The sequence below is a fragment of the Hydrogenophaga taeniospiralis CCUG 15921 genome, assembly GCF_001592305.1.
GTDB classification, from domain to species: Bacteria; Pseudomonadota; Gammaproteobacteria; order Burkholderiales; family Burkholderiaceae_C; genus Hydrogenophaga; species Hydrogenophaga taeniospiralis.
In genome coordinates this window covers 113,549-339,495 of the sequence record NZ_BCWR01000005.1, presented here as the reverse complement: position 1 = coordinate 339,495, position 225,947 = coordinate 113,549, and the positions used below count along the sequence as shown (strand labels likewise).

The window sequence follows — 225,947 nt, the reverse complement described above, 5'->3', positions numbered from 1 at the left end:
CGTTCCAGCCGTTCATCTTCGTCGCGGTTCTGTATTTCATGCTGACCTTCGCGCTGGTGTACGTGTTCCGGCTGCTGGAGCGACGCTTTCTCGCTTATCTGCGCCCCATTGCCCACTGACACGACCACCCGCCTTGGGTTAGCCTTGTGCTGCCCGACCGGCCTGGCCAGGCCGACACCCGCCCCAAGGCGGGTTCGGGGTCCTTGAACGTCGATATGCAACAGATCAACCACCCCCTCCTCTCGCCCGCGCTGGGCACCCAGCGCCACCTGAGCAGCTGGCATTTCGGTCCGGCTGGCCGTGGCCCCAAAGTCTATGTGCAGGCCAGCCTGCACGCCGACGAACTGCCCGGCATGCTGGTGGCCCACCATCTGCGCGGCCTGCTCGAAGTGGCCGAACAGGACGGCCAGTTGCAGGGTGAGGTTGTGTTGGTGCCGCTGGCCAACCCGATCGGTCTGGACCAGACCACCATGCACCACCAGATGGGTCGCTTCGAGCTGGCCAGCATGGAGAACTTCAACCGCAACTACCCGGACTTCTTTGCGCTGGTGAAGGACGAGGTGGCGGACCAGCTGGGGCCGCAGGCCGAGGACAACAAGCGCCTCATCCGCGCCGCCATGCGCCGGGCCCTGGACGCCCAGCAGCCCACCACCGAACTGCAGAGCCTGCGGCGGACGCTGATGCAGCTGTCCTACGACGCCGACATCGTGCTCGACCTGCACTGCGACTTCGAAGCGGCGGTGCACCTGTACGTGGAGCAGCCCATGCTGGACCAGATCGAGCCGCTGGCGCGCTTCCTGGGCGCGCGGGCGGTTTTGTGGGCCAGGGGATCGGGATCGTCCATTTCGTTTGATGAAGCCCTCTCCGGCCCCTGGTGGCGGCTGCGCGAACACTTCGCCGACCGGTTTGCCGTGCCTCTGGCCTGCGCCAGCACCACGGTGGAGCTGCGCGGCCAGACCGATGTGTCCGAAGCGCTGGCGCGCCAGGACGCGCTGGCCATCGTTCAGTACCTGCGGCACGCCGGCGTGCTCGCCGGCCCTGTACCGGCTCTGCCGCCAGCCCTATGCAATGCCACGCCGCTGGCGGGCACCGAGTCGCTGCACGCGCCCCACCCCGGGGTGATCGCGTTCACCTGCGAGGTGGGCGACGTGGTGCAGGCCGGACAGGTGCTGGCCCACGTGGTGGACCCGCTGACGCCACGTACCACCCCCATTCAGAGTTCGATCGACGGCGTGGTGTACGCCCGCCACAACCTGCGCTGGGCCACCAGCGGCCTGGAAATCTGCCGTGTCGCCGGCGCCACCCCCATCCGTTCCGGTAACCTGCTCAGCCCTTGAATCCTCTTCAATACCCATGACCACCAAACTCGAAGCCATCGACATCCGCAAGAGCTACGGCAGCCACGAAGTGCTCAAGGGCGTTTCGGTCACCGCCAACGCGGGCGACGTGATCAGCATCATCGGCTCCTCGGGGTCGGGCAAGTCCACCTTTCTTCGCTGTATGAACCTGCTGGAGCGTCCCCAGGAGGGACGCATCATCGTGGCCGGCGAAGAGCTCAAGCTGGTCAAGACCAAGGACGGCATGCTCAAGGCCGCGGACGAAAAGCAGCTGCAACGTGCCCGCTCCCGGCTGGCCATGGTGTTCCAGCACTTCAACCTGTGGTCGCACCTCACGGTGCTGGAAAACATCATTGAGGCCCCCATGCACGTGCTCGGCCAGAGCAAGGACGAGGCGGTTGCCACGGCCCGAAAATACCTGGAAAAGGTCGGGCTGCGCGATGTGGAGGGCAAGTACCCGACGCACATGTCGGGCGGGCAGCAGCAGCGGGTGGCGATCGCCCGCGCGCTGGCGGTGGAGCCCGAGGTGATGCTGTTCGACGAACCCACCAGCGCGCTGGACCCCGAACTCGTGGGCGAGGTGCTGCGCGTCATGAAGTTGCTGGCCGAAGAAGGCCGCACCATGCTGGTGGTCACGCACGAAATGGGTTTCGCGCGTGAAGTCTCCAACCACCTGATCTTCCTGCACAAGGGCTGCATCGAGGAACAGGGCGTGCCGGCCGAGGTGCTGGCGCGGCCCAAGAGCGAGCGGCTGACCCAGTTTCTCTCGGGCAACCTGAAATAACCCGGTCCCGCCCGGTCAAAAACGCGAAACAGCGGGGATCTTGCCCTGTTGTTGGCCGGCTTGGCCCCCCTCCTTTTGTCGGAACATAGGCGCAGCCCGAACGGCGCCCCCTGTTGTCCCACACGAAAGGAAATTCCATGAGCACCACCGAAACGGTCGGAAGCAGCGTCACTGGCCAGTGGTCGCAGGCCCTGGCGTCCATCGGATCGGCCTTGTCCAGCAAGCTGCAGGACAAGATGCTGAAGAAGGCGGACACCGACGGCAACGGCACGGTCGGCCAGACCGAGTTCGAGGCCGCGCTGGAAAAGATTTCCACCAAGTACGGCATCGACCTGGGCCAGGATTCGAAGGCCCTGTTTGCCGGCCTGGACAGCGACAGCGATGGCGCCCTGAATGGTGAAGAGCTGGGCCAGGTGATCCAGCACCTGTTCGCCCCACCCACGAACACCCAGGACTTTCTGCAGTCGCGCGGCAACGAGGAACAGTTCGGGGCGCTGGATGCCGATGGGGATGGCAGCCTGTCGATGGCGGAGTTCACGGGCGTCCCGGCCGATGGGGCCGAGGTGTCCATCGTGTCCACCACTACGACCACCACCACCCTGGTGAGCTCCGATGCCGACGCGCCGGTGGCCACCGGTGAAGTCGCGCCCGCCACCACCACCGCCGAAACCGATGCCACCACCCCTGTGGCAGCCGCCCCGGCCGACCCGCTGCAGGCCCTGATGGATGGCCTGGACAGCGACGGCGACGGTCAGATCAGCGACAGCGAACTGACCACCTTCGTCAGCCAGCTCAACAGCCAGATCGAAGCCGCCACCCGCAAGTACAACGAAACCGCGCTCGCCGGCCTCGGCACCACCGGTGGCCTGAACGAGGCGGCCTGAGCCTGAACCCTCAGGGCACCAGGGTCAGGCTGCTGGCCCAGCGCTGCGGCTGCATCCGCAGCGGCCGGTACTGCACCGCGGTCCAGGGCTCGCTCATGTCGCGGTAGCGGCTTGAAAACACGTTGCCGCTCTGCCCTGTCTGGTAGATGAAACGCGAGTTCTCCAGATCGGACAGGTCGTACAACGCGCGCAGGCTGGCGGCGTGCCGGTTGGCAAACGGGGCATCGGCCTTGTCCAGGTGGTACTGCCCCACGTTGACGGTGAACGGATCGCCGCCGGTGGGGCCGCGCACCTCGAACAACGGCGCCAACGTCTTCACATTGCTCAACGGTCGGTGCACCGAAATCGACGGATGCGCGTCGCCCCAGCGCCAGGCCGAGACGTCCTGGCCGTGTTTTTCCTGCAACCTGTCGAGCGCGCGCCCCAGCGCCTGCGCGCTGGCCTCGGCACAACCTGGCGCGCCACACCAACCGGCGTCGTCGCGCTCCAGGATGCCTTCCACCGCGTTGCGGAACAGGCGTTTGCCGTACATGCCCTCGAAGCGCTCTCGCCCCAGCTTGCCGCCGATCACCCCACGCGTGAATTCGTCGACCCAGGCGGTATAGATCAGCGGTGCCGCGGCATCCGAGCGCATCACGCCATCGAAGCCTTTGAGCGCTTCCTGGGCTGCGGCGGCCAGTGGATGGCTGGAGGTGGTCTTCTGCAGGAAGGGCAGCAGGCGCACGGTGGCGGCGGAGAACTGGTCGGCGTGCATGGCCTCGAACGAGGCCATGCTGTGACGCGGTGTTTTCGCCAGCAGGGCCTCGATGCGCTCCTGGCGGTACGAGGCGGCCCAGTCCTGGGTCAGGAAATGCGGGTAGTCCGGGCCGTGGATGCGCTGGTTGGCGGTGGCGATCCAGCCCTTGGCGCCGTCGTCCTGCGGTGTGTCCTCGTACGGCAACCAACCAGCCCAGTCGTAGCGCGCGTCCCAACCGGGTGCGGGGGCCACGCCCCGGATGTCGTTCGCTGCGGACCGCACCGGCACCCGCCCCACCGCCTTGTAGGCCACGCGCCCGCTGCGATCGGCCATCACGGCGTTCTGCATCGGGGCGTGGAACTGGCGAAACGCCTGCAGCAGCTCTTCCACCGATTGCGCCCGGTTGGATTCGAGCGTGGCCTGCACGTTGCGGTTGTCCGCATCCAGCGCGGTCCAGCGCAGCGCGACGACATAGCGGGCGGTGTCGATCAGCTCCTGGGTGCGCCCGGGGATGTCGCTGAGCACCGGGCCGTGGCGGGTGCTGCGCACCGTGTGCTGCACGTCGGCCTGGCCCTTGACGCGGATCGTCTCGACCCGGTTTTCAAACGCGGTCCAGGCCTGGGCGCCGGGGGCCGACGGCACGCGGTATTGCGCAGGATCGGCGGGGTTGATCTGCTCCAAGTACAGATCCTGCACGTCGGGCCCGGTGTTGGTGAAACCCCAGGCCACCTGGTCGGTGCGACCGAGCACCACGAACGGCGTGCCCGGCAGCGTGGCGCCAATCACGTTCATGCCCTTGATGCCGCCCGCGTCGGGTGCCTGCAGATGCGCGAAATACCAGATGGCCGGGGCGCTCAGGCCGAGGTGTGGGTCGTTGGCCAGCAGCGGCTGGCCGGTTTCGCTGCGCGAGCCCGCCACCACCCAGTTGTTGGAGCCCTTGCCCTCGATGTTGCCCAGCTCGTTGGCCCAGAGCTGCATGTCGCGGCCGATCTGCGCCATCATCGTCGGCGCCGGGGCGGCTTGCGACGAGGTCTGGGCAGACTCGGCGCGGTACACGCCCAGCTCGCGGTACAGGCGCGCCAGATCGGCCTGCGCCGCCGGCGGCTCGCCGGGATATGGCGGGAACAGCTGCCACAGTTGCGCCGTGTCCAGCACCTTCAAGGCCGAGAGCCGTGCGAGCTCGTTGCCCCAGTTGCCGCCCAGGTCCAGCGCCATCATGAGCGCCCAGCCCGCGCTGTCCAGCGGGTCCCAGTACTGTCCTGCCCGGGCCGCTTCCCGCGGGTCGATGCCCATCAGGTGGAACTCGGGCGACAGCGCCTGGTCGCTGCGGGCAAAGAACGCGTTGACGCCATCACTGTAGGCCTGCAGCGCCACCTGCGCCTCCTCGGGCAAACCGGCGAACTGCCGGCGCGCGGCCTCGCGGATGCCCAGGGTGCGCATGAGCCGGTCGGTGTCCAGCGTGGCCGGGCCAACCACCTCGGAGAGCGTGCCGCGCATGATGCGGCGGTTGAACTCCAGCTGCCAGCCACGCTCCTGTGCGTGCACATAGCCCATGGCCATCCAAGCATCGCGCGGGTCGCTGGCCTGGATGTGGGTCACATCGCCCGCATCGCGCTGCACGGTCACCCCCGCGCCAAGGCCTGTCAGGCGCAGCTCACCTCGGGTCTGGGGCAGGCTTTGCCCGATGTAGATTGCAGCGGCCACCGCCAGCACACACAGAAGGGCGAACAACGCCCATGCAAAACGTTTGGTCCAGCGCACGTTGTCTCACTTCGTTGGTTGTGTGGATTCCTGCCGGAAGGCCCAGCAGCCCCCCCCGGCAGCCGTCCCCGTGGCGGGGATTCCGCGGGCTATTTACGCAATTGTCCGCGCCCGAGCAGCACGTTGCCCTCCACCAGCCGGAAACTGATGGTCGGAGCGCTGAAATCCGAGAACGGAGCCCCCATGGCGATCTCGCCATCGCTGTGCAGCAGGCACTCCTGCCGACGCAGTGCAATCACGTTGTCACCCCCGGCGAACCGCACCCAGGTGCCGTAGCTGCTGACGTCTTCCAGCACATAGTTGCCGGAACGGATGTCGATGCTGGCGTGGGTGCGCGAGACCCGGGGATCGTTGACCACGAAATCGGCTTCCGGCACGCGGCCGATGGTCAGCGGCAGATCGGTGACGCCGAACGAACGGGTGGCGTCGAGCCAGGCCAGCTCGATGCCACCAAACACCGATTCGGCCGACGTGCCCAGGGTGTGCAGGTCGGCGGGCAGGGTCAGGAACTCCGACAGCATTTCGGTCTGCCACTCGATGCGGAACACCTCACACGGCTCGGCCCGACCCTTGATGCGCATGGGCCCCAGGCTGCGGCTGCGCACCCCGCTTCGGGGATTGAGCCTGCGCACCACCGCGTCGTTCACCAGGATCTGCTCCGGCCCGGCCAGATCGCTCAGGCGCGAGGCCAGGTTCACGGCGTCGCCAAAACAGTCGCCATCGATCTGCACCACCTGGCCCCGGGCCATACCGATCTGCATCATGAGTTTGAGTCGGTCGGGCCAGGTGGCAACCCGCTGGGCATGCTCCTGCTGGATCTGCACCATGGTTTCAATGGCGTGGCGATTGCTGGAAAAAGAGAGCAACACGCCATCGCCCAGCATCTTCACCACCTTGCCACCGTTCTCCAGCCCCACCGAGCCGATCCATTGCGTCAGTTTGGTGACGGCCTGGGTGGCGCGGTCGTTGCCCAGTGTCTCGAACACGGACACGCTGCCAGTCAAATCCACAAATGCAATCGTCAGTTCGGCCATGGGTACTAGAGAAATTGCCTGGAATTACAACACACCGACAACACACCGAATCGCCGGATCTCGCCAGGAAAGTACCGTGAGTCTCGCCAGACGCAGGCCCGATTCTTGCCAAGCCCTGGCACGGTCCCGCTGTGACATTTTCGGCTGTGGAACGCTACGAGGGTTTTCACCGGTTCTGGTCCCAATGTCCTACATAACGGGGGCAAAACGACTGGCCACGCACCAAGACTATGCACAAGGTATTAAAAATGGAGACATCTTGCATGAAAGGACTTCACTAACCCCATGATTTGCTTGTTGTTTTTTTGATTTTCATCAATAACAAAACGTTGCAGGGCACCGGCCCACCGGCGTATTCTTGAGACCAATAAAGACAAAGTCGTTGAGGCCAACTTCATGCGCTGGATCAAACCCGGTTTACGCAACAGCATTTCGGCCCTTCTGGGTACGGAACTGCGCAAAGACTCGCCCGAAGCCCTGGAGCCGGTGCGCCAAGCCATGCTGGCAGCCCTGGGACAAGAGGGGGCAAAGCTCAACCCGCGCCTCAAAAACAGACTGTTGTACCTGCACGATGTGCATGCCCTGTGGTTTGCCCGCTCGGAAATGGTGGCGGTGCTCAGCAGCCTGCATGGCGAAGCAAAAGCCGTGGACACCATCATGGCCTTGTCGCACCTCTTCCAGGGCCTGCTGCCTCAGAGTCTGATGGACTCCTGCCGCCTGCGCCGCTGAGCCGCTGCGGCATCGCCACCCGGCATCTGAACGGGTACCGCCCCCGGAATCACCCCCAGAAGACCAGGGCATCCCTGCCCTGCACCAGCAATTCCACCTTCTGCCCCACGGGCAGCATCACCTTGGTGGGCACGTGGCCAAAAGGCAAACCGGTCAGCACCGGGGTTTGGGTCTTGCTGCGCAACCAGTCCACCACCGTCTGCAACTTGAACCCGCGGTCGTGCGGGCTGAGCTGATATCGGTTGAATGCGCCCAGCAGCACCGCTTTCTGTTCTCCCAGGATGCCCGCATGCAGCAACTGGGTAAGCTGGCGCTCGACGCGGTAAGGGTGCTCGTTCACATCTTCCAGAAACAGGATGCCGCCTTTGACGCGAGGCAACCAAGGCGTGCCGACCAGCGAACACAGCACCGAGAGATTGCCGCCCCAGAGGGTGGCATTGCGCACCTGCAGTGGCGGCGTTTCCTCGGTCGGCTTTTGGGCCCGCGCCGCCAGCGCCGGCAGATCGGATCTGGGCAGTTGCCAGCCCGTGCCTTCACCCTGCCCACAGACCATGTCGTCAAAACAGGCCTCCATGATGTCGTCGGGCGCGTCTTCGGTGCCGAAGTCTTCCCCCAGCGCGGGGCCGGCCCAGGTGGTGGCACCGGTCTTGGCCAGCAGCGCGCACTGCAAGGCGGTGAAATCGCTCAGGCCCACGAACCGGGTGCCTTTTTCGACGGCTTTGGCAATTTTCTTGTAGGGCAGCTCGGGCAGGATGCGCGTGAGCCCATAGCCACCGCGCGAGATGAGCGCCACATCGGCACCGCTGGCCGCGGCGCGGGTGATGGCCGCCAGACGTGTGGCGTCGTCGCCTGCAAAACGCAGGTGGCTGGCGAGCGCGGCCTCGTCGACCTCGACCTCGTGCCCCAGATTCTTGAGGCGGGCCACACCGCGTTTGAACGCTGCTTTGTCGCGCACTGCGCTGGACGGGGAATAGATATAGATGTGGCTCATGTGAAAAGATCGAAAACGGTCAAGGGCAGGATCATCGCGCAAAAAATGCGCAGGCCTCATGGGCCACGCGCTCGCCGTGCTCCTGGACGAAATGCCCGGCCTCGGGCAGCAGCAGCGGTTCGGGACAGCTGCGGATGTCGCGTTGCAGTGCGCGCATCACCGGTTCGCCCAGCACCAGGTCTAGCTGACCGATGGCCATGAAGGTCCGGCTCTGCCAGTCGTGCCGCCAGAACTCGCGTGCCTGGCGCGAGATGTCTGCGCCATCGTCATCGGGCTGTTCGGGCACCATCGCCGGGAAGGCACGCAGCGCGGCGCGGTGGCCCCGGTCCGGAAAGGGTGCGTTGTAGGCCGCGCATTCCTCGGCGCTCATCTGCGGGTTGCCTCGCGCGAAAAGGCGGGCGACGTCGAATTCGGGGTTCTTGGCACACATCTCGCGCCAGGCCAGAAAGCCGGGCGAGAGCGGGGCATCGCCAGTGGCCAGCGTGGTGTTCATCACCAGCAGGCCGCGGTAACGCTCGGGAGCCGCCATGGGCAACGTCAGGCCGAGCAGACCACCCCAGTCCTGCACCACCAGCACCACATGGTGCAGATCGAGCCGTTCGACCAGCTCCAGCAGCACCTGCCGGTGCCAGGTGAAGCTGTGGGCGCCCTCCTTCTTGGGTTTGTCGCTCTTGCCGAAACCGATCAGGTCGGGTGCAACCACCCGAGCGCCGCTGGCGGCGAACACGGGGATCATCTTTCGATAGAGGTAGCTCCAGGCCGGGTTGCCGTGCAGGCACAGCCAGGTGGTACTGGCATCGCTGGCGCCAAGATCAAGGTAGTGCAGGCGCAGGCCGTTGAGGGACGGCAAGTCGCTGACGTAGTTCGGTGCCCAGGGATAGCCGGGCAAGCCGGTGAAACGCGCATCGGGCGTGCGCAGGGCGTCTTCCCGCAACGGATGCGCGGCGCGGCGCTGGTCTTCGCGCCGCTGCCGGAAAAAGTCGCTGAGCAGCGCGCCGCATTCGTCGGCCAGCACCCCGCCCTGCACGGCCGTCTGGTGGTTCAGCTGGGGTTCTGCAAACAGGTTGATCACCGAACCGGCCGCACCGGTCTTGGGATCGGCCGCACCAAACACCACGCGCTGGAGCCGCGCATGCAGCATGGCCCCGCTGCACATGGCGCAGGGCTCCAGCGTGACGTACAGCATGCAGTCGTCCAGCCGGTAATTGCCCAGCGCCCGGGCTGCCGCCCGCAGCGCGACGATCTCGGCATGGGCGGTGGGGTCCAGGCCGTCGATCGGCGCGTTGCGGCCGGTGGCGATCACGCGTCCGCCCTGTACCACGACCGCGCCCACGGGCACCTCCCCGGCCTGGGCCGCCCGCTGCGCCTCGGCCAGGGCTTCACGCATGAAACGGTGATCGGGAACGGCGGTGTCGGGCATGCGGCGAGTGTAGGTCAGGGTCTGCCGGCTCTGGCATGATCGCGGGTTCTTCTGGTTAACCCTGATGTCAAACGCTTCTCAACGCCGATGGGAGCTGGACGCCCTGCGCGGCCTCATGCTCGTCCTGATGACGCTGACCCACATGCCGACGATGTATTCGTTGCCATCGGGCCAGCCGTTCGGCTTTGTCTCGGCCGCCGAGGGTTTCGTTTTCCTGTCGGCCTTCATGGCGGGCCGCGTGTACGGCGGCCGGGCCCGGCGCGACGGTCTGCCGGCCATGCAGGCTGCCTTCCACAGCCGCGCGCTCAAACTCTACCTGTGCCAGGTCGGTCTGCTGTTGCTGGCGTTCACGCTGATCGCCTGGCTCGGCGTGCACAACCGGCAGGGCGGCGTCACCGGCCTGCTCGAATTTTTCTTCATAGATCCCTCGGCCGCTGTGATGGGGGCCGCCTTGTTGATCCACAACCCGCCGCTGCTGGACATCCTGCCGCTGTACATCGCCCTGATGCTGCTGAGCCCCTGGCTGCTGCGCCGAGGCCTGCAACAGGGCTGGCGCGGCGTGCTCACGCTCAGCGCCCTGCTCTGGCTGGCCCAGCAATGGGGTCTGGGTCTCGCGCTGCACGGGTTGACCGGCCGGCTGATCGATTTTCCGGTGCCTTACAAGGACATGGGCGCCTTCCACTGGTTGGCCTGGCAGGCGCTCTGGGTGGCCGGCCTGTGGCTCGGCGCGCGGCAGCAGCCGTTGCCGCGTTTCCCGTGGTGGCTGCTGGTGCCTGCGGCGCTGTACGCGCTGGGCATGCTGCTGTGGCGCCACATGGTGGGTCAGGACCCGATGCCTGGCGTGCCCGCAGTCGGCCAGTTGCTCGACAAATGGTCGCTCGGACCGCTGCGGGTCCTGAACTTCGCCAGCGTGTTCGTGCTGCTGGTGTCGGCCGGTCCCTGGCTGCGGCAGTTTCTGCCACGCCCCTGGCCGCTGGAATTGCTGGGGCGCAACTCGCTGTCGGTGTTTTGCGCCCACATCGTGATCGCGCTCTTCACGCTCGCCTTCTTCGGGTCCACCCAGGTCATCCGCCCCTGGACCACCGATGTCGCCTTGCTGGTGAGCGCATTCGCAGGTCTGTTCGCCGTCGCGATGACCGCGGAAGCACGCGAGCACCGTGGCTGGCGCCTGGCGCTGGTGTGGCGTTCAGGGGCGCAGATGCGCTGAGACGACCTGGCGCCAGAGGCCATAGCCCTCGGCGCTCAGGTGGAGCCGGTCGCGCTGATACAGCTCGGGCCGGGGCTGTCCGTCGTTGTCCAGCATCGACGTGTGCACGTCGATGTAATCGAGATCGTCGTGCGCCAGCACATGGGTCTGGATCAGCAGGTTGGCCTCGCGCATGGCCATCATGTGCGCCAGCCGCGAAGGGCTGGGTTTGATCGACAGGTAGGCGATCCGCGTGTTCGGCAGCGCGGTCCGCACCTGCTGCACGAACCGCACAAAGTGGGCCAGCAGGTCCTGTGGACTGGCACCCTCGGTCAGATCGTTTTCACCCGCGTAGAGCACCACCAGCCGCGGCCGGTATGGCAGCACGAGACGGTGCACCAGATCGGCGCAATCCGACAGGCGCGAGCCGCCAAAACCGCGCCGGATCACCACCGGCTGTTCGGGGAAAGCCGTCGTCTCCAGCCCGGTCCACATCCGGATGGACGAACTGCCCACGAACAGCACCCCTCCGGGCACCGGTGGCCGCTGCCCGTCGGCCGCGGCGAAGGCGTCCAGCTCGGCTTTCCAGCGCAGTTCGGCCGGTGAATCGCTCTGGGCTTGGGAACGGGTCCAGATCAGGGCCGCCAGCGCAGCCAGACACCCACGTCGGTTCATGCCGCGCCTGACCCGGTCATGCCCAGGCGGTGCATCCAGCCAGCGAGCGCGCGCTCGTCGGCGTTGCCGCTCTCATACATCGCCAGCATGGCCGCATGGGACTCGGGGCGGTGCTGGTTGAGCTTGAGCTTGCACTGCACGCCCGTGACGCACAACTCGAAGGCGACGATGCCGGCCAGCATCTTTTGCGCCAGCGTCGGGTCCAGACCGCGCCATTGCTCGGCGTATGGCGGCTCGTGGTCACCGATCAGTTGCTTGAGCAAGCGGTCCTTGGCGTCGGGCGCCTCGATCAGGGTCGCTTCCACCGTGCAGTGCACCGCGAGGTAGTTCCAGGTCGGCACACGCGCCAGATCGGGATACACCTTGGGCGAGAGGTAGGCGTGCGGCCCGAGAAAGCTCACCAGGGCCCGGGGGCGTGCCTGCAGGTAACGCCAGTGCGGGTTGGCTCTGGCGCAGTGACCCAGCAACCGCCAGGGCTCTTCGTCGGCCACCAGGTGCAGCGGCAGGTGGCTGACGAATGGAAATCCCTCGTCGTCGTTCGAGATCACGCTGGCGAACGGGTGCTCGCGCACCAACGTCCGTGCGTGGACGAGGTCCTTGTCGTTGAACTGGGGTGGCAGGTACATAGGTGGGTGGCTCCTGGGTGCCGACTGTAGCGGCGATCACTGAGGCCGCCGATGCCCAAAGCACATCGCAGTCATGCGGCTGAGGTGTACCGCACAGCTTCAGCGCAGTGGCCAGCGTCCCAGAACAATGTGCTTCGTCTGGCCCAGCAGGCTGTGCACCAGCACAAACTCGCGCGCCGTCCACGCCAGCGGCTCAACCGCCTGGACAGGCGTTCGCTCGCGATCGTAGAGCAGGGTCATGTGCGGGGTGAAGGTTCCACTGCGGGGCTTGGGGCAGGCTGCGCGTTGCAGCGCCAGGTCCAGTTTCTGCCACAGCTGCCGCAGGGCTTCGTGGGGCTGCCCGGAGCACAGCACCAAGGGGTGTGTGCCCCGGTGGGTGGTGAAGCTCATGGCCTGGTCGAATGCCACCTCCACGGGCGGCAAACGCACCGTGTCGGCCGCACGGCGCGCCGCGTCCACGATGTCTTCGCGCAGGCCCACATGGTCGCCCAGGTGGTGCAGGGTCACGTGCAAGCGCTCGGGCTCCAGCAGTTTGCCCGTCAGCCCGAATTGCTCGCGCAACGCGCTCGCCTGCCGCGACAACCTGGCGGCGTCGTCGGCACCGGGAAACAACGCCAGGAACAGGCGATCAGTGGGCTTCCCCGGTGCTTCAAACCCAGGCAGAGAGCCCTGCAGGGGTGCGGGTTGGTTTCGGCGGGTGTCCGGCATGGTGGTCACGACCAATGCGCTTCAGGCGCCGTTCACTCCCACTCGATGGTCGCGGGCGGCTTGCTCGACACGTCGTAGGTCACGCGGTTGATGCCGCGCACTTCGTTGATGATCCGGCTCGACACCTTTTTCAGCAAGGCATAGGGCAGCTCGGCCCAGTCGGCGGTCATGAAGTCGCTGGTCTGCACCGCGCGCAGGGCCACCACGTAGTCATAGGTGCGGCCATCGCCCATCACGCCCACGCTCTTGACCGGCAGGAACACGGTGAACGCCTGGCTCGTGAGGTCGTACCAGCTCTTGCCAGAGGGGTGGTCGATGGTGGAACGCAGTTCTTCGATGAAGATCGCGTCGGCCCGGCGCAGCAGGTCGGCGTATTCCTTCTTGACCTCGCCCAGGATGCGCACGCCCAGGCCGGGGCCGGGGAACGGGTGGCGGTACACCATGTCGTGCGGCAGACCGAGCGCCACGCCGAGTTCGCGCACCTCGTCCTTGAACAGGTCGCGCAGCGGCTCCAGCAGTTTCAGGCCCAACTGCTCCGGCAGGCCGCCCACGTTGTGGTGGCTCTTGATGGTGACAGCCTTCTTGCTCTTGGCACCACCGGACTCAATCACGTCCGGGTAAATAGTGCCTTGTGCCAACCACTTGGCGCCTTTTGTTGATGCACCACTTGAAATGAGTTTGGCGGCTTCGGCCTTGAAAACCTCGACGAACTCGCGGCCGATGATCTTGCGTTTGGCTTCCGGATCACTCACCCCGGCCAAGTGGCCGAGGAACTGGTCGGCCGCATCGACACGGATCACCTTGGCGTGCAACTTGCCGACAAACATGTCCATCACCATGTCGCCTTCGTTCAGGCGCAGCAGGCCGTGGTCGACGAACACGCAGGTGAGCTGATCGCCGATGGCACGGTGGATCAGGGCGGCCGCCACCGATGAATCGACGCCGCCGGACAGGCCGAGGATGACTTCTTCATCGCCCACCTGCTCGCGGATCTTCTGCACCGCTTCCTCGATGTGGTCGCGCATGATCCAGTCGGGCCGTGTGCCACAGATCTCCAGCACGAAGCGCTCCAGCAGCGCCCTGCCCTGCACCGTGTGCGTCACTTCGGGGTGGAACTGCACGGCGTAGTAGCCGCGCGCCTCGTCGGCCATGCCGGCAATCGGGCAGCTGTCGGTGCTGGCCATGAGCTTGAAGCCGGGTGGCATTTCGGTGACCTTGTCGCCGTGGCTCATCCAGACCTTGAGCATGCCGTGGCCCTCAGGCGTATGGAAGTCGGCGATGTCCTTGAGCAAAGGCGTGTGACCACGGGCGCGTACCTCGGCATAGCCAAATTCGCGGGTGTGGCCCGCCTCCACCTTGCCGCCGAGCTGCTGCGCCATGGTCTGCATGCCGTAGCAGATGCCCAGCACGGGCACGCCCAGTTCAAACACGGCATTCGGGGCCTTGTCGTCCACCTCGTAGACGCTGGCATGGCTACCGGAGAGGATCACGCCCTTGAGCTGGCCATCGGCGGCGAACTCGCGCACCCAGGCGTCGCTCACGTCGCAGGGATGGACCTCGCAATACACATGGGCTTCGCGCACGCGGCGGGCGATGAGCTGGGTGACCTGGGAGCCGAAATCGAGGATGAGGATTTTCTGGTGCTGCATGGAGGACGGGACCGCGGTAAAAGAATCAGCGCCGATTCAGCCAGCGCGCGCCGAAAAAGGCAGCGAGCGCCAGCAAGAACAGCAGGGACAGGGACTGCCAGAACTTTTCAGGATCATTGACCCGGCTGAACGGTTGCCGCCCCGGGGTTTCACCGGTCAGCAATCCGCAGACCACCATGCCGCCTAGCAAAAGCGCCAGCGCGTAGAGCGCCCACACTTGCCATTGCACGGGCTCGGGCGGTGGTGTGGGTCGCACGACGATCACTCGGCGCGGTAGTTCGGCGCCTCTTTGGTGATCTGCACGTCGTGCACATGGCTCTCGCGGATGCCGGCCGAGGTGATCTCGACAAACTCCGCCTTGTGCCGCATGTGCTCGATGGTGGGGCAACCACAGTAGCCCATGGAGGCCCGCAGGCCGCCGGCCATCTGGAAGATGATGGACACGACCGAGCCCTTGTAGGGTACGCGGCCTTCGATGCCTTCGGGCACCAGCTTGTCGGCGTTGGGATTGCCGGTGCTGGATTCCTGGAAGTAGCGGTCGGCGCTGCCCTGCTGCATGGCGCCGATGGAGCCCATGCCGCGGTAGCTCTTGTAGCTGCGACCCTGGTACAGCACGATCTCGCCCGGCGCCTCTTCGGTGCCGGCGAACATGCCGCCCATCATCACCGTGTTGGCGCCGGCCGCGATGGCCTTGGCGATGTCGCCGCTGTAGCGGATGCCGCCGTCGGCGATCATGGGCACGCCCGTGCCTTGCAAGGCGGTGGCCACATTGTCGATGGCCATGATCTGGGGCACGCCCACACCGGCCACGATGCGCGTGGTGCAGATCGAGCCCGGGCCGATGCCGACCTTGACGCCGTCGGCGCCGGCTTCCACCAGCGCCATGGCCGCACCGCCGGTGGCGATGTTGCCGCCGATCACGTCCACCTGTGGGTAGTTCTGCTTGACCCAGCGCACGCGGTCGATCACGCCCTTGCTGTGGCCGTGGGCCGTGTCCACCACGATGGCGTCCACGCCGGCCTTCACCAGCGCTTCGACGCGTTCTTCGGTGCCCTCGCCCACGCCAACCGCCGCGCCCACGCGCAGTCGGCCCGACGCATCGCGCGCGGCATTGGGGAAGTTGAGCTGTTTGGTGATGTCCTTGACCGTGATCAGGCCCTTGAGCTCGAACGCGTCGTTCACGAGCAGCAGGCGCTCCAGCTTGTGCTTGTTGAGCAGGGTCTTGGCCTCGGCCGGCGTGGTGCCGTCGGGCATGGTGATCAGGCGCTCGCGTGGCGTCATGATCTCGCTGACCGGCAGATCGAAGCGGGTTTCGAAGCGCAGGTCGCGCCCGGTGACGATGCCGACCACCCGGCCGGCCTCGACCACCGGGAAGCCGGAGATGCCGAGGTCGTCGGACAATTTCATGACCTGATGCACCGTGGTCTGCGGGGAGATCACCACCGGATCGCGCAGCACGCCCGACTCGTAGCGCTTGACCTTGGCCACGTGGGCGGCCTGCTCCTGCGGGGTGAGATTCTTGTGGATGATGCCGATGCCGCCTTCCTGGGCAATCGCGATCGCCAGTCGCGCTTCCGTGACGGTGTCCATGGCCGCGGAAACCAGGGGAAGGTTCAGCTTGATATTGCGGGAGAACTGGGTGGCGAGCGAGGTGTCCTTGGGCAGGACCTGGGAGTACGCTGGCACCAGCAACACGTCGTCGAAGGTGAGCGCTTTGCCGAGTAGGCGCATGGGGTAAAGCTCCAAAAGCGCCATTGTATCCGCCACCACCTCATGCCCATTCAAGGCCCGGATGTCAAAATCCGGGCACGGGAGTGACAAAAAGCGACCCAAACCACTTCTTGTTGACCTTGCATGGTGGTATGTCAAGCCGTTTGCCTGGCGAGGCCGTTAAACTGCGGCCCATGGCTCATCGCACACTCTCCCCAACATTCAAACGCGCCTGGTCCGTCGCGGCTGTGGCACTGCTCGGCTGTGGCAGCGTTCTGGCGCAATGGCAGTGGATCGACAGCTCCGGCAACCGCGTGTTCAGCGACACGCCGCCACCAGCGGGCGTGCCGGACAAGAACATTCTGAAGGGCCCTGGCGCCCGCGCCACGCCTGCCGAAGCGCCCGCCGCCGAAACAACTCCCGCCGCGACCGCTCCGACCACCGCTCCGAAATTGAGTGGGCGCGACGACGAACTGGAAGCCAAGAAGAAACAAGCCGAAGAAGCCGAGCAAGCCAAGAAGAAGGCCGAGGCGGCCAAACTGGCCAAGGCCCGCGCTGAAAACTGCGAACGTGCCAAGCGCGCCAAAACCACGCTCGACTCGGGTGTGCGCATGGCCACGATGAACGCCAAGGGCGAGCGCGAAATCATGGACGACAACGCCCGGGCGGCCGAAAGCAAGCGCCTCGACGCCATCGTGCGCTCCGACTGCGGCCCGCTCCCTGCGCCCAAGTGAAGGCGTTTCGCGCGCTGTGTCTGACTTGACTCAGTAACCCGCCTTGGAGCCCGGGCGCCTGCGGGCAAACAGACCGGCGCCGCGCGCGCCCTGCCCTACGAAACGCTCCCGACGTGCCACCTTGGGGTCCACCCGCAGCCGCCGGTAGACCTCCACCCGGTCCCCCTCGCGCAGCACAGTGTCGGGACCGGCTTTGTGGTTCCAGATGCCGGTGCTCAGACCTTGCGCCGCGATCTCCGGAAAACGCTGCAGCCAGCCCGCCTGCTCCAGCGCCTGCCACAGGGTACAGGCTCCGTCCACCGACAGCGCCTGCTCATGCACCTCGCGTGCGGCGCTGGCGTACATCAGGGTGATGTTCATGCCGTGCCCTCAGCCCGCACCATAGACCTGGTCGGCGCGCTTGACGAAGGCGTCCACCAGATTGCCGGCGATCTTGTCGAAAATCGGCCCCACGAGGGTGGCCAGGGTCTGGCTGGAAAAGCCATAGGTCAGGCGAAACTCCACTTTGCAGGCCCGCTGACTGCCGTCGCCCAGCGGGGTGAAATCCCAGCAACCTTCCAGGTGTGAAAACGGCCCGTCCACCAGCTCCATGAGCACCTGGCGATCGTCCACATGGGTGTTGCGGGTGGTGAAGCTGTGACGCAGGCCACTGAGCGCCATGCCGACACGGGCCACCATGCCACCCGCATCGCGCTCGATCACTTCGCTGTGATCGCACCAGGGCAGGAACTGCGGGTAATGGTGCACATCGGTCACCAGTGCGAACATCTCGTGCGCGCTGTGCCAAAGCAAAACAGACTTTTGAATCGTTTTCATACAATCGGCGTGCATTCAGGGCCATCTGCCAGATTCGGCAAGGCGCCCGCGCAGCGTGTTCGCTGCCATTGTATTGGCCTGAAACGGCCGCAACTGAAACCCCATGGCCACCAAACCCAGCAAGACCGCGCCCGCCAAGGGCGTCGACACCCGCATCGCCGACAACAAAAAAGCGTTCTACAACTACGCGATCGAAGAGCGCTTCGAGGCCGGGGTGGTGCTCGAAGGCTGGGAGGTCAAGGCCCTGCGCGAAGGCAAGGTGCAGCTCACCGACGGGTACGTGGTGATCCGGGCGGGCGAGCTGTTTCTGATCGGTTGCCAGATCAACCCGCTCAACACCGCCTCCACCCACATCAGCCCGGACGCGGTGCGCACCAAGAAACTGCTGCTGCACAAGGACCAGATCCGCCGCCTCATCGGCAAGATCGAGCAGAAGGGCTACACCCTGGTGCCACTGAACCTGCACTGGAAAAACGGCAAGGTGAAATGCGAGCTGGCATTGGCCAAGGGCAAGGCCGAACACGACAAGCGCGACACCATCAAGGAGCGCGAGGGCAAGCGCGAGGTGGAGCGGGTGATGAAGTCGCGCCACCGCTAGTTTTTTTGCGAGCACCGGGAATAAACCGGGTCTCCCGGGTGTTTGTGTGAGTGCAGCCCTGTGCTGCGTTCCGCAACATCCCCACTGGAGGTTTCCATGAAGTTCCCCGTGCTCGCCACCCTGACCCTCGCCCTGCTGGGCGCCACCGCATCCGTTTACGCTGAGGTGCCGGCCAAAACCATGAACGGCATGCTGGTGGGCCCCAACCAGATGACGCTCTACATCTTCGACAAGGATGTGGCCGGCAGCGGCAAATCCGTCTGCAACGGCCCCTGCGCCACCAACTGGCCGCCACTCATGGCGGCCGACAGCGACCAGCCCAGCGGCGATTTCACCGTGATCACGCGCGACGACGGCAAGAAACAATGGGCCGTCAAAGGCAAGCCGCTGTACTACTGGGTCAAGGACAGCAAACCTGGCGACGCCACCGGCGACGGCGTCAACAATGTCTGGCACGCGGCCAAGCCCTGAGTTCCGCTCTTCCCTGCCCTGCGCATGCATCCGAACGAGCTCCTGAGCGAAATCCCCGGTCTTCGGCGCTATGCGCGGGCGCTGACGGGCGATGCCTGGGCGGCCGACGACCTGGTGCAGGACACGCTGGAGCGTGCCTGCACGAAACACCGGCTGTGGCGCGAGGGTACGGATCTGCGCGCCTGGCTGTTCACCCTGATGCACAACCTGTACATGAACCAGTTGCAACGCGTCCGACGACAGAACGCCGCCGGACGCGAGGTGGATGTGGACGACAGCGAAGCCGAACTGATCGCGCCAGCCCTGCCCACCGACACCGCGCTCGATCTGCAGCGCTGCCTGCTGCTATTACCGGAGGAACAGCGCGAGGTGCTGCTGCTGGTGACGCTGGAAGACCTGTCGTACAAGACCGTGGCCCGGATCACGGGCGTGCCAGAAGGCACGGTGATGTCCCGGCTGTCGCGGGCTCGCCACCGGCTGCAGGCCCTGATGGATGGCGCACCGACCGCGGCCGGCTTGCCGCGTGCAGCCGAGCCGGTGCCGTTGCGCCGGCTGAAGTGAATTTGCTGGATGAGTGAACCCATGAAACCCGAGATGCCACCGCCCGTTGCCGCCCCCGTGACCGACGATGAGCTGCACGCCCTCATCGACGGCCACCTGCCGCCCGCGGACCGCCAGGCCATCGAAGCGCGGCTCTTGCAGCAGCCTGAGGCCAGCCGCCGGCTCGCCGACTGGCGTGCGCAGCGCGAAGCCCTGCGGGCACTGCATGCTCCCCTGCTGGAGGCGCCGGTGCCGCAGCCGATGCGCGACGTGCTGGGACGTGCCGCCGCCACTCGCCGCCAGACCAACGACTGGTGGCGCTGGGGCGGCATGGCTGCCAGCGTGGTGGTGGCCTTCGGCCTGGGTTGGCTGAGCCACGGGTCATGGCCAGGTCGGGCGGGCACGCCCAGCTTGGCGGGGCAACGGAGCCTGGCGTTTGCGCAGCAGGCGGCCGTGGCCCACGTGGTGTATTCACCCGAGGTCCGCCACCCCGTGGAAGTTTCCGCGAGCGAACAGGCGCATCTGGTGCAATGGCTCTCCAAGCGCCTGGGCAAGCCGCTGGCCATGCCGGACCTGGGCCCGCAGGGCTACCAGTTGATGGGGGGCCGCCTGCTGCCGGGTGACACCGGCGCGCGCGCCCAGTTCATGTACCAGGACGCCAGCGGCGTCCGACTGACCTTGTACCTGGGCGCACTGGACACCGGCCCGAACGGCGCGGCTGGGGATGAAACCGCGTTTCGCTTCACGGACGATGGCCCGGTACCGCGCTTTTACTGGGTGGATCAGGGCTTTGGCTACGCCCTGGCAGGCCCCCTGCCCCGCGAGACCCTGCTGGCGCTGGCCCGTGCGGTTCACGGCCAGCTCTGAGGAATCGAGGTCAGCCCAGCTGACGCAAGGGGTGTGCGTTGGCAGCCCAGGGGCTCTCAAAGAACGCGGCCACCTGCGCGGGCGTCACGTCTTCGATGCGCGGCGGGTTCCAGCGCGGGGCGTGGTCCTTGTCCACCGCCAGCGCACGAATGCCTTCCACCGTCTCGCTCTGCGCACCGGGCCGCAGATGGAAGCAGTGATGCACCATGTCCCGCTCCATGCGCAGGTCGTCGGCCAGGCCCATGGCGCGCGCGCGGCGCACTTGCTCCAGCACCACATGCAGCATGAGCGGTGAACGCTGGCGCAGGGTGGCGGCGGTGGCGCGCGCCCAGTCGCTGTCGGTGGCCTCCAGCGTGGTGATGATCTGCGTGAGATCGGGCAGCGCGAACACGCGATCGATTTCCGGCATGGGCCAGGCACCGGGAACGACCGTGGTGCTCAGGTGGCTGGCGCACCAGCGCTCCACCGAGGCGCCGTTTTCAAACGGAGTCTGTGCCAGCGAGGCCCACAAGCCAGGCAGACGGCCGGATTCGATGAAACCGTCGGCCAAGCCCGCAGCCATGGCGTCGCGTGCGCCCAGCACATGGCCCGTCAGCGCGAGGTATTCGCCCAGGCGGCCCGGGCAACGGCTCAGGAAGTAGCCGCCTCCCACGTCGGGGAACAGGCCGATGTTGGTTTCGGGCATGGCGAGCTTGCTGCGCTCGGTGACGATGCGCAGGCTCGCACCCTGGCTGATGCCCATGCCACCGCCCATGACGATGCCGTCCATGAGCGCGATGTAGGGCTTGGGGTAGGTGTGGATCAGGTGGTTGAGCGCGTACTCTTCGGTGAAGAAATCTTCCAGCGCGGGGTTGCCTGCGAGCGCGGCCTGGTGGAAGAAGCGGATGTCGCCCCCCGCGCAGAAGGCGCCGAACGGGCCTTCCTTGTTCACGCCACGCACCACCACGGCCAGCACCATGCCGTCGTCTTTCCAGGCCAGCAGCGCCTGGGTGATGGCGCGCAGCATCTCCAACGACAGGGCGTTGAGCGCCTTGGGCCGGTTCAACGTGATGCAGCCGACCCGGCCCTGGATCTCGGCGACGACGTGGGTTTCGGCGGTGGGAGCGTTCATCTTCGTGTTTCCGGAGGAAGCGTTCATTGTGGCGGTTTGTCGACCGTCTGGATACGTGGCATGCCGGCGCGCGAACGCCAGCCCAGCAGTTCGTTGAGCACCAGGGCGCCGATGACCAGGCTGCCGCCCAGCAGCACTTCGTCGCCCGGCACTTCGCCGGCCCCGATCCAGGCCCAGAGAATGCCGAAGATGACTTCGAGCAGGGCCAGCAGCGAGACCTCGGGCGCCTTGAGCACACGGGCGCAGACCACCGACAGCGCGCAAGGGATGGCCAGTTGCACCAGGCCCAGCAGGGCCAGCCAGGCCACGTCGCTGCCCGTGGCGGCGAAAGGCATTGCCAGCGGCCAGGTGAGCAGCGACGAGATCACCGCGCCCAGCAGCACCGAGGGCACCAGGTCGATCTTTTCGCCATGGGTCTGGCCGCGCTGCACCACCGTCCAGTTGATGGCACCGGCCACGGGCACGCACAGGGAAAACAGCGAGCCCAGCAACAGTCCGCCGGTATCGATCTCGGGGTGGGTCACGGCAGCGACGAACTGGCTGCCGTACATGTAGGCGATGCCTGCACCGGCCGCCACGATGGCCAGCCAGGTGCGTGTGGCCAGGCGATGGCCGATGAAGATGCGCGCAATCAACGCGGTGAACAAGGGCCCCACCGACATGATCACCAGCACGTTGGCCACGCTGGTGAAGGTCAGCGCGAGCATGAAGGCGGTGAACATCACGCTCCAGCACACGCCGGAAATCCAGAACGCCCCGGACTCCGGAATCAGGCCCCAGTGGCGCTTGAGCCAGAGGCGCCACGGCCCGGTGTCGGTCCGCTCTGGTGGCAGCAGGCCCTGGCCGCGGTCCATGTGGCGCCAGATCGGCAGGATCACCAGCAGCGAGAGCGCGGTGAACGCGCTGCGCCAGAACGTCACCTCAAAACGCGCGGCCGACTCCAGTTGGCGCGAAACCACACCGGCGATCGACCACATGAGGGTCACCGCCAGCATGAGGAACACCGCCTGGGTGTGGGTCAGGCGGTTCAGGGCCTTGAAGGGCATGGTGGGTGGTTCGCGCGGTGGCCCCGGTCGCCCCGCCCCAGGCGCACGGCCCGGCGGCGGAGCGTGGGGTCCAGGCTCAATCGCGGCTGGCGCGCTTGCGGTCCTGCTCTTTCAGGTGGCGCTTGCGCAAACGCACGGACTTGGGCGTGATTTCCACCAGTTCGTCGTCCTCGATGAATTCCACACCGTATTCCAGGTTCAGATCAATCGGGGGCGTGATCTTGATGGCATCTTCCTTGCCGGAGACACGGAAGTTGGTCAGCTGCTTGGTGCGCGTGGCGTTGACCACCAGGTCGTTGTCGCGGCTGTGGATGCCGACGATCATGCCTTCGTACACCGGGTCACCGGCCTTGACGAACATGCGGCCACGGTCGTCGAGCTTGCCCAGGGCGTAGGTGAAGATTTCACCGTCGTCCATGGAGATCAGCACGCCGTTCTTGCGGCTGGCAATGTCGCCCTTGTGCGGCTCATAGCTGTCGAAGATGTTGGAGATCAGGCCCGAACCACGGGTCAGGTTCAGGAACTCGTTGGTGAAACCGATCAGGCCACGCGCCGGAATGCGGTACTCCAGGCGCACGCGGCCACGGCCGTCCGGCTCCATGTTCACCAGCTCACCCTTGCGCTCGCCCAGCGCCTGCATCACGCCGCCCTGGTGCTGCTCCTCGATGTCGGCCGTCACCAGCTCGATAGGCTCGTGGCGCACGCCGTCCACATCCCGGAACACCACGCGCGGCTTGGACACCGCGAGTTCGTAGCCTTCGCGGCGCATGTTTTCCAGCAGGATGGTCAGGTGCAGTTCACCACGGCCCATCACTTCAAAAATGCCGTCTTCGTCGGTTTCCTTCACACGCAGCGCGACGTTGTGCTGCAGTTCCTTTTGCAGCCGGTCCCAGATCTGGCGGCTGGTGACGTACTTGCCTTCGCGGCCGGCCAGCGGGCTGGTGTTGACGCAGAAGTTCATGGTCAGCGTCGGCTCGTCGACCTTGAGCATGGGCAGCGGTGCCGGGCTGAGCGGATCGGTCACGGTCACGCCGATACCGATGTCGGGAATGCCGTTGATCAGCACGATGTCGCCCGGACCGGCTTCGGTCACCTGCACGCGGTCCAGACCCTGGAACGTGAGCACCTGGTTGACACGGCCCTTGAAGGACTTGCCGTCCGGACCTTCCATGACCAGCACGTCCATCGAAGGCTTGATGGTGCCCGCGCTGATGCGGCCCACGCCGATGCGGCCCACGAAAGTCGAGAAGTCGAGTGCGGAAATCTGCAGTTGCAGGGGCGCCGCTGGGTCACCCTGCTGGGCCGGCACGTGCTTGAGCACGGTGTTGAACAGCGCCGACATGTCCGGGCCCCACTGCTCACCGGGCGCGCCCTCTTCCAGCGAGGTCCAGCCGTTGATGCCGGAGGCGTAGACCACGGGGAAGTCCAGCTGTTCGTCGTTCGCGCCGAGCTTGTCGAACAGGTCGAAGGCGGCGTTGATGACCTTGTCGGGGTTGGCACCGGGCTTGTCCACCTTGTTGACCACCACGATGGGCTTGAGGCCCAGGGCCAGCGCCTTCTTGGTCACGAAGCGGGTCTGGGGCATCGGGCCTTCCTGGGCGTCGATCAGCAGCACCACGCCGTCCACCATGGACAGCGCGCGCTCCACTTCACCACCGAAGTCCGCGTGGCCGGGGGTATCGACGATGTTGATGTGGGTGCCCTGCCAGCTGACCGCGCAGTTCTTGGCCAGGATGGTGATGCCACGCTCGCGCTCGATGGCGTTGTTGTCCATCACGGTGTCGACCACTTTTTCGTGCTCGGCGAAGGTGCCGGACTGGCGCAGCAACTGGTCAACCATGGTGGTTTTTCCATGGTCAACGTGGGCGATGATGGCGATGTTGCGGATTTGTTTGCTCATGTTGCGGTTTCCAGGATTTGCTGTATTTCGATGGGGCTCAGCAGCCGCCCCGGGATCAGTTCACCACCTTGGGTGTGGCCACTGCCCAGCAGGACGGGCCTGGGCGATGGTTCGTTTTCGCTGGATTCGGCTCCGGGCCCGGGGCCGAACACGGCCACCTGCCCCTGATCGGGCCAGTTGCCCCGACGGCGAACGCCACTGAGGAAGCGTCCGGCGCCTTCGGCATCGAGCGCCACCGGTGTGTGCCCGCCCAGCAGGATGTCTACAGGCAAGAGTCGGGCCACGCGTTGCGCTTCGCTGTCGGCCTCCAGCGCTTCGAGCGTGGTGCACTGTGATTCGTCGAACGGGCCGGTGGCGGTGCGGCGCAACATGATGAGGTGCCCGCCACAGCCGAGCGCTTCACCGATGTCTTCGCCCAGGGTGCGGATGTAGGTGCCTTTGCTGCAGCGCACGCGCAGCCGCAGCTGAGGGGCTTCGCCCTGGAGCTGCATGTCGAGCAACTCCAGTTCGTGGATCACCACATGGCGTGCTTCGCGCTCGACCGTCTCGCCATCGCGGGCGTATTCGTAGAGCGGCTTGCCGTCCTTCTTCAGGGCGCTGTGCATGGGCGGCACCTGCTCGATCGGGCCGGTGAAACGGTCCAGCACCTCGACCACCTGACCCACGCTGCAGGTCACGGGCCGGGTCTCGATCACCTCGCCCTCGGCGTCGCCGGTGCGGGTCTTCACCCCCAGCCGCACGGTGGTCTCGTAGGTCTTGTCGGCATCCAGATGGAGCTGGCTGAACTTGGTGGCGGCACCGAAACACAGGGGCAGCACGCCAGTCGCCAGTGGATCCAGCGTGCCGGTGTGGCCGGCTTTTTCGGCGCGCAGCAGCCATTTGGCCTTTTGCAGAGCCTGGTTGCTGGAAAGACCCAGCGGTTTGTCGAGCAACAGCACCCCATGCACAGGGCGCCGTTGCACCCTGGTGCTTAGGCGCTGCATGGTCAGTCTCCGTCTTTGGAACGAGAGGCCACCGCCTTGGAAATCAAGGCGTTCATGTCGGCCGCGCGCTCGGTGGTGCGGTCGAACACGAAGTGCAGCGTGGGCACGGTGTGGATGTGCAGGCGCTTGAACAGGCCACTGCGCAGAAAACCAGCCGCGGTGTTCAGGCCTTGCAGGGTCTCGGCCGGATCGCCGGTGAGCAGGCTGAAAAACACCTTGGCGTGCGCATAGTCGGGTGTGACCTCGACCGCGTTGATCGTGACCATGCCCACCCGCGGGTCCTTGAGTTCGCGCGCGATCAGCTCGGACAGATCGCGCTGGATCTGGTCGGCCACGCGGAAGCCGCGATTGGGAGTGGATGATTTCTTGACGGCCATGGTCTTCAGACCCCGCTTTCCAACGGCAACCACCAGCGCTGAGCGCGCGGCACGTAGAAGCGCTGCGGATTGTGCGACAGAGCCACGCGCTCGGCACGGCCCGTGATGCGGTGGACGTCGATGAATCCGATGAAACGCGAGTCCCGGCTGTTGTCGCGGCTATCGCCCAACACCAGCACATGCCCTTCGGGAACCCGCACCGGGTCAAACGCCTTGACATGGTTGAGCGGCGGAATCAGCGCGGTTTCGTGCCGACGCTGGCCGAGGCTCTCAAGCCAGACCTCCACAGACAGCGGACCCTGCTCGGTGGGCACGGTGCGGGCACTGTCGAGCAATACCCGTTCTTGTGCCTGGCCATTGACGATCAGGGTGTTGTCGAGCATCTCGACCGTGTCACCGCCGACCGCCACCACCCGTTTGATCAGGTTCAGGCCATCGGCGGGCGAGTCGAACGTCACCACGTCGCCCGCCTCGGGCTCGGCCCAGCGGGTGATGTGGGTCAGCGTGAAAGGCACACGCAGGCTGTAGGCAAGCTTGTTCACCACGACACGGTCGCCCGCCACCAGGGTGGGGTTCATGGACGAGGACGGCACGTAGTTCCAGTCGGCCACGGCCGAGCGGAACACGAGCATGAAGCCGATGAACAGCATCAGCCCCTTGTACTCTGGCCAGAAACCTTTGGACGGGCGCATGGTGTCTTGTGCTCCAGGCATCAAAGCGTACGGGCCACTTCTTTGACCTCGAAGAACTCCAGCTGATCACCCTCACGGATGTCGTTGTAGTTCTTGAGCTTGATACCGCACTCGAAGCCTTCCTTGACTTCGCGCACATCGTCCTTGAGGCGCTTGAGCGTGTCGATCTCGCCGGTGTAGACCACCACGTTGTCGCGCAGCAGGCGGAAGTGCGCGTTGCGGGTGACCATGCCCGAGGTGACCATACAGCCCGCCACGGTACCGATCTTGGAGGCCACGAAGACGGTGCGGATCTCGGCCGAGCCGATGACCTCTTCGCGCTTCTCCGGTGCCAGCATGCCCGACATGGCCGCCTTCAACTCGTCCACGGCGTCGTAGATGATGTTGTAGTAACGCAGGTCCACGTCGTTGCCCTCGGCCAGCTTGCGTGCACCCACATCGGCACGCACGTTGAAGCCAATGATCACGGCCTTGGACGCGATGGCCAGGTTGACGTCGGACTCGCTGATGCCGCCGACGCCCGAGAACACCAGCTGCACCTTGACCTCGTCGGTCGAGAGCTTGAGCAACGAGGCGCCCAGCGCTTCCTGCGAACCCTGCACGTCGGCCTTGACGATGATCGGCAGCACCTTGACTTCGCCGGCGGACATATCGGTGAACATGTTCTCCAGCTTGGCCGCCTGCTGTTTGGCCAGCTTGGTGTTGCGGAACTTGCCGGCGCGGTAGGTCGCGATCTCGCGCGCACGGCGCTCGTCGGTCATCACCATGAAATCGTCACCGGCTTGAGGCACTTCGGCCAGACCCTGGATCTCCACCGGGATGGACGGACCAGCGGATTTGATGGTCTTGCCATTTTCGTCGAGCATGGCACGCACGCGGCCCGAGGTCTGACCGACCAGGATCACATCGCCGGTCTTGAGCGTACCGCTCTGCACCAGCACCGTGGCCACCGCACCGCGGCCCTTGTCCAGGCGCGCTTCGATCACCAGGCCCTTGGCCATGGCGTCCACCGGCGCCTTGAGCTCCAGCACTTCGGCCTGCAGCAGCACCTGTTCGAGCAGCGCGTCCACGCCCTCGCCGGTCTTGGCCGACACGCCCACGAAGGGCACGTCGCCACCGAATTCTTCGGGCACGACCTCTTCGGACACCAGCTCCGAACGCACCTTCTCCAGGTTGATGCCGGGCTTGTCAATCTTGGTGAGTGCAACGACCATGGGCACACCCGCCGCTTTCGCGTGCTTGATGGCTTCCTTGGTCTGCGGCATGACACCGTCATCGGCGGCACACACCAGGATCACGATGTCGGTCGCCTGCGCACCACGGGCCCGCATGGCGGTGAACGCCTCGTGACCCGGGGTATCGAGGAATGAGATCACGCCGCGCGGGGTTTCCACGTGGTAGGCGCCAATGTGCTGCGTGATGCCGCCGGCCTCGCCCGCGGCCACCTTGGCGCGGCGGATGTAGTCCAGCAGCGAGGTCTTGCCGTGGTCGACGTGACCCATGACGGTGACGACAGGCGCACGTGGCAGCAACTCGGCTTCGTGTTGCGAGGCATCTTCGTCGGTGAAGGCTTCCGGATCGTCCAGCGCGGCCACGACGGCCTTGTGGCCCAGCTCTTCCACCACGATCATGGCGGTGTCCTGGTCCAGCGGCTGGTTGATGGTGACCATCTGGCCCAGCTTCATCAACTGCTTGATGACCTCGGACGACTTCAGGCTCATCTTGTGCGCCAGCTCGGCCACCGTGATGGTTTCCGGCACATGCACTTCGAGCACCTTGAACTCGGTCGGCGCCACGAAGCTGCTCTGGCCCGCATCGCGGCTGTCGCGGTCGTTGCGGCGGCCACTGCCACCGCGCGGACCACCGCGCCAGTTGGAGCGTCCGGCGCTGGTGTCGCCACGGGTCTTGATTTCCTTCTTCTTGGCCGCGTCGTCCTTCCAGGTGGACGACAGGTTCTCGGACTTGACCTCCTTCTTCCCAGCCGCGCCCGGCGCGGCAGTCGCACCGGCCACCGCGGGGGCGGGTTTGCCGGGCGTCCCTGCGGGCTTGTGCAAAGTGCCTTTGATGCCGGCCTTGGGGTCGGGCGTGGGCTCGGGCTTCTTGGCCACCAGGGTCTTGGCCGGGGCGGCCATCATGGCGCGGATGTTGGCGGCTTCGGCCTCGGCCTTGCGGCGACGCTCCACCAGATCCTGGGCACGCAGTTCCTCGGTCTTCTTGGTCTCTGCGTTCTTGTCGGCCAGCACGCGGGCCGCCGATTCACGCTCCAGCGTCGCGGTCTTGGCCTGGGTCTGCTTGGCCGCACGTTCGGCTTGCGCGGCTTCGTCGGTGACAACGGATTCTTCTTGCTGCGCGGCCGCGGCCTGAGCGGCAGCCTGGGCGGCCTCGGCGGCAGCACGGGCCCGCTCGGCCTCGGCCTGGCGCGCCTCTTCGGCCTCGCGCTCCAGACGCTTCTGGGTCAGCTCTTCTTCCTGGCGGCGCAGCAGCTCAGCCTGCCGACGGGCGTCTTCCTCGCGCCGGGTCAGTTCTTCCTTGTCCACCACGGGTGCGGGGGCCACCGGCTCGGCAACCGGCTCGGGCGCAACGATTTCGTCATCGCGCTTGATGAAGGTGCGCTTCTTGCGCACTTCCACCTGGATCGTGCGGGCACGTCCGGTGGCATCGGCCTGCTTGATTTCAGAGGTCGACTTCTTGACGAGAGTGATCTTCTTGCGCTCACCACCGACCGTGCCATGGCTGGCCTTGAGATGGCCCAGCAGCATCTGCTTGTCGGATTCGGTGACCGGATCGGTCCCGGACGTCTTGGGAACCCCGGATGCGGAGAGTTGCTCCAGCAAAACGGAGGTGGGCTTGTTCAGCTCGGCAGCCAATTCGGCGACGGTGGTACTTGTCATAGGTTCTTTTCTCCGCTGGGGCCTCCGCTGGTCAATTCGTGGATTGCGCTTCGTCACCGGTAAACCAGTGCGCGCGGGCCAGCATGATCAGCGCTGTGGCCTCTTCAGGCGTCTGTGCGGTGATGTCGGTCAACTCGTCGGTGGCCAGGTCGGCCAGCTCGTCGCGGGTGTGGATGCCCGCATCGGCGAGTTTGCCGATCAGCTCGGGGGTCACGCCTTCGAGGTCGCGCAGGTCCTGCGAAACCTCCTCGACGCTTTCTTCCCGGGCAATTTCCATGGTCAGCAGGGCATCCTTGGCGCGGGTGCGCAGCTCGTTGACCGTGTCCTCGTCAAAGGACTCGATTTCCAGCATCTCCTGCAGCGGCACGTAGGCCACTTCTTCGAGGCTGGTGAAACCTTCCTCGATCAGGATGTCGGCGATTTCCTGGTCCACATCCAGCTTGGCCATGAAAATTTTGCGGATGCCGTCGGCCTCTTCGGCCTGCTTCTGGGCCGACTCGTCGGCCGTCATGATGTTGATGCGCCAGCCGGTCAGCTCGGACGCCAGGCGCACGTTCTGGCCGCCGCGACCGATGGCGATGGCGAGGTTTTCCTCGTCCACCACCACGTCCATGGCGTGACGCTCTTCGTCGACCACGATGGACTGCACATTGGCCGGCGCCAGGGCGCCGATGACGAACTGGGCCGGATCTTCGCTCCAGAGCACGATGTCCACGCGCTCGCCGGCCAGTTCGTTGGTCACACCGTTGACGCGCGAGCCCCGCACACCGACGCAGGTGCCGATGGGGTCAATGCGCTTGTCGTTGGTGTGCACCGCGATCTTGGCGCGCGAACCGGGGTCGCGGGCACAGGTCTTGATCTCGAGCAGGCCCTGTTCGATCTCGGGCACTTCCTGGCGGAACAGTTCGATCATGAACTCGGGCGCCGAGCGCGACAGCAGGATCGGTGCACCACGCAGGGTGAGGTCCACTTCCATGATCATGGCGCGCACACGGTCGCCCGTGCGGAAGTTTTCCTTCGGGATCATCTCGCCACGCTTGAGCCGGCCTTCGACACGGCCGCTCTCGACGATCAGGTCGCCCTTGTCCATGCGCTTGACGGTGCCGACGAAGATCTTGTCGCCGCGTGACATGAAATCGTTGAGCAGCATCTCGCGCTCGGCGTCGCGAATCTTCTGCAGGATCACCTGTTTGGCGGCCATGGCACCGATGCGGCCAATGGGCACGCTCTCGACCGGTTTTTCGATGTAGTCGCCCTCTTCGATGTCGGCGATCTCGTCGCGCGCATCGCTCAGCAGCTCTTCGGCGTCCGGATTCTGCAGACCGGCTTCATCGGGCACGACAAGCCAGCGACGGAAGGTCTCGTAGGCGCCGGTGTCCGGGTCCATCGCGACACGGATGTCCACATCGCCCTTGTAGAGTTTCTTGGTGGCCGAGGCCAGCGCCAGTTCAACGGCGCCCAGCACCACGTCGCGTTCGACGTTTTTCTCGCGCGAGATGGCATCGATCAGCATCAACATTTCGCGGTTCATATCACTCGCCCACCTTTCCGGATATCGTTTTCAGATTCAAAACAGTTGCTTCCATGCATTTCCACGCAGCGTGCGCCATTCAATGGGGGCCCGCTGCACCCGGGGCCTGCCGGCCCTTGAAATTCACAATGGGCGCCAGCCGTGCCTGCTGGACATCATCCAGCGCAAAGGTCAGCGCCTGCAGAGGCGGAGGCACACGCTTCTTACTCACGCGCTGCCCGGGCTTGGGTTCGGGCGCATCGCTCCAGACCACCTGCCACTGCACCCCATCGGCGGCGCGCTCCAGCGTGCCGCGAAATTTTTTCCGATTGGCCGAGACGTCCGTTCCCGTGGCACCGATCGGCGCCTTCAGGGTGATGTCCACCACGTGGCCGGCAAATCGGACGTAATCGATCTCCCGCTTGAGCGGCCGATCGATGCCCGGAGAGCCCACTTCCAGCCGCCGGTACTCCAGCCCCTCGACCTCCAGCAGATACTGCAGCTGGCGGGTGATTTTCTCGCAGTCTTCCACCGTCACGAAACGCTCGACCGGCAGTTCCTGCCCGTCCTGCGGCGCCTGCCATGGCCAGTCGATGGTGACCCGCAACAAACCACTGGCGGAGCGTTCAAGGTCCACCAGGTCATAACCCAGTCCGGTGACGGTCTGCTCTACGGTGTCTTGCCAAGCCATCTTGTGTGGTGTCTGCCCTGAGGGTTTGCGTGAAAGGAAAAGCGTTCGGCCAAAAAAAATGGGCCGGTAGTAACCCGCCCATTTGGTCGTGAAGCCGGGATTGTAACCCGTCTACTCTCCCGTTTGCAAGATCGCACAGGCGATCAGGCACCGAAGCGCCGAATTCATATCCCCAGCACCCATTGGATGATGTTTTTCGCCAGGAAACCCAGCATGCCGAACGACAACACCAGGAAAAGAACGAAGGTTCCGAATTTGCCCGCTTTGGATTCCAGCGCCAGGTTCAGCACGATGAACAGCATGTACAAAATGAACGCGCCGACACCAAAAGTCAGTCCGAACTGGGCAATCTGACCTTCGGTATAGCCAAAGAGGGTGGTTTCCATGATGAAAGCGGTGGGATTCAGGTCTGGGTCGGCGCGGACGCCTGGAGATCGGGTAGGCGCTGGCTCAGATCGCAGTAGGCGTGCCAGCTGGCATGGGCGATCACGGGAATGAGAACGATCAGGCCCAGCAGCGCGGTCAGCATGCCGATGCCGGCCAGGACGGCGATCACCAGCGCCCACAGCGCCATGGGGCCCGGGTGGGTGGCCACCGCTCGCCAGCTCTCGGCCACCGCCATGCTCACCGGGACCGAGGTATCCACCAGCATGGGCAGCGCCACCACGCTGGACGCGTAGACCGGGGCCGCCAACAACGCGCCCATCAGCAACCAGACTTCAAACAGGCCGATGTCGCGCACGAGCACCACGTGGCGCAGGAAATCGACTGGTTTCAGGATTGGCTCAGGCGACCACAGCGTGATCAGACCGGCGGAGGTGAGCACCCAGCCGGTGCCCGCCAGCCCCAGCAGCAGGCCGAAACGCACCAGGCGGCCGTCGCCCGAGCGCCAGAGCTGGAGCACCTCGGCCATGCCCACGCAGTGGCCGCGGCTGCAGGCCCGGCTGACGTGGTACAGACCGGTGGCCAGGATGGGTGCGACGATGAGAAAGCCCGAAAACGCGCCCGCGAGCCACCAGAACTGGTCGCGTGCGGCCCACAGCAGCAGCCAGCCGAACGCCGCCAGCAGCAGGCCGTGGATCAGGCCGGGTGCCGGGTTGCGCCGCAGATCGGCCCAGCCCAGCGCCAGCCAGCGCAGGGGGGAGCGCAGGGTGACGGGGGCAGGCAGGGTGGCGGGTGGATGGGAAAGCCTGTCGTTCATGCTGTGTTCCAGAAGACGGAGGGCCGGGCAAACCGCGTGTTGTAACCGGCCGGCCCCTGTTTGGGGTTGATAAAAGTCAAGAGGCCACAGTGTGGCCCCTCTCAGGACGATGCCTGAACCAGGATGTGCGTGTAGGAATGCCCGGGCGATTCCAGCACGTTTTGCACGGAACCCTGCTCGACCACCTGGCCGTCTTTCATGACCAGCACGTCGTGCGCCATGGCCCGGATCACGTCCACATCGTGTGTGATGAGCAGATAGCTCAGGCCGCGCTCGCGCTGCAGGCGCTGCAGCAGACCGAGCACCTGTTTCTGCACCGTCACGTCCAGCGCGCTGGTCGGCTCGTCGAGCACCAGCAGGCGCGGCCCCACGATGAGCGCGCGAGCGATGGCCAGGCGCTGGCGCTGCCCGCCGGAAAACTCGTGCGGGTAGCGCTGCAGCCAGTCGCTGCCGTGGCGCGGATCGTCCACCAGGCCCACGTCGGCCAAGGCCACCACCACCCGCTCCCGCCGCTGAGCGGCGGAGAGTTGCGGCTGGTGCACCAGCAGGCCCTCTCCCACGATCTGCTCGATGGTCATGCGCGGCGAAAGCGATGAGAACGGGTCCTGGAACACCACCTGGATGCGCTGTCGCAGAGCGCGGGCCTGCCCCGTGCGCAAGGCCTCGGCCCAGTCCAGCCCTGTCACGGCCAGCTCGCCGCCATGCGGCAGCAGGCCCAGCACCGCCAGGGCCAGCGTGGACTTGCCGGAGCCGGATTCGCCGATCACCCCTAGGGTCTGGCCGGGCGCAATATCCAGGTCGGCCCCCTGCACCGCCACGAACTCGCCCTTGCTGAACCAGCCGCGCAGCCCCGGCAAGGGCACGGGATAGCCCACCCGCAGCCCCCGCGCCCTCAACACCGGCGCCGCCGCCTGAGCCGGCGCCGGCACCACGTCGCGCTCGGGTTTGCTGGCCATCAGCATGCGGGTGTAGGCGTGCTGCGGCGCGTCAAACACCTCGGCCACGCCGCCCTGCTCCACCAGATGGCCGCGTTCCATGACCGCCACGCGGTCGGCAAAACGGCGCACCAGGTTCAGGTCGTGGGTGATCAGCAGCACCGCCATGCCGTGCTGGCGCTGCAGATCGGCCAGCAGATCGAGGATCTGGCCGCGCAGGCTCACGTCGAGCGCGGTGGTGGGCTCGTCGGCCAGCAGCAGCTTCGGGCTGCTGGCCAGCGCCATGGCGATCATGGCGCGCTGGCGTTGGCCACCGCTGAGCTGGTGCGGGAAGGCGTTGGCGCGCCGCGCGGGCTCGGGAATACCGGTGGAGGCCAACAGCTCGACCGTGGCCGCCAGCGCCTGCCGGGGCGTGAGACCCTTCTTGAGCTGCAGCACCTCGCCGATCTGGTCGCCCACGGTGTAGAGCGGGTTGAGCGCGGTCATGGGCTCCTGGAAGATGATGGCCACCTCGTCGCCGCGCACGCCGCGCAACTGGTGTTCGCTCATCTGCAGCAGATCGCGCCCTTGCAGCAGCGCCGAGCCGCTGACCTCGGCGTTGTGCACCAGGCGCAGCAGCGAGAGCGCGGAAACCGTCTTGCCCGAGCCCGACTCACCCACCAGGGCCAACTTTTCGCCGGCCCGGATGGAGAAGTCGATGCCGTGCACGACTTCCTGGGCGCCGAACGCCACGCGCAAACCTTTGACGTCGAGCAGCGCAGCGCCGAACCCCGCCGCCGGACCGTCCCAAGGCGGAGCAGCCTCCTCGGAGGGCAGCGAACCACGCGCGGCGGGGAGCATGGGGGCACTCATTGGTCGGCCTTGCGTGGATCGAGCGCGTCGCGCAGCGCATCGCCCATGAAGGTCAGCAGCAGCAGCGTGATCACCAGCACGGCGAAGGTGGACATGGATATCCACCAGGCGTCGATGTTGTTCTTGCCCTGGCTGAGCAGTTCACCCAGGGACGGCGTGCCCGGCGGCACGCCCAGGCCCAGGAAGTCCAGCGACGTGAGCGCCAGGATGGCCGCGCTCATGCGGAACGGCAAAAAGGTCACGACCGGTGTCAGGCTGTTCGGCAAGACATGGCGCCAGATGATCTGCCAGTTCGACAGACCCAACGCCCGCGCGGCCCGCACGTAGTCGAGCTGGCGATTTCGCAGGAATTCCGCGCGCACATAGTCCGACAGGCCCATCCAGCCGAACAGGCTCAGCAGCACCAGCAACAGGCTGATGCTGGGCGCGAACACGGCGGAGAAGATGATGAGCAGGTACAGCTCGGGCATGGAACCCCAGATTTCGATGAACCGCTGGAACGCCAGGTCGGTCTTGCCGCCAAAGAAGCCCTGGATGGCGCCCGTGACCACCCCCAAGGCCACCCCGATGGCAGTGAGCGCCAGCGCAAACAGCACGCTGACGCGAAAGCCGTAGATCAGCTGGGCCAACAGGTCGCGCCCGCGGTCGTCGGTACCGAACCAGTTGTCCAGCGTGGGCGACGAGGGGTTGGGCTCCTTCGCAAAATAGTTGAGCGTCTTCGGCCCGTAGGGGTTGGGCGCGTAGAGTGCCCAGTTGTTGCCACGGCTCAGCTGTTCGCGGATGAAGGGGTCGAGGTAATCGGTGGTGGTTTCAAAGTCGCCCCCGAACACGGTTTCCGGGTAGTCGCGCACCATCGGGAAATAGGTGTTGCCCTCGTAGCGCACGATCAGCGGCCGGTCGTTGGACAGCAGTTCGGCGAACAGGCTGGCCACCACCAGCACGCAAAAGATCACCAGACTCCAGTAACCCAGGCGGTTGCGCTTGAAGCGCTGCCAGGCGCGGCGGGAGGGGGAAGCGGCGGCCATCTCGCTCAATCAAACTTGACGCGCGGGTCGACCCACACGTAACAGAGATCGGAAACCAGCTTGGTCACCAGCCCGATCAGCGTGAAGAAGAACAGCGTGCCCAGCACCACGGGATAGTCGCGCCGGATCACGCTCTCGTAGCTCAGCAGACCCAGCCCGTCCAGCGAAAACAGGGTCTCGATCAGCAGCGAGCCGGCGAAAAACGCACCGATGAAGGCCGACGGAAAACCCGTGACGATGGGAATGAGCGCGTTGCGAAAAATGTGCTTCCACAGCACCTGGCGCTCGCTCAGGCCCTTGGCCCGCGCCGTCACCACATACTGCTTGCGGATTTCCTCCAGAAAGGCGTTCTTCGTGAGCATCGCCGTCACCGCAAAGCTGCCCAGCACCATGGCGGTGATGGGCAGGGTGATGTGCCAGAGGTAGTCCACGATGCGTGCACCCCAGCTGAGTTCCTCCCAGTTGGACGAGGTCAGGCCGCGCAGTGGGAACCACTGCAGTTGCCCGCCAAAGATCACCAGCAGCGCCACACCCAGCACAAAACCGGGGATGGCGTAGCCCACGAGCACGAGCAGCGTGGTGACCAGATCGAAACGTGAACCGGCGCGCACGGCCTTCGCCACCCCCAGCGGCACGGCCACCAGGTAGCTGATGAAGAAGGTCCACAGGCCCAGGCTGATCGACACCGGCAGCTTCTCGATGATGAGTTCCGACACCGCCTTGTTCTGGAAGAAGCTGGTGCCCAGGTCAAAGCGCGCGAACTGCCCCAGCATCTGGACGAAGCGCTCGTGCGCCGGCTTGTCAAAGCCATACAGCGCCTTGATCTGCTCCAGCCTCTGTGGGTCCACGCCCTGGGCACCGCGGTACACCGAGCCCCCTTCAGCGCTGCCGCCCCGCCCGGTGCGCGCCTCGGCCAGGTACTGGTCCACCGGCCCGCCCGGCACGAACTGGATCACCACGAAGGTGAGCAGCAGGACCCCGAACAGCGTCGGGATCATGAGCAGGAGGCGTTTGAGGATGTAGACCCACATGGTCAGTTTGTAACCGATCTCATGGATCAAAACGGGATGATCCGGCGCGAACGGATTCTGTCCAGAACGCCGCGGAACCGGCTTTGCCGGGCCGCCAGCGTTGCCCCTTGAGGGGCTGAGCGGCTACGCGCAGCGAGCAAGCGATGGGGGTGGTCACCGCGACCACCAGGTGTCGATGGCCCAACCTTCCCCGGCGGCGTAGGGCGGCATGTCCTTCGGCCGCTCCAGCCGCCAGGCGTTGTAGACCATGCGGTGGGTGGTTGCCGACCACTGCGGGATTAGGTAGTGGCTGTGGCTGATGACGCGGTCCAGTGCGCGGCAGGCGGCCAGGAAGTCCGGCTTCGTGCGGGCATCGACCATGCGCGCGATGAGTGCGTCCACCGCCGGGTTGTTCACGCCGGCGAAGTTGCCCGAGTCTTCGGTTTTTGCCGCGTGGCTACCGAACAGGTCCGCGTATTCGGCGCCAGGGTTGGGTGTGCCGCCAAAGGCGATGGAGATGATGTCGAAGTCGAAACCGCGCAGCCGCTGCTGGTACAGCGCGAAATCCACGGGTCGGAACCTCAGTTCGATACCGAGCTTTTCGAGGTTGCGCATCCAGGGCGTGACCACCCGGGCACCGGTTTCGGCGCTGTCCAGGTATTCCAGCACCATGGCCTGCCCCTGCGCATTGCGCAATTGACCACCCTGCACGGTCCAGCCCGCTTCACGCAACAAGGCCTGGGCCCGCCGGAGGTTGGCGCGCAGCGAGTTCTCGCCGTCGGTACGGGGCGGTGTGTACATGGGCCCGAAGGCAGCCGCAGGCAATTGGGCACGCCAGCGCTGCATGAGTGCCAGCTCCTGCGACCCGGGCTCCCCGGTGGGCGAGCAATCGGTGTTGCCAAACAGCCCCTGCACGCGCTGGTAGCCGCCGTAGAACAACTGGCGGTTCATCCACTCGTAGTCCATCGCCAGACCCAGCGCCTCGCGCACGCGGATGTCGTCCAGCGGCTTGCGACGGGTATTGAGCACGTAGCTCTGGAACCCCATGGGCAGGCGGTGGCTGAACTCGGCCTTGACCAGTTCGCCGGTGTTGAAACGCTTGCCGTTGACCCGGCGCGCCCAGTCACCGGCCGAGAAGAAGCGCATCAGGTCGAACTCACCGGCCTTCAGTGCCTCCAGCCGCGCGGTGTTGTCCTTGTAGATCTTGACCGTGATGCGGTCGAAGTTGGCCGTGCCCCGGCGCACCGGCAGGTCGCGCGCCCAGTAGCCCGGATCGCGCACATAGGTGATGTCCTTGCCGAACTGCACCGGGCCGATCTTGTAGGGGCCGCTGCCAATGGGCGGGTCCATCACCACCTGATCGAAGGTCTTGCGCCGGCCGGTTTTGGGGTCGAGGGCGTCGCCCCAGGCGCGGCTGAACACCGGCAGCCCGCCCACGGTGAGCGGCAGTTCGCGGTTGGGCTTCTTGAAGCGGTAGCGCACCGTGTGCTCGTCCAGCACATCCAGCCCGGCCACATCTTCCAGGATGGTCTTGTAGGCCGGCGAGGTGTATGGACCCATCAGAATGTCAAAGCTGTGTTTCACATCGGCGGCCAGCACCGGTTTCCCGTTGTGGAACCGGGCTTCACGCCGCAGACGGAAGGTGACCGACAGGCCGTCGCTGGCGGCGCTCACGTCTTCGGCCAGCAGGCCATAGCCGGCACCGGTTTCGTCGAGCGAGCCGGTCAGGAGCGTGTCGAACATCAGGTCCGGCAGATAGGCCGGCGCATTGCCACGCAGGGTGAACGGGTTGAATTTGTCGAAGGTCGACACCCGCAGATTGCTCACCAGCCGAAGCTCGCCGCCCTTGGGCGCGGCAGGATTCACGTAGGCGAAATGGGTGAACCCATCCGGGTACTTCAACTCACCCCACAAGGCATAGCCGTGTGCCGCCCACACGCCCGGACTGAACCCCAGCGCCATGGCGGCCGCCCACTGGGTGATCCAGCGCGAACGGAGACGGGGGCAGAAAAAGCACATGCGACAATTCTGCTGGAATTTTCTCTGGAGTCTGTGCAATGGGTTTTCTCACTGGCAAGAAGCTGCTGATCACCGGTGTGCTGTCCAACCGCTCGATCGCTTATGGGGTTGCCAAAGCCTGCCACGCGCAAGGCGCCGAGCTCGCGTTCAGCTACGTGGGTGAACGTTTCAAGGACCGCATCACCGAGTTCGCGGCCGAATTCGACTCTCAGCTGATTTTCGATTGCGACGTGAGCGAGGACGCGCAGATCGACCGGATGTTCGCCGATCTGGCCCAGGCATGGCCCAGGTTTGACGGCTTCGTGCACAGCATCGGCTTTGCGCCACGCGAAGCCATCGCCGGCGATTTCCTCGACGGCCTGTCGCGCGAGAGCTTCCGCGTCGCCCACGACATCAGCGCCTACAGCTTCCCGGCCATGGCCAAGGCGGCCCTGCCCTACCTCAACGACCGCGCCGCCCTGCTCACGCTGAGCTACCTGGGTGCCTTGCGCATCATTCCCCACTACAACACCATGGGTCTGGCCAAGGCCAGCCTGGAAGCCTCGGTGCGTTACCTGGCCGAATCGCTGGGGCCGCGGGGCATGCGCGTCAACGGCATCAGCGCCGGCCCGATCAAGACCCTGGCCGCCAGCGGCATCAAGGACTTCGGCAAGCTGCTGGGCATGGTCGCCGCCGCCTCGCCTTTGCGCCGCAACATCACCATCGAAGACGTGGGCAACGTGGCAGCCTTCTTGCTGTCCGATCTGGCCTCGGGCGTCACGGCCGAGATCACCTATGTGGACGGTGGCTTCAGCCAGACCGCGGGCGCCAGCCGCGACAGCGAAACGGTGGCCTGAGAGCACCGCCCGACCCGCAACACCCTGCGCACCGCGCCAAAAAACCATGCACCGCCCGACGCTGCGCCGCCGATCATTGCTGGCGCTGCTGGGCGCTGTCTTGGCGGCACCCCTGCTGGCCACAGCGAAAGACAACCCATCGCTCATGCTGGCGGGGGTGTACCGACCGGGCGTGCGGCTCGATGCCTATTGGGTCAGTGAAAAGTACGATGGGCTGCGGGGCTATTGGAATGGCCAGCGCCTGCTGACCCGTGGCGGTGAAGTCATACAGGCGCCCGCCTGGTTCACCGCGGGCTGGCCGGCCCAGCCCATGGACGGCGAGCTCTGGGCAGGACGGGGCCGGTTCGAGCAGACGCTGTCCACCGTGCGGCAGCAGACACCCGACGACGAGGCCTGGCGCGCGATCCGTTTCATGGTGTTTGACTTGCCCGCGCACCCAGGCACCTTTACCGAACGGCTGCAGGCCTACCGGCAGCACGTGGCCCAACTGGGTCAAGCCTGGGTGCAGCCGGTGCCACAGGAGCGGGTGGACAGCCACGCGGCCTTGATGGCCCGGCTGGACCGTGTGGTGCGCGACGGGGGTGAGGGTTTGATGCTGCACCGTGGCGATTCGCTCTACCGCGGTGTTCGCAGCGACGACCTGCTCAAGGTCAAGACCCACGAAGACGCCGAGGCCCAGGTCATGGCCCACCTGCCCGGCCGGGGCAAATACGCGGATCTCATGGGGGCCTTGCTGGTGCAGACCCCCGACGGACGGCGCTTCCGTCTGGGCACGGGCTTCAGCGATGCCCAGCGTCGCCATCCACCGGCGGTGGGCAGCTGGGTCACCTACCGCTTCCGCGGTCTGCACGAGAGCGGGTTGCCCCGGTTTGCCAGCTTTGCGCGCGTGCGCGAGGGGCTGGACCTGAATGTGCCGGGCGCAGCGGCTGCTCAGCAGCCCTGAGCCGAGGCCATGAATGCTCAGGCAGCGGCCTGGCGCAGCAGACCGTAGATCTGGTCCTTGAGCATCAGCTTTTCCTTTTTGAGCGCCTCGATCTGGATCTGGGTACCCGGCTCAATGTGCGCCTCCATGTTCCGGATGGTCTGGTCCAGGGCATTGTGTTTGTCGAACAAGCGTGTGAAGTGAACGTCGTGGCCTTTGAGCTGTGAGATCAGTTCGCGGTATTCTGGAAACATGGGCGCTCCTTGCTGAACCGGGTTGGAAAGGTGCAGGTTACCCCGCCTTCACACAATCGGCAAAGTAGCGCTTGCGCCCGTCGTCGCCCACCACCTCCACCAGGCCGTGGATGTCGGTCTCGAAGCCCGGGCACTGGGTGTTGAACTCCCGCGCGAACTTGAGGTAGTCCACGATCTTCTTGTTGAACACCTCGCCCGGGATCAGCAGCGGGATGCCGGGCGGGTACGGCGTGACCAGACTGGTCGTGATGCGGCCTTCGAGCTCGTCGATCGGCACCCGCTCGGTGGTGCGGTGCGCGATGTGTGCGAAGGCGTCGCTGGGTTTCATGGCCGGCGTGAGGTCGCTCAGGTACATCTCGGTGGTCAGGCGCGCGATGTCGTAGCGCGCGTACAGCGCGTGCACATGCTGGCACAGGTCGCGCAGGCCCATCTGCTCGTAGCGCGGGTGTTTCTGGCAGAACTCGGGCAGGATGCGCCACATCGGCTGGTTCTTGGCGTAGTCGTCCTTGAACTGCTGCAGCGCGGTCAGCAGCGTGTTCCAGCGGCCCTTGGTGATGCCGATGGTGAACATGATGAAGAAGCTGTAGAGCCCGGTCTTCTCCACCACCACGCCGTGCTCGGCCAGGAACTTGGTGACGATGGACGCCGGGATGCCAGTGGCTTCGAAGCGACCGTCCAGGTTCAGGCCCGGCGTGACGATGGTGGCCTTGATCGGGTCGAGCATGTTGAAGCCCGGCGCCATGTCGCCAAAGCCGTGCCAGTCCTTGGCCGTGGCCTGCGAACCCGAGGGATCGGGGTTGAGCACCCAGTCGGCTGCTTCGCCCATGCCCTCCTCGGCCAGGTCGTCCGGACCCCAGACCTGGAACCACCAGTCGTCCTGGCCAAACTCGGCGTCGATCTTGCGCATGGCGCGGCGGAAGTCCAGCGCTTCAAAAATGCTTTCTTCCACCAGCGCCTTGCCCCCGGGCGGCTCCATCATGGCCGCGGCCACGTCGCAGCTGGCGATGATCGCGTACTGCGGGCTGGTGCTGGTGTGCATCAGGTAGGCCTCGTTGAAGAGGTGGCGATCGAGCTTGACGTGCTGCGAATCCTGCACCAGCACGTGACTGGCCTGGCTGATGCCGGCCAGCAGCTTGTGGATGGACTGCGTGGCGTACACCACCGACTCCATCGGGCGCGCCCGCTTCTTGCCCATGGCGTGGAAGTTGCCATAGAACGGGTGGAACGCCGCGTGCGGCAGCCAGGCCTCGTCGAAGTGCAGGTTGGCCACGTAGCCATCGAGCATCTGCTTGATGGCCTCGGTGTTGTAGAGCACGCCGTCGTAGGTGGACTGGGTGAGCGTGAGCACACGCGGCTTCACGGCATCGGCATCGACGCCGGCGAGCAGCGGGTTGGCGCGGATCTTGGCCTTGATCGCGTCGATCTCGAACTCGCTCTGCGGGATCGGGCCGATGATGCCGTAGTGGTTGCGCGTGGGCTTGAGGAAGACGGGAATCGCACCCGTCATGATGATGCTGTGCAGGATGGACTTGTGGCAGTTGCGGTCGACCACCACCACGTCGCCAGGCGCCACCGTGTGGTGCCAGACCATCTTGTTGCTGGTGCTGGTGCCGTTGGTCACGAAGAAGCAGTGGTCGGCGTTGAAGATGCGCGCCGCGTTGCGCTCGCTCGCGCCGATCGCGCCGTTGTGGTCCAGCAGTTGGCCCAGCTCTTCCACCGCGTTGCAGACGTCGGCGCGCAGCATGTTCTCGCCGAAGAACTGGTGGAACATCTGGCCCACCGGGCTCTTCAGGAACGCCACGCCACCCGAATGCCCCGGGCAGTGCCACGAATAGGAGCCGTCTTCGGCGTAGTCCAGCAGCGCCTTGAAGAACGGCGGCTGGATGCCTTCGAGGTAGCTCTTGGCCTCGCGGATGATGTGGCGCGCCACGAACTCGGGCGTGTCCTCGAACATGTGGATGAAGCCGTGCAGCTCGCGCAGGATGTCGTTGGGCAGGTGGCGGCTGGTCTTGGTTTCGCCATAGATGTAGATCGGCACATCGGCGTTCTTGCGGCGAACCTCTTCGATGAAATTGCGCAGATTCAGCACCACCGGATCGAGGTCATCCCCGTGACTGAACTCCTCGTCGTCGATGGAGAGGATGAACGCACTGGCCCGGCTCTGCTGCTGGGCGAACTGGCTCATGTCGCCGTAGCTGGTGACCCCCACCACCTCGAAGCCCTCGGTTTCGATCGCCTGTGCCAACGCGCGAATGCCCAGACCCGAGGTGTTCTCGGAGCGGAAGTCCTCGTCGATGATGACGATGGGAAAACGGAATTTCATGGCAATCTCCAGCCGCAGGACGACTCTCGGGTTCAAAAGAAACTAGGCAGGCGCGAAGTGTACGGAAAACAGGGGCGGCGCTCCGGGGCACCCGGCCTTTTGGCGCAGAATGTGGCGCTGGTTACACAAACGTTTCGCCGTGGGCCGGGCTCGCGGCGGTGTCATGGCTTTTTGATAGGACGGTGGTATTCATGTCGGACTCAACCCTTTGGTGGCTACTGGCAGGCTCCACGGTGGCGCTGGAGCTGTTCACCGGCACTTTCTACCTGCTGATGCTGGCCGTGGGCATGGTCGCCGCCGCCCTGGTAGCCCACACCGGCGCCGGAACCGCGACCCAGCTGATCACCGCCGCGGTGGTCGGTTCGGCCGCCGTGGTGGGCTGGTACCTGATCAAGCGGCGCAGCCCGGCCGACCCCTCGGTGCGCGCCATGCGCAGCGTGAACCTGGATGTGGGCGAGGTGCTGCAGATCGAGGAATGGCAGGCCGACGGCACCGCGCAGGTGAAGTACCGCGGCGCGCAATGGACCGTGATCCAGCGCCCGGGCAATGCGGCCGTGCCGGGCACCTACCGGGTTGCCGAGCTGGTGGGCAACCGCCTGCTGGTCGAAAAGGCCTGAAAGACCGAGCCGGCCGCTGTTGTCGCGGCCCGTTTTTCGAACCCGCGCCCAACTGAGCTACCCTCCCCCCTCCTCAACCTTTCACAAAGCGACAAGTCATGGAAATTGCTGTCATCCTGTTCGTCATCGCCGCGATCTTCATCACCCGCTCGATCAAGGTCGTGCCCCAGCAGAACGCCTGGGTGGTGGAACGCCTGGGCAAATACCACTCTTCCCTGGCGCCGGGCCTGAACTTCCTCGTGCCCTTCGTCGACAAAGTGGCCTACAAGCACAGTCTGAAGGAAATCCCGCTGGACGTGCCCAGCCAGGTCTGCATCACGCGCGACAACACCCAGTTGCAGGTGGACGGCATCCTGTACTTTCAGGTCACCGACCCGATGCGCGCCAGCTACGGCTCGTCCAACTACATCATCGCCGTCACCCAGCTCGCGCAGACCTCGCTGCGCTCGGTCATCGGCAAGCTCGAACTCGACAAGACCTTCGAAGAGCGCGACATCATCAACGCCCAGGTGGTGCACGCCATCGACGAAGCCGCGCTCAACTGGGGCGTGAAGGTGCTGCGCTATGAAATCAAGGACCTCACGCCGCCCAAGGAAATCCTGCTGGCCATGCAGGCACAGATCACCGCCGAGCGTGAAAAGCGGGCCCTGATCGCCGCCTCCGAAGGCCGCCGCCAGGAGCAGATCAACATCGCAACCGGCGAGCGTGAGGCTTTCATCGCCCGCTCCGAGGGCGAAAAGCAGGCCGCCATCAACAACGCCCAGGGCGAGGCCGCAGCCATCACCGCGGTGGCCGACGCCACCGCGCAAGCCATCGAACGCATCGCCACCGCCATCCGCCAGCCCGGCGGCGAACAGGCGGTGCAGCTCAAAGTGGCCGAACGCGCCGTCGATGCCTACGGCAAGGTTGCGGCGGACGCCACCACCACCCTGATCATTCCCGGCAACATGACCGAGGTCGCGGGCCTGATCGGCTCGGCGATGAAGATGATCGGCACAGGCAAAGCGGCCTGATGTCGAAAACAGGCCCCGCCGCCTGCTACAATGCGAGGCTTCGCGGAGAGGTGGATGAGCGGTTTAAGTCGCACGCCTGGAAAGCGTGTGTGGGCTAATCCCCACCGCGGGTTCGAATCCCGCCCTCTCCGCCAAAAATGAGTCCCAGAGCGTTCCGGAACGTCTCAAAACGGCACCTGAAAGCCCCGTCTTCCCCAGCGAAGCGGGGCTTTTTTGTTTCTGGGCATCCGAGGATCAACGTGGGCGCGATGTCAGCCCGAAACGCTCCGTGCTGGCTTTCGACTCGTCAAGCAACCAGCGCGTGAACCGCTCCACGGCCTCGTTCTCGGCCAAGGCTGCGCGGCTGCAAAGGTGGTAGCCTCGGTCAGTGGCCACAGCCGCAGCGAACGGCAGCACGAGTTGGCCGGATGTCAGCTCGGCTTCGATCAGCCACGGCTGGATCACGGTTGCCCCCATGCCGGCGCAGGCAGCGACGATCAGGTTGTTGCCCAGATCGAACCCCGGGCCTAGCGTGGGCGGTGTGTCCACGCCGCCAGCCTTGCGCAGCCACAGCGCCCAGTTGTCGGGGAAGTTGATGTGCTGCAGCAGCGGCACCTTGAGTAGATCGTGCGGCTGGCGCAAGCCGGCGGCCAGCGCCGGTGTGCAGGCCGGCTGGATCTCGCGCCCCAACAAGTAACACGCACGGATGCCGCGCGGCCAGGCCCGCGCAGGGCGCTTTACCTCGATCCACAGATCCACATCGTCGCGCGCGAAATTCTCGTCGTGGTGGTAGGGCCGCAGTTCGATCTCGATGTCGGGGTGCAGCGTACGGAACCTGGGGAGCCGTGGCACCAACCAGCGCGTGCCCAGCGTGGGGATCACGCTCACGCGCAGCTTGCGTGCCGCAGCGCGCACGCCGAACTGGCCGACGGCGTTCTCCAGTCCCGCCACATGCGCCTCCACCAGCGCCTGGAATTCACGGCCTCGTGTCGTGGGCAGCACCCTGGCACCCGAGCGATCCAACAGCGTGCATTCCAGTCGCTGCTCCAGCCGCTGCACGGCGCGGCTCACGGCCGCCTGCGTCACGCACAGCGCAACGGCCGCCTGCCGGAAGCTACCCAACTGGCAAACCGCCAGGAACGCATGCAATTCCGGCAATGAAGGCGACTTGAAACGCATGATCCTGATTACATCAGGTTATCAGCCTGGATCAAATTGTCGTTTGCCCGCGATGCCCGGCCTGTCTACGCTTCACCCACCTTCCACAAACCAAGGAACCGTGTTGCCACCCCAAGCCGCCCATCCCACCATGCCCGTCCAGGTCATACCGCCGACCGTGCCCGCCATTGCCCTGGTATGCGACTCACCGCACAGCGGTACCGATTACCCAGCAGACTTCAGTCATGCCGTGGCCATCACCGAGCTGCGCAAGTGCGAGGACACGCACGTGCACTGGCTGTGGGGCGCGGTGCCCCGCGTGGGCGGAACCCTGGTGCACGCCACCTTTGCGCGCAGCTACATCGACGCGAACCGGCCTGAGCACGACATCGACGTAACCATGCTGGCCGACACCTGGCCCGGCGTGGTGGCACCTGCCGCACGAAGCCTGGCACTGGGCAATGGGCTGGTATCCAGCCACACACCCACGCGACACCCCATCTATGCGCGCCGCCTGTCGGCGTGCGAGCTGGAGAACCGCATCGAACGCTACTGGCGCCCCTACCGGCACACCTTGGCGCAAGCGCTCAAGACCGCCGCCCCCAGCGGCCCACGCTGGCACCTGAACCTGCATTCCATGCCAAGCAACGCCTATGAGCGGCTGGGCCTGGTGGCGCCCGGACCGCTGGCCGACGTGGTGCTGGGCAACCTGAACGGCCAGAGCTGCAGCGCCGCATTCACCGGTCTGGTGGCCGACGCGTTCAGGCGCCGGGGCTACAGCGTCGCCATCAACGATCCGTATGCAGGCCAAGACCTGCTGCGCGAATTCGGCGCCCCCTCCCGCGGACATGAAAGCCTGCAGATCGAACTGAACCGCGCGATCTACCTGGACGAACAGACGCGCGAACTGCTCCCTCGGGCCAGTTCCGTGCGCGACGACATCACCGACCTGCTGCACGACATGGCCACACACATCCGCGATGCCACCTCAACCCCCTTCTGATCAACCCAACGAGAACACCACATGTCCACCAACACCCTTCCCACCCTGCACCGCCGCCGCTTTGTCGGCACCGCCTGCGCCATGACCAGCGCCATCGCCTTGCCCGCCCTGGCCCAGGCGCCCGCCCGCTACCCCAACCGCCCGATCACCCTGGTGGTGCCGTTCCCGCCTGGGGGCTCGGTGGACGGCGCGGGTCGGGCCATGGCCGACCGCCTGGGGAAAGTGCTGAGACAAACCGTGGTCGTGGAGAACAAGGCGGGCGCAGGCGGCTCGATCGGCTCCACCTGGGTGGCCAGGGCTGCACCTGATGGCTACACACTGATCGTCACCTCGCAAAGCACCCATGTGGTCAACCCGGCGGTATCACCCAGCCTGCCCTATGACGCGGTGAACGATTTCGCTCCCATCACCCTGATTGACCGGCTGGCCAATGTGCTGTTGGTCAACCCTGCCTTGCCGGTGAAGAACTTCGCGGAGTTCGTGACATACGTGAAGTCGAATCCCGGCCAGTGGAACTATGCCTCCTCGGGTAACGGCTCGGTGGCTCACCTGAGCATGGAACTGCTCAAAGCGAAGCTGGGGCTGTTCATCACCCACATCCCGTACCGCGGCGCAGGGCCGGCGCTCAATGACCTGCTGTCGGGGCAGGTTCACATGACCTGGAACAACCTGAGCTCTAACCTCACCATGATCCAGAACGGACGTCTGCGAGCCCTGGCAGTGGCGTCTCCGGGGCGGGCGCCGCAATTGCCCGGCGTGCCGACCTTCGACGAGCTCAAATTGCCCGATCTGAACCTCACCTCATGGACTGGCATTGCCGCACCCGCAAAAACGCCCGAGCCCATCATCGCCCAGCTATACGACGCGATGCGCACGGTTTTGCGCGCGCCCCAGACGCATGATGCCTGGCGCGCACGCGGCGCGATGGTTCCCGAAGACGTGAAACCCGCGGAGTACCGTCGGGAAATCCAGCAACGCATCCAGTTCTACCGGAGCATTGCGAAGGCCAACAAGATCGTCCTGGAGTGAGCCGCTGTCCAGAATATGATCTGAACGACGCCCTTGATCGCAGACAGGCGCCTCTCGGGGCGCTTTTTTTGTGGCTCCGATATCCGTTCGATCAGTGCTGGAGAACGCTCGATGAACCCACCCGCCGCCACGGGACACCCACCGCCCGGCGACATCCCGAAACCGACCCGCGCCCCCCTGTGGGCACAGGCAACGCCCCAGACCCGGCTCGGGCTGGCGTTCGCACTGCTGATCGGGCTGGGACTGTTTCTGCGCATCTGGCAATACGCGTTCAACCGCTCGCTCTGGCTGGACGAGGCCTACCTGGCCACGAGCATCGTCAGCCGCACGATGGGGGATCTGCTGACCCACCCATTGGCCAATGACCAGGTCGCGCCGCTGGGCTTCCTGTGGCTCGTCAAGATCAGCGTCCTGCTCTGGGACGACAGCGACCTGGCTCTGCGCCTGGTGCCCCTGTTGTCCGGGTGCCTGAGCGTGCTGGTGGCCTGGCGCATCGCCCTGCTGACGCTCAACCACTCTGTCGCCCGTCTGCTGTTTGTCGGCCTGGTCTCGTCTTCCCCGGTGCTCGTGTACTACAGCTCGGAGCTCAAGCAGTATTCGGGCGATGTGCTGGTGGCGATGCTCATCCTCTGGGCGGGTGCCGCGTTCCGGGCTGAGCGCTGGCGCTCGGGCACCGCCGTGCTGGCGCTCACGGGAGCGCTGGGGGTCTGGCTTTCGCACCCCGCCGTGTTCGTCCTGGCGGCGGTGGGTGTCACGCTCTGGCTGGACATGGCAGCGAGCAAACAGCACCGTGCCTGGGCCGCCATCTCGGTCGTCGGCTTGATCTGGCTGGCGAGTTTCGCACTCAACTACGGCGTGTCGCTGCGAGCGCTGTCGAGCAAGAGCAGCCTGCAGGACTTCTGGAGCTACGCCTACGCCCCCGTGCCGCGTGGCCTTGAAGACCTCGTCTGGTACTGGGAAAACGCCCTGGCCCTGGTGCATCTGGCGCTGCGCCATGTGGGCGTGGCGGGGCACCTCGGCCTGCCCGACTGGTTCGAGCCGGTGAACGTGGCCTTGCTGTGTCTGACCCTGGCCGGCGTGGTGGCGCTGCTGCGCTCGCCCCCGCGTCTGGCCGGTTTCCTCGTGCTGTCGGTCCTGTCGGTGTTGTTGGCTTCGTTGTTGCATCTGTACCCGTTTCGCTCCCGCCTGATCCTGTTTCTGGTGCCCGTGGTACTGCTCACCCTCTCGGTCCTGGTCGACCAGGCCCTGCAACGCGGGCACCGCAGCTGGACCTGGGGTGCCATCGGCGTCGCGGTCGGTCTGATGGCGGTGACCGGTTCACACAGTCTCCCGAAAGTCTGGCAGCCTTACAACCACTCCAACATCAAAGGGGCCATGGCCTACGTTCAAGGTCACCTCCAGGCCAGTGACCAGATCGCCGTCAGTACCTGGACGGGCAAGGCCTTCAGCGTCTACGCGCCAGCGTACGGGCTGGACGGTGTTGTGCTGAGGCTGTACCTGGACACCCCCAATGTCCAGCACAACGCGTACGCACTCGTGCGGCGCATCTGCAGCGGCCGTGTCCCGGGGCGCACCTGGATCATCATCAGCCACCGGTTCGGGCAAAAACAGGATTTCCTGGCCCTTCTGAGCTCGCTCTCACCTGCGCTACCCGCCTGGGAGGATGCCGGCGCAGGGGCCTATCTGTTCGACTTCTCGGGTTCTGCGTACTGCAAGAGGTACACCGCATCGGCGCCCGTTGGCCCATGAGTCCCACAGTGCGGCACACTGCAGCCCTCAGAATCCAGTCCTGTATCCCCGCCTGATGGCGGCATTCAACCATTTCCTTCGCAAAGACCGAGGCCCAGCATGCGTATATCCAACCGCAAAAGAATCCTGGTGACGGGAGGAGCCGGATTCCTGGGCTCCCATCTGTGCGATCGCCTGCTGGCCGAGGGCAACGACGTTCTGTGCGTGGACAACTTCTACAGCGGCGCCAAGGACAACGTGGCGCACCTGATGGGCAACCCCCACTTCGAGCTGATGCGCCACGACGTGACCTTTCCGCTCTATGTGGAGGTCGATGAGATCTACAACCTGGCCTGCCCCGCCTCGCCGGTGCACTACCAGTGGGACCCGGTGCAGACCACCAAGACGAGCGTGCACGGCGCCATCAACATGCTGGGACTGGCCAAGCGCACCAAGGCCCGGATCTTCCAGGCCTCCACCAGCGAGGTGTATGGCGACCCGGAAATCCACCCGCAGCAGGAAAACTATTGGGGCCGGGTCAACCCGATCGGCATCCGCTCCTGCTACGACGAAGGCAAGCGCTGCGCCGAAACCTTGTTTTTTGACTACCACCGGCAGCACCAGGTGGACATCAAGGTCGCGCGCATCTTCAACACCTACGGCCCGCGCATGCACCCCAACGACGGGCGCGTGGTCAGCAACTTCATCGTGCAGGCGCTGCGGGGCGAAGACATCACCATCTACGGCGATGGTTCGCAGACGCGCAGCTTCTGTTATGTCGACGACCTGATCGAGGGCTTCACCCGCCTGATGGCCAGTGGCGCCGGGGTGACCGGGCCCATCAACATGGGCAACCCCCACGAATTCACCATCCGCGAGCTGGCCGAAGCGGTGTTGAAGAAGGTCGGAGGCAGCTCCCGGCTGGTGTTCAAGCCGCTGCCACAGGACGACCCCAGACAGCGCCAACCCGACATCGGCCTGGCCCGAGCCACACTGGGCTGGGAACCGCAGGTCCAGCTGGACGCGGGTCTGGACAAGACCATCCATTACTTCCGCCGTCGCCTCGCCGAATGAGCGTAGCGCCGGGCCGCCCCAAGCCAGCTCGCACCGCAGCCCGCGGGGCGAAGGTATTCCCATGAGCACACCGAAGCACCCCATCATCGTCGTGACCCCGGTCTATGAAGACCAGGAAGCCAGCAGCCGCCTGTTTCAGGAACTGGCCAGCCAGTTCGACCGCGAGGTCTTCGTGATCGCGGTGGACGACGGCTCGGTGAAACAGCCCCTGTCCATCGACAGTCTGCGCAGTGCCGGCATCGACGGCGTGATCCTCAAACTGCGCCGCAACGTGGGCCACCAGCGCGCCATCGCCATTGGCCTGGGCTATGCGTCCGAGTTCGTCCAGCCCCACCAGCATGTGGTGGTCATGGATTCCGATGGCGAAGACCTGCCCTCGACCATCCCACCCTTGCTTGCGGCGCTGCGGCGCGACGACGTGGACGTGGTGGTCGCCCGGCGCAAGAGCCGCGTGGAAACCCTGCGCTTCAAGGCCTTTTACGCCATCTACAAACGCTTCTTCCGCCTGATGACGGGCCGGGCCATCAGCTTCGGCAACTTCATGGCGATCAAGGCCCACGCGCTCAAGCGCCTGGTCGCCATGCAGGAGCTGAACATCCACGTGGCCGGCGCGGTGCTGGCGTCCAAGCTGCGCACCCAGGTCTGCGCGCTGGATCGCGGCCCCCGTTATGCCGGCCATTCCAAGATGAACTTCGTGGGCCTGACGCTGCACGGCTTCAAAGCCCTGATGGTGTTCGCCGAGGATGTGCTGGTACGGGTGGGCATCGCCTGCGCCGTGATTGCGGCCTTGTCGGTGATCAGCACCTTCACCGCGGTCGCCCTCAAACTGTTCGGGTTCTCCACGCCCGGCTGGTTCTCGCTGGTGCTGGGCATTCTGGTGCTCATGTTCCTGCAGACCGGTGCACTGGCGCTCATGACGCTGATGTTGACTGGCGTGGTGCGCGGCGGCACGGTGACCACGGCCATCGCCTACCGCGACTTCGTGGAACAGGTTCTGGAAACCGACTGATGGTGCAGCAACTGGCACGGCGGCACGGCTGCGAGATGCTGCGTTACGCCATCAACGGGCTGCTGGCCACGGCGGTGCACTTCGCCGTGCTCACGGTCAATCTCGAAGTGCTGCACTTTCCATCCGCCGGTCTGGCCAACCTCTGCGCGGCACTCGCAGGCATCACGGTGTCATTTCTCGGCAACCGTTATGTCGTCTTCGGGCACCGTGCCGAACCGCTGCTCGGGCAGGCACTGAAGTTCAGTGGCCTGTACGGGCTGATCGCCCTGGTTCACGGCGGCGTGCTGATGGTGTGGACGGACTGGCTCGGGCTCGACTACCGCCAGGGCTTTGTGCTGGCCACCGCCCTGCAAATCTCGCTGAGCTATCTCGGCAACAAACTTCTGGTGTTCAAAAAATGAAATTCCTGCGCGCACTCGTCGCCACGGTGCTGTTTCTGGCGCTGCTGGTCGTGGTCTATCTGCTGCACATCCGCTTCTTCGCCATCGACGTGGTGTTTTACGCGGCCATTGCCGACGGCATCATCGCCGCACTGGTCACCGGCGCGCTGGTGTTCGCCCTGGGCTACTTCCGGCCGCTGGGCGGTTTCGAGAAGCTGCAGCTGGTGGTGATCTGGCTGCTGACGGGCTACTGCCTCGCCATCTCCGTACCGACCGTGATCGACCGTTCCCTGTCGTTCTACATCCTGGAGAAGATCCAGCAGCGCGGCGGCGGTATCCAGCACCAGCGCTTCGCCGAGGTGTTCACCCAGGAGTACATGAACGAACACCGCCTGGTCGACGTGCGGCTGACCGAACAACTGGCGTCCGGAACCATCGTGATCCAGAACGGCTGCGTCAAGCTCACCGAAAAAGGCCAGCGGATCGCCCGCGCGGGGCGCTATTTCCGGCAGCATTTCCTGCCCAAGAAACGCTTGCTCATGGGCGAGTACTCGTCGGACCTGACCGACCCTTTCCGCAACAGCGCGACCACCGTCGACTACCAGTGCCAGTAGCCTGTACGGGCCTGGGGTAGGTCGACCGCCGCGCCTACTTCGCGGCCCGGCCGCCGGAAAATGCCGTGAACAGGCCCAGGCCGGTATAGACGGCGGCACTCGCGTAGCGGCCGACCAGGGCGCCCCGCTGGAAGCCTCCCAGCCGGGGTGCCGCCCAGGCGGCGACCAGCACGTAGGCCGAATCGGTGCAGGCCGCGATGAGCACGAAGACGGCGCCCAGGGCCACGCTCTGCGCCAGGACTGGCGCGGCCGGGTCCGTGAACTGCGGCAGGAAGGCCGCGAAAAAGAGCGCGGTCTTGGGGTTGAGCAAGGCCACGAAAAAGCCGTCGCGAAACATGCGACCGAGGGCCGGTGCCGGCAGGGGTTCCCCATTGGGCCCGGCGCTGCTGGGCTGGAGCGCCTTGAAGCCCAGGTACAGCAGGTAGGCAGCCCCCGCCAGCTTCACCACGGTGAAGGCCCAGGAGGACATCGCGAACAACGCGGCCAGCCCCAGCGAGGCGCCGAGCGCGTTGCCCAGGTTGCCCAGCGCCACCCCAGCCACCGACGTGAGTCCCGCGCGCCGCCCTTGCGCCAGCGTGCGCGTGACGATGTAGAGCACGCCCGGGCCGGGCGTGGCCGCGAGCACCAGGCTGGCGAGCAAAAAGGCCAGCAACAGGGGCCCGGGGTGAAGGATGGCGTTCATGGCGCAGCGGGTGTGGGGTGGACCGATGGATTCGACCGGAACGTGGATCGTGCCCGCGCACTCAACGCGCGCCCAGGCCCATGCTGCGCGAGATCAGTTCTTTCATGATCTCGTTGGTGCCGCCGTAGATGCGCTGCACGCGCGCATCGGCGTAGGCGCGGGTGATCGGGTATTCCCACATGTAACCATAGCCGCCGTGCAGTTGCACGCACTCGTCCATCACCTTGCACTGCAGGTCGGAGCACCAGTACTTGGCCATGCTGGCGGTCGCGGTGTCGAGCTTCTCCTGCACGATCAGCTCGCAGCACTTGTCCACGAACACGCGCGCCACCTGCACCTCGGTCTGCAGCTCGGCCAGGGTGTAGCGGGTGTTCTGGTACGCCGCGACCGGCTGGCCAAACACCTTGCGGTCCTTCACGTACTGAACGGTCCAATCGATGGCCGCCTGCGCCGCGGCCACGGCGCCGATGGCGATCTGCAGCCGCTCCCAGGGCAACTGCTCCATGAGGCAGATGAAGCCGCGCCCCTCCATGGCCGGGCCGCCCAGCAGCTGTTCGGCCGGCAGCTTCACGTTGTCAAAAAACAGCTCCGACGTGTCTTGCGCCTTCATGCCCAGCTTCTTCAAGCGCTTGCCCTTGCTGAAACCCGGCATGCCCTGCTCGACCAGCAGCAGGCTGGTGCCCTTGGCGCCGGCGGCCGGGTCGGTCTTGGCGACCACGATCACCAGGTCGGCATGCCAGCCGTTGGTGATGAAGGTCTTGCTGCCGTTGAGCAGGTAGCTGCCGTCGGGCTGTTTGATCGCCGTGGTCTTCACGCCTTGCAGATCGCTGCCGGCGGCGGGCTCGCTCATGGCGATGGCACCCACCATCTCGCCGGTGGCCAGCAGGGGCAGGTACTTGCGCTTCTGTTCTTCGGTGCCGTAGTGCAGGATGTACGGCGCCACGATCTCGCTGTGCAGGCCAAAGCCGATGCCGCTCACCCCGGCACGCGCGATCTCCTCCATCTGCGCCACCGAGTACAGCTTGTCGGCCCCGGCGCCGCCGTATGCCTCGGGCATGGTCATGCAGAGAAAACCGTTTTCGCCGGCGGCGCGCCAGACTGCGCGGTCAACATAGCCTTGCTCCTCCCAGCCTTCGTGAAAGGGCGTGATTTCCTTTTCGACGAAGCGGCGGAAGCTGTCGCGGAAGGCTTCGTGGTCGGTGTTGAACAGGCTGCGGTCAATCATGGGGTGTTCTCGGGTGCTGGGGTTGCCGTGGGTATCGGAAAACGCCGCAATGTGCATGATGGAGCGGTGTCGCGGGTTTGACGGCAGCGCCACCATTTTCACAAAGCATTTGCTTGGCAAAAGTCTATACTGATCCGACAGAACCGCAACCATCTTTCGGCGGGTGCGCGGCACGGCCCGTCAACCTGGAGACAAGCCCATGAGCGAAGCATTCGTATTCGACGCCATCCGCACCCCACGCGGCAAGGGAAAGAAGGACGGCAGCCTGCACGAGGTCAAGCCGGTCAACCTGCTGGCCGGCCTGCTGCGCGAACTGCAGCACCGCAACCACCTGGACACGTCGGCGGTGGACGACGTGGTGATGGGTGTGGTCTCGCCCATCGGCGAGCAGGGCTCGGTGCTGCCCAAGGTGGCCGCGCTCAAGGCCGGCTGGGACTGGCGCTGCTCAGGCGTGCAGCTCAACCGCTTCTGCGCCTCGGGCCTGGAGGCGGTGAACATGGCCGCCATGAAGGTCAAGAGCGGCTGGGAGGACCTGGTGGTGGCCGGCGGCGTGGAGAGCATGAGCCGCGTGCCGATCGGCTCCGACGGCGGCGCCTGGGCGCAGGACCCGGAGACCAACAGCGCCACGCTGTTCGTGCCGCAGGGCATCGGCGCTGATTTGATCGCCACGCTCGACGGCTTCACGCGCGAAGACGTGGACGCCTTCGCGCTCGAATCGCAGAAGCGCGCCGCGGCCGCCCGCACCGCCGGGCATTTCCAGCACTCGGTGGTGCCGGTGAAAGATCCGCTGGGCCAGACCATCCTGGCCGTGGACGAGTTCATCAAGCCGCACACCACGATGGAGGGCCTGGCCGGTTTGAAGCCCGCTTTCGAGCAGCTCGGCGCCATGGGCTTCGACGCGGTGGCGCTGCAGCGCTACCCGCAGGTGGAGCGCATCCACCATGTGCACCACGCGGGCAATTCGTCGGGCATCGTGGACGGCGCGGCCGCCATGCTGATCGGCAGCGAGGCCGCGGGCAGGACCCACGGCTTCACGCCGCGCGCGCGCATCGTGTCGGTTGCGCTCTCGGGCGCGGACCCGACCATCATGCTCACCGGCCCGATGCCGGCCGCGCGCAAGGCGCTGGCCAAGGCCGGCCTCACCATCGACCAGATCGACCTGTTCGAGGTGAACGAAGCCTTTGCGGCCGTGCCCATGCGCTTCATGCGCGAGATGGGCGTACCGCACGAGAAGGTGAACGTGAACGGGGGTGCGATTGCGCTGGGCCATCCGCTGGGCGCCACGGGCGCGATGATCCTGAACACGTTGATCGATGAGCTGCACCGGACGAAAAAGCGCTACGGCCTCGCCACGCTGTGTGTCGGCGGCGGCATGGGTATCGCCACGATCGTAGAGCGCATCTGAACCGAGCGGAGACACCAACATGATCACAAAAACCATCCGCTACGAACTTGCCGACGGCATCGCAACGATCACCTTCGACGAGCAGGATTCCCCCGTCAACACCATGTGCCTGCAGTGGCAGGACGATCTGGACGCCGTGACCGCCCAGGTGGGCAAGGACCGCGAACAGATCAAAGGCATCGTGCTGGCCTCGGCCAAGAGCACCTTCTTCGCAGGCGCCGACCTCAAAGGCGTGATGCGCTCGACCGCCGCCGATGGCCACCGCGTGTTCACCGAGATCGAACGCATCAAGCGGAACTTCCGCACGCTGGAGACGCTGGGCGTACCGGTGGTGAGCTGCCTCAATGGCGCCGCGCTCGGCGGCGGCTGGGAGGTGGCGCTGGTGGGCCACCACCGCATCGCGGTCAACGACCCCAAGCTCCAGTTCGGCCTGCCCGAGATCACGCTGGGCCTGATTCCCGGTGGCGGCGGCATCACCAAGATGACGCGGCTGCTGGGCCTGGTGGCCGCGCAGCCCTACATCCTGGAAAGCAAACTCTTCGGGCCCGAGGAAGCAATGAAGATCGGCGTGGTGCATGAGCTGGTGGCCACGCCCGAAGAGCTGATGCCCCGCGCGCTGGCCCACATCGAGGCTGCGCAAGGCAAGCCCGAGGCCTGCCAGCACGTGTGGGACCGCAAGGACTACAAGATGCACGGCGGCACGCCGAGCAACCCCAAGATCGCCGCCATGCTGAGCGTGGCGCCAGCGGTGCTCAAGCAGAAGACGCGCGGCCTCTACCCCGCGCCCGAGGCCGCGCTGGCCGCGATGGTGGAAGGCGCCATGGTGGACTTCGACACCGCCATGCGCATCGAGAGCCGCTACCTCGCGGGCTTGATGGTCAGCCCCGTGGCGAAGAACATGATCAACACCTTCTTCTTCAACATGAACGCCATCAAGGCCGGCCAGAGCCGCCCGAAGGACGTGCCGCGCTACAAGCCGCAGAAGGTGGGGCTGCTGGGCGCCGGCATGATGGGTTCGGGCATCGCCTACGCCCAGGCCAGCCGTGGCATCGCCACCGTGCTGAAGGACGTGAGCATGGAGGCCGCGCTCAAGGGCAAGGCCAACAGCGTGAAGGTGACGCAACCGCGCGTGGACAAGGGCCGCATGAGCGCGGCCGAGCAACAGGCATTGCTGGCGCGCATCACGCCCACCGCGAGCACCGCCGACCTGCGGGGCTGCGACTTGATCATCGAGGCGGTGTTCGAGCACCGCGAGCTCAAGGCAGCGGTCACGCACGAGTCCGAACCCATGCTGGCCGAGGGCGGCTTCTTCGCCAGCAACACCTCCACCCTGCCCATCACCAGCCTGGCCAAGGCGAGCGCGCGGCCGCAGAAGTTCGTCGGCATCCACTTCTTCAGCCCGGTGGACAAGATGAAGCTGGTGGAGATCATCCGCGGCAAAGAGACCGACGACGAGACCATCGCCCGCGCCTACGACTACGTGCAGGCGCTGGGCAAGCTGCCCATCGTGGTGAACGACGCGCGCGGCTTCTACACCAGCCGCACCTTTGGCACCTTCGTCATGGAAGGCGCGGCGATGCTGGGCGAAGGCATTCCGGCACCGGTGATCGAAAACGCCGCCATGCAGGCCGGCATGCCCGTGGGGCCGCTGGCCGTGCTGGACGAGACCGCGCTCTCGCTCTCGGTGCACGTGCTGGAGCAGACCCGCGCCGACTATGCCGAAGAAGGCCGCCACTACGACACCACACCGGGTGAACATCTGGTCGAACAGATGGTGAAGCAGCACCACCGCGGCGGCCGTGCGGCCGGCGGCGGCTTCTACGACTACCCCGCCGGGCAGAAGAAAACCCTCTGGCCCCAGCTCAAGACCCTGTTCGAAAAACCCGATGTCGCCTGGGACCTGCAGGAGGTGAAAGACCGCCTGCTCTTCCGCCAGGCGGTGGAGACGGCGCGCTGCCTGGCCGAAGGCGTGCTCACCAGCGTGCACGACGGCAACATCGGCTCCATCTTCGGCATCGGCTTCCCGGCCTGGACCGGCGGCGCGCTGCAGTTCATCTACGGCACGGGCATCGAGGGGTTCGAGAAGCGTTGCGCCGAGCTGGCGGCGAAGTTCGGCACGGGCTTTGCGCTGACCGATGCTGTGAAAGCCGCGATCCGCGAACACCAGCCGGTGTACTGAATCCCCGCCTGACCAGCAACGAAGCGAGCGACATCAACAACGCGGTGATCAAGTTTTCTGGCGACCTCTCAGTCTGAAGATGGAAGCAGACCAATCATCCAGCGTCCACCTGCGCGACCCACGCCCGGGCGACATGGGCTGGGTGATCCAGCAGCACGGCGAGATCTACTGGCGCGAATACGGCTGGAACGCCGAGTTCGAGGCACTGGTGGCCAGCATTGTGGCCGGCATGATGAAGCGCCACGACCCGGCCTGGGAGCGCGGCTGGATCGCCGAGCTGGATGGCGAACGCGTGGGCTCGGCTTTTGTGGTGCGCAAGAGCAAGACCGTGGCTCAGCTGCGCCTGCTGATCCTCACGCCAGCGGCGCGTGGTTTCGGCCTGGGCGGACGGCTGACCGACGAGTGCATCGCCTTCGCGCGCGACAAGGGCTACCGCAAGATGGTGCTCTGGACCAATCGCAACCTCGACGCCGCGCGCGCCATCTACGCCAGGCGCGGCTTCACCCTGGTGGACAGCGAAACGCACCACAGCTACGGACACGACCAGGTGGGCGAACACTGGGAACTCGCCCTGTGAACCTGGCCCTGCTGGCGGCCGCGGCCACCGGCGTTCAGGTGGGCGCGACCATCGTCGCCTCACGCTACGTGGTGGCCGAGGTGCCACCGCTCACGCTGGCCCTGCTGCGCTACGCCATCGGCTTCCTGAGCCTGCTGCCCTTTGTGTGGCGACCTCTGCGTGCCCACCCCTGGCCCGCCGGCACCACCCGTCCACCGGGCCGCGACCTGCTGGCCATGGCCGCACTGGGCGTGGGCCAGTTCGCACTGCTCATCGCCCTGCTCAATGTGGGCCTGCAGCACATCGGTGCCGCGCGCGCGGCGCTGATCTTCAGCCTGTTCCCCCTGCTCACCCTGCTGCTCGCGGGCGCTCTGGGGCATGAACGCATCACGCCGGGCCTGCTCGCGGGCGTGGGGTTGTCGATCGTCGGGGTGGGGCTGTCGCTCTGGCCGAGGCTGGCGAGCGGCGGCGCCGGCCACTGGTGGGGCGAAGCCGCGGTGCTGAGCAGCGCATTGACCGGCGCTGTGTGCAGCGTGCTCTACCGCCCCTACCTGCGCCGCTACCCCACGGTGCCGGTGTCGGCCCTGGCCATGGGCGTCTCGGTGCTCTGTCTCGCGCTGCTCGCCTTGTTCGAACATTGGCCACAGCGTGTGCTCGCCCTGCCCCTGGGCACCTGGGCGGTGGTGGCCTTCATCGGCCTGTCCAGCGGTGCCGGCTATTTCGTCTGGCTGTACGCGCTCAAACACGAATCGCCCACCCGCGTCACGGTGTTTCTTGCGCTCAACCCGGTCACCGCCGCGCTGCTGGGTGCCGGCTTGCTCGGTGAGCCTATCGACCAGTTCGCGCTCGGCGCCCTGGTGCTGATCGCACTGGGTCTGTGGCTGGCCACGCGGCCCGCCAGACCACGCCCGTGCTGATACACCCCCATCCGATGCGGGCCACCACGGCCCGCAATACCTTGGCAGCCCCTGAGGCCAGGACAGGCATCCGATAATTCCACCATGCCCGCCTCTGCGAACACCCTCACCCCGGCCATCGACGCCGCCCCCAACCAGCCCCGATCCAAAACCGACCTCTTCATATCCTTCACCTGGCTGGCCCTGCAGGGCTTTGGCGGGGTGCTGGCGGTGGTGCAGCGCGAGCTGGTGGAAAAGAAACGCTGGATGACGCGCGAGCAGTTCGTGGAGGACTGGGCCGTGGCGCAGATCATGCCGGGGCCCAACGTGGTCAACCTTTCGATGATGATCGGCGGGCGCTATTTCGGCCTGCCTGGCGCCCTGGCCGCGCTCACCGGCATGCTGGCCGCGCCGCTGGTGATCGTGCTGCTGCTGGCCGCGCTCTACGGTAGCGTTGCCGACAGCGCCACCGCACAAGGTGCGCTGCGCGGCATGGGCGCGGTGGCCGCCGGCCTCATCACCGCCACCGGCATCAAGCTGATCGCCGCACTCGGCAAGAACGCCATGGGCATCGGGGTGTGCATCGCCCTGGCGGTGCTCACCTTCGTGGCGATCGCCCTGTTGCGCTGGCCGCTGGCCTGGGTGCTGCTGGGCCTGGGCGGCGTGGCCTGCCTGTGGGCGTATCGGGTGCTGGGGCGGTCGGGCAACGGGAGCGAGGCATGAGCATGGCCCCCACGCTGGCGAACTGGACCGACCTGTTCCTGCATTTCGCCTCGCTCTCACTGCTGGCGGTGGGCGGTGCCATCACCACCGCGCCCGACATGCACCGCTACCTGGTGGGCGAACAGGGCTGGCTGAGCGAGTCGCAGTTCACTTCGTCGATCGCGCTGTCGCAGGCCGCTCCCGGCCCGAACGTGCTGTTCGTCGCCCTGCTGGGCTGGAATGTGGGACTCAACGCGGGGGGCGGCCCGTCGGCCGGCTGGCTGGCCTGGGCGCTGGCGCTGCTGGGCGTACTGGTGACGCTGGTGGCGATCATGCTGCCCTCGTCCATCCTCACCTACACCGCCACGCGATGGGGCCACCGCAACCGCGAACTGCGCGCGGTGCGCGCCTTCAAGGCCGGCATGGCCCCGATCGTGATCGCCTTGCTGATCGCCACCGGCTGGCTGCTCAGCGCGGCCCACAACCAGCCGGCGCGCGACTGGCCGCTGTGGCTGCTGACGGCCGCCGCCACCGTGCTGGTGTGGCGCACCCGAATACACCTGCTGTGGCTGATCGGCGCAGGCGCGGTGCTGGGGGCTCTGGGTCTGGTCTGAGAGGCAGGGCGCCCAAGGCGCACAGGCCGTACCGGCGCTTATGGCTGGCGCTGCAAGCCCGCCATGCCCTTGGTGTCCAGGGTCGCCACGGCGCTGCGCACGGCATCCATGTCGAGGTTGTTGCCACTGACCTCAACCATCACGCCGTTGGGCAGCATCAGGGCCATCTCGGCACGACTGCCATCCTTGCGGTATTCCTCTTTGATGGACACGCCGTCTTTCTGATAGATGCGCTCCACCTCTTCCTGGGTTTCGCGGTTGACCGTGGACTGGGCCCAGGCGCCCATGGCCATCGCCAGGGCGGGCACGGCGCCAATATCCTGCACCTTGACTTCCAGAACGCGATCGTCCTTTTCGTATTCGGCCGTGACGCTGGTGAAGTTCATGCCCATGGCGTTGTCGGAGCGGGCTTCGAGCGTGCTGCGGCTCAGGCCAGCGAGCGTGGCGGGCACATAACCCTGCAGCACGTCGGGTGCAAAGGGCTTGCCCCCCTTCCCGCCCAGGGCGGCGCCCATCATTTCGTTCATGGCCTGGCCGGCCGCGGCGCTGTCGCCCCGGGCTTGAGCCTCTTCCATCTTCTTGCTGGCGGCTTCCATTTTTTTGCTCGCTTCTTCGAGCTTGGCCGTGTCCAGCGTGATCTCGGTGCCCGGCAGCTTGATGCTGACGTCGCCGGCGTCCGGGCGTCCGCCACCCATCATGTAGCCCGGTCCGCCGCCGCTGAACAGCGCGCTGGCCGCGCCCAGGATGATGCCGGCGACGATGCCGCAGACCACCACCACGGCGGTATACACCGCCGCCTTCTCCTTGGGCGCTTTCATCAGCACGGGTATGCCGGTGTAGACCAGATAGATGGAATACAGCGCCGCGAGCAGCCCCAGCACGGACAGCATGGGAATCAGGCTGAAGACGCCGCCCACCATGCCGGCGGTGGAGCCGAACGCGATCAGTTTGAGCGCGTTGAGCTGGTTCTTCTCACCCTGGAAACTCGGCGCCAGGGCATTGGTGATCATGGCCAGCACATAGATCATGACCAGCGAGAGCACGTAGCCCACCACCATGTTGCCCAGTCCGGCCACGATCGGGACCCGAAAGCTCATGCCCATGGCGCCGGCGCCCACCAGGCTCATACCGATGAAGCCGGCCACGGCCGGAATCGCCGCGAGGTAAATCAGGTAGTTCTTGTAGATGCCCTGGGCATCGGTGGACTCCTGTTCGATGACCGGCCAGGTCTCCACCGGTTTGAGCAGGATGGCTTGCACGCGTTCGACGATGTTCATGGGTCACTCCTTGAAATGAAAGGACGGTTGCCTGAATGAAACCAGCTTCAGCGCGGACTCTCGAAAAACACGGCGTTGGTGTAGTCGCTGATCTCGAAATAGACCTTCTTCTCGCCCGGATCGACCTGCATGTTCAGGTTTTCGTCGAGCACGCCGTAGCCATAGCGGTAGGCGCGGGGGGTGTTGTCGTCGGTGCCGAGCGCGGTGCTGATCTTGTCGATCCGCAGGAAGCGGCGCACCACCTTGTCGCCGGCGTAGACCTCGAGCACGCCGTTGGTGCCGGTCCAGTTCTGGATCTCCCGGCTGAACTTGTTCTGCTGCTCCTGGGTGCAAGCCGCCGCGAACAAGGCGACGCTCAGGACGGCCACCAACCCGGCGCGTTGTGCAGATGTTCTCGTCATTCAATCCTCCAGCAGTATTGGCAGGCATTGTGCCGCAGGTTCGCGCAGGCACAAGTCGGCCACGGCGTCCAGTTCGGTCGCCTCAGGGTTGATCACCACCACCCGGGCGCCGCGCCGGTGCGCGGCGTGCGCCAGGCCGGCGGCCGGGTAGACCACGCCCGAAGTACCGACGACCAGCATCAGGTCGCAGCCGCTCGCGGCTTTCTGCGCCGCGTCCAGCGCGGCCAGCGGCAGCATCTCGCCAAACCAGACCACGGCCGGGCGCCGCAGGTTGCCGCAGGTGGGGCAATGGGGTGGATGACCGGCCTCGACAAACTCGGGGTGGCAACAGTCGCGCGGCATGTCCAGCCAACGGTCATCGGCCAGGTTGCCGTGCAGGGCGATCGCTTCGGCGCTGCCCGCGCGCTGGTGCAGACCGTCCACGTTCTGCGTGATGAGCGTGAGCCGGCCCGGGTGGCGCTGCTGAAAGGCCGCCAGCGCCCGATGCCCGGCGTTGGGCTCCACCGGGGCGATCATGTCGCGGCGAAACTGGTACCAGTCCCACACGCGACGCGGGTGGGCACGAAACGCGTCCTCGGTGGCCAGGTCTTCGGGTTTGAACCGCGCCCACAGGCCGGTCTGGGCGTCGCGAAACGTGGGCACGCCAGACTCTGCGCTCATGCCCGCACCGGTGAGCACGGCGATGTGGTTTGCGCTCCCGATCCACTGGCGAACCATTTGCGCAACGGACATGTCAGCCCTCCGGCCCGAAAGAGCAACGGTTCCAGGTGCGAGGGGATGCACCAGCCAAGGCCAGCGCGGGGCCGGCTTTGCCGGACCGCTGCTGGCGCCCCCTGGAGGGGGTGACGCCGAAGGCGGCGCAGGGGGGATTCATCCAGTCCTTTGACGCAGCGCTTCGTAGAGGCAGACGCCGCTGGCCACCGAGACGTTGAGGCTCTCCACCGCGCCGCGCATCGGGATGCTGACCAGTTCGTCGCAGGTCTTGCGCGTGAGCTGGCGCATGCCCTCGCCTTCGGCGCCCAGCACCAGTGCTACCGGGCCTTTGAGGTCCACCTGGTACAGCGTATTGGGGGCGTCATCGCTGGTGCCAATGATCCAGATGTTGCGCTCCTTGAGTTCGCCCAGGGTGCGCGCCAGGTTGGTCACCATGAAGTACGGCATGGTTTCGGCCGCGCCGCTGGCCACCTTGGCCACGGTGGCGTTGATGCCGGCCGCGTGGTCCTTGGGCGCGATCACCGCGTGCGCGCCCGAGCCATCAGCCACGCGCAGGCAGGCGCCCAGGTTGTGCGGGTCGGTGATGCCGTCGAGCACCAGCAGCAGCGGCGCCACGCCGTCGGCCTCCAGCTTCTCCAGCAGCTCGTCGAGCGAATGCGCCTGGGGCAGCGCTTCGACCCGCGCAGCCACGCCCTGGTGGCCATGGCTGCCGGCGAGCTTGGCGATGCGCAGGCCATCGGCCTCGATGAGCCGCGCGTTGGCTTCCCGGGCGCGCTCCAGAAACTGGCGCATGCGGGCATCGCGCCGTGTCGGCTCGAAGTAGATTTCGATGATGGATTGCGGCGCGGTTTTCAGGCGCACGCCCACGGCGTGAAAGCCGAACAGCACTTTGGGAGAAGACATCGCCCGATTATCGACGCAGCCGCCCGGGCGCCGACGGGCCAAGGCCTGCGAGAATCCCGGCATGCCCCGCAACCCGCCTGAAACCTCCGAAACCCTGTCCGCCGTCTGCCTGTGCGCCGAATGGTGCAGCACCTGCCGCGACTGGCACGCCGTGGTCGAACAGGCTGCACACGAGTTCAAGGACGTGCGCTGGCGCTGGCTGGACATCGAAGACGAGGCCGATCTGCTGGACGAGCTCGACATCGACATCGAGACCTTCCCCACCATGCTGCTGGCGCGCGGCGATCAGGTGCTGTTCTTTGGTCCGATTCCCGCCCAGGCCGAGGTGCTGGCGCGGCTGGTCAGCACACTGCAAAGCGGTTCGGCGAGCGCGCTGGGCCTGACCGAACGGGTCGCCACCCTCTGGCAGCGGCTGCGCGGCAGGCCGGACTGACCCCTCAGAGCACCGCTTCCAGATCGGCCACCTGTCCGGCTTCGATGGTGATGCGCCGCTCGCAGCGCTGGGCGATGGCGCGGTCGTGCGTGACCAGCACCAGCGTTGTGCCCTGCTCGCGGTTCAGATCGAACATCAGCTCCATGATCTTGCCGCCGGTGGCGAAATCCAGGCTACCGGTGGGTTCGTCGGCCAGCAGCACGGCGGGCTGCATCACAAAGGCACGCGCCAGCGCGACGCGCTGCTGCTCCCCGCCCGACAGCACCTTGGGGTAGCTGGCAAGCCGCTCGCCCAGACCCACCCGCTGCAACATGGCGGTGGCCGCGGCGCGGGCGTCGCGCCGTCCGGCGAGTTCCAGCGGAAGCATCACGTTTTCCAGCGCGGTGAGGTTGCCCAGCAGTTGGAAGCTCTGGAACACAAAACCCACCTTCTGCGCCCGCAGGGCGGCGCGCTGGTCTTCGTCGAGCGCGAACAGATCGACGCCATCGATGTGAACTGTGCCGCTGCTGGGTGTATCCAACCCGGCCACAATGGACAGCAGCGTGCTCTTGCCCGACCCAGACGCGCCCACGATGGCGGCGGTTTCCCCTCTGTTCAAGGTGAAATCGATATCGCGCAAAATCGTCAGGGATCCCGTGGAGTCGACAACCGACTTGAACACGTGCTGCACGGCAATCATCACTTCGGACATGGAAGGGCTCTCAAGTTGAATCGACGTCACTTTAACGCGCTGGGCCTGCTGGTCGCGGCGACGGGGTCAATCGGAAGCGCGCTGGCGCAAGCCGCGACCCACACCGCCAGCATCGCCAGCAACGCGACGCCCGTCATCCTGGTGGTGGGCGACTCGCTGAGCGCCGAATACGGTCTGCGGCGCGGCAGCGGCTGGGTGGCCCTGCTGGCGCAGCGCCTGAGCAGCCAGAAGATGAACGCCCGCGTGGTCAACGCCGGCGTCAGTGCCGACACCAGCTCGGGTGGGCGATCCCGCCTGCCCGCCCTGCTTCGGCAACACCAACCGGCGGTGGTGGTGATCGAGCTCGGCGCCAACGATGCATTGCGGGGTCTGCCGCTGTCCGTCACGCGCGACAACCTGCGCTCCATGGTGCGCCTGTCGCGCGAAGCCGGCGCACGGGTGCTGCTGGTGGGCATGGAAATGCCACCCAACTACGGCGAGCGCTACGCGCAGGAGTTCCGCGAAGTGTTCACCCAGGTGGCACGCGAGGAAAAGACCGCGCTCGTGCCCTTCCTGCTCAAAGGCGTGGCCGACCTCGAAGACCCCACCAAGCTGTTCCAGAGCGACCGCATGCACCCCAACGAGAGCGCCCAACCCACGCTGCTGGCCAACGTCTGGCCCGCGCTGACTCCGCTGCTGCCGAAACGATAATCCGGTATGCCCGTTCATACCCTGCCCGCCGCCGAAGCCCTGGCCCGACTCGACAGCTTCGACACCGTCATAGACGCCCGCACCGAAGACGAACACGCGCTCGACCACGTGCCCGGGGCCATCAACTGGCCCACGCTCAACAACCAGGAGCGCATCGACATCGGCACGATGTACAAGCAGGTCAACCCGTTTGAGGCCAAAAAACGCGGCGCTGCGCTGTCCGCGCGCAACATCGCCGCCCACATCGAGCGCGAGGTGATCGACAAACCACGCGGCTGGAAGCCGCTGGTGTACTGCTGGCGCGGCGGCAACCGCAGCGGCGCCCTGGCCACCATCCTGGGCGCCATCGGCTTTCACGTCACGCTGATCGAGGGGGGTTACAAGGCCTGGCGCGCCGCCCTCGTCGCCTCCATCCCCGGCCTGGCCACCCGGCTGCACTGGCGCGTGGTCTGCGGCCCCACGGGCAGCGGCAAGACGCGCCTGCTGCAGGCGCTCGCCGCCCAGGGCGCGCAGGTGCTCGATCTGGAGGCGCTGGCCAGCCACCGCAGCTCGGTGCTGGGCCACATCCCGGGCCAGGAACAGCCCAGCCAGAAGCGTTTTGACAGCTTGGTATGGGACGCGTTGCGGCACTTCGATCCGTCGCGCCCGGTGTACGTGGAGAGCGAGAGCAAGAAGGTGGGCAATGTGCGCGTGCCCGACGCCCTGATCGAGGCCATGCGCGAGAGTCCCTGCATCGACCTGCAGCTGTCAGATCCCGAGCGGGTGGCGCTGCTGCTGGAGGACTACGATTTTTTCGTGAAAGACAGTGCCCATTTCTGCCACCGGCTGGAAGCCCTGACCGAGCTGCGCGGCAAGGCGGTGGTGTCGGCGTGGATCGAGAAGGTTCAGCAGGGACACACGCCGGAGGTGGTGCTCGAACTCCTGACCCAGCACTACGACCCGATGTACGCGCAGTCGATTGCGCGCAACTTCAAATGCTACGGCCAGGCGCGGCCCTGTGTGCTGCGCGACCGTTCGGCCGAGGCTCTGGCCGATGCCGCACGCGAGCTCATCGCCACGGGGCCCGCTGCATCGCCCTCGCCCGCCTGATCGGGCACGGGGTGCCACGCGGCGGAAGCGATGGACCCGTATGCGCCGTCAGTCTGCGGCGGTCGACCCCTCGCCGGCCGCGGGTGCTGCATCGCTGGCGTCGGTGTTGTCCTCGCCCGGACCTTCGGGCGCATCGGACTCGCTGTGGTGCTTGCCCGCGGCCTTGGCTTTGAGCTTCTCTTCCTTCTTTTTCTTCTTGGCGAGCTCGCGCTGGCGTTTTTCGTATCCGTAGTTGGGAGTGGCCAAAGCAGTCTTTCGGGTGGGTGGGTTGAAGGAAATGTCAGGCGTGGAGCGTGGCGAGCGCCTGCGCCAGGTCGGCACGCAGGTCGTCCACGGCCTCCAGGCCGACGGCAAAGCGCACCAGGCCGCCCTTGTGGGGCCAGGCTGCGGTGCGGATAGCAGACACGTTGTAGGGCGCACACAGGCTGATGGGGCCGGCCCAGCTCCAGCCCAGCTTGAACAAACGCAGGCTGTCGCAGAAAGCGTCGATCTGCGCCTGGCTGAAGCGTTCATCAAACACCACGCTGAACAGACATGCGGCAGCCTTGGCGTCGCGGCGCCAGGCTTCGTGGCCGGGAGAACCGGGCAAGGCCGGGTGCAGCACCTGCACCACGCCGTCTTGCTGTTGCATCCAGGTGGCGAGCTCGCGGGTGCTGGCATCTTGCGCGTGGTAGCGCAGCGCCATGCTGTTCAGGCCACGCAGCACGAGTTCGGTGTCGTTGCCGCTCACGCCCAGGCCCAGCCGCATGTGGCACAGCAAAACCTGCCGGTGCAGCGCCTCGTCGCGCGTGACGACAGCCCCCATGAGCACGTCGGCGCCGCCGCTGGGGTATTTGGTCAGCGCCTGCATGGACACGTCCACCCCCAGCTCGAAGGCGTTGAACGCAATGCCCGCGCCCCAGGTGTTGTCCAGCGCCGTGAGGATGGGCCGTTCGGCGCCACGGCTCTGGTTCGCCGCCCGCACCACCGCGACCAGCGCGGGAATGTCGGGAAACTCCAGCGTGATCGAGCCCGGGGCCTCCAGCCAGACCAGGCGCGTGGCCGGGCCCATCTTGGCGGCCAGATCGGCGGCGTCGAGCGGATCGTAGTAGCGGTGCGTGATACCCCAGGCGGCCAGTTCCCCGGCGGCAAAGGTCTTGCCGGGGCCATAGGCGTTGTCGGGCATCAGCAGTTCGTCGCCCTGGCGCAGAAAGGCCATGTCCACCAGCGACAAGGCCGACAGGCCGCTGGGCGCCAGCACGCAGTGGCGCCCGCCTTCCACGGTGGCGATGCGTTCTTCCAGGATGAAAGTGGTGGGCGTGCCGTGCAGGCCGTAGGTGTAGCCGCTTTTGTCCATCCACTCCTGTGTGCGCAGGGCCTGCACGTTGGGGAAGATGACGGTGGACGCCTTGTGAACGCCGGGCGCGACGGCATCAAAGCCCTCGGGTGGGCGATAGGGGTGGTGGATCAGCTGTGTGGAGATCTCGCGCATTCAGATCAGAGCTTCCATTTTTCGAGCAGTTGCGCAGGACGCATGGCGTCGTAACCCTCGAAGGGCTGGTGGATCCAGGGGTTGGTGGGCAGGAACTCCACCGAATAGTCGGGCGTAAACGTGGACAGCTGCTTGGTCCAGATCACGGCGCTGCGCAGCTCGGTGATGGGCGCGTAGTTGTTTTTCAGCATCCCGATCACCGCCTTGAGCGTGTGACCCGAATCGGCCAGATCGTCCACCAGCAGCACCTTGCCTGCGATCTCGCCCTTGGGCGTGGTGATGTAGCGGGCGATGTCCAGATTGCCTTGCTGCGTGCCTGCGTTGGCGCGGTAAGAGCTGGTCGACATGATGGCCAGCGGCACGTCGAAAATGCGCGAAAGGATGTCACCCGGACGCATGCCCCCACGCGCCAGGCACAGGATGGTGTCGAACTGCCAGCCCGATTGGTACACCTTGAGCGCCAGCTTCTCGATGAGGTTGTGGTATTCGTCGTACGAGACGTAGAGGTGTTTGCCGTCTTCGGTCAGCATGGGGTCTCCGGGGGTGAGGGACTGGCAGGATTTTGCACGAAGCCGGGGTCCGCCGGGCCATCGGCCCTGCAGACTCCCGCTGCGGATGGCAGGCGGTCGCTCACCCGTGGTACGGGTGGTGCACCAAGATCGTGTGGTCGCGGTCCGGGCTGGTCGAGACGATGTGGATCGGCACCCCGGTGGTTTCCTGGATGCGTTGCAGATACCGCTGCGCGTTCACCGGCAGATCTTCATAACGCGTCGCACCGACCGACGAATCGCTCCAGCCAGGCAGGGTTTCGTAGATCGGGGTGCAGCGCGCGATCTCGTCGGCGCCCATGGGCAGGATGTCGATAGTCTGACCATCCAGTTCGTAGCCGGTGCACAGCTTGAGCTCGGTCAGACCATCCAGCACATCCAGCTTGGTGATGCACAGACCGGAAAGGCCATTGACCTGGGCCGAGCGCTTGAGCAGCGCGGCGTCGAACCAGCCACAACGGCGGCTGCGACCTGTGGTCACACCTTTTTCCGCCCCCACCGTGGCCATGTGCCAGCCGGGTGTGCCCTCTTTCTCCCATTCCAGCTCGGTCGGGAACGGGCCGCCGCCCACGCGGGTGCAATAGGCCTTGGTGATGCCCAGCACATAGTGCAACAGACCCGGGCCCACGCCGGAGCCCGCCGCCGCATTGCCCGCCACGCAGTTGCTGGAGGTGACAAAAGGATAGGTGCCGTGGTCGATGTCCAGCAGCGTGCCCTGTGCGCCCTCGAACAGCAGGTTGGCGCCGGCCTTGTGGGCGGCGTTGAGTTCGCTCGACACGTCGGCGATCATGGGCTTGAGCCGCTCGGCCTGCTCCATGGCCTCGGCGAACACGGGCTCGAACTGGATCGCGCCGTCTTTCATGTAGCCAGCGATCTTGTCATCCCAGACCATGTCGGCCGAATGCAGGTAGCTGGTGAGCAGGTGGTTGTGCAGATCGAGCAGCTCGCGCAGTTTGGCGGCGAAACGCTCGGGGTATTTCAGGTCCTGCACGCGCAGCGCGCGGCGCGCAATCTTGTCTTCATAGGCCGGGCCGATGCCACGGCCCGTGGTGCCGATCTTTTCGGTGCCGGCTTTCACCTTGGCGGCTTCGCGCGCGATGTCGATGGCGGCATGGAAGGGCAGGATCAGCGGGCAGCCTTCGCTGACGCGAAGGCGCGAGCGCACCTCCACACCGGCCGTCTCCAGCCCGGCGATTTCTTCGAACAGCTTGCCCACCGAGAGCACCACGCCGTTGCCTATGTAGCACTTCACACCCGCGCGCATGATGCCGCTGGGAATGAGGTGCAGCGCGGTCTTCACGCCGTTGATCACGAGCGTGTGACCAGCGTTGTGGCCGCCCTGGAACCGCACCACGCCGGTGGCGGTCTCGGTCAGCCAGTCGACCAGTTTGCCTTTGCCCTCGTCGCCCCACTGGGTGCCGACCACCACCACGTTGCGCCCGGGGACCACGGCGCTGTTGCTGTTCATCATCTGCTGTTTCCGGTTAAAGAGTCTTCACAGTCCAGGCCCCGGCATGCGCCGGGTCGGACACCAGTTCGCGGTCGCACCGGAACTCATCCACTTCGTGTTCGTGGCCCGGCAAGGCACACACCACCGTGTGGCCCTCGCCGCGCAGCCGGGCAATGGCCTCGCGCAGCGAAGCGTCCATGCCCCAGGGCGCACGAATGGCGGCCACCAGCGGGCGCGGCGCAACGGCCGACACCAGCTCCTTGAGATCGAGGCTGAAGCCCACCGCCGGACGCTTGCGACCGAACACCGCGCCCACCTCGTCGTAACGCCCGCCCCGGGCCAGCTCGGCCGGCTCACCCTGGACATCCCGCGCGAACAACGCGAAACGCATGCCGGTGTAGTAGGCATAGCCACGCAGGTCGGCCAGGTCGATGGACACCTCGATGTTCTGCGTGTGCGCGGCCAGCCAGGCCAGGCTGTCGAGCGCCGCGTGCAATGCGGGCGATGGCGACAGGCAACGCCGGGCCTCGTCCAGCACGGCGACGTCGCCGAACAGGCGCGGCAGCGCGCACAGGTCGCGCCGCACCTGCTCGGGCAGGTCAGAGGCCAGTGCGCGCAACTCAGCCACATCCTTGGCGGCCAGTGCGGCGTGGATCTGCGTGATGCGAGGGGCGTCCAACGGCACGGGCGCGAGCACGGCATCGATCACACGCACATCGGCCAGGTCGAGCAGCAGACCGGTCACACCCGCACCGCGCAGGCAAGCCTGGGCCAGTTCAAGGGTCTCAAGATCGGCTTCGAGTCCGGCGTGACCGTAGATCTCGGCACCGAACTGCAATGGCTCGCGACTGGCCAGCGGGCGGTCGATGCGGGTGTGCACGACGGGGCCGCAATAGCTCAGGCGCGCCACGCCCTGACGGTTGAGCAGGTGCGCGTCGATCCGGGCAACCTGCGGCGTGCTGTCGGCGCGCAGGCCGAGCGTGCGGCCCGAGAGCTGATCGACCAGCTTGAAGGTTTGAAGATCAAGCGCTTCACCGGTGCCCGTGAGCAACGATTCCAGGTGCTCCAGCAACGGCGGCATGACCAGTTCGTAGCCATAGCCACGTGCTGTGTCCAGCAACCCCCTGCGGAGTTCTTCGATGTGGCGAGCCTCGGAAGGCAGGACATCGGCAATGTGATCCGGGAGGACCCAGGCAGACATGGGCATTTTCGGGAGCTGTTAAAAACGTGATTTTACCGGGCCGGAAACGGTGTTCCGACCTCGCCGGACGCCGGCCTCAACAGCCGGGCCTGGTGCCCGACGGCCAGAGCCTCAGATCAGCCACCACCAGAGCAGGAGGCCGGAGACCAGACTGAGCAGGCCAAAGAAGCGAAGCTGCCCGTCCTGAAGCTTGAGGATTTCGCTGAACATGCGCCGCCAGACGCCCGGCGCGATGAAAGGCAACAGGCCCTCGAAGATCAACACCAGGGCCAGGGCGAGCCAGAACGCGTCGGCAGGCACACCGACCACCCTTCAGCGAGCCACTTCGCTGCTTCGCAGAGCCTTGAAGAAGTCCGAAGAAGGGTCCACCACCATCACGTCGGATTTGCCCGCAAAACTGGCCTTGTACGCCTCCAGGCTGCGGTAGAACTGGGCAAAAGCCGGATCACGACCGAAGGCTTCACCAAAGGCGGCGGCGGCCTTGGCATCGCCCTCACCCTTGATGAGCTGCGCGGCGCGGTAGGCTTCGGACACGATCACTTCACGCTGGCGATCGGCGTCGGCCCGAATCTTTTCGCCTTCGGCAAAACCCGTGGAGCGCAACTCATTGGCAACACGCTTGCGCTCGGCTTCCATTCGCTGGTAAACCGACAACGTGATGCTCTCGGCGTAGTCCACGCGGGTGATGCGGACGTCCACCACGTCCATGCCCCAGGGTTTGTCGGCTCCACGCACGGCTGCGAGCACCTCGCGCTTGACATCGTCCATGAGTTGCTCACGGCGGGACGACAACAACTCGTTGAGCGTGCGCTTGTTGACCTCTTCCTGGAAGGAGTTGCGCACCACACGGTTGAGCTGCAAGGCGCCAGCGCGTTCATTGACGCCAACGTTGCGAATGTACTGCTGGGGATCGCTGATGCGCCAGCGCACATACCAGTCGATCACCACACGCTGTTTCTCGGCCGTCAGCGTGGGTTCGGTGTCGGTGCTCTCCAGCGTGAGCAGGCGTTTGTCGATGTAGGACACGTTCTGGAACGGCGGCGGCAACTTGAAATTGAGCCCCGGCTCGGTGATCACCTGCTTGATCTGTCCGAGCTGGAACACGACGCCGAACTGGCGCTGGTCCACGACGAACAGCATGGAACTGGCGATGGCCAGCGCCACGATAAAGGAGGTGAGGATGAAACCCAGTTTGTTCATTTGCTTTGCTCTCTAGTCACTCGTACCCGTCCGCCGGCTCAGCGGGTCTCACGCTCGCGCGAGCGCGCGGCGTTGTCCTGGCTGCGGGAAGGGGGTACGGACGACGGAATCGTCGGGCTGGGCGTCGGCGCGGAGCTGGGTGCGGCGACAGGAGCCTGCGCGGCCATTTGCATGATCTTGTCCAGTGGCAGGTACAGCAGATTCGAACCCGACTTGGTGTCCACCAGGACCTTGGTCACGTTGCTGTAGATTTCCTGCATGGCATCGACGTACATGCGCTCGCGGGTGACCTGCGGCGCCTTCTGGTACTCGGCCAGCACCGAGCGGAAACGCTGCGAATCGCCCTCGGCCTGCGCCACGATCCGGGCGCGGTAGCCTTCGGCTTCTTCGGTCAGCCGGGACGCCGCACCGCGGGCTCGTGGCACCACGTCGTTGGCGTAGGCCTCGGCCTCGTTCTTCGCACGCTCACGCTCCTGACCGGCTTTGAGCACATCGTCGAAAGAGGCCTGCACCTGCTCGGGGGGGCGCACGCCACCCTGCTGCAGGTTGATGCCCACGACCTCGATACCCACTTTGTAACGGTCCAGAATGGACTGCATGAGGACCCGAACGCGTGGTGCGATCTGGTCGCGCTCTTCGGCCAGTGCCGCGTCCATACGCATCTTGCCGACCACCTCGCGCACGGCCGTTTCAGCGGCCTTGACCACTGCGGCGTCCGGGTCGCGGCTCTCGAACAGGAAGGCACGCGCATCGTTCAGGCGGTACTGGACCGCAAACTTGATCTCGACAATGTTCTGATCGATGGTCAACATCGCCGAATCCCGCAGGCCCGTGGCCGGCAACACGTTGTCGCCGCCCACGTCCACCGAACGGATCTGCGTGACGAAAACCGTCTCGTGACTCTGTACCGGATAAGGCAGACGCCAGTTGAAACCAGCGCCCACCGAGCTGTGGTACTTGCCGAACTGGGTGATGACGGCTTGCTGGCCTTCCTGCACGATGAAGAAGCCCGTGCCAAGCCAGATCAGCACCACCACGCCAACGATCAAACCAGCGCCAATGCCCGTGCTCTTGGGGCTCGGATTGAAACTGGGCATTCCCCCACCACCCGAGCCGTTGCCACCCTGCCCGCCGCGGCCACCTTTGCCACCGAGCATGCCACCGAGCTTGCGGTTGAAGTCGCGCCAGAGTTCGTCCAGATCGGGAGGTCCCTGATTGGGGCCCTGACCGCGCGGTGGCTTCTGCTGAGGGCGTTCCTCGGTATCGCGCCCCGACTCCGGCTCGTTTTGCGGCTTGTCACCGCCACGCGAGGCGTCATCACCACGTCCCCAACGGGGATCGTTGAGGTTGAACATGCCCAGCAGGACACGCCAGCCGCGACGGATTTTGCCGTGAACGCCGGCTTCAGCGCCACGCTCGGGTGATTGCAGATTCACATCCATGTGTTGCCAACTTCTTTTCGAATCAAAACCACGACATTGTGCCCAATCAGGGCAGCACATTTTCGATGCTGGGGGTCTCCCCCGGGGTATTCGGATCCAGGGCGGTTGCCTGTGACATCACGCGACTCGCGAGCAGCGAACGCAACTCGGGAAGGCCCTCGCCAGTCTTGGCGCTCACGTAGATACGAGACACGGAGGCACCATCCAGTTCCATCGAGTCACTCAGCAGATGCGGAACAGCCGCCGGATCCATGGCATCGAGCTTGTTGAACACCAGAATCTGCGGCACCTGATCTGCTCCAATGTCTTTGAGCACACCCAGCACTGAGGCAATCTGCTCCGGATGCGACGGATTGGACGCATCCACCACATGAAGCAAAAGATCGGCGTCGGCCGCTTCCTGCAGCGTGGCAGCAAATGCATCCACCAGGCCGTGGGGCAGGTCACGGATGAAACCCACGGTATCCGACAAGGAAACCGAACGCCCGGCTTCGCCCAAATACAGCTGACGGGTGGTGGTGTCGAGCGTGGCAAACAGCTGATCGGCAGCATAGGCCCGGGCTTTGACCAACCCGTTGAACAGCGACGATTTGCCCGCATTGGTGTAACCCACGAGCGAGATCGAGAAGGTATCGCGGCGTTCGCGCTGGCGGCGCTGGGTGGCACGCTGTTTCTTGACCTTCTCCAGCCGCTCCTTGGTGCGCTTGATGGCCTCTCCGATCATGCGCCGATCCAGCTCGATCTGAGTTTCACCCGGACCACCGCGCATGCCAATGCCACCACTTTGTCGCTCCAGGTGCGACCAGCGGCGCACCAACCGGGTTGACAGGTATTGCAGCCGCGCGAGCTCCACTTGCAGCTTGCCTTCGTGGCTGCGTGCGCGCTGGGCAAAAATTTCGAGGATCAGCAGCGTCCGGTCGTTCACCGGCAGGCCCAGATGGCGCTCCAGGTTGCGTTGCTGCGCCGGACTCAGCGACTGGTCGAACAAGATCTCGGCGGCGCCAGAAGACTGGGCCAGCATTTTGATCTCGTCGGCCTTGCCGGACCCCACAAACAGGGCCGGATCGGGCGCGCGCCGTTTGCAGGTGACGCGGTCGGCCACCCGATAGCCGGCTGTCTGCGCCAGCAGGCCAAGCTCTTCGAGCGCGGCGTCAAAATGGGGCAACCCGAAATCCACGCCCACCAGAATGACCGATGGCGTGGCGTTGCGGGAAGGATCAGGCGGGTTCAAATCAGTTCAACCGGCCTTCGGCGCTGCAGGCAACCGCGCAGCCGGGGCTGCCCGGTCGCTTGCAGGATTCAGGGTGTGAATCAAGAAGCAGCGGGCTCGTCCGCACCAGCGGCGGAAAACTGCACCGGACGGCCCGGCACGATGGTGGAGATGGCGTGTTTGTAGACCATTTGCGTGACCGTGTTGCGCAGCAACACGACGTATTGGTCAAACGACTCGATCTGACCCTGGAGCTTGATGCCATTGACCAGATAGATCGACACAGGAACGTGTTCCCGGCGAAGCTGGTTCAGGAAAGGGTCTTGCAAGAGCTGGCCTTTGTTATTGCTCACGATATGCTCCGTGTTCAAAAAAAGTTAATGAGGCATGCACCATACCACAGCCCTGCCCCAAGGACGAGGCTGCGCGCAGGAGTGCTCACTCCTTGAAGGGGTTGGTCGAGGTTTTGAACTCGATGCGCAGCGGCGTACCCACCAGGTCGAACGCCTTGCGAAAACGGCCTTCCAGGAAGCGCTTATAGGCGTCGGGCACGTGTTCCAGCGAGTTCCCGTGGATCACGATCACCGGCGGGTTCATTCCGCCTTGGTGGGCATAACGCATTTTCGGGCGGAACATACCACTGCGCTGCGGCGCCTGGAACGCCACCGCCTCCAACAGCAGACGCGTCAGCACGGGCGTGGACATCTTGCGCATGGCCGAGGCGTGCGCCTGAGCGATGGACTTCCAAACCGGCCCCAATCCCTGGCGCTTCTTGGCCGAGATTAGGTGCAGCGAGGCGAATTTGAGAAACGCCAGCCGGGTCTCGATCTGGCGTTCGATCTGCTCACGCTGGTAGGCATCAACGGCATCCCATTTGTTGATGGCCAGCACCACGGCACGCCCGCTCTCCAAAATGTAACCCGCGATGTGTGCATCCTGGTCGGTCACACCCTGCGTGGCGTCCAGCAACAGCAGGACCACGTGGGCGTTTTCGATCGCCTGCAGGGTCTTGACCACCGAGAACTTCTCAATGGCCTCGAACACCTTGCCCTTGCGGCGCAGGCCGGCCGTATCGATCAACTCGTATTTCTGTCCCTCACGCTCGAACGGCACCGAAATGGCGTCGCGCGTGGTGCCCGGCAGGTCGAACGCCACCAAGCGCTCTTCACCCAGCCAGACATTGATCAGGGTGGACTTGCCCACGTTGGGCCGCCCGGCCACCGCCAACCGGATCACCCCGGTTTCGACCTCGGGTTCTTCGTCGTCCAGATCCGGCAGCCCGGGTATGGCTTCCAGCGCCGTTTCCAGCATGGAGCGCACGCCCTGCCCGTGGGCACTGGACACCGGCAAGACCTCGCCCAGGCCGAGTTCAAAAAACTCGACCAGTTGCAGCCCCTGCGTCATACCTTCGGCCTTGTTGGCCACCAGCACCGTGGGTTTGCCCAGGCGGCGCAGGTATTGGGCGATTTCGTGGTCCTGCGCACTGATGCCGGCGCGCGCATCCACCACAAAGATCACCACATCCGACTCGGCCACAGCCTGCCGGGTCTGCTTGGCCATTTCGCGGTAGATGCCCTCGCTGGCATCGGGCTCAAAGCCGCCGGTATCGATCACGATGTACTCGCGCTTGCCCAGGCGGCCATTGCCGTAGTGGCGGTCACGGGTGAGGCCGGCAAAGTCGGCCACGATGGCGTCGCGTGAACTCGTCAGGCGGTTGAACAGGGTGGACTTGCCCACATTGGGGCGCCCCACCAGAGCGATGACGGGTTTCACGAAACAGTACCTTTCAATTGCATGGACCAGAACACGGTCCCATTCCCTGGCTTCGCCAGGCCCCACGAGGGGGTCCAGTCATTCTCGGTGCAACACCGCGAAGGACCGGCGCCACGCGCTCACTGGGGTCGCCAGGCGTACACGCCGCCCTTGCGCGTTTGCACCACCATGACCTGCCCGGCCAGCACGGGAGCGGCGATCACAGGAGATCCGTCGGTGGACAAACGGGTCATTTCGCTGCCGTCCTCGCGCGAGAGCAGGTGCACCAGTCCCGTGCCATCCCCCACGGCGAGCACCCGACCGACCGCCAGCGGGGCTGTCAGGTCGCGGTATTTCAGGCGGCTGGACTCCCAGGCCTGTTCGCCGGATGCGCGCTGCCAGGCCAGCAACCGACCGTCCGCTTCGCTGCCGAAGACCAGGTTGTCATCGCCATGAACCCCGGTCCTGCCCTGCGCTGGTTTGGACCAGACCACACCACCGCGGCTGGTGTCCACGCAGCCCACGGCCGAGCCGTAGGAACGGGTGCAGACGCTGCTGCCCACGCGGCTGACCGGCCCCACCAGATCCACCAGACGTTCGACCTCGTTGGTCCCGCGCGCGGTGGCCACCGGGGCCTCCCAGCGAATGGAACCATTGAGCGGATTCAGGCCGGTGAGCCGGCCGGACAAACCGACCACGAGGGTGTCGTCCACCGCGAGCAACACGCCCGACTGGCGCAGCACCAGCGGCTCCCCGGGGCGCGACTGGTTCCACAAACGGGCACCAGTTTGCGCGTCGAACGCCGTCACGGCGCGGTCGGCGGTCAGCACGAACACACGAGCGCCGGCCACGAGAGGCGCCGTGAAAGAGCGCGCCGGCAGGCGCACGCGCCAGCTGACACGGCCTTCGGTGATGGCCACCAATTCGTTGTCCTGGGTGATCACAGCGGCCGTCTGGCCATCGGAGCCCACGCCGGCGGAAACCGGTGTGCCCAGGTTCAGACGCCAGAGGTCCTGACCCGTGTTCGCATCCAGCGCCACCACCGTGCCGGCGCCACCGGTCAGGAACACGCGCGTACCGACCACCATGGGGGTCACCGTCGCGCTGGTCGGACCCACTTGGGCTGTCCATGCCAGCTTCGCCGTCAGGAGCGCTGCCACCGGCGGCAGCTCAGCCGGCTTGGGCTTGTCCGGGCTGGACGAGCAAGCAGACAGTCCCAGAGCGGACGCGACCACCAGAGCGATCAACGCCCGGGAACCATGGCGTGTGGACAGATTCAAGTGGGACAGCGATTTCAAGGGGAGGCCTCCGTGGCGGGGGACAGGGTGGACACATCCACACCCAGCGAAGCGAGCTTGACTTCAACCAGTTTGCGGTATTCAAAACGCCCGCCCAAAGCGCGCCAGGCGTTCTGGTATTGGGTTTTGGCCTCGTCGGCCTTGCCCTGGGCCAGGTAGACGTCTCCCCGGCGATCGGCCGCCAGCGGCTCGAAGGCCTTGGGCAGTGGCGCTTCCAGGGTCTTGAGCGCCTGGTCATAGGCCTTGGCCTCCAGGTCCAGCGCAGCCAGGCGCAGCCGCGCCACGGCCTGGTACGACTCGTCCGACGATTTCTCGGCCACCCAGGACAGAGCGGCGCGCGCACCGTCGGCCTTGCCCGCTTCAAACAGCGTCTTGCCCGCGAGCAGCGCTCCCTGGGCTGCGAAGGTGGTGCCCGCGAAGCGGTCTTTCATCTCGGTCAGCGCACGCTCGATCCGGTCCGCGTCGCGCGCGACGGCGGCCCGTTCGATCTCGTCGTAGAGCGCCGCGGCCTTGATGGCTTGGTTGCGTTGCCAGTAGTTCCAGCCGTTCCATGCGGCCATGGAACCGAAGACAGCGATCAACACCCAGGTGATGAGGTTGCCGTACTGAGCCCAGAAGTGTTTGATCTGATCGAGCTGTTCCTGCTCTTCAAGGTCGAGGTGTTTGGCCATGTGGGATATGCAAATGCGGTTCGGGCGATTGTAGGCGGCGGTTGGAGGTGTTCAGGCGCTGCGCAATATGGCGCCCCAGGCCGAGGGATCGGCCAGGGGCTGCAGCGACTGCGCCACCACCGTCGACGGAGCGCCGATGGTGTCGGGCGCGCGCAGGGGCTTGAGGGATACCATGCCCTGCGCCAATTCATCGGCACCAAAGATCAGGGCAAACCGCGCACCGCTTGCATCGGCTTTCTTGAACTGCGACTTCATGCTGCCCATGCCTTCGGCCCCCCCGGCGTGCATGAGCACGCTCACGCCCTGCTGACGCAGCACACGCAGCAGCGTCATGGCTTGCGGCAGCGCGGCCACATCGGGCACCACCGCGTAGGCATCGGGTGCGGGTTGTTCGGGCAGGCAGCCCTGCTCTTTCAGCAGCTCCAGGATGCGTTCCATGCCCAGCGCCCAGCCCACGGCCGGTGCCGACTTGCCACCGATCTGCTCGAACAGGCCGTCGTAGCGACCTCCGGCACAGACCGTGCCCTGCGAGCCCAGTTGCGTGGTCACGAACTCGAACACGCTGAGGTTGTAGTAATCCATGCCACGCACCAGGCGCGGGTTGATGCGGTACGCGATACCTTGCGCGTCCAGCAAAGCGCGCAGGCGGTTGAAGTGATCCAGCGACTCGGCACCCAGATGGTCCATGAGGCGGGGCGCCGCGTTGACCACCTCCTGCATGGCGGGGTTCTTGGTGTCCAGGATGCGCAGCGGGTTGCTGTGCAGCCGGCGCTTCGCGTCCTCATCGAGCCGGTCAGCGTGGGCCTCCAGGTGGGCAATGAGCGCCCGGCGGTGTGCCAGCCGCTCGGCCGGCTGGCCCAGGCTGTTGATCTCCAGCTCGATGCCGGAAAGACCCAGCTCGGCCCAGAGGTCGCAGGCCAGAACGATCAGCTCCGCGTCCACGTCCGGGCCGGCAAAGCCCAACGCCTCGGCGCCGAACTGGTGGAACTGGCGGTAGCGCCCGCGCTGCGGACGCTCGTGGCGGAACATCGGCCCCATGTAGTACAGGCGTTTGCCGCCGTCGTACAGCATCGAGTGCTCCAGAGCGGCGCGCACCACGCCGGCGGTGTTCTCGGGGCGCAGAGTGAGCTGTTCGCCGTTCAGCCGGTCTTCGAAGGAGTACATCTCCTTTTCGACAATGTCGGTCACCTCGCCCAGACCGCGCACGAACAGCGCGGTCGGTTCCACGATGGGGGTGCGCACGTTGCGGTAGCCGTAGCGCTGCATGAGCGAGCGCAAGCGGTCTTCGAGCCACTCCCAGTGTGCGGACACGGGCGGGGCAATGTCGTTCATGCCTTTGACAGCGCTCAGTTTTTCAGCCATGGGTGATGCTCAGAGGGAGAGATGAACCGGCTGGGCGCGGCATCCGCCGGCCCGCCGTGGACAAGCCGCGGCCGCGGCCCTTCAGGAACCGGATCCGTACCGCTTCTCGATGTAGTTTTCAACGATCTGCTGGAACTCGCGCGCGATGCCCTCGCCGCGCAGCGTCAGTGCTTTTTCCCCATCGATATAGACCGGGGCGGAAGGCGCTTCGCCGGTCCCCGGCAGGCTGATGCCGATGTCGGCGTGCTTGCTCTCGCCCGGTCCATTGACGATGCAGCCCATCACCGCGACCTTGAGGTTTTCCACCCCGGCGTAACGGGCGCGCCAAAGCGGCATGGAGCCGCGCAGGAAATCGTCGATCTGTTTGGCCAGTTCCTGGAACGTGGTGCTGGTCGTGCGACCGCAGCCCGGGCAGGCGGTCACGCTGGGCACAAAGGCGCGCATGCCGAGCGCCTGCAATATCTCGGACGCGATCACCACCTCCTGCGTGCGCGATTCGCCTGGCTGGGGCGTGAGCGACACACGGATGGTGTCGCCGATGCCCTGCTGCAGCAGCACCGACAGCGCCGCCGCAGAAGCCACGGCGCCCTTGGTGCCCATGCCCGCTTCGGTCAGCCCCAGGTGCAGCGCGTGGTCGCAACGTTGTGCCAGGGCCTGGTACACGGCGATCAGGTCCTGCACGCTGCTCACCTTGCAGGACAACAGGATGTTGTTGCCATTCAGGCCAATGTCCTGCGCCCGGTGCGCCGAGTCGAGCGCGGACGTGATCAGGGCCTCGTACATCACCTGGCGGGTGTCCCAGGGTTGGGCGCGCCGGGCGTTTTCATCCATCAGCCGGGCCAGCAGATCCTGATCGAGGCTGCCCCAGTTCACGCCGATGCGGATGGCCTTGTCGTGGCGCGCCGCGATCTCCACCATCTGGGCGAACTGCCGATCGCCCTTTTCGCCACGCCCCACGTTGCCCGGATTGATGCGGTACTTGGACAGCGCCTCGGCGCAGGCCGGGTGATCGCTGAGCAGGCGGTGGCCGTTGTAGTGAAAGTCGCCGATCAGCGGCACGTTCACCCCCATGCGGTCAAGCTGCTCGCGAATGTGGGGCACGGCCTTGGCGGCTTCGTCGTTGTTGACCGTGATGCGCACCAGTTCGGAGCCGGCCAGCGCCAGTTCCTTGACCTGGATCGCGGTACCGATTGCATCCGCGGTGTCGGTGTTCGTCATGGACTGCACCCGCACCGGCGCATCGCCCCCCACGGTCACGCGATGGGTGCCCCAGGCGACCACGGCCTGCCGGGTCTGGCGCGCGCGCGCCGCGGACAGCGCAATGGGCTGGGATTCGGCATCGAGTGTCCGGCTGCTCGCGGGCGGGCGGACGGCGGTGTCAGTGGTCATGCTCATTTCACCTCGAAACGGGCCACGCTGTTGCGCGCATAGGGCGTCACATCGAACGGGCGGCCACGCACCGTGACCTGGGCTGCGTCAGCACGCCCCAGCACCACCGAATAGGGCGGAGCTGCGGAGAAGTCCATCACATCACCGGCTTTCAGCATGCGCTGCACCACCACCTTGCCCGAACCGTTGATCACCTGCAGCCAGGACTCGCCCGTGGCGGCGATGCTCAGCAGGCTACCGGACGTGGTCAACGGAACTGCAGATGCCGACGGTACGGCCACCGACTCCGGAGCGGGGGCGGCGTTGGAGGATTCGGCCACGGGCGTTTCCTGCGGCAAAGGCTGGCTGTCGGGTGGGGTCCCGAGGGCCGCCGGAGATGCGGGCGATGCATCAGAAGCGACGGGCGCAACGGGCTCGACGGCGCTGCCCTCGGTCGCCGGCGTCCCTGACTCGGCGGGGCTCACCGTTTCACTGACCGTGGGTGGTGCCTCGCTGCCCGAGCCGCCCGAGGTCAGCAATCCGGCATCGAACGCCGGAAGGAAAGCCAGCACCAGTGTCGCGAGCAGCAGCACCACCGCGGCCAGCACGGCGGGGCGAAGCAGCCAGCGCAAGGGACTGCCCGACTGGGCATCGTTGGGGGTCTTGAACGGGGCATTGATCGCCGGGTGCGGCGCACCCAGTTGGGGTGCGTGTCCGAGCGGAATCTGCGACAGGACGATGGCTGGATCGATCTTGAGGTGGCGGCTGGCGCTAGAAGCCAGCGCCCGGGCAAACGTCATGTCCGGCAACTCGTCGTAACGCCCGGCCTCCAGCGCCTCAAGCTTCTTGACGGGCACCTTCAGTGCCGCAGCCAGCGCAGCGATGTGCAGGCCGGCGGCCTCGCGGGCCTGCCGAAGAAAGACCGGTGGGCTCTCCGCCGACTCGTCCATCTGAGCCATGGCGTCAGGATCCTGGGACCACTGCTCACTCATCGAAAGATCCCCGCTGGTAGGCCGCCCACTCACGAGACTGCGGATAACGGCGTGAAAGCTGCTGGGCCAACTGCTTGACCGCATCGTTATTGCGCAGGCGGCGTTCCACCTTGATGCCCAGCCAGAGCGTCTCGGCGTTGGCGAGTTCGGAGTTGTTCACCCGCCGGACAATGAATTGGGCCCGGGTATCTTCATTCCGCCGAAACAGCAGCGATGCCAGGTTGTAGCCCACGTAGGGGTTGCCCGGATCGAGCTCGTAAGAGCGGGCGAAACTACCTTCGGCTTCCGGTAGGCGCCCCATGCGGAGCTCACACGTGCCTTTGAGCATCAAGGTCTTGGCCTGGCCACTGTAGATCGGGCTGGACAGCGCTTGCGTGAACGACTGGATCGCCTCGGTGTGGCGGCCCTGATTGCAGGCAAACCAGCCGAAGTTGTGCAGGGCATCCGGGTCCTTGGGATTGATCTGCAAGGCCCGCTTGAAGCTGTCTTCTGCCTGGCGCGCGTCGTTGAGCCGCATATAGACCAGGCCACGCAGCACGTAGGCGGGGCCATAGGTCGGGTCGGCCGCCAGCGATTGTTTGATTTCGTCAAGAGCGACCGAGGTCTGCCCTTGCTCAAAGTAGTTGGAAGCCAGCTCCAGACGGATGCGCGCGCGCTTGCGGGTTTCGGGTTCGTCCGATTCGGTGATGGGCTCGGCCGTGGTCGACGTGGCCGATGCGGGCGGGGTGGCACACCCCTGCAACACCGCCATCGCCAGCAGCATCGGCACAAGCAGGACCAGCCCAGCGTAGCGCCTGGTCCATCCTTTCGCAAAACCATGCCCGTCGGAACCGAATCGAAGTACTGGTGTCATGCCTGTTTTTCCTTGGCTGTGTGCACAAACCGGATGGGTTGCTCGGTCTGCTGCCGGCGCTGCGACAGACGGCTCGCCGCATTGGTGCGGTCCAGCACATCTCCCGCAAGCTGGCCGCAGGCGGCATCGATGTCGTCACCACGCGTCTTGCGCACCGTGGTAACGATCCCGCCATCGTTGAGAATCTTGCCGAAATGCAGCACCACCGACCGGGGTGAACATTTCAGGCCCGAATCGGGGAACGGATTGAACGGGATCAGGTTGATTTTGCATGGAACCCCTCGGCCCCCATGGCCCTTGAGCAAGGCCAGCAACTGCCGGGCGTGTTCGGGCTGGTCGTTCACCCCGTCGAGCATGCAGTATTCGAAGGTGATGAAGTCGCGCGGCGCGGCCGGCAGATAGCGCAGGCAGGCGTCGAGCAGCTCGGCGATCGGGTACTTGCGATTGAGCGGCACCAGCACATCGCGCAGCGCGTCGTTGGGGGCGTGCAGCGACACGGCCAGAGCCACCGGGCAGTCCTGGGCCAGGCGGTCGATCATGGGCACCACACCCGAGGTGGATACCGTCACGCGGCGGCGCGAGAGGCCATAACCATGGTCGTCCAGCATCACGCGCAGCGCCGGGATGAGTGCGCCGTAGTTCTGCAGCGGCTCACCCATGCCCATCATCACCACGTTGGTGATCACGCGCTCCGTTTTGCCCAGGTGCTTGCGCAAGAACCGCTCGGCGTGCCAGAGCTGTGCCAGGATTTCACCGGTGGTGAGGTTGCGCGAAAAGCCCTGGTGGCCGGTGGAGCAGAAGCGGCAGCCGACGGCGCAGCCGGCCTGGGAGGAAATGCACAGGGTTCCGCGGTCGTCCTCGGGGATGAACACGGTTTCCACCGCGTTGCCGTCACCCACATCGAACAGCCACTTGATGGTGCCGTCGGCAGAGTCCTGGCGCGAGAGCACCGGCAAGCCCGTGATGGCGCAGACCGAAGGCAGCTTCTCGCGCAGGCTGCGCGCGAGGTCGGTCATCTCATCGAAGCCCGACGCCCCTTTTTGATGAATCCAGCGAAACAGCTGGACGGCGCGAAAACGCTTTTCGCCCAGCTTTTCGCAAAAGGCGGCCAAGCCTTCAAGATCGAAGTCGAGCAGGTTGGCCGTCATGACATGATCAACGCGAATAGACGTTCATGCCGGCAAAGAAAAACGCCACTTCGGCCGCAGCCGTTTCGGGCGCGTCGGAGCCATGCACGGCGTTGGCGTCGATGCTGTCGGCAAAGTCGGCGCGAATGGTGCCGGCGGCGGCTTTCTTCGGATCGGTCGCGCCCATCAGGTCGCGGTTCTTGGCGATGGCGCCTTCGCCTTCGAGGGCCTGGATCATCACGGGGCCGGAGATCATGAAATCGACCAGATCCTTGAAGAAAGGACGCTCTTTGTGCACAGCGTAAAAAGCTTCGGCTTCGCCACGCGAGAGGTGGGCCATGCGGGCCGCCACGACCTTCAGGCCGGCGGCTTCAAAACGGGCGTAGATCTGGCCGATGACGTTCTTGGCGACGGCGTCGGGTTTGATGATCGAGAGGGTGCGTTCGATGGCCATATATATCCTTGGGTTTTGTTGGGTAATTCGTGATATTTGCGATGTCCCGCAAAGCCTTTGATTCTACAACGGGCGCCCGGTTTCCAGCCCACTGCGCGACTTGGCCGCAGCGAAACCAGGCGAACGAAACACAGACTCAGCGCCCGCCTTGGCGACCGCCTCCACGGCGGCGTCCACCACCAGCTGGGCCGCCCCGGCCGCCGTCCTGCTCACGCTGGCGCTGCAAGGCGTCCTGACCGATGTAGCCAAACGAGGTCTTCATGGGATCTGGCTGGGAAGGCTTGCCACCCTGCCCTTTGGGGCCGCCCTTGCCACCGCGGGCATTCGGAGCGGTGCCTGGCGCGCTCGTGCCGTCTGGCGCCCAGAGGCTGCGACCCCGACGGGCACCCGGCGGCGGCGCGTCACCACGGCTGCCGGCCGGATTGCCATAGGTCTTGCCCCCTTTGTTGCCCGCCTTACCCCGGTTGGCGGGATGACGGCCCACGGGACGGGCCGCTCGATCGCCCTCACCGGCGGCGGCGTGCATGCCAGCCGCGGCGGTAAGCCGGTCGATATCGCGCTGGTCGAGCTCGATCCACACGCCGCGCTTGAGGCCTCGCGGCAGCATCATGGCGCCATACCGGATGCGGATCAGGCGGCTCACCGCATGGCCCACCGCCTCGAACATGCGACGCACCTCGCGGTTGCGGCCTTCGCCAATCGTGACCCGGTACCAGCAATTGGCGCCCTCGCCACCGCCGTCTTCGATGCTGGCAAACTGCGCCACGCCGTCGTCGAGCCGCACACCGTCGAGCAGGCGCTGCTTTTCATCGTTGGACAGGGCACCGAGCACACGCACCGCGTATTCGCGCTGCAGGCCAAAGCGCGGGTGCATCAGGCGGTTCGCCAGTTCCCCCGAGTCCGTCAGCAGCAACAGGCCTTCGGTGTTGATGTCGAGCCGGCCGACCGACTGCCATTTGCCCTGGTACAGGCGCGGCAAACGGCGGAACACCGTGGGGCGGTTCTGCGGGTCGTCGTGCGACACCACCTCACCCGCGGGCTTGTGGTACGCCAGCACGCGCGGTGGCGGCGGCGTCATGCGCACCCGCACCGGCTTGCCGTTGACCTTGATCACATCGCCGTACTGAATGCGCTGGCCGATGTGGGCCGGCTCGCCATTGACCGAAATGCGACCCTCCAGGATCAACTGCTCCATTTCCAGCCGCGAGCCCATGCCCGCCTGCGCCAACACCTTGTGCAGCTTGGGCGATTCGGCCTCGGGCGCGAGCACCCGCTTGGTGGGCAATGGCAGGTCTTTTTCCTGTTCGGCGTCAAAAGCGCCGCTGACCACGTCGTCAAAGCGCAGCGCTTCGGGTTCAGCGGGTCGCCGTGCCTGGGCTGCAGGCACAGGCGGGCTGGCCTCGACCACCTCCGGCGGACTGGATGCGGGTACGGGTTGCTGCACCGCGTCGTCCCGGGAAGGACCCTCGGGTGCCAACTCAGGCGGGTTGTGTGGGGGTGGCACCGGTGTCATGGTTGTCCTGTGGGGAGGCTTCCAGCGGCAATTCGCTGGCGAGGCCGGGGGCGGAATCGGGAAGGGAGGCGTCGGCGGCAGGAACGGCTTCTGCCGCGATCTCGGCGTCTTCGTGTGGGGGCTGCAAGCTGACCGAAAGCGACTCGAAATCGAGCCGGTCCAGCGCCGACTCCTGCACATCGCTGCCTTCGAGCGGCGGCAACTGGTCGAGCGAAGAAATCCCCAGATCGTCGAGGAACTGGCGGGTGGTGGCGAAGAGCGCCGGTCGGCCCACAGTTTCTCGGTGACCGATCACTTCCACCCACCCGCGGTCTTCCAGCTGCTTGAGAATCAGCGAGTTGATGGTCACGCCCCGGATGTCTTCCATGTCACCGCGCGTCACGGGCTGACGGTAGGCGATGATGGCCAGCGTTTCCAGCGTTGCACGCGTGTACCGGGGCGGTTTTTCCGGATGCAGACGATCCAGATAGGGGCGCAGCTCCGGCCGGCTCTGGAAGCGCCAGCCGCTGGCCACCTGGACCAGCTCCACGCCGCGCCCGGCCCAGTCCAGCTGCAGGTCGGCCAGCAGGGTCTTGAGCGCGTCGGGTGAGACTTCCATGTCGAAGAGAACGCTCAATTCCCGCACAGTCAGCGGTTGGGGCGCGCAAATCAAAGCCGTCTCAAGGACGCGCTTGGCATCCGTGGTGTTCATCGTCGTGTCTGTCTGTAACCGGCATCCCGCCCGGGCGGGATGTCCATGAGAACAAGGTCGGCATGGCCTGCAAGCGCCCCATCGTGGATGGAGTCCAGCGGCCTCAGCATCGGGTTTCAGGCACGTCGTCCCGCAAGGGAACAATCAGGGGCCAATAGGGAGCTGTGGGAGAAACCGGGCCCGCTTCGGGCCACTGCGCAGACTGGCGTGGCGTCACCCCAGCTGGCTCTCATTGTAATGGAGACCGGTCTCTGCCAGCAGTTGCTGGAAATCCGCTGGCGGGGGGATCAGGAAATCGAGCGACTGGCCCCGCGTGGGGTGCAGCAGGCGCAGCCGCGTCGCGTGCAATGCCTGGCGCGCCATTCCCCACAAAGGCTTGCCGCCATACAGGGTGTCGCCGACCAGGGGGTGCCCCAGCCAGGCCATGTGCACACGGATCTGGTGCGTCCGCCCAGTGTGCAGTTTGCAAGCGACCAGACAGGCCTGCTCCGTTCCGTCGAGCAGGCGCACCGTGGTCTGGGCCGGCTTGCCCGTGGCGGACTCGGGTCGCACCACCGCCATGCGCAGCCGGTTGTGCACATCGCGGCCGATCGGCTGGTCGACGGCCTGCTCAGCCGGCCCCTGCCAGCGCCCATGTGCGAGTGCCAGGTACTGCCGGTTGACCTCGCGGGCGGCGATGGCGCGCACCAGCGCCTCGACCGCCTGCCGGCTCTTGCCCACCAGCATCAGCCCCGACGTGTCCTTGTCGAGCCGATGCACGATGCCCGCGCGGGGAAGGCTGGCGGCCGCGGCATGGTGGGCCAGCAGGCCATTGAGCAAGGTGCCGCTCCAGTGGCCCGCCGCCGGATGCACCACTAGGCCAGCCGGTTTGTTGATCACCAGCAGGTCGGCGTCTTCAAAGACCACCTCCAGCGCCATGGGCTGCGGCACAAAGGCCATCGCCTGCTGGGTGGGGCGCAGTTCCACCTGCAGGCGCTCGCCCACGGCGATGCGGGCAGCGGCCTTGTGGGCCGGCGCGCCACGCAGCCATACCGCGCCGTCGGCCATGAGCTGCTGCAGGTAGGAGCGGGAGAATTCGGGAATGAGCCGGGCCAAGGCGCGGTCAATGCGCCAGCCGTGCATCTCGGCCGGAACCTCGCACAAGCGGATCTCGACCTCCAGCACCTCGTCGCCGAAGGCGGGCGTCTCAAGGTCTTCCACAGACACGGAACGGCTTTGCACACCCCCCGTCGATATAATTTCCGTTGCCAAGACCTGTCTTCCCGTTGTTAAAGGTGTGCGTGTGATGCTTTCGTTCAGATTATCTGCTGTGTCACTGTGCGCGCTGGGCGCCGCAGTCGCCCTCTCGGGCTGTAACAGCACGCCTGTGGACAACACCGTGGGCTGGAGCCCCAACAAGATATACACCGAGGCGAAGGACGAGCGCGACGCGGGCAACTTCGACAAGGCCGTGACGCTGTACGAGAAGCTCGAAGGCCGTGCCGCAGGCACCCCTCTGGCCCAGCAGGCCCAGCTCGACAAGGCCTACACCCACTACAAGGCCGGCGAACAGGCCCAGGCCCTGGCCGTGCTGGACCGCTTCCTGCGTCTGCATCCGGCCAGCCCCGCCCTGGATTACGCGTACTACCTCAAGGGTCTGGTCAACTTCAACGACAACCTGGGGCTGTTCGGCTCCCTCGCGCGGCAGGACTTGTCCGAGCGTGACCAGAAGGCGGCCAAGGAGTCGTTCGAATCGTTCCGCGAGGTGGTGAGCCGGTACCCGGATTCGCGCTACACGCCCGATGCCCGCACCCGCATGACCTACATCGTCAATTCGCTGGCGCAGTACGAAGTGCACGTGGCGCGTTATTACTACCAGCGGGGCGCTTATCTGGCCGCGATCAACCGCGCCCAGACCGCGTTGACCGATTACACCGACGCGCCAGCGCTCGAAGAGGCCTTGTTCATTCTGGTGCGCTCCTACGACGCGCTGGGCATGGCGCAGCTGCGCGACGACGCGCGCCGCGTGATGGAGAACAGCTACCCGAAGAGCGAGTACCTCTCGCGCGGTTTCAAGAGCGCGAGTGACCCGTGGTGGAAAGTCTGGTGAACGCCAGTTCGTCCAGATTCACCATCAGTTCCTCTTCGTCCACCAGCCGCCGCATCGGCGGCAAAGCGCCCAGCAGGCGCTGACCATACGAGCGGGTCAACAGGCGGCGGTCCCCGATCACCAGCACTCCGCGATCGCTTTCCGAGCGGATTAACCGCCCGGCCCCCTGCTTGAGCGCCAGCGCCGCCTGCGGCAGGTAGCAGGCGCTGAACGCGCTCTCACCGTGGCGTTCGAGCTGGCGGGCCCGGGCTTCGATCAGGGGATCGTCGGGCGGAGGAAATGGCAGCTTGTCGATCACCAACAGCTGCAATACATCACCCGCAAGGTCGACCCCCTCCCAAAACGAAGCCGAGGCCACCAGCACCGCGCCCTGCGGCGAGGCTGCGGCAGCGCGGAACCGGGCCAACAAGGCCCGCTTGGACCCATGCCCCTGGGCCAGCACCTGCATCGGTTCGCAACACCCTTCGGACACCAGGGCCTGGAGTTGCGCTGCCATGCGGCTGGTCGCCCGCAGCGTGGTGGTGAGCACGAGCGTGCGGCCACCCAGGCGCGATGCCCAGCGCGCCACCGCACGCGCCAACTCGAGGGTGTGATCCGGGTCGGCGGGCTCGGGAAGGTCGTGTGGAACGTACAAGGCCGCCTGCGCCATGTGATCGAACGGACTCGGTACGAGCAGCGTGCGCAGATCCGCCCGGGCCTGCAGCCCCAGCGGGCCGGTGAACGTATCCAGCGTCTCGTCGCTGCCCAGGGTGGCCGAGGTGAACACCCAGCTGCGTCCATCCTGCCGGTCGCCCATGAGTTGTCGAAAGTGGGCCGATGCATCAAGCGGCGCACAGACCAGCTTCCACGCAGCGCCTGTGCCCCAGTCCACCCAGCGCACCAGTGCACCATCGGCATCGGATGCGCGGGACGCCGTCAGGCGAACCCAGTCGGTCCGCAGAGCCTGCGCCCGCTCGCACAGACGCTGCAGGTCGGCCGAGGCGCCGGCGGTCGCTTCGAGCGCTTCGATGGCGGTCAACAAAGCCGTGGTCACACCGGCCACGCCACGCGCCCAGTGCACCGCATCCACTCCTTCAGGGGTCCTGAGCGGCCAGCGGCTGCGTGAAGCCCCGTGGTCCGACGGACGCTGGAACGCCCGGGCCGCCTGCTCCAGACCCAGCGCCAGATGGCTCCACGGCCGCTGGCCCCGCGCCCAACGCGGCCCCTGGCTGGACAGATCGCGCGCGAGGTCCAGCACCTGGCCAGACCCCAACGCAAGACCCGAAAAACCGATCCCGGTCTGATTGAGTTGATGGGCTTCGTCAAACACCACCACCCCGGCCCTCGGCAAGAGCTCGGCCACGCCGGACTCCCGGACCTGCTGGTCGGCAAAGAAAAGGTGGTGGTTGATCACCACCCAGTCGGCCTGGAGCGCTTCGCGCCGGGCCCGGTTGACGTGGCAGTCGGCATGGCGCGGGCAGGCCCCTCCCAGGCAATTTTCGCGGGTCGAACTGATCAGCGGCCACAGTGGCGAACGTTCGTCGAGCCCGGGTAACTCTGCCAGATCCCCACTGCGGGATGCCATCGCCCAGCGCTGCACATGCTCCAGACCGGCGCTGAGCGCGGGGTCGTACCGCATGGAGGGCGCCGGAGCGGTACGTGCCTGCTCCAGGCGATGGACACACACATAGCTGGAACGGCCCTTGAGCAAGGCGACCCGCACGGGAAGCCCCAGCGCGCGGCTCACGGCGGGGATGTCACGCCCGAAAAGCTGGTCCTGAAGTGCCTGGGTGGCGGTGGACAACAAGGCATGGCGACCGCTGAGCAACAGCGGCACCAGGTAGGCAAAGGTCTTACCCACACCGGTGCCCGCCTCCACCGCCAGGGCCGAGCCCGATTCCACCGCCTGGGCCACAGCGAGGGCCATGTCCAGCTGCCCCTGGCGCGGCTGCAATTCGGCCTGCCCGGCAAAGGCGCGCACCACAGCGGTCTCAAGTGGGGTCAATCCAGCTCCGTCCAGAACATCACACCACGCGCGGTGGAATACAAGCAACACCCGCCATCGCACGACGTGTGCGCAGGAGACCAGGGCTCAGGTTTTGATGATAGGCTCTCGCCGTGTAGGCATTCATGGTTACCATTGATACGTCTGCTGACCCCCTCCGCCCCACTGTTTCGTCGTCCGACCCCCACACATGTCCAAAGGCTACCGCATACACGCATCGACCGGGATTCACCGCGGCGACCGCGACTACCAGCAGGATCAGGTGTGCCTGCTGCACCACCAGCGCCAAAGCGGCTGCCTGCTGGCGGTGGTGGCAGACGGCATGGGCGGGCGCAGCGGCGGGCGCAAGGCCTCCGATCAGGTGATGCTGACCGCTCGCCAGCTGTTCGAGCGCTACGACCCGGACACCGACGATGCGTCCGCCATGCTGCGTCAGATCGTGGAAGAGTCGCATCTGGTGATCAAGCTCACGGCGGTATCGGCCGAACAGGAACCCCACAGCACCATTGCGGCCTTCCTGATCAACCCGGCGGGCGATAGCCACTGGATACACGCCGGCGACTCGCGCATCTACCACTTCCGCAACGGCAAGATGGTGTTCCGCACCATGGACCACTCCTACGTTCAGACCCTGGTCAACCAGGGCGAAATCAGCGAAGAGGAAGCGCTGGACCACCCGCACTCCAACATCCTGATGGGCTGCCTGGGCACCGAAAACGACCCGCCGGTGGACATCCACGTCGTGCAGCACCTGAGCCCGGGGGATGCGCTGATGGCCTGCAGCGACGGTGTCTGGCACTACTTCACCCCGGAAGAGCTCTCCAGCACCATTGCCATGCTGTCGCCGCGCGAGGCCTGCGAATTCCTGATCCAGAAGGCGCGCTCACGCGCCAAGGGCATGGGCGACAACCTGTCGATCGCCATCGTCAAGATGGACCCACTGTCCTGAAAGCTGCTCGGGCGGCCCGGCAGCCTTTTCAGGTCAGGCCGGTGTCCACCAGCCGATGCTCCAGCGCCAGAAACTCCGCCGACTGCATTTCGGTCAGCCGCGACACCGTGCGTGGAAACTCGTGCGACATCGGGCCCTCGGTGTAGAGCTGCTCAGGCGGCACCGCGGCCGACATCACCAGCTTGACGCGCCGGTCGTACAGCACATCCACCAACCAGGTGAAACGCCGCGCTTCCGAGGCCTGGCGCACCGACATCTGCGGCACGTTGGACAACAGGACCGTGTGGTACTGCGATGCGATCTCCAGGTAGTCGTTCTGCGACCGCGGGCCGCCACACAGGGTGCGGAAATCGAACCAGATCACGCCACCGGCACGCCGCAGGGCCTGGATCTGGCGCGCCTCGATCTGCATCACCGGGTCCTGGTCACCCATCTCCGCCAGTTGATCAAAGGTCTGCGCCATCGCGGCATCGGCCTGCGGCCCCAGCGGGCAGTGGTAGAGCTGAATGTGGGTCAGCGTGCGTTGACGGTAATCGGTGCCGTTGTCCACGTTGAGGACTTCCAGCTTCTCCTTGAGCAACTTGATGGCGGGCAGGATGCGGTCGCGGTGCAGGCCGTCCGGGTACAGGCCGTCGGGATGGAAGTTGGAGGTGGTGACGAAGCCCACGCCGGCCTTGAACAGCGCGTCCAGCAGGCGGTGCAGGATCATGGCGTCGGTCACGTCCGCCACGTGAAATTCGTCGAAACAGATCAGCTTGTAGCGCTTGGCAATGCGTGCGCCGAGCTCGTCCAAGGGGTTGACCGTGCCCTGCAGGTCGCGCAGCTCGCGGTGCACCTCGCGCATGAACTCGTGGAAATGCAACCGCGTCTTGCGACGCAGCGGCACCGCGTTGTAGAAGCAGTCCATCAGGAAGCTCTTGCCCCGCCCCACCCCGCCGAACATGTAGACCCCGCGCGGGACCTTCGGGTTGACGAACATCTTCTTCAGCGCGTTGGAGCGGCGCTGCTTGTACGTTGCCCACTCGGACGCACACCGCTCCAGCGCGTCGATGGCACGCTGCTGGGCGGGGTCGGTGGTGTAGCCGCGCTCCTTGAGCGCGGCCTCGTAGGTGCTGCGGACCGACAAGGGCGAACCCGGATCAGAAGTTCAGCGTGCGCTTGTCAACGGCCAGGGCCGCTTCCTTGGTCGCTTCCGACAGCGAGGGGTGGGCGTGGCAGATGCGGGCAATGTCTTCCGCGCTGGCCTTGAACTCCATGGCAACCACGGCCTCGGCAATCAGCTCGGAAGCCATCGGGCCCACGATGTGCACGCCGAGGATTTCGTCCGTCGTTGCGTCGGCCAGGAACTTGACCATGCCGGTCGTGTCACCGAGCGCGCGGGCGCGGCCGTTGGCCAGGAACGGGAATGTGCCCGCCTTGTAGGCCACGCCATCGGCCTTGAGCTGCTGCTCGGTGCGGCCCACCCAGGCGATCTCGGGGCTGGTGTAGATGACCCAGGGGATGGTGTTGAAGTTGACATGCCCGTGCTGGCCGGCCATGCGCTCTGCCACGGCCACGCCCTCTTCTTCCGCCTTGTGCGCCAGCATGGGGCCACGCACCACGTCGCCCACCGCCCAGACGCCCGGCAGATTGGTCCTGCACTCGGCGTCCACCACGATCGCGCCACGCTCGTCCAGCGCCAGACCCACAGCCTCGGCGTTCAGGCCAATGGTGTTGGGCACGCGGCCAATGGAGACGATGAGTTTGTCGGCGTCCAGCGTCTGGGCCTCGCCCTTCGCATTGGTGTAGGCCACGCTCACGCCCTTCTTGCCGGTCTTGATCTCGCCGACGGTCACGCCGAGTTCGATCTTCAGGCCCTGCTTGTCGAAGGCCTTCTTGGCTTCCTTGGCGATCTGCTCGTCCACGGCGCCCAAGAAGGTCGGCAGACCTTCAAGGATGGTCACGTCGGCGCCCAGGCGGCGCCAGACCGAGCCCATTTCCAGGCCAATCACGCCGGAGCCGATCAGCGCCAGTTTCTTGGGCACGGCGCCGATGCGCAGCGCGCCGTCGTTGGACAGCACGTTCTCCTCGTCGAACGGCGTGCCGGGCAGCGCGCGGGCGTTGGAACCCGTGGCCACGATGACCTGCTTGCCCACCAGCGTCTCGGGCTTGTCGCCCGACACCTGGACTTCGTAGCCGCCGTCAGCGGCCTTCACGAACGAACCGCGGCCGTGGAAGAACGTGACCTTGTTCTTCTTGAAGAGGTAGAGGATGCCGTCGTTGTTCTGCTTCACGACGGTGTCCTTGCGGCCCACCATCTTGGCCACGTCCATCGTCACCTTGCCGGTGCTGATGCCGTGGTCGGCGAAGTGGTGGTTGGCGTGCTCGAAATGCTCGCTGGATTGCAGCAGCGCCTTGGACGGAATGCAACCGACGTTGGTGCAGGTGCCGCCCGGGGCCGGGCCGCCAGCGGCGTTTTTCCACTCGTCGATACACGCGACCTTGAAGCCCAGCTGGGCTGCGCGGATGGCGGCGATGTAGCCGCCAGGACCGGCACCGATCACGACGACGTCAAATGCTTGAGACATGTTCTTTTCCAGAAATGAGGTTGGACAAACGCCCCCGAAGGGGCGTCTGCAATTTCACTGTTCGATCAGATGTCGAAGAGGAGACGTGCTGGGTCTTCCAGCGCTTCCTTCATCGCCACCAGGCCCAGCACGGCTTCGCGGCCGTCGATGATGCGGTGGTCGTAGGACATGGCGAAGTAGTTCATCGGGCGCACCACCACCTGACCGTTCTCCACCATGGCACGTTCCTTGGTGGCGTGCACGCCCAGGATGGCCGACTGGGGCGGGTTGATGATGGGGGTGGACATCATCGAACCGAAGGTGCCACCGTTGGAGATGGAGAACGTGCCACCGGTCATGTCGTCGATGCCCAGCTTGCCGTCCTTGGCCTTCTGACCAAATTCGGCGATCTTCTTCTCGATCTCGGCGAAGCTCATCTGGTCGGCGTTGCGCAGGATGGGCACCACCAGACCACGCGGCGAGCCGACGGCGATACCGATGTCGAAGTAGCCGTGGTAGACGATGTCATTGCCATCCACCGAGGCATTGAGGATCGGGAACTTCTTGAGGGCGTGCACCGCGGCCTTGACGAAGAAGCTCATGAAACCCAGCTTGACGCCGTGTTCCTTCTCGAAACGCTCCTGCATGCGCTTGCGCATCTCCATGACCGGAGCCATGTTGATTTCGTTGAAGGTGGTCAGGATGGCGTTGGTCGATTGGGACTGCAGCAGACGCTCGGCCACGCGGGCGCGCAGACGGGTCATGGGCACGCGCTCTTCGGGGCGGTCGCCCAGGTCGGGGGCGACCATGGCCACCTGCGGTAGCACCTTGGTGGGCGCGCCCGTTGGGATGGCCGCCGGTGCGGCCACGGCAGCCTTGGGTGCCGCAGCGCCAGACGCCACAGCGGCCAGCACGTCGCCCTTGGTCACTCGGCCATCTTTGCCACTGCCCGCCACCGAGCTGGCGGCCAGGTTGTTGTCGGCCAGCAGCTTGGCGGCAGCGGGCATGGCCACGCCGGCCTTGGACTGCGATGCAGCGGCCGCGGGAGCGGCGACCGCAGGTGCGGCGGCCACAGCGGCCGGCGCAGGCGCGGCAGCGGGGGCAGCAGCGCCGGCCACGGCAGCGGTGTCGATGCGCGCGATGAGCTGATCGGCCGCCACGGTGGCGCCGTCGCCCTGCAGGATTTCCACCAACACGCCAGCGGCGGGCGCGGGACACTCCAGCACCACCTTGTCGGTTTCGATCTCGATCAGGATCTCATCGACCGCGACGGCTTCGCCGGCTTTTTTCTTCCACTGCAGCAGGGTGGCCTCGGCCACCGACTCGGAGAGCTGCGGAACTTTGACTTCTACGATTGCCATGTGTCTTCTACCTTGATTTTTTGCGTGGGACGTGGAAGGCGCGGCGCGCGTGCCCCACAAGGGCCGGCGCGCGGCACACCAGCGTCATACCCGGGTTATTTGCTGAGGATGTAGCCCTTGAGCTTGCCAAAAGCGGCGTCGATCAGGGTCTTCTGCTGCTCCTGGTGCAGGTGCGCATACCCCACGGCCGGCGAGGCCGAAGCGGCCCGCCCGGCGTAGCCGAGCTTCTGCCCATCGAGCATGTTCTCGTGGATGTAGTGCTGCACGAAGAACCAGGCCCCCTGGTTCTGCGGCTCATCCTGGCACCACACGATCTCGGTGGCGTTGGGGTACTTCTTGATCTCGGCGCCAAACACCTTGTGCGGGAACGGGTAGAGCTGCTCGACACGCAGAATGGCCACGTCGTCCGAGCCGCGCTCTTCGCGCTTCTTGACAAGGTCGTAGTACACCTTGCCCGAGCAGCAGATGATGCGTTTGACCTTCTCGGCCTTCTTCGTCACATCGGCGCTCTGTTCCGGAATGACGGTCTGGAAGCTGCCTTTGGTGAATTCGGACAAGGGCGAGGTGGCGTCCTTGTTGCGCAGCAGCGACTTGGGCGTGAAGATGATCAACGGCTTGCGCAGACTGCGAATCATCTGGCGGCGCAGCACATGGAAGATCTGGCTGGCCGTGGTGGGCTGCACGATCTGCATGTTGGTGTCGGCCGCCATCTGCATGAAGCGCTCCAGGCGCGCCGAGCTGTGCTCAGGCCCCTGGCCTTCGTAGCCGTGCGGCAGCATGAGCGTGATGCCATTGACGCGGCCCCACTTGACCTCACCGGAGGCGATGAACTGGTCAATCACCACCTGGGCACCGTTGGCGAAATCACCAAACTGGGCTTCCCAGATCACCAGGGTGTTGGGATCGTTGGAGGCGTAGCCATATTCGTAGCCCAGCACCGCCTCTTCGGACAGGATGGAGTCGATGACCACGAACGGCGCCTGGTTGTCGGCCACGTTCTGCAACGGGGTGTAGGTGCCGGTGTCCCACTTTTCACGGTTCTGGTCGTGGATCACGGCGTGGCGGTGCGTGAAGGTGCCACGGCCACAGTCTTCGCCCGACAGACGCACCGGGTAGCCACTGGCCACCAGGGAGGCGAACGCCATGTGCTCGCCCATGCCCCAGTCCACCGGAATGTCTCCACGGCCCATGGCCGCGCGGTCCGCATACACCTTCTTCACCAGCTGGTGCGGGGTCACGGTATCGGGAATGTTCGTCAGGCGATCGGACAGGCGCTTCCACTCGGCCATGGGAATGGCGGTGTCGCAGCTGTCGGTCCACTTCTTGCCCAGGAACGGGCTCCAATCCACCGCGTACTTGCTCTTGAAGTTCGTGAGCACCGGGTCCACCGTGTGGCGGCCGGCGTCGAGCGCCGCGCGGTAGGCCTTGGCCATGTCGTCGCCCAGCGACTCGCCCAGGCCTTGGGCGGCCAGCTTGTCGGCGTAGAGCTTGCGGGTACCGGGGTGGGCACTGATCTTCTTGTACATCAGCGGCTGGGTCAGGCTCGGCGTGTCCTGCTCGTTGTGGCCCAGCTTGCGGAAGCAGATGATGTCCACGACCACGTCCTTGCGGAAGGTCATGCGGTATTCCAGCGCGAGTTGCATGCACAGCACCACGGCTTCGGGATCGTCACCGTTGACGTGCAGCACAGGCGCCTCGACACCCTTGACGATGTCGGTGCAATACAGCGTGGAGCGCAGGTCGCGCGGGTCGGAGGTGGTGAAACCGATCTGGTTGTTGATGATCAGGTGCACCGTACCGCCCGTGGTGTAGCCACGGGTGGCGGCCAATGCCAGGGTTTCCTGGTTCACGCCCTGGCCGGCGAAGGCGGCGTCGCCGTGCACCAGCACCGGCAGGACCTGCTTGCCCTGGGGGTCACCACGGCGGTCCATGCGGGCACGCACCGAACCTTCCACCACCGGGTTCACGATCTCCAGGTGTGAGGGGTTGAAAGCCAGCGACAGGTGAACCGGGCCGCCAGGGGTGGTCACGTCCGAGCTGAAACCCTGGTGGTACTTCACGTCACCGGCGGGCAGCTCTTCGGGGGCGGTGTGGTCGAATTCGGCGAACAGGTCCTTGGGCATCTTGCCCAGGGTGTTCACCAGCACGTTCAGGCGACCGCGGTGGGCCATGCCGATCACGATCTCCTGCACGCCCTGCGCGCCGGCCTGCTGAATCAGCTCGTCCATGGCGGCAATGAAGCTCTCACCACCTTCGAGCGAGAAGCGCTTCTGGCCCACGTACTTGGTGTGCAGGAAGCGCTCCAGGCCTTCGGCCGCGGTCAGGCGATCGAGGATGTGTTTTTTCTTCTCGGCATTGAAAGACGGCTTGCTGCGGATCGTCTCCAGCTTCTCCTGCCACCAGCGCTTCTGCGTCTGGTCGCTGATGTACATGTATTCAGCGCCCACGCTGGCGCAATAGGTTTCGCGCAAGGCATTGAGCAAATCCCGCAAGGACATGACTTCCTTGCCGAAGAACGTATTGCTGGTGTTGAACACGGTCTCGAAATCGGCGTCGGAGAAGCCGTAGAACGAGGGGTCGAGTTCGGGAATGCGGTCGCGCTCGGTGCGCTTGAGCGGGTCCAGATCGGCCCAACGGGAGCCGACGTTGCGGTAAGCCGCGATCAGTTGCTGGACGGCGACGCGCTTGCGGCCCAGGTCGGAGTCGGCGCCAGCGGCCACGACGACCTTGGTGCCCCCTTGTTTGGCGCGCTCTGCAAAGGCATTGATGACGGGCAGGTGCGGCACATCGCGGGCATCGGTGCCATCGACGGCGGGCACGTGCTGCAATGCGTCGAAGTAACTGCGCCAGTTGTCCGGCACGCTACCCGGGTTGTCCAGGTAGTTCTCATACATCTCTTCCACATACGGCGCATTGCCGCCGAAAAGGTACGAGTTGCTTTTGTAGGCAACATAGACGTTGCCCCCGTTCGCTTGGGTATCGCTCATAAATCCGCTGACCTCCGTTTCCCTTGAGGAAACATTAGCTGGTTAAAAAAAACCTTCCGCGACACGGCTGGACCGTTTGGCGGATGCGACAGTGACTGTGGAAGGACCTGACTGCAGCCCGCGATTGTGCCACTTTGGTCAAGACCCAGGGGAAAAGATGCGATCGCCCGCGCGTCTGCGGGTGAAATGGGCATGCGGGTGTTGCGTCGTCGCGATGCAACGGACGCCTGTCAGCGGTTCAACGAGTGTGGGATCGCAGCCTTTCAAGCACAACCCAAAGAGACCGCAAACACGTGCTCAGGACGCCACACGGGGTGAGAGTCGTTCGGACGCCGGAACCGAACTGGGTTCATCCATTTCTATGGCGATCTGTGTGCAGACCGTGCGGCACAGCGTGACGGCCTTTTCGCTTTGCACACGGTAGATCACCTGCGTGCCGTCCTTGCGCTTGGCCAGCACCCCCGCCCGGTACAGCAGGTTCAGATGCTGTGAAAGATTGGGCTGGGTGGTGTCGATCTCCTGCAGCAACTGCGACACGGATTTTTCCTTGTCGCACAGCGCACTCAGGATGCGCAGCCGCATCGGCGTGGCCAGCACGCCAAACAGCTCGGCCGCGAGCTCGAAGACCCGGACCTTTTCCACATTGGCATCGGATTCGATCATTTGTTCCATGGCAGACCACACTTTTGTCAATATAAGCATGGATCATACTTACAAAGCCCGCCGACAACCAAGTGGTTTTGTCGGGCATTGACCCGGGCCACCGCCCGCGTGTCACGGCCCGACCCAGGCTCAAGCCAGCAAATCTTTGATCTGCTGCAGCGCTGCCGGATCATCCATGGTGGTGAGATCGCCCGGGTCGCGCCCTTCACACACGGCCTGGATGGCGCGACGCAGCAGCTTGCCGCTGCGCGTCTTGGGCAGGATCGACACAAACCGGACCCGGGCGGGGCGCGCCACGGCCCCGAGCTGTTCATCCACCAGCTTCATGACCTCGCCTTCGAGTTTGAGCCGCGCCGCATCGTCGGTGAGCAAGGAGGCGTCTTTCACCACAGCGAACGCCATCGCGACCTGGCCTTTGAGCTGGTCGGCCACGCCGACCACGGCCACCTCGGCGATGCGCGGGTGGCTGGAAATGCTCTCCTCGATCTCGCGCGTGCCCAGACGATGGCCCGCCACGTTGATCACGTCGTCGGTGCGACCCAGGATGAAGTAATAGCCGTCGGCGTCGCGGATGCCCCAGTCAAAGGTGCTGTACACCATCTTGCCCGGTACGCTGGACCAGTAGGTCTTGACGAAGCGCTCATCATCACCCCAGATGGTCTGCATGCAGCCGGGCGGCAGCGGGCCCTCCACCGCCACGACCCCTTTCTGGTTGCTGCCTTTGAGCTCCTCGCCGCTCTGGTCATCGAGCAGCTTGACGTCGTAGCCATAGACAGCCTTGCCCGGCGAGCCGAACTTGCTCGGCGCCGGCTCCACGCCATTGCAGATTGCCAGAATCGGCCAGCCGGTCTCGGTCTGCCAATAGTTGTCCACAATGGGTTTGCCCAGTTCGCCCGAAATCCATTGGGCCGTGGGCTCGTCCAGCGGCTCGCCGGCGAGGAACAGCGCCTTGAGGCTGGAGATGTCGTATTTTTTGATGAAAGACGAGTCGTATTTCTTGAGCACACGCACAGCGGTCGGCGCACTGAACATCACGCTGACCTTGTACTTCTCGACCAGGCTCCACCAGATGCCGGCATCGGGCCGGATCGGCAAGCCCTCGTACATGATGGTCGCCATGCCACCGATCAGCGGGCCGTAGATGATGTAGCTGTGGCCCACCACCCAGCCGATGTCGCTGGTGGAGAAATAGGTCTCGCCCGGTTCGCCCATGTAGATGTGCTTCATGGAAGCGGCCAGCGCCACGGCATAGCCGCCGGTGTCGCGCTGCACGCCCTTGGGCTTGCCGGTGGTACCGCTGGTGTAGAGGGTGTAGCTGGGGTGCGTGGCATCCACCCATTCGCAAGGCACCACCGTGTCCATGTGTTTTGCCCGCTCGGCAGCGTAGTCCACATCGCGCCCTTCGACAGCATCAAATGCAGCCAGACCGCGGTCGACCATCACCACCTTTTGCGGCTTGTGGGCCGAGAGCCTGATGGCTTCGTCGAGTAGCGGCTTGTACTCCACCACTTTGCCGCCGCGCGAGCCGGCATCGGCACTGACGATGACCACCGGTGAGGCATCTTCGATGCGACTGGCCAGCGAATGGCTGGCAAAGCCACCAAACACCACCGAATGGATGGCACCCACGCGCGCGCAAGCCAGCATGGCAAACGCGGCCTGGGGAATCATGGGCATGTAGATCAGGACACGATCACCCTTCTTGACCCCCTGCGCCTGCAGGATGGCCGCCATGCGCTGAACCTCTGCGTGCAACTCGCGAAAGTTGTAGGTCTTTTCGGTGTCGGTTTCGGTGGACACAAAGATCAGCGCATTCTGATCGGCGCGGTCCTTCAGATGGCGATCCACCGCGTTGTGGCACAGGTTGGTCAACCCCCCCTCGAACCAACGGGCAAACGGCGGGTTGTCGTAGTTGCAGACCCGGTCAAAGGGCTTGTGCCAGTCCACCAACTGGGCCTGCTCGGCCCAGAACGCATCGCGTTCTTCAATGGAGCGGCGGTGAAATTCGGTGTAGCCCAGTGGATTGCTCATGAGAATCTCCTGCGTGGTGGTTTTGTAAGTGAGACAGCCGAGACCGACCACTCGGCACAGACCGAGTGGTCGAAATTGAATTCATAATTATGAATCTTAGACTTGCGGGAGTCTGACATTTGTCCACCAGGACCACAAGCCACGCCCTCTCTGCGCTGTGTCGGGGCCAACGCGGCGTCAATGTCATCCACGGCGACCCGGCTGCGCATTCGCCCCCGCCCGCCGTCTATTTGATCAGCGACTGGACATCCCGAAATGCCGGATGCTCGGCCGTGCGCAACCACTCGAAAACCACCATCTCGGTGGTCACCAGCTCAACGCCCGCACCAGCCAGGCGGTCGAAAGCGGCGTCCCGGTTGCGCTCGGTGCGCGAACCGCATGCATCCGTCACGACCCAGACATCGATCTCAAGCTCGACCAGCTCCAGAGCGGTCTGCAGCAGGCAGACATGGGCTTCACAACCCGCCAGCACAACAGCCGCCCGCTCGGGGGCCGGTGCGGCAGCAGGCTTCTGCAGGTGCTTGGGCAGGCTGCGCGCATTGCCACCACCCGAACGCGCAGGTGGCCTCAGCCAGTCGGCAAGCCCGTCAGACACTGCGCCAAAGTGCATTTTTGACAGCGTCTTCTGGCACAACGCCCGCATTTCCGGCGGGTTGGACCCGAGCTTCTCCGGGTTCTGCTCCGTGCCCCATACCGGTACGTGCAGCATCCGCGCCACCTGAGCGAGTCGCAGGGCGTTCGCGAGGACTTCGGGACCGTCAACAATGGCGGGCATCAGGCGGGCCTGGTAATCCACCAGCACCAATTGGGAATCTGCGGCATCCAGCAACATGGCAATCTTTCTTCGGTTCAGACAACGAAGGGGTGATTTTCGCAGGTCGTGCGCCAAGATCCCCAACCACCGGGAAGGCCCCCTCCCACGACCGGAGACCTCGGTAAAATTCATAAAAATCAAAGCGTTGCATGATGCACTTCACTTGACTTCCCGTTACAACACCGATACCCTGCGTGCGATGAAACGCCTGATACCTGTCATTGTGCTGAGCTGTTCCGCCACGGTGTACGCCCAGCCATCCGAGACGGCGTATCAGGATATGGACGCGCTGCTGACCGAAAAAGGACTGATGACCCGATTGGGTGAGCAAATCCAGCAAGCCCGGGAATCGGTGGGTGAAAAGGCCTCTGAACTGGTCATCAATGCGATGGGCTTTCTGGGCGTGCCTTACAAATATGGCGGCAATTCCGCCGAAACCGGTTTTGACTGCAGTGGATTTGTCCGGGCTGTCTTCGAACAGTCGGTAGGAAAAGTGCTGCCGCGTCGCTCCGACGAACAGGCCGCAGCCACCCAGGCGATTGATCGCAGCGAGCTCAAACCGGGTGATCTGGTCTTTTTCAACACCATGAGGCGCGCCTTCAGCCATGTGGGAATCTACATGGGCGATGGCAAGTTCATCCACGCCCCACGCACTGGCTCACAGGTACGGGTCGAAGACATGCGCCTGGCCTATTGGCAAACCCGTTTCAACGGTGCGCGCCGCGTTCCCCTGGCCACCGCTGAGGCATCGGCGGCCAGCCCGCCTCGCTGAATACCAACGCCGACACACCAACCCAAAAGAAAAGCCACCGCATGCGGTGGCTTTTTTTGGGGGCGAGAGCCGATCTTGATCGACCCTCGCTATCTCAACCGTGATCAGCGGATCACGGCGATGGTGGTGCGTGCGCCACCCTTGTAGGTCATCAGCGTCAGGGCGCCGTTCTTGATGTCGCCCTTTTCGTCGAACGCGATGTTGCCGGTCACACCCTTGTAGTTGGTCGCCTTCAAAGCAGGCAGGTACTTGGCCGGATCAGCGGAGCCAGCGGTAACCATGGCGTTGGCCATGACCTTCACGGCGTCATACACGTAAGGTGCATACACCTGCACGTCGGCACCAAATTTCGCCTTGAAGTCCGCGCGGAACTTGTCCATGCCTTCCTTCTGCTCGCCTTCGACGCCACCGGCTTCCGCGCAATAGACCTGCTCATCGGCCATGCCATCGGCAGCCAGCTTGGGCAGCTCGCTCGAGCAGATGCCGTCGCCGCCCATGAACTTGGCGTTGATGCCCAGCTGCTTCATTTGCTTGAGCATCGGGCCGGCCACGGCGTCCATGCCGCCAAAGAACACCACGTCGGGCTTCTTGGCCTTCAGGGTGGTCAGGATGGCGTTGAAATCGGTGGCTTTGTCGTTGGTGAACTCGCGGCCCACAACGGTGCCACCAGCTGCAGCGACGCCTTTTTCGAATTCGTCGGCCACACCTTGGCCATAGGCGGTGCGGTCGTCGATCACGGCGACGGTCTTGGCCTTGAGCGTTTCCACAGCGTACTTGCCGAGGGTGCCGCCCAGGTGCACGTCGTCAGCCACCATGCGGAACACGCCAGCGTAGCCCTGACGGGTGTACTTGGGGTTGGTGGCCGAGGGCGAAATCTGGGGAATGCCAGCGTCGTTGTAGATCTGCGAAGCGGGGATGGTGGTACCCGAGTTCAGGTGACCGATCACGCCAGCAACTTTGGCGTCCACCAGTTTGGTGGCGGCAGCGGTACCCTGCTTGGGATCGGCTGCATCGTCTTCAGCCAGCAGTTCGAACTTGGCGGGTGCACCACCAATGGTCAAACCGGCAGCGTTCAGCTCCTCGATCGCCATCTTTGCGCCGTTTTCATTGTCTTTGCCAAGGTGGGCAATAGCGCCACTGGTGGGACCGACGTGACCAATCTTGATGACCTGAGCGTCAGCCGCAGGAGCCGCAGCCGGCGCCTCGACCGGTGCTGCAGCCTCTTCTTTTTTGCCGCAAGCGGCCAAGGCGACGGCCGCAGCGATGACGGCCAGTTTGATGTTCAGTTGCATAGGTATCCTCGGAAAGGAATGAAAGTTGAAATGCGGAGGGAACTTTTTTCTCCACATCCATAAAGATACTCTAAAAATCCAGAGGATTTCAGTGGATGATCGAACAGTGCCCGGGTTCGAGGGTTTGCCCGACGTCGAATCAGGCCAATGAATGCGGCATAAGTACCACGCATACCCAATCGGGCAGTTCAATCGCTGGCGGCCAATTGAAGATCATGTCGCTGAGGCTCGATACCCAGCGCCTTGTACTGCCGCCAGCGTTCGCGCGCGCGTTGGCGATCATCGTCGCCAAGAGTCACCACTTCGATCACGCGGGCAAACTGATCGAAATTCGCCGGCATCTCCGTACGCAGATTGACCAGTACCCCGGCGTTGCCTCCCTCCGGGATACGAGAGCCGATGTGGATGGGCGATCGTGAGCGCACATGGGCAGGATCTCCAGAATGGCAGTGCGGGACGAACTCGCCTTGCGCCATGGTCCAGAGTGCGGCATCCAGCGCCTTCACGGAACCCTCTTCCGCCAGCACAACCAGCCTGGCGCCCTTCAGATAGGCCTTGCGCAGCAGCCGGCAGGCATAGCCCAGCTTGTCGGGCGCATTGAAATGGAAAGCCACTTCGGTCACGGCGGTCTTCTGAACGCGGGAACGGTCAGGCCTTGCGCGCGCGTTTGCCGGCGGCTTTCTTCGTCGGCTTGTCCGACGCCGCGGCAGTCGACCTGCTGGCTTCGTCCATCAGGTAGTGCATCAACAAGGGCACGGGGCGCCCGGTCGACCCTTTGGCCGTGCCGCTCTTCCAGGCGGTGCCCGCGATGTCCAGATGGGCCCATGGCAAATCCGCCGTGAACTTCTGAAGGAACTTGGCCGCCGTGATGGAGCCACCAGCCCGACCGGCGACGTTGCCCATGTCGGCGAAATTGGACTTCAACCCCTCGGCGTATTCGTCGTCCAGGGGCATGCGCCAGCAAGGGTCCAGAGAAGCTTCACCGGCCTGCTGCAAGGCCGTGGCCAGATCATCACGTGTCGAGAACAGACCCGAGCGCACGGCACCAAGTGCGATCACGCAGGCTCCGGTGAGCGTGGCGATGTCGATCACGCTGCGGGGCTTGAAACGCGCCGCGTAGGTGAGCGCGTCGCACAGGATCAGGCGCCCTTCGGCATCGGTGTTGAGGATTTCAATGGTCTGCCCACTCATGCTGGTGACCACGTCACCAGGTTTCACCGCCTGACCATCGGGCATGTTTTCACAGGTGGGAATCAGGCCCACCACATTGATGGCCGGACGCAACTCGGCCAGCGCGGCGAAAGTGCCCAGCACACTGGCTGCGCCACCCATGTCGAATTTCATCTCGTCCATTTCGGCCGCCGGCTTGATGGAAATGCCACCCGTGTCAAACGTGATGCCCTTGCCCACCAACACCACCGGCGCACTGGATTTGGCCGCGCCGCTGTAGTGCAGGGTGATGAAACGCAGCGGTTCGATCGAGCCCTTGGCCACCGCCATGAAGGCGCCCATGCCCAGCGCCGCCACTTGCCTCGGGCCCAGCACTTCGGTCTTGATGCCGGGTTTGCGTCCGAGTTTGCGCGCGGCGTCGGCCAGCATGCTGGGCGTGGCGTGGTTGGCCGGCCGATTGGCCCACTCCTTGGCCCATTCCACCCCGGTCACCAGGGCCTTGCCTTCGTCAAAACCGGATCGGGCGGCCGCCACCTGCGACACGCCCACCACAACGAGCTGCAGAGCCCGCGCCTTGGCCGAGGGTTTGGTGGTTGTGTAGCTGTAGCTGGCTTCGGCGCAGGCCTGCATGGCCACGCTCACACCATCGGTGTCGTTGCCCAGCAAACTGAGCAGCAGGCCCAGCTTCTTGATGCCAGGTTGCTTGAGAACAGCCATGCCTGCGCTCACCGCCTTGCGCACCGCGGCAGGCTTGCCGTCGCCAGCGCGCACCAGCACCAGCCGGGGAGCCTTGACCCCCTCGACCCGGTAGCATGAGAGGACCTTGCCGACACCCGCTTCCAGATCCCCCCGTTGCGTGGCCTCCGCGATCAGGACGGTCAGAGCTCCCGGCAAGGGTGTTCCGCTTGAAGCGTCCGGGACCAGCACCAGCAGCGCGTCGGCGGCCAGCAGGGCTGCCTGCTCGGGAGAAAATGATTTGAGTTCAAAGTCCATAATTGCGGTTTCCTGATTGCGTTCGATGTTATTCCATTCTTCCATTCGCAAAGAGCTGGCGCGCAGTTTCGGAGCCACGCTGGTGGTTCTGTTCACCATCGTCCTGACCATGCTGCTGATCCGCACCCTGGGCCTGGCCTCACGCGGCAGCGTCAACCCCGAAGAGATCATGCTGGTGCTGGGCTACACGGTGCTGGGGCGCATGCCCACCATCCTGACGCTGGCGCTCTTCGTGGCCATTGTTTCCACCCTGTCACGCATGTACCGCGACAGCGAAATGATCATCTGGTTCTCCAGTGGCCGTTCGCTCGGCGGCTTCCTCTCCCCGGTGCTGCGCTTTTCCTGGCCGGTGCTGCTGGTGATCATGCTGATGGTGCTGTTCGTCTGGCCCTGGGCCAACCAGCAGACCGACAGCCTGCGCGACCGCTTCGAGCGCCGTGGTGATCTGGAGCGCATCGCCCCGGGCCAGTTTCAGGAGTCGTCCAACGGGCGGCGCGTGTTCTTCATCGACAAGGACACCGCCGATGGCACGGAGGGGCGCAACGTGTTCATCTCCAGCACCGAAGACGATGGAACGGAGAGCGTGGTTTCGGCAAGTTCCGGTCGCATCGAATGGGAGGGTGAGCGGCAGTTCCTGATGCTGAAAAAAGGCCAGCGGCTGGAAAGCAGCGCGAAGAATGGACAGCTCGAGGTGAGTGAATTCGAGGAGTACGGCGCCCAGATCGGTGCCTCGTCCGTCCTGACGGGCAGCAGCCAGGCGCTCAAGTCGCGCCCTAGTTGGGAGTTGATCCAGAATCGCAACGACGCCAACCTGGGTGAGCTGGGCTGGCGCATCGGCGTGGGCCTGACCGCGCTGAACCTGGTGTTCCTCGCGCTGGCGGCCACGACCAGCAACCCGCGGGCTGGACGGGGCGGCAACCTGATGTTCACCCTGTTCGCTTTTGTGGTGTATTTCAACCTGCTCAATGTCGGTCAGCGCTGGGTGACGTCCGGCCAGCTCAGCCTGGGCACCCTGCTGTTCATGTTGCATGGCGTGGTGTTCATCTCGATCCTGCTGTGGCTGATCAAGCGGCACCACAATCTGAGCATCAAGGGATGGATCAACAGCCGTCGAGTGCGGCAGTCCGAACCACAGGCCGCCCAATGAAAACCATCAAGCGCCTGATCTATGGCGAAATCTTCACGGCCGTGGGCTTCGTTTTGCTGGCCTTTCTGTCCCTGTTCTTCTTCTTCGACTTTGTCGATGAACTGGCCTCCATCGGCAAGCCTTCGCGACTTGAGCCGAACCTGATCTACGAAATGCGGCACGCGCTGCTGTATGTGGCGCTGCTGATGCCCAGCCGGCTGTACGAGCTGCTGCCCATCTCGGTGCTCATCGGCTCGGTGGCGGTGCTGGCCAGGCTGGCTCACAGTTCCGAATACACCATTCTGCGCACCAGCGGCCTGGGGCCCTGGCGGGCTCTGAGAACCCTGCTCGGCCTGGGTCTGATCTTCGTCATTCTGACCCTCGCGGTCGGAGACTATGTGGCCCCGCTGTCCGACCGGACCGCCCAGTTGCTCAAGGCGCGCTATCAGGGTCGCATCAGCATCGGCCAGACCGGTGCCTGGCTCAAGGAGCGCCAGACCTACAGCAACTTCTCGGTCAATGTCGGCTCCATGTCGGCGCAGGGTGCGCTGGCCGGCATCCGCATCTTCGAATTCGACAATCAGGGCTACCTGGTGTCCACGCTGCAGGCGCAAAGTGGCCGGATCGAAAACGACAACTCCTGGACGCTCAACAAGGTCCAGCGCCGCGAGTTCGATACCGCCGGGTTGAAGTCGGCCCGCATCCACCACAGCAAGCTGGAAACCCTGCGCTGGCCCAGTGACATCAGCGCCGAGATGGTGTCCACGGCACTGCTCAAACCCGAACGCATGCGCACCGCGGATCTCTTCGCCTACATCCAGCATCTGGAGGCCAATGGCCAGTCTGCCCAGCGCTATGAAATCGAGTTCTGGCGCAAGGTGTTCTACCCGCTGAGCTGCCTGGTCATGGTGGTGCTGGCCCTGCCCTTCGCCTACCTGCATTTCCGCTCGGGCGGCATCACCGGCTATGTTTTCCTGGGGGTGATGATCGGCATCAGCTTCTTCCTGCTCAACAACGTGTTTGGCTACATCGGCAACCTCAACCAGTGGCGCCCCTGGCTCGCCGCAGCGTCGCCCGCGTTGATCTATACAGTGATGTCGCTGGGTGCGTTTGGCTGGCTGGTGCTCAGACGATGACGGCGCGCGGCGTGATTGTGTTCGCCCACGGATCGCGCGACCCGCTCTGGCGCGCCCCGGTGGAAGCGGTGGCAGCCCGGATCGCGCAGACCGATCCCGCCGTGGCCGTCAGTTGCGCGTACCTGGAGTTGTGCAAACCCGACCTGCGTCAGGCGGCCGACCACCTGGTGGCTGCTGGTGCCCGCCATGTGCGGGTGCTGCCCCTGTTTTTCGGTATGGGCAAACACGCGCGCGAAGACATCCCGGTGCTCATGCGTGCGCTCGCCCAGGCCCACCCGCAGGTGCGGTTCGAGCAATTGCCCACCGCGGGCGAAGACCCCCGGCTCACGGCGCTGCTGGCCCAGATTGCCCTGGAGGCCGCCCCATGAACCTGCACCAGTTCCGTTTCGTGCAGGAGGCCGTGCGCCGCAACCTGAACCTGACCGAAGCCGCCAAAGCGCTGCACACGTCGCAACCCGGTGTCTCCAAGGCCATCATCGAACTGGAGGACGAACTCGGCATCGAGATCTTCGCGCGCCACGGCAAACGCATCAAACGCGTGACCGAGCCCGGCGTGCAGGTGCTCAAGAGCATCGAGATCATCCTGCGCGAGGTCAACAACCTCAAGCGCATCGGCGAGCAGTATTCGGCGCAGGACAGCGGTACGCTCTCCATCGCCACCACCCACACCCAGGCGCGCTACGTGCTGCCCGGCCCGGTGGCGCAGCTGCGCCTGGCCTACCCCAAGGTGGCGATCAGCCTGCACCAGGGTTCGCCCGACCAGGTGGCCCGTATGCTGATGGAAGAGGTGGCCGAGATCGGCATGGCCACGGAGTCGCTGGTGAATTACCCCGAGCTCGTCACCCTGCCCTGTTACGAATGGCAGCACGTGCTGGTGTTCCCGTTCGATCACCCCCTGCTGGAACGCGAGCGCATCACGCTCGAAGACCTGGCGCAGCTGCCGCTGATCACCTACCACCCCAGCTACACCGGCCGCACCCGCATCGACCAGGCGTTTGCCCTGCGGCACCTGCAGCCCAACATCGTGCTCGAAGCGATCGACTCGGACGTGATCAAGACCTATGTGAAGCTCGGCATGGGTGTGGGCATCGTGGCTGAGATGGCCATGCAGGGCGAGAACGCCACGCCCGATCTGGTGGCACGCCCGGCGGCCCAGCTGTTTGGCCACAACCTGGCTCGCGTGGCCTTCAAACGCGGTACCTATCTGCGCCACTTCGTGCTGCGCTTCGCAGAACTGCTGAGCGACCGGCTCTCGCGCGACCTGATCCTGCGGGCCATGAGTGGCACACCGGACGATTATGAGTTGTGACTCCCCCCGCGCCGGCCTGTCGGCCGTCACCCCCCAGGGGGCAACACCTGCGGCCTGGCAAAGCCAGTTCCGCGGTGTTCTGGCCAAAGACCCTTCTCTCCCGCATTCCTCGCGTTGACCGACATGACCTCGATCACCCCTCACACCCCCGCCCTCACATCCCGCCTGCCCAACGTCGGCACGACCATCTTCACCGTCATGTCGGCGCTGGCGGCGGAGACGGGGGCGGTCAACCTGGGCCAGGGCTTCCCCGACTTCGACTGCGACCCGGCGCTGGTGGACGCGGTCACGCAGGCCATGCGGGCCGGGCACAACCAGTACCCGCCCATGCCCGGCGTGCCGGCGCTGCGCCAGGCCGTGGCCGCCAAGATGCAGGCCCTGTACGGGCTGGCCTGTGATCCGAACAGCGAGATCACGGTCACTGCCGGGGCCACCCAGGCCATCCTGACCGCCGTCCTGGCGGTGGTGCACCCGGGCGACGAGGTGATCGTGCTCGAACCCTGCTACGACAGCTACGTGCCCAACATCGAGCTCGCCGGCGGCGTGGCCGTGCGCGTGCCGCTCACGCCGGGCAGCTTCCGGCCCGACTTTGATGCCATCGCCGCGGCCCTGTCGCCGCGCACGCGTGCGCTGATGATCAACAGCCCGCACAACCCCAGCGGCATGGTCTGGAGCGCGGCCGACATGCAGCGCCTGCAGGACCTGCTGGCGCCCACCGACGTGCTGCTGATCAGCGACGAAGTCTACGAGCACATGGTGTTCGACGGGCAGCAGCACCAGAGCGCGGCGCGGTTTCCGGGCCTGGCGGCGCGTGCCTTCATCGTCAGCAGCTTCGGCAAGACCTACCACGTCACCGGCTGGAAGGTCGGCACCGTGGTGGCACCCGCGCCGCTGACAGCCGAGTTCCGCAAGGTGCACCAGTTCAACGTGTTCACCGTCAACACCCCCATGCAGCACGCGCTGGCAGCCTACATGGCCGACCCGGCGCCGTATCTGGAACTGCCGGCCTTCTACCAGCGCAAACGCGACCTGTTCCGCCAAGGGCTGGCCTCGACCCGCTTGCGGCTGCTGCCCGGCGAAGGCACCTACTTCCAGTGCGTGGACATCTCGGCCCTGGCCGTGCCCGAACGCGATCTGCCCGAGGCGGCGTTCTGCCAGTGGCTCACGCGCGAGATCGGGGTGGCGGCGATTCCGCTCTCGGCCTTCTACGGCAACGGTTTCGACCAGAAAGTCATCCGCTTCTGTTTCGCGAAAAAAGACGACACGCTGCGCGAGGCGCTCCAGCGGCTGGCACGGCTGTGAACGTGGCTTGAAACCTGCGCTCCGACGCAACGCCGTGTCGCTCAGCAGCGCACGGCGTTCTTGCAGAAGCGGTCCAGCTCGCGCACCGCGCTGCGCCCCATCACCGGCTGACGGGCCTTCGGGCCAACCTCCAAGCTCAGCTTCATCTCGTACTTCTTGAAGAACTGGTCAAACAGCTCCCCGCCCAGGGTGCCGGTGGCGGTCAGGGTGTCGGCTTTGGCGTCGTGCTCCAGCAACACCGCGCACAGGGGCTGTTCGGCCGGGCCTCTCATCACGCGGGCGCCGTGCACCGGGTCGTACTGGCTGTGGTCGGCACAGCAGTGGATCAGGTCGTCGCCTTTGCTCGGCGTCTGCGGGTTCAGCGCGGCGCCCTTGCGAAAACTGATGAAACTCAGGTCCCGGGTCGGATAGACCAACTGGTGAGCGCAGATGGCAGAAAACGCCACCAGGCTGCGCGCCGGGCCGACGCCGCCGGGCCACTGGTAGGTCTGCTGGTCACGCGTGCGCAGCACCGTGGGCAGGGCGGGCTTGCCCAGATCGAGCAGGAACACCGGCGTGGCCTCGAACGGGTAGTGAAACACGTAGTTGGTCTGGGCCTGGAGGCTGGCGGCCTTGAGCGGGTCGCCGAACTCATCCACCAGCAGCACGCGACCGTAGGTCCGGGGTCGGGCATCCAGCGCCCAGGCGCTGCCGGTCAGGGTGGCGGCGAGTGTGCCGGTACCCAGTGCACAGCCTTCCACGAACTGGCGTCGATCCATGAATGGGCCTCCATGAGACGCCCGGCCCCTGCCCTCGGGCCGGCACGCCCTGCAGTGAAGCGCATTCGGGAACGCGCTGTCAACCATGCCCCTGGCCTGGCCTGGCATGGGCCAGGACTTCAGACCCTGGGATGCATTGGCGCCGATCCGGGCGCACCGGCTCAGGTGTTCAATTGAGCCCAGGCTTTGTCCAGCCGCTTCACGCTCACCGGCTGCGGCGTGCGCAGTTCCTGGGCGAAAAAACTCACCCGCAGCTCTTCGAGCAGCCAGCGCAACTCCTGCAGGCGGGCGTCCTGCACACCCTTGCGCTCGGCCACCATGCGCCAGAAGCGCTGGTCCTGCGGACGCAGCTCGGCCAGTTTGGCGGCGTCGCGCGCCGGGTCGGCACGCAGCTTGTCCAGACGCAGCTGCACGGCCTTCAGGTAGCGCGGAAAGTGCTGCAACTGCGCGTAGGGCGTGGTCAGCAGAAAACGCTTGGGCACCAGGCGCTGCAGTTGCTGGGTGATGTCGGTCGCCACGTCGGCGGGCGGGCGGCTGTCTTTCAGCTTGCGCGCGGCGGCCGCATATTCGGTGAGGATCAGGCCCGCGTTGCGCGCGATCTCGGAGGAAATCAGCGTGAGCCGGCCGCGGCCCTCGTCCACCCGTTTCTTGAACGCGGCTTCGTCGGTGGGCAGCGGGTCGGCCAGGAAGGCACGGTCCAGCGCGAGTTCGATGATCTGGCTGCGCAGCTCTTCCAGCGTGCCGCCGCCCGATCCGCTCTCGGTCTTGCCCACCTGCATGTAGGCCGTGGCCATGCTCATCAGGCCGGGCAGGTTCTTCTCCAGGTATTTGAGCGCGTCGCGGATCTGCAAGGCAAACAGGCGGCGCAGGCCTTCGCGGTGGCGCGCCTGGGCCACTTCGGGCTCGTCGAACACCTCGATGCCGACCGCATCGCCCAGGTCCATCAGCGCGGGGAAACCGATCAGCGTCTGCCCGCCTTTGCGGATTTCCATCAATTCGGGCAGTTCACCGAAATCCCAGCTGGTGTGGCGTTGGGTGGCGCTGGCGGTAGGTGCTGCGGGCGCTTCCGCCGAGACGCGGTGCGCGCCACCCGCGCTGGCCGGTGCCGGCGCGGCCTTGGGCTCGGGCGATGCCGGACGCAGGCCCTCCAGTTTCAAGGAAGCCAGCGCCTGAAATGCCCCACGCGCCTGGCCACCCAGCTCGGCCTTGAGCGCCGCGAGGCTGCGGCCCTGGCCGAGCTGGCGGCCGTGTTCGTCCACCACGCGCAGGTGCATGAAGTGGTGGGCGCTCAACATGTCCACCTTGATGTCGTTGCGCGCGATGTCGAGCTGCGTCGCTTCACGCACCAGTTTGAGCAGCGCGTCCATCAGGTTGCCGGCGCCGAACACCGCAGGCTCGGTAAGGGCGGTGGCGAAGCGCTCGGCCGTGGCCGGCAGCGGCACCAGGCGCGAACGCGGGCGCTGGTGCAGGGTTTTCAGCAACGCCAGCAGCTTCTCTTTCAGCATGCCGGGCACCAGCCAGTCGCAGCGGTCTTCGCTGACTTGGTTGAGCGCAAAGATCGGCACCGTGACGCTCAAGCCGTCGCGCGGGTCGCCGGGCTCGTGCAGGTAGGTGCAGGCGCAGTCCACTCCGCCGAGCCGCAAGGTCTTGGGGAACGCCTGCGTGGTGATGCCGGCCGCCTCGTGGCGCATCAACTCCTCTTTGGTCAGCAGCAACAGTTTGGGATTGAGCTTGACCGCACCCTGGAACCAGCGCTCGAAACTGGCACCGCTGCACACGTCGGCGGGCAGTTGCTGGTCGTAGAAGGCGTAGATCAGCTCGTCGTCCACCAGCACGTCCTGTCGTCGGGACTTGTGCTCCAGCTCCGCCACCTGCTTCACCAGTTTCTGGTTCGCGGCGAGGAACGGCAGGCGGGTCTCCCATTCGCCGGCGACCAGCGCCTCGCGGATGAAGATCTCGCGCGCGCCCACCGGGTCCACCCGGCCGTAGTCGGTGCGGCGGTTGTGATAGACCACCAGGCCGTAGAGCGTGGCGCGCTCCAATGCCGAGACGCGCGCGGCTTTCTTTTCCCAGTGCGGGTCCAGCAACTGTTTTTTCAGCAGGTGCGTGCCCACCTGCTCCAGCCAGGTCGGATCAATGTTCGCGATGCCGCGGCCGAACAGGCGCGTGGTTTCCACCAGCTCGGCGCAGACGATCCAGCGCCCGGGCTTCTTGCTCAGGTTTGCGCCCGGGTGGCGGTAGAACTTGATGCCGCGCGCGCCCAGGTACCAGTCCTCGGTTTCGCTCTTCTGGCCGATGTTGCCCAGCAGGCCCGAGAGCATGGCCAAGTGCAGTTGCTCGTAGCTCGCCGGTTGCGTGTTGAGCGTCCACTTGTGTTCGGCCACCACGGTGTGCAACTGGGTGTGGATGTCGCGCCATTCGCGCACGCGCCGGACGTTGATGAAGTTTTCGCGCAACAGGTTTTCGTACTGGCGGTGGCTGAGTTTGTGGTCTTTGCCATGGCCGCCTTTGGTGTCTTCCAGCCACTTCCAGAGCTTGAGCGTGCCGCTGAACTCGCTCTTCTCGTCGTCGAACTTGGCATGCGCCTGGTCGGCCTGGGTCTGCTTGTCCATTGGCCGGTCGCGCACGTCCTGCACCGAGAGCGCCGAAGCGATCACCATCACCTCGTCGAGCGCGCCGCGATGCTGCGCCTCCAGAATCATGCGGCCCACGCGCGGATCGAGCGGCAGGCGCGAGAGCGTCTGGCCGATGGGCGTGAGCTCGTTGGCTTCGTCCACCGCACCCAGCTCGGAGAGCAACTGGTAGCCGTCCACGATGGCGCGTTTTTGCGGCGCTTCGATGAAAGCGAAGTCTTCCACCGCGCCCAGTCGCAGCGCCTTCATGCGCAGGATCACGCCCGCGAGCGAGCTGCGCAGGATTTCCGGGTCGGTGAACTTGGGCCGGCCGTTGAAGCCGGCCTCGTCGTACAGCCGGATGCAGATGCCGTCGGCCACACGCCCGCAACGGCCGGCGCGCTGGTTGGCCGCCGCCTGGCTGATGGGCTCGACCATCAGCTGCTCCACTTTCTGGCGGAAGCTGTAGCGCTTGACGCGCGCTGTGCCGGCGTCGATCACGTAGCGGATGCCCGGCACGGTGAGCGAGGTCTCGGCCACGTTGGTGGACAGCACGATGCGCCGCCCGCTGTGGTCCTGGAAGATGCGGTCCTGCTCGGCCTGCGAGAGGCGTGCGAACAGCGGCAGCACTTCGGCGTTGCGCAGCGTGGGGATGTGGCTGAGGTGCTTGCGCAGGTGGTCGGCGGCTTCGCGGATTTCGCGTTCACCGGGCAAGAAGACAAGAATGTCTCCCCCTTGCGGGCCGCGCCAGAGTTCGTCCACCGCGTCGGTGATGGCGTTGTTCAGGTCGTAGTCGCGGCTTTCCTCGAACGGACGCCAACGCACTTCCACCGGGAAGGTGCGGCCGGACACCATGAGCACCGGGGCCGGCCCCTTCTTTGAAGCGAAGTAGTCGGCAAACCGCTGCGCATCAATCGTGGCCGAGGTCACCACCACCTTCAGATCGGGCCGGCGCGGCAGCAACTGGCGCAGGTAGCCGAGCAGGAAGTCGATGTTGAGCGAGCGCTCGTGCGCCTCGTCGATGATGATGGTGTCGTAGGCGCGCAGGTCCGGGTCGGTCTGCGTCTCGGCCAGCAGAATGCCGTCGGTCATGAGCTTGACCGACGCATCCTTGGAGAGCCGGTCCTGGAAGCGCACCTTGAAACCGACCACGTCGCCCAGCGGCGTTTTCAGCTCCTCGGCGATGCGCTTGGCCACGCTGGAGGCCGCAATGCGCCGTGGCTGGGTGTGGCCGATCAGTTGCGGGCGCTGACCCGGTTTGGCGTTGAGCTTGCCGCGCCCCATCTGCAGCGCGATCTTGGGCAACTGCGTGGTCTTGCCCGAGCCGGTTTCGCCGCAGACGATGACCACCTGGTGTTCGCGCATGGCGGCCTCGATCTCGTGCCGGCGGGCGGAGACGGGCAGGGACTCTGGAAACTGGATGACGGGCAGCGTTCGCCCCGGGAACGACGCCGTATCGGAAGAAGACATAGGTGGCGATTATCGGCAGCGGATGGGCCCTGCACGCCCGCATCCTGTGCGTTTCTTGCGACAACTCGACCGTGTTTTCGGCCTTCGGCGTTGCCAGCGCGCGCCCGAATCGACACAATTCGCAGCTTCGCCAGATGGCCCACACCGATTCCGGTCCGCCATCTCCACCGACTCTCTGGAGGTCACCGCCATGTCTGCCTTGTACGACTCCCCCGCCTGACCACAGTCCACCGCCCCGGCTGGACTGTGCACACACATTCCAGCCACGGCCCTGGCGCAAACACGCGCACTCCAAAAGCCCTGGCACTTCGCCGGGGCTTTTTTGTTTCTGGAGTGCACATGAGTGCCCAAAAACCGTCGCGCGCCTTTGCGCAAGGCGACATCAAGAAGCTGCGTCGCATGAAGCAGCCCCTCGTGCTCAAGCTGGAAGCGTCCGGCCCGCCGCGCAACCCGGTGGCCGCCGCTCTGGCCCGCCGCAGCCTGTCCAGCGCTGCCGGCAAACACATCCGAACCCATGCGGCCCAACGCCGCGCAGACAAGGTGGCTTTGCAAAAAGCACTGCCCCTGTCAAACCGAAACATCGATTGAATATGCATACGCACACCTCCCCGCGCGGGCCTCAGGAAGGCATCCGCGACACCCTGGCACAGCGCCAACAGCTCATCGAGCAGGCCCGGCTCCAGTTGAAGACCGAGCTCGTCGGCATCGACGACGTGATCGATCGCGTGATGGAAGCCATTCGTGCCTGGTACGTTCTGCCGCAACTGTGCAACCGGCCGGTCATCGTCTGCCTCTGGGGCCTGACCGGCACCGGAAAAACCCAGCTCACCCGCCGTCTGGCGCAGTTGCTGGGTTTCTACGACCGGTTTGTCGAAGTGCAGATGGACGGCTTCAGCAACGGCGCGGGCTTTCGCAGCTCGACCATCTCCGGCATGCTGGAGAACTCGGGCATTCACGAAGGCGAGCCGGGCATCCTCGTGCTGGACGAATTCCAGCGCTTCCGCACCATCGACCGCAAGGGCAACGACGCCAAGGTCGAGCGCTACCAGGACGTCTGGGCTCTGCTGTCGGACGGTCGCCTGCCGCCGCCGCTCAGCGCGCTTGGCGCCATCGAGCGCAAACTGGCCGAAGCCGGCTATGAGGCCGAACGCGAGGACGACGAAGACAGCGACCGCGCGGGCAAGAGGCCCTACCGCTACCGTCTGGACGCATGGGATGCCCAGGAACTCAAGCGCATGCTCAAACTGAAAGAGCCGCTGGTGGAGATCATGCAATGGCCCACCGAGCAGGTGCATGCGCTGGTGACGCGCTTCCAGCAGTCCAGCCAGGCCTGGGAAACCGACTACAGCCAGTTGCTGGTGTTCGTCTGCGGCAACCTGGACGAGATGTACCAGGAGACCGCGCAGCGGGTCCAGGACTGCGACACCGACGCGGACATCTTTCACCGATTGACCCAGCGGCTGTCCCTGATCGACGTGAAGAAAGCACTGGGCGAACGCTTCAAGCCCGAACAGATCGCCCGGCTCGGCAACGAACACGTGATCTATCCCTCGCTCAGCAAAAGCACCTACGAGCGGCTGATTCGGGACCTGTGCACCCGCTACACGCAGGAAGTGTTCGCGCAGACCGGCGTGCAACTGGCGCTGGAGCGGGACGTGCTCGATGAGCTCTACGCCAACTCGGTGTTTCCGGCGCAAGGCACACGGCCGCTGTTTTCTTCGGTGCACGCCATCCTGAGCGCCAACCTGGTCAAGGCGGCGTTGTGGGTGCTGGAGCAGGAAGCCGACCGGACCCAGGTGTATGCCATTGCCCTGGACCCCGGCAGGCGCCATCTGGTGGTGAAGACCGGCGCCACCCCTGGCGCGCCGCGGACCCGGCTGGCCGTAAACTTCGAGCTCAACCGCATCAAGCAACGCGCCAATGCCGATTTCCGGGCCCTGCTGGCGGTGCACGAAGCCGGTCACGGGCTGATGTATTGCCTGCTGTTTGGCCAGGCGCCTCAAGAGATCAAGATCAACCTGGCATCTTTCGAGGGGGGCTACAACAGCTATGTGGGTCTGAAGGTCACTTCGCGCCAGAACCTGCTGGACCGCGTCTGCGTCAGCCTGGCCGGGCGTGTGGCAGAGAGCCTGGTCTTTGGCGACATGGCCTGCACCACCGGCGCCGAGCACGACTACCGCCAGGCCACCGAAGTGGCCTCCCGGTACGTCCGCCTGCACGGCTTCGGCGACCGCATCAGCCACACCGACGTCACCGTGGACATGGACAACCACGTGAACACCGACGTCGGACCCAGCAACGCCGCCATCGAATCCTTGCTGCAGGCCGAGTACGAGCGGGCCCGGTCACTGCTGAGCGGCCACCGCGCGGCCCTCTCGACCCTGGTGCAAGCCTTGCTGACCCAGGGCATGCTGGCGCCCGAGGATGTGCGCGGTCTGCTGCGGCCGCACCACATCACCGTGGGCCATGCGGGAGAGACCACGCACGACGCGCTGGTGCTGGAGCCATATGCCCGCAAACTGGCCGAGTTCGGCAGCGACGCCCGGGTTCACCCACGGCATGAAAGCGAGCGCCTCAGATGCTTATGATCATGCACTGGTCTTGACGACCGCTCCACACCTCCTGCCCATCCGCGTCTGCGCCCATGTCCAACGTCTTCAACTTCACCTTCGTGCCCTGGTTCCGCTCGGTCGCGCCCTATATCCACAAGCACCGCGGCAACACGCTGGTGGTGGGCATTGCCGGTGAGGCCATCGCGGCGGGCAAGTTGCCCCTGATCGCGCAGGATTTGGCGCTGATCCAGAGCATGGGCGTGCAGATCGTGCTGGTGCACGGCTTTCGCCCGCAGGTGAACGAGCAGCTCCAGGCCAAGGGCCACGCGGCGAAGTACTCCCACGGCATGCGTATCACCGACTCGGTGGCGCTGGACTGCGCGCAGGAGGCCGCCGGACAGTTGCGCTACGAGATCGAGGCCGCTTTCAGCCAGGGCCTGCCCAACACCCCCATGGCCGGCGCCACGGTGCGCGTGATCTCGGGCAACTTCATCACCGCACGCCCGGTGGGCCTGATCGACGGCGTGGACTTCATCCACTCCGGCCTGGTGCGCAAGGTGGACACCGAAGGCATCCAGCGCACGCTGGACATGGGCGCCATGGTGCTGCTCTCACCCTTCGGTTTTTCACCCACCGGCGAGGCCTTCAACCTCACGATGGAAGACGTGGCCACCTCCATCGCCGTAGCGCTGCAGGCCGACAAGCTGATGTTCCTGACCGAGGTGCCCGGCATCCGCCTGGACGCGGCCGACCCGGAAAGCGAGATCGACACCGAGCTGCCGCTGGCCGACGCGAAGAAGATGCTCGCCGCCCTGCCCTCGCCCACGCAACCGACCGACACGGCCTTCTACCTGCAGCACTGCATCCGCGCCTGCGAAGGCGGCGTGGAGCGCAGCCACATCCTGCCGTTCGCGGTGGACGGCGCGCTGCTGCTGGAGATCTACACCCACGACGGCATCGGCACCATGGTGGTGGACGAGAAGCTGGAGAGCGTGCGCGAAGCCACCATGGACGACGTGAGCGGCATCGTGGCGCTGATCGAGCCTTTCGAAAAGGACGGCACCCTGGTCAAGCGCGACCGCACCGAGATCGAACGCGACGCGGGCAACTACACCATCATCGAACACGACGGCGTGATCTTCGGCTGCGCCGCGCTCTACCCCTACCCCGAGGCCCGCACCGGCGAGATGGCCGCCCTCACCGTGTCGCCCGACACGCAGAGCCAGGGCGACGGCGAGCGGCTGCTCAAGCGCATCGAGACCCGCGCCAAGGCGCAGGGCCTGCAGAGCATCTTCGTGCTCACCACGCGCACCATGCACTGGTTCCTCAAGCGCGGCTTCGTGCAGGTCAACCCCGACTGGCTGCCCGAGGCGCGCAAGCGAAAGTACAACTGGGACCGCAAGAGCCAGGTGCTGGTGAAAAAGCTGGGTTGAACGCCACAGCACGCGTCGGCCGGATTGGGCCACGGGCGCGTGGCCTTCGTTGACTCAGGCGCTGGCGGGTGCGCGGCGCACCAGCAGCAGCACGGCCAGCAGCGCGATCAGCGAGAAGCAGAGAAACGACCAGTTCGCGATCGTCAGGCCCAGGAAGGTCCAATCGATGGCCGAACAGTCACCGCTGCCCTTGAAGATCATGGGAATCGCCCGCTTGAGCGGAAACGACTCGATCATCCCGTAAAAATCGCGCCCGCAGCTCAGGATCTCGGGCGGGTTCCACTGCAGCCAGCTCTGGCGCGCGGCCACGAAGGCACCCGAGACCGCCAGCAGGCCCATCAAGCCGGCGCCGACCGCGTGCGCGCCGCGACCAGGCAGCGCAGCCGCAATGGCGGCCACCAGCGCCACCAGCACCAGCGCGTAACGCTGCACGATGCACATGGGGCACGGCTCCAGCCCCACCACATGCTGCAGGTACAGGCCAAAAGCGAGCAGGCCCACGCAGCCCAGGGCAATCAGCGCGAGCAGGCGGCGGGGAAAACGTTCGATGAGAGCGAGAGCTTGGGCGGGTAGAGCGGATGACAAATCAGTGTCCTTGCAGGAAGACGCGGGCCTTGCGCGGCGAGACGACCAGTGTCTCACCGTCCTTGAAGCCCGACGCCCTGAATTGTTGCGCAGGAATCTGCGCCTCGATCAGGGGGTCGTGTCCCGCAGGTTGATTGTTCTCCACCGGCAAGAGTTCCAGCCGCGCGATCGGGCCGACCACGATGGCCCGGCTGAGCGTGGCCACGATGCCACTGGTGCCCGGCGTGTAGCGCTGCACGTCGAGGTCGTGCGGGCGCACATAGGCGAAGGCCTGGGCGTTCTGGGTCTCGGCGTGTTCAGGGGAATCGATGGCCACGTCGCCCAGGTGCAGCAGGCCTTCGTGCGCGCGGCCATGGAACAGGTTCACGTCACCCAGGAACCCGTACACGAACGGGCTGGCCGGGTGGTCCCAGACATCCTGCGGCGAGCCCGACTGCTCCACCACGCCCTGGTTCATCAACACCACGCGGTCGGCCACTTCCAGGGCTTCTTCCTGGTCGTGCGTGACGAAGATGCTGGTGACGTGCAGCTCGTCGTGCAGGCGGCGCAGCCAGCGGCGCAGTTCCTTGCGCACCTTGGCGTCGAGCGCGCCAAAGGGTTCGTCGAGCAGCAGCACCTGGGGCTCCACCGCCAGCGCCCGGGCGAGCGCGATGCGCTGGCGCTGACCGCCGGAGAGCTGTGAGGGGTAGCGGTCGGCCAGCCAGTCGAGCTGCACCAGCTTGAGCAGGTCGGTCACCTTCTGTTTGATCTGAGCCTCGCTGGGGCGCTCGCCGCGTGGCTTCACGCGCAGGCCGAAGGCCACGTTCTCGAACACGCTCATGTGGCGGAACAGCGCGTAGTGCTGAAACACGAAACCCACGTTGCGCTCGCGCACGTGCACGTCGGTGGTGTCTTCGCCGCTGAAGTGGATGCTGCCGGTGTCCGGCGTTTCCAGCCCGGCGATGATGCGCAGCAGCGTGGTCTTGCCGCAGCCCGAGGGGCCGAGCAGCGCCAGCAGTTCGCCCGAAGCGATATCGAGGTTGACGTCGCGCAGGGCCTGGAAGCTGCCGAAGTGCTTGTTGACGTTGCGGATTTCAATGCTCATGGGAATTCCCGGTGATGGTCAGTGGAGGCCGCCGACAGCGGCGCCCAGCGCAGGGATGGGCCGCTCGGGCGGCAGCTCGGCCAGTGCCTTGAGTTCGCGCTCCATGCGCCACTCGGCCACCGACTTGATGGCCAGCGTCACCAGCGCCAGCAGGGCCAGCAGCGAGGCCACGGCAAATGCGGCGACCGACTGGTATTCGTTGTAGAGGATCTCCACATGCAGCGGCATGGTGTTGGTCTGGCCACGGATGTGGCCCGAGACCACCGAGACCGCGCCGAACTCGCCCATGGCCCGCGCGTTGCACAGGATCACGCCGTAGATCAGGCCCCACTGGATGTTGGGTAGGGTCACGTACCAGAAGGTCTGCCAGCCGGTGGCGCCCAGCACCTGGGCCGCCTGCTCCTCGTCGTTGCCCTGGGCCTGCATCAGAGGGATGAGTTCGCGCGCGATGAAGGGGAAGGTGACGAAGATGGTGGCCAGGATGATGCCGGGCACGGCGAACACGATTTTGATGTCGTGCTCGGCCAGCCAGGGGCCGAACCAGCCCTGCGCGCCGAACACCAGCACATAGATCAGGCCGGCCACCACCGGCGAGACGGAGAACGGCAGGTCGATCAGCGTGGTCAGGAAGGACTTGCCCTTGAACTCGTACTTGGCAATCGCCCAGGCGGCCGCAATGCCGAACGTCAGGTTCAGCGGTACGGCCACGGCGGCCGTCAGCAGCGTCAGGCGGATCGCCGCCCAGGCGTCGGGTTCCTTCAGCGCTTCCCGGTAGGCGTCCCAGCCCTTGCGCAGGGCTTCGGTGAACACCGCCGCCAGCGGCAACACCAGGAAGAGGAACATGAACACCAGCGCGATGCCGGTGAGCGTCCAGCGGATCCAGGGCACTTCGGTGGTGCCGCGCTGGGCGCTGCGGATGTTGTTCTGGCCACTCATTGCGAATTCCCCGCTGAACGCTTGCGCTGCCAGCCTTGCAATCCATTGATCACAAGCAGGAGTGCAAACGAGATCACCAGCATCACCGTGGCGACCGCGGTGGCGCCCGCGTAGTCGTACTGCTCCAGCTTGCCGATGATGATCAGCGGCGTGATCTCGGACACCATGGGCATGTTGCCGGCGATGAAGATGACCGAGCCGTATTCACCCACGGCGCGGGCGAAGGCCATGGCAAAGCCGGTCAGCAGCGCGGGCGCAATGCTCGGGAAGATCACGCGGCTGAAGGTCTGCCAGCGCGTGGCGCCCAGGCAGGTCGCGGCCTCTTCCAGCTCCTTCTCGGCGTCTTCCAGCACCGGCTGCACCGTGCGCACCACGAAAGGCAGGCCGATGAAGATGAGCGCGATCACCACGCCGTTGGGGTTGAAGGCGAGCTGGATGCCGTGCGGCTCCAGCAGCGAACCGATCCAGCCGTTGCCGGCCAGCAGCGCGGTGAGTGAAATGCCGGCCACGGCGGTGGGCAAGGCAAACGGCAGGTCCACCAGCGCGTCCACGATCTTCTTGCCCGGGAAGGAATAGCGCACCAGCACCCAGGCCACCAGCAGGCCGAACACCACGTTCACCAGCGCCGCCATGAACGACGCGCCGAAGGTGAGCCGGTACGAGGCCAGCACCCGCGGCGCCGTGACCGCCTCCCAGAACTGCGGCCAGGTCAGTGTGAAGGTCTTGAAGACCAGCGCCGACAGCGGGATCAGCACGATCAGGCAGAGGTAGAAGACCGTGAAACCGAGCGTGAGGTTGAAGCCAGGCAGCACGCGGAGTGTGGGTCTTGAGAGGGTCCTCAATGGCATGGAAATGCTTTTTTCATGGTTTCGCGTCATGACAAGTCCGAGCGATGGGAATAGCCACAAGAGCGGCGGGGTTGACGGTCCTTCGCGTCCGGATCAGGCTGTGGGTGCGGCACAGCTGTTGGCGCCCACAGGCGATGGCCTGCCGCGTTGCCGTTGAAGTTTTGCAAGGAGATCACCATGCAACACACCGCCCTAGCACCTGACCAGGCCATGGCCGCACACCCGCTGGAATATTCCGACCCGGAACTGCGCGTGTACGCCGATGAGCAGGCGCAAGACATCCTCGATACCGTCATCTGGTACATGCCCCTCGTCCTGCCCTGCATGGCGGCCATCCTGATCTTCATGCTGGCCTTCATCGCAGTGTTCATGGCCTGATACCGCATGCCCACGCCACCGAGCGTGGGTGCACACGCGGGCGGTCCCGGAGCCCTACTTGTTCGTGTACAGCTTGTCGAACTGCCCAACGTCGTTGAAGTGCAGCTTCTGCGCGTCGGCCAATGAGCCGAAGTACTCGTTGACGGTAAACAGCTTGATCGGCTTGAACGCGGCGGCGTACTTCTTCAACACGGCTTCGTTGCGTGGGCGCATGTCTGCACCAAAGCGATGAAAGCGGCGGCCAGCGCCAGGGTGCCGAAGGTGAACTTGCAGGTGTTTTCATAAAAGAGGTGAGCCGATAGAGGAAATACATCGAATGCGGAGATCGACCCGCCGCGAAACAACGGCTTGTTCTTGTTCTCTTATTCGAATCAGGAGTAAGGACGGTCAGGCAGTGGCGTCTGCCGGCACGACCGGCGTTACGTCGGCCCCGAGCGACTGCAGCAGGGCCAGGCCCAGCGGCCACTCGCCGTGACCGGAGTCCACGTTGATATGGCCGGCCTCGTTGAGGCGCACGAACTCGCTGCCCCAGGCCCGGGCGTAGGCCCCGGCCAGGCGCACCGGGCAATACGGGTCGTTGCCGCTGGCCACCAGCACGCTGCGGTAGGGCAGCTTCTGGTAGGGCACGGGCGCGAAATCAGACAACACGCCGCGCCGCTCCGGGTCGGCCGGCGCCACCAGCAACGCGCCCTGGATACGCGCGGCCGCTTCAAGGGGCAGGTGGGTGGTGGTGATGCAGCCCAGGCTGTGCGCGACGATCACCACGGGCCCGCGGACCTGCAGGATGGTCTCGCTCAGCCGGTTCACCCAGGCGCGCTTTTGTGGCGAGAGCCAGTCGTCCTGCTCCACGCGCACCACATGGCCCAGGCGCTCGCACCAGAGCGTCTGCCAGTGCCCGGGGCCGGAATTGCGCCAACCCGGCACGATGATGACCGTGGGTGTGGACATGCCGCCTCCGGTCTCAACGGCCGGACCGCGGATCGGCGGTGGACGCCTGGGTGACGCCTGGAGCGGTGTCGCCCCGTCTGAGTGTGCTCATCAATGCGCTCCTTCAATGCAGAGGTCCGCATTGTGGAGAGCAAGGTCACATACCCAAACGAATATAAAGAAGTTTGTTTATTGCCCAACTATCTATAGATGGGCAGGTGCATCGCGGCAGATGCTGCCGCGCTCGGGTTCAGCTGCCAGCGAACGCGCGTTCGATCACGAAGGCGCCGGGACGGCTGGTGTTGCCTTCCTCGAAACCATTCTTCTCGGCCAGGGCCTTGAGGTCGCGCAGCATCTCGGGGCTGCCGCAGATCATGATGCGGTCGTGCGCCGGGTCCAGCCGGGGCAGGCCCAGGTCTTTGGCCAGCGTGCCGTTGTCCAGCAGCGTCGGGATGCGACCCTGGTGAACGAAGGGTTCGCGCGTGACCGTCGGGTAGTACAGGAACTGCTTCTCCACCATTTCGCCCAGGAACTCGTCGTGCTTGAGGGTCTGGCTGAGGAATTCGCGGTAGGCCAGCTCCTTGACCTCGCGCACACCGTGCACCAGCACCACCTGCTCGAAGCGCTCGTAGGTGTCGGGGTCGCGGATCACACTCAGGAACGGCGCCAGCCCGGTGCCGGTGGCCAGCAGGTACAGGCGTTTGCCGGGCAGCAGGTAATCGATCAGCAGGGTGCCGGTGGGCTTGCGGCCCACGACGATGCTGTCGCCGACCTGGATGTGCTGCAGGCGCGAGGTGAGCGGGCCGTCGGGCACCTTGATGCTCAGGAACTCCAGGTGTTCGGCGTAATTGGGGCTGGCGATGCTGTAGGCACGCAGCAGCGGCTTGTCGTTCACCCGCAGGCCGATCATGGTGAAGTGACCGTTGGAGAAGCGCAGCGCCGGGTCGCGCGTGGTGGTGAAACTGAACAGGCGGTCGGTCCAGTGATGCACGCTCAGGACGCGCTCTTCAAGAAATGCACTCATGGGATCGTGTGACTCCGGGCAAAAGGAAGACGGAACAAGCCATGAAAATGCCGGCCGACACCCAGGGCATCGGCCGGCAGCACATGACTGCAAGCGGTACGGGATCGGATCGAACCGGGGACGGCACGCCACCGCGAGGAAACGATCAACAAAACCCGTGAATTGTAAAACGCCCGCCGTGCGCACTCGGTACAAACCCGGACGCCCGACGCGGTCGGCATGCGACCGCCCTCTTCCCGCGGCCTAACCGGCCTGATCCAGCGGCACGTACAGGCCCACCTTCATCGCGTCGATGACGACATGGGTTGTCATGCGGATCACCTGCGGCACGTCGGCCATCAGGCGGGCCGCGAGCGCGTCGTAGGCCTTCACGTCACGCGCCACGACCACCATCATGATGTCGAAGCTGCCGGTCACGTAGTAGACCTGCTGGACGGCCGGTTCGGTCTGTGCCCACTGGCGAATGCGCGGCAGCGCCTCGTAGTTGTCCTTGATCTCCAGACCGGCCAGGAAGCTCATGGTGTGGCCCACCGCCTGCGGGTTCACCACCGCCACCTCGGCGCTGATGGTCTTCTCGCTGCGCATGCGGCGCAGGCGCCGTTGGACGGCGGACGCCGACAGCCCCACCGCCTCCGCGATGACCTCGGCCGTCAGTTGGCAGTCCTTCTGGACCAGGTCCAGGATCTTCCGGTCAAAACCGTCCAGTTCGGTGTCCATGCGGCGATTCTAGGCACTGCGCCAGCGCGTCGCCGCAGCGCACCAGAGCGGCCCGAATCGCCGCCATCCCGCGCGCTTGGGGCGTTTTTTGCCGCCCGGCCGCAATCCAGACGCGGATACTTGCGCCACTTTTTACGCTGAAAAAAGACCTTCTGGTCGCCCTGTCCGTCGGTTGTCCGACCTTTTTCTGGAGATAACAACGTGAGTCGTTCCCTGTTGAGTTGCCTGGTGGCCGGTGTACTGTCCTTCGCCGGCGCCGTGCACGCCGAAGATGTGGTGCGCATCGGCACCCTGTCGGACTACGCGCCATTCGAGTACCGCGATGCCAAGGGCGAGCTCAAGGGCATGGAGATCGAACTGGGCAAGCTCATGTGCAAGCACATCCAGGCCAAATGCGAATACGTGACGATGGACTTCGACGCCCTGATCCCCGCGCTCAAGGCCAAGAAGATCGATGCCGTGCTGGCCCAGATGTCGATCACCGACGAGCGCAAGAAGGTGGTGGACTTCACCGACCTCTTCACCCTGGCCCCGGTGCAGTACGTCGCCAAGGCCGGCTCGGGCATCACCGAGGACCCGGCCACGCTGCGCGGCAAGACCGTCGGCATCTACAGCGGCTCCAGCCACGAGACCTACCTGAAGAAGCGCCTGCCCAAGAGCCAGTCGGGCATCGCCATCAAGGCCTACCCCTCGCAGGACCCGATCTGGCTCGACCTGGAGGCGGGCCGCGTGCAGGCCGCGCTGACCGACACCACGGTGGCCCACGAGTGGCTGGAGAAAACCGGCAAGGCCAAGGGGTTCGCCCTCGCGGGCAAACCGCTGAACGACGTGGCCATGTTCGGCGAAGGCACCGGCATCGCCGTGCGCAAGGGAGACCCGCTGCGCGCGCGCCTGAACACCGCAATCAAGCAGGTGCTGACCGACGGCAGCTTCGCGGCCGAGAACCAGAAGGTGTTCCCCTTCAGCATCGCGCCCGCGCTGAAGTAAGCTGGCGCCCCTCGGGACCAGGCTGTCCGGCAAGGGTGGCCTGGTTTTCCTGTTTTTGCGGGATGGTGAATGGACGATTTGTGGCTGTACGCCGGTCAGTTGCTGCAGGGTGCCTGGGTCACCGTGCAACTGGCCCTGTCTTCACTGGTGGTGGGCCTGGCCCTCGGGCTGGTGCTGGCGGCCGGCAGTCTGAGCGGCCGCACGCTGCTGCGCCGCGCCGTGCGGCTGTGCACGGGCCTGCTGCGCGGCATCCCCGAGTTCCTGATCGTGCTGGTCTGTTACTTCGGGCTGTCCAACCTCATCAACAACCACCTCGACGGCGCGGTGGAGATCAGCCCGTTTGCGGCGGGCGTCTTCGCCCTGTCCATCGTGTTCGCGGCCTACGCCAGCGAGGTGTTTCGCGGCAGCTTCGCGGCCATCCCCCGGGGACAGATCGAAGCCGCGCAGGCCTTCGGGCTCACCGCCACCCAGACCTTCTTCGCCGTGCGACTGCCCCAGGCCTGGCGCATCGCCCTGCCCAGCCTCGGCAACCTGTGGCAATCGCTGTTGAAGGACACCTCGCTGGTGTCGGTGGTCGGGCTGGAGGACCTGCTCAAGAAGTCCAACATGGCGGCCCAGGCCACGCACCAGCCGTTCCTGTTCTTTCTGGCGGCAGCGACCGTGTACTTCGTGTTCCTGCACGCCTCGCAACCGGTCTTTGCCTGGCTGGAACGCCGGGCCGGACGGGGCTTTGAAGCGAGGGCCGCATGAACTTCGAAGCGCTTGAAATGTGGCTGGAGCTGCCCACCGACAGCATGCTGGAGGTGTGGGAAGGCCTGGTGATCACCCTGCAGCTGCTGTGCGGCTCGGTGCTGCTGGCCTTTGCGCTCGCGCTGCCCCTGGCGCTCGCGGCCACCTCCGGCAAAGCCTGGCCGGCGCGGCTGGCGCGCGGCTACAGCGCGGCGTTTCGCGGCACGCCCCTGCTGGTGCAGCTGTTCATCCTGTACTACGGGGTGAGCCAGTTCGAAGCCGTGCGCCACTCGCCCGCCTGGTGGGTGCTGGAAGACGCGTTCTATTGCGGTCTGCTCGCGCTGAGCCTGAACCTGGCGGCCTACATGGCCGAAGACCTGCGGGCCGGCATCCTGGCGGTGCCCCTCGGCGAAAAAGAAGCCGCCCTGGCCATGGGCATGAGCCCGTTCCAGTGCTACCGCTGGATCGTGCTGCCCGCGGCCTGGCGGATCGCCACACCGGCCCTGGGCAACGAGGTGATCGCCCAGCTCAAGGCCACGGCCCTGGTGAGCACCATCACCGTGCTGGACCTCACCGGCGTCGCGCGCCGACTGTCGAACGCCTCGTACACCACCGACGCGCTGGTGGTGGCCGGGGTTGTCTACGCGGCCATCACCCTGGTGGTGGTGCTGGCCGTGCGCCGGATCGAGCGGCGCTTCGGCCCGGCCGGCCGCCGGTAGCCAGTAGCCGGCCCGCGCGGGTCCGGGTGAGGATGCCGTTTTCAGGCAATTCCACCCTTTCTTCGCGGCCCGAAACCCGACCCCGTGGCTACGCTCGACGAACGTGTTTCATCCCTTTTCCAACGTCATGATGCCCACCCCAGAACCCACGTCCCCCCTGCAAACCGCGCTGGCCGAACAGGGCCTGTTCATGCTCGATGGCGCCCTGGCCACCGAGCTGGAGCGCCGTGGCGCCGATCTGCTGGACCCGCTGTGGTCCGCCAAGCTGCTGATCGAACAGCCCGACCTGATCCGGCAGGTGCACCTGGACTACTTTCTCGCCGGCGCCGACGTGGCCACCACCGCCAGTTACCAGGCGACCTTTGAAGCCTTTGCACGGCGCGGCCTGAGCCACGAACAGGCGGCCGACCTGATGCGGCGTTCGGTGACGCTGGCCTGTGAGGCCCGGGACGCCTTCTGGGCCGAGCCCGCCCACCGCGTGGGCCGCCGCCGGCCCCTGGTAGCGGCGTCCATCGGGCCCTACGGTGCCATGCTGGCCGATGGATCCGAGTACCGGGGCTACCAGGGCATCTCACGCCAGGCGCTGGCCGACTTCCACCGGCCGCGCCTGCAGGTGCTGGCCCATGCGGGCGCCGATCTGCTGGCCTGCGAAACGATTCCCTGCCTCGATGAAGCGCTGGCGATCGCGGGCCTGCTGCCCGAGTTTCCCGGCGTGCAGGCCTGGCTCAGCTTTTCCTGCCGGGACGGCGCGCACAACAGCCAGGGCGAGCCCTTCGCCGACTGCGTGGCGCAGCTCGACGCCCTGCCCCAGATCGCCGCCGTGGGTGTGAACTGCACGGCACCCGAGTTCATCGAATCGCTGGTGGAACTGGCCCGCTCGCACACCACCAAACCCATCGTGGTCTACCCCAACTCGGGCGAACACTACGACGCGGTCGACAAGGTCTGGCACGGCGAAGGCCGGGCGCACGACTTCGCCGCCCAGGCCATGCGCTGGCACGGTCGCGGCGCGCGGCTCATCGGCGGCTGCTGCCGCACGGGGCCGGACGACATCCGGGCCATCAAACAGGCCGCCGTGGCCAGCGGTGCGTTGATCGAAACCGGCGCGCCCCGCTGAAAAGCCGGGCTCGACCCGGGGTGCGACGGCCTGTGGCCGTTCAACGACTTCCGGCGTAGATCTGGTCAAAGCTCGCGCCGTCGGCGAAGTGGTCCTTGCGGGCCTGCTCCCAGCCGCCGAAGGCGTCACCGATGGTGAAGAGGTTGAGCCTGGGCAGCTGTTTGGCGTACTTGGCCTGTGCCTTGGCCGAGGTCGGGCGGTAGAAGTGCTTGCCGATGATGTCCTGCGCCTCTTCGGTGTAGAGGTACTCCAGATAGGCCTGGGCCACGGCGCGCGTGCCCTTCTTGTCCACGTTCTTGTCGACCACCGTCACCGCCGGTTCGGCCAGGATGGAGAGCGACGGGTAGACGAAGTCCACCTTGTTGCCGAACTCCTTCTCCAGCAGGTAGGCCTCGTTTTCCCAGGAGATGAACACATCGCCCTGCCCACGCTGTGCAAAGGTGATGGACGAGCCGCGCGCACCCGTGTCGAGCACCGGCACATTGGCGTAGAGCTTGCCCACAAATGCCTTGGCCTTGTCGTCGCTGCCGTACTTGCGTTTGGCGAACTCCCAGGCGGCCAGGTAGTTCCAGCGCGCACCGCCCGAGGTCTTGGGGTTGGGGGTGATGACCTTCACGTCCGGGCGGATCAGATCGTCCCAGTCCTTGATGTTTTTCGGGTTGCCCGCGCGGGTCACCAGCACGATGGTGGAGGTGTAAGGCGAGCTGTTGAGGGGCAGGCGCTTCTGCCAGTCCTTGCGGATCCAGCCGCCGTTGCTGTGCAGCGCGTCGGTGTCGCCGGCCAGGGCCAGGGTGGCCACGTCGGCGTCCAGGCCGTCGATGATGGAACGGGCCTGTTTGCCCGAGCCGCCGTGGCTCTGCTGGATGGTCACGTCCTGGCCGGTCTTGGCCTTCCAGTATTTGGTGAAGGCGGCGTTGACTTCGACGTAGAGTTCGCGCGTCGGGTCGTACGACACATTGAGCAAGGTCATGGAGTGCTGCGCAAAAGCGCTCAGACCCGACCCTGCCAGGGCTGCGGTGAACAAAACGTTGATAAAGTGTCGGCGTGCTTGCATGAAATTTTTCTCCGTTGAATGAATGAACAACGGAGCGGATCATGGGAGCGAGGGGTGAAAACTGGAACGAATACGTTTTCAGTTGTTTATTACCCAAACATCTGTACCCAATTCCCAAGGACATCAACATGGCACGCACCGTCAACTGCATCAAACTCGGCAAGGAAGCCGAGGGCCTGGACTTTCCGCCCTACCCCGGTGAACTGGGCAAGCGCCTGTACGAGAACGTGAGCAAGGAAGCCTGGGCGGCCTGGCTCAAGCACCAGACCATGCTGCTCAACGAAAACCGGCTGAATCTGGCCGATGCGCGCGCCCGCCAGTACCTGGCGCGGCAAATGGAAAAGCATTTCTTCGGCGAAGGCGCCGACGCGGCCGCCGGTTACGTTCCTCCGTCCGACGCGGCCTAAGGCCTGCGGCATTTCCGAAACCGCCTGCAGGCCCCCCTTGACTGAAACCGTTCGCCACGCGCTGGTGGTGGGCGCCGGCCTGGCCGGCGCTGCCGTGTGCGCAGCCCTGGCGCGGCGCGGCTGGCGCGTCACGCTGCTGGACGCCGCGAGCGGCCCGGCGCAGGCCGCGTCGGCCTTGCCCGTGGGCATGTTGAGCCCCCACGTGACCCGCGCGCCCACGCCGCTGTCGCGCCTGTGTGAACTGGGTGTGCCCGACATGCGGGCCGAACTGGAACGGCTGGTGCCACAAGGCCAGGGCTGGCAGGCCTGCGAAGTGGACAACCTCGGGCACGACCCCGGGCGCTGGCCCGCTGCGCTGGTGCGCCCGGCGGCGCTGGTGCAGGCTTGGCTGGATGAAGCCCAGCGTCTGGGCGCGCTTACCACGCGGTGGAACGCCCAGGTGGCCGGGCTGCGCCAGGTGCCCACGGCGAACCCCGATACCCCGGACATCGAGCCTGCCGACTGGCAGGCCCTGGACGCCAGCGGCCAGGTGCTGGCCCAGGCGCCAGTGGTGGTGGTCGCTGCGGCGTTTGGCAGCTTTGCCCTGCTGACGGCGTCGGCCGACCTGATGAACGCCGACGCCCTGCCGCTGCGCCCGGTCAAGGGCCAGATGAGCCTGGCCGCACTGCACGACGCGCCGCTGGCCGAACGCCCGCAGCGCGACAACGGCGTGTTCGTGCCGGTGTACGAAGACAGTGGACTGCCCCCACAGTGGCCCGCGCGGATCTGGGCCATGGGATCGACCTACGAACGCGGCGACAACAGCAGCCACCTGAGCGATGCGGCCCACGAACGCAACGCCCAAAGCCTGCTGGCGATCAGCGCGACCGCCGCGCAACGTCTGCACGAGGCGCGCGCCAGCGGCCAACTGATGGGCTGGGCGCAGGTGCGCTGCGCCTCGCTGGACCGCTTACCCGTGATGGGTGCGGTGCCCCATCTGGGCGCGCTGCAGACCCGGATGGCACAGGCCGGCGCGCGGCGTGGCCGGGTACCGCTGGCCGACACGCCGCGCTGGCCGGGTCTGTTCGTGCTGAGCGCCCTGGGCTCGCGTGGGCTGACCTTGTCGCACTGGTGTGCCACGCGGCTGGCAGCGCAGATGGACGAGACCCAGGCGGATCTGCCCCCGGTGGACGACGACCTGCTCAAGGCCCTGGACCCGGCCCGTTTCGCCTGGAAACAGGCGCGCCGGCAAGCCGCCTGAAGATCAGCTATCCCGTCATGGGGCCTAAAGCAGCTCCATCCACTGCGAGAGTTCGCGCGGCTGCAAGGGTCGCGCCAGCAGGGCCTTGATGCCGGCCCGGCGGGTATCGCGCATGACCCGGCGGCGACTCCACCAAGTGGCCCGCGGGCCAGCGTGTTCGCTGATCCCCATCAGCAGCGCCTGGGGGTTCTTCTGCGCAAACAGCCGCGCCAGCGCCCACACGTCGAGCTGGTGCTCGTCCAGATTGAAAACCCCGCAGCTGTACCGGTTGCGCCGCAGCAAGGCCACCGCAGTTTCGGTGCTGCTGACCTCGTCGGCCTCGGTCACGCGTGCCAGCGCCAGCCGCGAGCGCAGGTAGGTGCGCTCCTGCAGGTCCGTCCCCACCAGCAAGGCGCGTTTGGCTGGCGGCGATGGCTCGTCCAGATCCACGTCCAGCGGCACGGGCGCGCTGATGTCCAGATCGAGATACCCCGAGTCTGCCTGCCGGGCGGCAAACACCGCATCCAGGTCGTTGAGCACGCTGGCCCACTGGATCGGGCGCTGCAGCACCCGCCAGGCATGGGCCGGGCCGCCGGGGCCGACCCAGATCAGGCGCTGGCCAGGGGGCAACTCTTTGGCGTGGGACAACACGGCCTCGGCGCTCTCGCCATCCACCAGCGCCACGTCGGCGATACGGTTGGCCTCCGGAGACGCCTCTGCGCCGGGGGCAATGAGTGGCACCCAGGGCGCGTAGGACAGGTCGCGCTCCTCCGACAAGCGGAACACGGTGTTGAGGGCGTGCCGCTCCACGTCGGAGAAGCCGACCACGCTCACAAATATGCGCTGCTTGTCCATGTTGGCGTCCATGTTACGTCGGTGTGGAACCTCCCGGCCCCCGAATGAACCGGGTTTGCAGGGCCCAGAAAATGCGTTTGCGATCGCCAGGTGGGCTCTTCGCACAGCGGCTCACCAGCTTATTCCATATAGGAATATATGAAGAACAAAAAAATCGTTTGCAATATAAGCGAGCAACTTTACAGTCGCGCCCATGCCTGAATTTGCCATCATCTTTGCCGGCTTCGCCGTGGGACTCATCGTCGGATTGACCGGCGTGGGCGGCGGCTCGCTGATGACGCCAATCCTGATCTTCTTCTTCGGGATCAAGCCCTACCTGGCCGTGGGCACCGACCTGCTGTTCGCCGCTGTCACCAAGGCCGGTGGCACGGTGAGCCTGGCGCGCCAACGCCTGGTGCCCTGGCGCGTGGTGGCCCAGCTGTGCGCGGGCAGCCTTCCAGCCGCCCTGATCACCCTCGCGGTGTTGCACCGCCTCGGGCCAGCCAGCCCTACCGTGCAGTCGCTCATGACCAACACCCTGGGCATCGCCCTGCTGCTGACCGCCGCCGCGATGTTCTACAAGGCCGCCCGCGGCAAGCAGCTGCCGCGCAACCTGCCCGAAGGCCAGTTGGAGGGCGCCACACATGCCCGCCACTGGAGCCTGCCCGTGCTGTTCGGTGCCGTTATCGGCACCCTGGTCACGCTCACCTCGGTGGGCGCCGGAGCCATCGGTGTCTCGGTGCTGCTGATCCTGTTCCCGCTGCTGCCGCTGCCGCGCATCGTGGCGGCCGACATCGCCTACGCCGTGCCGCTCACGCTGGTGGCCGGCCTGGGCCACACCAGCCTGGGTTCGGTGGACTGGCCGCTCCTGGCCCAGCTGCTGGCCGGTTCGCTGCCCGGCATCTGGCTCGGCACGCGGCTGATGCGCCACACGCCCGAGCGCCTGGTGCGTTCGGTGCTCTCGCTGCTGCTGGCCTACGCCGGCACCAAGCTGATCGCCTTTTGATTCTTCTTTCCCCACGAAGCCCATCTATTCCGTCATGTACCAGTATTCCGACTTCGATCGCCAGTTCGTCCAGCAGCGCGCGGCCCAGTTCCGCGACCAGCTCGAACGCTCGCAGGCCGGCACGCTCGGCGGCGACGAGTTCAAGCCGCTGCGCCTGCAAAACGGCTGGTACATCCAGCGTTTCGCGCCCATGCTGCGCGTGGCCGTGCCTTACGGCGAAATCTCCAGCGACCAGTTGCGCGTGCTGGCGAAGATCGCGCGCGACTATGACCACAAGGAAGACCACGACGTGTCCAAGGCCAACGCAGCCCTGGCCGACGTACCCACCCTGCCCGACCGCTGCGGCCACTTCACCACGCGCCAGAACGTGCAATACAACTGGATTCCGCTGCACCGCGCGGCCGACGTGATGGACCTGCTGGCCAGCGTCAACATGCACGGCATCCAGACCAGCGGCAACTGCATCCGCAACATCACCACCGACGCGCTCGCCGGCATCGCGGTGGACGAAGTCGCCGACCCGCGCCCCTTCGCGGAAATCATGCGCCAGTGGAGCACGCTGCACCCCGAGTTCGCTTTCCTGCCGCGCAAGTTCAAGATCGCCATCACCGGCGCGCGCGAAGACCGCGCCGCCACGCCGTGGCACGACGTCGGCCTGCGCCTGCTGCGCAACGTGGACGGCGACCTGGGCTTCCAGGTGCGCGTGGGTGGCGGCATGGGCCGCACACCGATCATCGGCACGGTGGTCCGCGAGTTCCTGCCCTGGAACCAGATCCTCAACTACCTTGAAGCCGTCGTGCGCGCCTACAACCGCTTCGGCCGCCGCGACAACATCTACAAGGCTCGCATCAAGATCCTCGTAAAGGCCGAAGGCCAGGCCTTCACCGACCAGGTGGAAGCCGAGTACGCCGACATCATCGAGAAAGACGGCGCGCCGCACACCATCACCCAAGCCGAACTGGACCGCGTGAGCGCCTTCTTCGTGCCGCCTGCGCTGAACTGCGACCGCAAGAGCGCCGACGCCAAGATCGCCCACATCCTCAAGGCTGCGGCCGAAGACGACGTGGAGTTCAGCCGCTGGCTCACGCAGAACGTGAAGCCACACCAGAACCCCGACCTGCGCGCCGTCACGCTGTCGTTCAAGCGCCTGGGCTCGGCCCCCGGCGACGCGAGCGCCGAGCAACTGGAGCGCGCCGCCGACCTGGCTGACCGCTTCTCGGCCGGTGAAGCGCGTGTGACGCACGAACAGAACCTGCTGCTGCCCTGGGTCAGCTGCGACCAGTTGCCCGAGCTGTGGCGCGAAGCGCGCCGCCTCGGCCTGGCCAAGCCCAACATCGGCTTGCTGAGCGACATGATCGCCTGCCCCGGTGGCGATTTCTGCGATCTGGCCAATGCCCGCTCGCTGCCGATCGCGCAGGCTCTGCTGGCGCGCTACCAGGACCTGGACGAACTGCACGACCTGGGCGAGATCGACCTACACATCAGCGGCTGCATCAACAGCTGCGGCCACCACCACAGCGGGCACATCGGCATCCTGGGCGTCGACAAGGACGGTCAGGAGTGGTACCAGGTGACACTGGGCGGATCGGATGGCACGCGCCTGTCGGGCGAAGCCGTGCCAGGCAGGGTGATTGGTCCGTCCTTCGCCGCCAACGAAATGACGGACGTGATCGAAGCCCTGCTCACCACCTACCGCGCGGAGCGCCAAACGGCCGAAACCTTCGTCCAGACCGTCAAGCGCGTCGGCATCGACCCCTTCAAGACCGCCGCCAACGCGGTGCGCGTGGCCACCGCCCGCACACCGGTAGCCGCCTGAGCCCAGCATCCGAGACCCGCATGAAACCCACGCTCCAACTCTTCAAGGCCGAAGCCTTCTCTGCAGACGAAGCCGGCACCCTGACGCTGGCCAACGACGCCGATCCGCGCGAGGCCTCGCTCGACGGCATCACCACCGTCGTGCTGCAGTTCCCCAAGTTCACCGACGGCCGCGCGTTCAGCCAAGCCTTCCTGCTGCGCCGCCGACTGGGCTTCAAGGGCGAGATCCGCGCCATCGGCGACGTGCTGATCGACCAACTGGCGCAGATGCAGCGCACGGGCTTCACACAGGCCGTGCTGCGCGTCGACCAGAACATCGCACACGGCCAGAAGCTGCTGGCCCACTACCCCGCCTTCTACCAGGGCGATGCGGTGCATACGCAACCGCACTTTGCCGTGGCTGCCTGAACGAAGCACACAACATGAACCCCAACGACCTCGCACAAGTCAATGCCGAACTCGGCCACAACGCTCCCGGACTGGTGAGCTGGGCGCTCGGCCTGGGTCAGCCGACCATCGTCACCACCAACTTCCGCCCTTTTGAAGCCGTGATCCTGCATCTGGTCACCCGCGTGAAGCCCGATGTGCCGGTCATCTGGATGGACAACGGCTACAACACCGATGCCACCTACCGCTTCGCCGACGAAGTCACCCGCCAGCTCAAGCTGAACCTGCAGATCTACCTGCCGCGCCGCTCGCGCGCGCACCGCGAGGCCGTAGAAGGCGCCACGCCGGCACTGGACGATCCGCGCCACGCCGCCTTCACCGAAGAAGTGAAGCTGGAACCCTTTGCCCGCGCCCTGCGCGAGACGGCGCCCAAGGTCTGGTTCACCGCGTTGCGGGCCACCGACACCGCCGTGCGCGCCCAGATGGACCCGGTGAGCATCAACCCCGACGGCCTGATCAAGGTCGCGCCGCTGCTGCACTGGTCGTCCAAAGAGCTGTACCAATACTGTGAGGCCCACGGCCTGCCCAACAACTTCGACTACGTGGACCCGACCAAGGGCGAAGACAACCGCGAGTGCGGCCTGCACCTGGCCCACTGATCAGGACACAAGACCCATCATGAACGCACGCACCGAGCCCGAAGTGATCCAGACCGCCCTGCAGGCCGCCGCCGGCCACCACCTGAGCAACGCCCACCTGGACGCGCTCGAAGAAGAAACCATCTTCATCCTGCGCGAAGTGGCCGCGGCTTTCGAGCGCCCCACCCTGCTGTTCTCAGGCGGCAAGGACTCGCTGGTCATGCTGCGCTGCGCCGAAAAAGCCTTTGGCGTCGGCCGCATTCCCTACCCGCTGCTGATGATCGACACCGGTCACAACTTTCCCGAAGTGACCGACTTCCGCGACCGCCGCGCCGCCGAGCTGCAGGCCGAACTGATCGTGCGCAACGTCGAGGACTCGATGAAGCGCGGCACCGTGCGCCTGGCCCACCCTGGCGAAAGCCGCAACGTGCACCAGTCGGTCACATTGCTCGAAGCGATCGAAGAATTCCGCTTCGATGCGCTGATCGGCGGTGCCCGCCGCGACGAAGAAAAGGCCCGAGCCAAGGAGCGCATCTTTTCGCACCGCGACAGCTTCGGCCAGTGGCAGCCCAAGGCCCAGCGCCCCGAGCTCTGGACCCTGTTCAACACCCGCCTGGCCCCGGGCGAACACTTCCGCGTGTTCCCCATCAGCAACTGGACCGAGCTGGACGTGTGGCAGTACATCGAGCGCGAAAACATCGCCCTGCCCTCGATCTACTACACCCACAAGCGCGAGGTGGTCGACCGCCGCGGCCTGCTGGTGCCGGTGACCGAACTGACCCCGCCCAAGGACGGCGAGACCGTGCAGATCCGCGACGTGCGTTTCCGTACCGTGGGCGACATCACCTGCACATGCCCGGTGGAAAGCCTGGCCGCCACGGCCGGTGAAATCGTGATCGAGACTCTGGCCGCCGACGTGAGCGAGCGCGGTGCGACGCGCATGGACGACAAAACCTCCGAAGCCTCCATGGAAAAACGGAAAAAAGACGGGTACTTCTAGCCCACCCCCATCGCTGGCTCACTGCGTGTAGCCAGTTCCGCCCCTCGAGGGGCAACGCCTGCGGCCCGGCAAAGCCGGTTCCGCGGCGTTCTGGAACCAGACATTTCTCGCGAAAGTTTTGTATGAACGCTGTTGTTTCCCCTTCCACCGCCGCCGACACCCGCACCGCGCTGAAGTTCATCACCTGCGGCTCCGTCGATGACGGCAAGAGCACATTGATCGGCCGTCTGCTGGTGGACAGCAAGGCGGTGCTGCAAGACCACCTGGCCGGCGTGCAGCGCCAGGGTGAAACCGACCTCGCGCTGCTGACCGACGGCCTGTCGGCGGAGCGTGAGCAGGGCATCACCATCGACGTGGCCTACCGCTACTTCAACACCGAAACCCGCAAGTTCATCATCGGCGACGCGCCGGGCCATGAGCAATACACGCGCAACATGGTGACCGCGGCCTCCGCTGCTGACGCGGCCGTGGTGCTGGTCGATGCCACCAAGCTCGACTGGCAGGACGCCGGCCTCAAGCTGCTGGTGCAGACCCGCCGCCACTCGCTGCTGCTCAAGCTGCTGCGCGTGCCTTCCATCGTGTTCGCGGTCAACAAGCTCGACGCCGTGGCCGACAGTACGCTCGCGTTCGCCCACATCAGCGCCGCGCTGGCCGCTTTCGCGGCCGAGGCCGGCATCACCGTGACCGCCACCGTGCCGGTGTCGGCCCTCAAGGGTTGGAACGTGGTAGACGCCGCGGCCGAGGCTGCCTGGTGCGGCTACAGCGGCCCCACGCTGCTGGACATCCTGGAGCACTTGCCGGTGACGGCCGCCGACACCGCGCTGCCGTTCGCGTTCCCGGTGCAGTGGGTGGAGAAGTTCTCCTCGTCCTCCGACACCAGCCAGGGCCGACGCGTCTTCTGGGGCCGCGTGGCCACCGGCGGCGTGATGCCCGGCCAGCCCGTCAAGGTCATGCCCAGCGGCCAGACCGCGACCGTGGCCCAGGTGCTCGACCATGCGCGCAACCCGAAAACCGTGCAGGCCGGGCACAGTGCCGGCATTGTGCTGGACCGCGAAGTTGATGTGTCGCGTGGCGACTGGCTCCTGGCCGCTGACGAGCAAGGCCGTGCGCTGGAAGCGAGCCGCGAGATCCGCGCCACGGTGGCCTGGATGGACGATGAGACCCTGGTCGCTGGCCGCGTGTATTGGGCGCTGCACGGCCACCGCTGGGTCAAGGCCAAGGTCAAGCGCATCGTGCACAAGCTGGACATCAACACCCTGGCCGAGGAAGATGCGACCCAACTGGAACCCAACGCCATCGGTCACATCGAACTGGCCTTGCAGGAACCCATCGTCACCTTGCCCTTTGCCCAATCGCGCGCGCTGGGATCGCTGGTCCTGGTGGACACCGCCAGCCACAAGACATCGGGTGCTTTGCTGGTGAACTGACCCGGCTCCATCACCCTTAACTTATGTCAAGGCAAGGGACTTGACCAAGCCTTAACCTCTGGGAAACCCTAGAATTCGGGGTTTACCGTTATCTCACCATCACCATGACCCACGTCGTCACCGAATCCTGCATCCGCTGCAAATACACCGATTGTGTTGATGTCTGCCCTGTGGACTGTTTTCGCGAAGGCCCGAACTTCCTGACCATCGACCCCGACGAGTGCATCGACTGCGCGGTGTGCATTCCGGAATGCCCGGTGAGCGCCATCTACGCTGAAGAGGATCTGCCCAAGGACCAGGTGCACATGACCGCACTCAACGCCGAGCTGGCGCGGCTGCCAAGCTGGAAGAGCATCACCAAGCGCAAGGATCCGCTTCCCGATGCCGAGGAATGGAAAGACCGGACAGGCAAACTGCCTGAACTGTTGCGCTGAAAAATGGAACCCCAACTGAACCAAGAAGTGATGGACACCGCTGCCGCGCACGACGGACCGATCGAAGCCGACGCCGTCATCGTCGGCGCGGGGCCAGTGGGACTGTTCCAGGTGTTTGAACTTGGCTTGCTGGAAATCAAGGCCCACGTGATCGACTCACTGGCCTACCCCGGTGGTCAACCGGTGGAGCTGTACCCCGACAAGCCCATCTACGACATCCCGGCGGTTCCGGTGTGCACCGGCCAGGAACTGACCGATGCCCTGCTCAAGCAGATCGAGCCTTTTGGCGCGACCTTCCACCTGGGTCAGGAAGTCACCACGGTTCAGAAACAGGACGATGGCCGTTTCTTCGTGGCAACCTCCAAGGGAACGAAATTCCTGACCAAAACCATCTTCATCGCCGCCGGCGTGGGCGCCTTCCAGCCGCGCACACTCAAGGTCGACGGCCTGGAGCGCTTCGAAGGTTCGCAACTCTTCTACCGCGTGAAGAACCCCGCCGACTTCGCCGGCAAAAACCTTGTCGTGGTCGGCGGTGGTGACTCGGCACTCGACTGGACGCTGAACTTCGTGGCCGAGGGCCCGAACAAGGCCGAAAGCGTGATCCTGATCCACCGCCGTGATGGCTTCAAGGCCGCCCCGGCCAACGTGGCCAAGATGAGAGAGCTGTGCGATGCGTACGAGATGCAGTTCATCGTCGGCCAGGTCACGGGTTACGAAGAGAAAGACGGCAAGCTCACCGGCGCCAAGGTGACCGGTGCCGATGGCGTGACCCGCGTGGTGCCGCTGGACGTGTTGCTGGTGTTCTTTGGCCTGAGTCCCAAACTCGGCCCGATTGCCGAATGGGGTCTGGAGATCGAGCGCAAACAGCTCGTGGTGGACACCGAGAAGTTCTCCACCAGCATCCCCGGCATTTTTGCTGTGGGCGACATCAACACCTACCCTGGCAAGAAGAAGCTCATCCTCTCGGGCTTCCACGAGTGCGCGCTGGCCGCGTTTGGCGCCGTCCCTTTCATCTTTCCCGAGAAGAAGGTCTTCCTGCAATACACCACCACCAGCCCGAAACTGCACAAGGTGCTGGGCGTCGAGTCGCCGGTGTTTGACTGAGCGTCACCACCACTGGATGCGGCGACATTTTTTTGACAAAAATGCTTCGCTCTCGGAAAACGGTAAAAATCACACTATAATTTGAGGCTGTTCCCTGATAGCTCAGTCGGTAGAGCGACGGACTGTTAATCCGCAGGTCCCTGGTTCGAGTCCAGGTCGGGGAGCCAAAGCATATGCAACAACAAAGGCCTTCTTCGGAAGGCCTTTGTTGTTTCTGGCGGTGTCACACACCCGCATTGCCGGCCCTTGCGCCAACCACTTTCATGATGACCATCAAACGATTGGTTTTCTGGCTCAGTCTCATCGGCGTGGCGGTACTCTCGCTGCTGCCCGTTGAGTTCCTGCCGCCCCAGACGCTCAACGTGTGGGACAAGGCCCAGCATTCGCTGGCCTTTGCGTGCCTGGCCCTGCTCGGTCTGCAGCCGTATCCCACGCGCCCGTGGCGCCTTGCGCTGTGGCTGCTGGCGTACGGCGGAGCTATCGAAATGATCCAGTCGACCACCGGTTGGCGGTATGGAGATTGGCTGGATTGGTTGGCCGATGGCTTGGGTATTGCGGCTGGCGTTCTGCTCTGGCGACTGTTTCAACTCTGCAGACCACGCACCGGCAGTTGAGTGCAGGCTATTGGCCAGTGGCTTCGCGCACTTGAGCGTTGCCAGGCCAACACGGTCTGACCATGGGCAACCGCGCACAATATGCCCATGACGCAATCGCCGCCCGCCCGAACGCTGCCCTGGCTGGAGCCTGGACAGGCGTTTCCACCCGTTGAAACCGCCTGGGGATCATCCGACCCCGCCCCAGGGCTGCTGGCCGCTGGCGGTGTGCTGGACGTTCCCACATTGGTCGCCGCCTATTCGCAGGGCATCTTTCCCTGGTACAGCGCCGGGCAGCCCATTCTGTGGTGGAGCACGGACCCGCGCATGGTGTTGCACTGTGACCGATTCCGGCTGCACCGCTCCCTGCGCAAGACCTTGAAAACCCTGCTCAAGACGGGGCGGCTGGAGGTCCGCTTCAACCACGGATTTGAACGCGTCATTCAGGCCTGCGCGCGCACTCACCGCGCAGGACAAAGCGGCTCCTGGATTCTCCCCCCCGTGATTCAGGCCTATGTCCGCCTGCACCAGGCTGGCATGGCCCACAGCGTGGAGACCTGGATCGACGGCGAGCTCGCGGGTGGACTCTATTGCGTCAATCTGGGAGGCATGGTCTACGGCGAATCCATGTTTTGCCGGCAAAGCGACGCGTCAAAAATCGCATTGGCGGCGCTGGTGGCGTTCTGTCGCGCCCATGCCCTGCCCTTGATTGACTGTCAGCAAGACACCCCGCACCTGGCCTCACTGGGCGGTGAACTGATGTCGCGCGAAGCGTTCTGCCGCCACTTGCGCATGGCCTTGCTGCATGCAACGCCACGGTGGGATTTCCTCCCCGTATACTGGAAAGAAATCCTGAACGAAGACGGTATCCGAGAGTGACCCATCTCAAAGAACTTCCTCTTCAGGCGCTGCAGTTCTATGCCACGGCGCCTTACCCATGCAGCTATCTGCAGGGGCACCAGGCCCGCTCGCAGGTGGCCACCCCGAGCCATCTGATTCACAACGACGCCTACTCGGACCTTGTCACGCACGGTTTTCGCCGCAGTGGCATGTTCACCTACCGCCCGCACTGCGATGGCTGTCAGGCTTGCGTCCCCCTGAGGGTTCCGGTGAAACGCTTTGTCCCCAGTCGCAGCCAGCGGCGCTGCCTGGCGAGCCATTCGCACCTGCAGACCCGGGTGCTCAAGCTGTGCTTCGTCCCGGAACACTACCAGTTGTACCTGCGCTATCAGAACAGCCGCCACGCAGGCGGAGGCATGGATCACGACAGCATCGACCAGTACACCCAGTTTCTGCTGCAAAGCCGCGTCAACTCACGACTGATCGAGTTCCACGAGCCCGGCAGGAACGGACAACCCCCACAACTCAAGATGGTTTCCATCGTGGACGTGCTCAACGACGGGCTTTCAGCGGTCTACACGTTCTACGAGCCGGATGACAAGGCCAGCTACGGCACCTACAGCGTGCTGTGGCAGATCGAGCAGTCCCGGACACTGAACCTGCCCCATGTCTATCTGGGTTACTGGATCGCCCAGAGCGACAAAATGCGCTACAAGTCCGGGTTCCGCCCGCACGAGGTGCTCATTGACGGACATTGGACCGTCAGGGACTGAGCAACCGACTGCCTTGACGACAGGTCTTGCAGGCCGATGAGCGCGAGCACTTTGTAGCGCAAGCAAGAAACGTAATTTCATCTTGTAAAATACGCTCAACCAATTTTGAGCCCATGACCAAACGATCCGACAACCTGCCCAGCACCCCCACCGTTCAGGTGATCGAACGCATGTTCAATCTGCTGGAGGTGCTGGCCGCACGCGAGGAGCCGGTTTCACTCAAGGAAATCAGCGAGAAGACCGGTTTGCACCCTTCCACGGCCCACCGCATCCTCAACGATCTGACCATCGGGCGTTTTGTCGATCGCCCGGAGGCCGGCAGCTACCGATTGGGTATGCGGCTGCTGGAACTGGGCAATCTGGTGAAGGCCCGCCTGAGCGTGCGTGACGCCGCGCTGCTGCCCATGCGCGAACTGCACAAACTGATCCAGCAGCCGGTGAACCTGAGTGTTCGCCAGGGCGACGAGATCGTGTATGTGGAGCGGGCGTACAGCGAGCGTTCCGGCATGCAGGTGGTGCGGGCCATTGGGGGTCGAGCCCCCCTGCACCTCACCTCCGTCGGCAAGCTGTTTCTCGCCGCTGATGATCCGCAACGTGTGCGCGCCTATGCCACACGCACCGGCCTGGCGGGCAATACGCGAAACAGCCTGACCCAGCTCGCCACATTGGAACGCGAGCTGATCCAGTGCCGTCAGGCTGGTCTTGCACGCGACAACGAAGAACTGGAATTGGGTGTGCGCTGCATGGCGGCAGGCATTTACGACGATCAATGCAAACTCGTGGCGGGCCTCTCGATTTCCGCCCCTGCAGACCGTATCGATGAAAGCTGGGTACCCCGCCTGCGCACCACGGCAGCAGAGATATCGGCTGCGCTGGGTTGCCCCAACGTCAAGAATCTGGCGCCAACCGGGCACTGAGCCCATCATGTTGATTTCCACCCAGAACTGCCCCACCACCGCGGGTAATTTCCATCCAAATCTGACCCACGTAAGAACCCTAACCTGCTGCTTTTAGTGGCAGGAGCACAGGAGTGATTGACGTGGCAACATTGAGTGTCATTAGGCGTTGGGCACTGCGAGAGCATCTGTCCCTGCGCGAGATAGCGCGGCGTACCGGCCTGTCTCGCAACACCATCAAGAAGTACCTTCGGGCCGATGCGGTCGAGCCGCGCTATGCCAAGCGCGTCAGCCCCAGCAAGCTCGACCCTTTCGCAGACAAACTGACAGGCTGGCTCAAGACCGAGGCCGGCAAGTCGCGCAAGCAGCGACGTACGGTCAAACAGATGCACGCCGACCTGGCCGCGCTGGGCTACGATGGTTCGTACAACCGCGTAGCCGCCTTCGCGCGTGCTTGGCAGGCCAAACGGCAGGAAGCCGAGCGAACCACCGGCCGTGGCACCTTCGTACCCCTGACCTTTGGCGCCGGTGAGGCGTTCCAGTTCGACTGGAGCGAAGACTGGGCCGTCATCGCCGGTGAGCGCACCAAGCTGCAGGTAGCCCACACCAAGCTCAGCCACAGCCGCGCCTTCATTGTGCGGGCCTACCTGCTGCAGACGCACGAGATGCTGTTCGACGCCCACAACCACGCGTTCCGCGTGTTGGGCGGCGTACCCAGGCGCGGCATCTACGACAACATGAAGACCGCCGTTGACAAGGTTCGCCGTGGCAAGGAACGCGACGTGAACGCGCGCTTTGGTGCCATGGTCAGTCACTTCCTGTTTGAGGCGCAGTTCTGCAACCCGGCCTCGGGCTGGGAGAAGGGCCAGGTCGAGAAGAATGTGCGCGATGCGCGCCACCGGCTCTGGCAGCACGTGCCAGCCTTCCCCACGCTGGCGGCCTTGAATGACTGGCTGGAGGGGCGTTGCACGGCCCTGTGGCGCGAGATTGACCACGGCAAGCTGCCAGGCACCGTCGCAGACGTCTGGATGCAGGAGCGGGCACTGCTGATGCCGCTGTCGCGCCCCTTCGATGGCTTCGTGGAGCACACCAAGCGCGTCTCGCCCACATGCCTGGTGACCTTTGAGCGTGTTCGCTACAGCGTGCCGGCCTCGTTCGCCAACCGCCCGGTGAGCCTGCGCGTCTATGCCGAGCGGATTGTGGTGGCGGCCGAGGGCCAACTGCTCTGCGAGCATCACCGCGTCATCGACCGCCGCCACGACACCACAGGCCACACCGTCTACGACTGGCGCCATTACCTTTCGGTGCTGCAACGCAAGCCAGGTGCGTTGCGCAATGGCGCCCCCTTCGTCGAACTGCCCGTGGCCTTCCGGCAGCTGCAGGTCGCTCTGCTCAAGCAGCCCGGTGGCGACCGCGAGATGGTCGAGGTGCTGGCCCTGGTGTTGCACCACGACGAACAGGCAGTGCTGACCGCCGTCGAGCTGGCACTGGAGGCCGGCGTGCCGACCAAGATGCACGTGCTCAATGTGCTGCACCGGCTGCTGGACAGCAAGGCCGCACCACCACCAGTGACCGCACCGCAGGCGCTGCGTCTGGTTCGCGAACCGCTGGCCAACGTGAGCCGCTATGACGACCTGCGTGCGTCGGAAGGGAAGGTGCGTCATGCGCCATGACCCCGCTATTGCAGCCATCGTCATCATGCTGCGCGAACTCAAGATGTTCGGCATGGCGCAAGCCGTCTCAGAGTTGGCCGAGCAAGGAGCGCCAGCCTTCGAGGCCGCGCAGCCGATGCTCTCGCAGTTGCTCAAAGCCGAGACAGCCGAGCGAGAAGTGCGTGCCGTGGCCTACCAGCTCAAACAGGCCAAGCTACCGGCGTACCGGGACTTGGCAGGCTTTGACTTCAGCAGCAGCGAGGTGAACGAGGCCCTGGTGCGACAGCTGCACCGCTGCGAGTTCATGGAGAAGGCTGAGAACGTGGTGCTGGTCGGTGGCCCGGGCACCGGCAAGACGCACTTGGCCAGTGCCATCGGGGTGCAGGCCGTCGAGCACCATCGGCGCCGGGTGCGCTTCTTCTCCACAGTCGAGCTGGTCAACATGCTCGAGCAAGAGAAGGTCTGCAACAAAAGCGGACAGATGGCCCACCGCTTGGCCCACATGGACATGGTGGTGCTCGACGAGTTGGGCTATCTGCCCTTCAGTGCTTCGGGTGGTGCCTTGCTGTTCCACCTGCTCAGCAAGCTCTACGAGCGCACCAGCGTGGTCATCACGACGAACCTGAGCTTCAGCGAATGGGCCAGCGTGTTCGGCGATGCCAAGATGACCACCGCGCTTCTAGACCGCCTCACGCACCACTGTCATATCCTTGAGACTGGCAACGACAGCTACCGGTTCAAGAACAGCTCCGCTCAACCCATCAAGAAGGAGTCCAAACCGAAGAAGTTATCCACACCGTGAGCCCTGCAGGGCACTACCCAGGGTGGGTCAATATCGGATGGAAACGGTGGGTCAGGATTCGGTGGAAATCAACACCCATCATGGAGAAACAAAAAAACGGTCCACAAGGGACCGCTTTTTTGTTGCGGGGACCGCTGCGCCACCATCCCGTCCAATCACCCTTGGGGTCTGACGAAAGCCGCCTGGGATGGTGGCGCCTGCATCTCTACCCAGCGACGCACACGCTCGGCATCCTGCGCACGACCCAATTTGCCAGCTGAGTCCAGGAACACCATGATGAGTTTTCGATCCGCCACCTTCGCCTGCATCACCAAGCAGCGGCCAGCCTCAGAGATGTAGCCAGTCTTTTGCAAGCCAATGTCCCAATCCGGACTGCGAATCAGGCCATTGGAGTTCTTGAACTGCAGCATGCGGTCCCCCAACTCCACCAGATAGCCAGGCGATGTGGACAGACTGCGCAAAATCGGCCGTTCGTAGGCGACGGACACCAGGGTAGCCAGATCACGGGCACTCGACTGGTTCAGACTCGACAGACCGGTGGGCTCCACATAACGGGTATCGGTCATGCCCAGCTCAAAGGCTTTCCGGTTCATGAGACTCACAAACTGGTTCAAGCCACCCGGATAGGTACGCCCCAATGCGTGAGCCGCGCGGTTTTCGCTGGACATCAAAGCGAGGTGCATCAACTCACCCCGACTCAGTGTGGTGCCCACGGCCAGACGAGAACTGCTGCCTTTGAGAGTGTCCACGTCGTCCTGGGTAATGGTGATCGACTCGTCCATGGGCAGGCTGGCGTCGGCAATCACCAGACCCGTCATGAGTTTGGTCAACGAAGCGATGGGAAGCACCGCAGAATCGTTTTTGCTGAACAGCACTTCGTGGGTGTCCTGATCGATCACCAGCGCAACGCTGGAGTTCAGATCCAACGGGTCCAGGCTGCTGCGCAGACCCAGGCGTTCGCCCATGGACAGCCTGGCCGGAACGGACACGCGTACCACTGGCGCCCGTCGACTGTACGCGGCGGCCGTATAGCGCTGGGACTTCTTGCCACTGGCCACGCGCAGCTTCCCGCCTTTTGACCTCGCAATGGTCGTCGCGGACTTTTTGCGCGTGTTCTTGGCCAACCGCTTGGAACTCAGGTTCGTGCTGCGCTTGGCCTGCGCAACCGCTGTCTTTCTCGCGTGGGTCCTGGCAACCGCAGTGCTCTTCTTGTCCGCGGACTTGGTCGCCACGGGCCTTTTGCCTTTTTGGCTCTGTGTGGCGGACTGCGCCGTCAGCGGCAGAGCCAGCGCGGCGGTCAAGGCCAGGCAAGCGGTCGTTTGCAGGATTTTTCGGATGCGATTCGCGCAAAGGACCATGACGCCACTCCAGCAACAAATGTTGTGCTGAAGTGGAGTATAGACAACTCAAGAAAAACTAGCAATATCAAAAACTTGCCTACGTTTCTTCGATGATCGGTAGAACAGGTGCTACTTTCGGTATCAATTCAATCGTTCACGATACCAAAGTATGCAAGTCATTGATTTCAAAAGCTTTATCCCTGAGCCGCCACGCGATCAGCTTTGCTGTGCAACTTGTTCAGTGCACTCAGATAGGCCTTGGCCGACGCCACCACGATGTCCGGGTCCGCCCCCACGCCATTGACGACCCGCCCGCTGTGTTGCAGCCGCACGGTCACTTCACCCTGACTTTCGGTCGAACCACTCGTGATGGCATTGACCGAGTACAGCACCAGTTCGGCGCCGCTCTTGACATGGGTTTCAATGGCTTTCAAGGAGGCATCCACCGGGCCGTTACCGTCGGACTCACCGAGGAACTCTTTGCCCGCCACGGTGAACACCACGCGGGCATGAGGCCGTTCGCCGGTTTCACTGCGTTGCGAGAGCGACACCAGCCCGTACTGCTCCTTTTCGGCGGTCACGCTCTCATCACTGCACAGTGCGAGGATGTCTTCGTCGAAGATCTCGCTCTTGCGATCGGCCAGCTCCTTGAAGGCGGCAAATGCGGTGTTGATCTCGCTCTCGGACTCCATCTCGATGCCCAGGTCCTGCAAGCGCTGCTTGAACGCATTCCGACCGCTGAGCTTGCCCAACACGATCTTGTTCGCACTCCAGCCGACATCTTCGGCCCGCATGATTTCGTAGGTGTCTCGAGCCTTGAGCACGCCGTCCTGGTGAATGCCGCTGGCGTGGGCAAATGCATTGGCGCCCACCACAGCCTTGTTCGGCTGCACCACAAAACCCGTGGTCTGGCTGACCATGCGGCTGGCGGGCACGATCTGCGTGGTATCGACGCCCACGTCAAGGTTGAAATAGTCGCGACGCGTGCGCACCGCCATCACGACCTCTTCCAGCGAACAGTTGCCGGCGCGCTCGCCCAGGCCGTTGATGGTGCACTCCACCTGACGTGCACCACCGATCTTGACCCCCGCCAACGAATTGGCCACCGCCATGCCCAAGTCGTTGTGGCAATGAACGGACCAGATCGCCTTGTCCGAGTTGGGCACGCGCTCGCGCAAGGTGCGGATGAAGTTGCCATACAGCTCGGGAATCGCGTAACCCACGGTATCCGGGATGTTGAGCGTGGTGGCGCCTTCCTTGATGACCGCCTCAAGCACGCGACACAAAAAGTCCATGTCGCTGCGGTAGCCATCTTCGGGACTGAACTCGATGTCGTCCACCAGGTTGCGGGCAAAGCGCACCGACTGCTTGGCCTGCTCGAACACCTGATCGGGTGTCATGCGCAGTTTCTTCTCCATGTGCAACGGGCTGGTGGCAATGAAGGTGTGAATGCGCGCCCGGTTGGCACCTTTGAGGGCTTCCGCCGCACGCGAAATGTCGCGGTCGTTGGCCCGTGCCAGCGAGCACACCGTGGAGTCCTTGATGGTGTTGGCGATGGCCTGAACACAATCGAAATCACCGTTGGAACTGGCAGCGAAACCGGCCTCGATCACGTCCACCTTCAGGCGCTCCAGCTGGCGTGCAATGCGCAGCTTCTCGTCCTTGGTCATGGAGGCGCCAGGCGACTGTTCGCCGTCGCGCAAGGTGGTGTCAAAAATGATCAGTTTGTCGCTCATCTCAATTCTCCGGTGTGTGGTCTCGTAGACCACTCTTGAAAAAACCCGCAGCCCAAAACAAAACGGCCCGCTGCAGGTGCAAACGGGCCGTTGTTGGAAATCACTCGCGCGTTACCAGACCTGCCCGTTGTGGACACCCAGTAGTAGCGAGAGAGAAACTTGTTTCATGCCAAGCAATGTATCACAAAGGAAGACCCGCCGAGTCAACGTGATGCCGCAAGCGCCATGGATCCCGCTCAATCGTGCAGTCCACGCTCGTCGGGCTCGTCGGTGGAAGTGCTGATGACGCTGGTCGGACGCCCCTTGGCTTTGCGCCAGAAATAGACCGCATAGCCCGACAGGCCGTACACCACAAAAAGACCAAACAACACAGTGGGTGGATGAATGTTGATGATGGCGATGCCCAGGGCCACCAGCACGATCGCGGCGAACGGTACGCTCTTCTTGAGGCTCAGATCCTTGAAACTGTAGAAGGGCACATTGGTGACCATGGTCAGACCCGCATACAGGGTGAGAGCGAACATCACCCAGGTCACATCTGCGGGAGGTATCTCGGCCTCGGTCATGAGCCAGATGAATCCGGCCACCAGAGCCGCCGCAGCGGGTGATGGCAACCCCTGAAAGAAGCGCTTGTCCACCACGCCGGTATTGACGTTGAAGCGTGCCAGCCGCAGGGCCGCACAGGCACAGTACACAAATGCGGCGATCCAGCCCCAACGCCCCAGATCGTTGAGCGTCCAGACATAGGCGATCAACGCCGGCGCGGCACCGAACGAGACCATGTCGGAGAGGGAATCCATCTGCTCACCAAACGCGCTTTGCGTGTGGGTCATCCGGGCGACGCGGCCGTCCAGGCTGTCGAGCACCATGGCCACGAAGATGGCGACCGTGGCCAGATCGAAGCGGCCATTCATGGCCATGACAATCGCATAGAACCCACCGAACAGCGCGGCGAGCGTGATCATGTTGGGCAACATGTAGATGCCCTTGCGCCGCCGCGATGGTTCGATGGTTGTCTGATTCAGGGGATCGATTCCGTCGTGCATGAATATCTCGGTTGGAGCCGTATGGCGAGCCATGGGCTCATGGGTGGCAGTGTAAGCCAGCGAATCCATCGACTGAAAAGACAAAGGCCACCGAAGTGGCCTTTGTATCGCAATGGACAGCGCTACGGGGCGCTCAGCCGGCAGCGCTAACGCACCCGGATCAGTTGCGGGTCTGGTCCACCAGCTTGTTCTTGGCGATCCAGGGCATCATGGCGCGCAGCTGAGCACCGACCACTTCGATGCTGTGATCGGCGGTGTTGCGACGGCGGGCAGTCATGCTCGGGTAGTTCAGGCGGCCTTCCTGGATGAACATCTTGGCGTAGTCGCCGTTCTGGATGCGCTTCAAAGCATTGCGCATGGCCTTGCGCGATTCTTCGTTGATCACCTCGGGACCGGTCACGTACTCGCCGAACTCCGCGTTGTTGGAGATTGAGTAGTTCATGTTGGCAATGCCGCCTTCGTAGATCAGGTCCACGATCAGCTTGAGCTCGTGCAAGCACTCGAAGTAGGCCATCTCGGGGGCGTAGCCGGCTTCGGTCAGGGTCTCATAGCCCATCTTGATCAGCTCGACAGCGCCACCGCACAGAACAGCCTGCTCGCCGAACAGATCGGTCTCGGTCTCTTCCTTGAAGTTGGTCTCGATGATGCCGGCCTTGCCGCCGCCGTTGGCCATGGCATAGGACAACGCCAGGTCACGCGCCTTGCCGCTCTTGTCCTGGTGAATGGCGATCAGGTGGGGTACGCCGCCACCCTGGGTGTAGGTGTTGCGCACGGTGTGGCCTGGCGCCTTGGGAGCGACCATCCACACGTCCAGATCAGCGCGGGGCACGACCTGGTTGTAGTGCACGTTGAAGCCGTGGGCGAACACAAGCGAAGCACCCTGCTTGATGTTGGGGGCCACATTGTTGGTGTAGACCTCGGCGATCTGCTCGTCGGGCAGCAGGATCATGACCACGTCAGCCGCCTTGACGGCGTCGTTGACTTCCATCACGGTCAGGCCGGCCTTGCCGACCTTGTCCCAGGACGCACCGCCCTTGCGAAGGCCGACCACGACTTTCACGCCGCTGTCGTTGAGGTTCTGTGCATGGGCGTGGCCTTGCGAGCCATAGCCAATGATGGCCACGGTCTTGCCTTTGATCAGGCTCAGGTCACAGTCTTTGTCGTAGAAAACTTTCATCTATTGCTCCAGTGGATTTGAGGTGTGTTGCCGTTCTTCGCGAGCCTGTCGAAGGGCTCTCGGGACCCCCATCCGGTGGACAGGGGCTTCGACAGGCTCAGCCCGAACGGGCAGATGGCTGAGCCCTGAAATAGGTCAAACGCGCAGGATTCTCTCACCCCGGCCAATGCCACATGAACCGGTGCGCACCGTTTCCAGAATGGCCGCCCGGTCGATGGCTTCCAGGAAAGCGTCGTTCTTGCCCTGGTCACCGGTGAGTTCGATGGTGTAGCTCTTCTCTGTCACGTCGATCACGCGGCCGCGGAAGATGTCGGCCATGCGCTTCATTTCCTCGCGCTCCTTGCCCACCGCGCGCACCTTCACCAGCATGAGTTCACGCTCGGTGTAGGCGCCTTCGGTCAGGTCCACCACCTTGACCACCTCGATGAGGCGGTTCAGGTGCTTGGTGATCTGCTCGATCACGTCGTCCGACCCGGTGGTCTGGATCGTCATGCGCGAGAGGCTGGGGTCTTCCGTGGGGGCCACGGTGAGGGATTCGATGTTGTAGCCCCGCGCCGAGAACAGGCCAACCACACGCGAGAGGGCGCCGGGTTCGTTTTCGAGCAGGACAGCGATGATGTGTTTCATGAATGAGATTCCTCTTTTCTGAGCCCTCCCCTGCACACGGTAATGCGCAGGCTTGGCTGCAAATAGATTCGTCAAGGGACTGCCGACCACCCTGGATGGATGGGCGGCAGGGTGAATAAGCTCAGAGGTCTTCGGCGCCCAGGGTCATCTCGGTGATGCCCTTGCCGGCACGCACCATGGGGAAGACGTTCTCCGTCGGGTCGGTGCGGAAGTCCATGAACACCGTACGGTCCTTGAGTTTGCGCGCCTCGCGCAGCGCGCCTTCCACGTCCTGCGGGCGCTCGATCAGCATGCCGACGTGGCCATAGGCCTCGGCGAGCTTCACGAAGTTGGGCAGCGCGTCCATGTAGCTGTGGCTGTAGCGGCCCTCGTAGTCGAGTTCCTGCCACTGGCGCACCATGCCGAGGTAGCGGTTGTTCAGCGCCATGATCTTGATCGGCGTGTTGTACTGCAGGCAGGTGGACAGCTCCTGGATGCACATCTGCACCGAACCTTCACCGGTCACGCAGAACACCTCGCTCTCGGGCTTGGCCAGCTTGATGCCCATGGCATAGGGAATGCCCACGCCCATGGTGCCCAGGCCGCCGGAGTTGATCCAGCGGCGTGGCTCGTTGAACTTGTAGTACTGCGCGGCCCACATCTGGTGCTGGCCGACGTCGGACGTGATGTAGGCATCGGCGTCCTTGGTCATGTTCCAGAGCGTTTCCACCACGTACTGCGGCTTGATCACGTCTTTGTTGCCGCGGTCATACTTCAGGCAGTCCGTCGAACGCCAGCCTTCGATGGCTTCCCACCAGCCGGCGAGCGCCTTTTCGTCGGGCCGAAGCGGACTTTCGCGCACCATGCTGATCAACTCGGTCAGCACGTCTTTCACGTCGCCAACGATGGGCACGTCCACCTTGACGCGCTTGGAGATGCTCGACGGGTCGATGTCGATGTGGATGATCTTGCGTTCGTTCTGTGCGAAGTGTTTGGGGTTGCCGATCACGCGGTCGTCAAAACGCGCACCCACGGCCAGCAGCACGTCGCAGTTCTGCATCGCGTTGTTGGCCTCCACCGTGCCGTGCATGCCCAGCATGCCCAGGAACTTGCGGTCGGTGGCCGGGTAGGCGCCCAGGCCCATGAGCGTGTTCGTCACCGGGTAGCCGAGCATGTCGACCAGGGTGCGCAGCTCCTGCACCGCGTTGCCCAGCAACACCCCGCCGCCGGTGTAGATGTAGGGGCGCTTGGCGGACAACAACAGCTGCAGCGCTTTGCGTATCTGGCCGCCGTGGCCCTTGCGCACCGGGTTGTAGGACCGCATCGACACCGACTCGGGGTAACCGGTGTAGGCGGTCTTGTTGAAGGAAACGTCTTTCGGGATATCCACCACCACAGGGCCCGGACGGCCACTGCGCGCGATGTGAAAGGCCTTCTTCATCACCATCGCCATGTCGCGCACATCCTTCACCAGGAAGTTGTGCTTGACGATGGGACGCGTGATACCGACGGTGTCGCATTCCTGAAAGGCGTCCAGGCCGATCGCGGCGGTGGGCACCTGGCCCGCGATGATCACCATGGGGATGCTGTCCATGTAGGCGGTGGCGATGCCGGTGACGGCATTGGTCAAGCCGGGGCCCGAGGTCACCAGGGACACCCCCACGTCGCCGGTGGCGCGGGCGTAGCCATCGGCCGCGTGCACAGCGGCCTGCTCGTGACGTACCAGCACGTGCTGGATGGTGTCCTGCTTGTAGAACGCGTCGTAAATGTGCAGAACAGCACCGCCGGGATAGCCCCAGATGTACTTCACACCTTCGGCCTGGAGGGCCTTGATGAGGATTTCTGCGCCGCGGAGTTCTTGGGGGGCTGCGCCGGAGGCGGCGGCAGCGGAGGCCAGTTCGGCCTTGTTGATTTCCATGATGAACCTTTCGAGAATTTCTCTGACGAAATACCTTGGGTGCTCCTTCACCCACTCTTGTGAAGCGGTGTTGGAACTTGAGACCAATGGACATGGGCGGACACATAACCCGCCGGACCTTGGCCCGTTTGCCTGTTGAATTGCAGCCTGAGATTATCGCACTGCAACACGCCCCCTGGATCACCCAGGGTCGATGCCATCGCGGCCAAGTCGCCGATATTGGCGGCAATGCGACAATTCGGGGCCATTTTCCACCGCATCCGATGACCGCTTCCGACACCCATCCGCAGGCCCTGCCCTCCCTGACCGCCCCTTCCCTGACCCGCCGCATGGCGTGCTGGCTGTACGAAGGGATCCTGCTGTTCGGCGTGGTGTTCATCGCCGGCTACCTGTTCTCCACCCTCACGCAAACCCGCCACGCGCTCGACAACCGCCACCTGCAACAAGGTTTCCTGTTCGTGGTGTTCGGTATCTACTTCACCTGGTTCTGGGCCAAGGGGCAGACGCTGGCCATGAAAACCTGGCACATCCGGGTGGTGGACCGCCGCGGTCAGCCGCTCACCCAGGGGCGGGCTCTGTTGCGTTACCTCTTGTCCTGGATGTGGTTCCTGCCTCCGCTGGCCACCGCAGGTGCCTTCGCGCTGCCGGGAGATGAGCTCACGGTGGTGGTGATCGGGTGGGTTGCCGTGTGGGCAGTTCTTTCGCGGTTCCATCCCCAGCGCCAGTTCCTGCACGACGCACTTGCGGGCACACGGCTGGTTCACCACAAGCCAGCCGCTCCCCTCAAGGCGGCCCAACAAGCCTGAAATCTCTTGTCCACCGGTATGCCCGCCACCCCGAACCGCCCCGCCACAAGCGCATCTGCGATGTCATCCAGCTCCGCCCGCGAACCCGTCAACGCCCAGAAACAGCGCACCGGCCTGGCGCGCATGCTGCACGCCTTCGGTTACTCCATGGCCGGACTGCGCGCAGGCTGGGGCGAAACAGCCTTCCGGCAGGAGGCGCTGGCCGCCCTGGTGCTGGTTCCGCTGTCTTTCTGGCTGGGTCGCAGCTGGGTCGAGGTGGCCTTGCTGGCCGGTACCGTGCTCGCCGTGATGGTGGTCGAACTGCTGAACACCGGCATCGAAGCCGCCATCGACCGCATCGGCCCGGAGTGGCACGACCTTTCCAAACGTGCCAAGGACATGGGCAGTGCGGCCGTGCTGCTGAGCCTGCTGCTGTGCGCGGGCGTCTGGGCTGCGGCGCTCTGGACCCGGCTGGCCTGAACACATCACCTTCTTCAACTACCCATGACGGCCCCCCACTTTTCCCTGTGTGTCTACTGCGGCTCCCGCCCTGGCGCCCGCCCCGAGTTCACCGACGCCGCCCGCGCGGTCGGCCACTGGATCGGCAGCCATGGAGGGCAACTGGTCTATGGCGGCGGGCGCAATGGCCTCATGGGCACCGTGGCCCAGGCCACGCTGGACGCGGGTGGACGTGTGGTTGGCATCATCCCCAAAGCCCTGGTGGAAAAGGAATGGGCTAACCACAGCTGCACCGAACTGCACGTGGTCGACACCATGCACGAGCGCAAACGCCTGATGGCCGAAAAGGCAGACGCATTTGTCGCGCTGCCCGGCGGCATCGGCACGTTCGAGGAGTTTTTTGAAGTCTGGACCTGGCGCCAGCTGGGCTACCACGACAAACCGGTGGGGCTGCTCAACCTGGCGGGTTACTACGATGGGTTGATGCAGTTCCTGCGCACCAGCGTTGAAGCACAGTTCATGGGCGCCTGGCAGATGGACCTGATCCGCGTCGACAGCGACGCACACCGGCTGCTGCCCGAGCTGGTGCAGGCTGCGGGCCTCTCACCCACCCCCCAGCTCGACGCGATCTGAACCAAGGGCAAAAGGCCTCGTCGGCCCCTGCCCTCCCCGTCAGACGGCGGTTTCGTCTTCCTCACCGGTGCGGATGCGCACCACCCGCTCGACGGAGGTGACGAAAATCTTGCCATCTCCGATCTTGCCGGTGCGCGCGGCGCGGATGATGGCATCGACACAGCGGTCCAGATCGTCGGTCTTGACCACCACCTCCACCTTCACCTTGGGCAAAAAGTCCACCACGTATTCGGCGCCCCGGTACAGCTCGGTGTGCCCCTTCTGGCGGCCAAAGCCCTTCACCTCGGTCACGGTCAGGCCGGTCACGCCCTGCTCGGCCAAGGCTTCACGCACCTCTTCCAGCTTGAATGGTTTGATGACGGCGGTGATCTGCTTCATGCGTGTTCTCCAGGGCAAGTCTTGAGGGAATGCGCTAGTTTATGCCCAAGGCCCGCCACCCGCTGCGTACACTGAAGGCGTCCCCCATCGAAGCATGCCCATGCCCATTTCTGAAGCCACCCACGCCCTGCCCCGTCACGTGCCTATCACCGTCAGTGTCCGGGGTACCCACCCGGAAAACGTCCACTTCGGCTCGTTGGCCGTGGTGGACACACAGGGCCGGCTGCTGGCGAGCGTGGGAGACGTTGACACCCCGGTGTTCACCCGCTCAGCGCTGAAACCCTTTCAAGCCATGCCCTTGATCGCTCAGGCCGCGCAGCGCCACCGATTGGACGACGCCGACATCGCCCTGCTCTGCGCCAGCCACAACGGCGAGCCCATACACGTGGAGCGCGTCGCCGCGCTGCTGTCCCGCATCGGCGCAAACGAGTCGGCGCTGGCCTGCGGCACCCACCAGCCCTTCTTCTACCGCTTCAATGACGTCACGCCCGAACCCGGCACGCGTTTCACGCGCCTGCACCACAACTGCTCGGGCAAACACACGGGCATGCTGTTGCTGGCCAGTGCGCTCGGTCTGCCCCTGAGCGGTTACCTCGACCTCGATCACCCGGTGCAGAAGCAGATCCGGCAAAGCGTCAGCCACTTCTCGGGCGTGCCGGCGGACCAGTTGGTGTGGGGCATCGACGGCTGCAGCGCTCCCAACTACGCGTTGCCTCTGCGCTCGCTGGCTCACGCCTTCGCCCGCCTGACGCTCACCACACCGGACCCGGTGTACGGTGACTCCCCACAGCACATTGCACGCGCCATGAGCCAGCACCCCGAGCTGGTCAGCGGACAGGGTCGCAACGATCTGGCGTTGATGCGCGCCGGCCGTGGCGACTGGGTGAGCAAGGTGGGCGCCGACGGTGTGCAGGCGCTGGCCAGTTTCAGCCGGGGCGTGGCCATCGCGGCCAAATGCAGCGACGGACAGCTCACGCCGCTGATGGTGGCCTTGGTGGCGGCGCTGGAGCAGCTCGGGTGGCTCGATGACGAGAGCCACGCGGCCCTGGCCAGCCTGATCCCGCCACCGCTGAAGAACGCCGCAGGCATCGAGGTGGGCGAGCTGCGCGCGGTGCTGGAGCTGCAGCTGTCCTAGGCCCGGGCCGTTGGGGGAAGCCTCATGCCCGGTATTTGCTCGTGATCGGGTAGCGCCAGTCCTTGCCAAAACTGCGGTGGGTCACGCGGATGCCCACCGGCGCCTGGCGGCGCTTGTACTCGTTGATCCGGATCAGGCGCACCACCTTGTCCACGTCGGCGCGCGCATAGCCCGCCGCCTCGATGCTGTCCGGGCTCTGGTCGTTTTCCATGTAGCGCTCGATGATGGCGTCGAGCACGGCGTATTCGGGCAGGCTGTCCTGGTCCTTCTGGTCGGGCCGCAGTTCGGCGCTGGGCGGGCGGGTGATGATGCGCTCGGGGATCGGGTTGGCACCGGTGCCATAGGGGTCGTGTGCATTGCGCCAGCGAGCCAGACAGAACACCAGGGTCTTGGCCACGTCCTTGATCACGGCAAAGCCGCCCGCCATGTCGCCGTACAGCGTGCAGTAGCCGGTGGCCATTTCGCTCTTGTTGCCGGTGGTCAGCACGATGCTGCCGAACTTGTTGGACAAGGCCATCAGCAGCGTGCCGCGGATGCGCGCCTGCAGGTTTTCTTCCGTCGTGTCTTCGGGCAGGCCCGCAAACTCCGTGGCCAGGCTGGCCTTGAACGCTTCGAACTGCGGCGCAATGGCGATCTCGTCGTAACGCACGCCCATGCGCTTTGCCATGTCGCGCGCGTCGATCCAGGAGATGTCGGCCGTGTAGGGCGAGGGCATCATCACCGTGCGCACCCGGTCCTTGCCGAGCGCGTCCACCGCAATGGCCAGCACCAGGGCCGAGTCGATCCCGCCCGACAGGCCCAGGATCACGCCGGGAAACCCGTTCTTGCCAACGTAGTCGCGCACACCGAGCACCAGTGCGTGCCACAGGTCGGCCTCCTGGCTGTGGGCGCGGTCGGTGGCTGCGTCAATCTGCCAGCCCGACCCCTGCCGTGTGAAGGCCACGTCGAACAGCGCCTCCTCGAAACTCGCCGCCCGGCCCACCAGTGCACCGTCGGCGCCGAGCACGAAGCTGCGCCCTTCAAACACGATCTCGTCCTGGCCACCCACCAGGTGGGCATAGACCAGCGGCAGGCCGGTGGCGCGCACGCGCTCGCGCATGGTGGCTTCGCGCTCGCCGCCCTTGCCGGTGTGAAAAGGCGACGCATTGATGACCGCCAGCACCTCGGCGCCCGCGGCCAGGGTATCGGCAGCCGGCTCGTCGAACCAGGCGTCCTCGCAGATCAACAAACCAACCCGCACCACATCGCCCGCCATGCGCACGTCGAACACGCAGGTCTCGTGGCCCGGCACAAAGTAGCGCCGCTCGTCGAACACCTGGTAGTTGGGCAGCTCGCGCTTGGCGTAGGTCTGCTGCACCCGACCTTCCAGCAGCACGCTCGCGGCGTTGTACAGGCGGGCCACCGACACGCTGCGTTCCCGCCGGTCCACGCTGTCCGCGCCCGCCACCCGGGCGGGATGACCCACCACGATGTGCAGGCCATTGAGGCCGGCGGTCTCGGCCGCCACGGTTTTCAGGGCATCATCACAGGCGTCGATGAAGGCCGGGCGCAGGAACAGGTCTTCGGCGGCGTAGCCACACAGGGCGAGTTCGGGTGTGAGCAACACCCGCGCACCGCGGCCATGCGCCTGGCGCGCGGCATCGATGATTTTGCGGGCGTTGCCGGCCATGTCGCCCACCACGAAATTGAGCTGAGCCACGCAAATGGGAAGTGTCATGGAATCTGGAAAAGTTGCTACGGGGGCCACCGCAACGGGGTCAAAAAGCCGCCGTCTGTTCCCCCGGGAAATGCCCCCTTCAGGCATGGCATGAAGGGGCAGAAAGTGTCTGCGCACCAGCGCGCCAACGATTATGTCACCCGGGTCCTGGCCTCGCCCACGGCCATCCTGGCCGCCGCCTGGAACCATTTGCTGGCGCTGGAAGCCGACCCCAGCCCCTTCATGCGCCACGGCTACCTGGCGGCACTGCACGACAGCGGCTGCGCGCAGGAGCACGCCGGCTGGCAGGCGCAGTTCATCACGCTCTGGCGGGGCGACGAACTGCACGCGGCCTGCCCGATGTACCTGAAGAACCACTCGTACGGCGAGTACGTGTTCGACTGGGCCTGGGCCAACGCCTACGCCCAGCACGGGCTCGACTACTACCCCAAGGCATTGGTGGCGGTGCCATTCACCCCGGTGCCGGGCGCGCGGCTGCTGGCCCGCGACCCCGAGGCCCGAGCAGCGCTGGTGCGCGCCTTGCTCCAGCACGCACGCGACGAAGACCTGTCCTCGCTGCACCTGCTGTTCGCCCACCCGCAGGACATCACGGCCTGCGAGCAGAATGACATGATGCTGCGCCACACCGTGCAGTTCCACTGGACGAACGGGGCCCCCGCACTCTCCACGCCGTTCACCGACTTCGAGCATTTCCTCACAAGCCTGCAGCAGGAAAAACGCAAGAAGATCCGCCAGGAACGCCGCAAGGTGGCCGACGCCGGGGTGACGTTCCAATGGTCCAGGGGACAAGACATCACGCCTGCGGACTGGGCTTTCTTCTACCGCTGCTACGAGCGCACCTACCTCGAACACGGCAACGCGCCCTACCTGAATCGTGACTTTTTCCAGCGCATGGCCCATACCATGGCCGACCACTGGCTGCTGTTCGTGGCCGAACGCGCTGGCCGCCCCATCGCCAGCAGCCTGATCGCCATCGACACCGACGCGCGGGTGGCCTATGGGCGCTACTGGGGCGCGCTGGAACGGGTGGACTGCCTGCACTTCGAGGCCTGCTACTACCAGCCACTGGCCTGGTGCATCGAACACGGCTTCCAGCGCTTTGAGGGGGGCGCGCAGGGCGAACACAAGATGGCGCGCGCCCTGCTGCCGGTCAAAACCACCAGCGCCCACTGGCTGGCCCACCCCTCCTTCGCCGACGCGGTCGAGCGTTTCCTGGAGCGCGAGGGAGCGGGCATTGGGCAGTACCTGGACGACCTGGCCCAACGCAGCCCGCTGCGTGCGCCGCCACACGGTCCGCAGACGTACATCCCCCACAATAGCGACTGAACGCCGCCAGACCAGGACTCGCCCCACGCACCCGCCTGGGCCCGCGCGTTCGTAAAGTTTGGTTACATACTCGCTACACTCAGCCGACATGGACGAAACCGACGCCTTTTTCACCCAGACCATCGTGGGCGCTCCGTTCACGGTCTCATTGGGACGGCGCCGCGTCGCACCCCGCAACCCGGCACAAGGCTTGGAGATCGACCCACGCAGTGGCGAGAGCGGTCTGACCCAGCTCTGGCGCGACTGGGTGGTGCTCAGCCATGCCAACGATCCGACGGGCCGGCCGCGTCTGCGCCCAGGCCGCGTGCGGGGCTCGCTCGAACGGCACGCGCTGTGGATCGCCCTGCTGGGGCTGCTGAGCCTGCTGGCTTCTCTGGTTGTCTGGGGAATCGTGCAATGGAACTGAAAACCCCTCAGGACACGCTCACGCTCGACCCGGTGGCCATGAACGTGGTCAACCGCGTGGCGGCGGGCAGCCGGCTCAGCGGGGAGCTGCAGTTTGAAGGCGGCCTGCTGGTGCAGGGCGAAATCTCGGGCCACATCCGTGTCAATGGCCGCCTCATCGTCTGGACAGGCGGCGTGGTTCGTGGCAGGGTGCGCGTGATGGGCGACTTCTATCTGTTTGGTCAATTGGGTGCGACGGGCGCCGACCCGCGCGACACCAGCCTCGAATGCCAGGGCATGGCCTACGTGTCCAAAACCGGCGTCTCCACCGGCACGCTCATGGCCCGGCGCCTGCAGCTGTACGAGGGCGCCGATCTGCAGGGGCCGTTCAAGACGCTCAAACCCGGCAACAAACTGCCGGTGCTGCAGGACGTACACGTCGACCAGCCCTGACACCCCTCGACCCGCTCCACCGCCATGAAAGCCGATCGTTATCTGCACCCCGACCGCCATCTGGAACAGGATTTAGGAACCGACGACATGAACGACTACGACAACCCGCCCTCACCACCGCAGGACTTCCAGGGCCAGGACAACACCGGCGTGCAGCCCGGTGAGGGAAACACGCTGGAAATCGATGTGGGGCGCGCCATGCCACCGAGTCAGCCGGGGCACCTGCCGCTGCTGCAGCCCCAGGTGCATGCGGCGCCGGTTGAACTGCTCGAAGGTGGGCAGGCCCGAAGCATGGTGGCCGAAGGCATGCATTTCGTGGGCAATGCTGAACTGCGCGGCCCCTGCAGCGTCGCAGGCCAGGTGGATGGCAACCTGACGCAGGCTCCCGGTGTCGCGGTGGCGGTGGTCGTCACCGAAACCGGTCGGGTCAAGGGCGACATCACCGCGCAGAAGATCTCCGTCATGGGCCACACCGACGGCATCCTGGACTCCGGTCAGGGCGAAGTGTCGTTGCACGACACCGCCAGCGTGCACGGCCTGGTGCGTTATGGACGTATTCAGGTCAATGGCGCCGATCTCAACGCCACGCTGGAGCGTGTGCCCGTCCAGAAGCCGGGCGCCTGACGGTCCTCCATGCTGTGGCACGGATCGGCACGACCACCCCACCGTATGGCGAAAGCGCCGGTGCCCGACACCGAGGCTGTGCGCCAGACCGCGTTGCGGGCCAGTTGGCGGCGCGACCGCTGGGTCGCCCGGCGCAGGCTGCTGGGTCGGTGGCTGCTGTGGTGCCTGAAGCGCTATGTGTTGCCCATCGTGCTGATCGTCGGCCTGGTCCTCCTGTTGTGGCTGGGTGTGTGGCCCAGCCTGAGCAAGACCGCCGAAACAGCCCGTCCGGCCGTGGCATCCAGCATTCCATTGCCGCCAACACCCTCAATCCCGCCAACGGGGACCGGCCCAGGGCTTCAAGGCCCCATCACGCCGCCACCCGCGAACGACTCATCCCCCAGCACCACCCCCGCCTCGGGCGTCGACCCGGTCGAGGCAGCACAAGACGCGGGCCTGCGGCTCGAAACCCGTTGGTCCACCGCGACGACCGCGCAAACCCCGGTGCAGGCCACGCCACCGGCGCCACCCCCGTCACGCCCCCCTTCCCCATCCCATCTGAAACCCGAAAACTGGTTGCACAGCAAGGAGCCCTGACCCCATGAGCCACAACCCCGCGTCCACCCGCCTCGTCCCCGCCGAACGCCTCTCGGCCATCACCAGCCTGATCGCCGAAGGTGCTGTGTTCGACGGCAACTTCCACACCACGCGCGACCAGGGCATCAAGGTCGACGGCCAGCTCAAGGGCAACATCACGTTCGAGACCGGCGGCACACTGCACGTGGGCGCCACCGGAGTGATCGAGAACACCCGGCTGGAAGCGGACTACGTGTTCATTGAAGGCAAGGTGATCGGCACCGTGATCGCGCGCAAGGCGTTGGAAATCACCGGTTCGGCCACGCTGATCGGCGACGCCAGCTACGACGAGCTGATCGACATGCACCCGCGCGCCCGGGTGCGCGGCAAGATCGAGTACCGCGGCGACATCGACGCGGCCCCGAACTGAAGCCTCGCACGGCCTTCAGCGCCGCCCGAAAAAAAGGCCTGTACGGCGAACCGTACAGGCCTTTGGGTTGCATGGTGACGCGCACACGGCACGTCCCGGGCGCCCAGCGCCCGATCAGCCCTGCTTCTGGTTGTAGGCGGCGACGCCGTCCATGATTTCCTTGTGGGCGGAAGCCTTGTCTTCCCAGCCCTGCACCTTGACCCACTTGCCGGGTTCGAGGTCTTTGTAGTGCTCGAAGAAGTGCTCGATGGCCTTGAGGCGCATCGGGTTGAGGTCTTCCGGCTTTTGCCAGCGGCTGTAGAGCGACAGGATCTTGTCGGTCGGCACGGCCAGCACTTTGCCGTCTTGGCCGGCTTCGTCAGTCATCTTCAGGATGCCGATGGCGCGGCAAGGCACCACCACACCGGGAATCAGCGGCACGGGGGTGATCACCAGCACGTCCACTGGGTCGCCGTCACCGGACAGTGTCTTGGGCACATAACCGTAGTTGGTCGGGTAGTGCATGGCGGTGCTCATGAAGCGGTCCACGAAGATCGCCCCGGTTTCCTTGTCCACTTCGTACTTGATCGGATCGGCGTTCATCGGGATTTCAATGATCACGTTGAACGATTCGGGAATGTTCTTGCCAGGGGTGACGTTGTCGAGAGACATGGGGGTTTTCTGAGAGTTGAGGAATCGGAAGCGGTCACCTGCGCACAGCAGGGTGCAGGGAACCCGAAAAGAGGGCGCAAACCGGTGCGCACGCAGGCGGGATTTACCCTGATTTTACTGATGCCAGCCTTACTTTCTGATCCAGATCATTTCCCAAGCGGCGCAAATCCCGCTAAATTCCGAGCGTTGGCCAATCGCCCTGCCTAGCATGCTCTCGGGCATGCCGTTCAAGGACGCGAGGAAGCAACGCAGCGGGGGTACCCCGGAGGCGTTGCCCCCTCCAAGTCAAAAACGAGCAGGAGTAACTTTATGGTTGGACAATCTGCGCTGGTGTTTGCGCTGGTGTGTGGACTCGTGGCCGTGGCTTACGGCTTCTGGTCCCGCAGCTGGATTCTTTCTCAGGACGCGGGCAACGCCCGCATGCAGGAAATCGCCGGGGCCATTCAGACCGGCGCCGCGGCCTATCTGGCCCGGCAGTACAAGACCATTGCCCTCGTCGGCGTGGTGTTGACCATTCTCATCGGTGTTTTTCTTGACGGGCAGACCGCCATCGGTTTCGTGCTGGGCGCGGTGCTGTCGGGCGCCTGTGGCTTCATCGGCATGAACGTGTCGGTGCGCGCCAATGTGCGCACCGCCCAGGCCGCCACCAAGGGCATTGGCCCGGCGCTGGACGTGGCCTTCCGCGGCGGAGCCATCACCGGCATGCTGGTGGTGGGGCTGGGCCTGCTGGGCGTGGCCGGCTTCTTCTGGTTCCTGGTGGGCAACGGCAACCTGACGCCCGACAAGGACCTGGCCAAGCTGCTGAACCCGTTGATCGGCTTTGCCTTCGGCTCCTCGCTGATCTCCATCTTCGCGCGGCTGGGCGGCGGCATCTTCACCAAGGGCGCTGACGTCGGCGCCGATCTGGTGGGCAAGGTCGAGGCTGGCATCCCCGAGGACGACCCGCGCAACCCGGCGGTGATCGCCGACAACGTGGGCGACAACGTGGGCGACTGCGCTGGCATGGCCGCCGACCTGTTCGAGACCTACGCGGTCACCCTCATCGCCACCATGGTGCTCGGCGCCCTGATGATCACCGCGGCCCCGATGCAGGCCGTGATGTACCCGCTGGTGCTGGGCGGCGTGTCCATCATCGCTTCCATCATCGGCTGTTTCTTCGTCAAGGCCAGCCCGGGCATGAAGAACGTGATGCCGGCCCTCTACAAGGGCCTGGCGATCGCCGGTGTGTTGTCGCTGATCGCGTTCTACTTCGTGACCGCCTGGATCATGCCGGACAACGCCATCACCACCAGCGGCAGCCAGCTGCGCCTGTGGGGCGCCTGTGCTGTGGGCCTGGCGCTCACCGCCGCGCTGGTCTGGATCACCGAGTTCTACACCGGCACCCAGTATTCGCCCGTCAAACACATCGCACAGGCCTCCACCACCGGCCACGGCACCAACATCATCGCCGGCCTGGGGGTGTCCATGCGTTCCACCGCCTGGCCCGTGCTGTTCGTGTGCGTCGGCATTCTGGCGTCCTACACGCTGGCCGGCCTCTACGGCATTGCCATCGCGGCCACCGCCATGCTCAGCATGGCCGGCATCGTGGTGGCGCTGGACGCCTACGGCCCCATCACCGATAACGCCGGCGGCATCGCCGAAATGGCCGAGCTGCCCAGCAGCGTGCGCGACGTGACCGACCCTCTGGATGCCGTGGGCAACACCACCAAGGCCGTGACCAAGGGCTACGCCATCGGCTCGGCCGGTCTGGCCGCGCTGGTGCTGTTCGCCGACTACACCCACAAGCTGGAGTCCTACGGCCACCAGATCAGCTTCGACCTTTCCGACCCGATGGTGATCGTGGGCCTGTTCATCGGCGGCATGATCCCCTACCTGTTCGGTGCCATGGCCATGGAGGCCGTCGGCCGCGCAGCCGGTGCGGTGGTGGTAGAAGTGCGCCGCCAGTTCAGCGAGATCAAGGGCATCATGGAAGGCACGGCCAAGCCCGAATACGGCCGCGCGGTGGACATGCTGACCACGGCGGCCATCAAGGAAATGGTGATTCCCTCGCTGCTCCCGGTGGTCGTCCCCATCCTGGTCGGCCTGTTCCTGGGCCCCAAGGCGCTCGGTGGCTTGCTCATGGGCACCATCGTGACCGGCCTGTTCGTCGCGATCTCCATGTGCACCGGCGGTGGTGCCTGGGACAACGCCAAGAAGTACATCGAAGACGGCCACCACGGCGGCAAGGGCAGCGAAGCCCACAAGGCAGCTGTCACCGGTGACACCGTGGGCGACCCCTACAAGGACACCGCCGGCCCGGCCGTGAACCCGTTGATCAAGATCATCAACATCGTGGCCCTGCTGATCGTGCCGCTGCTGCCCATGGCCGCCTGAGCCCCCCGCATGAAGCACAACGGCCCGCGATTGCGGGCCGTTTTTCATGGGGCGTCGGTTCCGTCCGCCAGCGCTCAGAGACCGTCGAGCTGCGTACGGGTGAGCACCCGCACGATTTCGCTGGCGCGAGGTGCCAGGCCGGCCAGTTGGCCGGCTTCACCACGCTCGATGATGTCGAGCACCAGTTCGGTGATGCCGCCCACCGCGGCCATGGCCATGGTGGGGCTGAGTGCCGGGTACGCAGCGGCGGGCCCGCGGTCACCGGCACCGTTGACCGTGCGCATCAGGAAGTCGGCCATCTGCTGCATCACGGTGCGGCGCACGGCCATGCCCGCGGGACCGACGTGGTGGATTTCAACGAACAGGCTGCGCAACAGGCTGGGGCCAGCGGCGAGATGCGAAAAATAGGCCTCCAATGCATGCTCCAGTTGGGCCTGCCAAGGCCGATCGGGCTGCACCGCCTCGCTCAGGGTGCGCAGCGCCGAGGCACTGGCCGCCCGGTACAAGGCCAGGAAACACGCTTCCTTGCTGTCGAAGTGCTCATAGAAACTGCGTTTGGACACGCCGGCCTCGCGCACGATGTCGGCGATGGTCGCGGCCGACAGGCCTTTGTCTGCCGCGACGGCCGCCATGGCGCGCATCATGCGCTGACGGTGCTCGTGCTGTTCGGCCTCGGGGGCGCTGACTTCCTGAACGTTCATGAGCGGGCATCTTAGTTCGCCCACCCGGTGAAAAGCTGACAGAGGGGTACCCGTTTCCCCGCTTGACAGGGCCGTCGGTGGGGATCAGCATGGTGCAGCTGGTACTTATCAGTACCAACCCAGACACCCCACCATTCCCACCATGACCGAACTCTTGGTTCGCCGCCTGTTGATCGACCTGGAGCAACCCGTGGAACGCCACTGGTGTAACGGCGACGCCTTCCTGAGCGCCTGGTTCAATGCCCTGTCCATGAGCTTTCCGGTCGGCGAGCAGTTCTTCATCGATTCGGTGCGCAACGGCTTCAAGGCATTGCCCGCAGAACAGCAGGACCAGCGCCGAGACGAGGTGCAAGGGTTCATCGGGCAGGAAGCCACGCATCGCCGCATCCACGCGCTGTTCAACGCGCAGATTCAGAAGCACGGCCTGGTCAACGAATGGGAGCCGCGGGCCCGTGAACGGCTGCGGCTGGTGGAGGGAACGGACCTGCGCCATGGCCTGGCCATCACCGCGGCGAACGAACATTTCACTGCCCTGTTCGCCGAGTGGATGCTGTCGCACGCGCGCTTGCTCGACGGCTGCGAGCCCCGGCTCCAGGCCCTCTGGCTGTGGCACAGCGCCGAAGAAGCCGAACACAAATGCACCGCGTTCGACCTGTACCAGGCGCTCGGCGGCAGTCATGCCTGGCGCGTGAAGTGGATGCGCCGGGTGACCTGGATCTTTCTCTCCGACACCTTGCGCCAGACCGCCAACAACCTGCGGCGCGACGGCACGCTCTGGCGCTGGAGCACCTGGCGCAGCGCCGTGCGCCACCTGCTCGGTCGCGAGGGCCTTCTGCGCCTGAGCTACCGCCCCTGGCGCGCGTATTTCCGGCCGGACTTTCATCCGGCGCAGCAATCCAGCGATCTGTCGGCCAACTGGCTGCGCGAGAACGCCCGCCTGTTCACCCCGGTGAGTGCGCCGTGATCCGGCACCACCGGGCATTGGCGCGAGCCCGGGGAGTTCACAAACCCATGCTGAGACCCCTGTGGCACCGGGTCCGTCCGTGCGAACGGATGGGTCCTCGCCCATAATCCAGGGCATGTCCGAACGCGTCATTCCCCTGGTCGATCAGCGCAGCACCACGCGGCTGGCGGCCGTCCCTTCGGCGCCCATCGCCGCCACCGGCCTGCTGGGCGACGCACTGGGCCGTCCGCTGCGCGACCTGCGCATCAGCGTGACCGACCGCTGCAACTTCCGCTGCAGCTACTGCATGCCCAAGGATGTGTTCGACAAGGATTACCCCTATCTGCCGCACAGCGCCCTGCTGAGCTTCGAGGAGATCACGCGTGTCGCGTGCCAGTTCGTGGCCCACGGTGTGCAGAAGATCCGGCTCACCGGCGGCGAGCCGCTGCTGCGCAAGAACATCGAGGTCCTGATCGAGCAGCTCGCCGCCTTGCGCACGGTGGAGGGCCGGCCGCTGGACATCACGCTGACCACCAACGGCTCCCTGCTGGAGCGCAAGGCCGCTTCGCTCAAGGCCGCCGGCCTGCAGCGGGTCACGGTCAGCCTCGATGGCCTGGACGACGCGATCTTCCGCGCCATGAACGACGTCGATTTTCCGGTGGCCGACGTGCTCCGTGGCATCGACGCCGCGCAGGCCGCAGGCCTGGGCCCGATCAAGGTCAACATGGTGGTCAAGCGCGGCACCAATCACCACCAGATCCTGCCCATGGCGCGCCATTTCAAGGGCACGGGCATCGTGCTGCGTTTCATTGAATACATGGACGTGGGCGCCACCAACGGCTGGCGCATGGACGAGGTGCTGCCCAGCGCCGATGTGGTGCGGCTGATCCAGAGCGAGCTGCCCCTGGTGCAGCTGGATCCCTCGGCCCCCGGTGAAACCGCCGAGCGCTGGGGCTATGCCGACGCCAACGGCCAGCACGACGTGCAGGCGGGTGAGATCGGCGTCATCAGCAGCGTCACCCAGGCGTTCTGCCAGGACTGCAACCGCGCCCGCCTGTCCACCGAGGGCAAGCTCTACCTGTGCCTGTTCGCCAGCCAGGGCCACGACCTGCGGCCGCTGGTGCGCGGCAACGCCAGCGACGAAGAGCTCGCCAGCGCCATCGCCGCGATCTGGCAGGGTCGCAGCGACCGTTATTCCGAATTGCGCGCCAGCCTGCCACCGGACGCATCCACCGGCACGCGACGGGTGGAGATGAGTTACATCGGAGGCTGAGCAGGCACACCCCCGCGCCGCTTCGCGTCACCCCCTCAAGGGGGCGGCACCAGCCGTCCAGCAAAGCCGGCCCGGCGGTGCCCCCGGTTGAAATCACCTCGCTCGGCACCCCACAAAACCTGAACGCGTTCCGCCATGAATCCCATACAACCTGGACAAATCACCGCCCTCGTGCTCGCCGGCGGCCGCGGCTCCCGCATGGGGGGCGTGGACAAGGGCCTGCAGAACTTCAACGGCACGCCCCTGGCGCTGCAGGCTTTGCTGCGGCTGCAGATGCAGCAGGGTGGGCTGATCGGTGACCTGATGGTCAACGCCAACCGCAACCTCTCGGCCTACGAAGCCTTCGGCTCGCCGGTCTGGCCCGACACGCTGAGCGACTACGCCGGGCCACTGGCCGGCTTCCTGACGGGGCTGGAGCGCTGTGAAACGCCCTACCTGCTGACGGTGCCTTGCGACTCGCCGCTGTTCCCGCTGGATCTGGCGCAGCTCCTGGCCCAGGCCTTCGACGACGAAAGCACCGAGATCGCCATGGCCGCGGCGCGCGAAGACGACGGGCAGCTCCGCACCCAGCCGGTGTTTTGCCTGATGCGGGTGCAACTGCTCGAAAGCCTGGTGGCTTTCACGCAGGCGGGCGGCCGCAAGATCGACCGCTGGACCGACCAGCACCACACGGTGGTGGTGCCGTTTGACCGGCCCGGCGACGACCCCAAGGCCTTCTTCAACACCAACACGCTGGCCGAGCTGCACGCGCTGGAAAAACCCTGACTCCGACAGACCATGAAAACCATTGAGCAGATCGCCGCCGAACTGCAGGGCTACGACCCGCAGGCCTTGAGCGCGGCCGACGTCAACCAGTTCCTGGCGCGGCTGGTCGAGCCGGTGACCGAAACCGAAGACGTGGGCGTGTTCGGCGCCCTGGGCCGCGTGCTGGCGCAAGACGTGGTCTCGCCCATCAGCGTGCCGCCGCACGACAACTCGGCCATGGATGGCTTCGCGTTCGACAGTGCCCAGCTGCAAACCGGGCAGGCCCTGAGCCTGCGCGTGGCCGGGACGGCCTTCGCCGGCAAGGGCTGGAGCGGCACGGTGGCCGAGGGCGAGTGCCTGAAGATCATGACCGGCGCCATCATGCCCGCCGGGCTGGACACGGTGGTGCCGCTGGAGTTCGTGAAGCTCGACGGCGACCGCGTGCACATCCCGGCCGACGTGGTGAAAGCCGGCGACAACCGCCGCTTCGCGGGCGAAGACCTGATGGCGGGCCAGCCCGCGCTGCGCCGTGGCCAGACCCTGGGCCCGGCCGCGCTGGGCCTGATCGCCAGCCTGGGCCTGCCCACCGTGCGGGTGTTTCGTCGCCTCAAGGTGGCGTATTTCTCCACCGGCGACGAAATCCTGAGCCTGGGCGAGGCGCCGCGCGAAGGCGCGGTGTACGACAGCAACCGCTACACCGTGTTTGGTCTGCTCACGCGCCTGGGGGTCGAAGTGATCGACATGGGCGTGGTGGGCGATCAGCCGGCCCTGCTCGAAGCCGCGTTCCGCCAGGCGGCGGCCCAGGCGGACGCCATCATCACCAGTGGCGGCGTGAGCATGGGCGAAGCCGACCACACCAAGCTCATGATGAAGCAGCTGGGTGACGTGGCTTTCTGGCGCATCGCGATGCGCCCGGGCCGGCCCATGGCGGTCGGCCGCATTCCCAAAAGGTTCAACGGCGAAGCGGGGAGCGCGGGGGCCATTCTCTTCGGTCTGCCGGGCAACCCGGTGGCCGTGATGGTCACCTACCTGGCCTTTGTGCGCCCTGCCCTGCAGCGCATGATGGGCAGCACCGGGACCGAACCCGTGCTGCTCAGGGCCCACAGCCTGGAACCCCTGCGCAAGAAACCCGGCCGCACCGAATACCAGCGCGGCATCGTCACGCGCTCGGCCGATGGCCGCCTGACCGTGCGCACCACCGGCAACCAGGGTTCGGGCGTACTGCGCTCCATGGTCGAGGCCAATGGCCTGATCGTGCTGCACCACGGTCAGGGCAACGTGGCGGTGGGCGACGAGGTGGACGTGATGATGTTCGACGGCGCGGTCTGACCCCCGGCACCAGACACGAAGCGCCCCAACAGAAAAGAGAAAAGCCACCGCTAGCGGTGGCTTTCTTGTTGGGGGCCACAGAGCCTATTTGGCGTTCAGCAGCTCGCCCGGCGCGGCCGCGGCGGGCAGCACACGCGAACCATGCTTCTTGCGCGCCAGCAGCGTGTACATGGTCGGCACCACGAAGATGGTGAGCAGGGTGCCCAGACTCATGCCGCCCACGATCACCCAGCCGATCTGCTGGCGGCTCTCGGCGCCGGCCCCGGTGGCCAGCGCCAGTGGCATGGCACCGAGCACCATGGCACCGGTGGTCATGAGGATGGGGCGCAGGCGCAGCGCGGCCGACTGCTTCACCGCCTCGAAGATGTCCAGGCCCTGTTCGCGCAGCTGGTTGGCGAACTCCACGATCAGGATGCCGTGTTTCGTGATCAGCCCCACCAGGGTGATGAGCCCGATCTGGCTGAACACGTTGAGCGTGCCGCCGCTGAGCTTGAGCGCCAGCAGCGCGCCCAACATGGACAAGGGCACGCTGAGCATGATGACCAGCGGGTCGATGAAACTCTCGAACTGCGCGGCCAGCACCAGGTAGATGAACAGCAGCGAGAGCACGAACACGATGGCCAGCGAGCCCGAGGAATTGCGGAACTCGCGGCTCTGGCCGTTGAGGTCGGTCGTGTAGCCCGGGGGCAATATCTCGCGCGCCGTGGCGTCCATGAACTGGAGCGCGTCGCCCAGCGCGAGATCGGGCGAGAGGTTTGCTGTGATGGAAGCGCTGCGGCGCTGGCCGAAGTGGTTGAGTTCGCGGGGCACCACCACCTCGCGAATCTTCACCAGCGAGGCCAGCGGAATCATGGCGCCGTCCCGGCCGCGCACGAACAGGCGGTCGATGTCGTCGGGCGTGCTGCGTTGCGCACTGTCGGTCTGCACCACCACGTCGTACTGTTCGCCCTCGCGCTTGTAGCGCGTCACGGTGCGCCCGCCGAGCAGGGTCTCCACGGTGCGCGCGATGGCGTCCACGCTCACGCCCATGTCGGCCGCCCGCTCGCGGTCCACGTCCATGCGGATCTCGGGCTTGTTCAGCCGCAGGTCGGTGTCCACCTGCACGAAGCCGGGGTTCCTGGCCAGCGCGTCCTGGAACTCGCGCACCACCCGCGCAAGGTTGTCGTAGCTGTCCGACGTGACAATCACGTAGTTGATGGGTCGTTCGCGGAAACCCTGGCCCAGAGAAGGCGGCGTGATCGGGAAGGCGCTGATGCCGGGCAGGGCCGCCAGGCGCGGCGCGATCTCGCGCGCGATCTCCTGCGTGGTGCGGCTGCGCTCCTCCCAAGGCTTGGCGCGCAGGAACACGCTGCCTTGCGCAACGGTGGGATTGCCGATGTTGCTGAAGATGCGATCGAACTCGGGGTAGTCCTGGCCGATGCGTTCGATCGCTTCGGCGTAGCGGCGCGTGTAGGCCAGGGTGGCACCGTCCGGCCCGTTGATGTTGGCCAGGATCACGCCCCGGTCTTCAAGGGGTGCGAGCTCCTGCTTGGTGGTCTGCAGCAGGGCCCAGCTGCCCAGGGCGCTGGCGATCATCACGCCCACCACCAGCCAGCGCGCCCGCAGCGCCAACGCCAGCGCCGAGCTGTAGACCCGAGTGGCGGCCACCAGCACACGCTCCATGAAACCGTCAAAACGCGTGGGCCTGGGGTTGTGCCGCAGCAGCTTGGAACACAGCATGGGCGAGAGCGTGAGCGCCACGAAGCCCGAGACCACGACGGCGCCGGCCAGCGCCAGCGCGAACTCGGCGAACAAGCGCCCGGTGCGCCCCGGGGTGAAGGCCAGTGGCGCGTACACCGCGGCCAGCGTGAGCGTCATGGCGACCACGGCGAAGCCGATTTCCCGCGCGCCCTTGATGGCGGCGTCAAACGGTTTCAGGCCCTCTTCGATGTGCCGGAAGATGTTCTCCAGCATCACGATGGAGTCGTCCACCACCAACCCGATGGCCAGCACCAGGGCCAGCAGCGTGAGGGTGTTGATGGAGAAGCCGAACAGCGCCATCAGGGCGAACGAGCCGATCAGGCTGACCGGAATGGTGATGAGCGGGATGATGGACGCGCGCAAGGTGCGCAGGAACACGAAGATCACCAGCGCCACCAGCACCACCGCCTCGGCGATGGTGAGGTAGACGGCCTTGATGGAGCGGTCGATGAACACCGAGTTGTCGTTGGCGATGTCCACGTTCACCCCGGGCGGCAGGTCTTTCTTGACCTTCTCCAGCAGCTCGCGCACGCCGGCCGAGAGTTCCAGCGGGTTGGCGGTGGCCTGCCGGATCACGCCGAGCGAAATCGAGTCGCGGCCGTTCAGGCGCACCGAGCTGCGCTCGTCCTGCGGGCCTTGCAGGACACGCGCCACGTCGCCCAGCCGGACGGTCTGCCCGTTGACGTTGCGCAGGGCCACGTCGCGGAACTGCGCCGGGGTCCGCAGGTCGGTCGCCGCGGTCACGTTGAACTCGCGCAGCGTGCTTTCGATGCGTCCGGCCGGCACCTCCAGGTTGGAGCGGCGCAGCGCATCCTCCACGTCCTGCACCGTCAGGCTGTAGGCGGCCAGACGGTCCGGGTCGATCCAGACGCGCATCGCGTACTTGCGTTCGCCGTACACCCGCACGTCGGCGGCGCCGGGCGCGGTCTGCAGCACCGGTTTGACCAGACGGTTGGCGAAGTCGGAGAGCTGCAGCGAGTCGTGGGTGTCCGAACTCAACGCCAGCCAGATCACCGGGAAGGCGTCGGCCTCGACCTTGGCGATCACCGGCTCGTCGATGCCCTGGGGAAGGCGCTGGCGCACGCGGCTGACCTTGTCGCGCACGTCGGCGGCGGCCGAGTCGGGGTCGCGCTCCAGCTTGAAGCGCACCGTGATCTGGCTGCGCTCCTGCCGGCTGATGGATGTGATGATGTCCACGCCTTCGATGCCGGCGAGCGAGTCCTCCAGCGTCTTGCTGACCTGCGACTCCACCACTTCGCTGGAGGCCCCGGTAAACGTGGTGCTGACGGTGACGGTGGGTTCGTCGATCTTGGGGTACTCGCGTACCGTCAGGCCGTTGAACGCCACCCAGCCCACCAGCAGGATGAGCATGGACAGCACGGAGGCGAACACCGGCCGGCGGATGGATATTTCAGGCAATTGCATGCGGGCTGCTCCTGTGCATCGGTGCCTGGCGCGTCAACCGCCGGCCGGTACCGGGCGGGCGCCAGCGGGCGCCGGCGTGACCGGCGCGGCGTCTGGGCCAGCCGCCGGAGCCGCCTCACGGGGCCCCGCTTCGGGCAAACCCATCTCCACCACCCGCACGGCCGTGCCATCGCGCTGCAGCCGCTGCTGACCGGCCACGACCACCGTGTCGCCCTCGCTCAGCCCGGTCACCACCTGCACCTGCGCGCCCTGGCGCACGCCCACCTGGACCTCGGTGCGGCGCGACACCAGCTTGAGCGCATCGCCCTCGCCTTCTTTCTCCAGCCGGAACACGAACTGCTTGCCGCCCTGCGGCACGATCGCCTCTTCGGGGACCACCAGCGCCTTGTCGTTTACCGAAAAAACCGTCAGCACGCGGGCAAACATGCCGGGGCGCAGCTCGACGTCGGGCGATGGCGGCAGCATCGCGCGCACGGCCACCGAGCGGCCGTTGGCGTCCAGCAGCGGGTCCACCGCCTGCACCCGGGCCGCGAAAGCCTTGCCGGGCAAGGCGTCCAGCGTCACCTGCACGGTCTGGCCCGCGGCGATGCGAGTCTGGTAACGCTCGGGCAACCGGAAATCCACCATGAGGGCCGAGGTGTCTTCCAGGTTGACCAGGTCCGCGCCATCCTTGACGTAGTCGCCCAGATCGATGCTGCGCAGGCCCACCGTGCCATCGAACGGCGCGGTGACGCGCATGCGCTGCAGGCGCGCCTGCGCCAGCGCCACCTGGGCCTCGGCCACCTGCAGGCTGGCCTGGCTTTCGTCCAGCACGCGCTGCGCCACGAAGTTCTCGGCCACCAGTTCCTGGTTGCGCTTGAAATTGGCACGGGCCATCGAGAGCTGGGCCTGGGCCTGGCTGAGTTCGGCCCGCTGCAGCACGTCGTCGAGCTGCACCAGCAACTGGCCGCGCCGCACGCGGGCCCCATCGGCGAAGGCGATCTGCGCGACGCGCCCGCTGACCTCCGGCCGCAGCGTCACGCTCTGGCGCGAACGCAGCGTGCCCACGGCCTGGGCATCGTCCTGGATGCGCAAGGTCTTGACCCGCGTCACCTCGACCCCCGGCATGCCAGCGGCGCCTCCTGCACGGCTTGCGGCCACGCCACCCGCAGCCGCGCCGGTCGTTCCCTGACCGACGCTGGTGGCACTGGCCGAAGCCGGCGCCGCCCGGTGCTGGAACCACCAAGCGCCCGCAGAGGCCAGCCCCAGGCCAGCAGCGGCCACCACCACATAGAGCGTCTTGTTTGCCATGGTTTGAATCGTCTGGATCGGGGAGTCGGTACCAGCCTGGGCGCCGTTGCCAACAAAGAGTTGCAATGTATCAGTCAAGAGCGGCTGGAACCCTGGGAAGTTCAATCCGCCTGCGCCCGGCGCTTGAGGGCCTCAGCCCGCTTCAACTCAACCCGGCACGCCCCGGTTGGCCAGGGCGTCGGCGCGCTCGTTGCCCGGGTCGCCCGCATGGCCTTTGACCCAGTGCCACTCGATATGGTGCACGCCGTCGTGCGCCAGCGCATCGAGCTTTTGCCACAGGTCGGCGTTCTTCACCGGCTCTTTGGCGGCGGTCTTCCAGCCCTTGGTCTTCCAACCGTGTATCCACTCGGTGATGCCTTTGCGCACGTATTGGCTGTCGAGGTATACCGACACCTTGCACGGCCGCTTGAGCGCGGCGAGCCCCTCGATCACGGCGGTCAGCTCCATGCGGTTGTTGGTGGTCACGCGCTCACCGCCCCAGAGTTCCTTTTCGTGTCCGCCCGCCTTGAGAAAAACACCCCAGCCGCCAGGGCCGGGGTTGCCCTTGCAGGCGCCGTCGGTGTACATCACCACATGGTTCAATCGATATGCTCCAGAGAAAAAAACGACGCTTGCGGGCCGGGCGGCCTTCCGCTCAGTGGCGGTGCGCGACCGACACCGGGGCCGCCGAGGTGGCTCGCCGCGGTTTCCAGGCCGGCCCCAGCAGGCGCACACCGCGCACCCGCTTGACCGCGACCACGAAATACACCGCGCCAAAAATGGGCCACCAGCGGGCGCCGGCGCGGTCCATCCAGGCCGTTCGCTGCAACCACTTCTCGGTTCGCACCGCGGGCCGGTAGCAGCCAAAGCGGTCCGACTCTACTTCAAAACTGAGCAGGCGCAGCCAGTCGCGCAAGCGCCAGGGGCCGATGAACTCGCCCGCTTCGGGCAGATACAGGCTCTCGGCACCCAGCGCCGTCAGGCCCAGGCGGGACCCGAGCCGGCCGCGCCCCTGGCGCAGGCCCCACAGGCTGGCCGGATTCAGGCCCGAGATCACCACCCGGCCCTCGGGCACCAGCACCCGCTCGACCTCGCGCAGCACATGGTGCGGGTCGGCACTGAGCTCCAGGGTGTGCGGCAGCACCACCAGATCCAGACAGGCGGCGGGAAACGGCAATGCCGCGGCGTCGGTGATCAGGGCCACGCGGGGTGGTGTCTGCGGCGGTGGCGCACCACGGTTCCAGGTCGATCCCCCCTGGTTGGAAGCGCCCGGGTGGCTGTGCAGGCCGCCCGCGACCGGCGCATCGGACCCCGCCAGCTCCTCGGGCAGCGCCAGCCAGCGGTGCGGCATGCGGTTGGTCCGCAGGGTGGCGAGCTCGGGCAGGCCCAGTTGCAGGGCGTTGTATCCAAACAGGTCGGCCACGGCCAGATCGAACTGGGCCTGCTCCCAGCCCAGCACGTACTGTCCTGGCGCGGTGCGCAGCCAATCGGTCATGCCGTCGGTCGGCAGGCCCGGGGTGGTGTCGGGGTTCAATGCAAACAATCTCCGGGTGGCACGGGCGGGCAAGGGCTGCCCGCCGTGAAGCGGAGGCCATCGTAATCGCTCGCCCGGCCCACCGCCACCTAGCCCGTGGACGGCACCCCACCAGGAGGGTGCGTGCCTTCGCATCGGACTGTCCTGCCCGGTCGAGCCAACGGCCGTCTGTCGGTTCGTTTTTGAAACACGGACAGGCGTGCTGCTCTGCGATACTCTCGGTCCGCCAGCTGCCGTCGCCCGCAGCGGTGGCGCGACCAGGCCAAGTGCCGGCAAGCATTGCGCTGGCGACCCGAATGACTTCCATGCAGTTACACCCCATCCCGGTCTTCACCGACAACTACATCTGGGTTTTGCACGATCAGCGCCGCGCGCTCGTGGTCGACCCCGGAGAGGCCGGCCAGGTGCTCCAGTGGCTGGAACACAAGGGTCTGGAACTTGACACCATCCTGATCACCCACCACCACGCGGACCACACCGGTGGCGTGGCCGAGCTGCGGCAAGCCACCGGCGCGCGGGTGATCGGCCCGGCCCGCGAACCCATGCCCGAACCGCTGCGGCGCGTGTCCGCGCACGATCGGGTCGAAGCCCTGGGCCTGGTGTTCGAGGTGCTGGAAGTCCCTGGCCACACCGCCGGTCACATCGCGTACCACTGCACCGACGTGGACGGCGCGCCACTGCTGTTCTGTGGCGACACCCTGTTTTCGGGCGGCTGCGGCCGCTTGTTTGAGGGCACGCCCGCGCAGATGCTGGACTCTCTGACCCGCCTGAGCGCCCTGCCCGATGCCACCCGCGTCTGCTGCACGCACGAGTACACCCTGTCCAACCTGAAGTTCGCGCAGGCGGTGGAGCCGGGCAATGCCGCGCTGGCGGAGTACACCGCGCACTGCCAGCAACAGCGCGCCCTGAACTTTCCCACGCTGCCCAGCTCCATCGGACTCGAGAAAAAGATCAATCCGTTTCTGCGCACCCGCGAGACGGCCGTGCGGCGGGCCGCCATCGCCCACGCTCCCCACACACCCGACGATGATGTGAGCCTCTTCGCCACGCTTCGTGAATGGAAAAACGACTTCCGATGACCCTTGCCGTGCCCACCGCTTCCGCTCACCTTTTTTCCGCAGCACCGGTTCCTGCAGCCGTTCGCGCCGGTTCGCCGCGCCAGTCAGCGCCAACCCAGCGGCGCACACGCCTGGGTTTCTGCACGCTGGCGGCCTCGGTATTGCTCTTCGCGGGCTGCGCCTCGGTCCCTCCGGGTACCACGTCCCCGGCCACCACAACCACCCCGGGCGCCACGACCAGCAAGGCTTCCCCTGCCCCCAGTGTGTTCCCCGATGCGCCCTTGAGCGAAATCGGCGTGGCCAGCACCAACCTGCCCGCCGTGGTCACCCTCGCGGCCCCCACCGACCTGTGGGACCGCATCCGGCGCGGTTTCGCCATGACCGATCTGGACAACGAGCTGGTGCGCGACCGTGAGCAGTGGTATGCCACCCGACCCGACTACATCCAGCGCATGACCGAGCGCTCCAGCCGCTACCTGTTCCACATCGTCGAGGAGATCGAGCGCCGCAACATGCCGATGGAGCTGGCGCTGTTGCCCTTCATTGAAAGCGCGTTCAATCCCCAGGCAGTCTCCAGCGCGCGGGCGGCCGGCATGTGGCAGTTCATGCCCGCCACCGGCCAGTCTTTCGATCTGAAGCAGAACATCTTCCGCGACGACCGGCGCGATGTGCTGGCCTCCACCCGCGCCGCGCTCGACTACCTGCAGCAGCTGCACGGCCGCTTCGGCGACTGGCACCTCGCACTGGCCGCCTACAACTGGGGCCAGGGCAACGTCAACCGCGCCATCACGCGCAACCAGCGCGCGGGCCTGCCGACCGGTTACCTCGACCTGAGCATGCCGATGGAAACCCGCATGTACGTGCCCAAGCTGCAGGCGGTGAAAAACATCCTGGCCCGGCCGGAAGCCTTCAACACCACCCTGCCCCTGATCGGCAACCACCCGTTTTTCGACACCGTCACGCTCGAGCGCGACATGGACGTGGCCGTCATCGCCCAGCTCGCCGGGGTCAGCGAAAAGGATTTCCGAGCCCTCAACCCCTCGCTCAACCGCCCCGTGGTGATGGCCGCGGGCACGCCCAACATCCTGCTGCCTTGGGACAACGCAGTGGTCTTCCAGCAGAACCTGCAGACCTTCTCGGGTCCGCTGGCCAGCTGGACCGCCTGGGTCGTGCCCACCACCATGACCGCCGCGCAGGCGGCCGCCCGGGTGGGCATGAGCGAGGCGGAACTGCGCGAAGTCAACAACATCCCGCCCCGCATGAGGGTGCGCGCGGGCTCCAGTCTGCTGGTGCCGCGCTCGCAGACACGCAACGGTGACGTTCCCCTGCACGTGGCCGACAACGGGCATCTGAGCCTGCAACCCGAGGTCACCCTGCGGCGCAGCTCGGTGCGGGCTCGCAAGGGCGACACCCTGAGCAGGCTGGCCAGCCGCTACGGTGTGAGTGCGGTCAGCGTGGCCGGCTGGAACCGGCTGGCGATCAACGCGCGGCTCAAACCGGGCCAGCGCATCACGCTGATGCTGCCGCAGCGCTCGGCGGTGGCCAGCTCGCGCAGTGCAAAAAAATCCGTCAAGGTCGCCACGCGGAAAAAGGCGGTCCAGAAGGCTGGAACCCGCACCGCGAAGGCCCGCACACCGTCCAAACGCGCGGTCACCAAGGTGGCTGCCAGCAAGAAGAACTGAAAGCGGCGGGTGGGTGTGGCTCAGGCCTTGAACCGGGCCTTGGCCTTGCGGGCGAAATCGTTGGTGAAGGTGCGCGCCAGGTCCACGCGCTGCAACTGCGTCGATGGGTCAAAATAAGCCAGCATGCGCGCTGCGGTGACGGGCCCATCCTCCGGCATCAGCCCGTCGGGCGCCCAGGCTTCCCGCGCCCGGCTGAAGGCGGCCAGGTACAGCGCCCGGTCGCCCAGGAAATAGCGCTCCGGCACCACCTTGATGATGTCGGACGGGCCCGCCGTCTGCAGCCACTTCAGGGCGTGCACCATCGCATCGGTCAGGGCCTGGCTCTGGCGTGCGTTGCCAGCCAGAAAGGCCCCCGGCGCACTCAGACAGGCCGCCGGCAAGGTCCCGCCAAACACCTCGGCGCTCCCACGCAAGGTGCGCGTGTCGGCCACCACCCGCAACTCGCCCCCCTGCTCCAGCTGCGTGATGACCGGGTCGGTGTAGCAGATCGCGTCGATCGCTCCAGCACGAAACGCCGCCACCGCGGAAGTCGCGCTGGGCAGGGGTGTGTACTGAATGTCCTGCGCGCCCAGCCCGGCGCGCGCCAGCACCAGACGCGCCACTTTGTGTGTGCCCGATCCGAGCGCCATGATGCCCAGCTTCTTGCCGCGCAGGTCGCGCAAGCCGCGGTAGTGGCCCAGGGTCTGAAGCGAGACACCCAGCACGATCTGGGGTGCGCGCCCCTGCAACACGAACGACTGGAACATCTGGCCACGGGCCTGCATGTTGATGATGCTGCTGAAGGGCCCCGAGAACACCTGTGCCGAACCCAGAAGCACCGCCTGCAGGGCCTGACCGGGATCGCTGAACTCGCGCACCTGCACGTCCAGCCCTTCGTTGGCAAAGTAGCCCATGCGCTCGGCCACGGTCAGCGGCAGGTAGCAGAAAGCGGTCTTGTCTTCTACCGCCACCACCACGCGGGAGCTGCCCGCGCGAGGCAAGGGAGCCGGGCCGGGCCCCTGCGCCCAGGTTGCGGGCGGAACGGTGCCCAGCAGCGCCGACGCGCACACCCGACACCACCCACGACGAGTCCACATGAAACATCCCTTCCTGCACTGGTACCCAAGCTGCAGCAAGGCTAAGCGAGGCCGGCCCCAGCCGCATCGGGATCAATCCCGAGCGGGTTTCCACCGAGGGAAAACGCAAGCAAAAGTAACCGGTCTCGCCCTGCGTGCGCAGGCGCGAGAGGCTTCAGGAACGCGCGACGTTCAGACGAACAGGATGGCGATGTTCACCAGCAGCGCCAAGGCCCAGGTCATGCTGCGCGCCAGGGCCAGATCGGCCACGTACATCATGATGTAGATCAGCCGCAGCACCACGAACACGAAGGCCAGCAGGTCCAGGCGCACCTGCGGCGCACCCAGCTGGTGGGCAATGATCACGGCCCCGATAAACAGTGGCAGCGCTTCGAAGCTGTTGGCCTGCGCGGCATTAGCCCGCGCGCGCCAGTCGGTCTGGCGCGCCAGCCAGGCGCGCGGGTTGTGGTTGTCATAGCCCCCTTCACGCCGGGGCTTGCCCAGCCGGCCCCACTTGGCCAGATAGCCACACAGGAAAGGCAACAACGCCGTTGCCAGGACGGCCCAGTAAGCCAGGGTCAGGCCTGCAAATTTCATGAATGAAAGGTCTTTCAGTTGCCCGGCGTGTGGTTCAGCGCCGGTCCACCAGGGCATGGGCGATGGTGCCCAGGTCCACATATTCGAGTTCGCTGCCCACCGGCACACCGCGCGCCAGCCGCGTGACGTTGACCCCCCGGGCCTTGAGCCCCTGCGCAATCACGTGTGCCGTGGTTTCCCCTTCGGCTGTGAAGTTGGTCGCCAGGATCACCTCGCGCACCTCGCGCTCAGCGCCCGCTTCGCCGCCGGCGGGCGCATCGACGCGGTCAAAGAGCTTCTGCAAGCCGATGTCGCGCGGTCCCACGTCATCGAGCGGGCTAAGCTTGCCCATGAGCACGAAGTACAGCCCCTTGTAGGCACCGGTGCGCTCCATGGCCGCCAGATCGGCCGGGTTCTCCACCACACACAGCTGGCTGTGGTCCCGCCGCGGGTCGCGACAGGTGGCGCACACATCGTCTTCGGTGAAGGTGTGGCAGAGCGCGCAATGGCGCACCTCGGCGCAGGCGTGCTGCAGGGCCTGGGCCAGGTGCAAGGCGCCCTCGCGGTCGTGCTGCAGCAGGTGGTAGGCCATGCGCTGGGCGGACTTGACACCCACCCCCGGCAGGCGGCGCAGCGCCTGCACGAGCAGTTCAAGGGGGTGGTTTTCAGCCATGGGAATCTTGCTTTTTTGAATGCCGGCCTGCGGCCAGTTCGGCCGCGCTCAGAAGGGGAACTTCATCCCGCCGGGCAGGCCCGGCATGCCGGCCGTGAGCTTGCCCATCTTCTCGTTGGTGGTTTCTTCGGCCTTGCGCACCGCCGCGTTGAAAGCCGCGGCCACGAGGTCTTCGAGCATGTCCTTGTCGTCGGCCAGCAGGCTGGGGTCGATGGTGACGCGCTTCACATCGTGCTTGCAGGTCATGAGCACCTTCACCAGCCCGGCGCCGGACTCACCGGTGACTTCGATGAAGGCCAGTTCGTCCTGGGCCTTTTTCAGGTTGTCCTGCATGGCCTGGGCCTGCTTCATGAGGCCCGCGAGTTGTCCTTTGTTGAACATGACTTTTTCCTTGGTTGGGGGTCGATTGCGAAAGAAATGGAGGGTTCAGCGATCCGCCGACAGGCCACCGCTGGATGCGTGGGCCCCGTCGGGAGACGGCGATCCGCGCAGCGGCGCGGCCTGGGTTTGCATGGCCGCCGTGGCCTTGAGTGTGCCGGGCACGATTCTGCCGCCAAAGTCGCGCATCATGCTCTGCACGAACGGGTCGTCCATGATGCGTTGTTCGGCCTCGCGCTGGCGGCGCGCGGCCTCGGCGGCCAGGCGCAACGAGGGGGAGTCCTGCACCGGCCCGATTTCAACCGCCAGCCGGACCTCGTGCCCCACAGTGCCCAGCGCCGTGGCCAGCCGCTCGCGGATGTTGCCCTGGTTGAGCGACTCGCGCTCCACCCGCAACACCCACTGGCCGCTGTCGCGCGCCACCAGCTGAGACTGCAGGCCGAGCTCGCGTACCAGCGCGGTCACCGCTTCAGCACGCACCAGCTGCATCACGGTGTCGAACCAGAAATCGCCCTCGGGGCTGGGCACCACCTCGGGCACGGGGCGGGCCTCGCCCGGGTCGCGCCGCTGGTCCAGCCGTTGCGAGGGCCCCGGGTCCCGCACCGGAATCGCCACCACGCGGCGCGAGGTCTGCACGCCTTCTTCGGGTGGCGCAGGCTCTTCATCAACCCAGGGCGGCAGATCCTCGTCGTTGGGCGCCGTGTTTGACGCTGCCACCGCTGGGTGAACGGACCCCTCGGGGGCGGGCGGCGGCGGCGCATCGGTTCTCGCGGCGGCGGCGGGTGCCGTCGCTGTCGGGGCCTGTGGTGGCTGGGCGGGTACGGCCACCGGGGCCACCGGTGCCGCTGGCGTCTGCGGTGCGCGCACAAGCGGCGCGGGAGGCGTGGGAGGTGCCTGGGACGGGGTGTTCGGGGCCTCAGCCCCTGTTTTCAGTGTTTTTTTTTCCGCCGGTGCGCGGGTTTCGGCGCTGGCGGGTTTGAACGCCAGCAGGCGCAGCAGCACCATGGTGAGCGCCGCGTACTCGTCGGGCGCCAGGCCCAGTTCACCACGGCCGTGCAGGCACAGGCTGTACAGCAGCTGGGTTTCATCGGCGGGCAGATCGTTGGCCAGACGCACGATCTCGGCAGCATCCGGGTCGTCCAGGTCCTGAGAGCCGGCGCGCTCGGGTACCGCCTGCAGCACCGCCATGCGTTGCAACACGCCGGTCATCTCTTCCAGCGTGGAGGCCGCGTTCAGGCCATCCACACGCAAGGTCTCGATGGTGTTCACCACGGTGGCGCCGTCGCCCCGCGCCAGCGCGTCGATCAGGCGCAGCACATGCGAGCGGTCCACCGCGCCCAGCATCTGGCGCACCGTGGCCTCCTGCAGCTGGCCGCCGCCAAAGGCAATGGCCTGGTCGGTCAACGAGAGCGCGTCGCGCATGGAGCCACGCGCGGCGCGCGAGATCAGGCGCAACGCCTGCGCCTCGGCCGGCACGCTTTCGGACTGCAGCACCTGCCGCAGGTGTTCCAGCACGGTTTCGGGCGCCATGGGCCGCAGGTTGAACTGCAGGCAGCGCGAGAGCACGGTGACGGGCACCTTCTGGGGGTCGGTCGTGGCCAGCACGAACTTGAGGTACTCGGGCGGCTCTTCCAGCGTCTTGAGCATCGCGTTGAACGCGTGCCCGGTGAGCATGTGCACCTCGTCGATCATGAAGACCTTGAAGCGGCCCTGCACCGGCTTGTAGACCGCCTGTTCCAGCAGCGCCTGCACCTCGTCCACGCCTCGGTTGGACGCGGCGTCGAGTTCTGTGTAGTCCACGAAACGGCCGGCATCGATGTCGGTACAGGCCTGGCACACGCCGCAGGGTTCGGCGGTGATGCCGCCCTGCCCGTCCGCCCCCAGGCAGTTGAGCGACTTGGCCAGGATGCGCGAGACGGTGGTCTTGCCCACGCCGCGGGTGCCGGTAAACAGGTAGGCGTGGTGCAGCCGCTGGGTGGTCAGTGCGTTGGACAGCGCCCGGACCACGTGCTCCTGCCCCACCATTTCGGTGAAATTGCGCGGGCGGTATTTGCGGGCCAGGACGACATAGGACATGGCTTCGATTCTAAGCGGCGCCCCCACGGCAGCGGACCCGCTCGCCATCGCCTACAATCGACCCCGACGGGCCTTCCCGCATGGTGAAGCGGCCAACCGGGTCAGGTGGGGAACCAAGCAGCCCTAACTGTGAATCCAGTGCCGGGGTCAAGGCTCGTCACCCCCCTTTTTTCGATTCAGCCCCCTGCCGGCCGTTCTCAGAACGCGTCGATCTTCAGGTTCTGGCGCTGAACCACGTTTTTCCAACCCTCAAAGTCCTTTCGCAGGAAGCTCGCCAGCGCGGCGGGCGTGCCTGTGGCGGGCTCCAGCGCGTCCAGTGTCAGGCGGGCCTTCACGTCCGGCATGTCCACCAGCTGCGCGAGTGCCGTGTTGAGCCGTTCCACCACCGGCGCGGGGGTGTCGCGTGGCGCCATCAGGGCGAAATAGTTCAACACGTCAAAGCCGGCCATGCCGGACTCGGCCATGCTGGGCACCTGCGGCAAGGCCGGGCTGCGGCGCTCGCTGGTGACCGCCAGCGCCTTGAGCCGGCCGTCGCGGATGTAGGGCGCGAGCGCGGGGATGGTGCCGGTCAGCAGATGGATTTCGCCCGACAGCACGTCCAGGGTGGCCGGCGCGATGCCGCGGTAGGGAATGTGCGTGATGTAGGTGCCGGTGCGCGCCTTGAGCGACTCCAGCACCAGGTGGTTGATGCCGCCGACACCGGCCGAGCCGTAGTTGAGCGCGCCGGGGCGCTGGCGGGCCAGGGCCACGAGTTCCGGCAGCGTGTTCGCCGGCAACTGCTGGTTGGCCGCCCAGACCAGCGGGCCCTGGGCGATCATGCCCACCGGCGCGAAGTCGGCCAAGGGGTCGTAACCGGCCCCGGGCAGGGCCGCGGCCACGGTGGTGAAGGGTGCGGCGGCCAACAGCAGGGTGTGTCCGTCGGGCGCGCTCTGCGCGACCGCCTGGGCCCCCAGCGCGCCCGAAGCGCCCACCCGGTTTTCCACCACCACCGTGGCCTTGAGCAGCTCGGCCAGCTTGGCCGCCACCAGACGCCCCATGGCATCGGTGCCGGCGCCGGGCGCGAAGGGCACGATGATCTTGATGGGCCGCTCGGAGGTGCCAGCGGCCTGGCTGGCAAGCCCGCTCAGGCCCAGGGAGGCGATGGCCAGGTGGCGGATGAATGTGCGGCGGTGGGGTGCATGGAAAGACATGGTTTCAACTCCTGATCCGGGTCCGGTGACCGGGTTGTGACCACTGTAGGCAGCCCGTGTGAAAACGGAATGACGCCCCGGAATGACGCCCGCTTCAGGCCGCGTTCAACCAGGCGGCGGCGCCCTGGCCGGCGGCCACGCCGCTGGCCAGGCAGGCGGTGAGCAGATAGCCCCCGGTGGGGGCCTCCCAGTCCAGCATCTCGCCCGCGCAGAACAGGCCCGGCACGTTCTTCACCATCAAACGCTCGTCCAGCGCCTCCCAGCGCACGCCGCCCGCGCTGCTGATGGCTTCATCGATCGGGCGCGCTGCGATCAGCGTGATGGGCAGCGCCTTGATGGCGGCGGCCAGCCGTGCTGTGTCGTGGAGCGCGTCCTTGTCGAGACATTCGTTGAGCAGCGCCATCTTGATGCCGTCCAGACCCAGGCGGCTCTTGAGATGGCCCGAGAGGCTGCGCGAGCCGCGGGGATGCGCCACCTGGGCCAGCACGTGTTCCGCGCTGCGGTCGGGCAGCAGGTCGAGTTCGAAAGTGGCCCGGCCCTGTCGGGCGATCTCGTCGCGCAGCAGACCGGAGGCGGCATAGATCAGGCTGCCTTCCACGCCACCGGCGGTGGCGACGAATTCGCCCTTGCGCTGAAAGCTGCGCCCCAGGCCGTCGGTGAACCGGATGGCCACGGATTTGAACGGCTGGCCCGCAAAGCGGCTGGCGAAATGGGGGCTCCAGCCCGCAGCGATGCCGTGCACGGCCGACCCCGCCACGTCAAAGCCGCAATTGGCGGGCTGCAGCGGCGCCACGTCGATGCCGGCCTGATGCAGCCAGGGCACCCAGACCCCGTCGGACCCCAGGCGGGCCCAGCTCGCGCCGCCGAGCGCGAGCACGGTGGCACGTGCATGCACCTGCAGCGCGCCTTGCGGGGTGGTCAGGCACAGGGCCGGGGCTGCGGCTTCATCAGCGGCCCAACCCTGCCAGCGGTGCCGCATGTGGAACACCACCGGCGGCCCGCCGGCTTCGGGGTGGCGCAGGCGCTGAAGCCAGGCGCGCAGCAACGGCGCGGCTTTCATGTCGGTGGGAAAAATCCGCTGCGAGGTGCCGACGAAGGTCTCGATGCCCAGGCCCGCCGCCCAGTCGCGCACCGCCCGCGGGCCAAAGGCCTGCAGCAGGGGGCGCAGCACTTCGGCGCGCTCGCCGTAGCGGCCCATGAAAGCCTCCAGCGGTTCGGCGTGGCTCAGGTTCAGGCCGCCCTTGCCCGCCAGCAGGAACTTGCGTCCCACCGAGGGCATGGCGTCGAACAGGTGCACCCGCCGACCCGCCCGGCTCAAGACCTCGGCCGCCATCAGCCCGGCAGGGCCGCCGCCGATGACGGCCACATCGACGCTCAGCGCGGGCAAGCCCGCGCCGGCCGTGGTCGGGTTGAAATGGGGCTGGGTGTCGGAATCGGTCATGGGGTCTGGAGTTCGACCGGCAGTGGAATCAGCCGGCCCATGGGGTTGATGAAGGCCAAGCGCAGTGGCGCACCGGGGCGCGCCTGGGCCATGGCCTGCTGGTAGTGGCGCATCTGCGCGATCAGTTCGGGTTGGCGCTCGGGGTGTTCGGCGCTTTTGAAATCGAGCACCCACCAGGTGCCGGTGGCGCGCTCGCGCACCAGCCGGTCCAGCCGCAGCAGCTCGCCCTGGTGAAACAGTTCGACTTCGTTGCCCCAGTGGTCGAGCACCTCTGCGTCCCAGACCCAGGCCGCTTCGCCGGCCACGATGCGCCGCGCCATGGCCAGTGCCTCGCGGGCCTGGGCCGGGTCCAGTGCGAATTCGCGCGCGACGGCCTGGACGTGCTCGCCCGTCCAGTCAAAGCCCTGGGCCGGCGTGGGCCGCCATTGCAACAGGCGGTGCAACGCCAGCCCGAGGCGGGTCGCGGTGTCGTCCACCGGCGGCGCGGGAATGGCCGCCGCATCCACAGCCTCACGCTGCACGCCCGGCACGTTCACGGGGGGCAAACCGGGCAGGTTGAAGGCGCCGTGATGGGCCATGTGGGGCGCCGCGTCGGCGGCCGGCGGCGGCGCGTCCACCGCGCTGGCCAGCGGTTGCAGGCGCTGGTACCAGCTGGTGGCGCTACCGCGCTGGTGGGGTTCGAAGCTGGAGATCACCAACCGCTCTTCGGCCCGGGTCAGGGCCACGTACAGCGCGTTGAGCTCTTCCAGCGCGCGTGCCTGCTGTTCCAGTTCCAGCGCGCTGGCGGCGCAAGCGGGTGGCGATTTTTCGCTCGCGAGAAACACGAAACGGCGCGGCGCGGCGTCTTCGCCGGGCCAGTCCACCAGCACCCCCATGTTCTCGGGTCGCGAGGGTCCGGCGTCGGTGTCGAGCATGAGCACGGTGTGGGCCTCCAGGCCCTTGGCACCGTGGATGGTGAGCAGCCGCACGGCGCCCGGGGTCTGGCTCGGCGTGGCCTTGATGCCGCCGGCCTTGAGCGCACGCACCAGGCGGTAGGGCGAAAGGAAACGCCCGCCATCCTGCGCCAGCGACTGCGCCAGCAGATCGCGCAACTGGGCCAGGGTCGCGCCGCGCTGGCTGGGTGGCACGGCCTGGGCGAACCGCGCGAGCACGTCGCCGTGGTCGTACAGCGCCGAGAGCGCGTCGTGCGGCGGCAGGCTGTGGACCCAGGCACGGTACAGCGCCAGCCGCTCGGCCGTGGCGCAAAAGTCGCGCGCCTGCTCGTGGGCCTGTTGCGGATCGAAACCGGGCCGCTGCAACCAATCCGGTTGCTCACTCGACGACGCCTCAGCGAAACGCTGCAGCACGTCCCACCACGACGGCTTCACGGGTAACGGCATGGCATCGCCTTCGGCCCGCACCGTCCAGCGCTGGCGCAGCCGCGCCAGCTGGGCCAGCGCGTCGTCGCTCCAGCCGAACAGCGGCGACTTGAGCGCGCGCGCCAGGCTCAGGTCGTGGCGCGGCGAAACCAGCGCATCGAGCAGCGCCACCACGTCCTGCACCGCCGGGGCTTCGCAAAGGTCGAGCTTTTCGGGCTGCTCGCTGGCGATGCCGCGTTCGAGCAAGGCGTCGTGCATCCAGGCCAGGCGCTCGCGCCGGCGCGAGAGCACCATGATGTCGTCGGCCTGGACGCGGCCGGAGGCGATCTCGGCCGCCACCCAGTCGGCCGCCTGGCGCGCCTCCAGCGCGGACATGGTGTCTTCGGGCAGCACGCGCGGCGTGGTCAGGCTGTCGCGCCAGACCGGCTCGTCGCTGTCCCCGCCGGCCGCACGTTCGCGCAGGCTGCGCGCGAGCTGGGGCAAGGCGATCACCTCGCCGGGCCGCAGGCTTTCGGTGGTGTGGGCGCGGTAGCCACTGCTGTATTCACCCGCCTCCACCGCGGCCAGCATGGCGCTGTTGAGCGTGGCAACCACGCCCTGCGCGCAGCGGCGTGTGTGGTCGCAGCTGAGCAGCGCCCCCGCCAGGCCCTGCACCACGAAGGCCTGCGCGGCCTTGAACACCTGGGGCTCGGCACGGCGGAAGCGGTAGATGGATTGTTTGGGGTCGCCCACCAGGAACACACACGGTGCCTCGCCCGAACCCGCTCCGGCGTAGGCCGAGAGCCAGCCGTACAGCGCCTGCCATTGCAGCGGGTTGGTGTCCTGGAATTCGTCGATCAGCACGTGGCGCACGCGCGCGTCCAGCCGCTGCTGCATCCAGCCCGAAAGTTCGGCATCGCCCAACAGGCGCAGGGCCGCGCCTTCGACGTCGTTCATGTCCACCCAGCCGCGCTCGCGCTTGAGGTCCGCGTAGGCCACGAGCAGCACGCGGGTCAGGCGGGCCATGCGTTGGTGGTACTGCCAGGCAGTGTGCTGGCGCCGGGCGTTGCACAGGTCCTGTAGCTCGGGCTCGGCATCCTGGGCGGCGGCGAACTTGGTGAGGTTGGTGTTGAGCCGGTCTTCGCTGGCGACGAAGAAGCCCTTGCGCAGCAAGGCCAAGCGGCGGACCATCAGCGCCGGTTCGTCGGCCAGTTCAAACGCGTCGACCACGGCGTTGGCCGCGACCTTGGGTGTCTTGTTGGCCTCACCGCCGAGCAGCTTCGCGCGCGCCAGCCAGCGCTCGCGGGCACCGGGCTGCAGCAAGGCCAGTTCGGGCGCAGCCAGGCCAGCCCAATTCGGGTACAGGGCCGCGAACGGCTCCACCGAGCTGTCCACCACCCCGGCGGCATCGGCCAGCGCGAACTCCACCCGTTTCTGCAGCGCGTTGCTCAGCGCCTTGAGGGTCTGGTGGCGGCCGTGTTCGGCCACGCTGTCCATGAAATCCTGTTTGTCGTCGGCACTGGCCGACAGCGCGGCGTAGAAACGCGGCCAGACCAGGGCCACGGCCTGGGCATCGTCTTCCAGCAGCTCGTACTGGGCCGGCAGTTGCAGCTCCTGCAGCACCGACAGTGGCGCCCCCCGCAGCAGCGCGGCGAACCAGCTGTGAAAGGTGCGCACCTGCACCGTGCGGCCCAGCGCCGTGACGCGCGCGTGCAGGCCACGCGCCTGCGGAAGGCGCCGCACGGCGTCGGCCTCGGACAGGCCACGGGCCCGCAGTTCACCGGCCAGCGCGTCGTCAGGCAAATGGGCCCAGCGGCGCAACTCGGCGTTGAGCCGGTCCCGCATTTCGCCCGCGGCCTTCTTGGTGAAAGTGATGGCCAGGATGTCTTGTGGCGCGCAGCCGTCGAGCAGGGCGCGCAGGATGCGCGAGACCAGCATCCAGGTCTTGCCCGCGCCGGCGCAGGCCTCCACCGCGATGCTGCGCGCCGGATCGCAGGCCAGCGCATAGAAGGCTTCGCGCGCCACCTGGGCGCCGTTGATGCGGTAGGCGGCGGGGGTCATGTCCAGAAGTCCTTGCGGCACAGACCGCGCGCGGCGCAGAAGTCGCAGACCCGGCCCTCGCCCAGCGCGGGCATGGGCTGGCCGGCGGCAACGCGCGCCATGTCGTGCGCCAGGCCCTCGCGCAACCGCTCGCGCGCCATCAGCACCTCGGGCTGCTCCACCAGCAGGGTCGGCGCCTCCCGGGCGGCATCGCCGCGTTTGTCGGTGATGCTGAGGTAGGCCGCGCGCAGGTTTTCGTCCGGCAGCAGCGCGGCGTAAAACGCCAGCTGGGTGTCTTCCAGCGGCTCTTTCACGCGCTCCCGGGTGCCGGGGCGGCCCTCGGTCTTGTAGTCGATCACGAACGGAATGGCGCCCTCAGGGCTGTCCTGCCGGTCGATGCGGTCGAGCTTGCCGTAGAGCTTCCAGGGCCCTGCCTGAGCGGTCAGCGCGGCTTCGGCCCGATCAAAGCGGGGGCCGGCGCGCCCTTCGGCCGCTTCGAAGCCGGCGAGCCAGTCCAGGTAGCCGTCGCGCAGCGCGGGCCAGACCGCCTGGTACGGCAGGAAGCCGGCCCCACCCTCTCCGGCGTTGAGCCCCATGGCATCGGCCGTGCTGTCGGCCAGCCGGTCCAGCGCATCGCGGTCGGCCGCCAGGCCGGGTCTGGCGTCGCCGCGCTGTTCGTGAAAAGCGCGCAACACGGCGTGCAGCCAGTTGCCCATGTCGCGCTGGTCGGGTTCGGCCTCGAGTTCGGGCGCCTCGGCCAGGCGCAGTTGGCGCAAGGCGAAAAAACGGTAGGGGCAGTCGCGCAGGTCCTGGTAGGCGCTGGCGGAGAGGGACTCGGGCAACACATCGCCGGCCGACGGCTGGGGGCGCGGCTGGGGCAACGGATCCAGCGGGCGGGCCACGCGTGGATCGGCGGCGCCTTCAGCCTCGGCGAGAGATTCGATCGGCGGCAGCGCTTGCACCCAGGCACTGGGCAGCACCGTCTCGCCGCGTTCCTGCGTGCGCCACAACACGTCGAGTCGCGGCATCGCCAGCACGGCCTGCCAGGCCTGGGCCGCGGCTTCGGCCAGCGCTTCGCGCGTGGGCAGGCCCAGGGCCTCGCGCTGCGCCGTGGTCCACAGGCCCGGCGGTTCGGGGCTGGGGTTGAGGTGCGACTCGTCGCAACCGGGCACCACCGTGGCGGCGAAACCGCGGCCCAGCAACTGCGCCATGGGCAGGATCACCACCGCGGCCTCCCCTTCGCTGCGGGGCATGAAGCTCGCGCCTTCGAGCACGTCGCGCACCCAGGCGGTGAAGGCCGCGAGCGACAGGCGAGCGCCAGAGCGCCCGGGTGCTCGCGCGGCCGGGGTAGTGCCCGTCGTGGTACCCGAGAGCGCCTCGCTCACCAGCCCGAGTTCCTGCGCCGCGCCATCGCCCAGCCTCAATGCCTGGAGCATCTGTTGTCCCGCCGGATCGCCCTGCAGCCGCTCCCACAGACCACAGGCCAGGAGCGCTGCGGCCAGGTCCGTCAGCCACGGCACCAGGGCGCGCGCCGGCTGAAGCCCCTCCAGCAGGGTTGGCAATCCCTCGGGGAGCGCGGGTGCCAGTCGGGGCGAGCGCAGCGCGGCGCGCCAGAGCGACACCCCGGCATCGCGGGCGAGCTGCTCCAGCAACTGCACCTGCTTTTCGGGCCAGGCCGGGGCCTGCTTGAGCAGGTCCAGCACGTCGTCCATGCGGGCCCGGGCATCGGCCGCGCGCAGCAGGCTCATGAGCTGCGCCGCCGCGTGGGTGGTCGAGAGTTTCCAGCCGGTTTCGTCGCGCACCGTCAGGCCCGCGTGGTGCAGCATGGCGCTGACACGGCGCGTCAGCAGACGGTCGTTCGCCACCAGGGCCACCGGCGCATGCCCGGCGTTGATGCGCTCGATCACGCAGGCGGCGGCGCGCTGGGCTTCGTCTTCCGCATCGCCGCAGGCGTGCAGGCGTGGCGGGCCGACGGCCACTGAAACCGCAGCGGCGTCGGTGGCGACCTCGTGCAAGGCCAGCACCGTGGCACGAGCGCCCCAGTGGTTGGCCAGCGCGCTGGCGAGCGGGTCCTGCTGGAAACCCTGCAACAGGACCAGCGCATCGGCCCCCGTCCCCGGCGCGGCGAGCGGACCCCACAGCACGTCGGTGGCGTAGGCGGACGTGCTCGCCCAGGCCAGAGCCAGCGTGGCCAACAGGGCCTCCCACTGCAGGGCCTGCTGGGCGGGTGTGATCGCTTCGCGCAGACGCTCGGCCCAGGCCAGGCGCTGTTCGGGCGGTACCGCAGCGGCCAGCGGGGCCAGCTGACGCGTGGCCTCCACCAGGCGGGCCACCATGACCGAGCGCAACGATGCATCGGTGCGCCCCTGGGCCACGCGGTCCATGAACGCGGCCGCGACCAGGCTGTCGCGCGCCATGTCCATGCTCAGATCGGTCGGGCCCGGCAGGAACGGCTGCAGCGAGGTGGCCCAGTTGCGGCTGGATTCAAAACGGGGAGGAAAACCGCTGGGATGGGCCTGCGCCCAGGCGCGCCGTCCGGCCTCCATGAGCTGGGCGTACGGCACGAGCACCAGGGTGCGATCGGCCTCGGCCTGGCACCGGGCCATGGCCGTTTCGATGCGCGCGATCACCGCGTCCCAGCGCAACGACGCGGGGTGTGGCGCGGGCTGGGCGCCGGACGCGGATACCGACAGGCCCGCAGCGGCGTCACCGGGTTCTGGGAACAGGCTGGCAGGCGTCATGGATCGGGCGTTTCTGTCACAATGGAGCGAATCACGCCCCTGGGGGTATGTGTGGTACCTACCCTCCTGCGATGCGCGTGCCCAAACTTTAACCTCCCTGTTCAACGTTCTTAGGATGAATCATGGCCAGCGACCTGATCAAACACGTATCTGATGCAAGCTTCCAGGCCGATGTGCTCGACGCGCAGGCGCCGGTGCTGGTCGACTTCTGGGCCGAATGGTGCGGCCCCTGCAAGATGATTGCCCCGATCCTGGACGAAGTGGCCGGCTCGTACGACGGCAAGCTCAAGGTCACCAAGATGAACGTGGACGACAACCGCGATGTGCCGGCCAAGTTCGGCATCCGCGGCATCCCCACACTGATGCTGTTCAAGGATGGCCAGCTGGCTGCCACCAAGGTCGGCGCCATGAGCAAGGCCCAGCTCACCGCCTTCATCGACCAGCAGCTCGCCTGATCGTCGGACCGCAGCCCGCAAGACCCGCCCAGGTGCAATGCCCGGGCCTTGATTTCCGGGCTGCTCTTTTCCTGTCATAATTTGCGGCAACGCTGGCCAGACAGAGACCAGCTCTCTCATTGCGTACCGTCCGACAACCGGACGCCAGCGCCCCCTCCCCCGATTTTTTGACTCAACTCCCTCACGGAGTGAATTCCATGCACCTCAACGAACTCAAGGCACTGCACGTGTCTGAAGTCCTCAAGCAGGCTGAAGCACTTGAGATCGAGAACACCGGCCGCATGCGCAAACAGGAGCTCATGTTTGCCATCATCAAGAAGCGCGCCAAGGGCGGTGAACTGGTGAACGCCGACGGTGTGCTCGAGGTTCTGCCCGATGGCTTCGGTTTCCTGCGCGCGCCGGACACCAGCTACACCGCCAGCACCGACGACATCTACATTTCGCCCAGCCAGATCCGCCGATTCAATCTGCACACCGGCGACATGATCGAGGGCGAGGTGCGCATCCCCAAGGATGGCGAGCGCTATTTCGCGCTGAACAAGCTCGACAAGATCAACGGCCTGCCCCCCGAGGACAACAAGCACAAGATCATGTTCGAGAACCTGACGCCGCTGTTCCCCAAGGAACAGATGCGCCTGGAACGCGACATCAAGAGCGACGAGAACATCACCGGTCGTGTCATCGACATCATCGCCCCCATCGGCCGTGGCCAGCGGGCACTGATCGTGGCACCGCCCAAGAGCGGCAAGACGGTCATGATGCAGCACATCTGCCATGCCATCACCGCCAACCACCCCGAGGTGGAGCTGATGGTGCTGCTGGTGGACGAACGCCCGGAAGAAGTGACCGAAATGCAGCGCACCGTGCGTGGCGAGGTCATTGCCTCCACCTTCGACGAGCCCGCCGCGCGCCACGTGCACGTGGCCGAGATGGTGATCGAGCGCGCCAAGCGCCTGGTCGAACTCAAGAAGGACGTGGTGATCATGCTCGACTCGATCACCCGCCTGGCCCGCGCCTACAACAACGTGCTGCCCTCCAGCGGCAAGGTGCTCACCGGTGGTGTGGACGCCAACGCCCTGCAGCGCCCCAAGCGCTTCTTCGGCGCGGCCCGCAAGATCGAGGAAGGCGGCTCGCTGACCATCATCGCCACCGCGCTGGTCGACACCGGCAGCCGCATGGACGAAGTGATCTTTGAAGAGTTCAAGGGCACCGGCAACTGCGAAATCCACCTCGACCGCCGCCTGTACGAAAAGCGCGTCTTCCCCTCGATCCAGCTCAACCGCAGTGGCACCCGCCGTGAAGAACTGCTGCTGCAACCCGAGATCCTGCAGAAGACCCGCATCCTGCGCCAGTTCATGTACAACATGGACGAGATTGAGGCCATGGAAATGGTCTTGAAGAGCATGAAGTCGACGAAGAACAACTCCGAGTTCTTCGACATGATGCGGCGGGGCGGATAAAGCCCCCCCGCGCCGCCTTCGGCGTCCCCCCCCAGGGGGCAACACCTGCGGCCCGGCAAAGCCGGTCCCGCGGTGTTCTGGGTTTCAGGCATCTCGCTCCGGCCAGGTCCATTCTCCAGGCTATAATCAGCGGCTTTATTAATTTGCGACAAGTACAGCGGAATGGTTCCGTTGCGGCTGCCGCACCTGAACTCAAGGAAACGTCATGAAAGACGGCATTCACCCCAACTACCGCGAAGTCTGTTTCGTGGACCTGTCGAACAACTTCCAGTTCGTGACGCGCTCCTGCGCCAACACGAAGGAAATGATCAAGCTGGAAGACGGCCGCGAACTGCCGCTGTTCAAGCTGGATACCTCCAGCGAGTCGCACCCCTTCTATACCGGCACGCAGAAAAGCGTGGACAACATGGGTGGTCGCGTGGAACGTTTCCGCAACCGCTACGGCAAGGGCACCCCGGCCGCCAAATAAGCTGGCCGCGGTTCGGAACCTCCGGGTTCCGGCAGTCTCCTGCAAAAGCAGCCGGTCACCCCGGCTGTTTTTTTTTGCGCGGTCTCCCTGAAAAAAGCATGGCGACACCCGCCGCCAGGACACCCGGCCAAGCCTTGCTCGCCCTCTTGCGCCCTGTATATTCCCCGCAGTGAACCCAACCACCCCCGCCATCGTCAGCCAGACGGCCGTGCGCCGCTTGCCCCGGCTTGCACTCATCCTGTTCTGCATCGCCTACGTGCTGCCCGGCTTCCTGGGGCGTGAGCCCTGGAAGAACGCCGATGTGACGGCATTTGGCGTGATGCTGGAGATGGCGGCCGGCCACAGCGGCTGGTGGCAGCCCCAGGTCCTTGGCTGGGCGGTGGAAGAGGCCGGCCCCATGCCCTACTGGCTGGGCGCCCTCTTCATCCAGTGGCTGCCGATGCTGCCCGCCGACCTCGCCGCACGCATTCCTTTCGCGCTGTTGCTGGCCATCACCCTGCTCTGCACCTGGTACAGCGTCTACCATCTCGCCCGCCAGCCGGCGGCTCAGCCGGTGAGCTTCGCGTTCGGCGGCGAGGCCAACCCCCTGGACTACGCGCGTGCGCTGGCCGACGCCGGGCTGCTGGCCCTGGTGGCCTGCCTGGGCCTGGCCCAGCTGTCACACGAAACCACACCCGACCTGGCCCGCCTGGCCATGGTCTCGGCCATGCTCTATGCCGCCGCCAGCCTGGCGCACGGAACATCGCGCCACCCTTGGCGCGCGGTGCTGGTGTGGGGACTGGCCACATTGGGCCTGGTGTTCAGCGGTGCCCCCTGGACCACGGTCCTGCTGGGGGGCGGCCTTCTGGTGATCGTGTATGTGGCCCGCCGCACGCAGGCCAGCCAGGAGTCTGACGGCGGTTCCGTGGACGACGCCGCGCCCGTATGGGCCAACCCGTGGTGGTGGTCTGTCGCGCTGCTGGCGATCGTGCTGGCCGTGTCGGCGCTGGCGGGTCAGGTGCCCATGCCCGGCATGCCGACCCTGCCCGATCCGATGAACTGGCCCAGTTGGGGACGCCTGCTGCTGTGGTTCACCTGGCCCGCCTGGCCCCTGGTGCTCTGGACGCTGTGGCGCTGGCGCCGCCAGCTCTTCAGGCCCCATGTGGCCTTGCCCCTGTGGGCCGCACTGGTGGGCGTGACCGCCAGCGCCCTGTCCGAACGGCACGACCGTACGCTGCTGCTGGCCCTGCCTGCGCTGGCCGCGCTGGCCGCGTTTGCGCTGCCCACGCTGCGACGCAGCATGTCGGCGCTGATCGACTGGTTCACACTGATCTTCTTCACCGGCTGCGCCCTCATCATCTGGGTGATCTGGTTCGCCATGCAGACCGGTGTGCCCGCCAAACCGGCGGCCAACGTGGCGCGGCTGGCCCCGGGTTTTGTGCCCGAGTTTTCGGGGCTGCTGTTCGGTCTGGCCCTGCTGGCCTCCGCCGCCTGGGTCTGGCTGGTGGCCTGGCGTGTCGGCCAGCACCGCGAAGCCATCTGGAAAAGCCTGGTGCTGCCCGCCGCAGGCAGCACGCTGTGCTGGCTGCTGCTCATGACCTTGTGGCTGCCCCTGCTCGACTTTGGTCGCAGCTACGGGCCGATCTCGCGCCGCATCGCCAGCATGGTGCCCGCGGGCAGTTGCGTGATCGCCGATGGGCTCACACAGGCCCAGATCGCGGCGCTGCAATACCACGGCCGCCTGCGGCTGGTGCTCAGCACCAGCGGGCCGGCACCGGCCTGCCGCATGCTGGTGGTGGCACCCGCGAGCCAGCCCACGCTGGACGAGCGGGTCACCCTCACCCAATGGGCCTACCGGGCCAAGGTGCGCCGGCTCACCGACAACAAGGAAAGTCTGTTGATCTACCGGCGGGTCGGCGGCTGAGTTCAGCCGGTGACGCGCTCGCGCACCCGCGAGGCCGGCAGCACCACCTGGAAGGTCGAGCCCTGCCCTGGTGTGCTCTGCACTTCCACCTGACCACCATGGCGCTGGGCCACGTGTTTGACGATGGCAAGGCCGAGACCGGTGCCGCCGGTTTCGCGTGAACGGCTGCGGTCCACGCGGTAAAAACGCTCGGTCAGGCGCGGCAGGTGTTCCGCCGCGATGCCCGGGCCCGTGTCGGTGACGAAGAACTCGCCCCCGCCATCGGGCCGCAGACGCCAGCCGGCCTCGATCCGTCCGCCACCGGGTGTGTAGCGCACCGCGTTGCTGAGCAGATTGGACATGGCGCTGAGCAGTTCGGTCTTGGCGCCCGAGACCCAGAACGAGGCTGCGGCCATGGCACGGATCTCGTGCGGAGGCTGGGCGATCGCCTGCGTCAGGCCCTGTGCCTCCTGGATCACGTGGGTGAGCAGTTCTTCGCTATCGATCCACTCGCCCGGCCCCGGCGCCGGGCTGCCTTCCAGGCGTGAAAGCGTGAGCAGATCGCTCACCAGCGTCTGCATGCGCTGCGCCTGCTGGCTCATCAGACCAAGGTAACGCGCGCGGTCATCCTCTTCGAGGGGAATGCTCTGCATGGTCTCCACGAAGCCGCTGAGCACCGTGAGTGGCGTGCGGATTTCATGCGACACGTTGGCCACGAAATCCCGGCGCATGGCCTCGGCCAACTGCACGGCGGTGACATCGCGCGTGAGCACGAGTTTGCGCTTCTTGCCGTATGGGTGGATCTGCAGCGAGATCTTCGCCGGCTGCGAGGGACGCACACCCGGACCATCGATCTGGATTTCGTAGCTGAAATCGCCGCCGGCCATGTAGGCCGTGAACGCGGGCGCGCGCACCATGTTGCGCACGTACTGGCCCAGATCGCGCTGGGGATCAAAGCCCAGATGCGCCGCCGCGGTGAGGTTGGACCACTCGATGCGCCCCGCGGAATCCAGCAGCACGACACCGTTGGGCGAGGCCTGGATGGCGGCGAGGAAATCCTCCAGCCGCGCGTCACTGTTCTGCGCCTTCTTTTCCAGCTTCTTGATCAGCTTGCGGCTGCGTTCGACCAGCTCGCCCCAGGTGCCCGACACGCGGGGCGAGCGCGAGGCGTCGGCCTTGTTGAGCCAGCGCAGCACACTGCGCGCGCGCAAGCCGTCGAAGATGCTCCAGATCAGCGCGCCGACCAAGGCACCGGCAAACGTCCAGGCCGTGGCATCGTTGGCCCAGCCCCACACCGCTCCCAGCGCCACCAGGAGCAGCAGCTCGATCGCACGCCGCGTCATGCGGTGGCGGTGTCTGTGCCTTGGGCCGGGCGTCCCGTGGAATTCACCGCTGTGAGGCGATAGCCGGCACCGCGCACGGTTTCCACCATGCCCGCGGCCTCGCCCAGTGATTCCCTCAAACGCTTGACATGCACGTCCACGGTCCGCTCCTCGATAAAGACATGATCTCCCCAGATCTTGTCAAGCAGCGTACCACGGGTGTGCACCCGCTCCGCGTGCTTCATGAGGTAGTGCAGGAGCTTGAATTCGGTCGGGCCGACCTTGAGTTCGGCCCCGCGAAACGTGATGCGGTAGGTGCCCGCGTCCAAGGACAGATCGCCCACCTGCACCGAGTCTTTCACGATCTCGGGCGCGCGGCGGCGCAGCACGGCGCGGATGCGCGCGAGCAGCTCCTGGGTGGAGAAGGGTTTGGTGATGTAGTCGTCCGCCCCGGCGTCGAGCCCCTGCACCTTGTCGGACTCGTCGCTACGCGCGGTCAGCATGAGAATCGGCACGGTCTTCGTGCGCTCCTGCTTGCGCCACTGGCGCGCCAGCGTGGCGCCACTCTCGCCGGGCAGCATCCAGTCGAGCAGGATGACGTCGGGCAGCACCGCGTCGACCTCGCGCTGCGCCGCCGCACCGTCGAACACCACGGTGGGTGCGAAACCGTTGTGCCGCAGGTTGACGGCGATCAGCTCGGCGATGGCCGGTTCGTCTTCCACCACCAGGACACGGGGTAGCTTTCTCACGATGACACCCCCTGAACAGCACGGCATGTGGCGAAGGAGCGGCTTTGCCCCAGGGCCAGCGCAGAACCGGCTTGGCCGGGCTGCTGCTGGCGCTCCCCTCCCAGGGGGGTGACGCGAAGCGGCGCGGGGGATGTTGTCCAGCTCATCCGACCACCGACTCCACTTTGTCCATGGACGTATGGCGCACATCCTCGCCCATCACGATGAAGATGATCTGCTCGGCGATGTTCTTTGCGTGGTCGCCCACGCGCTCGATCGATTTGGCCAGGAACAGCAGGTCCAGGCTGGGAGAGATCGTTCGGGGGTCTTCCATGATGTAGGTGATGAGCTTGCGCATGAAACCGTTGTACTCGTCGTCGATCTGGTGATCTTCCTTGATGATGGCCACGGCCATGGCGGTGTCGAGCCGGGCGAACGAATCCAGCGTCTTGCGCAGCAGGGCCGCCGCCAGATCGGCCGCCACACGCAGTTCCTTGCTCGGCAGATTGCGCGGCGAGCCGCTCTGGATGATGGATTTGACCATGCGGGCGATGCGCGCCACCTCGTCGCCGGCACGCTCCAGGTTCTGCGTGGTGCGCGAGATCGCCATCAGAAAACGCAGATCGCGCGCCGTGGGTTGCCGCCGGCCGATGGTGGAGATGATCTCGTGATCGATCTGCATTTCCATCTGGTTGATTTTCGCCTCGTTGGCCAGCACCTGGTCGGCCGACTCCGTGCTCAGGTTGACCAGCGCGTACACCGCCTGGTGCAGCTGCGATTCGACCAGCCCGCCCATTTCCAGGACGTGGGTGGAGATGGAGTTCAGTTCGGCGTCGAACTGGCTGGAGATGTGTTTGTCGCTCATGAAAGCACTCCCGTTGCACAAATGGATGAACCTTGGGCCATATCAACCAAACCGTCCGGTGATGTAGTCCTCGGTCTCTGTCTTGGTGGGTTTGAAGAAGATCTGTTCGGTGGCACCGAATTCGATCAGCTCGCCCAGGTACATGTAGGCGGTGTAGTCGCTGCAGCGCGCGGCCTGCTGCATGTTGTGCGTGACGATGGCGATGGTGTAGTCCTGCTTGAGTTCGTGCACCAGTTCTTCCACCTTGCCGGTGGAGATCGGGTCCAGCGCCGATGTCGGTTCATCGAGCAACAGCACCGAGGGCTTGACCGCCACGCTGCGCGCGATGCACAGACGCTGCTGCTGACCGCCGGAGAGCGACAGGCCGCTCTGGTGGAGCTTGTCCTTCACCTCGTTCCACAGGGCCGCCTTCGTCAGCGCCCACTCGACCCGGTCGTCCATGTCGTCGCTGCTCAGATTTTCGTAGAGCTTCACACCGAAGGCGATGTTGTCGTAGATCGACATCGGGAACGGTGTGGGCTTCTGGAACACCATGCCGATGCGCGCGCGCAGCAGGTTGATGTCCTGCTTGTCGTCCAGGATGTTCTGGCCGTAGAAGTTGATCTGGCCTTCGGCGCGCTGGCCTGGGTACAGGCTGTACATGCGGTTGAGCGTACGCAACAGTGTGGACTTGCCGCAGCCCGACGGGCCGATGAAGGCCGTGACCTTGCGTTCCTCGATGTCCATGTTGACCTGCTTGAGGCCCTGGAACTTGCCGTAGAAAAAGTTCAGGTTGCGCAGCTCCAGCGCGTTCTTGGCGGGCGTGGGGGTGGTGGTCATGGGTGAAATCCGGAAAAAGAGGGGATGTGCGGTGTGGGTGGCCGATCGGACGGGCCTCAGACGGTGTTCTTCTCGCGCAGGAACACGCGGGCCACGATGTTGAGCACCAGCACCGACAGGGTGATGAGCAGCGCGCCGCCCCAGGCCAGGCGGATCCAGTTGTCGTACGGGCTCATCGCAAACTGGAAGATCACCACCGGCAGGTTGGCCATGGGGCCGCTCATCTCGGTGCTGAAGAACTGGTTGTTGAGCGCGGTGAACAGCAGGGGTGCGGTCTCGCCGCTGATGCGGGCCACCGCCAGCAGCAGGCCGGTCATGACGCCGCTCTTGGCCGCGCGCAGCGTGACCATGGTCGCGACTTTCCAGCGCGGCGCGCCCAGCGCGAAGGCCGCTTCGCGCAGGCTGCCGGGTACCAGGCGCAGCATGTTTTCAGTGGTCCGCACGACCACAGGGACGGCGATCAGCGACAGCGCCAGCGAGCCCGCCCAGCCCGAGAAGGTGCCCATCGTGGCCACTGCGATGGCGTAGACGAACAGACCCAGCACGATGGACGGGGCCGACAGCATGATGTCGGTGACGAAGCGGGTCAGCTCGGCGGTCTTGCTCTGGTCGCCGTACTCGGCCAGGTACACCCCGGCCAGGATGCCGATCGGGGTGGACACCAGCACCGAAAAACCGACCATCAGCAGGCTGCCGACGATGGCGTTGGCCAGGCCACCGCCTTCGGTGCCCGGCGCGGGCGTGGAATGGGTGAACATGTTCCAGTCGAGTGCGGCAAAGCCGTTGCTGAACAGGACCGCCAGGATCCACATCAACACCACCAGGCCCAGCGCCATCGAGGCCATTGACAGACCCAGGCCCACCAGGTTGGACCAGCGGCGGCGGCGGTAGAGCGTTTGGTTGATTTCCATGATTTTTCTCGTCGATGGGGTGGGCGCGCTCAAAGGCCCTTGGCCTTTTCAGCCCGCAACAGCATCCACTTGGCCAGGCCGAGCACGATGAAGGTGATGACGAAGAGCAGGAAGCCCAGCGCGAACAGCGCGGAGATGTGGAAGTCTGCCGCCTCACCAAACTCGTTGGCCAGCGTGGACGCGATCGACGTGCCGGGCGAAAACAGCGAGGTGGGCATGCGGTTGGCATTGCCGATCACGAAGGTGACCGCCATGGTCTCGCCCAGCGCGCGGCCCAGCCCCAGCATGACCCCGCCGATCACGCCTTTCTGCGTGTAGGGCAGGACCACCTTGCGCACCACTTCCCATGTCGTGCAGCCCAGGCCATAGGCCGATTCACGCAGGATGGGCGGCACGATCTCGAACACGTCGCGCATCACCGCCGCCACGAAAGGCAGCACCATGAACGCCAGCACGATGCCCGCGGCCAGGATGCCGAAACCGTTGGTGCTGCCGCCGAACAGGAAGCCGATCAGGGGCATGCCGCCCAGCACGTTCTGCATCGGCACCTGGGCGTAGTCGGCGAACAGTGGCGCGAACACGAACAGGCCGAACATGCCGTAGATGATGGACGGCACGGCCGCCAGCAGCTCGATGGCGGTACCCAGCGGGCGGCGCAGCCAGGTGGGGCAGGTTTCGGTCAGGAACAGCGCGATGCCGAAAGCCAGCGGCACGGCGATCAGCAGTGCGATGGTGGCGCTGGCCAGGGTGCCCACGATGGCGATCGCGGCACCGAATTCTTCGTTGATGATGTCCCACTCAACGTACCAGATGAACTTCAGGCCGAATTTCTGGAACGCCGGCCAGGCGTTGACGAACAGCGAAACGATGATGCCCAGCAGGGCCATCAGCACCAGCAGCGAGAAGCCCTGGGTCAAACGGTGAAAAAAGATGTCCTGAAGCCGCTGCCTTCTGGCAATCGACTCCATGTTGGGGTTGCCCGTTTCAAGGGGCATGCTTGGCGCATTCATGGTTGTTCCCATGCTCATGTTGACTCCCGTCTGTGTGCTCCGAACCCACCACGAAACAGCATCCGCCGGCGAGCTCGGCGCCGGCCGGCGGATGCCTTGTCACTCGATCCGGTTTACTTCTGGACCTGGCTCCAGACCTTGGAGCGGATCTGGTCGGTCAGGGAGTCGGGCAGCGGCACGTAGTCCAGATCAGAAGCCAGTTGTTTGCCGCTCTTGAAGGCCCAGTCGAAGAACTTGAGCGCTTCGGCGGAGGCCGCCTTGTCGGCGGGCTGCTTGTACATCAGGATAAACGAAGCGGTGCTGACGGGCCAGCTGTCGGCGCCCTTGGCGTTCACCATGGACACGCCCATGCCCGGCACACTGAACCAGTCGGCACCGGCCGCGGCGGAAGCGAAGGTCTTGTCGTCGGGGCTGACGTACTTGCCATCGGCGTTCTGCAACTGCATGAAGTTCATCTTGTTCTTCTTCACGTAGGCATATTCCACGTAACCCAGCGCACCCTTGACGCGGTTGACGTTGGCGGCCACGCCCTCGTTGCCCTTGCCACCCACCGACGACGCGGCGGGCCACTTGACGGCGGCGCCCTTGCCGACCTTGTCCGCCCAGTCCTTGCTGACGGTCGTCAGGTAGTCGGTCCAGTTGTAGGTGGTGCCCGAGCCATCGGCGCGGTGCACGATGGTGATGGCCTGGTCGGGCAGTTTCTTGCCCGGGTTCAGCGCGGCCAGCTTGGGGTCGTTCCAGTTGCTGATGTTGCCCAGGAACATGTCGGCCAGCACGGGGCCGGTCACGCGCAGCTCGCCCGGCTTGAAGCCTTCGAGGTTGATCACGGGCACGGTGCCGCCAATGATGGCCGGGAACTGGATCATGCCGTCCTTCTCCAGCTCTTCACCCTTGACCGGGGCGTCCGAAGCGCCGAAGGTCACGGTCTTGGCACGGATCTGCTTGAGACCACCCGAGGAGCCGATCGACTGGTAGTTCAGGCCCGTGCCGGTGGCGGCCTTGTAGGCCTCGGCCCACTTGGCATAGACCGGGAACGGGAAGGTGGCGCCGGCACCGGTGATGTCGGCGGCCAGGGCAGCGCCCATGGCCATGGATGCGAATGCCGCGGCGGCGATGGTCTTCAGCAGGGTGCGTTTGGTGTTCATGGAAGTCCTCGTGTTGGTGGAAACAAATTCACAACCCGGACTCTAGGGACGCAATGTGACATCTCTGTGACAGTCACAAGACCGTTTCCGGAATCGGCCCGGGCCAGGCGCCACGCCTCAGGCCGGACGCCGATACACTGCTCAGCCCATTTGGAGCCCGCCATGAACACCGTCACGATTTACCACAATCCGAAATGCGGAACCTCCCGCAACACGCTCGCGATGATCCGCAACAGCGGCACCGAGCCCGAGGTGATCGAATACCTGAAAACCCCGCCCGACCGCCCCACCCTGCTGCGGCTCATGGCCGACGGCGCCCTGACAGCGCGCGAGCTGCTGCGCGGCAAAGAGGCCCTGTGCAAGGAACTGGGGCTGGACGATCCCGGGCGCACCGACGAGGAACTGATCGCCGCCATGCTGGCCCACCCGATCCTGATCAACCGCCCCATCGTCGTCACGCCGCTCGGGACGCGCCTGTGCCGTCCCTCAGAGCAGGTGCTGGACATCCTGCCCCAGCCGCAGCGCGGCGCGTTTGCCAAGGAAGACGGCGAGCCGGTGGTGGACGCCGCCGGGCAGCCGCTCAAGACCGCCCGCTGAAGCAAGGCGCCCCAGCGTGCCGACCCGGTGCGCCGGCCGGGTGCGTCACAGGGCGCGCACGTCGCCGCACAGCGACATGAAGGGCTCGCGCACGGTCTGCAGCGTCACGTGGGTGATCTCGAAGCGCTCGTGCAGCAGATCGGTGGCGGCGCGGTAGAACGCATCGTCGGGATGGCCCTGGGGGGTGACCAGATGGGCCGTCATGGCGATCTGCGAGGTGCCCATGGCCCAGACATGCAGGTCGTGCACCTGCGTCACACCGGGCAGGGCCAGCAGGCTCTCACGCACCGCCAGCAGGTCCACGCTGTCGGGCACGCCGTCAAACAGCAGGTGCAGCGACTGCCGGAACAGGCTCCAGGTGCTCCACAGGATGACGCCTGCGATCAGCAGGCTCACCACCGGGTCGAGCCAGGCCCAGCCCACCCACAGCGTGAGTGCCCCGGCCACCACCACGCCGGCCGACACCAGCGCGTCCGCGGCCATGTGCACAAACGCACCGCGAATGTTCAGATCCGTCTCGCGCCCACGCATGAACAGCCACGCGGTGGCCGCATTGATCACGATGCCCACGCCGGCAACGGCCATGATGGTCACGCCCTGTGCGCCCGCCTGCGGGTCGGGCGACATCAGCCGTCCCACCGCCTCCCAGACCAGTGCGCCGATGGCCACCAGCAGCAGCAACGCGTTGGCGAAGGCCGCCAGAATGCTGCCCCGCTTCCAGCCGTAGGTGTGGCGTGCGTCCGGCCGCAGCCGGCCCGCCAGCGCGCCGCCCCAGGCCAGCACCAGCCCGGCCACATCGCTCAGGTTGTGGCCGGCGTCGGCCAGCAATGCCAGGGAATTGACCCGCCAGCCGTAAAAGGCCTCGATCGCCACGAAGGCCAGGTTCAGCCCGATGCCGATGGCGAAGGCCCGGTTGAAGCTGGCGGGCGCGTGGTCGTGGTGGTGCTGGTCGTGGCCGGTGTTCATGCCGATGTTTTTTGCTGTCGTGATGGGTCGAGCATCGCACGCCGGAGCGTCGCGTCAAGCCGGGCCGCCGCAACCCGGGCCCCGGCGCCAAGTTCTCAGCCGTTCAGGCGCCGAACCACTGCTCGATCTTCTCGCGGCTGGGCACACCGCCGGCGTGCACCACCTGGCCGTTGATGACCACGCCGGGCGTGCTCATGACACCGTAGCCCATGATGTCGCGCAGCGCTTCCACCTTCTCCAGCTGGACCGCCACACCCTTGGCTTTCGCCACCTGCTCGATCAGCGCGATGGTGTTCCTGCAGTTGGTGCAACCGGTTCCGAGTACCTTGATGTCCATGATTCACTCCTGTTCCATTTCGAGATAGGTGAGGTTGGCCAGCTGGGGCAGCCAGATCTCCACGTGTTTGAGGTGCCTGAAGGGTGCGGCGTCGAAACGCTTCACGGCGGTCCCGAGGTCGGTCCCCTCCTCCACCGCCTGGCCCATGTGAGCGCGCAGGGCCCTGAGCAGCTTGCCGGTGTCGGCCTGGGCCTTCGCCAGCGTGGTCACACTGCCGTGACCCGGCACCACGACCCTCGGGTTCAGCGCCTCCAGCGCTTCAAACGACTCCAGCCAGGTTTTGGTCTTGCTCACCGGGTGCAGGCCCAGGATTCGGTCCACATAGACCACGTCGCCGGTGAAGACCACGCCGCTCTGCGGCAACCAGACCAGGCTGTCGCCCGGCGTGTGGCCGCCATGGCGGTGCACCACCTGCACGGCCACGCCGCCCAGGTCCAGCGTGGTGTCGGCGTCCTTGAGCCAGCGCGTGGGCAGCACGATCTGGGTGCCGTCCATCTTTTCTTTCAGCACCGGTGCGTTGGCGCGCAGGTGCTCCGGGCCGCGGGCCTTCATGTCGGCCTCGGCATTGGCGTGCGCCATGATTTCCGCGCCCTGCGCCTTGAAGTAACCGTTGCCCAGCCAGCGGTGGTCCTGCCCGCCGGTGTTGATGACCCACCGGATGGGCTGCGCCGTGACCTTCTTCGCAGCGTCGGCGATCTGCTTCGCGCCCTGCAAGCTGGCGCCGCTGTCGATCAGCAAAGCCCCGGCGGGCGTGACCACCAGGCCGATGTTGGCGTTGAGGGCTTCGTTCTCGTAGGTTCGACCCTCGATGTCGCCGACGTGGGCGTACACGTTGGGGGCGACGGGTTTGAAGACGATCTCCACCGCCTGGGCCAGGCCGCTCCACAAGGTGGTGCATGACAGGCCCAAGGCCCACAGAAAGGGTTTCAACACGGTCAGGGTCTCCTTGAATTGTCCGGAAAGAATCGCCACCAGCAGACGCCCGCCGTCAGAGCAAGGCGTTGAACACAAAACCCACCAGCAGGATGCCGCTGGCCACCACCGCAACGAAGGTGGCGATCAAGCGCAGCTTCAGCACCTTGCGCAGAATGATCATCTCGGGCAGCGAGAGCGCGATCACGCTCATCATGAAAGCCAGCACCGTGCCCAGGGCCGCCCCCTTGGCCAGCAGCGCCTGCACGATCGGGATCACGCCGGCCGCGTTGGTGTACATGGGCACGCCCATGAGCACCGCCAGCGGCACCGACCACCAGGCATCCTTGCCCATGAAGCTGGCCATGAACGATTCGGGCACGTAGCCATGGATCAGGGCCCCGATGGCGATGCCCGCCAGGATGTAGGGCCAGACCTTGCCCACGATCTCGCGCACGGCGGCAAAGCCCGCCTGCACGCGGTCGGCCAGCGTGGCGCCGCTGTCTTCAAACCGGGCCGAGGTGCGGGGCATGTCGCGCACCCAGCCTTCCAGATGCGCCTCCATCTTCAACCGTCCGATCACCCAGCCGGCCACGATGGCCACCGACAGCCCCAGGCCCAGATACAGCAGCGCGACCTTCCAGCCAAACATGCCGAACAGCAGCGTGAGCGCCACCTCGTTGACCATGGGCGCCGAAATCAGGAACGAGAAAGTCACCCCCAGCGGCACGCCCGCCTGCACGAAGCCGATGAACAGCGGCACCGCCGAGCAGGAGCAGAACGGGGTCACGATGCCCAGCAACGCCGCCATGACGTTGGCCACGCCTTCGGACCGGCCCGCCAGCAGCGCGCGGGTGCGCTCGGGCGTGAAGTAGCTGTTGACCATGCCCATGACGAACACCACGCCGGTGAGCAGCAGCAAGACCTTGGGGGTGTCGTAGAAGAAGAATTGCAGCGCGCTGCCGAGGTGGCTCTGGCGGTCCACCGGCAAGGCCGCCACCAGCGCTTCGGAGCCCGGCAGCAAGGTCTGGTACAGGGCGAACCAGACCAGCGCAGCCACGATCAGGAAAGCGACTGGCTGCCGCATCGGCCAGCGAGCCATGGGCGAGGGAGAAGCCGAGGTGTTCATGCCGCAGAAGACGCGGCACCTCGCCAAAAGATGCAGGTCGGCTCAGGAAATGATGGAAGCCGGCCCGCCCGCGGTCCGTCCGTCCACAGACATCCAGCCTCAGACCAGCCCGGCGATGGCCTCCACGTCTTCGGCAAACATCTGGCCCTTTTCGGCCAGCACCAGCCGGCCATCGCGCCCGCGCAGCAGGGTGATGGGCAGTCCACGCGGCTTGGGGAAGGCCTTGCGCCAGTCTGGGCTGGCCCAGGCGGCGGGGAAGCTGTAGCCCTTCTTTTTCAGATAGGCCACGGCGTCTTCGGGTTGGCGGTCGATGGACAGGGCCACCATCTGCAGCCCCCGGGCCTTCTGGCTTTGCCAGAGCTGGTCCATGCTCGGGCTCTGCAGCGCGCAGAACGGGCAGGTGCTGGACCACCAGTACACCAGCAGCGGCCGGCCCTCGGCCTGGGCCGGCTCGAACACCGAGCCGTCGAGCAGAGCGATGCGCGGCAGCTTCAGCTCGCTGCCCAGCACGGGCAGCGGTGGCGCCTGGGCTTCCTCGGCGGCTGCCGACACCGGCTGGGCCCAGGCTGCGGGCCACGGGCTGGCCAGCACAGCGGCGGCACCACCCAGCCAGACGCGGCGAGTCCACCGGGCACGCAGGTTGTCGGGCACGGCGTTCGGCTGGGGACGGGGGGCGGTTTCGGGTCGGGTCATCGGAAATCCTGGGGTTCCTGGGGTGCTCCACCAGCGCGGCCCACCGGGGCGGGCAACGGTGGCCGGGGCACAAAATCGTCCACACGGCCAGCTTCGTCAAACGAGACCTGGCAGGCCGTGGTCATACGCTCGCGCATGCGTTGGCGGGCCCGCTGCACGCGGGACTTGGCCGCTGGCAGGCTCAGGTTCTTGAGCCGGGCAAAGTCCCCCTGCGCCATGCCCTGCAGATCGCACAACTGAATGGCCTCGCGGTCCTGCGGGTCCAGCTCGGACAACACGCGCGGCAGGCAGGCCTGGGCCAGCGTGTCCACCGGGTCGGTGTGTTCGACCGGCGCGGGCAGCTCGTCCAGGCCCTCGGGCAGGGGCAGGCTATCGCGCGACACACGCAGGCGGTCGGTGAGGGCATTGCGGGTGACCTCAAACAGCCAGGCCCGCGGCTGCCCGATGGCGCTGAACCGTTCGCCCTGGCGCAGGGTCTTGAGAAACACGTCCTGCAGCAGATCGTCCACCTCGCTCTTCACCGGCGCGCGCGCGAGCAGCCAGCGGCGCAGCTCGGCTTCGTGGCGGGACCAGACGGACAACAGGGTGTTCATGTCGGCGAAATCATGGGCCAGCGGTGGCTGGGCAGCTTCATGTCAATGTCAACGCGTAAATATAAGCGTTTGGCTATTGAACACGCTGACCATGGTCTTTCCCGGCTACGCGTTGATCGCCAAGCGTTTCATCTTCTCCCACAGCGTCTTGCGCGAAATGCCCAAGGCGTCGGCACTCTTGCCCACACTGCCCTCGCAGTGGTCCAGCGCCTTGCGGATGTGCATGCGCTCGGCGTCTTCCACCACCGACTGCAGCGACGGCAGGGTCTCGGCCGCAGGCGCCACGTCCGCAGCTTCGGGTACCGCGCCCCCGCTGAGCACGATGGGTTTGTCCAGCACGCCGCCGTCGCTCATGACCACGGCCTGCTCCAGGTAGGCGCGCAGCTCGCGCACGTTGCCGCGCCAGTTGCGCGCCATCAGGTCGCGCAGAAAGAGCTCGGACATGGCGATCGGTATGCCCTGCTCCGCGGTGATCTGCTGCAGGATCAGCTCGGTCAGCCAGCGGATGTCCTCCGGGCGCTCGCGCAGCGGCGGTATGGCGATGCGGATCACGGCCAGGCGGTAGAACAGGTCTTCGCGGAAGCGGCCCGCGAGCATGTCGGCGTACAGGTCGCGGTTGGTGGCCGCGATGATGCGGAAGTCGCTGTGCGTGGTGCGCTCGGAGCCGAGCCGGAAGAAACACCGCTCCTGCAGCACCCGCAGCAGCTTGGCCTGCATGCTGGCGGGCAGGTCGCCCACCTCGTCGAGGAACAGGGTGCCGCCGTGGGCCCGCTCCACGAAGCCCTTGTGCGCGCGCTGGGCGCCGGTGAAGGCGCCCTTCTCGTAGCCGAAGAACTCCGCCTCCATCAAGGACTCGGGCACCGCGGCGCAGTTCACCGGCACGAAGTCGGCCTTCTTGCTGCGCGGGTCCAGGCCATGGATCATCTGGGCCACCACCTCCTTGCCCACGCCCGACTCGCCGGTCAGCAGCACCGAGGTCTTCTGCGGCGCCAGCTTGCGCACCAGTTCCTCCACCCGGCGCATGGCGGGCGAGATGCCCAGCACGGCCTGCGCCGGCGCGCGCGCGCTCGACACCAGCGCATCGAGCACCAGGGCCACCAGCTTCTCGATGTCGAAGGGCTTGGTCAGGTACTCGCGTGCGCCGGCGTGCAGCGCACTCACCGCCTCGTTCACGCTGCCGTAGCCAGTGAGGAAGAACCAGGGGATCAGGCGGCTGGGCTGCGGCAGCTGGGTGAACCACTCGGTGGCCAGGCCATCGGGCAGGCGCACGTCGCTGACCACGGCGCCCCAGGGTTGTTCGATGTGGATCCAGGCATCGGCCAGGCGGCGAAACCAGCTCACCTCGACACCCTCCAGTTCGAAGCGTTGCACCAGCGACTCCCCCAGGATGAGGTCGTCTTCAATCAGCAGCAGTTTTTGGGTCGTCATGGTGGTGTTGTCTGGGGAGCCAGAAGCTCAGGCTGGTGCCAAACGGCGGGGGGATGGCGTCCGGCTCGGTGGCGGAGAAACCACCGCCGTAGCGCACGGCGAATTCGTGGCAGATCCACAGGCCGAAACCGCGTGGATCGTTGCGGTCTTCGGTGTTGAGCCGCTGCTCCAGGTCTTCGCCCGACAGCACCCGCCCGGTGTTGGCCACAGCGAAGCGCACGGCCTGCGCGTCGGAGCTCAGCACGGCGTGGACCTGCCCGCCCTCGCCCGCGGCCTTGATGGCGTTGAGCAGCAGGTTGAGCATGACCTGGCGGTACACCGTGGAGGGCACACACAGGTCGGCCCGGTTGTCCAGCGCCGAGGTGACCACGACACTGTGCAGCGCGGCGGTCGCGCGCGCCAGGGTGATGACATCGTCCAGATCGGTCTCGGTCATGCAGCGGTCTTCCACCCTGGCCTGGGGCAACAGGGCGGCGGTCATGGTGCGGATCTGCTGCAGGCCGCGCTCGATCAGGTCCACGGCGCGCAGGCGCGCGTCGGGCACGTCACCGTGCAGCCGCAGCGTGCGCGTGGCGGTGAGCAGACCGGCCAGCGGGTTGTTGATCTCGTGCGCCACCGCCGCCGTGATGCGGCCCACGGCGGCCAGCCGCTCGGCCGAGAGCGCGCGCTGCTCGTTGGCCTGGCGCACCGACATCTCGGCCAGCAGGCGCCGCACCGCGCCGGCGATGCGACCGAGTTCGGGGTCCGTCACCTGGGGCACCAGGCGCTGCAACACCGGCAGGTCCACCCGTCCGATCAGGGCGATGCTGCTGGCGATCTGCGCCACCGGCTGCGCCATGCGCCCGCCCACGAACCAGCCCAGTGGCACCAGCACGACCACGGCCAGCGCCGCTCCGATCAGCGCAGGCATCGCCAGCGCGGCCCAGTGGGGAGCGAACGCGGCGGCGTCCACCTCGGCATAGACAAAGCCGATGACTTTTTCATCGTCGCTTCGGATCGGCTGGATCAGGGCCATGCTGCCGTCGCCCGCGTCCAGCGCCTGCGTGGTCGGCACGTCTTTGCCGGGGGGCAGGCGGCGGCCGTTCACGGCCACGCCCAGGGCCTGGTCGCCCGTGGGCAGGCGGCGCGGATCGGACCCCGCGAGGAAACGCCCTTCCGCGTCCAGGATGGCGGCGCGCGCATGGCCCTTGCTGGCATCCGGCAGCAGGGCCGCCGTGTTGCGCAGCAGCGCGTAGGCGCCCCAGGTGTCCTCGGCCACCAGCAGCGGGCGCCCCTGGGCCACCAGCAAGGCGGTGACCCTCTCGACGGTGCTGACGATCTCCTGGCGCGCGCTGCGGGCGGAAATCTGGGCCGCCACCACGCTCACCAGCAGCACCGACAAGGTCACGGCCAGCGCCAGGCCCAGCGGTATCTGGATGCGGTAGGGCAGTCGCGGCAGCATGGTTCAGCAGGAAGTTCAGGCGCGCACGGCGCCCACGCTGAGGGCCAGCGCCTTGATGGAATCGAACAGCGCGGGCGCGGCGCTGGAAAAACCGTTCAGGTTCAGCGCGCGCAGCAGCGCCTGCCCTGCGGCGTCCTCGTGCATGCGCATCAGCGCGCCGCCCAGGGCCAACAGTGCAGCGCCGTGGGCACCGGCGCGCACCACCATGGGCGGGAACGCGTAGAAGTCGGACTTCCAGACCACCTCGGTGTTCGCGGCCGAGGCCATCTTCTGCAACTGCATGGTTTCCCAGACGTAGCCATCAATGCAGCCCGCGTGCGCCAGACCAATGGCCACCGCCTCGGCCACGTTGCGGTGGCTGTGGGCAAAGAACGAGCGCCGCAGATCCCGCTGGCTCAGCCCGGCAGCGCGCAACTGCGCCTGGGCCACCAGCCAGCCCGAGTTCGACAGCGGATCGGAGTACGCCAGCACGCTGTTTTTCAGGTCGCCCCAGCCCCGTGGGCCGGAAGCGCCGCCCCGGGTGCGGATCAGGTAGGACTGGTAGAGCGGCTCGCCCCGGTACAGCGGCACCGCCAGCAGTTCCAGCTGGGCCTGGTGGCGCACATAGGGGTAGCCACAGATCCAGGCGGCGTCCAGCTGGTCGGAGAACAACAGATCCAGGATCGCCTGGTACGACTCCCTGGCCACGAAAACCACCGGCGCCCCCACACGCTCGGACAGGTACTCGCTCCAGCGCGCCAGGAACGCGGCCTGGTCGGCCAGGATCACCGCCGTCAGGCCCACGCGCAGTGGCGCCACCGTCTGCGCGCGCGCGCCGAACAGCGTCAGGGCCATCGCGGCCCCCAACCCCAAGCTTTCCCGACGTCGCATCCAGCGTTCCCCGCGTGACCGAAACAGGCCCGCAGTAGATAACGATTTCGTAACACCGCCGCCCCGGAGAAACCCTAGCCACGTTTCGTTTTCGTAACCACCGGGCCAGCCGCGCGGGCAGCGCCATGCCGCGTCTCCAGAGGGAAAAAGGCCCCGAACACCCACCAGGTGGGTGGTGGCACGCGAGTTGCGCAAAAGAAGCTGCAAGACACGCCCGAAACAAGAACCCCCACACCATCCCAGGAGACACATCGATGAGTGAAGCAACAAGCACCTCGTCCCCGGCGGCGGGAGGCAAAGCCGCCAAGAAGCGGTACGCCATGGTCGTCGACACCCGCCGCTGCATCGGCTGCATGGCCTGCCAAGTGGCCTGCAAGGCCGAGTACGACACGCCGCTGGGCGTCAACCGCACCTGGGTGCCGTACAAGGTCACCGGCAAATACCCGAACGTCTCGCGCAAGTTCCTGCCGCGGCTGTGCAACCACTGCGAAGACCCACCGTGCGTGCGCAACTGCCCGGTGGAAGCCACCTTCGTGGTGGAAGACGGCGGCTTCGTGCTGCAGCGCTACGAGCGCTGCATCGGCTGCCGCAGCTGCATGGCCGCCTGCCCCTACAACGCGCGCTTCATGCTGCCCTCGCACCGCACCTACACGCCCATCACCAACGTGGTGGACAAGTGCACCTTCTGCTTCCACCGCGTGACGCAGAACCTGGTGCCGGCCTGCGTGCAGACCTGCATTGGCCGCTCGCGCGTGTTCGGCGACATCAACGACCCCAACAGCGAGGTCTCCTACCTGATCGCGAAGAACCCGACCCAGGTGCTGCGCCCGGAACAGGGCACCAAGCCGCACGTGTTCTACATCGGCGCCGACCGCAACCAGACCGAGTTTGGCCGCGAGGGCTACCAGAAGCTTGAGGTGATGGAGCAGGAACGCTCCGCCTTCAAAAAACACTTCAATCTGTAAGGAGCACACACCATGGGTGAATACGTCTGGTTCCACGATGTGTCGTGGCATTCGAGCTACGCGATCTACTTCTTCGTCATCGGCATCCTCGCCGGGCTGTCTTTCCTGTCCTACGGCTCCTGGCTGACCCCGGCCCTGCGGCCCCTTCGCGAGAAGGCGGCCTACATCTCCGTCGTGCTGCTGGTGCTGGGCGGCGCGCTGCTGATCGCCGACCTGTCGCAGCCGCTGCGTTTTCTCAACACGCTCAACCCGATGTACATACACTTCACCTCGCCCCTGGCCTGGGGCGCGCTGAACATCACGGCGTTCGGCATCGCCTCGGTGCTCTACATCCTGGCCCTGCGAAAGGGCGACGAGAAACGCGGCAAGCTGCTGGCCACCATCACCGCCCTGCTGGCCCTGGGCCTGCCGGTCTACACCGGCTTCGACCTCTCGGTGCACCAGTCGCGCCCGGTCTGGAGCACGCCGGCGATGCCGGTGCTGTTCGTGGCGCTCGCCATTGCCTCGGGCTCCGCGGTGGGCTCGCTGCTGGCGGGTTCCAACGCCGCGGCGCAGAAGGTCCTGCGCGACTTCATGCTGTGGTCCACGGCAGCGGTGGGCGTGGTGCTGGTGGCCATCCTGGGCACCACCCACTACGGCGGCGTGGCCGATGAGCTGACCTTCCAGATCCTCACCAGCGGAAACATGGGTCTGGTGTTCGTGGGCCTGGGACTTCTGGCCGGCATTGCCGCGCCCATGGCGCTGATGCTGCTGGTGCCAGTGGGCCAACAGACCCGGGGCTTGCTGATGCTCTCGGCCGTGCTCATCCTGATCGGAAGCGCCGCGCTGCGCTACGCCATCCTGATGGCGCCCCAACAACTGCAGACCCTGTACTAACCGCCAGAGAGGACCCCACCATGAAACTCCCCAGCCTCAAGCGCCGCACATTCCTCCAGGTCGGTGCCGGCACGGGTGCTGCCGCCGCCACGGCGCCGCATCTGCTCCACGCCATGGAGAACGACCTCGGCGGCAAGGACATCGGCCCCGTCACCGCCGTGGAACGCCGCGCCGTGCCCACCAACTGCCACGTCTGCAACATCCAGGACGGCGCGATCGCCTACCTGGAGAACGACCGCGTGGTCAAACTCGAAGGCAACCCCGAACATGTGTCCACCCGCGGGCGCCTGTGCGCCAAGGGCAATTCGGGCATGTGGTACAGCTACGACCCGGATCGCATCCTCTACCCGCTCAAGCGCGTGGGCGCGCGGGGCGAAGGCAAGTGGAAGCGCATCACCTGGGACGAGGCGCTGACCGAACTGGCGGGCAAGCTCGACGCGGCCCTGAAGGAAGACCCGAACACCATCATGTTGAAGTACGGTCGCAACCGGACCGGCGGCAGCATCGACCGTTTCATGAAGACGCTCGGTTCGGCCACCGTGGTGAACCACACCTCGGTCTGCGAATCGTCGAAGAAGGTGGGCATGGAGCCGACCTGGGGGCCGGACATCGAGACGCCGGACTTCGCCAACGCCAAGTACGTGCTGAACTTCGGCTCCAACGTGCTGGAAGCGTCCTACTTCCATAACCCGCTGTCGCAGCGGGTGACCGAAGGCCGGATCGACAACCAGATGAAGATCGTGACCTTCGACGTGCGCCTGTCGAACACCGCGGGCTTCTCGGACGAGTGGATTCCGGTCTTCCCGGCCACCGACGGGGCGGTCGCCCTGGCCATCGGCCACGTCATCCTGCGCGAGGACCTGCAGGATTCGGACTTCATCAACAACTGGACCAATGTCACGGTCGCCGAACTCAAGGCGCACTACCAGCAATACACGCCGGAATGGGCCTCGAAGATTTCCGGTGTGCCGGTCGAGACCATCGAGCGCATCGCCCGCGAGTTCGCCACCACCAAGCCGGCCACCTTGTTCACCTACCGCGGCCCGGCCAAGCACCTGTATGGCTCGTACAACGAGAAGGCCTGCATGATGCTGCCGATCATGACGGGCAACGTCGAGAAGAAGGGTGGCTACTGCCTGCCGCGCGGTATGGGCTGGCCGCAGCCGATGCCCGAGCCCGGCAAGCCCGCGAAGGATTCCTACCTGTCGCACCCACCGGACTACCCGCTGGCCGCGCACAAAGTCAGCCATCTGGTGCCCTTCTGGATCGCCGAGGGCAAGCAGAAGATCAACGTCTACTTCACCTACCAGGACAACCCGGTCTACACCAACCCGGGCTCGATGGCGGTCTGGGGCAAGCTGTTCAAGGACGAGAAGCTGATTCCTTACCTCGTTTCGATGAGCCCCTTCATGGGCGAGGAAACGGCGCTCGCCGACCTGATCCTGCCCGATTGTCCCTACCTCGAACGCTGGGAGCCGGAGTCGATGCCCAACTCGCTCTGGCCGTGGCTGGGCATCCGCCAGCCGGTGCACAAGTCGCTCGGCGAATCGCGCGAAAACCGCGTGATGCTGCGCGACATCATCCACAAGCTCGACCCGGACGGCGCGCGCGGCATGAAGCAGTTCTGGAATTTCAAGGACGGCGAAGACTACATGCGCCACCACTTCGACAACGTGCCCGGCCTGAAGGAGGCCGGCGGCCTGAACTTCCTCAAGCAGCACGGCGTCTGGCCCATCTACGGCTCGCTCAACCCCAAGACGGGCAAGGTGTCGGACAAGACCGGGCGCGAAATCCAGGCCGAGTACGGGCTGTTCCAGAAGGAACTCTCCGCCGCCGACATGGCCGGCGCCACCGTCGAGAAGGACGGCACCATCACCAAGGGCGGCAAGGCCATCGGCGTGCAGCGGGGCGGCAAGAACTGCGTGGGATTCCCGACCGGCAACCGGCTGATCAACGTGCGCGTGGACCAGTGGGCCGAATACGGCTTCAACCCGATGCCGACCTTCAAGCGCATCCCGTGGCACGAAACCATGAAGGACGACGAGCTGATCCTCTCGACCTTCAAGCTCAACGTGCACAAGCAGTCGCGCACGGCTGCCGTCAAATGGCTGGCCGAGATCGCCCACAGCAACCCGGCCTGGATGAACCCCGAGACGGCCGCGAGGCTGGGCGTGAAGACCGGCGACCTGGTGCGCATCGACAGCCCGGTCGGCCATCTGGTGACCAAGGCCTATGTCACCGAAGGCATCCACCCCAAGGTGGTGTCCATTCCCACCGGCTTCGGCCACTGGGAATACGGCCGCCTGGCCACACTCAAGCACAAGAGCGCGAAAGGCGATGCCAGCCACGGCCAGGACGACCCCGATCTTGCCAACGTCTGGTGGGACGACAAGGGCGTGCACCCGAACAACATCATCCCGGTGGTGGCCGACCCGATCGGCGGCTCGCAGGGCTGGTACGACACGGTGGTGAAGGTCACCAAGGCCGGACCCGATGACCGGTATGGCGACAGCGAAGGGAACTGGGAAAAGCACGTGGAAGCCTTCAAGGAAACCATGCGCTACGCCTACACCGGCGACCTGCACCGCAAGATGCACCCCGAGATGGCGTCGTGGGCGGGGCCCGAGAGCGTGAAGCACCCGGCCGGGGGCGGACATTGATCGCCGCCGCCTTCGCCCTGGACGAGCCGCTGGCGGCCGAACCAGCGGTGGCCGAGCCGGCCCTCGGCGGTGAGGCGCTGCGCGCGGAGTGCCTGGCCCGTGCCGACCTGTACCGCATCCTGGCCGGCGTGTTCGTCGAGGAGCCCTCACCCGGATTCCTCGCCGCGCTGCGCGAGCCGGCCATGCTGCAGGCGCTGCAAGACGCCAACCTGGATTTCGGTGCCGACTTCCTGGCCAGCGATCTGCCCGCGCTGGCCGAGACGCTGGCCTGCGAGTACGCCACACTGTTCGCCTCGTCGGGTGGTTTTCCGCCCATCGAGTCGGTGCGCCTGACCGGGCGTTTCAAGCAGGAACCGCATTTCCAGATGGCCGCGCTGTACCAGCGCCTGGGTTTCGAACAGGTCAAAGGGCGCTTCGAGGTGTTTCCCGACCAGCTGGGCATGGAGCTGATGTTCGTGGCCGAACTGCTCACGCGCGCGGCCAGCGCGCTCGCGCAGGACGACCAGGCCGCCTACCGCGAACTGGACAAAGAGATCAAGCGCTTCTGGACGCTGCACCTGGGGCGCTGGGTGCGTGGCTACAGCGGCCTGATCGCCCGCGCGTCGAACCACTCGTTCTACCGCGAGATGGCGCGTTTTCTGGGCGGCTTCGCGGTGGAGGAAATCGCGGCCATGGGCCTGAACCACCTGAACGATCTGGACCAGGGCCAGCTGGAGGTGCCCAAGTCGGAGATCCAGCTGGAGTTCAACCCCGACGAGCCCGTATGCGGCGAATGCCCGCCGGGCCTGGCCGAACGCGGCGCGGCCGCCACCGGCGCACGCGTGATTCCGATCACGCCCCTGCGCGATCTTCAACTCGGAGACTAGGCACCATGTTGCTCGATCTGCAAGCGCGCCCCATCCTGCCCCCGGACCGCCAAGTGCTGTCCGAGCTGGACTGGGGCGAGGTCGCCACCCTGTGGAACAACAACGAGCTGGGCGCCCTGCACGACTGGCTCAATGAACGCTGGTCGCGCCTGATCCGCAACAGCGTGCTGGGCCAGTCGGACCCCGAGGCCGAGCTGCTGCAGGCCCTCGCGTTCGCCACCCTGGCGCTGTTCTTCACCCAGAACCAGAACCAGGAAGGCGCACTGCTGATGCTGGACGACGCGCTGATCGCGCTCGGCAAGTACCGGCCGGCGTACCTGGGCGTAAGGATCGAGCCGATCTACGCCACGCTGCAGGAACTGCGCCCCATGCTCGTGGGGCTGGCACCCAACGCGGACTGCCCCATGTGGCCCTTCGTGTACCCGAAGTTCGAATTCGACCGGGCCAACCCATGAGCGCCGCGCCGGGCCGCTCCCAAGCAAGCTCGCACCGCAGTGCGCAGCACGGAGCTTATCCAGTGAGCGTTCAATTCTGCTGCCTGGCCCGCCACCATGGCGAGATCGCCCCGACCGTGCCGACCCTGGTGCACTACACACCGGCGCTGGCCGTCGGCTTCACCAGCGTCGCACGCGCGGGCGTGGTGCTGGGCGCCGAGTCCGAGGCCATCGCCGCTTCGCTGCTCGACGCCGGCATCGGCAAGGTGTTCGTGGGCGAAGCCGCCCTGCGCGACGCGGGCGTGATCGACCGCCTGGTCCGGCGCTTCGGCGCGCAAAGCGTGGGCCTGCACCTGCCGGTGCAACGCCAGGCGGTGAGCTGGTCGTTCGACACCACCTCCAACGAAGACTTCAACGTCGTTACCCCGTCCCTGTGCGAGCCCACCTGGGAGGTGCTCCGCGCCGACGGCACCCCCACCGGCATACGGGCGCTGGCCTGCGCCCAGGCCATGCTGCGCCGCGGTGTGCGCTCGGTGCTGCTGCGTGCGGACATCGCCGACGATGCCGACCTCAACCTGTGCGCCGGTATGGTCGAGGCGCTGGGCGAGGCGCTGTGGATCGCACCGCTGCGCGACCCGGCGCCGCCCATCGCCGACTGGATCCAGTACGGCCACGCCACCCAGCTGGCCCTGCCCTCCGCGCTCTATGGCCGGCGCCAGGAATGGCTACCGGCCGCGCTCTCCCCGGAGCAACGCGCATGAAACACCCCCTGCGCCGCTTCGGATCTTTCTCTCTCAGCTTCCCCGGGGTCGTCCACACGTTCCCGGCTGTGCTGCTGGCGGCCGCCCTGCTCGGCGCTGCGCCCGCGCGGGCCGACGTTGCCCTGCGTGGCGCAGCCGAGCTGACGCACGACCTCCAGAGCGCGCCACCGTGCTGCGTGATCGACGCCCGCAGCGAAGACAGCCAGCGCGAGCACCCGCTGGCCGAGGCCCTGCGTTACCGGCCCGGCCTGCAGATCGTGCCCACCGCGGCCATCGTCGTCGTGGCCGACCGCGATCAGGAGGCCTTGCGCATCGCCGCGGTCCTGCTCAAAGCGCACCCGGGCAAGACCATCTACGCAGTCAAGGGCGGCGTGGCGGCCTGGGAAACGGTGCTCAAGTCCCAGAGCACCACCCCGTCTTCCCAGGCGCCGGGCGCACGCCCCGGCATCAGCTTCGTGATCCCGCACAACACCTGCGAGACCGGCACGCCGCTGCAGATCCTGCAGGGCAAACCCAAACCCTGACGGCTTTTGCCCATGCCCGACTTTCGCGCCAACCGCTGCACCCGCTACCGCTTCCGCTACAGCGAATGCCGCCGCTGCGCCGACGCCTGCCCGCACGAGGCTATCGGCCTGACCGACGAAGGCGCCACCCTGGTCGCGGACGCCTGCAAGGACTGCGGCCTGTGCGTGAGCGCCTGCCACACCAGCGCCTGGACCAGCCCCACGTTCAAACCCATCGACCTGTTGCGCGAAGCGATACAGCGGTCCGCCCTCAGCCTGGCCTGCGAACCCTCGGGCTGCGGCCCCGTCGCGGACGCCACCGTGCCCTGCCTGGGAGCGATCGATGCCGTCTGGCTGGCCTACATGGCCCGGCGGCGGATTCCGCTCACCCTGCACGGCAGCGGGCATTGCGCCGAGTGCGTGCACGGAAAAACCGGCGCGGCCCAGCTCCAGACCAACCTGGAAGCGCTCGACGAACTGCTGAAAGCCGCCACCCCACCCGACACCGACGGCGAGCCCCCGCGCCCGTTGCCCGACTGGCGGATGCCGGTCCTGGCGCAAGACCAGCGCGCCCCCGGCGCACGCGACCTGGCCGCCCGGAAAAGCGCCGTCGCCGCCTCCCGGCGCCAGTTGTTCCGACGGATCTTCCGCCACGGTGGCGACGCACCGGCCGCGCCCAACCATGGCGGTGCGCCAGCGCAGGCGCCGCAGAACACGCCGCAGAAGGCCATCCGCGCGGGCGCCTACGCCGTGTCGGAGCAGCGCGAGCTGCTGCAGATCGTGTCCCGCCAAAAAGACAACGCCCCGTTTCATGTGGCCTACCACGAGGCCCTGCCGCTGCTGCAACTCAGCCTGCAGCCGGGCTGCACGCTGTGCGAAGCCTGCTTCCGGGTCTGCCCCACGGGCGCCCTGCAGATCGAAGAAAACCCGGGCGACTGGGCACTGACCTTCCAGACCGACCGCTGCGTGGCCTGCGCGGTCTGCCTGGAGGTGTGCCAGCCCCGGGTGCTGGACGCGGCGCCATCGTTCGATGCACGGCCGGAGCAGGCTGCCATCACGCTGATCCGCCAGACCAAGCAGCGCTGCGCGCGCTGCGACCGCCATTTCGTCTCGCCCTCGCCGCAGAAGACCTGCACGGTCTGCAGCGACGACGAAGACGCTTTTGCCGCCATCTTTGGCAACGACTGAACCCCCACCCCCGTCATCAACCCCCACCCGAGGAGACCAGAACATGCAATGGGAATTTTCCGTGGAAGACGTGGTCAAGGCCCGTGCCGAATACGGCCTGGCCGACTTCCGCCGCGATCTGGCCGAGGAAGTGCGCTCCAACCTCCTGTCCACCGACGAGGCGCAGCACACCCGCAGCTTCAACCTCATCTACGACATGTGCTACGCGCTGGCCACCGACAAACCGTTTGACGACTTCCTGGCGGCCTTCGCCTACGACCCGCCCACCTGCCAGTTCCTGAGCGAGCTCAAACCGCACATGGACGACAACGTGGCGATGCTAGGGGCCATCCTGCAGCGGCTGATCATGGACCGGGTCGAGGCCCACATGCCGCTGGAGCACGCGGTGCAGGACGCGGCGCGTTGGCACGCCAGCGTCGTGGCCGGCCAGCAGCCCCTCGCCAGGAGCGCGTGATGGACGCCACCGTCAGCCCGGAACTGTCGGACTTCGCCAGCGCGCTGATCCACTCGCGGCACAACGTGTCACCCCGTCGTCTGGACGCGCCCGGGCCCACGCCGGCCCAGTTGCAGACCATCCTGGGCGCCGCTGCGGCCGCGCCCGACCACGGACAACTCACGCCCTGGCGCTTCGTGATCGTGCCCTATGCGCGGCGCTGGCTGCTGGCCGACGCCTTCGGGCTCGCCCTGATGGACCGCGACCCGAACGCCACCGGGGAGCAGATCGACAACGCGCGGGAGAAAGCCCACCGCGCGCCCTTTCTGATGCTGGCCGTGGCCCGCCTGAACGACCCACACGCCCTGGCCGACACCCCGCCCCGGTCCCATGAGCCGGCCGAGGCCGAGGTGGGCGACGCCGAGCGCCTGGTGTCGCTGGGCTGCGCGATCCAGAACATCCTGCTCACGGCCCACGCGCTCGGCCTGGGCACCGGCCTGACCAGCGGTCAGGCCATGGCCTCGCCGCGCCTGCGCAGCCTGTTTGGTCTGGGGCCGGGCGAACAGGCCATCTGCTGCATCAACATCGGCAGCGTCACCCGGCGCAAGACCCCGCGCCTGCGGCCGCACACGGCGGACTACATCAGCAGCCTGTAGCCAGGCCCGGCCGCCCGGGGAGCCTCGGCGCCAACAAACAGTTTCCATTTTTCGCCGGCCCACGCGGGCGCCTGTGGCCGTCCGGGGTGCGCTCCATGCGTCACAATCCGGGCTCCTCATCCGACTTCCCGGACCACCGGCCCCCCACGGGCGCCGCCGTGGTCATCTCTCCCTATGCAAAACGGAACCCTCCTGGCCGCGATCGACCTCGGCTCCAACAGCTTCCGGCTCGAAATCGGCCGCTTCCACTCGGGCCACATCGAACGCATCGAATACCTGAAGGAAACCGTCCGCCAGGGCAGTGGGCTGGACGAAAACAAGGTGCTGAACCAGGCCGCCATGCAGCGCGGCTGGGAATGCCTGGCCCGTTTCGCCGAGCGCCTGCACGGTTTCAAGAAACAGCAGGTGCGCGCCGTGGCCACGCAGACCCTGCGCGAGGCCAAGAACCGCGACGAATTCCTGCGCAACGCGCAGGCCATCCTGGGCTTCGCCATCGAGGTCATCTCGGGCCACGAAGAGGCCCGGCTGATCTACCAAGGCGTGTCGCGCCTGCTGCCGCAGTCCGACGAAAAACGCATGGTGGTGGACATCGGCGGGCGTTCCACCGAAATGATCCTGGGCGAAGGCTACGAGGCCCGCCGCATGGAGTCGTACCGGCTGGGCAGCGTGGCCTGGTCCACGCGCTACTTTCCCAAGGGCCAGTTCACCGCCGCCGCTTTCAAGACCGCCGAGGTCGCGGCCAAGGCGGTGCTCGACGAGGCGCTGGACACCTTCCCCCCCTCCGAATGGAACGTGGCCTACGGCTCCTCGGGCACGATGGGCGCGGTGGCCGACATCCTGGCCGCCAACGGCTGGGCCTCCGGCGTGATCACCCGCTCCGGGCTGGACTGGCTGGTGGAGCGGCTGATCAAGGCCGGCAACCTGGAACAGGTCCGGCTCGACGGGCTCAAGGAAGACCGCCGGGCCGTTCTGGGCGGCGGCGTGAGTGTGCTGCGCGCCATCTTCGACCTGTTCGATATCCAGCAGATGCTGCCCGCGCAGGGCGCGCTGCGCCAGGGCGCCCTGTACGACCTGATCGACCGCGACACCCACGGCGGCGACGTGCGCGAACGCACCGTGCGCTGGCTGGCCGAGCGTTTTTCCGTTGACGAAGCCCAGGCGCAGCGGGTCAGCACGGTGAGCACCGCCCTGTTCTCCCAGATCGCCGCGGTGGATGCGCAGAACGAACGCTATTCGCAGAAGCTGGCCTGGGCCGCGCGCCTGCACGAGATCGGCACCCACATCTCGCACGACCGCTCGTACCACCACGGCGCCTACATCCTGGACAACGTGGACGCGCCCGGGTTCTCGTTTCCCGAACTGCACCGCATGAGCCAACTGGTGCTGGGCCAGCGCGGCAAACTGCGCAAGCTGGAGCAGGCGCTGGGCGACGAACTGTTCGCCAAGCAGCTCATGAGCCTGCGCCTGGCGGTGCTGCTGTGCCATGCGCGCCAGATGCCGGAGCACGAGTCGGTGAAGCTGAGCTTCAAGCCCGGTGCGTTCAAGCTCGCCACCAACCCGGGCTGGGCCAAGCGCTACCCGCAGTCGGCCTGGCTGCTGGGCGAAGAGGTGCTGGCCTGGCAAAAGACGGCCTGGAAGTTCACCGCGGACATCCGGTGATGCTGTGAGGCGGCGGTGCAGGGGCCGCCCGCGCCACCGGCCTGGCAGCCGTGCCCGCCCGGGTCGCGCCGGGGATGATCCGATATTGTTATAAACTGTATATACCGTTTATACCTTTATGGAGCTTCCCATGGCCAGCAAGAACAGCACCAAGAACCAGAAACTCGTGCGCGACAGTTTCACCATCCCCAAGGCCGAATACGC

At 65.9% G+C, this 225,947-nt stretch carries 216 protein-coding genes, 2 tRNA genes, 1 other RNA gene and 2 pseudogenes (2 of these 221 running past the window's edge); 100 read left to right on the top strand and 121 right to left on the bottom strand.

Annotated features, from left to right (window positions below):
• From HTA01S_RS08125 to HTA01S_RS08110, 4 genes are all read left to right on the top strand, one after another.
• Positions 1-119 carry the end of an ABC transporter permease gene (locus HTA01S_RS08125; protein ID WP_068169050.1) on the top strand. The gene continues 598 nt to the left of window position 1, outside the view, so 119 of the gene's 717 nt are visible here — the last part of the coding sequence; its start codon lies beyond the left edge, outside the window; it ends in the stop codon at positions 117-119.
• A gap of 96 nt (positions 120-215) precedes the next feature.
• Positions 216-1,337 (top strand): succinylglutamate desuccinylase/aspartoacylase family protein, encoded by a 1,122-nt coding sequence (locus HTA01S_RS08120; protein WP_068169047.1) that lies wholly within the window; start codon positions 216-218, stop codon positions 1,335-1,337.
• Between the two features lie 16 nt (positions 1,338-1,353).
• Positions 1,354-2,121, top strand: a complete 768-nt coding sequence (locus HTA01S_RS08115; protein ID WP_068169044.1) for an ABC transporter ATP-binding protein — start codon at positions 1,354-1,356, stop codon at positions 2,119-2,121.
• A gap of 137 nt (positions 2,122-2,258) precedes the next feature.
• A complete protein-coding gene (locus HTA01S_RS08110; RefSeq protein WP_068169042.1) occupies positions 2,259-3,005 on the top strand; it encodes an EF-hand domain-containing protein in 747 nt (248 codons plus the stop codon).
• A 10-nt stretch (positions 3,006-3,015) separates the two neighbouring features.
• Here the strand turns inward: HTA01S_RS08110 and HTA01S_RS08105 are convergent, their stop codons facing one another.
• Both HTA01S_RS08105 and HTA01S_RS08100 read right to left on the bottom strand, forming a co-directional pair.
• Positions 3,016-5,502, bottom strand: a complete 2,487-nt coding sequence (locus tag HTA01S_RS08105) for a penicillin acylase family protein (protein ID WP_068169039.1) — start codon at positions 5,500-5,502, stop codon at positions 3,016-3,018.
• A gap of 89 nt (positions 5,503-5,591) precedes the next feature.
• Positions 5,592-6,536 (bottom strand): adenylate/guanylate cyclase domain-containing protein, encoded by a 945-nt coding sequence (locus HTA01S_RS08100; RefSeq protein WP_068169009.1) that lies wholly within the window; start codon positions 6,534-6,536, stop codon positions 5,592-5,594.
• A gap of 396 nt (positions 6,537-6,932) precedes the next feature.
• Here HTA01S_RS08100 and HTA01S_RS08095 point away from each other — a divergent pair, with 396 nt between their 5' ends.
• The gene (locus tag HTA01S_RS08095; protein ID WP_068169006.1) at positions 6,933-7,265 is read left to right on the top strand and encodes a hypothetical protein; all 333 of its coding nucleotides are present in this window, start codon (positions 6,933-6,935) and stop codon (positions 7,263-7,265) included.
• Between the two features lie 49 nt (positions 7,266-7,314).
• On the opposite strand, the gene HTA01S_RS08090 is transcribed toward HTA01S_RS08095, so the two are convergent.
• Positions 7,315-8,256: an LD-carboxypeptidase gene (locus tag HTA01S_RS08090; protein ID WP_068169004.1), complete on the bottom strand. Its 942-nt coding sequence runs from the start codon at positions 8,254-8,256 to the stop codon at positions 7,315-7,317.
• Between the two features lie 31 nt (positions 8,257-8,287).
• Positions 8,288-9,676, bottom strand: a complete 1,389-nt coding sequence (tadA, locus tag HTA01S_RS08085; RefSeq protein WP_068169001.1) for a tRNA adenosine(34) deaminase TadA — start codon at positions 9,674-9,676, stop codon at positions 8,288-8,290.
• Positions 9,677-9,740: 64 nt separating this feature from the next.
• On the opposite strand from tadA, the gene opgC reads away from it, so the two are divergent.
• Complete coding sequence (gene opgC, locus HTA01S_RS08080) at positions 9,741-10,883, top strand: OpgC domain-containing protein (protein ID WP_084235945.1); 1,143 nt, start codon at positions 9,741-9,743, stop codon at positions 10,881-10,883.
• Here the strand turns inward: opgC and HTA01S_RS08075 are convergent.
• The 6 genes from HTA01S_RS08075 to guaB form a co-directional block, all read right to left on the bottom strand.
• Entirely contained in the window at positions 10,863-11,537 is a 675-nt protein-coding gene (locus HTA01S_RS08075; RefSeq protein ID WP_084235944.1) for a GDSL-type esterase/lipase family protein, read from the bottom strand. The genes opgC and HTA01S_RS08075 overlap by 21 nt on opposite strands.
• Positions 11,534-12,163, bottom strand: coding sequence for an FMN-binding negative transcriptional regulator (locus HTA01S_RS08070; RefSeq protein WP_068168995.1), 630 nt, complete (start codon positions 12,161-12,163; stop codon positions 11,534-11,536). Before HTA01S_RS08070 ends, HTA01S_RS08075 begins: the two co-directional genes overlap by 4 nt.
• Positions 12,164-12,262: 99 nt before the next feature.
• A complete protein-coding gene (locus HTA01S_RS08065; RefSeq protein ID WP_068169635.1) occupies positions 12,263-12,871 on the bottom strand; it encodes a 2'-5' RNA ligase family protein in 609 nt (202 codons plus the stop codon).
• A gap of 32 nt (positions 12,872-12,903) precedes the next feature.
• Positions 12,904-14,520, bottom strand: coding sequence for a glutamine-hydrolyzing GMP synthase (guaA, locus tag HTA01S_RS08060; RefSeq protein ID WP_068168993.1), 1,617 nt, complete (start codon positions 14,518-14,520; stop codon positions 12,904-12,906).
• A gap of 25 nt (positions 14,521-14,545) precedes the next feature.
• Positions 14,546-14,749 (bottom strand): hypothetical protein, encoded by a 204-nt coding sequence (locus HTA01S_RS08055; protein ID WP_157572016.1) that lies wholly within the window; start codon positions 14,747-14,749, stop codon positions 14,546-14,548.
• 32 nt (positions 14,750-14,781) lie between these two features.
• Positions 14,782-16,251, bottom strand: coding sequence for an IMP dehydrogenase (gene guaB / locus HTA01S_RS08050; RefSeq protein ID WP_068168985.1), 1,470 nt, complete (start codon positions 16,249-16,251; stop codon positions 14,782-14,784).
• A gap of 173 nt (positions 16,252-16,424) precedes the next feature.
• Between guaB and HTA01S_RS08045 the strand changes: the two genes are divergently transcribed.
• Entirely contained in the window at positions 16,425-16,964 is a 540-nt protein-coding gene (locus tag HTA01S_RS08045) for a DUF4124 domain-containing protein (RefSeq protein ID WP_068168982.1), read from the top strand.
• Between the two features lie 30 nt (positions 16,965-16,994).
• Here HTA01S_RS08045 and HTA01S_RS08040 read toward each other — a convergent pair whose 3' ends face one another.
• Positions 16,995-17,324, bottom strand: coding sequence for an RnfH family protein (locus tag HTA01S_RS08040; RefSeq protein WP_068168980.1), 330 nt, complete (start codon positions 17,322-17,324; stop codon positions 16,995-16,997).
• Between the two features lie 9 nt (positions 17,325-17,333).
• The gene (locus HTA01S_RS08035) at positions 17,334-17,780 is read right to left on the bottom strand and encodes a type II toxin-antitoxin system RatA family toxin (protein ID WP_068168977.1); all 447 of its coding nucleotides are present in this window, start codon (positions 17,778-17,780) and stop codon (positions 17,334-17,336) included.
• Between the two features lie 103 nt (positions 17,781-17,883).
• Here HTA01S_RS08035 and smpB point away from each other — a divergent pair, with 103 nt between their 5' ends.
• The 4 genes from smpB to HTA01S_RS08015 all read left to right on the top strand — a co-directional run bounded on the left by smpB (position 17,884) and on the right by HTA01S_RS08015 (position 20,256).
• On the top strand, positions 17,884-18,378 hold the full coding sequence (gene smpB / locus HTA01S_RS08030; RefSeq protein ID WP_068168974.1) for an SsrA-binding protein SmpB: 495 nt from the start codon (positions 17,884-17,886) through the stop codon (positions 18,376-18,378).
• 96 nt (positions 18,379-18,474) lie between these two features.
• On the top strand, positions 18,475-18,849 hold the full coding sequence (locus HTA01S_RS08025) for a COG4315 family predicted lipoprotein (protein ID WP_068168972.1): 375 nt from the start codon (positions 18,475-18,477) through the stop codon (positions 18,847-18,849).
• Between the two features lie 24 nt (positions 18,850-18,873).
• Positions 18,874-19,410: a sigma-70 family RNA polymerase sigma factor gene (locus HTA01S_RS08020; protein ID WP_068168970.1), complete on the top strand. Its 537-nt coding sequence runs from the start codon at positions 18,874-18,876 to the stop codon at positions 19,408-19,410.
• Positions 19,411-19,431: 21 nt separating this feature from the next.
• Positions 19,432-20,256 (top strand): anti-sigma factor family protein, encoded by an 825-nt coding sequence (locus tag HTA01S_RS08015; protein ID WP_068168966.1) that lies wholly within the window; start codon positions 19,432-19,434, stop codon positions 20,254-20,256.
• A gap of 10 nt (positions 20,257-20,266) precedes the next feature.
• Here the strand turns inward: HTA01S_RS08015 and HTA01S_RS08010 are convergent, their stop codons facing one another.
• The 15 genes from HTA01S_RS08010 to HTA01S_RS07940 form a co-directional block, all read right to left on the bottom strand.
• Positions 20,267-21,367, bottom strand: a complete 1,101-nt coding sequence (locus HTA01S_RS08010) for an enoyl-CoA hydratase/isomerase family protein (RefSeq protein ID WP_068168963.1) — start codon at positions 21,365-21,367, stop codon at positions 20,267-20,269.
• Positions 21,368-21,390: 23 nt separating this feature from the next.
• On the bottom strand, positions 21,391-22,413 hold the full coding sequence (locus tag HTA01S_RS08005) for a DMT family transporter (protein ID WP_068168961.1): 1,023 nt from the start codon (positions 22,411-22,413) through the stop codon (positions 21,391-21,393).
• A 76-nt stretch (positions 22,414-22,489) separates the two neighbouring features.
• Positions 22,490-24,313 carry a translational GTPase TypA gene (gene typA, locus HTA01S_RS08000; RefSeq protein WP_068168958.1) on the bottom strand — a complete coding sequence of 608 codons (1,824 nt, stop codon included), beginning with the start codon at positions 24,311-24,313 and terminating at the stop codon, positions 22,490-22,492.
• Positions 24,310-25,296: a tRNA pseudouridine(55) synthase TruB gene (truB, locus tag HTA01S_RS07995; RefSeq protein WP_068168956.1), complete on the bottom strand. Its 987-nt coding sequence runs from the start codon at positions 25,294-25,296 to the stop codon at positions 24,310-24,312. Before truB ends, typA begins: the two co-directional genes overlap by 4 nt.
• 2 nt (positions 25,297-25,298) lie before the next feature.
• Positions 25,299-25,673, bottom strand: coding sequence for a 30S ribosome-binding factor RbfA (gene rbfA, locus HTA01S_RS07990; RefSeq protein ID WP_068168954.1), 375 nt, complete (start codon positions 25,671-25,673; stop codon positions 25,299-25,301).
• A 5-nt stretch (positions 25,674-25,678) separates the two neighbouring features.
• Positions 25,679-26,365, bottom strand: coding sequence for a signal peptidase I (gene lepB, locus HTA01S_RS07985; RefSeq protein ID WP_068168950.1), 687 nt, complete (start codon positions 26,363-26,365; stop codon positions 25,679-25,681).
• 20 nt (positions 26,366-26,385) lie between these two features.
• Complete coding sequence (infB, locus tag HTA01S_RS07980) at positions 26,386-29,256, bottom strand: translation initiation factor IF-2 (protein WP_068168949.1); 2,871 nt, start codon at positions 29,254-29,256, stop codon at positions 26,386-26,388.
• 31 nt (positions 29,257-29,287) lie between these two features.
• Positions 29,288-30,787, bottom strand: a complete 1,500-nt coding sequence (gene nusA / locus HTA01S_RS07975) for a transcription termination factor NusA (RefSeq protein WP_068168948.1) — start codon at positions 30,785-30,787, stop codon at positions 29,288-29,290.
• 79 nt (positions 30,788-30,866) lie between these two features.
• Entirely contained in the window at positions 30,867-31,457 is a 591-nt protein-coding gene (rimP, locus tag HTA01S_RS07970) for a ribosome maturation factor RimP (RefSeq protein WP_068168945.1), read from the bottom strand.
• 164 nt (positions 31,458-31,621) lie between these two features.
• A complete protein-coding gene (locus HTA01S_RS07965) occupies positions 31,622-31,843 on the bottom strand; it encodes a DUF2788 domain-containing protein (protein ID WP_068168942.1) in 222 nt (73 codons plus the stop codon).
• Positions 31,844-31,860: 17 nt separating this feature from the next.
• Positions 31,861-32,658, bottom strand: a complete 798-nt coding sequence (locus HTA01S_RS07960) for a DUF2189 domain-containing protein (RefSeq protein ID WP_068168939.1) — start codon at positions 32,656-32,658, stop codon at positions 31,861-31,863.
• A gap of 101 nt (positions 32,659-32,759) precedes the next feature.
• Positions 32,760-34,433 carry an ABC transporter ATP-binding protein gene (locus HTA01S_RS07955; RefSeq protein ID WP_084235942.1) on the bottom strand — a complete coding sequence of 558 codons (1,674 nt, stop codon included), beginning with the start codon at positions 34,431-34,433 and terminating at the stop codon, positions 32,760-32,762.
• A gap of 8 nt (positions 34,434-34,441) precedes the next feature.
• Positions 34,442-35,470 (bottom strand): ABC transporter permease, encoded by a 1,029-nt coding sequence (locus HTA01S_RS07950; RefSeq protein ID WP_068168936.1) that lies wholly within the window; start codon positions 35,468-35,470, stop codon positions 34,442-34,444.
• Between the two features lie 5 nt (positions 35,471-35,475).
• The gene (locus HTA01S_RS07945; protein WP_068169630.1) at positions 35,476-36,501 is read right to left on the bottom strand and encodes a microcin C ABC transporter permease YejB; all 1,026 of its coding nucleotides are present in this window, start codon (positions 36,499-36,501) and stop codon (positions 35,476-35,478) included.
• A 153-nt stretch (positions 36,502-36,654) separates the two neighbouring features.
• A complete protein-coding gene (locus HTA01S_RS07940) occupies positions 36,655-38,442 on the bottom strand; it encodes an extracellular solute-binding protein (RefSeq protein WP_068169628.1) in 1,788 nt (595 codons plus the stop codon).
• A 95-nt stretch (positions 38,443-38,537) separates the two neighbouring features.
• Between HTA01S_RS07940 and fabI the strand changes: the two genes are divergently transcribed.
• Together fabI and HTA01S_RS07930 are read left to right on the top strand one after the other, a co-directional pair.
• On the top strand, positions 38,538-39,335 hold the full coding sequence (gene fabI, locus HTA01S_RS07935; protein WP_068168933.1) for an enoyl-ACP reductase FabI: 798 nt from the start codon (positions 38,538-38,540) through the stop codon (positions 39,333-39,335).
• A 46-nt stretch (positions 39,336-39,381) separates the two neighbouring features.
• Positions 39,382-40,278: a DNA ligase gene (locus HTA01S_RS07930; RefSeq protein WP_084235941.1), complete on the top strand. Its 897-nt coding sequence runs from the start codon at positions 39,382-39,384 to the stop codon at positions 40,276-40,278.
• A gap of 17 nt (positions 40,279-40,295) precedes the next feature.
• Here the strand turns inward: HTA01S_RS07930 and HTA01S_RS07925 are convergent, their stop codons facing one another.
• Together HTA01S_RS07925 and HTA01S_RS07920 are read right to left on the bottom strand one after the other, a co-directional pair.
• Positions 40,296-40,511, bottom strand: coding sequence for a YdcH family protein (locus tag HTA01S_RS07925; protein WP_068168930.1), 216 nt, complete (start codon positions 40,509-40,511; stop codon positions 40,296-40,298).
• Between the two features lie 37 nt (positions 40,512-40,548).
• Entirely contained in the window at positions 40,549-42,834 is a 2,286-nt protein-coding gene (locus HTA01S_RS07920; protein ID WP_068168928.1) for an arginine/lysine/ornithine decarboxylase, read from the bottom strand.
• A gap of 191 nt (positions 42,835-43,025) precedes the next feature.
• Between HTA01S_RS07920 and HTA01S_RS07915 the strand changes: the two genes are divergently transcribed.
• The 3 genes from HTA01S_RS07915 (at position 43,026) to HTA01S_RS07905 (ending at position 44,598) form a co-directional block, all read left to right on the top strand.
• Entirely contained in the window at positions 43,026-43,451 is a 426-nt protein-coding gene (locus tag HTA01S_RS07915) for an NfeD family protein (RefSeq protein WP_068168925.1), read from the top strand.
• Between the two features lie 98 nt (positions 43,452-43,549).
• Positions 43,550-44,464 (top strand): SPFH domain-containing protein, encoded by a 915-nt coding sequence (locus HTA01S_RS07910; protein ID WP_068168922.1) that lies wholly within the window; start codon positions 43,550-43,552, stop codon positions 44,462-44,464.
• A gap of 44 nt (positions 44,465-44,508) precedes the next feature.
• A tRNA-Ser gene (locus HTA01S_RS07905) sits at positions 44,509-44,598 on the top strand.
• Between the two features lie 100 nt (positions 44,599-44,698).
• On the opposite strand, the gene HTA01S_RS07900 is transcribed toward HTA01S_RS07905, so the two are convergent.
• Positions 44,699-45,622, bottom strand: coding sequence for a LysR substrate-binding domain-containing protein (locus HTA01S_RS07900; protein WP_068168918.1), 924 nt, complete (start codon positions 45,620-45,622; stop codon positions 44,699-44,701).
• A 130-nt stretch (positions 45,623-45,752) separates the two neighbouring features.
• On the opposite strand from HTA01S_RS07900, the gene HTA01S_RS07895 reads away from it, so the two are divergent.
• The 7 genes from HTA01S_RS07895 (at position 45,753) to HTA01S_RS07865 (ending at position 52,438) form a co-directional block, all read left to right on the top strand.
• Positions 45,753-46,604: an N-formylglutamate amidohydrolase gene (locus tag HTA01S_RS07895; RefSeq protein WP_068168915.1), complete on the top strand. Its 852-nt coding sequence runs from the start codon at positions 45,753-45,755 to the stop codon at positions 46,602-46,604.
• 21 nt (positions 46,605-46,625) lie between these two features.
• Positions 46,626-47,633: a Bug family tripartite tricarboxylate transporter substrate binding protein gene (locus HTA01S_RS07890; RefSeq protein WP_068168912.1), complete on the top strand. Its 1,008-nt coding sequence runs from the start codon at positions 46,626-46,628 to the stop codon at positions 47,631-47,633.
• Between the two features lie 111 nt (positions 47,634-47,744).
• Positions 47,745-49,382 (top strand): glycosyltransferase family protein, encoded by a 1,638-nt coding sequence (locus HTA01S_RS07885; RefSeq protein WP_068168909.1) that lies wholly within the window; start codon positions 47,745-47,747, stop codon positions 49,380-49,382.
• Between the two features lie 99 nt (positions 49,383-49,481).
• On the top strand, positions 49,482-50,435 hold the full coding sequence (locus HTA01S_RS07880; protein WP_068168906.1) for a UDP-glucuronic acid decarboxylase family protein: 954 nt from the start codon (positions 49,482-49,484) through the stop codon (positions 50,433-50,435).
• Between the two features lie 61 nt (positions 50,436-50,496).
• Complete coding sequence (locus tag HTA01S_RS07875) at positions 50,497-51,444, top strand: glycosyltransferase (RefSeq protein ID WP_068168903.1); 948 nt, start codon at positions 50,497-50,499, stop codon at positions 51,442-51,444.
• Complete coding sequence (locus tag HTA01S_RS07870) at positions 51,444-51,845, top strand: GtrA family protein (RefSeq protein ID WP_068168901.1); 402 nt, start codon at positions 51,444-51,446, stop codon at positions 51,843-51,845. The genes HTA01S_RS07875 and HTA01S_RS07870 overlap by 1 nt, the downstream gene beginning before the upstream one ends.
• Positions 51,842-52,438 carry a hypothetical protein gene (locus HTA01S_RS07865; RefSeq protein ID WP_068168896.1) on the top strand — a complete coding sequence of 199 codons (597 nt, stop codon included), beginning with the start codon at positions 51,842-51,844 and terminating at the stop codon, positions 52,436-52,438. The genes HTA01S_RS07870 and HTA01S_RS07865 overlap by 4 nt, the downstream gene beginning before the upstream one ends.
• Before the next feature lie 34 nt (positions 52,439-52,472).
• Here HTA01S_RS07865 and HTA01S_RS07860 read toward each other — a convergent pair whose 3' ends face one another.
• The gene (locus HTA01S_RS07860; protein WP_068168893.1) at positions 52,473-53,120 is read right to left on the bottom strand and encodes a LysE family translocator; all 648 of its coding nucleotides are present in this window, start codon (positions 53,118-53,120) and stop codon (positions 52,473-52,475) included.
• Between the two features lie 61 nt (positions 53,121-53,181).
• Positions 53,182-54,345, bottom strand: a complete 1,164-nt coding sequence (locus HTA01S_RS07855) for an acyl-CoA dehydrogenase family protein (protein WP_068169623.1) — start codon at positions 54,343-54,345, stop codon at positions 53,182-53,184.
• Positions 54,346-54,544: 199 nt separating this feature from the next.
• Here HTA01S_RS07855 and HTA01S_RS07850 point away from each other — a divergent pair, with 199 nt between their 5' ends.
• The 6 genes and pseudogenes from HTA01S_RS07850 to HTA01S_RS07825 all read left to right on the top strand — a co-directional run bounded on the left by HTA01S_RS07850 (position 54,545) and on the right by HTA01S_RS07825 (position 60,697).
• Positions 54,545-55,750 (top strand): acetyl-CoA C-acetyltransferase, encoded by a 1,206-nt coding sequence (locus tag HTA01S_RS07850; RefSeq protein ID WP_068168888.1) that lies wholly within the window; start codon positions 54,545-54,547, stop codon positions 55,748-55,750.
• 19 nt (positions 55,751-55,769) lie between these two features.
• Entirely contained in the window at positions 55,770-57,929 is a 2,160-nt protein-coding gene (locus HTA01S_RS07845) for a 3-hydroxyacyl-CoA dehydrogenase NAD-binding domain-containing protein (RefSeq protein ID WP_068168883.1), read from the top strand.
• Positions 57,930-58,035: 106 nt separating this feature from the next.
• Positions 58,036-58,506, top strand: a pseudogene (locus tag HTA01S_RS07840) (GNAT family N-acetyltransferase); the annotation flags it as partial.
• Positions 58,503-59,402 (top strand): DMT family transporter, encoded by a 900-nt coding sequence (locus HTA01S_RS07835; RefSeq protein ID WP_218017321.1) that lies wholly within the window; start codon positions 58,503-58,505, stop codon positions 59,400-59,402. The pseudogene HTA01S_RS07840 and the gene HTA01S_RS07835, both read left to right, overlap by 4 nt.
• An 84-nt stretch (positions 59,403-59,486) precedes the next feature.
• Positions 59,487-60,104 (top strand): chromate transporter, encoded by a 618-nt coding sequence (locus tag HTA01S_RS07830; RefSeq protein ID WP_068168880.1) that lies wholly within the window; start codon positions 59,487-59,489, stop codon positions 60,102-60,104.
• Positions 60,101-60,697: a chromate transporter gene (locus HTA01S_RS07825; RefSeq protein WP_068168878.1), complete on the top strand. Its 597-nt coding sequence runs from the start codon at positions 60,101-60,103 to the stop codon at positions 60,695-60,697. The genes HTA01S_RS07830 and HTA01S_RS07825 overlap by 4 nt, the downstream gene beginning before the upstream one ends.
• Before the next feature lie 38 nt (positions 60,698-60,735).
• Here the strand turns inward: HTA01S_RS07825 and HTA01S_RS25155 are convergent, their stop codons facing one another.
• The 4 genes from HTA01S_RS25155 to rlmB all read right to left on the bottom strand — a co-directional run bounded on the left by HTA01S_RS25155 (position 60,736) and on the right by rlmB (position 63,992).
• Complete coding sequence (locus HTA01S_RS25155) at positions 60,736-61,974, bottom strand: Yip1 family protein (RefSeq protein WP_068168875.1); 1,239 nt, start codon at positions 61,972-61,974, stop codon at positions 60,736-60,738.
• Between the two features lie 47 nt (positions 61,975-62,021).
• The gene (locus HTA01S_RS07815; RefSeq protein ID WP_068168872.1) at positions 62,022-62,375 is read right to left on the bottom strand and encodes a hypothetical protein; all 354 of its coding nucleotides are present in this window, start codon (positions 62,373-62,375) and stop codon (positions 62,022-62,024) included.
• Complete coding sequence (locus HTA01S_RS07810; RefSeq protein WP_068168871.1) at positions 62,376-63,107, bottom strand: SIR2 family NAD-dependent protein deacylase; 732 nt, start codon at positions 63,105-63,107, stop codon at positions 62,376-62,378. It abuts the gene before it with no gap.
• 138 nt (positions 63,108-63,245) lie between these two features.
• Positions 63,246-63,992 carry a 23S rRNA (guanosine(2251)-2'-O)-methyltransferase RlmB gene (gene rlmB / locus HTA01S_RS07805; RefSeq protein ID WP_068168868.1) on the bottom strand — a complete coding sequence of 249 codons (747 nt, stop codon included), beginning with the start codon at positions 63,990-63,992 and terminating at the stop codon, positions 63,246-63,248.
• A 61-nt stretch (positions 63,993-64,053) separates the two neighbouring features.
• On the opposite strand from rlmB, the gene HTA01S_RS07800 reads away from it, so the two are divergent.
• Positions 64,054-64,425, top strand: coding sequence for a thioredoxin domain-containing protein (locus HTA01S_RS07800; RefSeq protein WP_068168865.1), 372 nt, complete (start codon positions 64,054-64,056; stop codon positions 64,423-64,425).
• Between the two features lie 4 nt (positions 64,426-64,429).
• Here the strand turns inward: HTA01S_RS07800 and HTA01S_RS07795 are convergent, their stop codons facing one another.
• Positions 64,430-65,116: an ABC transporter ATP-binding protein gene (locus HTA01S_RS07795; protein WP_068168861.1), complete on the bottom strand. Its 687-nt coding sequence runs from the start codon at positions 65,114-65,116 to the stop codon at positions 64,430-64,432.
• A 15-nt stretch (positions 65,117-65,131) separates the two neighbouring features.
• Between HTA01S_RS07795 and HTA01S_RS07790 the strand changes: the two genes are divergently transcribed.
• Both HTA01S_RS07790 and mnmH read left to right on the top strand, forming a co-directional pair.
• Positions 65,132-65,806 carry an arylesterase gene (locus HTA01S_RS07790; RefSeq protein ID WP_068168858.1) on the top strand — a complete coding sequence of 225 codons (675 nt, stop codon included), beginning with the start codon at positions 65,132-65,134 and terminating at the stop codon, positions 65,804-65,806.
• A gap of 6 nt (positions 65,807-65,812) precedes the next feature.
• Positions 65,813-66,895: a tRNA 2-selenouridine(34) synthase MnmH gene (mnmH, locus tag HTA01S_RS07785; protein WP_068168855.1), complete on the top strand. Its 1,083-nt coding sequence runs from the start codon at positions 65,813-65,815 to the stop codon at positions 66,893-66,895.
• 48 nt (positions 66,896-66,943) lie between these two features.
• Here the strand turns inward: mnmH and HTA01S_RS07780 are convergent, their stop codons facing one another.
• From HTA01S_RS07780 to HTA01S_RS07675, 22 genes are all read right to left on the bottom strand, one after another.
• Complete coding sequence (locus HTA01S_RS07780; protein ID WP_068168854.1) at positions 66,944-67,141, bottom strand: hypothetical protein; 198 nt, start codon at positions 67,139-67,141, stop codon at positions 66,944-66,946.
• 34 nt (positions 67,142-67,175) lie between these two features.
• Positions 67,176-68,366: a cystathionine beta-lyase gene (locus HTA01S_RS07775; protein ID WP_068168851.1), complete on the bottom strand. Its 1,191-nt coding sequence runs from the start codon at positions 68,364-68,366 to the stop codon at positions 67,176-67,178.
• Between the two features lie 5 nt (positions 68,367-68,371).
• The gene (locus HTA01S_RS07770; RefSeq protein ID WP_068168848.1) at positions 68,372-68,896 is read right to left on the bottom strand and encodes a phosphoribosyltransferase; all 525 of its coding nucleotides are present in this window, start codon (positions 68,894-68,896) and stop codon (positions 68,372-68,374) included.
• Between the two features lie 100 nt (positions 68,897-68,996).
• Positions 68,997-70,385, bottom strand: a complete 1,389-nt coding sequence (locus tag HTA01S_RS07765) for an adenylosuccinate synthase (protein WP_407656098.1) — start codon at positions 70,383-70,385, stop codon at positions 68,997-68,999.
• 13 nt (positions 70,386-70,398) lie between these two features.
• Positions 70,399-71,565: an ATP phosphoribosyltransferase regulatory subunit gene (locus tag HTA01S_RS07760; protein ID WP_068168845.1), complete on the bottom strand. Its 1,167-nt coding sequence runs from the start codon at positions 71,563-71,565 to the stop codon at positions 70,399-70,401.
• A gap of 111 nt (positions 71,566-71,676) precedes the next feature.
• Positions 71,677-71,865, bottom strand: coding sequence for a DUF2065 domain-containing protein (locus tag HTA01S_RS07755; RefSeq protein WP_068169612.1), 189 nt, complete (start codon positions 71,863-71,865; stop codon positions 71,677-71,679).
• Positions 71,866-71,877: 12 nt separating this feature from the next.
• Positions 71,878-72,765, bottom strand: a complete 888-nt coding sequence (gene hflC / locus HTA01S_RS07750; protein ID WP_068168841.1) for a protease modulator HflC — start codon at positions 72,763-72,765, stop codon at positions 71,878-71,880.
• Positions 72,766-72,803: 38 nt separating this feature from the next.
• Entirely contained in the window at positions 72,804-74,120 is a 1,317-nt protein-coding gene (hflK, locus tag HTA01S_RS07745) for an FtsH protease activity modulator HflK (protein WP_068169610.1), read from the bottom strand.
• Positions 74,121-74,253: 133 nt separating this feature from the next.
• A complete protein-coding gene (gene hflX / locus HTA01S_RS07740) occupies positions 74,254-75,438 on the bottom strand; it encodes a GTPase HflX (protein ID WP_068168840.1) in 1,185 nt (394 codons plus the stop codon).
• 80 nt (positions 75,439-75,518) lie between these two features.
• On the bottom strand, positions 75,519-75,788 hold the full coding sequence (gene hfq, locus HTA01S_RS07735) for an RNA chaperone Hfq (protein ID WP_084235938.1): 270 nt from the start codon (positions 75,786-75,788) through the stop codon (positions 75,519-75,521).
• Positions 75,789-75,855: 67 nt separating this feature from the next.
• Positions 75,856-77,190 carry a ribosome biogenesis GTPase Der gene (der, locus tag HTA01S_RS07730; protein ID WP_068168833.1) on the bottom strand — a complete coding sequence of 445 codons (1,335 nt, stop codon included), beginning with the start codon at positions 77,188-77,190 and terminating at the stop codon, positions 75,856-75,858.
• Positions 77,191-77,309: 119 nt separating this feature from the next.
• Positions 77,310-78,458, bottom strand: coding sequence for an outer membrane protein assembly factor BamB (bamB, locus tag HTA01S_RS07725; RefSeq protein ID WP_157572034.1), 1,149 nt, complete (start codon positions 78,456-78,458; stop codon positions 77,310-77,312).
• 5 nt (positions 78,459-78,463) lie between these two features.
• Complete coding sequence (locus tag HTA01S_RS07720; RefSeq protein WP_068168831.1) at positions 78,464-79,138, bottom strand: YfgM family protein; 675 nt, start codon at positions 79,136-79,138, stop codon at positions 78,464-78,466.
• A 51-nt stretch (positions 79,139-79,189) separates the two neighbouring features.
• Complete coding sequence (gene hisS, locus HTA01S_RS07715; RefSeq protein ID WP_068168829.1) at positions 79,190-80,500, bottom strand: histidine--tRNA ligase; 1,311 nt, start codon at positions 80,498-80,500, stop codon at positions 79,190-79,192.
• A gap of 81 nt (positions 80,501-80,581) precedes the next feature.
• A complete protein-coding gene (ispG, locus tag HTA01S_RS07710; protein WP_084235936.1) occupies positions 80,582-81,895 on the bottom strand; it encodes a flavodoxin-dependent (E)-4-hydroxy-3-methylbut-2-enyl-diphosphate synthase in 1,314 nt (437 codons plus the stop codon).
• Positions 81,892-82,827, bottom strand: a complete 936-nt coding sequence (locus HTA01S_RS07705; RefSeq protein WP_068168823.1) for a helix-turn-helix domain-containing protein — start codon at positions 82,825-82,827, stop codon at positions 81,892-81,894. The genes ispG and HTA01S_RS07705 overlap by 4 nt, the downstream gene beginning before the upstream one ends.
• A 25-nt stretch (positions 82,828-82,852) precedes the next feature.
• Entirely contained in the window at positions 82,853-83,713 is an 861-nt protein-coding gene (pilW, locus tag HTA01S_RS07700; protein WP_407656097.1) for a type IV pilus biogenesis/stability protein PilW, read from the bottom strand.
• The gene (rlmN, locus tag HTA01S_RS07695) at positions 83,710-84,861 is read right to left on the bottom strand and encodes a 23S rRNA (adenine(2503)-C(2))-methyltransferase RlmN (protein WP_068168817.1); all 1,152 of its coding nucleotides are present in this window, start codon (positions 84,859-84,861) and stop codon (positions 83,710-83,712) included. Before rlmN ends, pilW begins: the two co-directional genes overlap by 4 nt.
• Before the next feature lie 7 nt (positions 84,862-84,868).
• Positions 84,869-85,294, bottom strand: a complete 426-nt coding sequence (gene ndk / locus HTA01S_RS07690) for a nucleoside-diphosphate kinase (RefSeq protein ID WP_068168814.1) — start codon at positions 85,292-85,294, stop codon at positions 84,869-84,871.
• A gap of 136 nt (positions 85,295-85,430) precedes the next feature.
• A complete protein-coding gene (locus HTA01S_RS07685; protein ID WP_068168811.1) occupies positions 85,431-86,807 on the bottom strand; it encodes a pseudouridine synthase in 1,377 nt (458 codons plus the stop codon).
• Entirely contained in the window at positions 86,773-87,498 is a 726-nt protein-coding gene (gene scpB, locus HTA01S_RS07680) for an SMC-Scp complex subunit ScpB (RefSeq protein WP_084235934.1), read from the bottom strand. Before scpB ends, HTA01S_RS07685 begins: the two co-directional genes overlap by 35 nt.
• 213 nt (positions 87,499-87,711) lie before the next feature.
• Positions 87,712-88,704 carry an RluA family pseudouridine synthase gene (locus HTA01S_RS07675; RefSeq protein WP_407656096.1) on the bottom strand — a complete coding sequence of 331 codons (993 nt, stop codon included), beginning with the start codon at positions 88,702-88,704 and terminating at the stop codon, positions 87,712-87,714.
• Between the two features lie 79 nt (positions 88,705-88,783).
• Between HTA01S_RS07675 and HTA01S_RS07670 the strand changes: the two genes are divergently transcribed.
• On the top strand, positions 88,784-89,587 hold the full coding sequence (locus HTA01S_RS07670; RefSeq protein WP_068168805.1) for an outer membrane protein assembly factor BamD: 804 nt from the start codon (positions 88,784-88,786) through the stop codon (positions 89,585-89,587).
• On the opposite strand, the gene HTA01S_RS07665 is transcribed toward HTA01S_RS07670, so the two are convergent.
• Positions 89,550-91,571: an ATP-dependent DNA helicase gene (locus HTA01S_RS07665; RefSeq protein WP_068168804.1), complete on the bottom strand. Its 2,022-nt coding sequence runs from the start codon at positions 91,569-91,571 to the stop codon at positions 89,550-89,552. The two genes, HTA01S_RS07670 and HTA01S_RS07665, sit on opposite strands and share 38 nt — an antisense overlap.
• Positions 91,572-91,761: 190 nt before the next feature.
• Here HTA01S_RS07665 and HTA01S_RS07660 point away from each other — a divergent pair, with 190 nt between their 5' ends.
• Entirely contained in the window at positions 91,762-92,520 is a 759-nt protein-coding gene (locus tag HTA01S_RS07660) for a PP2C family protein-serine/threonine phosphatase (protein ID WP_068168800.1), read from the top strand.
• A gap of 28 nt (positions 92,521-92,548) precedes the next feature.
• Here the strand turns inward: HTA01S_RS07660 and zapE are convergent, their stop codons facing one another.
• From zapE to HTA01S_RS07625, 7 genes are all read right to left on the bottom strand, one after another.
• Positions 92,549-93,646 (bottom strand): cell division protein ZapE, encoded by a 1,098-nt coding sequence (gene zapE / locus HTA01S_RS07655; protein WP_068168798.1) that lies wholly within the window; start codon positions 93,644-93,646, stop codon positions 92,549-92,551.
• Positions 93,647-93,659: 13 nt separating this feature from the next.
• On the bottom strand, positions 93,660-95,087 hold the full coding sequence (lpdA, locus tag HTA01S_RS07650) for a dihydrolipoyl dehydrogenase (protein ID WP_068168795.1): 1,428 nt from the start codon (positions 95,085-95,087) through the stop codon (positions 93,660-93,662).
• Positions 95,088-95,152: 65 nt separating this feature from the next.
• Positions 95,153-96,427, bottom strand: coding sequence for a 2-oxoglutarate dehydrogenase complex dihydrolipoyllysine-residue succinyltransferase (gene odhB / locus HTA01S_RS07645; protein WP_068168792.1), 1,275 nt, complete (start codon positions 96,425-96,427; stop codon positions 95,153-95,155).
• A 95-nt stretch (positions 96,428-96,522) separates the two neighbouring features.
• Positions 96,523-99,414 (bottom strand): 2-oxoglutarate dehydrogenase E1 component, encoded by a 2,892-nt coding sequence (locus HTA01S_RS07640; RefSeq protein WP_068168789.1) that lies wholly within the window; start codon positions 99,412-99,414, stop codon positions 96,523-96,525.
• A 297-nt stretch (positions 99,415-99,711) separates the two neighbouring features.
• Positions 99,712-100,086, bottom strand: coding sequence for an ArsR/SmtB family transcription factor (locus tag HTA01S_RS07635; protein WP_068168788.1), 375 nt, complete (start codon positions 100,084-100,086; stop codon positions 99,712-99,714).
• A gap of 120 nt (positions 100,087-100,206) precedes the next feature.
• The gene (locus tag HTA01S_RS07630; protein WP_068168785.1) at positions 100,207-102,108 is read right to left on the bottom strand and encodes a propionate--CoA ligase; all 1,902 of its coding nucleotides are present in this window, start codon (positions 102,106-102,108) and stop codon (positions 100,207-100,209) included.
• A gap of 226 nt (positions 102,109-102,334) precedes the next feature.
• Positions 102,335-102,940, bottom strand: a complete 606-nt coding sequence (locus HTA01S_RS07625) for an isochorismatase family protein (protein ID WP_068168783.1) — start codon at positions 102,938-102,940, stop codon at positions 102,335-102,337.
• Between the two features lie 181 nt (positions 102,941-103,121).
• On the opposite strand from HTA01S_RS07625, the gene HTA01S_RS07620 reads away from it, so the two are divergent.
• On the top strand, positions 103,122-103,694 hold the full coding sequence (locus HTA01S_RS07620) for a C40 family peptidase (RefSeq protein WP_068168780.1): 573 nt from the start codon (positions 103,122-103,124) through the stop codon (positions 103,692-103,694).
• A 104-nt stretch (positions 103,695-103,798) separates the two neighbouring features.
• Here the strand turns inward: HTA01S_RS07620 and HTA01S_RS07615 are convergent, their stop codons facing one another.
• The 3 genes from HTA01S_RS07615 to HTA01S_RS07605 form a co-directional block, all read right to left on the bottom strand.
• The gene (locus HTA01S_RS07615; RefSeq protein WP_068168777.1) at positions 103,799-104,986 is read right to left on the bottom strand and encodes a branched-chain amino acid ABC transporter substrate-binding protein; all 1,188 of its coding nucleotides are present in this window, start codon (positions 104,984-104,986) and stop codon (positions 103,799-103,801) included.
• A 188-nt stretch (positions 104,987-105,174) separates the two neighbouring features.
• Entirely contained in the window at positions 105,175-105,609 is a 435-nt protein-coding gene (locus HTA01S_RS07610) for a DNA polymerase III subunit chi (RefSeq protein ID WP_068168774.1), read from the bottom strand.
• 25 nt (positions 105,610-105,634) lie between these two features.
• Positions 105,635-107,149, bottom strand: a complete 1,515-nt coding sequence (locus HTA01S_RS07605) for a leucyl aminopeptidase (RefSeq protein WP_068168773.1) — start codon at positions 107,147-107,149, stop codon at positions 105,635-105,637.
• Between the two features lie 25 nt (positions 107,150-107,174).
• Here HTA01S_RS07605 and lptF point away from each other — a divergent pair, with 25 nt between their 5' ends.
• The 5 genes from lptF to HTA01S_RS07580 all read left to right on the top strand — a co-directional run bounded on the left by lptF (position 107,175) and on the right by HTA01S_RS07580 (position 112,022).
• The gene (gene lptF, locus HTA01S_RS07600; RefSeq protein ID WP_068168772.1) at positions 107,175-108,296 is read left to right on the top strand and encodes an LPS export ABC transporter permease LptF; all 1,122 of its coding nucleotides are present in this window, start codon (positions 107,175-107,177) and stop codon (positions 108,294-108,296) included.
• The gene (lptG, locus tag HTA01S_RS07595) at positions 108,293-109,411 is read left to right on the top strand and encodes an LPS export ABC transporter permease LptG (RefSeq protein ID WP_068168770.1); all 1,119 of its coding nucleotides are present in this window, start codon (positions 108,293-108,295) and stop codon (positions 109,409-109,411) included. Before lptF ends, lptG begins: the two co-directional genes overlap by 4 nt.
• Positions 109,408-109,779 (top strand): sirohydrochlorin chelatase, encoded by a 372-nt coding sequence (locus tag HTA01S_RS07590; RefSeq protein ID WP_068168766.1) that lies wholly within the window; start codon positions 109,408-109,410, stop codon positions 109,777-109,779. The genes lptG and HTA01S_RS07590 overlap by 4 nt, the downstream gene beginning before the upstream one ends.
• A complete protein-coding gene (locus tag HTA01S_RS07585) occupies positions 109,776-110,720 on the top strand; it encodes a CysB family HTH-type transcriptional regulator (RefSeq protein WP_068168763.1) in 945 nt (314 codons plus the stop codon). Before HTA01S_RS07590 ends, HTA01S_RS07585 begins: the two co-directional genes overlap by 4 nt.
• A gap of 123 nt (positions 110,721-110,843) precedes the next feature.
• A complete protein-coding gene (locus tag HTA01S_RS07580; RefSeq protein WP_068168761.1) occupies positions 110,844-112,022 on the top strand; it encodes a pyridoxal phosphate-dependent aminotransferase in 1,179 nt (392 codons plus the stop codon).
• Positions 112,023-112,063: 41 nt separating this feature from the next.
• On the opposite strand, the gene HTA01S_RS07575 is transcribed toward HTA01S_RS07580, so the two are convergent.
• Together HTA01S_RS07575 and hrpA are read right to left on the bottom strand one after the other, a co-directional pair.
• Positions 112,064-112,780, bottom strand: coding sequence for a twin-arginine translocation signal domain-containing protein (locus tag HTA01S_RS07575; RefSeq protein ID WP_084235933.1), 717 nt, complete (start codon positions 112,778-112,780; stop codon positions 112,064-112,066).
• A gap of 161 nt (positions 112,781-112,941) precedes the next feature.
• Entirely contained in the window at positions 112,942-116,862 is a 3,921-nt protein-coding gene (gene hrpA, locus HTA01S_RS07570) for an ATP-dependent RNA helicase HrpA (protein ID WP_068168758.1), read from the bottom strand.
• A 339-nt stretch (positions 116,863-117,201) separates the two neighbouring features.
• On the opposite strand from hrpA, the gene HTA01S_RS25150 reads away from it, so the two are divergent.
• Genes HTA01S_RS25150 through argA form a run of 3 tightly spaced genes read left to right on the top strand, consistent with a single transcriptional unit; the run spans position 117,202 to position 120,847 of the window.
• Positions 117,202-117,450 carry a hypothetical protein gene (locus tag HTA01S_RS25150; RefSeq protein WP_068168757.1) on the top strand — a complete coding sequence of 83 codons (249 nt, stop codon included), beginning with the start codon at positions 117,202-117,204 and terminating at the stop codon, positions 117,448-117,450.
• 2 nt (positions 117,451-117,452) lie between these two features.
• A complete protein-coding gene (locus HTA01S_RS07560; protein WP_068168754.1) occupies positions 117,453-119,450 on the top strand; it encodes an AAA family ATPase in 1,998 nt (665 codons plus the stop codon).
• Between the two features lie 56 nt (positions 119,451-119,506).
• Complete coding sequence (argA, locus tag HTA01S_RS07555; protein ID WP_068168751.1) at positions 119,507-120,847, top strand: amino-acid N-acetyltransferase; 1,341 nt, start codon at positions 119,507-119,509, stop codon at positions 120,845-120,847.
• A 54-nt stretch (positions 120,848-120,901) separates the two neighbouring features.
• Here the strand turns inward: argA and HTA01S_RS07550 are convergent, their stop codons facing one another.
• The 4 genes from HTA01S_RS07550 to cysT are packed head-to-tail and all read right to left on the bottom strand — an operon-like array spanning position 120,902 to position 124,300.
• Positions 120,902-121,432 carry a disulfide bond formation protein B gene (locus HTA01S_RS07550; protein WP_068168748.1) on the bottom strand — a complete coding sequence of 177 codons (531 nt, stop codon included), beginning with the start codon at positions 121,430-121,432 and terminating at the stop codon, positions 120,902-120,904.
• Between the two features lies 1 nt (position 121,433).
• A complete protein-coding gene (locus HTA01S_RS07545; protein ID WP_068168746.1) occupies positions 121,434-122,516 on the bottom strand; it encodes a sulfate/molybdate ABC transporter ATP-binding protein in 1,083 nt (360 codons plus the stop codon).
• An 18-nt stretch (positions 122,517-122,534) separates the two neighbouring features.
• Positions 122,535-123,452 carry a sulfate ABC transporter permease subunit CysW gene (gene cysW, locus HTA01S_RS07540; RefSeq protein ID WP_068168743.1) on the bottom strand — a complete coding sequence of 306 codons (918 nt, stop codon included), beginning with the start codon at positions 123,450-123,452 and terminating at the stop codon, positions 122,535-122,537.
• Positions 123,449-124,300: a sulfate ABC transporter permease subunit CysT gene (gene cysT, locus HTA01S_RS07535; RefSeq protein WP_068168741.1), complete on the bottom strand. Its 852-nt coding sequence runs from the start codon at positions 124,298-124,300 to the stop codon at positions 123,449-123,451. Before cysT ends, cysW begins: the two co-directional genes overlap by 4 nt.
• 177 nt (positions 124,301-124,477) lie before the next feature.
• Here cysT and HTA01S_RS07530 point away from each other — a divergent pair, with 177 nt between their 5' ends.
• Positions 124,478-124,678: a hypothetical protein gene (locus HTA01S_RS07530; RefSeq protein ID WP_157572014.1), complete on the top strand. Its 201-nt coding sequence runs from the start codon at positions 124,478-124,480 to the stop codon at positions 124,676-124,678.
• A 54-nt stretch (positions 124,679-124,732) separates the two neighbouring features.
• On the opposite strand, the pseudogene HTA01S_RS25145 reads toward HTA01S_RS07530, so the two are convergent.
• The 4 genes and pseudogenes from HTA01S_RS25145 to HTA01S_RS07515 all read right to left on the bottom strand — a co-directional run.
• Positions 124,733-124,891: pseudogene (locus HTA01S_RS25145) on the bottom strand (sulfate ABC transporter substrate-binding protein); the annotation flags it as partial.
• Positions 124,892-125,065: 174 nt separating this feature from the next.
• Positions 125,066-125,626, bottom strand: coding sequence for an RBBP9/YdeN family alpha/beta hydrolase (locus HTA01S_RS07525; RefSeq protein WP_068168735.1), 561 nt, complete (start codon positions 125,624-125,626; stop codon positions 125,066-125,068).
• Between the two features lie 229 nt (positions 125,627-125,855).
• Positions 125,856-126,629, bottom strand: coding sequence for a ferredoxin--NADP reductase (locus tag HTA01S_RS07520; protein ID WP_068168732.1), 774 nt, complete (start codon positions 126,627-126,629; stop codon positions 125,856-125,858).
• Between the two features lie 243 nt (positions 126,630-126,872).
• Positions 126,873-127,346 carry an Lrp/AsnC family transcriptional regulator gene (locus HTA01S_RS07515; protein ID WP_068168728.1) on the bottom strand — a complete coding sequence of 158 codons (474 nt, stop codon included), beginning with the start codon at positions 127,344-127,346 and terminating at the stop codon, positions 126,873-126,875.
• A gap of 201 nt (positions 127,347-127,547) precedes the next feature.
• Here HTA01S_RS07515 and HTA01S_RS07510 point away from each other — a divergent pair, with 201 nt between their 5' ends.
• The 4 genes from HTA01S_RS07510 (at position 127,548) to mmuM (ending at position 130,898) form a co-directional block, all read left to right on the top strand.
• Positions 127,548-128,333, top strand: a complete 786-nt coding sequence (locus HTA01S_RS07510; protein WP_245638027.1) for a transporter substrate-binding domain-containing protein — start codon at positions 127,548-127,550, stop codon at positions 128,331-128,333.
• A 69-nt stretch (positions 128,334-128,402) separates the two neighbouring features.
• Positions 128,403-129,083 carry an ABC transporter permease gene (locus HTA01S_RS07505; protein WP_068168721.1) on the top strand — a complete coding sequence of 227 codons (681 nt, stop codon included), beginning with the start codon at positions 128,403-128,405 and terminating at the stop codon, positions 129,081-129,083.
• Positions 129,080-129,781: an ABC transporter permease gene (locus HTA01S_RS07500; RefSeq protein WP_084235932.1), complete on the top strand. Its 702-nt coding sequence runs from the start codon at positions 129,080-129,082 to the stop codon at positions 129,779-129,781. Before HTA01S_RS07505 ends, HTA01S_RS07500 begins: the two co-directional genes overlap by 4 nt.
• 127 nt (positions 129,782-129,908) lie before the next feature.
• Complete coding sequence (gene mmuM, locus HTA01S_RS07495) at positions 129,909-130,898, top strand: homocysteine S-methyltransferase (RefSeq protein WP_068168717.1); 990 nt, start codon at positions 129,909-129,911, stop codon at positions 130,896-130,898.
• Between the two features lie 40 nt (positions 130,899-130,938).
• On the opposite strand, the gene HTA01S_RS07490 is transcribed toward mmuM, so the two are convergent.
• The gene (locus HTA01S_RS07490; RefSeq protein WP_068168715.1) at positions 130,939-131,952 is read right to left on the bottom strand and encodes a sulfate ABC transporter substrate-binding protein; all 1,014 of its coding nucleotides are present in this window, start codon (positions 131,950-131,952) and stop codon (positions 130,939-130,941) included.
• A gap of 128 nt (positions 131,953-132,080) precedes the next feature.
• Between HTA01S_RS07490 and HTA01S_RS07485 the strand changes: the two genes are divergently transcribed.
• Together HTA01S_RS07485 and HTA01S_RS07480 are read left to right on the top strand one after the other, a co-directional pair.
• Positions 132,081-132,359 (top strand): oxidative damage protection protein, encoded by a 279-nt coding sequence (locus HTA01S_RS07485; RefSeq protein WP_068168709.1) that lies wholly within the window; start codon positions 132,081-132,083, stop codon positions 132,357-132,359.
• Positions 132,360-132,396: 37 nt separating this feature from the next.
• Entirely contained in the window at positions 132,397-133,599 is a 1,203-nt protein-coding gene (locus tag HTA01S_RS07480; RefSeq protein WP_169804753.1) for an FAD-dependent oxidoreductase, read from the top strand.
• Between the two features lie 24 nt (positions 133,600-133,623).
• Here the strand turns inward: HTA01S_RS07480 and HTA01S_RS07475 are convergent, their stop codons facing one another.
• Entirely contained in the window at positions 133,624-134,445 is an 822-nt protein-coding gene (locus HTA01S_RS07475; RefSeq protein ID WP_068168705.1) for a hypothetical protein, read from the bottom strand.
• A 181-nt stretch (positions 134,446-134,626) separates the two neighbouring features.
• Here HTA01S_RS07475 and HTA01S_RS07470 point away from each other — a divergent pair, with 181 nt between their 5' ends.
• From HTA01S_RS07470 to istB, 15 genes are all read left to right on the top strand, one after another.
• Positions 134,627-135,418, top strand: coding sequence for a sulfite exporter TauE/SafE family protein (locus HTA01S_RS07470; protein ID WP_068168702.1), 792 nt, complete (start codon positions 134,627-134,629; stop codon positions 135,416-135,418).
• 34 nt (positions 135,419-135,452) lie between these two features.
• Entirely contained in the window at positions 135,453-137,234 is a 1,782-nt protein-coding gene (locus HTA01S_RS07465; RefSeq protein WP_068168700.1) for a nitrite/sulfite reductase, read from the top strand.
• A 20-nt stretch (positions 137,235-137,254) separates the two neighbouring features.
• A complete protein-coding gene (locus tag HTA01S_RS07460; protein ID WP_068168699.1) occupies positions 137,255-137,641 on the top strand; it encodes a DUF934 domain-containing protein in 387 nt (128 codons plus the stop codon).
• 14 nt (positions 137,642-137,655) lie between these two features.
• Positions 137,656-138,279: a phosphoadenosine phosphosulfate reductase domain-containing protein gene (locus tag HTA01S_RS07455; protein ID WP_068168697.1), complete on the top strand. Its 624-nt coding sequence runs from the start codon at positions 137,656-137,658 to the stop codon at positions 138,277-138,279.
• A gap of 19 nt (positions 138,280-138,298) precedes the next feature.
• A complete protein-coding gene (cysD, locus tag HTA01S_RS07450; RefSeq protein ID WP_068168695.1) occupies positions 138,299-139,258 on the top strand; it encodes a sulfate adenylyltransferase subunit CysD in 960 nt (319 codons plus the stop codon).
• Positions 139,259-139,380: 122 nt separating this feature from the next.
• Entirely contained in the window at positions 139,381-140,685 is a 1,305-nt protein-coding gene (locus HTA01S_RS07445; RefSeq protein WP_068168692.1) for a sulfate adenylyltransferase subunit 1, read from the top strand.
• A 104-nt stretch (positions 140,686-140,789) separates the two neighbouring features.
• On the top strand, positions 140,790-141,119 hold the full coding sequence (gene fdxA / locus HTA01S_RS07440; protein WP_068168689.1) for a ferredoxin FdxA: 330 nt from the start codon (positions 140,790-140,792) through the stop codon (positions 141,117-141,119).
• A 3-nt stretch (positions 141,120-141,122) separates the two neighbouring features.
• Positions 141,123-142,223 (top strand): NAD(P)/FAD-dependent oxidoreductase, encoded by a 1,101-nt coding sequence (locus HTA01S_RS07435; RefSeq protein ID WP_068168686.1) that lies wholly within the window; start codon positions 141,123-141,125, stop codon positions 142,221-142,223.
• A gap of 91 nt (positions 142,224-142,314) precedes the next feature.
• Positions 142,315-142,390, top strand: a tRNA-Asn gene (locus HTA01S_RS07430).
• Between the two features lie 96 nt (positions 142,391-142,486).
• Complete coding sequence (locus tag HTA01S_RS07425; protein WP_068168683.1) at positions 142,487-142,837, top strand: VanZ family protein; 351 nt, start codon at positions 142,487-142,489, stop codon at positions 142,835-142,837.
• Between the two features lie 87 nt (positions 142,838-142,924).
• Positions 142,925-143,695 (top strand): leucyl/phenylalanyl-tRNA--protein transferase, encoded by a 771-nt coding sequence (aat, locus tag HTA01S_RS07420; RefSeq protein ID WP_068169597.1) that lies wholly within the window; start codon positions 142,925-142,927, stop codon positions 143,693-143,695.
• Positions 143,692-144,429, top strand: coding sequence for an arginyltransferase (locus HTA01S_RS07415; protein WP_068168680.1), 738 nt, complete (start codon positions 143,692-143,694; stop codon positions 144,427-144,429). Before aat ends, HTA01S_RS07415 begins: the two co-directional genes overlap by 4 nt.
• A gap of 113 nt (positions 144,430-144,542) precedes the next feature.
• Complete coding sequence (locus HTA01S_RS07410) at positions 144,543-145,346, top strand: IclR family transcriptional regulator (RefSeq protein ID WP_068168677.1); 804 nt, start codon at positions 144,543-144,545, stop codon at positions 145,344-145,346.
• A gap of 113 nt (positions 145,347-145,459) precedes the next feature.
• Positions 145,460-146,998 carry an IS21 family transposase gene (gene istA / locus HTA01S_RS07405; protein WP_068168673.1) on the top strand — a complete coding sequence of 513 codons (1,539 nt, stop codon included), beginning with the start codon at positions 145,460-145,462 and terminating at the stop codon, positions 146,996-146,998.
• Positions 146,988-147,779, top strand: coding sequence for an IS21-like element helper ATPase IstB (gene istB / locus HTA01S_RS07400; protein ID WP_068168670.1), 792 nt, complete (start codon positions 146,988-146,990; stop codon positions 147,777-147,779). Before istA ends, istB begins: the two co-directional genes overlap by 11 nt.
• A 155-nt stretch (positions 147,780-147,934) precedes the next feature.
• Here istB and HTA01S_RS07395 read toward each other — a convergent pair whose 3' ends face one another.
• From HTA01S_RS07395 to HTA01S_RS07370, 6 genes are all read right to left on the bottom strand, one after another.
• Positions 147,935-149,137, bottom strand: coding sequence for a serine hydrolase (locus HTA01S_RS07395; RefSeq protein ID WP_068168667.1), 1,203 nt, complete (start codon positions 149,135-149,137; stop codon positions 147,935-147,937).
• 176 nt (positions 149,138-149,313) lie between these two features.
• Positions 149,314-150,855: a 2-isopropylmalate synthase gene (locus HTA01S_RS07390; protein ID WP_068168665.1), complete on the bottom strand. Its 1,542-nt coding sequence runs from the start codon at positions 150,853-150,855 to the stop codon at positions 149,314-149,316.
• A gap of 236 nt (positions 150,856-151,091) precedes the next feature.
• A complete protein-coding gene (gene pssA / locus HTA01S_RS07385; protein WP_068168662.1) occupies positions 151,092-151,901 on the bottom strand; it encodes a CDP-diacylglycerol--serine O-phosphatidyltransferase in 810 nt (269 codons plus the stop codon).
• Between the two features lie 160 nt (positions 151,902-152,061).
• The gene (ilvC, locus tag HTA01S_RS07380; RefSeq protein WP_068168659.1) at positions 152,062-153,078 is read right to left on the bottom strand and encodes a ketol-acid reductoisomerase; all 1,017 of its coding nucleotides are present in this window, start codon (positions 153,076-153,078) and stop codon (positions 152,062-152,064) included.
• A gap of 135 nt (positions 153,079-153,213) precedes the next feature.
• Positions 153,214-153,705 carry an acetolactate synthase small subunit gene (gene ilvN / locus HTA01S_RS07375; protein WP_068168656.1) on the bottom strand — a complete coding sequence of 164 codons (492 nt, stop codon included), beginning with the start codon at positions 153,703-153,705 and terminating at the stop codon, positions 153,214-153,216.
• A 121-nt stretch (positions 153,706-153,826) separates the two neighbouring features.
• A complete protein-coding gene (locus tag HTA01S_RS07370) occupies positions 153,827-155,602 on the bottom strand; it encodes an acetolactate synthase 3 catalytic subunit (RefSeq protein WP_068168649.1) in 1,776 nt (591 codons plus the stop codon).
• A gap of 263 nt (positions 155,603-155,865) precedes the next feature.
• Here HTA01S_RS07370 and HTA01S_RS07365 point away from each other — a divergent pair, with 263 nt between their 5' ends.
• The 3 genes from HTA01S_RS07365 to HTA01S_RS07355 are packed head-to-tail and all read left to right on the top strand — an operon-like array spanning position 155,866 to position 157,479.
• Positions 155,866-156,408 carry an RDD family protein gene (locus HTA01S_RS07365; protein WP_068168645.1) on the top strand — a complete coding sequence of 181 codons (543 nt, stop codon included), beginning with the start codon at positions 155,866-155,868 and terminating at the stop codon, positions 156,406-156,408.
• Between the two features lie 60 nt (positions 156,409-156,468).
• Complete coding sequence (locus tag HTA01S_RS07360; protein WP_157572013.1) at positions 156,469-156,867, top strand: diacylglycerol kinase; 399 nt, start codon at positions 156,469-156,471, stop codon at positions 156,865-156,867.
• A 24-nt stretch (positions 156,868-156,891) separates the two neighbouring features.
• A complete protein-coding gene (locus tag HTA01S_RS07355) occupies positions 156,892-157,479 on the top strand; it encodes an LOG family protein (RefSeq protein ID WP_068168640.1) in 588 nt (195 codons plus the stop codon).
• Positions 157,480-157,518: 39 nt separating this feature from the next.
• On the opposite strand, the gene HTA01S_RS07350 is transcribed toward HTA01S_RS07355, so the two are convergent.
• A complete protein-coding gene (locus HTA01S_RS07350; protein WP_068168637.1) occupies positions 157,519-157,857 on the bottom strand; it encodes a P-II family nitrogen regulator in 339 nt (112 codons plus the stop codon).
• Between the two features lie 100 nt (positions 157,858-157,957).
• On the opposite strand from HTA01S_RS07350, the gene HTA01S_RS07345 reads away from it, so the two are divergent.
• Positions 157,958-158,992: an asparaginase gene (locus tag HTA01S_RS07345; protein WP_084235967.1), complete on the top strand. Its 1,035-nt coding sequence runs from the start codon at positions 157,958-157,960 to the stop codon at positions 158,990-158,992.
• 22 nt (positions 158,993-159,014) lie between these two features.
• On the opposite strand, the gene HTA01S_RS07340 is transcribed toward HTA01S_RS07345, so the two are convergent.
• Positions 159,015-160,709 carry an NAD+ synthase gene (locus HTA01S_RS07340; protein ID WP_068168634.1) on the bottom strand — a complete coding sequence of 565 codons (1,695 nt, stop codon included), beginning with the start codon at positions 160,707-160,709 and terminating at the stop codon, positions 159,015-159,017.
• Positions 160,710-160,799: 90 nt separating this feature from the next.
• On the opposite strand from HTA01S_RS07340, the gene HTA01S_RS07335 reads away from it, so the two are divergent.
• The 6 genes from HTA01S_RS07335 (at position 160,800) to HTA01S_RS07315 (ending at position 164,481) form a co-directional block, all read left to right on the top strand.
• Positions 160,800-162,035, top strand: coding sequence for a GNAT family N-acetyltransferase (locus HTA01S_RS07335; RefSeq protein ID WP_068168631.1), 1,236 nt, complete (start codon positions 160,800-160,802; stop codon positions 162,033-162,035).
• A gap of 88 nt (positions 162,036-162,123) precedes the next feature.
• On the top strand, positions 162,124-162,441 hold the full coding sequence (locus HTA01S_RS07330; protein WP_068168628.1) for a hypothetical protein: 318 nt from the start codon (positions 162,124-162,126) through the stop codon (positions 162,439-162,441).
• Positions 162,432-162,872 carry a polymer-forming cytoskeletal protein gene (locus HTA01S_RS07325; protein ID WP_068168625.1) on the top strand — a complete coding sequence of 147 codons (441 nt, stop codon included), beginning with the start codon at positions 162,432-162,434 and terminating at the stop codon, positions 162,870-162,872. The genes HTA01S_RS07330 and HTA01S_RS07325 overlap by 10 nt, the downstream gene beginning before the upstream one ends.
• A 24-nt stretch (positions 162,873-162,896) precedes the next feature.
• Complete coding sequence (locus tag HTA01S_RS07320; RefSeq protein WP_084235930.1) at positions 162,897-163,496, top strand: bactofilin family protein; 600 nt, start codon at positions 162,897-162,899, stop codon at positions 163,494-163,496.
• Positions 163,497-163,541: 45 nt separating this feature from the next.
• Positions 163,542-164,072: a hypothetical protein gene (locus HTA01S_RS25140; RefSeq protein ID WP_157572012.1), complete on the top strand. Its 531-nt coding sequence runs from the start codon at positions 163,542-163,544 to the stop codon at positions 164,070-164,072.
• Between the two features lie 4 nt (positions 164,073-164,076).
• Entirely contained in the window at positions 164,077-164,481 is a 405-nt protein-coding gene (locus HTA01S_RS07315) for a bactofilin family protein (protein WP_068168598.1), read from the top strand.
• Positions 164,482-164,595: 114 nt separating this feature from the next.
• Here HTA01S_RS07315 and ppa read toward each other — a convergent pair whose 3' ends face one another.
• On the bottom strand, positions 164,596-165,132 hold the full coding sequence (gene ppa, locus HTA01S_RS07310) for an inorganic diphosphatase (protein ID WP_068168594.1): 537 nt from the start codon (positions 165,130-165,132) through the stop codon (positions 164,596-164,598).
• A gap of 309 nt (positions 165,133-165,441) precedes the next feature.
• On the opposite strand from ppa, the gene HTA01S_RS07305 reads away from it, so the two are divergent.
• Positions 165,442-167,505: a sodium-translocating pyrophosphatase gene (locus HTA01S_RS07305; protein ID WP_068168592.1), complete on the top strand. Its 2,064-nt coding sequence runs from the start codon at positions 165,442-165,444 to the stop codon at positions 167,503-167,505.
• Between the two features lie 74 nt (positions 167,506-167,579).
• Here the strand turns inward: HTA01S_RS07305 and HTA01S_RS07300 are convergent, their stop codons facing one another.
• Positions 167,580-168,206, bottom strand: coding sequence for a TetR/AcrR family transcriptional regulator (locus tag HTA01S_RS07300; RefSeq protein ID WP_068168589.1), 627 nt, complete (start codon positions 168,204-168,206; stop codon positions 167,580-167,582).
• A 142-nt stretch (positions 168,207-168,348) separates the two neighbouring features.
• On the opposite strand from HTA01S_RS07300, the gene HTA01S_RS07295 reads away from it, so the two are divergent.
• The 4 genes from HTA01S_RS07295 (at position 168,349) to moeA (ending at position 172,495) form a co-directional block, all read left to right on the top strand.
• Positions 168,349-169,170 carry a metal-dependent hydrolase gene (locus tag HTA01S_RS07295; protein WP_068168587.1) on the top strand — a complete coding sequence of 274 codons (822 nt, stop codon included), beginning with the start codon at positions 168,349-168,351 and terminating at the stop codon, positions 169,168-169,170.
• Between the two features lie 115 nt (positions 169,171-169,285).
• Positions 169,286-170,422, top strand: a complete 1,137-nt coding sequence (gene moaA / locus HTA01S_RS07290; protein WP_068168585.1) for a GTP 3',8-cyclase MoaA — start codon at positions 169,286-169,288, stop codon at positions 170,420-170,422.
• A 135-nt stretch (positions 170,423-170,557) separates the two neighbouring features.
• A complete protein-coding gene (gene mobA / locus HTA01S_RS07285; RefSeq protein WP_068168582.1) occupies positions 170,558-171,187 on the top strand; it encodes a molybdenum cofactor guanylyltransferase MobA in 630 nt (209 codons plus the stop codon).
• 12 nt (positions 171,188-171,199) lie between these two features.
• Positions 171,200-172,495 (top strand): molybdopterin molybdotransferase MoeA, encoded by a 1,296-nt coding sequence (moeA, locus tag HTA01S_RS07280; protein ID WP_068168579.1) that lies wholly within the window; start codon positions 171,200-171,202, stop codon positions 172,493-172,495.
• Positions 172,496-172,579: 84 nt separating this feature from the next.
• Here moeA and HTA01S_RS07275 read toward each other — a convergent pair whose 3' ends face one another.
• The 4 genes from HTA01S_RS07275 to HTA01S_RS07260 all read right to left on the bottom strand — a co-directional run bounded on the left by HTA01S_RS07275 (position 172,580) and on the right by HTA01S_RS07260 (position 178,424).
• Positions 172,580-175,660: an efflux RND transporter permease subunit gene (locus HTA01S_RS07275; RefSeq protein WP_068168576.1), complete on the bottom strand. Its 3,081-nt coding sequence runs from the start codon at positions 175,658-175,660 to the stop codon at positions 172,580-172,582.
• A 33-nt stretch (positions 175,661-175,693) separates the two neighbouring features.
• Entirely contained in the window at positions 175,694-176,950 is a 1,257-nt protein-coding gene (locus HTA01S_RS07270) for an efflux RND transporter periplasmic adaptor subunit (protein ID WP_084235966.1), read from the bottom strand.
• Positions 176,951-177,097: 147 nt separating this feature from the next.
• A complete protein-coding gene (rnhA, locus tag HTA01S_RS07265; RefSeq protein WP_068168573.1) occupies positions 177,098-177,532 on the bottom strand; it encodes a ribonuclease HI in 435 nt (144 codons plus the stop codon).
• A gap of 52 nt (positions 177,533-177,584) precedes the next feature.
• On the bottom strand, positions 177,585-178,424 hold the full coding sequence (locus HTA01S_RS07260; RefSeq protein WP_068169591.1) for a class I SAM-dependent methyltransferase: 840 nt from the start codon (positions 178,422-178,424) through the stop codon (positions 177,585-177,587).
• A gap of 344 nt (positions 178,425-178,768) precedes the next feature.
• On the opposite strand from HTA01S_RS07260, the gene gloB reads away from it, so the two are divergent.
• Both gloB and HTA01S_RS07250 read left to right on the top strand, forming a co-directional pair.
• Positions 178,769-179,542: a hydroxyacylglutathione hydrolase gene (gloB, locus tag HTA01S_RS07255; protein WP_068169588.1), complete on the top strand. Its 774-nt coding sequence runs from the start codon at positions 178,769-178,771 to the stop codon at positions 179,540-179,542.
• Positions 179,543-179,652: 110 nt separating this feature from the next.
• Complete coding sequence (locus HTA01S_RS07250) at positions 179,653-181,203, top strand: transglycosylase SLT domain-containing protein (protein ID WP_068169585.1); 1,551 nt, start codon at positions 179,653-179,655, stop codon at positions 181,201-181,203.
• Between the two features lie 20 nt (positions 181,204-181,223).
• Here the strand turns inward: HTA01S_RS07250 and HTA01S_RS07245 are convergent, their stop codons facing one another.
• The 5 genes from HTA01S_RS07245 to dnaX all read right to left on the bottom strand — a co-directional run bounded on the left by HTA01S_RS07245 (position 181,224) and on the right by dnaX (position 185,961).
• Positions 181,224-182,279: an ABC transporter substrate-binding protein gene (locus HTA01S_RS07245; RefSeq protein WP_084235928.1), complete on the bottom strand. Its 1,056-nt coding sequence runs from the start codon at positions 182,277-182,279 to the stop codon at positions 181,224-181,226.
• Positions 182,280-182,450: 171 nt separating this feature from the next.
• Entirely contained in the window at positions 182,451-182,855 is a 405-nt protein-coding gene (locus HTA01S_RS07240) for an MAPEG family protein (protein WP_068168567.1), read from the bottom strand.
• A 34-nt stretch (positions 182,856-182,889) separates the two neighbouring features.
• Positions 182,890-183,507 (bottom strand): recombination mediator RecR, encoded by a 618-nt coding sequence (gene recR / locus HTA01S_RS07235; protein ID WP_068168564.1) that lies wholly within the window; start codon positions 183,505-183,507, stop codon positions 182,890-182,892.
• A gap of 48 nt (positions 183,508-183,555) precedes the next feature.
• On the bottom strand, positions 183,556-183,888 hold the full coding sequence (locus HTA01S_RS07230) for a YbaB/EbfC family nucleoid-associated protein (protein WP_068168561.1): 333 nt from the start codon (positions 183,886-183,888) through the stop codon (positions 183,556-183,558).
• A 45-nt stretch (positions 183,889-183,933) separates the two neighbouring features.
• Positions 183,934-185,961, bottom strand: a complete 2,028-nt coding sequence (dnaX, locus tag HTA01S_RS07225; RefSeq protein ID WP_084235927.1) for a DNA polymerase III subunit gamma/tau — start codon at positions 185,959-185,961, stop codon at positions 183,934-183,936.
• Positions 185,962-186,026: 65 nt separating this feature from the next.
• Between dnaX and ffs the strand changes: the two genes are divergently transcribed.
• Positions 186,027-186,123, top strand: an RNA gene (gene ffs / locus HTA01S_RS07220) — signal recognition particle sRNA small type.
• 35 nt (positions 186,124-186,158) lie between these two features.
• Here ffs and HTA01S_RS07215 read toward each other — a convergent pair.
• The 4 genes from HTA01S_RS07215 to HTA01S_RS07200 form a co-directional block, all read right to left on the bottom strand.
• Positions 186,159-187,151: a Bug family tripartite tricarboxylate transporter substrate binding protein gene (locus tag HTA01S_RS07215; RefSeq protein WP_068168558.1), complete on the bottom strand. Its 993-nt coding sequence runs from the start codon at positions 187,149-187,151 to the stop codon at positions 186,159-186,161.
• Positions 187,152-187,245: 94 nt separating this feature from the next.
• On the bottom strand, positions 187,246-188,592 hold the full coding sequence (locus HTA01S_RS07210; RefSeq protein WP_084235926.1) for a TIGR03862 family flavoprotein: 1,347 nt from the start codon (positions 188,590-188,592) through the stop codon (positions 187,246-187,248).
• Positions 188,589-191,990 carry a UvrD-helicase domain-containing protein gene (locus HTA01S_RS07205; RefSeq protein WP_068168555.1) on the bottom strand — a complete coding sequence of 1,134 codons (3,402 nt, stop codon included), beginning with the start codon at positions 191,988-191,990 and terminating at the stop codon, positions 188,589-188,591. Before HTA01S_RS07205 ends, HTA01S_RS07210 begins: the two co-directional genes overlap by 4 nt.
• Positions 191,987-194,710: a PD-(D/E)XK nuclease family protein gene (locus HTA01S_RS07200; RefSeq protein ID WP_068168552.1), complete on the bottom strand. Its 2,724-nt coding sequence runs from the start codon at positions 194,708-194,710 to the stop codon at positions 191,987-191,989. The genes HTA01S_RS07205 and HTA01S_RS07200 overlap by 4 nt, the downstream gene beginning before the upstream one ends.
• 122 nt (positions 194,711-194,832) lie before the next feature.
• Here HTA01S_RS07200 and trxA point away from each other — a divergent pair, with 122 nt between their 5' ends.
• From trxA to HTA01S_RS07180, 4 genes are all read left to right on the top strand, one after another.
• A complete protein-coding gene (gene trxA, locus HTA01S_RS07195) occupies positions 194,833-195,165 on the top strand; it encodes a thioredoxin TrxA (protein ID WP_068168549.1) in 333 nt (110 codons plus the stop codon).
• Positions 195,166-195,362: 197 nt separating this feature from the next.
• Entirely contained in the window at positions 195,363-196,625 is a 1,263-nt protein-coding gene (gene rho / locus HTA01S_RS07190; RefSeq protein WP_068168546.1) for a transcription termination factor Rho, read from the top strand.
• A gap of 205 nt (positions 196,626-196,830) precedes the next feature.
• Positions 196,831-197,094 (top strand): type B 50S ribosomal protein L31, encoded by a 264-nt coding sequence (locus HTA01S_RS07185; protein WP_068168543.1) that lies wholly within the window; start codon positions 196,831-196,833, stop codon positions 197,092-197,094.
• A 169-nt stretch (positions 197,095-197,263) separates the two neighbouring features.
• Positions 197,264-198,997, top strand: coding sequence for a hypothetical protein (locus tag HTA01S_RS07180; protein WP_068168540.1), 1,734 nt, complete (start codon positions 197,264-197,266; stop codon positions 198,995-198,997).
• A gap of 2 nt (positions 198,998-198,999) precedes the next feature.
• Here the strand turns inward: HTA01S_RS07180 and phoR are convergent, their stop codons facing one another.
• The 7 genes from phoR to pstS form a co-directional block, all read right to left on the bottom strand.
• A complete protein-coding gene (gene phoR / locus HTA01S_RS07175; RefSeq protein ID WP_068168538.1) occupies positions 199,000-200,319 on the bottom strand; it encodes a phosphate regulon sensor histidine kinase PhoR in 1,320 nt (439 codons plus the stop codon).
• Positions 200,316-201,047: a phosphate regulon transcriptional regulator PhoB gene (gene phoB, locus HTA01S_RS07170; protein ID WP_068168535.1), complete on the bottom strand. Its 732-nt coding sequence runs from the start codon at positions 201,045-201,047 to the stop codon at positions 200,316-200,318. Before phoB ends, phoR begins: the two co-directional genes overlap by 4 nt.
• Positions 201,048-201,189: 142 nt before the next feature.
• Positions 201,190-201,891, bottom strand: a complete 702-nt coding sequence (phoU, locus tag HTA01S_RS07165) for a phosphate signaling complex protein PhoU (protein ID WP_068168532.1) — start codon at positions 201,889-201,891, stop codon at positions 201,190-201,192.
• Positions 201,892-201,933: 42 nt separating this feature from the next.
• The gene (gene pstB, locus HTA01S_RS07160; RefSeq protein WP_068168529.1) at positions 201,934-202,710 is read right to left on the bottom strand and encodes a phosphate ABC transporter ATP-binding protein PstB; all 777 of its coding nucleotides are present in this window, start codon (positions 202,708-202,710) and stop codon (positions 201,934-201,936) included.
• A 56-nt stretch (positions 202,711-202,766) separates the two neighbouring features.
• Positions 202,767-203,621 (bottom strand): phosphate ABC transporter permease PstA, encoded by an 855-nt coding sequence (gene pstA, locus HTA01S_RS07155; protein WP_068168526.1) that lies wholly within the window; start codon positions 203,619-203,621, stop codon positions 202,767-202,769.
• 29 nt (positions 203,622-203,650) lie between these two features.
• A complete protein-coding gene (gene pstC, locus HTA01S_RS07150; protein WP_245638026.1) occupies positions 203,651-204,616 on the bottom strand; it encodes a phosphate ABC transporter permease subunit PstC in 966 nt (321 codons plus the stop codon).
• Positions 204,617-204,744: 128 nt separating this feature from the next.
• Positions 204,745-205,776, bottom strand: coding sequence for a phosphate ABC transporter substrate-binding protein PstS (gene pstS / locus HTA01S_RS07145; protein WP_068168519.1), 1,032 nt, complete (start codon positions 205,774-205,776; stop codon positions 204,745-204,747).
• Between the two features lie 162 nt (positions 205,777-205,938).
• On the opposite strand from pstS, the gene arsC reads away from it, so the two are divergent.
• Complete coding sequence (gene arsC / locus HTA01S_RS07140; RefSeq protein WP_068168517.1) at positions 205,939-206,373, top strand: arsenate reductase (glutaredoxin); 435 nt, start codon at positions 205,939-205,941, stop codon at positions 206,371-206,373.
• Positions 206,374-206,418: 45 nt separating this feature from the next.
• On the opposite strand, the gene HTA01S_RS07135 is transcribed toward arsC, so the two are convergent.
• The 9 genes from HTA01S_RS07135 to HTA01S_RS07095 all read right to left on the bottom strand — a co-directional run bounded on the left by HTA01S_RS07135 (position 206,419) and on the right by HTA01S_RS07095 (position 214,706).
• Positions 206,419-207,339: a cation diffusion facilitator family transporter gene (locus HTA01S_RS07135; RefSeq protein WP_068168514.1), complete on the bottom strand. Its 921-nt coding sequence runs from the start codon at positions 207,337-207,339 to the stop codon at positions 206,419-206,421.
• A 103-nt stretch (positions 207,340-207,442) separates the two neighbouring features.
• Entirely contained in the window at positions 207,443-207,676 is a 234-nt protein-coding gene (locus HTA01S_RS07130; protein WP_218017320.1) for a thioredoxin family protein, read from the bottom strand.
• A gap of 3 nt (positions 207,677-207,679) precedes the next feature.
• A complete protein-coding gene (locus HTA01S_RS07125; protein WP_245638025.1) occupies positions 207,680-208,609 on the bottom strand; it encodes an MBL fold metallo-hydrolase in 930 nt (309 codons plus the stop codon).
• Between the two features lie 55 nt (positions 208,610-208,664).
• A complete protein-coding gene (locus tag HTA01S_RS07120) occupies positions 208,665-209,690 on the bottom strand; it encodes a permease (RefSeq protein WP_157572010.1) in 1,026 nt (341 codons plus the stop codon).
• 126 nt (positions 209,691-209,816) lie between these two features.
• A complete protein-coding gene (locus HTA01S_RS07115) occupies positions 209,817-210,410 on the bottom strand; it encodes a TlpA family protein disulfide reductase (RefSeq protein ID WP_084235925.1) in 594 nt (197 codons plus the stop codon).
• Positions 210,407-211,003 carry a sigma-70 family RNA polymerase sigma factor gene (locus HTA01S_RS07110; protein WP_068168503.1) on the bottom strand — a complete coding sequence of 199 codons (597 nt, stop codon included), beginning with the start codon at positions 211,001-211,003 and terminating at the stop codon, positions 210,407-210,409. The genes HTA01S_RS07115 and HTA01S_RS07110 overlap by 4 nt, the downstream gene beginning before the upstream one ends.
• Positions 211,004-211,108: 105 nt before the next feature.
• Positions 211,109-212,431 (bottom strand): sigma-54-dependent transcriptional regulator, encoded by a 1,323-nt coding sequence (locus HTA01S_RS07105; RefSeq protein WP_068168500.1) that lies wholly within the window; start codon positions 212,429-212,431, stop codon positions 211,109-211,111.
• Positions 212,403-213,872: a sensor histidine kinase gene (locus tag HTA01S_RS07100; protein WP_068168495.1), complete on the bottom strand. Its 1,470-nt coding sequence runs from the start codon at positions 213,870-213,872 to the stop codon at positions 212,403-212,405. The genes HTA01S_RS07105 and HTA01S_RS07100 overlap by 29 nt, the downstream gene beginning before the upstream one ends.
• A 15-nt stretch (positions 213,873-213,887) precedes the next feature.
• Positions 213,888-214,706, bottom strand: coding sequence for a PhnD/SsuA/transferrin family substrate-binding protein (locus tag HTA01S_RS07095; RefSeq protein WP_245638024.1), 819 nt, complete (start codon positions 214,704-214,706; stop codon positions 213,888-213,890).
• A gap of 290 nt (positions 214,707-214,996) precedes the next feature.
• On the opposite strand from HTA01S_RS07095, the gene HTA01S_RS07090 reads away from it, so the two are divergent.
• The 12 genes from HTA01S_RS07090 to HTA01S_RS26220 form a co-directional block, all read left to right on the top strand.
• On the top strand, positions 214,997-215,707 hold the full coding sequence (locus HTA01S_RS07090) for a 4Fe-4S dicluster domain-containing protein (protein WP_068168491.1): 711 nt from the start codon (positions 214,997-214,999) through the stop codon (positions 215,705-215,707).
• A gap of 12 nt (positions 215,708-215,719) precedes the next feature.
• Positions 215,720-216,583, top strand: a complete 864-nt coding sequence (gene nrfD, locus HTA01S_RS07085) for an NrfD/PsrC family molybdoenzyme membrane anchor subunit (RefSeq protein WP_068168489.1) — start codon at positions 215,720-215,722, stop codon at positions 216,581-216,583.
• A 20-nt stretch (positions 216,584-216,603) separates the two neighbouring features.
• Complete coding sequence (locus HTA01S_RS07080) at positions 216,604-219,243, top strand: molybdopterin-dependent oxidoreductase (protein ID WP_068168486.1); 2,640 nt, start codon at positions 216,604-216,606, stop codon at positions 219,241-219,243.
• Positions 219,240-220,109: a TorD/DmsD family molecular chaperone gene (locus HTA01S_RS07075; RefSeq protein WP_068168483.1), complete on the top strand. Its 870-nt coding sequence runs from the start codon at positions 219,240-219,242 to the stop codon at positions 220,107-220,109. Before HTA01S_RS07080 ends, HTA01S_RS07075 begins: the two co-directional genes overlap by 4 nt.
• Before the next feature lie 5 nt (positions 220,110-220,114).
• On the top strand, positions 220,115-220,564 hold the full coding sequence (locus HTA01S_RS07070; RefSeq protein WP_068168481.1) for a hypothetical protein: 450 nt from the start codon (positions 220,115-220,117) through the stop codon (positions 220,562-220,564).
• 62 nt (positions 220,565-220,626) lie between these two features.
• Complete coding sequence (locus HTA01S_RS07065; protein WP_068168478.1) at positions 220,627-221,304, top strand: beta/alpha barrel domain-containing protein; 678 nt, start codon at positions 220,627-220,629, stop codon at positions 221,302-221,304.
• Positions 221,301-221,828 carry a rhodanese-like domain-containing protein gene (locus HTA01S_RS07060; protein ID WP_218017319.1) on the top strand — a complete coding sequence of 176 codons (528 nt, stop codon included), beginning with the start codon at positions 221,301-221,303 and terminating at the stop codon, positions 221,826-221,828. Before HTA01S_RS07065 ends, HTA01S_RS07060 begins: the two co-directional genes overlap by 4 nt.
• Before the next feature lie 12 nt (positions 221,829-221,840).
• Entirely contained in the window at positions 221,841-222,995 is a 1,155-nt protein-coding gene (locus HTA01S_RS07055) for a 4Fe-4S dicluster domain-containing protein (protein WP_068169570.1), read from the top strand.
• A gap of 43 nt (positions 222,996-223,038) precedes the next feature.
• Entirely contained in the window at positions 223,039-223,449 is a 411-nt protein-coding gene (locus HTA01S_RS07050; protein ID WP_068168474.1) for a hypothetical protein, read from the top strand.
• A complete protein-coding gene (locus HTA01S_RS07045) occupies positions 223,449-224,084 on the top strand; it encodes a nitroreductase family protein (RefSeq protein ID WP_068168471.1) in 636 nt (211 codons plus the stop codon). The genes HTA01S_RS07050 and HTA01S_RS07045 overlap by 1 nt, the downstream gene beginning before the upstream one ends.
• Before the next feature lie 174 nt (positions 224,085-224,258).
• On the top strand, positions 224,259-225,743 hold the full coding sequence (gene ppx, locus HTA01S_RS07040) for an exopolyphosphatase (RefSeq protein ID WP_068168470.1): 1,485 nt from the start codon (positions 224,259-224,261) through the stop codon (positions 225,741-225,743).
• A 130-nt stretch (positions 225,744-225,873) separates the two neighbouring features.
• A protein-coding gene (locus tag HTA01S_RS26220; protein ID WP_174545179.1) for a hypothetical protein crosses the window boundary here: on the top strand, positions 225,874-225,947 show its start. 430 nt of this gene lie beyond the right edge of the window; only the first 74 of its 504 coding nucleotides appear in the window; the start codon lies at positions 225,874-225,876; the stop codon falls past the right edge of the window.

Bases quoted from the DNA above. Each gene is read 5' to 3' on its own strand.
- HTA01S_RS08120 (WP_068169047.1), top strand. From the start codon at position 216: ATGCAACAGATCAACCACCCCCTCCTCTCGCCCGCGCTGGGCACCCAG.
- HTA01S_RS08115 (WP_068169044.1), top strand. From the start codon at position 1,354: ATGACCACCAAACTCGAAGCCATCGACATCCGCAAGAGCTACGGCAGC.
- HTA01S_RS08110 (WP_068169042.1), top strand. From the start codon at position 2,259: ATGAGCACCACCGAAACGGTCGGAAGCAGCGTCACTGGCCAGTGGTCG.
- HTA01S_RS08100 (WP_068169009.1), bottom strand. From the start codon at position 6,536: ATGGCCGAACTGACGATTGCATTTGTGGATTTGACTGGCAGCGTGTCC.
- HTA01S_RS08095 (WP_068169006.1), top strand. From the start codon at position 6,933: ATGCGCTGGATCAAACCCGGTTTACGCAACAGCATTTCGGCCCTTCTG.
- HTA01S_RS08090 (WP_068169004.1), bottom strand. From the start codon at position 8,256: ATGAGCCACATCTATATCTATTCCCCGTCCAGCGCAGTGCGCGACAAA.
- tadA (WP_068169001.1), bottom strand. From the start codon at position 9,676: ATGCCCGACACCGCCGTTCCCGATCACCGTTTCATGCGTGAAGCCCTG.
- opgC (WP_084235945.1), top strand. From the start codon at position 9,741: ATGTCAAACGCTTCTCAACGCCGATGGGAGCTGGACGCCCTGCGCGGC.
- HTA01S_RS08075 (WP_084235944.1), bottom strand. From the start codon at position 11,537: ATGAACCGACGTGGGTGTCTGGCTGCGCTGGCGGCCCTGATCTGGACC.
- HTA01S_RS08070 (WP_068168995.1), bottom strand. From the start codon at position 12,163: ATGTACCTGCCACCCCAGTTCAACGACAAGGACCTCGTCCACGCACGG.
- HTA01S_RS08065 (WP_068169635.1), bottom strand. From the start codon at position 12,871: ATGCCGGACACCCGCCGAAACCAACCCGCACCCCTGCAGGGCTCTCTG.
- guaA (WP_068168993.1), bottom strand. From the start codon at position 14,520: ATGCAGCACCAGAAAATCCTCATCCTCGATTTCGGCTCCCAGGTCACC.
- guaB (WP_068168985.1), bottom strand. From the start codon at position 16,251: ATGCGCCTACTCGGCAAAGCGCTCACCTTCGACGACGTGTTGCTGGTG.
- HTA01S_RS08045 (WP_068168982.1), top strand. From the start codon at position 16,425: ATGGCTCATCGCACACTCTCCCCAACATTCAAACGCGCCTGGTCCGTC.
- HTA01S_RS08040 (WP_068168980.1), bottom strand. From the start codon at position 17,324: ATGAACATCACCCTGATGTACGCCAGCGCCGCACGCGAGGTGCATGAG.
- HTA01S_RS08035 (WP_068168977.1), bottom strand. From the start codon at position 17,780: ATGAAAACGATTCAAAAGTCTGTTTTGCTTTGGCACAGCGCGCACGAG.
- smpB (WP_068168974.1), top strand. From the start codon at position 17,884: ATGGCCACCAAACCCAGCAAGACCGCGCCCGCCAAGGGCGTCGACACC.
- HTA01S_RS08025 (WP_068168972.1), top strand. From the start codon at position 18,475: ATGAAGTTCCCCGTGCTCGCCACCCTGACCCTCGCCCTGCTGGGCGCC.
- HTA01S_RS08020 (WP_068168970.1), top strand. From the start codon at position 18,874: ATGCATCCGAACGAGCTCCTGAGCGAAATCCCCGGTCTTCGGCGCTAT.
- HTA01S_RS08015 (WP_068168966.1), top strand. From the start codon at position 19,432: ATGAAACCCGAGATGCCACCGCCCGTTGCCGCCCCCGTGACCGACGAT.
- HTA01S_RS08010 (WP_068168963.1), bottom strand. From the start codon at position 21,367: ATGAACGCTCCCACCGCCGAAACCCACGTCGTCGCCGAGATCCAGGGC.
- HTA01S_RS08005 (WP_068168961.1), bottom strand. From the start codon at position 22,413: ATGCCCTTCAAGGCCCTGAACCGCCTGACCCACACCCAGGCGGTGTTC.
- typA (WP_068168958.1), bottom strand. From the start codon at position 24,313: ATGAGCAAACAAATCCGCAACATCGCCATCATCGCCCACGTTGACCAT.
- truB (WP_068168956.1), bottom strand. From the start codon at position 25,296: ATGCAGCGCCTAAGCACCAGGGTGCAACGGCGCCCTGTGCATGGGGTG.
- rbfA (WP_068168954.1), bottom strand. From the start codon at position 25,673: ATGGCCGTCAAGAAATCATCCACTCCCAATCGCGGCTTCCGCGTGGCC.
- lepB (WP_068168950.1), bottom strand. From the start codon at position 26,365: ATGCGCCCGTCCAAAGGTTTCTGGCCAGAGTACAAGGGGCTGATGCTG.
- infB (WP_068168949.1), bottom strand. From the start codon at position 29,256: ATGACAAGTACCACCGTCGCCGAATTGGCTGCCGAGCTGAACAAGCCC.
- nusA (WP_068168948.1), bottom strand. From the start codon at position 30,787: ATGAACCGCGAAATGTTGATGCTGATCGATGCCATCTCGCGCGAGAAA.
- rimP (WP_068168945.1), bottom strand. From the start codon at position 31,457: ATGGCTTGGCAAGACACCGTAGAGCAGACCGTCACCGGACTGGGTTAT.
- HTA01S_RS07965 (WP_068168942.1), bottom strand. From the start codon at position 31,843: ATGGAAACCACCCTCTTTGGCTATACCGAAGGTCAGATTGCCCAGTTC.
- HTA01S_RS07960 (WP_068168939.1), bottom strand. From the start codon at position 32,658: ATGAACGACAGGCTTTCCCATCCACCCGCCACCCTGCCTGCCCCCGTC.
- HTA01S_RS07955 (WP_084235942.1), bottom strand. From the start codon at position 34,433: ATGCTCCCCGCCGCGCGTGGTTCGCTGCCCTCCGAGGAGGCTGCTCCG.
- HTA01S_RS07950 (WP_068168936.1), bottom strand. From the start codon at position 35,470: ATGGCCGCCGCTTCCCCCTCCCGCCGCGCCTGGCAGCGCTTCAAGCGC.
- HTA01S_RS07945 (WP_068169630.1), bottom strand. From the start codon at position 36,501: ATGTGGGTCTACATCCTCAAACGCCTCCTGCTCATGATCCCGACGCTG.
- HTA01S_RS07940 (WP_068169628.1), bottom strand. From the start codon at position 38,442: ATGGCGCTGGGGTTCAGTCCGGGCGTGTGGGCGGCACACGGCTATGCC.
- fabI (WP_068168933.1), top strand. From the start codon at position 38,538: ATGGGTTTTCTCACTGGCAAGAAGCTGCTGATCACCGGTGTGCTGTCC.
- HTA01S_RS07930 (WP_084235941.1), top strand. From the start codon at position 39,382: ATGCACCGCCCGACGCTGCGCCGCCGATCATTGCTGGCGCTGCTGGGC.
- HTA01S_RS07925 (WP_068168930.1), bottom strand. From the start codon at position 40,511: ATGTTTCCAGAATACCGCGAACTGATCTCACAGCTCAAAGGCCACGAC.
- HTA01S_RS07920 (WP_068168928.1), bottom strand. From the start codon at position 42,834: ATGAAATTCCGTTTTCCCATCGTCATCATCGACGAGGACTTCCGCTCC.
- HTA01S_RS07915 (WP_068168925.1), top strand. From the start codon at position 43,026: ATGTCGGACTCAACCCTTTGGTGGCTACTGGCAGGCTCCACGGTGGCG.
- HTA01S_RS07910 (WP_068168922.1), top strand. From the start codon at position 43,550: ATGGAAATTGCTGTCATCCTGTTCGTCATCGCCGCGATCTTCATCACC.
- HTA01S_RS07900 (WP_068168918.1), bottom strand. From the start codon at position 45,622: ATGCGTTTCAAGTCGCCTTCATTGCCGGAATTGCATGCGTTCCTGGCG.
- HTA01S_RS07895 (WP_068168915.1), top strand. From the start codon at position 45,753: ATGCCCGTCCAGGTCATACCGCCGACCGTGCCCGCCATTGCCCTGGTA.
- HTA01S_RS07890 (WP_068168912.1), top strand. From the start codon at position 46,626: ATGTCCACCAACACCCTTCCCACCCTGCACCGCCGCCGCTTTGTCGGC.
- HTA01S_RS07885 (WP_068168909.1), top strand. From the start codon at position 47,745: ATGAACCCACCCGCCGCCACGGGACACCCACCGCCCGGCGACATCCCG.
- HTA01S_RS07880 (WP_068168906.1), top strand. From the start codon at position 49,482: ATGCGTATATCCAACCGCAAAAGAATCCTGGTGACGGGAGGAGCCGGA.
- HTA01S_RS07875 (WP_068168903.1), top strand. From the start codon at position 50,497: ATGAGCACACCGAAGCACCCCATCATCGTCGTGACCCCGGTCTATGAA.
- HTA01S_RS07870 (WP_068168901.1), top strand. From the start codon at position 51,444: ATGGTGCAGCAACTGGCACGGCGGCACGGCTGCGAGATGCTGCGTTAC.
- HTA01S_RS07865 (WP_068168896.1), top strand. From the start codon at position 51,842: ATGAAATTCCTGCGCGCACTCGTCGCCACGGTGCTGTTTCTGGCGCTG.
- HTA01S_RS07860 (WP_068168893.1), bottom strand. From the start codon at position 53,120: ATGAACGCCATCCTTCACCCCGGGCCCCTGTTGCTGGCCTTTTTGCTC.
- HTA01S_RS07855 (WP_068169623.1), bottom strand. From the start codon at position 54,345: ATGATTGACCGCAGCCTGTTCAACACCGACCACGAAGCCTTCCGCGAC.
- HTA01S_RS07850 (WP_068168888.1), top strand. From the start codon at position 54,545: ATGAGCGAAGCATTCGTATTCGACGCCATCCGCACCCCACGCGGCAAG.
- HTA01S_RS07845 (WP_068168883.1), top strand. From the start codon at position 55,770: ATGATCACAAAAACCATCCGCTACGAACTTGCCGACGGCATCGCAACG.
- HTA01S_RS07830 (WP_068168880.1), top strand. From the start codon at position 59,487: ATGCCCGCCTCTGCGAACACCCTCACCCCGGCCATCGACGCCGCCCCC.
- HTA01S_RS07825 (WP_068168878.1), top strand. From the start codon at position 60,101: ATGAGCATGGCCCCCACGCTGGCGAACTGGACCGACCTGTTCCTGCAT.
- HTA01S_RS25155 (WP_068168875.1), bottom strand. From the start codon at position 61,974: ATGAACATCGTCGAACGCGTGCAAGCCATCCTGCTCAAACCGGTGGAG.
- HTA01S_RS07815 (WP_068168872.1), bottom strand. From the start codon at position 62,375: ATGACGAGAACATCTGCACAACGCGCCGGGTTGGTGGCCGTCCTGAGC.
- HTA01S_RS07810 (WP_068168871.1), bottom strand. From the start codon at position 63,107: ATGTCCGTTGCGCAAATGGTTCGCCAGTGGATCGGGAGCGCAAACCAC.
- rlmB (WP_068168868.1), bottom strand. From the start codon at position 63,992: ATGTCTTCTCCCAAAGTGCTGTTCGGCTTTCACGCCGTGGGCGTGCGC.
- HTA01S_RS07800 (WP_068168865.1), top strand. From the start codon at position 64,054: ATGCCCCGCAACCCGCCTGAAACCTCCGAAACCCTGTCCGCCGTCTGC.
- HTA01S_RS07795 (WP_068168861.1), bottom strand. From the start codon at position 65,116: ATGTCCGAAGTGATGATTGCCGTGCAGCACGTGTTCAAGTCGGTTGTC.
- mnmH (WP_068168855.1), top strand. From the start codon at position 65,813: ATGCCCGTTCATACCCTGCCCGCCGCCGAAGCCCTGGCCCGACTCGAC.
- HTA01S_RS07775 (WP_068168851.1), bottom strand. From the start codon at position 68,366: ATGCGCGAGATCTCCACACAGCTGATCCACCACCCCTATCGCCCACCC.
- HTA01S_RS07770 (WP_068168848.1), bottom strand. From the start codon at position 68,896: ATGCTGACCGAAGACGGCAAACACCTCTACGTCTCGTACGACGAATAC.
- HTA01S_RS07765 (WP_407656098.1), bottom strand. From the start codon at position 70,385: ATGATGAACAGCAACAGCGCCGTGGTCCCCGGGCGCAACGTGGTGGTG.
- HTA01S_RS07760 (WP_068168845.1), bottom strand. From the start codon at position 71,565: ATGTCTGCCTGGGTCCTCCCGGATCACATTGCCGATGTCCTGCCTTCC.
- hflC (WP_068168841.1), bottom strand. From the start codon at position 72,765: ATGAACAAACTGGGTTTCATCCTCACCTCCTTTATCGTGGCGCTGGCC.
- hflK (WP_068169610.1), bottom strand. From the start codon at position 74,120: ATGTTCAACCTCAACGATCCCCGTTGGGGACGTGGTGATGACGCCTCG.
- HTA01S_RS07720 (WP_068168831.1), bottom strand. From the start codon at position 79,138: ATGGCCAAACACCTCGACCTTGAAGAGCAGGAACAGCTCGATCAGATC.
- hisS (WP_068168829.1), bottom strand. From the start codon at position 80,500: ATGGCTGAAAAACTGAGCGCTGTCAAAGGCATGAACGACATTGCCCCG.
- ispG (WP_084235936.1), bottom strand. From the start codon at position 81,895: ATGAGCATGACCACTGACACCGCCGTCCGCCCGCCCGCGAGCAGCCGG.
- HTA01S_RS07705 (WP_068168823.1), bottom strand. From the start codon at position 82,827: ATGGCTCAGATGGACGAGTCGGCGGAGAGCCCACCGGTCTTTCTTCGG.
- pilW (WP_407656097.1), bottom strand. From the start codon at position 83,713: ATGACACCAGTACTTCGATTCGGTTCCGACGGGCATGGTTTTGCGAAA.
- rlmN (WP_068168817.1), bottom strand. From the start codon at position 84,861: ATGACGGCCAACCTGCTCGACTTCGATCTTGAAGGCTTGGCCGCCTTT.
- ndk (WP_068168814.1), bottom strand. From the start codon at position 85,294: ATGGCCATCGAACGCACCCTCTCGATCATCAAACCCGACGCCGTCGCC.
- HTA01S_RS07685 (WP_068168811.1), bottom strand. From the start codon at position 86,807: ATGACACCGGTGCCACCCCCACACAACCCGCCTGAGTTGGCACCCGAG.
- scpB (WP_084235934.1), bottom strand. From the start codon at position 87,498: ATGAACACCACGGATGCCAAGCGCGTCCTTGAGACGGCTTTGATTTGC.
- HTA01S_RS07670 (WP_068168805.1), top strand. From the start codon at position 88,784: ATGCTTTCGTTCAGATTATCTGCTGTGTCACTGTGCGCGCTGGGCGCC.
- HTA01S_RS07660 (WP_068168800.1), top strand. From the start codon at position 91,762: ATGTCCAAAGGCTACCGCATACACGCATCGACCGGGATTCACCGCGGC.
- lpdA (WP_068168795.1), bottom strand. From the start codon at position 95,087: ATGTCTCAAGCATTTGACGTCGTCGTGATCGGTGCCGGTCCTGGCGGC.
- odhB (WP_068168792.1), bottom strand. From the start codon at position 96,427: ATGGCAATCGTAGAAGTCAAAGTTCCGCAGCTCTCCGAGTCGGTGGCC.
- HTA01S_RS07640 (WP_068168789.1), bottom strand. From the start codon at position 99,414: ATGAGCGATACCCAAGCGAACGGGGGCAACGTCTATGTTGCCTACAAA.
- HTA01S_RS07635 (WP_068168788.1), bottom strand. From the start codon at position 100,086: ATGGAACAAATGATCGAATCCGATGCCAATGTGGAAAAGGTCCGGGTC.
- HTA01S_RS07630 (WP_068168785.1), bottom strand. From the start codon at position 102,108: ATGAGCAATCCACTGGGCTACACCGAATTTCACCGCCGCTCCATTGAA.
- HTA01S_RS07625 (WP_068168783.1), bottom strand. From the start codon at position 102,940: ATGTTGCTGGATGCCGCAGATTCCCAATTGGTGCTGGTGGATTACCAG.
- HTA01S_RS07620 (WP_068168780.1), top strand. From the start codon at position 103,122: ATGAAACGCCTGATACCTGTCATTGTGCTGAGCTGTTCCGCCACGGTG.
- HTA01S_RS07615 (WP_068168777.1), bottom strand. From the start codon at position 104,986: ATGCAACTGAACATCAAACTGGCCGTCATCGCTGCGGCCGTCGCCTTG.
- HTA01S_RS07605 (WP_068168773.1), bottom strand. From the start codon at position 107,149: ATGGACTTTGAACTCAAATCATTTTCTCCCGAGCAGGCAGCCCTGCTG.
- lptF (WP_068168772.1), top strand. From the start codon at position 107,175: ATGTTATTCCATTCTTCCATTCGCAAAGAGCTGGCGCGCAGTTTCGGA.
- lptG (WP_068168770.1), top strand. From the start codon at position 108,293: ATGAAAACCATCAAGCGCCTGATCTATGGCGAAATCTTCACGGCCGTG.
- HTA01S_RS07590 (WP_068168766.1), top strand. From the start codon at position 109,408: ATGACGGCGCGCGGCGTGATTGTGTTCGCCCACGGATCGCGCGACCCG.
- HTA01S_RS07585 (WP_068168763.1), top strand. From the start codon at position 109,776: ATGAACCTGCACCAGTTCCGTTTCGTGCAGGAGGCCGTGCGCCGCAAC.
- HTA01S_RS07580 (WP_068168761.1), top strand. From the start codon at position 110,844: ATGACCTCGATCACCCCTCACACCCCCGCCCTCACATCCCGCCTGCCC.
- HTA01S_RS07575 (WP_084235933.1), bottom strand. From the start codon at position 112,780: ATGGATCGACGCCAGTTCGTGGAAGGCTGTGCACTGGGTACCGGCACA.
- hrpA (WP_068168758.1), bottom strand. From the start codon at position 116,862: ATGTCTTCTTCCGATACGGCGTCGTTCCCGGGGCGAACGCTGCCCGTC.
- HTA01S_RS25150 (WP_068168757.1), top strand. From the start codon at position 117,202: ATGAGTGCCCAAAAACCGTCGCGCGCCTTTGCGCAAGGCGACATCAAG.
- HTA01S_RS07560 (WP_068168754.1), top strand. From the start codon at position 117,453: ATGCATACGCACACCTCCCCGCGCGGGCCTCAGGAAGGCATCCGCGAC.
- argA (WP_068168751.1), top strand. From the start codon at position 119,507: ATGTCCAACGTCTTCAACTTCACCTTCGTGCCCTGGTTCCGCTCGGTC.
- HTA01S_RS07545 (WP_068168746.1), bottom strand. From the start codon at position 122,516: ATGAGCATTGAAATCCGCAACGTCAACAAGCACTTCGGCAGCTTCCAG.
- cysW (WP_068168743.1), bottom strand. From the start codon at position 123,452: ATGAGTGGCCAGAACAACATCCGCAGCGCCCAGCGCGGCACCACCGAA.
- cysT (WP_068168741.1), bottom strand. From the start codon at position 124,300: ATGCCATTGAGGACCCTCTCAAGACCCACACTCCGCGTGCTGCCTGGC.
- HTA01S_RS07530 (WP_157572014.1), top strand. From the start codon at position 124,478: ATGCAACACACCGCCCTAGCACCTGACCAGGCCATGGCCGCACACCCG.
- HTA01S_RS07525 (WP_068168735.1), bottom strand. From the start codon at position 125,626: ATGTCCACACCCACGGTCATCATCGTGCCGGGTTGGCGCAATTCCGGC.
- HTA01S_RS07520 (WP_068168732.1), bottom strand. From the start codon at position 126,629: ATGAGTGCATTTCTTGAAGAGCGCGTCCTGAGCGTGCATCACTGGACC.
- HTA01S_RS07515 (WP_068168728.1), bottom strand. From the start codon at position 127,346: ATGGACACCGAACTGGACGGTTTTGACCGGAAGATCCTGGACCTGGTC.
- HTA01S_RS07505 (WP_068168721.1), top strand. From the start codon at position 128,403: ATGGACGATTTGTGGCTGTACGCCGGTCAGTTGCTGCAGGGTGCCTGG.
- HTA01S_RS07500 (WP_084235932.1), top strand. From the start codon at position 129,080: ATGAACTTCGAAGCGCTTGAAATGTGGCTGGAGCTGCCCACCGACAGC.
- mmuM (WP_068168717.1), top strand. From the start codon at position 129,909: ATGATGCCCACCCCAGAACCCACGTCCCCCCTGCAAACCGCGCTGGCC.
- HTA01S_RS07490 (WP_068168715.1), bottom strand. From the start codon at position 131,952: ATGCAAGCACGCCGACACTTTATCAACGTTTTGTTCACCGCAGCCCTG.
- HTA01S_RS07485 (WP_068168709.1), top strand. From the start codon at position 132,081: ATGGCACGCACCGTCAACTGCATCAAACTCGGCAAGGAAGCCGAGGGC.
- HTA01S_RS07475 (WP_068168705.1), bottom strand. From the start codon at position 134,445: ATGGACGCCAACATGGACAAGCAGCGCATATTTGTGAGCGTGGTCGGC.
- HTA01S_RS07470 (WP_068168702.1), top strand. From the start codon at position 134,627: ATGCCTGAATTTGCCATCATCTTTGCCGGCTTCGCCGTGGGACTCATC.
- HTA01S_RS07465 (WP_068168700.1), top strand. From the start codon at position 135,453: ATGTACCAGTATTCCGACTTCGATCGCCAGTTCGTCCAGCAGCGCGCG.
- HTA01S_RS07460 (WP_068168699.1), top strand. From the start codon at position 137,255: ATGAAACCCACGCTCCAACTCTTCAAGGCCGAAGCCTTCTCTGCAGAC.
- HTA01S_RS07455 (WP_068168697.1), top strand. From the start codon at position 137,656: ATGAACCCCAACGACCTCGCACAAGTCAATGCCGAACTCGGCCACAAC.
- cysD (WP_068168695.1), top strand. From the start codon at position 138,299: ATGAACGCACGCACCGAGCCCGAAGTGATCCAGACCGCCCTGCAGGCC.
- HTA01S_RS07445 (WP_068168692.1), top strand. From the start codon at position 139,381: ATGAACGCTGTTGTTTCCCCTTCCACCGCCGCCGACACCCGCACCGCG.
- fdxA (WP_068168689.1), top strand. From the start codon at position 140,790: ATGACCCACGTCGTCACCGAATCCTGCATCCGCTGCAAATACACCGAT.
- HTA01S_RS07435 (WP_068168686.1), top strand. From the start codon at position 141,123: ATGGAACCCCAACTGAACCAAGAAGTGATGGACACCGCTGCCGCGCAC.
- HTA01S_RS07425 (WP_068168683.1), top strand. From the start codon at position 142,487: ATGATGACCATCAAACGATTGGTTTTCTGGCTCAGTCTCATCGGCGTG.
- aat (WP_068169597.1), top strand. From the start codon at position 142,925: ATGACGCAATCGCCGCCCGCCCGAACGCTGCCCTGGCTGGAGCCTGGA.
- HTA01S_RS07410 (WP_068168677.1), top strand. From the start codon at position 144,543: ATGACCAAACGATCCGACAACCTGCCCAGCACCCCCACCGTTCAGGTG.
- istB (WP_068168670.1), top strand. From the start codon at position 146,988: ATGCGCCATGACCCCGCTATTGCAGCCATCGTCATCATGCTGCGCGAA.
- HTA01S_RS07395 (WP_068168667.1), bottom strand. From the start codon at position 149,137: ATGGTCCTTTGCGCGAATCGCATCCGAAAAATCCTGCAAACGACCGCT.
- HTA01S_RS07390 (WP_068168665.1), bottom strand. From the start codon at position 150,855: ATGAGCGACAAACTGATCATTTTTGACACCACCTTGCGCGACGGCGAA.
- pssA (WP_068168662.1), bottom strand. From the start codon at position 151,901: ATGCACGACGGAATCGATCCCCTGAATCAGACAACCATCGAACCATCG.
- ilvC (WP_068168659.1), bottom strand. From the start codon at position 153,078: ATGAAAGTTTTCTACGACAAAGACTGTGACCTGAGCCTGATCAAAGGC.
- ilvN (WP_068168656.1), bottom strand. From the start codon at position 153,705: ATGAAACACATCATCGCTGTCCTGCTCGAAAACGAACCCGGCGCCCTC.
- HTA01S_RS07370 (WP_068168649.1), bottom strand. From the start codon at position 155,602: ATGGAAATCAACAAGGCCGAACTGGCCTCCGCTGCCGCCGCCTCCGGC.
- HTA01S_RS07365 (WP_068168645.1), top strand. From the start codon at position 155,866: ATGACCGCTTCCGACACCCATCCGCAGGCCCTGCCCTCCCTGACCGCC.
- HTA01S_RS07360 (WP_157572013.1), top strand. From the start codon at position 156,469: ATGTCATCCAGCTCCGCCCGCGAACCCGTCAACGCCCAGAAACAGCGC.
- HTA01S_RS07355 (WP_068168640.1), top strand. From the start codon at position 156,892: ATGACGGCCCCCCACTTTTCCCTGTGTGTCTACTGCGGCTCCCGCCCT.
- HTA01S_RS07350 (WP_068168637.1), bottom strand. From the start codon at position 157,857: ATGAAGCAGATCACCGCCGTCATCAAACCATTCAAGCTGGAAGAGGTG.
- HTA01S_RS07345 (WP_084235967.1), top strand. From the start codon at position 157,958: ATGCCCATTTCTGAAGCCACCCACGCCCTGCCCCGTCACGTGCCTATC.
- HTA01S_RS07340 (WP_068168634.1), bottom strand. From the start codon at position 160,709: ATGACACTTCCCATTTGCGTGGCTCAGCTCAATTTCGTGGTGGGCGAC.
- HTA01S_RS07335 (WP_068168631.1), top strand. From the start codon at position 160,800: ATGAAGGGGCAGAAAGTGTCTGCGCACCAGCGCGCCAACGATTATGTC.
- HTA01S_RS07330 (WP_068168628.1), top strand. From the start codon at position 162,124: ATGGACGAAACCGACGCCTTTTTCACCCAGACCATCGTGGGCGCTCCG.
- HTA01S_RS07325 (WP_068168625.1), top strand. From the start codon at position 162,432: ATGGAACTGAAAACCCCTCAGGACACGCTCACGCTCGACCCGGTGGCC.
- HTA01S_RS07320 (WP_084235930.1), top strand. From the start codon at position 162,897: ATGAAAGCCGATCGTTATCTGCACCCCGACCGCCATCTGGAACAGGAT.
- HTA01S_RS25140 (WP_157572012.1), top strand. From the start codon at position 163,542: ATGGCGAAAGCGCCGGTGCCCGACACCGAGGCTGTGCGCCAGACCGCG.
- HTA01S_RS07315 (WP_068168598.1), top strand. From the start codon at position 164,077: ATGAGCCACAACCCCGCGTCCACCCGCCTCGTCCCCGCCGAACGCCTC.
- ppa (WP_068168594.1), bottom strand. From the start codon at position 165,132: ATGTCTCTCGACAACGTCACCCCTGGCAAGAACATTCCCGAATCGTTC.
- HTA01S_RS07305 (WP_068168592.1), top strand. From the start codon at position 165,442: ATGGTTGGACAATCTGCGCTGGTGTTTGCGCTGGTGTGTGGACTCGTG.
- HTA01S_RS07300 (WP_068168589.1), bottom strand. From the start codon at position 168,206: ATGAACGTTCAGGAAGTCAGCGCCCCCGAGGCCGAACAGCACGAGCAC.
- HTA01S_RS07295 (WP_068168587.1), top strand. From the start codon at position 168,349: ATGACCGAACTCTTGGTTCGCCGCCTGTTGATCGACCTGGAGCAACCC.
- moaA (WP_068168585.1), top strand. From the start codon at position 169,286: ATGTCCGAACGCGTCATTCCCCTGGTCGATCAGCGCAGCACCACGCGG.
- mobA (WP_068168582.1), top strand. From the start codon at position 170,558: ATGAATCCCATACAACCTGGACAAATCACCGCCCTCGTGCTCGCCGGC.
- moeA (WP_068168579.1), top strand. From the start codon at position 171,200: ATGAAAACCATTGAGCAGATCGCCGCCGAACTGCAGGGCTACGACCCG.
- HTA01S_RS07275 (WP_068168576.1), bottom strand. From the start codon at position 175,660: ATGCAATTGCCTGAAATATCCATCCGCCGGCCGGTGTTCGCCTCCGTG.
- HTA01S_RS07270 (WP_084235966.1), bottom strand. From the start codon at position 176,950: ATGGCAAACAAGACGCTCTATGTGGTGGTGGCCGCTGCTGGCCTGGGG.
- HTA01S_RS07260 (WP_068169591.1), bottom strand. From the start codon at position 178,424: ATGACCGATTGGCTGCGCACCGCGCCAGGACAGTACGTGCTGGGCTGG.
- gloB (WP_068169588.1), top strand. From the start codon at position 178,769: ATGCAGTTACACCCCATCCCGGTCTTCACCGACAACTACATCTGGGTT.
- HTA01S_RS07245 (WP_084235928.1), bottom strand. From the start codon at position 182,279: ATGTGGACTCGTCGTGGGTGGTGTCGGGTGTGCGCGTCGGCGCTGCTG.
- HTA01S_RS07240 (WP_068168567.1), bottom strand. From the start codon at position 182,855: ATGAAATTTGCAGGCCTGACCCTGGCTTACTGGGCCGTCCTGGCAACG.
- recR (WP_068168564.1), bottom strand. From the start codon at position 183,507: ATGGCTGAAAACCACCCCCTTGAACTGCTCGTGCAGGCGCTGCGCCGC.
- HTA01S_RS07230 (WP_068168561.1), bottom strand. From the start codon at position 183,888: ATGTTCAACAAAGGACAACTCGCGGGCCTCATGAAGCAGGCCCAGGCC.
- dnaX (WP_084235927.1), bottom strand. From the start codon at position 185,961: ATGTCCTATGTCGTCCTGGCCCGCAAATACCGCCCGCGCAATTTCACC.
- HTA01S_RS07215 (WP_068168558.1), bottom strand. From the start codon at position 187,151: ATGTCTTTCCATGCACCCCACCGCCGCACATTCATCCGCCACCTGGCC.
- HTA01S_RS07210 (WP_084235926.1), bottom strand. From the start codon at position 188,592: ATGACCGATTCCGACACCCAGCCCCATTTCAACCCGACCACGGCCGGC.
- HTA01S_RS07205 (WP_068168555.1), bottom strand. From the start codon at position 191,990: ATGACCCCCGCCGCCTACCGCATCAACGGCGCCCAGGTGGCGCGCGAA.
- HTA01S_RS07200 (WP_068168552.1), bottom strand. From the start codon at position 194,710: ATGACGCCTGCCAGCCTGTTCCCAGAACCCGGTGACGCCGCTGCGGGC.
- trxA (WP_068168549.1), top strand. From the start codon at position 194,833: ATGGCCAGCGACCTGATCAAACACGTATCTGATGCAAGCTTCCAGGCC.
- rho (WP_068168546.1), top strand. From the start codon at position 195,363: ATGCACCTCAACGAACTCAAGGCACTGCACGTGTCTGAAGTCCTCAAG.
- HTA01S_RS07185 (WP_068168543.1), top strand. From the start codon at position 196,831: ATGAAAGACGGCATTCACCCCAACTACCGCGAAGTCTGTTTCGTGGAC.
- phoR (WP_068168538.1), bottom strand. From the start codon at position 200,319: ATGACGCGGCGTGCGATCGAGCTGCTGCTCCTGGTGGCGCTGGGAGCG.
- phoU (WP_068168532.1), bottom strand. From the start codon at position 201,891: ATGAGCGACAAACACATCTCCAGCCAGTTCGACGCCGAACTGAACTCC.
- pstB (WP_068168529.1), bottom strand. From the start codon at position 202,710: ATGACCACCACCCCCACGCCCGCCAAGAACGCGCTGGAGCTGCGCAAC.
- pstA (WP_068168526.1), bottom strand. From the start codon at position 203,621: ATGGAAATCAACCAAACGCTCTACCGCCGCCGCCGCTGGTCCAACCTG.
- pstC (WP_245638026.1), bottom strand. From the start codon at position 204,616: ATGCCCCTTGAAACGGGCAACCCCAACATGGAGTCGATTGCCAGAAGG.
- pstS (WP_068168519.1), bottom strand. From the start codon at position 205,776: ATGAACACCAAACGCACCCTGCTGAAGACCATCGCCGCCGCGGCATTC.
- arsC (WP_068168517.1), top strand. From the start codon at position 205,939: ATGAACACCGTCACGATTTACCACAATCCGAAATGCGGAACCTCCCGC.
- HTA01S_RS07135 (WP_068168514.1), bottom strand. From the start codon at position 207,339: ATGAACACCGGCCACGACCAGCACCACCACGACCACGCGCCCGCCAGC.
- HTA01S_RS07130 (WP_218017320.1), bottom strand. From the start codon at position 207,676: ATGGACATCAAGGTACTCGGAACCGGTTGCACCAACTGCAGGAACACC.
- HTA01S_RS07120 (WP_157572010.1), bottom strand. From the start codon at position 209,690: ATGGCTCGCTGGCCGATGCGGCAGCCAGTCGCTTTCCTGATCGTGGCT.
- HTA01S_RS07115 (WP_084235925.1), bottom strand. From the start codon at position 210,410: ATGACCCGACCCGAAACCGCCCCCCGTCCCCAGCCGAACGCCGTGCCC.
- HTA01S_RS07110 (WP_068168503.1), bottom strand. From the start codon at position 211,003: ATGAACACCCTGTTGTCCGTCTGGTCCCGCCACGAAGCCGAGCTGCGC.
- HTA01S_RS07105 (WP_068168500.1), bottom strand. From the start codon at position 212,431: ATGACGACCCAAAAACTGCTGCTGATTGAAGACGACCTCATCCTGGGG.
- HTA01S_RS07100 (WP_068168495.1), bottom strand. From the start codon at position 213,872: ATGCTGCCGCGACTGCCCTACCGCATCCAGATACCGCTGGGCCTGGCG.
- HTA01S_RS07095 (WP_245638024.1), bottom strand. From the start codon at position 214,706: ATGGCCCTGACGCTGTTCGGCGCGCGCGCGCAGACGGTGGCGCCACTG.
- HTA01S_RS07090 (WP_068168491.1), top strand. From the start codon at position 214,997: ATGAGTGAAGCAACAAGCACCTCGTCCCCGGCGGCGGGAGGCAAAGCC.
- nrfD (WP_068168489.1), top strand. From the start codon at position 215,720: ATGGGTGAATACGTCTGGTTCCACGATGTGTCGTGGCATTCGAGCTAC.
- HTA01S_RS07080 (WP_068168486.1), top strand. From the start codon at position 216,604: ATGAAACTCCCCAGCCTCAAGCGCCGCACATTCCTCCAGGTCGGTGCC.
- HTA01S_RS07070 (WP_068168481.1), top strand. From the start codon at position 220,115: ATGTTGCTCGATCTGCAAGCGCGCCCCATCCTGCCCCCGGACCGCCAA.
- HTA01S_RS07060 (WP_218017319.1), top strand. From the start codon at position 221,301: ATGAAACACCCCCTGCGCCGCTTCGGATCTTTCTCTCTCAGCTTCCCC.
- HTA01S_RS07055 (WP_068169570.1), top strand. From the start codon at position 221,841: ATGCCCGACTTTCGCGCCAACCGCTGCACCCGCTACCGCTTCCGCTAC.
- HTA01S_RS07050 (WP_068168474.1), top strand. From the start codon at position 223,039: ATGCAATGGGAATTTTCCGTGGAAGACGTGGTCAAGGCCCGTGCCGAA.
- HTA01S_RS07045 (WP_068168471.1), top strand. From the start codon at position 223,449: ATGGACGCCACCGTCAGCCCGGAACTGTCGGACTTCGCCAGCGCGCTG.
- ppx (WP_068168470.1), top strand. From the start codon at position 224,259: ATGCAAAACGGAACCCTCCTGGCCGCGATCGACCTCGGCTCCAACAGC.